This window comes from Pseudomonas sp. FSL W5-0203, from assembly GCF_001896155.1.
In the GTDB taxonomy this organism is placed as follows: Bacteria; Pseudomonadota; Gammaproteobacteria; order Pseudomonadales; family Pseudomonadaceae; genus Aquipseudomonas; species Aquipseudomonas paracarnis.
The window spans coordinates 56,529-285,913 of the sequence record NZ_MPOR01000004.1 but is presented as its reverse complement, the minus strand read 5'-3'; the positions used below and the strand labels follow the sequence as shown (position 1 = coordinate 285,913).

General features: G+C 59.1%; 217 protein-coding genes and 1 pseudogene (1 of these 218 only partly in view). 100 read left to right on the top strand and 118 right to left on the bottom strand.

Annotation, left to right across the window (positions count from 1 at the left end):
• On the top strand, window positions 1–217 hold a 217-nt coding region (locus BOP96_RS30255; RefSeq protein WP_218189983.1), incomplete at its 5' end, for a hypothetical protein.
• 349 nt (window positions 218–566) lie between these two features.
• On the opposite strand, the gene BOP96_RS29470 is transcribed toward BOP96_RS30255, so the two are convergent.
• Complete coding sequence (locus BOP96_RS29470) at window positions 567–1,112, bottom strand: hypothetical protein (RefSeq protein WP_138726209.1); 546 nt, start codon at window positions 1,110–1,112, stop codon at window positions 567–569.
• Window positions 1,113–1,307: 195 nt separating this feature from the next.
• Window positions 1,308–1,490 (bottom strand): hypothetical protein, encoded by a 183-nt coding sequence (locus tag BOP96_RS06700; RefSeq protein WP_073452191.1) that lies wholly within the window; start codon window positions 1,488–1,490, stop codon window positions 1,308–1,310.
• A 193-nt stretch (window positions 1,491–1,683) separates the two neighbouring features.
• Between BOP96_RS06700 and BOP96_RS06695 the strand changes: the two genes are divergently transcribed.
• The 3 genes from BOP96_RS06695 (at window position 1,684) to BOP96_RS29460 (ending at window position 4,055) form a co-directional block, all read left to right on the top strand.
• Entirely contained in the window at window positions 1,684–2,064 is a 381-nt protein-coding gene (locus tag BOP96_RS06695; protein WP_073452189.1) for a hypothetical protein, read from the top strand.
• A complete protein-coding gene (locus BOP96_RS29465) occupies window positions 2,064–3,506 on the top strand; it encodes a relaxase/mobilization nuclease domain-containing protein (protein ID WP_073452187.1) in 1,443 nt (480 codons plus the stop codon). Before BOP96_RS06695 ends, BOP96_RS29465 begins: the two co-directional genes overlap by 1 nt.
• Before the next feature lie 213 nt (window positions 3,507–3,719).
• Window positions 3,720–4,055 carry a hypothetical protein gene (locus BOP96_RS29460; protein ID WP_138726208.1) on the top strand — a complete coding sequence of 112 codons (336 nt, stop codon included), beginning with the start codon at window positions 3,720–3,722 and terminating at the stop codon, window positions 4,053–4,055.
• A 7-nt stretch (window positions 4,056–4,062) separates the two neighbouring features.
• On the opposite strand, the gene BOP96_RS06680 is transcribed toward BOP96_RS29460, so the two are convergent.
• Window positions 4,063–4,704 (bottom strand): hypothetical protein, encoded by a 642-nt coding sequence (locus BOP96_RS06680; protein WP_073452183.1) that lies wholly within the window; start codon window positions 4,702–4,704, stop codon window positions 4,063–4,065.
• Window positions 4,705–4,844: 140 nt separating this feature from the next.
• Between BOP96_RS06680 and BOP96_RS06675 the strand changes: the two genes are divergently transcribed.
• Complete coding sequence (locus BOP96_RS06675) at window positions 4,845–5,090, top strand: helix-turn-helix domain-containing protein (RefSeq protein WP_073452181.1); 246 nt, start codon at window positions 4,845–4,847, stop codon at window positions 5,088–5,090.
• A gap of 50 nt (window positions 5,091–5,140) precedes the next feature.
• On the opposite strand, the gene BOP96_RS30025 is transcribed toward BOP96_RS06675, so the two are convergent.
• The gene (locus BOP96_RS30025; protein ID WP_073452179.1) at window positions 5,141–8,044 is read right to left on the bottom strand and encodes a DEAD/DEAH box helicase; all 2,904 of its coding nucleotides are present in this window, start codon (window positions 8,042–8,044) and stop codon (window positions 5,141–5,143) included.
• A gap of 428 nt (window positions 8,045–8,472) precedes the next feature.
• On the opposite strand from BOP96_RS30025, the gene BOP96_RS06665 reads away from it, so the two are divergent.
• Window positions 8,473–9,729, top strand: coding sequence for an integrase domain-containing protein (locus tag BOP96_RS06665; RefSeq protein WP_073452177.1), 1,257 nt, complete (start codon window positions 8,473–8,475; stop codon window positions 9,727–9,729).
• Window positions 9,730–9,877: 148 nt separating this feature from the next.
• Here BOP96_RS06665 and BOP96_RS06660 read toward each other — a convergent pair whose 3' ends face one another.
• The 5 genes from BOP96_RS06660 to BOP96_RS06640 form a co-directional block, all read right to left on the bottom strand.
• A complete protein-coding gene (locus BOP96_RS06660) occupies window positions 9,878–10,147 on the bottom strand; it encodes a hypothetical protein (RefSeq protein ID WP_073452175.1) in 270 nt (89 codons plus the stop codon).
• Window positions 10,147–11,127, bottom strand: coding sequence for an integrase domain-containing protein (locus BOP96_RS06655; RefSeq protein WP_073452173.1), 981 nt, complete (start codon window positions 11,125–11,127; stop codon window positions 10,147–10,149). Before BOP96_RS06655 ends, BOP96_RS06660 begins: the two co-directional genes overlap by 1 nt.
• Complete coding sequence (locus BOP96_RS06650; protein WP_073452171.1) at window positions 11,111–11,464, bottom strand: hypothetical protein; 354 nt, start codon at window positions 11,462–11,464, stop codon at window positions 11,111–11,113. Before BOP96_RS06650 ends, BOP96_RS06655 begins: the two co-directional genes overlap by 17 nt.
• The gene (locus BOP96_RS06645) at window positions 11,451–12,857 is read right to left on the bottom strand and encodes a YfjI family protein (RefSeq protein ID WP_073452169.1); all 1,407 of its coding nucleotides are present in this window, start codon (window positions 12,855–12,857) and stop codon (window positions 11,451–11,453) included. The genes BOP96_RS06650 and BOP96_RS06645 overlap by 14 nt, the downstream gene beginning before the upstream one ends.
• A gap of 1,068 nt (window positions 12,858–13,925) precedes the next feature.
• Complete coding sequence (locus BOP96_RS06640) at window positions 13,926–14,462, bottom strand: LasR-specific antiactivator QslA (protein WP_073452167.1); 537 nt, start codon at window positions 14,460–14,462, stop codon at window positions 13,926–13,928.
• A gap of 530 nt (window positions 14,463–14,992) precedes the next feature.
• Here BOP96_RS06640 and BOP96_RS06635 point away from each other — a divergent pair.
• The 6 genes from BOP96_RS06635 (at window position 14,993) to BOP96_RS06610 (ending at window position 26,313) form a co-directional block, all read left to right on the top strand.
• Window positions 14,993–15,325 (top strand): hypothetical protein, encoded by a 333-nt coding sequence (locus BOP96_RS06635; protein WP_073452165.1) that lies wholly within the window; start codon window positions 14,993–14,995, stop codon window positions 15,323–15,325.
• Window positions 15,326–15,822: 497 nt separating this feature from the next.
• Entirely contained in the window at window positions 15,823–16,326 is a 504-nt protein-coding gene (locus tag BOP96_RS06630) for a hypothetical protein (RefSeq protein ID WP_073452163.1), read from the top strand.
• A 400-nt stretch (window positions 16,327–16,726) separates the two neighbouring features.
• Window positions 16,727–18,883, top strand: coding sequence for an AAA family ATPase (locus BOP96_RS06625; RefSeq protein ID WP_073452161.1), 2,157 nt, complete (start codon window positions 16,727–16,729; stop codon window positions 18,881–18,883).
• A gap of 460 nt (window positions 18,884–19,343) precedes the next feature.
• Complete coding sequence (locus BOP96_RS30740; RefSeq protein WP_073452159.1) at window positions 19,344–21,677, top strand: YecA family protein; 2,334 nt, start codon at window positions 19,344–19,346, stop codon at window positions 21,675–21,677.
• Between the two features lie 51 nt (window positions 21,678–21,728).
• Window positions 21,729–25,526: a hypothetical protein gene (locus BOP96_RS06615; RefSeq protein ID WP_073452157.1), complete on the top strand. Its 3,798-nt coding sequence runs from the start codon at window positions 21,729–21,731 to the stop codon at window positions 25,524–25,526.
• A 469-nt stretch (window positions 25,527–25,995) separates the two neighbouring features.
• The gene (locus BOP96_RS06610) at window positions 25,996–26,313 is read left to right on the top strand and encodes a hypothetical protein (protein WP_073452155.1); all 318 of its coding nucleotides are present in this window, start codon (window positions 25,996–25,998) and stop codon (window positions 26,311–26,313) included.
• Window positions 26,314–26,370: 57 nt separating this feature from the next.
• Here the strand turns inward: BOP96_RS06610 and BOP96_RS06605 are convergent, their stop codons facing one another.
• Together BOP96_RS06605 and BOP96_RS06600 are read right to left on the bottom strand one after the other, a co-directional pair.
• Entirely contained in the window at window positions 26,371–27,330 is a 960-nt protein-coding gene (locus BOP96_RS06605) for a DMT family transporter (protein ID WP_073452153.1), read from the bottom strand.
• A gap of 32 nt (window positions 27,331–27,362) precedes the next feature.
• Window positions 27,363–28,286 carry a phytanoyl-CoA dioxygenase family protein gene (locus tag BOP96_RS06600; RefSeq protein ID WP_073452151.1) on the bottom strand — a complete coding sequence of 308 codons (924 nt, stop codon included), beginning with the start codon at window positions 28,284–28,286 and terminating at the stop codon, window positions 27,363–27,365.
• A 311-nt stretch (window positions 28,287–28,597) separates the two neighbouring features.
• Between BOP96_RS06600 and BOP96_RS06595 the strand changes: the two genes are divergently transcribed.
• The 6 genes from BOP96_RS06595 to BOP96_RS06570 all read left to right on the top strand — a co-directional run bounded on the left by BOP96_RS06595 (window position 28,598) and on the right by BOP96_RS06570 (window position 34,004).
• Window positions 28,598–29,116, top strand: coding sequence for an isochorismatase family protein (locus BOP96_RS06595; RefSeq protein ID WP_073452149.1), 519 nt, complete (start codon window positions 28,598–28,600; stop codon window positions 29,114–29,116).
• 621 nt (window positions 29,117–29,737) lie between these two features.
• The gene (locus BOP96_RS06590) at window positions 29,738–29,989 is read left to right on the top strand and encodes a DUF6124 family protein (protein ID WP_073452147.1); all 252 of its coding nucleotides are present in this window, start codon (window positions 29,738–29,740) and stop codon (window positions 29,987–29,989) included.
• Window positions 29,990–30,117: 128 nt separating this feature from the next.
• Complete coding sequence (locus BOP96_RS06585; RefSeq protein WP_073452145.1) at window positions 30,118–30,651, top strand: hypothetical protein; 534 nt, start codon at window positions 30,118–30,120, stop codon at window positions 30,649–30,651.
• Window positions 30,652–31,067: 416 nt separating this feature from the next.
• Window positions 31,068–31,322: a DUF6124 family protein gene (locus BOP96_RS06580; protein ID WP_073452143.1), complete on the top strand. Its 255-nt coding sequence runs from the start codon at window positions 31,068–31,070 to the stop codon at window positions 31,320–31,322.
• Between the two features lie 106 nt (window positions 31,323–31,428).
• Window positions 31,429–32,454 (top strand): hypothetical protein, encoded by a 1,026-nt coding sequence (locus BOP96_RS06575; RefSeq protein WP_073452141.1) that lies wholly within the window; start codon window positions 31,429–31,431, stop codon window positions 32,452–32,454.
• A gap of 116 nt (window positions 32,455–32,570) precedes the next feature.
• Entirely contained in the window at window positions 32,571–34,004 is a 1,434-nt protein-coding gene (locus BOP96_RS06570; RefSeq protein WP_073452139.1) for an ArnT family glycosyltransferase, read from the top strand.
• A gap of 15 nt (window positions 34,005–34,019) precedes the next feature.
• On the opposite strand, the gene BOP96_RS06565 is transcribed toward BOP96_RS06570, so the two are convergent.
• Window positions 34,020–34,508 (bottom strand): TIGR00645 family protein, encoded by a 489-nt coding sequence (locus tag BOP96_RS06565; protein ID WP_014719996.1) that lies wholly within the window; start codon window positions 34,506–34,508, stop codon window positions 34,020–34,022.
• Between the two features lie 162 nt (window positions 34,509–34,670).
• Between BOP96_RS06565 and BOP96_RS06560 the strand changes: the two genes are divergently transcribed.
• Complete coding sequence (locus BOP96_RS06560; protein WP_083609830.1) at window positions 34,671–36,494, top strand: hypothetical protein; 1,824 nt, start codon at window positions 34,671–34,673, stop codon at window positions 36,492–36,494.
• Between the two features lie 59 nt (window positions 36,495–36,553).
• On the opposite strand, the gene BOP96_RS06555 is transcribed toward BOP96_RS06560, so the two are convergent.
• Together BOP96_RS06555 and BOP96_RS06550 are read right to left on the bottom strand one after the other, a co-directional pair.
• On the bottom strand, window positions 36,554–36,871 hold the full coding sequence (locus BOP96_RS06555; protein WP_003194269.1) for a PA4575 family protein: 318 nt from the start codon (window positions 36,869–36,871) through the stop codon (window positions 36,554–36,556).
• A 314-nt stretch (window positions 36,872–37,185) separates the two neighbouring features.
• Window positions 37,186–39,624, bottom strand: a complete 2,439-nt coding sequence (locus tag BOP96_RS06550) for a Lon protease family protein (protein WP_003194272.1) — start codon at window positions 39,622–39,624, stop codon at window positions 37,186–37,188.
• 263 nt (window positions 39,625–39,887) lie between these two features.
• Between BOP96_RS06550 and BOP96_RS06545 the strand changes: the two genes are divergently transcribed.
• From BOP96_RS06545 to BOP96_RS06530, 4 genes are all read left to right on the top strand, one after another.
• The gene (locus tag BOP96_RS06545; RefSeq protein ID WP_003194274.1) at window positions 39,888–40,376 is read left to right on the top strand and encodes a DUF3015 domain-containing protein; all 489 of its coding nucleotides are present in this window, start codon (window positions 39,888–39,890) and stop codon (window positions 40,374–40,376) included.
• Window positions 40,377–40,468: 92 nt separating this feature from the next.
• On the top strand, window positions 40,469–42,322 hold the full coding sequence (locus BOP96_RS06540; RefSeq protein ID WP_072448318.1) for an Lnb N-terminal periplasmic domain-containing protein: 1,854 nt from the start codon (window positions 40,469–40,471) through the stop codon (window positions 42,320–42,322).
• Between the two features lie 197 nt (window positions 42,323–42,519).
• Window positions 42,520–42,876, top strand: a complete 357-nt coding sequence (locus BOP96_RS06535; protein WP_019818009.1) for a hypothetical protein — start codon at window positions 42,520–42,522, stop codon at window positions 42,874–42,876.
• A 153-nt stretch (window positions 42,877–43,029) separates the two neighbouring features.
• Entirely contained in the window at window positions 43,030–43,527 is a 498-nt protein-coding gene (locus tag BOP96_RS06530; protein WP_019818010.1) for a GreA/GreB family elongation factor, read from the top strand.
• Here BOP96_RS06530 and gdhA read toward each other — a convergent pair.
• The 7 genes from gdhA to BOP96_RS06495 form a co-directional block, all read right to left on the bottom strand.
• Window positions 43,524–44,861, bottom strand: a complete 1,338-nt coding sequence (gene gdhA, locus BOP96_RS06525; RefSeq protein ID WP_073452137.1) for an NADP-specific glutamate dehydrogenase — start codon at window positions 44,859–44,861, stop codon at window positions 43,524–43,526. The two genes, BOP96_RS06530 and gdhA, sit on opposite strands and share 4 nt — an antisense overlap.
• Window positions 44,862–45,207: 346 nt before the next feature.
• A complete protein-coding gene (gene aepX, locus BOP96_RS06520) occupies window positions 45,208–46,098 on the bottom strand; it encodes a phosphoenolpyruvate mutase (protein ID WP_073452135.1) in 891 nt (296 codons plus the stop codon).
• A gap of 48 nt (window positions 46,099–46,146) precedes the next feature.
• Window positions 46,147–46,992: a hypothetical protein gene (locus BOP96_RS06515; RefSeq protein WP_073452133.1), complete on the bottom strand. Its 846-nt coding sequence runs from the start codon at window positions 46,990–46,992 to the stop codon at window positions 46,147–46,149.
• Window positions 46,993–47,016: 24 nt separating this feature from the next.
• Window positions 47,017–48,246 (bottom strand): pyridoxal phosphate-dependent aminotransferase, encoded by a 1,230-nt coding sequence (locus tag BOP96_RS06510; protein WP_073452131.1) that lies wholly within the window; start codon window positions 48,244–48,246, stop codon window positions 47,017–47,019.
• 39 nt (window positions 48,247–48,285) lie between these two features.
• Window positions 48,286–49,503, bottom strand: coding sequence for an MFS transporter (locus BOP96_RS06505; protein WP_073452129.1), 1,218 nt, complete (start codon window positions 49,501–49,503; stop codon window positions 48,286–48,288).
• Window positions 49,504–49,535: 32 nt separating this feature from the next.
• A complete protein-coding gene (locus tag BOP96_RS06500; RefSeq protein WP_019818016.1) occupies window positions 49,536–50,360 on the bottom strand; it encodes a hypothetical protein in 825 nt (274 codons plus the stop codon).
• 34 nt (window positions 50,361–50,394) lie between these two features.
• Window positions 50,395–51,588 (bottom strand): MFS transporter, encoded by a 1,194-nt coding sequence (locus BOP96_RS06495; protein WP_060768006.1) that lies wholly within the window; start codon window positions 51,586–51,588, stop codon window positions 50,395–50,397.
• A 95-nt stretch (window positions 51,589–51,683) separates the two neighbouring features.
• Here BOP96_RS06495 and BOP96_RS06490 point away from each other — a divergent pair, with 95 nt between their 5' ends.
• The gene (locus tag BOP96_RS06490; protein ID WP_073452127.1) at window positions 51,684–52,613 is read left to right on the top strand and encodes a LysR family transcriptional regulator; all 930 of its coding nucleotides are present in this window, start codon (window positions 51,684–51,686) and stop codon (window positions 52,611–52,613) included.
• Between the two features lie 66 nt (window positions 52,614–52,679).
• Here BOP96_RS06490 and ettA read toward each other — a convergent pair whose 3' ends face one another.
• Window positions 52,680–54,344, bottom strand: coding sequence for an energy-dependent translational throttle protein EttA (ettA, locus tag BOP96_RS06485; RefSeq protein ID WP_014720011.1), 1,665 nt, complete (start codon window positions 54,342–54,344; stop codon window positions 52,680–52,682).
• Window positions 54,345–54,629: 285 nt separating this feature from the next.
• Between ettA and BOP96_RS06480 the strand changes: the two genes are divergently transcribed.
• Together BOP96_RS06480 and glyA are read left to right on the top strand one after the other, a co-directional pair.
• Entirely contained in the window at window positions 54,630–58,481 is a 3,852-nt protein-coding gene (locus BOP96_RS06480; RefSeq protein WP_019818019.1) for a sensor domain-containing protein, read from the top strand.
• Between the two features lie 235 nt (window positions 58,482–58,716).
• A complete protein-coding gene (glyA, locus tag BOP96_RS06475) occupies window positions 58,717–59,970 on the top strand; it encodes a serine hydroxymethyltransferase (RefSeq protein WP_003194304.1) in 1,254 nt (417 codons plus the stop codon).
• A gap of 188 nt (window positions 59,971–60,158) precedes the next feature.
• Here the strand turns inward: glyA and yjiA are convergent, their stop codons facing one another.
• The 3 genes from yjiA to BOP96_RS06455 form a co-directional block, all read right to left on the bottom strand.
• Complete coding sequence (gene yjiA / locus BOP96_RS06470) at window positions 60,159–61,115, bottom strand: GTPase (protein WP_073452125.1); 957 nt, start codon at window positions 61,113–61,115, stop codon at window positions 60,159–60,161.
• 183 nt (window positions 61,116–61,298) lie between these two features.
• Window positions 61,299–61,496 (bottom strand): YbdD/YjiX family protein, encoded by a 198-nt coding sequence (locus BOP96_RS06460; protein ID WP_003194308.1) that lies wholly within the window; start codon window positions 61,494–61,496, stop codon window positions 61,299–61,301.
• 15 nt (window positions 61,497–61,511) lie between these two features.
• Window positions 61,512–63,578 (bottom strand): carbon starvation CstA family protein, encoded by a 2,067-nt coding sequence (locus tag BOP96_RS06455; RefSeq protein ID WP_014720014.1) that lies wholly within the window; start codon window positions 63,576–63,578, stop codon window positions 61,512–61,514.
• Window positions 63,579–63,752: 174 nt separating this feature from the next.
• On the opposite strand from BOP96_RS06455, the gene BOP96_RS06450 reads away from it, so the two are divergent.
• Complete coding sequence (locus BOP96_RS06450) at window positions 63,753–64,121, top strand: PilZ domain-containing protein (protein ID WP_073452121.1); 369 nt, start codon at window positions 63,753–63,755, stop codon at window positions 64,119–64,121.
• A 128-nt stretch (window positions 64,122–64,249) separates the two neighbouring features.
• On the opposite strand, the gene radA is transcribed toward BOP96_RS06450, so the two are convergent.
• The 3 genes from radA to katB are packed head-to-tail and all read right to left on the bottom strand — an operon-like array spanning window position 64,250 to window position 67,791.
• Window positions 64,250–65,617 (bottom strand): DNA repair protein RadA, encoded by a 1,368-nt coding sequence (gene radA, locus BOP96_RS06445; protein WP_003194313.1) that lies wholly within the window; start codon window positions 65,615–65,617, stop codon window positions 64,250–64,252.
• Window positions 65,618–65,652: 35 nt separating this feature from the next.
• Window positions 65,653–66,192, bottom strand: a complete 540-nt coding sequence (locus tag BOP96_RS06440) for an ankyrin repeat domain-containing protein (protein ID WP_014720017.1) — start codon at window positions 66,190–66,192, stop codon at window positions 65,653–65,655.
• A 57-nt stretch (window positions 66,193–66,249) separates the two neighbouring features.
• Window positions 66,250–67,791 (bottom strand): catalase KatB, encoded by a 1,542-nt coding sequence (gene katB / locus BOP96_RS06435; RefSeq protein ID WP_020301753.1) that lies wholly within the window; start codon window positions 67,789–67,791, stop codon window positions 66,250–66,252.
• A 287-nt stretch (window positions 67,792–68,078) separates the two neighbouring features.
• Here katB and mscL point away from each other — a divergent pair, with 287 nt between their 5' ends.
• Window positions 68,079–68,495 carry a large-conductance mechanosensitive channel protein MscL gene (gene mscL / locus BOP96_RS06430; protein WP_014720019.1) on the top strand — a complete coding sequence of 139 codons (417 nt, stop codon included), beginning with the start codon at window positions 68,079–68,081 and terminating at the stop codon, window positions 68,493–68,495.
• 41 nt (window positions 68,496–68,536) lie between these two features.
• Here the strand turns inward: mscL and BOP96_RS06425 are convergent, their stop codons facing one another.
• Window positions 68,537–69,313 carry a ferredoxin--NADP reductase gene (locus BOP96_RS06425; RefSeq protein ID WP_073452119.1) on the bottom strand — a complete coding sequence of 259 codons (777 nt, stop codon included), beginning with the start codon at window positions 69,311–69,313 and terminating at the stop codon, window positions 68,537–68,539.
• 436 nt (window positions 69,314–69,749) lie between these two features.
• Between BOP96_RS06425 and BOP96_RS06420 the strand changes: the two genes are divergently transcribed.
• Entirely contained in the window at window positions 69,750–70,460 is a 711-nt protein-coding gene (locus BOP96_RS06420) for a helix-turn-helix transcriptional regulator (protein ID WP_014720021.1), read from the top strand.
• A 139-nt stretch (window positions 70,461–70,599) separates the two neighbouring features.
• Window positions 70,600–71,724: a methyltransferase gene (locus BOP96_RS06415; protein WP_073452117.1), complete on the top strand. Its 1,125-nt coding sequence runs from the start codon at window positions 70,600–70,602 to the stop codon at window positions 71,722–71,724.
• A 49-nt stretch (window positions 71,725–71,773) separates the two neighbouring features.
• Here BOP96_RS06415 and BOP96_RS06410 read toward each other — a convergent pair whose 3' ends face one another.
• From BOP96_RS06410 to BOP96_RS06400, 3 genes are read right to left on the bottom strand one after another with little or no spacing between them, the layout of a single operon-like run.
• Window positions 71,774–71,938 (bottom strand): DUF2474 domain-containing protein, encoded by a 165-nt coding sequence (locus BOP96_RS06410; protein WP_003194328.1) that lies wholly within the window; start codon window positions 71,936–71,938, stop codon window positions 71,774–71,776.
• Window positions 71,939–71,950: 12 nt separating this feature from the next.
• Complete coding sequence (gene cydB / locus BOP96_RS06405) at window positions 71,951–72,958, bottom strand: cytochrome d ubiquinol oxidase subunit II (RefSeq protein ID WP_014720024.1); 1,008 nt, start codon at window positions 72,956–72,958, stop codon at window positions 71,951–71,953.
• Window position 72,959: 1 nt separating this feature from the next.
• A complete protein-coding gene (locus BOP96_RS06400; protein ID WP_014720025.1) occupies window positions 72,960–74,399 on the bottom strand; it encodes a cytochrome ubiquinol oxidase subunit I in 1,440 nt (479 codons plus the stop codon).
• A gap of 316 nt (window positions 74,400–74,715) precedes the next feature.
• On the opposite strand from BOP96_RS06400, the gene BOP96_RS06395 reads away from it, so the two are divergent.
• Both BOP96_RS06395 and BOP96_RS06390 read left to right on the top strand, forming a co-directional pair.
• Entirely contained in the window at window positions 74,716–75,954 is a 1,239-nt protein-coding gene (locus BOP96_RS06395; RefSeq protein WP_032904166.1) for an MFS transporter, read from the top strand.
• Window positions 75,955–76,106: 152 nt separating this feature from the next.
• Complete coding sequence (locus BOP96_RS06390; protein ID WP_238346830.1) at window positions 76,107–79,076, top strand: membrane-targeted effector domain-containing toxin; 2,970 nt, start codon at window positions 76,107–76,109, stop codon at window positions 79,074–79,076.
• Between the two features lie 27 nt (window positions 79,077–79,103).
• Here the strand turns inward: BOP96_RS06390 and BOP96_RS06385 are convergent, their stop codons facing one another.
• From BOP96_RS06385 to BOP96_RS06370, 4 genes are all read right to left on the bottom strand, one after another.
• A complete protein-coding gene (locus BOP96_RS06385) occupies window positions 79,104–81,287 on the bottom strand; it encodes a xanthine dehydrogenase family protein molybdopterin-binding subunit (protein WP_073452113.1) in 2,184 nt (727 codons plus the stop codon).
• Entirely contained in the window at window positions 81,284–82,273 is a 990-nt protein-coding gene (locus BOP96_RS06380; protein ID WP_073452111.1) for an FAD binding domain-containing protein, read from the bottom strand. The genes BOP96_RS06385 and BOP96_RS06380 overlap by 4 nt, the downstream gene beginning before the upstream one ends.
• The gene (locus tag BOP96_RS06375; RefSeq protein WP_019818032.1) at window positions 82,270–82,794 is read right to left on the bottom strand and encodes a (2Fe-2S)-binding protein; all 525 of its coding nucleotides are present in this window, start codon (window positions 82,792–82,794) and stop codon (window positions 82,270–82,272) included. The genes BOP96_RS06380 and BOP96_RS06375 overlap by 4 nt, the downstream gene beginning before the upstream one ends.
• A gap of 96 nt (window positions 82,795–82,890) precedes the next feature.
• Window positions 82,891–83,337, bottom strand: coding sequence for a DUF4879 domain-containing protein (locus BOP96_RS06370; RefSeq protein WP_014720031.1), 447 nt, complete (start codon window positions 83,335–83,337; stop codon window positions 82,891–82,893).
• A 188-nt stretch (window positions 83,338–83,525) separates the two neighbouring features.
• Between BOP96_RS06370 and BOP96_RS06365 the strand changes: the two genes are divergently transcribed.
• Both BOP96_RS06365 and trmA read left to right on the top strand, forming a co-directional pair.
• On the top strand, window positions 83,526–84,821 hold the full coding sequence (locus tag BOP96_RS06365; RefSeq protein WP_003194342.1) for an NCS2 family permease: 1,296 nt from the start codon (window positions 83,526–83,528) through the stop codon (window positions 84,819–84,821).
• Window positions 84,818–85,897 carry a tRNA (uridine(54)-C5)-methyltransferase TrmA gene (gene trmA, locus BOP96_RS06360; protein WP_032904164.1) on the top strand — a complete coding sequence of 360 codons (1,080 nt, stop codon included), beginning with the start codon at window positions 84,818–84,820 and terminating at the stop codon, window positions 85,895–85,897. Before BOP96_RS06365 ends, trmA begins: the two co-directional genes overlap by 4 nt.
• A 55-nt stretch (window positions 85,898–85,952) precedes the next feature.
• Here the strand turns inward: trmA and BOP96_RS06355 are convergent, their stop codons facing one another.
• Genes BOP96_RS06355 through BOP96_RS29455 form a run of 3 tightly spaced genes read right to left on the bottom strand, consistent with a single transcriptional unit; the run spans window position 85,953 to window position 87,156 of the window.
• On the bottom strand, window positions 85,953–86,420 hold the full coding sequence (locus BOP96_RS06355; RefSeq protein ID WP_060767998.1) for a DUF2442 domain-containing protein: 468 nt from the start codon (window positions 86,418–86,420) through the stop codon (window positions 85,953–85,955).
• Window positions 86,417–86,845 (bottom strand): DUF4160 domain-containing protein, encoded by a 429-nt coding sequence (locus BOP96_RS06350; RefSeq protein ID WP_038451588.1) that lies wholly within the window; start codon window positions 86,843–86,845, stop codon window positions 86,417–86,419. The genes BOP96_RS06355 and BOP96_RS06350 overlap by 4 nt, the downstream gene beginning before the upstream one ends.
• Window positions 86,842–87,156, bottom strand: coding sequence for a hypothetical protein (locus tag BOP96_RS29455; RefSeq protein ID WP_138726207.1), 315 nt, complete (start codon window positions 87,154–87,156; stop codon window positions 86,842–86,844). The genes BOP96_RS06350 and BOP96_RS29455 overlap by 4 nt, the downstream gene beginning before the upstream one ends.
• A 39-nt stretch (window positions 87,157–87,195) precedes the next feature.
• On the opposite strand from BOP96_RS29455, the gene aroQ reads away from it, so the two are divergent.
• Entirely contained in the window at window positions 87,196–87,642 is a 447-nt protein-coding gene (aroQ, locus tag BOP96_RS06345; protein WP_014720034.1) for a type II 3-dehydroquinate dehydratase, read from the top strand.
• Window positions 87,642–88,490 (top strand): shikimate dehydrogenase, encoded by an 849-nt coding sequence (locus tag BOP96_RS06340; RefSeq protein WP_073452109.1) that lies wholly within the window; start codon window positions 87,642–87,644, stop codon window positions 88,488–88,490. The genes aroQ and BOP96_RS06340 overlap by 1 nt, the downstream gene beginning before the upstream one ends.
• A 135-nt stretch (window positions 88,491–88,625) precedes the next feature.
• Here BOP96_RS06340 and BOP96_RS06335 read toward each other — a convergent pair whose 3' ends face one another.
• Both BOP96_RS06335 and quiC read right to left on the bottom strand, forming a co-directional pair.
• Window positions 88,626–89,291: a TetR/AcrR family transcriptional regulator gene (locus BOP96_RS06335; RefSeq protein WP_014720036.1), complete on the bottom strand. Its 666-nt coding sequence runs from the start codon at window positions 89,289–89,291 to the stop codon at window positions 88,626–88,628.
• A 77-nt stretch (window positions 89,292–89,368) separates the two neighbouring features.
• Window positions 89,369–91,270: a 3-dehydroshikimate dehydratase QuiC gene (quiC, locus tag BOP96_RS06330; RefSeq protein WP_072435500.1), complete on the bottom strand. Its 1,902-nt coding sequence runs from the start codon at window positions 91,268–91,270 to the stop codon at window positions 89,369–89,371.
• Between the two features lie 226 nt (window positions 91,271–91,496).
• Between quiC and BOP96_RS06325 the strand changes: the two genes are divergently transcribed.
• Window positions 91,497–92,831, top strand: coding sequence for an MFS transporter (locus BOP96_RS06325; RefSeq protein ID WP_014720038.1), 1,335 nt, complete (start codon window positions 91,497–91,499; stop codon window positions 92,829–92,831).
• Between the two features lies 1 nt (window position 92,832).
• Here BOP96_RS06325 and BOP96_RS06320 read toward each other — a convergent pair whose 3' ends face one another.
• Window positions 92,833–93,711 carry a DMT family transporter gene (locus tag BOP96_RS06320; RefSeq protein ID WP_003194370.1) on the bottom strand — a complete coding sequence of 293 codons (879 nt, stop codon included), beginning with the start codon at window positions 93,709–93,711 and terminating at the stop codon, window positions 92,833–92,835.
• Between the two features lie 199 nt (window positions 93,712–93,910).
• Here BOP96_RS06320 and BOP96_RS06315 point away from each other — a divergent pair, with 199 nt between their 5' ends.
• The 3 genes from BOP96_RS06315 to BOP96_RS06305 are packed head-to-tail and all read left to right on the top strand — an operon-like array spanning window position 93,911 to window position 96,232.
• Window positions 93,911–94,324: a lipoprotein gene (locus BOP96_RS06315; RefSeq protein ID WP_014720039.1), complete on the top strand. Its 414-nt coding sequence runs from the start codon at window positions 93,911–93,913 to the stop codon at window positions 94,322–94,324.
• Between the two features lie 45 nt (window positions 94,325–94,369).
• Window positions 94,370–95,257 (top strand): KPN_02809 family neutral zinc metallopeptidase, encoded by an 888-nt coding sequence (gene ypfJ, locus BOP96_RS06310; RefSeq protein ID WP_014720040.1) that lies wholly within the window; start codon window positions 94,370–94,372, stop codon window positions 95,255–95,257.
• Entirely contained in the window at window positions 95,258–96,232 is a 975-nt protein-coding gene (locus tag BOP96_RS06305; RefSeq protein WP_058410083.1) for a hypothetical protein, read from the top strand.
• A 132-nt stretch (window positions 96,233–96,364) separates the two neighbouring features.
• Here the strand turns inward: BOP96_RS06305 and BOP96_RS06300 are convergent, their stop codons facing one another.
• From BOP96_RS06300 to BOP96_RS06290, 3 genes are read right to left on the bottom strand one after another with little or no spacing between them, the layout of a single operon-like run.
• Entirely contained in the window at window positions 96,365–96,952 is a 588-nt protein-coding gene (locus BOP96_RS06300; RefSeq protein WP_073452107.1) for an HAD family hydrolase, read from the bottom strand.
• A complete protein-coding gene (tesB, locus tag BOP96_RS06295) occupies window positions 96,949–97,818 on the bottom strand; it encodes an acyl-CoA thioesterase II (protein WP_014720043.1) in 870 nt (289 codons plus the stop codon). The genes BOP96_RS06300 and tesB overlap by 4 nt, the downstream gene beginning before the upstream one ends.
• 38 nt (window positions 97,819–97,856) lie before the next feature.
• The gene (locus BOP96_RS06290; RefSeq protein ID WP_014720044.1) at window positions 97,857–98,426 is read right to left on the bottom strand and encodes a GNAT family N-acetyltransferase; all 570 of its coding nucleotides are present in this window, start codon (window positions 98,424–98,426) and stop codon (window positions 97,857–97,859) included.
• 77 nt (window positions 98,427–98,503) lie between these two features.
• Here BOP96_RS06290 and BOP96_RS06285 point away from each other — a divergent pair, with 77 nt between their 5' ends.
• Complete coding sequence (locus BOP96_RS06285) at window positions 98,504–99,424, top strand: histone deacetylase family protein (protein WP_020301740.1); 921 nt, start codon at window positions 98,504–98,506, stop codon at window positions 99,422–99,424.
• A 171-nt stretch (window positions 99,425–99,595) separates the two neighbouring features.
• Complete coding sequence (locus tag BOP96_RS06280) at window positions 99,596–100,822, top strand: TIGR03862 family flavoprotein (RefSeq protein ID WP_073452105.1); 1,227 nt, start codon at window positions 99,596–99,598, stop codon at window positions 100,820–100,822.
• Window positions 100,823–100,935: 113 nt separating this feature from the next.
• On the opposite strand, the gene BOP96_RS06275 is transcribed toward BOP96_RS06280, so the two are convergent.
• Together BOP96_RS06275 and yedA are read right to left on the bottom strand one after the other, a co-directional pair.
• Window positions 100,936–102,270, bottom strand: a complete 1,335-nt coding sequence (locus BOP96_RS06275) for a DEAD/DEAH box helicase (protein ID WP_073452103.1) — start codon at window positions 102,268–102,270, stop codon at window positions 100,936–100,938.
• Window positions 102,271–102,318: 48 nt separating this feature from the next.
• A complete protein-coding gene (gene yedA / locus BOP96_RS06270) occupies window positions 102,319–103,215 on the bottom strand; it encodes a drug/metabolite exporter YedA (protein ID WP_073452101.1) in 897 nt (298 codons plus the stop codon).
• Window positions 103,216–103,375: 160 nt separating this feature from the next.
• Here yedA and BOP96_RS06265 point away from each other — a divergent pair, with 160 nt between their 5' ends.
• Window positions 103,376–103,837, top strand: coding sequence for an Lrp/AsnC family transcriptional regulator (locus tag BOP96_RS06265; RefSeq protein WP_014720049.1), 462 nt, complete (start codon window positions 103,376–103,378; stop codon window positions 103,835–103,837).
• A 179-nt stretch (window positions 103,838–104,016) separates the two neighbouring features.
• Here BOP96_RS06265 and BOP96_RS06260 read toward each other — a convergent pair whose 3' ends face one another.
• Together BOP96_RS06260 and BOP96_RS06255 are read right to left on the bottom strand one after the other, a co-directional pair.
• Window positions 104,017–104,283, bottom strand: coding sequence for an acyl carrier protein (locus tag BOP96_RS06260; RefSeq protein ID WP_019818047.1), 267 nt, complete (start codon window positions 104,281–104,283; stop codon window positions 104,017–104,019).
• Window positions 104,273–104,839, bottom strand: coding sequence for a hypothetical protein (locus BOP96_RS06255; RefSeq protein ID WP_032873225.1), 567 nt, complete (start codon window positions 104,837–104,839; stop codon window positions 104,273–104,275). The genes BOP96_RS06260 and BOP96_RS06255 overlap by 11 nt, the downstream gene beginning before the upstream one ends.
• Window positions 104,840–105,314: 475 nt before the next feature.
• Between BOP96_RS06255 and BOP96_RS06250 the strand changes: the two genes are divergently transcribed.
• Complete coding sequence (locus BOP96_RS06250; protein ID WP_014720050.1) at window positions 105,315–105,626, top strand: DUF6124 family protein; 312 nt, start codon at window positions 105,315–105,317, stop codon at window positions 105,624–105,626.
• Window positions 105,627–105,813: 187 nt separating this feature from the next.
• Here the strand turns inward: BOP96_RS06250 and BOP96_RS06245 are convergent, their stop codons facing one another.
• From BOP96_RS06245 to BOP96_RS06235, 3 genes are all read right to left on the bottom strand, one after another.
• Complete coding sequence (locus BOP96_RS06245; RefSeq protein ID WP_014720051.1) at window positions 105,814–106,425, bottom strand: 3'-5' exonuclease; 612 nt, start codon at window positions 106,423–106,425, stop codon at window positions 105,814–105,816.
• Window positions 106,426–106,450: 25 nt separating this feature from the next.
• Window positions 106,451–106,927, bottom strand: a complete 477-nt coding sequence (locus BOP96_RS06240; protein ID WP_003194396.1) for a LabA-like NYN domain-containing protein — start codon at window positions 106,925–106,927, stop codon at window positions 106,451–106,453.
• Between the two features lie 119 nt (window positions 106,928–107,046).
• Entirely contained in the window at window positions 107,047–107,760 is a 714-nt protein-coding gene (locus BOP96_RS06235; RefSeq protein WP_073452099.1) for a DUF2076 domain-containing protein, read from the bottom strand.
• Window positions 107,761–107,942: 182 nt separating this feature from the next.
• Here BOP96_RS06235 and BOP96_RS06230 point away from each other — a divergent pair, with 182 nt between their 5' ends.
• Entirely contained in the window at window positions 107,943–108,602 is a 660-nt protein-coding gene (locus BOP96_RS06230; protein ID WP_032904195.1) for a YciC family protein, read from the top strand.
• A 41-nt stretch (window positions 108,603–108,643) separates the two neighbouring features.
• On the top strand, window positions 108,644–109,732 hold the full coding sequence (locus tag BOP96_RS06225; RefSeq protein ID WP_019818052.1) for an endonuclease/exonuclease/phosphatase family protein: 1,089 nt from the start codon (window positions 108,644–108,646) through the stop codon (window positions 109,730–109,732).
• A gap of 122 nt (window positions 109,733–109,854) precedes the next feature.
• On the opposite strand, the gene hrpB is transcribed toward BOP96_RS06225, so the two are convergent.
• Complete coding sequence (hrpB, locus tag BOP96_RS06220) at window positions 109,855–112,362, bottom strand: ATP-dependent helicase HrpB (RefSeq protein ID WP_019818053.1); 2,508 nt, start codon at window positions 112,360–112,362, stop codon at window positions 109,855–109,857.
• A 253-nt stretch (window positions 112,363–112,615) separates the two neighbouring features.
• Between hrpB and BOP96_RS06215 the strand changes: the two genes are divergently transcribed.
• The gene (locus tag BOP96_RS06215; protein ID WP_019818055.1) at window positions 112,616–113,035 is read left to right on the top strand and encodes a hypothetical protein; all 420 of its coding nucleotides are present in this window, start codon (window positions 112,616–112,618) and stop codon (window positions 113,033–113,035) included.
• 9 nt (window positions 113,036–113,044) lie between these two features.
• The gene (locus tag BOP96_RS06210) at window positions 113,045–113,938 is read left to right on the top strand and encodes a cation diffusion facilitator family transporter (protein WP_014720058.1); all 894 of its coding nucleotides are present in this window, start codon (window positions 113,045–113,047) and stop codon (window positions 113,936–113,938) included.
• Here BOP96_RS06210 and BOP96_RS06205 read toward each other — a convergent pair.
• Window positions 113,935–114,897 (bottom strand): DUF6515 family protein, encoded by a 963-nt coding sequence (locus BOP96_RS06205; protein WP_038451614.1) that lies wholly within the window; start codon window positions 114,895–114,897, stop codon window positions 113,935–113,937. The genes BOP96_RS06210 and BOP96_RS06205 overlap by 4 nt on opposite strands.
• Window positions 114,898–115,324: 427 nt before the next feature.
• On the opposite strand from BOP96_RS06205, the gene BOP96_RS06200 reads away from it, so the two are divergent.
• A complete protein-coding gene (locus BOP96_RS06200) occupies window positions 115,325–115,804 on the top strand; it encodes an Lrp/AsnC family transcriptional regulator (RefSeq protein WP_003194418.1) in 480 nt (159 codons plus the stop codon).
• A 186-nt stretch (window positions 115,805–115,990) separates the two neighbouring features.
• The gene (locus BOP96_RS06195; protein ID WP_025999909.1) at window positions 115,991–116,200 is read left to right on the top strand and encodes a DUF2788 domain-containing protein; all 210 of its coding nucleotides are present in this window, start codon (window positions 115,991–115,993) and stop codon (window positions 116,198–116,200) included.
• On the opposite strand, the gene BOP96_RS06190 is transcribed toward BOP96_RS06195, so the two are convergent.
• The 4 genes from BOP96_RS06190 to BOP96_RS06175 form a co-directional block, all read right to left on the bottom strand.
• Window positions 116,195–116,827, bottom strand: a complete 633-nt coding sequence (locus BOP96_RS06190) for a pseudouridine synthase (protein ID WP_073452097.1) — start codon at window positions 116,825–116,827, stop codon at window positions 116,195–116,197. The genes BOP96_RS06195 and BOP96_RS06190 overlap by 6 nt on opposite strands.
• A 71-nt stretch (window positions 116,828–116,898) precedes the next feature.
• Complete coding sequence (gene amn / locus BOP96_RS06185) at window positions 116,899–118,371, bottom strand: AMP nucleosidase (protein ID WP_175562977.1); 1,473 nt, start codon at window positions 118,369–118,371, stop codon at window positions 116,899–116,901.
• Between the two features lie 183 nt (window positions 118,372–118,554).
• Window positions 118,555–120,207: an acyl-CoA dehydrogenase family protein gene (locus BOP96_RS06180; RefSeq protein ID WP_073452093.1), complete on the bottom strand. Its 1,653-nt coding sequence runs from the start codon at window positions 120,205–120,207 to the stop codon at window positions 118,555–118,557.
• A 68-nt stretch (window positions 120,208–120,275) separates the two neighbouring features.
• Window positions 120,276–122,675, bottom strand: a complete 2,400-nt coding sequence (locus BOP96_RS06175; protein WP_073452091.1) for a hybrid sensor histidine kinase/response regulator — start codon at window positions 122,673–122,675, stop codon at window positions 120,276–120,278.
• Between the two features lie 275 nt (window positions 122,676–122,950).
• On the opposite strand from BOP96_RS06175, the gene BOP96_RS06170 reads away from it, so the two are divergent.
• The 4 genes from BOP96_RS06170 to BOP96_RS06155 all read left to right on the top strand — a co-directional run bounded on the left by BOP96_RS06170 (window position 122,951) and on the right by BOP96_RS06155 (window position 126,484).
• Window positions 122,951–123,748 (top strand): hydroxymethylpyrimidine/phosphomethylpyrimidine kinase, encoded by a 798-nt coding sequence (locus BOP96_RS06170; RefSeq protein WP_014720062.1) that lies wholly within the window; start codon window positions 122,951–122,953, stop codon window positions 123,746–123,748.
• Window positions 123,749–123,778: 30 nt separating this feature from the next.
• Window positions 123,779–124,408: a thiamine phosphate synthase gene (thiE, locus tag BOP96_RS06165; protein ID WP_014720063.1), complete on the top strand. Its 630-nt coding sequence runs from the start codon at window positions 123,779–123,781 to the stop codon at window positions 124,406–124,408.
• An 11-nt stretch (window positions 124,409–124,419) separates the two neighbouring features.
• Window positions 124,420–125,703, top strand: coding sequence for a glutamate-1-semialdehyde 2,1-aminomutase (gene hemL, locus BOP96_RS06160; protein WP_019818059.1), 1,284 nt, complete (start codon window positions 124,420–124,422; stop codon window positions 125,701–125,703).
• A gap of 226 nt (window positions 125,704–125,929) precedes the next feature.
• Window positions 125,930–126,484 carry a tetratricopeptide repeat protein gene (locus BOP96_RS06155; RefSeq protein WP_014720065.1) on the top strand — a complete coding sequence of 185 codons (555 nt, stop codon included), beginning with the start codon at window positions 125,930–125,932 and terminating at the stop codon, window positions 126,482–126,484.
• Here the strand turns inward: BOP96_RS06155 and BOP96_RS06150 are convergent, their stop codons facing one another.
• The 6 genes from BOP96_RS06150 to BOP96_RS06125 form a co-directional block, all read right to left on the bottom strand.
• Entirely contained in the window at window positions 126,485–127,597 is a 1,113-nt protein-coding gene (locus BOP96_RS06150; RefSeq protein ID WP_073452088.1) for a succinylglutamate desuccinylase/aspartoacylase family protein, read from the bottom strand. It lies immediately after the preceding gene.
• A gap of 8 nt (window positions 127,598–127,605) precedes the next feature.
• Window positions 127,606–128,316: an ABC transporter permease gene (locus BOP96_RS06145; protein WP_019818061.1), complete on the bottom strand. Its 711-nt coding sequence runs from the start codon at window positions 128,314–128,316 to the stop codon at window positions 127,606–127,608.
• The gene (locus tag BOP96_RS06140) at window positions 128,313–129,029 is read right to left on the bottom strand and encodes an ABC transporter permease (RefSeq protein ID WP_014720068.1); all 717 of its coding nucleotides are present in this window, start codon (window positions 129,027–129,029) and stop codon (window positions 128,313–128,315) included. Before BOP96_RS06140 ends, BOP96_RS06145 begins: the two co-directional genes overlap by 4 nt.
• Before the next feature lie 30 nt (window positions 129,030–129,059).
• On the bottom strand, window positions 129,060–129,818 hold the full coding sequence (locus BOP96_RS06135; protein ID WP_019818062.1) for a transporter substrate-binding domain-containing protein: 759 nt from the start codon (window positions 129,816–129,818) through the stop codon (window positions 129,060–129,062).
• 38 nt (window positions 129,819–129,856) lie between these two features.
• On the bottom strand, window positions 129,857–131,911 hold the full coding sequence (locus BOP96_RS06130) for an oxidoreductase (protein ID WP_073452086.1): 2,055 nt from the start codon (window positions 131,909–131,911) through the stop codon (window positions 129,857–129,859).
• A 223-nt stretch (window positions 131,912–132,134) separates the two neighbouring features.
• The gene (locus tag BOP96_RS06125) at window positions 132,135–132,461 is read right to left on the bottom strand and encodes a DUF1820 family protein (protein WP_003215457.1); all 327 of its coding nucleotides are present in this window, start codon (window positions 132,459–132,461) and stop codon (window positions 132,135–132,137) included.
• A 130-nt stretch (window positions 132,462–132,591) separates the two neighbouring features.
• Between BOP96_RS06125 and miaB the strand changes: the two genes are divergently transcribed.
• From miaB to lnt, 5 genes are all read left to right on the top strand, one after another.
• The gene (gene miaB / locus BOP96_RS06120; protein ID WP_014720071.1) at window positions 132,592–133,920 is read left to right on the top strand and encodes a tRNA (N6-isopentenyl adenosine(37)-C2)-methylthiotransferase MiaB; all 1,329 of its coding nucleotides are present in this window, start codon (window positions 132,592–132,594) and stop codon (window positions 133,918–133,920) included.
• Window positions 133,921–134,150: 230 nt separating this feature from the next.
• Window positions 134,151–135,155, top strand: coding sequence for a PhoH family protein (locus tag BOP96_RS06115; RefSeq protein ID WP_019818064.1), 1,005 nt, complete (start codon window positions 134,151–134,153; stop codon window positions 135,153–135,155).
• Window positions 135,148–135,606: an rRNA maturation RNase YbeY gene (gene ybeY / locus BOP96_RS06110; RefSeq protein WP_019818065.1), complete on the top strand. Its 459-nt coding sequence runs from the start codon at window positions 135,148–135,150 to the stop codon at window positions 135,604–135,606. Before BOP96_RS06115 ends, ybeY begins: the two co-directional genes overlap by 8 nt.
• A 42-nt stretch (window positions 135,607–135,648) precedes the next feature.
• Window positions 135,649–136,488 (top strand): HlyC/CorC family transporter, encoded by an 840-nt coding sequence (locus BOP96_RS06105; RefSeq protein WP_019818066.1) that lies wholly within the window; start codon window positions 135,649–135,651, stop codon window positions 136,486–136,488.
• A gap of 8 nt (window positions 136,489–136,496) precedes the next feature.
• Window positions 136,497–138,020, top strand: coding sequence for an apolipoprotein N-acyltransferase (gene lnt, locus BOP96_RS06100; RefSeq protein ID WP_014720074.1), 1,524 nt, complete (start codon window positions 136,497–136,499; stop codon window positions 138,018–138,020).
• Window positions 138,021–138,132: 112 nt separating this feature from the next.
• Here the strand turns inward: lnt and BOP96_RS06095 are convergent, their stop codons facing one another.
• Window positions 138,133–138,894: a YdcF family protein gene (locus tag BOP96_RS06095; RefSeq protein ID WP_020301950.1), complete on the bottom strand. Its 762-nt coding sequence runs from the start codon at window positions 138,892–138,894 to the stop codon at window positions 138,133–138,135.
• Between the two features lie 97 nt (window positions 138,895–138,991).
• The gene (locus BOP96_RS06090; protein ID WP_020301951.1) at window positions 138,992–139,297 is read right to left on the bottom strand and encodes a hypothetical protein; all 306 of its coding nucleotides are present in this window, start codon (window positions 139,295–139,297) and stop codon (window positions 138,992–138,994) included.
• A gap of 261 nt (window positions 139,298–139,558) precedes the next feature.
• On the opposite strand from BOP96_RS06090, the gene leuS reads away from it, so the two are divergent.
• The 5 genes from leuS to BOP96_RS06060 all read left to right on the top strand — a co-directional run bounded on the left by leuS (window position 139,559) and on the right by BOP96_RS06060 (window position 145,661).
• Window positions 139,559–142,165, top strand: coding sequence for a leucine--tRNA ligase (leuS, locus tag BOP96_RS06085; RefSeq protein ID WP_032904148.1), 2,607 nt, complete (start codon window positions 139,559–139,561; stop codon window positions 142,163–142,165).
• Window positions 142,166–142,253: 88 nt separating this feature from the next.
• The gene (locus tag BOP96_RS06080; RefSeq protein WP_014720078.1) at window positions 142,254–142,859 is read left to right on the top strand and encodes an LPS-assembly lipoprotein LptE; all 606 of its coding nucleotides are present in this window, start codon (window positions 142,254–142,256) and stop codon (window positions 142,857–142,859) included.
• 39 nt (window positions 142,860–142,898) lie between these two features.
• Window positions 142,899–143,936 carry a DNA polymerase III subunit delta gene (holA, locus tag BOP96_RS30245; protein WP_003194456.1) on the top strand — a complete coding sequence of 346 codons (1,038 nt, stop codon included), beginning with the start codon at window positions 142,899–142,901 and terminating at the stop codon, window positions 143,934–143,936.
• Window positions 143,937–144,109: 173 nt separating this feature from the next.
• Complete coding sequence (gene arfA / locus BOP96_RS06065) at window positions 144,110–144,274, top strand: alternative ribosome rescue factor ArfA (RefSeq protein WP_003176285.1); 165 nt, start codon at window positions 144,110–144,112, stop codon at window positions 144,272–144,274.
• A 61-nt stretch (window positions 144,275–144,335) separates the two neighbouring features.
• Window positions 144,336–145,661, top strand: a complete 1,326-nt coding sequence (locus BOP96_RS06060) for a lytic murein transglycosylase (RefSeq protein ID WP_003194458.1) — start codon at window positions 144,336–144,338, stop codon at window positions 145,659–145,661.
• Window positions 145,662–145,776: 115 nt separating this feature from the next.
• On the opposite strand, the gene BOP96_RS06055 is transcribed toward BOP96_RS06060, so the two are convergent.
• The 13 genes from BOP96_RS06055 to BOP96_RS05995 form a co-directional block, all read right to left on the bottom strand.
• The gene (locus tag BOP96_RS06055; protein WP_073452084.1) at window positions 145,777–146,697 is read right to left on the bottom strand and encodes a S66 peptidase family protein; all 921 of its coding nucleotides are present in this window, start codon (window positions 146,695–146,697) and stop codon (window positions 145,777–145,779) included.
• Between the two features lie 152 nt (window positions 146,698–146,849).
• Window positions 146,850–147,851, bottom strand: coding sequence for a lipoyl synthase (gene lipA / locus BOP96_RS06050; protein ID WP_161793230.1), 1,002 nt, complete (start codon window positions 147,849–147,851; stop codon window positions 146,850–146,852).
• A 25-nt stretch (window positions 147,852–147,876) separates the two neighbouring features.
• Window positions 147,877–148,524 carry a lipoyl(octanoyl) transferase LipB gene (gene lipB / locus BOP96_RS06045; RefSeq protein ID WP_014720082.1) on the bottom strand — a complete coding sequence of 216 codons (648 nt, stop codon included), beginning with the start codon at window positions 148,522–148,524 and terminating at the stop codon, window positions 147,877–147,879.
• On the bottom strand, window positions 148,524–148,805 hold the full coding sequence (locus BOP96_RS06040) for a DUF493 domain-containing protein (RefSeq protein ID WP_005791752.1): 282 nt from the start codon (window positions 148,803–148,805) through the stop codon (window positions 148,524–148,526). The genes lipB and BOP96_RS06040 overlap by 1 nt, the downstream gene beginning before the upstream one ends.
• 85 nt (window positions 148,806–148,890) lie before the next feature.
• On the bottom strand, window positions 148,891–150,048 hold the full coding sequence (locus tag BOP96_RS06035) for a D-alanyl-D-alanine carboxypeptidase family protein (protein WP_014720083.1): 1,158 nt from the start codon (window positions 150,046–150,048) through the stop codon (window positions 148,891–148,893).
• 180 nt (window positions 150,049–150,228) lie between these two features.
• On the bottom strand, window positions 150,229–151,233 hold the full coding sequence (locus tag BOP96_RS06030) for a septal ring lytic transglycosylase RlpA family protein (RefSeq protein ID WP_014720084.1): 1,005 nt from the start codon (window positions 151,231–151,233) through the stop codon (window positions 150,229–150,231).
• Complete coding sequence (mltB, locus tag BOP96_RS06025; protein ID WP_073452082.1) at window positions 151,233–152,243, bottom strand: lytic murein transglycosylase B; 1,011 nt, start codon at window positions 152,241–152,243, stop codon at window positions 151,233–151,235. Before mltB ends, BOP96_RS06030 begins: the two co-directional genes overlap by 1 nt.
• A gap of 17 nt (window positions 152,244–152,260) precedes the next feature.
• Complete coding sequence (rodA, locus tag BOP96_RS06020; RefSeq protein WP_044268991.1) at window positions 152,261–153,364, bottom strand: rod shape-determining protein RodA; 1,104 nt, start codon at window positions 153,362–153,364, stop codon at window positions 152,261–152,263.
• A gap of 31 nt (window positions 153,365–153,395) precedes the next feature.
• Window positions 153,396–155,294, bottom strand: a complete 1,899-nt coding sequence (gene mrdA / locus BOP96_RS06015) for a penicillin-binding protein 2 (RefSeq protein WP_014720086.1) — start codon at window positions 155,292–155,294, stop codon at window positions 153,396–153,398.
• Window positions 155,295–155,309: 15 nt separating this feature from the next.
• Window positions 155,310–155,777, bottom strand: a complete 468-nt coding sequence (gene rlmH, locus BOP96_RS06010; protein WP_003176297.1) for a 23S rRNA (pseudouridine(1915)-N(3))-methyltransferase RlmH — start codon at window positions 155,775–155,777, stop codon at window positions 155,310–155,312.
• 9 nt (window positions 155,778–155,786) lie between these two features.
• Complete coding sequence (rsfS, locus tag BOP96_RS06005; protein ID WP_003176298.1) at window positions 155,787–156,281, bottom strand: ribosome silencing factor; 495 nt, start codon at window positions 156,279–156,281, stop codon at window positions 155,787–155,789.
• Between the two features lie 66 nt (window positions 156,282–156,347).
• Window positions 156,348–156,992 (bottom strand): nicotinate-nucleotide adenylyltransferase, encoded by a 645-nt coding sequence (gene nadD / locus BOP96_RS06000; protein ID WP_003194480.1) that lies wholly within the window; start codon window positions 156,990–156,992, stop codon window positions 156,348–156,350.
• Window positions 156,992–158,257, bottom strand: coding sequence for a glutamate-5-semialdehyde dehydrogenase (locus BOP96_RS05995; RefSeq protein WP_073452079.1), 1,266 nt, complete (start codon window positions 158,255–158,257; stop codon window positions 156,992–156,994). Before BOP96_RS05995 ends, nadD begins: the two co-directional genes overlap by 1 nt.
• A 175-nt stretch (window positions 158,258–158,432) precedes the next feature.
• On the opposite strand from BOP96_RS05995, the gene BOP96_RS05990 reads away from it, so the two are divergent.
• Both BOP96_RS05990 and BOP96_RS05985 read left to right on the top strand, forming a co-directional pair.
• A complete protein-coding gene (locus BOP96_RS05990) occupies window positions 158,433–159,116 on the top strand; it encodes a DNA-3-methyladenine glycosylase (protein ID WP_003194484.1) in 684 nt (227 codons plus the stop codon).
• Between the two features lie 156 nt (window positions 159,117–159,272).
• The gene (locus BOP96_RS05985; RefSeq protein ID WP_073452076.1) at window positions 159,273–160,589 is read left to right on the top strand and encodes a bifunctional DedA family/phosphatase PAP2 family protein; all 1,317 of its coding nucleotides are present in this window, start codon (window positions 159,273–159,275) and stop codon (window positions 160,587–160,589) included.
• Here the strand turns inward: BOP96_RS05985 and BOP96_RS05980 are convergent.
• From BOP96_RS05980 to BOP96_RS05965, 4 genes are all read right to left on the bottom strand, one after another.
• Window positions 160,583–160,798, bottom strand: coding sequence for a hypothetical protein (locus BOP96_RS05980; RefSeq protein ID WP_019818751.1), 216 nt, complete (start codon window positions 160,796–160,798; stop codon window positions 160,583–160,585). The two genes, BOP96_RS05985 and BOP96_RS05980, sit on opposite strands and share 7 nt — an antisense overlap.
• Before the next feature lie 100 nt (window positions 160,799–160,898).
• Window positions 160,899–161,489: an LON peptidase substrate-binding domain-containing protein gene (locus tag BOP96_RS05975; RefSeq protein WP_014720091.1), complete on the bottom strand. Its 591-nt coding sequence runs from the start codon at window positions 161,487–161,489 to the stop codon at window positions 160,899–160,901.
• Window positions 161,490–161,510: 21 nt separating this feature from the next.
• Window positions 161,511–162,227, bottom strand: coding sequence for an LrgB family protein (locus BOP96_RS05970; RefSeq protein WP_014720092.1), 717 nt, complete (start codon window positions 162,225–162,227; stop codon window positions 161,511–161,513).
• Window positions 162,224–162,577 (bottom strand): CidA/LrgA family protein, encoded by a 354-nt coding sequence (locus tag BOP96_RS05965; protein WP_014720093.1) that lies wholly within the window; start codon window positions 162,575–162,577, stop codon window positions 162,224–162,226. The genes BOP96_RS05970 and BOP96_RS05965 overlap by 4 nt, the downstream gene beginning before the upstream one ends.
• 184 nt (window positions 162,578–162,761) lie before the next feature.
• Here BOP96_RS05965 and BOP96_RS05960 point away from each other — a divergent pair, with 184 nt between their 5' ends.
• The 3 genes from BOP96_RS05960 to BOP96_RS05950 all read left to right on the top strand — a co-directional run bounded on the left by BOP96_RS05960 (window position 162,762) and on the right by BOP96_RS05950 (window position 165,771).
• Window positions 162,762–163,217: a MaoC family dehydratase gene (locus BOP96_RS05960; protein ID WP_019818757.1), complete on the top strand. Its 456-nt coding sequence runs from the start codon at window positions 162,762–162,764 to the stop codon at window positions 163,215–163,217.
• 164 nt (window positions 163,218–163,381) lie between these two features.
• Complete coding sequence (locus tag BOP96_RS05955; RefSeq protein ID WP_073452074.1) at window positions 163,382–165,100, top strand: C13 family peptidase; 1,719 nt, start codon at window positions 163,382–163,384, stop codon at window positions 165,098–165,100.
• A 29-nt stretch (window positions 165,101–165,129) separates the two neighbouring features.
• Window positions 165,130–165,771: an oxidoreductase gene (locus BOP96_RS05950; RefSeq protein ID WP_014720096.1), complete on the top strand. Its 642-nt coding sequence runs from the start codon at window positions 165,130–165,132 to the stop codon at window positions 165,769–165,771.
• Window positions 165,772–165,914: 143 nt separating this feature from the next.
• Here the strand turns inward: BOP96_RS05950 and BOP96_RS05945 are convergent, their stop codons facing one another.
• The 4 genes from BOP96_RS05945 to BOP96_RS30390 all read right to left on the bottom strand — a co-directional run bounded on the left by BOP96_RS05945 (window position 165,915) and on the right by BOP96_RS30390 (window position 169,035).
• A complete protein-coding gene (locus tag BOP96_RS05945; protein ID WP_073452072.1) occupies window positions 165,915–166,199 on the bottom strand; it encodes a YceK/YidQ family lipoprotein in 285 nt (94 codons plus the stop codon).
• Window positions 166,192–166,821 (bottom strand): flavin prenyltransferase UbiX, encoded by a 630-nt coding sequence (ubiX, locus tag BOP96_RS05940; protein ID WP_003194503.1) that lies wholly within the window; start codon window positions 166,819–166,821, stop codon window positions 166,192–166,194. Before ubiX ends, BOP96_RS05945 begins: the two co-directional genes overlap by 8 nt.
• Window positions 166,818–168,167: a UDP-N-acetylmuramate:L-alanyl-gamma-D-glutamyl-meso-diaminopimelate ligase gene (mpl, locus tag BOP96_RS05935; RefSeq protein ID WP_014720099.1), complete on the bottom strand. Its 1,350-nt coding sequence runs from the start codon at window positions 168,165–168,167 to the stop codon at window positions 166,818–166,820. The genes ubiX and mpl overlap by 4 nt, the downstream gene beginning before the upstream one ends.
• 109 nt (window positions 168,168–168,276) lie before the next feature.
• Window positions 168,277–169,035 (bottom strand): hypothetical protein, encoded by a 759-nt coding sequence (locus tag BOP96_RS30390; RefSeq protein WP_224796998.1) that lies wholly within the window; start codon window positions 169,033–169,035, stop codon window positions 168,277–168,279.
• On the opposite strand from BOP96_RS30390, the gene BOP96_RS30385 reads away from it, so the two are divergent.
• A complete protein-coding gene (locus tag BOP96_RS30385) occupies window positions 169,022–169,306 on the top strand; it encodes a hypothetical protein (protein WP_177480889.1) in 285 nt (94 codons plus the stop codon). The two genes, BOP96_RS30390 and BOP96_RS30385, sit on opposite strands and share 14 nt — an antisense overlap.
• A 345-nt stretch (window positions 169,307–169,651) precedes the next feature.
• Here BOP96_RS30385 and BOP96_RS05920 read toward each other — a convergent pair whose 3' ends face one another.
• Complete coding sequence (locus BOP96_RS05920) at window positions 169,652–171,562, bottom strand: sigma-54-dependent Fis family transcriptional regulator (RefSeq protein WP_073452069.1); 1,911 nt, start codon at window positions 171,560–171,562, stop codon at window positions 169,652–169,654.
• Window positions 171,563–171,834: 272 nt separating this feature from the next.
• Between BOP96_RS05920 and exaC the strand changes: the two genes are divergently transcribed.
• The 11 genes from exaC (at window position 171,835) to BOP96_RS05860 (ending at window position 183,780) form a co-directional block, all read left to right on the top strand.
• Window positions 171,835–173,355, top strand: a complete 1,521-nt coding sequence (gene exaC / locus BOP96_RS05915) for an acetaldehyde dehydrogenase ExaC (protein ID WP_005791797.1) — start codon at window positions 171,835–171,837, stop codon at window positions 173,353–173,355.
• Between the two features lie 216 nt (window positions 173,356–173,571).
• Window positions 173,572–175,005 (top strand): ethanolamine permease, encoded by a 1,434-nt coding sequence (gene eat, locus BOP96_RS05910; protein ID WP_073452067.1) that lies wholly within the window; start codon window positions 173,572–173,574, stop codon window positions 175,003–175,005.
• Between the two features lie 63 nt (window positions 175,006–175,068).
• Window positions 175,069–176,463 (top strand): ethanolamine ammonia-lyase subunit EutB, encoded by a 1,395-nt coding sequence (locus tag BOP96_RS05905; protein WP_073452065.1) that lies wholly within the window; start codon window positions 175,069–175,071, stop codon window positions 176,461–176,463.
• Entirely contained in the window at window positions 176,460–177,296 is an 837-nt protein-coding gene (gene eutC, locus BOP96_RS05900; protein ID WP_019818775.1) for an ethanolamine ammonia-lyase subunit EutC, read from the top strand. The genes BOP96_RS05905 and eutC overlap by 4 nt, the downstream gene beginning before the upstream one ends.
• Window positions 177,297–177,385: 89 nt before the next feature.
• Entirely contained in the window at window positions 177,386–177,844 is a 459-nt protein-coding gene (locus tag BOP96_RS05895; RefSeq protein WP_014720105.1) for a GNAT family N-acetyltransferase, read from the top strand.
• Window positions 177,845–178,165: 321 nt separating this feature from the next.
• Complete coding sequence (locus tag BOP96_RS05890) at window positions 178,166–178,822, top strand: DedA family protein (RefSeq protein ID WP_003194521.1); 657 nt, start codon at window positions 178,166–178,168, stop codon at window positions 178,820–178,822.
• Between the two features lie 6 nt (window positions 178,823–178,828).
• Window positions 178,829–179,644 (top strand): zinc-dependent peptidase, encoded by an 816-nt coding sequence (locus tag BOP96_RS05885; RefSeq protein WP_073452063.1) that lies wholly within the window; start codon window positions 178,829–178,831, stop codon window positions 179,642–179,644.
• 109 nt (window positions 179,645–179,753) lie between these two features.
• The gene (gene ppa / locus BOP96_RS05880; RefSeq protein ID WP_003176323.1) at window positions 179,754–180,281 is read left to right on the top strand and encodes an inorganic diphosphatase; all 528 of its coding nucleotides are present in this window, start codon (window positions 179,754–179,756) and stop codon (window positions 180,279–180,281) included.
• A gap of 211 nt (window positions 180,282–180,492) precedes the next feature.
• Entirely contained in the window at window positions 180,493–181,263 is a 771-nt protein-coding gene (locus tag BOP96_RS05875; RefSeq protein ID WP_014720107.1) for a LexA family transcriptional regulator, read from the top strand.
• A gap of 366 nt (window positions 181,264–181,629) precedes the next feature.
• Entirely contained in the window at window positions 181,630–182,859 is a 1,230-nt protein-coding gene (locus BOP96_RS05865; protein ID WP_073452196.1) for a tyrosine-type recombinase/integrase, read from the top strand.
• Between the two features lie 57 nt (window positions 182,860–182,916).
• Complete coding sequence (locus BOP96_RS05860) at window positions 182,917–183,780, top strand: hypothetical protein (RefSeq protein WP_073452061.1); 864 nt, start codon at window positions 182,917–182,919, stop codon at window positions 183,778–183,780.
• A gap of 2 nt (window positions 183,781–183,782) precedes the next feature.
• On the opposite strand, the gene BOP96_RS05855 is transcribed toward BOP96_RS05860, so the two are convergent.
• Both BOP96_RS05855 and BOP96_RS05850 read right to left on the bottom strand, forming a co-directional pair.
• The gene (locus tag BOP96_RS05855) at window positions 183,783–184,880 is read right to left on the bottom strand and encodes a YagK/YfjJ domain-containing protein (protein WP_073452059.1); all 1,098 of its coding nucleotides are present in this window, start codon (window positions 184,878–184,880) and stop codon (window positions 183,783–183,785) included.
• Between the two features lie 293 nt (window positions 184,881–185,173).
• Window positions 185,174–185,404: a helix-turn-helix transcriptional regulator gene (locus tag BOP96_RS05850; RefSeq protein WP_073452056.1), complete on the bottom strand. Its 231-nt coding sequence runs from the start codon at window positions 185,402–185,404 to the stop codon at window positions 185,174–185,176.
• A 532-nt stretch (window positions 185,405–185,936) separates the two neighbouring features.
• Between BOP96_RS05850 and BOP96_RS05845 the strand changes: the two genes are divergently transcribed.
• From BOP96_RS05845 to BOP96_RS05835, 3 genes are all read left to right on the top strand, one after another.
• Window positions 185,937–186,272, top strand: a complete 336-nt coding sequence (locus tag BOP96_RS05845; protein ID WP_073452054.1) for a hypothetical protein — start codon at window positions 185,937–185,939, stop codon at window positions 186,270–186,272.
• A gap of 142 nt (window positions 186,273–186,414) precedes the next feature.
• Window positions 186,415–187,383 (top strand): DUF932 domain-containing protein, encoded by a 969-nt coding sequence (locus BOP96_RS05840; RefSeq protein ID WP_073452052.1) that lies wholly within the window; start codon window positions 186,415–186,417, stop codon window positions 187,381–187,383.
• 128 nt (window positions 187,384–187,511) lie between these two features.
• Window positions 187,512–188,009, top strand: coding sequence for a JAB domain-containing protein (locus BOP96_RS05835; RefSeq protein ID WP_073452050.1), 498 nt, complete (start codon window positions 187,512–187,514; stop codon window positions 188,007–188,009).
• A 187-nt stretch (window positions 188,010–188,196) separates the two neighbouring features.
• On the opposite strand, the gene BOP96_RS05830 is transcribed toward BOP96_RS05835, so the two are convergent.
• The 5 genes and pseudogenes from BOP96_RS05830 to BOP96_RS05810 all read right to left on the bottom strand — a co-directional run bounded on the left by BOP96_RS05830 (window position 188,197) and on the right by BOP96_RS05810 (window position 196,406).
• Entirely contained in the window at window positions 188,197–189,705 is a 1,509-nt protein-coding gene (locus tag BOP96_RS05830; RefSeq protein WP_083609829.1) for an Hsp70 family protein, read from the bottom strand.
• 328 nt (window positions 189,706–190,033) lie between these two features.
• Complete coding sequence (locus BOP96_RS05825) at window positions 190,034–191,215, bottom strand: GIY-YIG nuclease family protein (protein WP_073452049.1); 1,182 nt, start codon at window positions 191,213–191,215, stop codon at window positions 190,034–190,036.
• On the bottom strand, window positions 191,208–193,325 hold the full coding sequence (locus BOP96_RS05820) for a DEAD/DEAH box helicase (protein WP_073452048.1): 2,118 nt from the start codon (window positions 193,323–193,325) through the stop codon (window positions 191,208–191,210). The genes BOP96_RS05825 and BOP96_RS05820 overlap by 8 nt, the downstream gene beginning before the upstream one ends.
• A pseudogene (locus BOP96_RS29440) lies at window positions 193,322–193,586 on the bottom strand (PDDEXK nuclease domain-containing protein); the annotation flags it as partial. The gene BOP96_RS05820 and the pseudogene BOP96_RS29440, both read right to left, overlap by 4 nt.
• Window positions 193,587–193,613: 27 nt before the next feature.
• Entirely contained in the window at window positions 193,614–196,406 is a 2,793-nt protein-coding gene (locus BOP96_RS05810) for a class I SAM-dependent DNA methyltransferase (RefSeq protein ID WP_073452044.1), read from the bottom strand.
• 878 nt (window positions 196,407–197,284) lie between these two features.
• On the opposite strand from BOP96_RS05810, the gene fic reads away from it, so the two are divergent.
• Complete coding sequence (gene fic, locus BOP96_RS05805) at window positions 197,285–198,406, top strand: protein adenylyltransferase Fic (RefSeq protein WP_032904192.1); 1,122 nt, start codon at window positions 197,285–197,287, stop codon at window positions 198,404–198,406.
• Window positions 198,407–198,470: 64 nt separating this feature from the next.
• Here fic and BOP96_RS05800 read toward each other — a convergent pair whose 3' ends face one another.
• On the bottom strand, window positions 198,471–198,707 hold the full coding sequence (locus BOP96_RS05800; protein ID WP_073452042.1) for a DUF6124 family protein: 237 nt from the start codon (window positions 198,705–198,707) through the stop codon (window positions 198,471–198,473).
• A 510-nt stretch (window positions 198,708–199,217) separates the two neighbouring features.
• On the opposite strand from BOP96_RS05800, the gene ycaC reads away from it, so the two are divergent.
• The gene (gene ycaC / locus BOP96_RS05795; protein ID WP_073452040.1) at window positions 199,218–199,850 is read left to right on the top strand and encodes an isochorismate family cysteine hydrolase YcaC; all 633 of its coding nucleotides are present in this window, start codon (window positions 199,218–199,220) and stop codon (window positions 199,848–199,850) included.
• A 137-nt stretch (window positions 199,851–199,987) separates the two neighbouring features.
• On the opposite strand, the gene BOP96_RS05790 is transcribed toward ycaC, so the two are convergent.
• The 9 genes from BOP96_RS05790 to BOP96_RS05750 form a co-directional block, all read right to left on the bottom strand.
• On the bottom strand, window positions 199,988–201,145 hold the full coding sequence (locus tag BOP96_RS05790) for a glutathionylspermidine synthase family protein (RefSeq protein WP_073452037.1): 1,158 nt from the start codon (window positions 201,143–201,145) through the stop codon (window positions 199,988–199,990).
• An 11-nt stretch (window positions 201,146–201,156) separates the two neighbouring features.
• Window positions 201,157–201,864 (bottom strand): DUF1190 domain-containing protein, encoded by a 708-nt coding sequence (locus tag BOP96_RS05785; protein WP_014720111.1) that lies wholly within the window; start codon window positions 201,862–201,864, stop codon window positions 201,157–201,159.
• 18 nt (window positions 201,865–201,882) lie between these two features.
• Entirely contained in the window at window positions 201,883–202,311 is a 429-nt protein-coding gene (locus tag BOP96_RS05780) for a DUF350 domain-containing protein (RefSeq protein ID WP_003194539.1), read from the bottom strand.
• Window positions 202,312–202,327: 16 nt separating this feature from the next.
• A complete protein-coding gene (locus tag BOP96_RS05775) occupies window positions 202,328–203,002 on the bottom strand; it encodes a DUF2491 family protein (RefSeq protein WP_073452035.1) in 675 nt (224 codons plus the stop codon).
• Window positions 202,989–204,023 (bottom strand): ion channel, encoded by a 1,035-nt coding sequence (locus tag BOP96_RS05770; protein WP_073452033.1) that lies wholly within the window; start codon window positions 204,021–204,023, stop codon window positions 202,989–202,991. Before BOP96_RS05770 ends, BOP96_RS05775 begins: the two co-directional genes overlap by 14 nt.
• 72 nt (window positions 204,024–204,095) lie before the next feature.
• Window positions 204,096–204,656 carry a rhomboid family intramembrane serine protease gene (locus tag BOP96_RS05765; protein WP_073452031.1) on the bottom strand — a complete coding sequence of 187 codons (561 nt, stop codon included), beginning with the start codon at window positions 204,654–204,656 and terminating at the stop codon, window positions 204,096–204,098.
• A gap of 156 nt (window positions 204,657–204,812) precedes the next feature.
• On the bottom strand, window positions 204,813–205,511 hold the full coding sequence (locus BOP96_RS05760) for a PspA/IM30 family protein (protein WP_014720114.1): 699 nt from the start codon (window positions 205,509–205,511) through the stop codon (window positions 204,813–204,815).
• Between the two features lie 17 nt (window positions 205,512–205,528).
• On the bottom strand, window positions 205,529–206,110 hold the full coding sequence (locus BOP96_RS05755) for a YjfI family protein (protein ID WP_083535088.1): 582 nt from the start codon (window positions 206,108–206,110) through the stop codon (window positions 205,529–205,531).
• Window positions 206,111–206,338: 228 nt separating this feature from the next.
• Window positions 206,339–207,370: a PDDEXK nuclease domain-containing protein gene (locus BOP96_RS05750; RefSeq protein WP_073452029.1), complete on the bottom strand. Its 1,032-nt coding sequence runs from the start codon at window positions 207,368–207,370 to the stop codon at window positions 206,339–206,341.
• Between the two features lie 173 nt (window positions 207,371–207,543).
• Here BOP96_RS05750 and BOP96_RS05745 point away from each other — a divergent pair, with 173 nt between their 5' ends.
• The 6 genes from BOP96_RS05745 (at window position 207,544) to BOP96_RS05720 (ending at window position 213,808) form a co-directional block, all read left to right on the top strand.
• Complete coding sequence (locus BOP96_RS05745) at window positions 207,544–208,188, top strand: NAD(P)H-dependent oxidoreductase (protein ID WP_073452027.1); 645 nt, start codon at window positions 207,544–207,546, stop codon at window positions 208,186–208,188.
• Window positions 208,127–208,504, top strand: coding sequence for a MerR family transcriptional regulator (locus tag BOP96_RS05740; RefSeq protein ID WP_073452025.1), 378 nt, complete (start codon window positions 208,127–208,129; stop codon window positions 208,502–208,504). Before BOP96_RS05745 ends, BOP96_RS05740 begins: the two co-directional genes overlap by 62 nt.
• 156 nt (window positions 208,505–208,660) lie before the next feature.
• The gene (locus BOP96_RS05735) at window positions 208,661–208,903 is read left to right on the top strand and encodes an exodeoxyribonuclease VII small subunit (protein ID WP_003194556.1); all 243 of its coding nucleotides are present in this window, start codon (window positions 208,661–208,663) and stop codon (window positions 208,901–208,903) included.
• The gene (gene ispA, locus BOP96_RS05730) at window positions 208,900–209,787 is read left to right on the top strand and encodes a (2E,6E)-farnesyl diphosphate synthase (protein WP_014720119.1); all 888 of its coding nucleotides are present in this window, start codon (window positions 208,900–208,902) and stop codon (window positions 209,785–209,787) included. The genes BOP96_RS05735 and ispA overlap by 4 nt, the downstream gene beginning before the upstream one ends.
• A gap of 110 nt (window positions 209,788–209,897) precedes the next feature.
• Complete coding sequence (gene dxs / locus BOP96_RS05725) at window positions 209,898–211,796, top strand: 1-deoxy-D-xylulose-5-phosphate synthase (RefSeq protein ID WP_014720120.1); 1,899 nt, start codon at window positions 209,898–209,900, stop codon at window positions 211,794–211,796.
• Between the two features lie 137 nt (window positions 211,797–211,933).
• Window positions 211,934–213,808, top strand: coding sequence for a TonB-dependent receptor domain-containing protein (locus BOP96_RS05720; RefSeq protein WP_073452023.1), 1,875 nt, complete (start codon window positions 211,934–211,936; stop codon window positions 213,806–213,808).
• Between the two features lie 90 nt (window positions 213,809–213,898).
• Here BOP96_RS05720 and BOP96_RS05715 read toward each other — a convergent pair whose 3' ends face one another.
• The 11 genes from BOP96_RS05715 to nrdR form a co-directional block, all read right to left on the bottom strand.
• Window positions 213,899–214,684, bottom strand: a complete 786-nt coding sequence (locus BOP96_RS05715; RefSeq protein ID WP_014720122.1) for a cobalamin-binding protein — start codon at window positions 214,682–214,684, stop codon at window positions 213,899–213,901.
• Window positions 214,681–215,100 (bottom strand): hypothetical protein, encoded by a 420-nt coding sequence (locus BOP96_RS05710; RefSeq protein WP_014720123.1) that lies wholly within the window; start codon window positions 215,098–215,100, stop codon window positions 214,681–214,683. Before BOP96_RS05710 ends, BOP96_RS05715 begins: the two co-directional genes overlap by 4 nt.
• On the bottom strand, window positions 215,097–215,714 hold the full coding sequence (gene ribA / locus BOP96_RS05705; protein WP_005791841.1) for a GTP cyclohydrolase II: 618 nt from the start codon (window positions 215,712–215,714) through the stop codon (window positions 215,097–215,099). The genes BOP96_RS05710 and ribA overlap by 4 nt, the downstream gene beginning before the upstream one ends.
• 129 nt (window positions 215,715–215,843) lie before the next feature.
• Window positions 215,844–216,566, bottom strand: a complete 723-nt coding sequence (locus BOP96_RS05700; protein ID WP_019818851.1) for a substrate-binding periplasmic protein — start codon at window positions 216,564–216,566, stop codon at window positions 215,844–215,846.
• A 54-nt stretch (window positions 216,567–216,620) separates the two neighbouring features.
• Window positions 216,621–217,586: a thiamine-phosphate kinase gene (gene thiL, locus BOP96_RS05695; protein ID WP_073452021.1), complete on the bottom strand. Its 966-nt coding sequence runs from the start codon at window positions 217,584–217,586 to the stop codon at window positions 216,621–216,623.
• A gap of 18 nt (window positions 217,587–217,604) precedes the next feature.
• Window positions 217,605–218,105, bottom strand: a complete 501-nt coding sequence (gene nusB, locus BOP96_RS05690; protein ID WP_014720126.1) for a transcription antitermination factor NusB — start codon at window positions 218,103–218,105, stop codon at window positions 217,605–217,607.
• Window positions 218,102–218,578, bottom strand: coding sequence for a 6,7-dimethyl-8-ribityllumazine synthase (ribH, locus tag BOP96_RS05685; protein WP_003194576.1), 477 nt, complete (start codon window positions 218,576–218,578; stop codon window positions 218,102–218,104). The genes nusB and ribH overlap by 4 nt, the downstream gene beginning before the upstream one ends.
• A gap of 88 nt (window positions 218,579–218,666) precedes the next feature.
• Entirely contained in the window at window positions 218,667–219,758 is a 1,092-nt protein-coding gene (gene ribBA / locus BOP96_RS05680) for a bifunctional 3,4-dihydroxy-2-butanone-4-phosphate synthase/GTP cyclohydrolase II (RefSeq protein ID WP_003194579.1), read from the bottom strand.
• Between the two features lie 15 nt (window positions 219,759–219,773).
• The gene (locus BOP96_RS05675; protein ID WP_014720128.1) at window positions 219,774–220,436 is read right to left on the bottom strand and encodes a riboflavin synthase; all 663 of its coding nucleotides are present in this window, start codon (window positions 220,434–220,436) and stop codon (window positions 219,774–219,776) included.
• 49 nt (window positions 220,437–220,485) lie between these two features.
• Window positions 220,486–221,613, bottom strand: a complete 1,128-nt coding sequence (gene ribD, locus BOP96_RS05670) for a bifunctional diaminohydroxyphosphoribosylaminopyrimidine deaminase/5-amino-6-(5-phosphoribosylamino)uracil reductase RibD (RefSeq protein ID WP_019818853.1) — start codon at window positions 221,611–221,613, stop codon at window positions 220,486–220,488.
• Window positions 221,610–222,074, bottom strand: a complete 465-nt coding sequence (gene nrdR / locus BOP96_RS05665; protein ID WP_019818855.1) for a transcriptional regulator NrdR — start codon at window positions 222,072–222,074, stop codon at window positions 221,610–221,612. The genes ribD and nrdR overlap by 4 nt, the downstream gene beginning before the upstream one ends.
• A 139-nt stretch (window positions 222,075–222,213) precedes the next feature.
• On the opposite strand from nrdR, the gene BOP96_RS05660 reads away from it, so the two are divergent.
• The 3 genes from BOP96_RS05660 (at window position 222,214) to trxA (ending at window position 224,320) form a co-directional block, all read left to right on the top strand.
• Window positions 222,214–222,669: a YbaY family lipoprotein gene (locus BOP96_RS05660; protein WP_003194586.1), complete on the top strand. Its 456-nt coding sequence runs from the start codon at window positions 222,214–222,216 to the stop codon at window positions 222,667–222,669.
• Entirely contained in the window at window positions 222,666–223,322 is a 657-nt protein-coding gene (locus tag BOP96_RS05655; RefSeq protein ID WP_014720130.1) for a class I SAM-dependent methyltransferase, read from the top strand. Before BOP96_RS05660 ends, BOP96_RS05655 begins: the two co-directional genes overlap by 4 nt.
• Window positions 223,323–223,447: 125 nt before the next feature.
• Window positions 223,448–224,320 carry a thioredoxin gene (gene trxA / locus BOP96_RS05650; protein ID WP_019818859.1) on the top strand — a complete coding sequence of 291 codons (873 nt, stop codon included), beginning with the start codon at window positions 223,448–223,450 and terminating at the stop codon, window positions 224,318–224,320.
• On the opposite strand, the gene BOP96_RS05645 is transcribed toward trxA, so the two are convergent.
• On the bottom strand, window positions 224,317–224,658 hold the full coding sequence (locus tag BOP96_RS05645; protein ID WP_003194591.1) for a hypothetical protein: 342 nt from the start codon (window positions 224,656–224,658) through the stop codon (window positions 224,317–224,319). The genes trxA and BOP96_RS05645 overlap by 4 nt on opposite strands.
• 129 nt (window positions 224,659–224,787) lie before the next feature.
• Between BOP96_RS05645 and BOP96_RS05640 the strand changes: the two genes are divergently transcribed.
• The 5 genes from BOP96_RS05640 (at window position 224,788) to BOP96_RS05620 (ending at window position 228,892) form a co-directional block, all read left to right on the top strand.
• Complete coding sequence (locus BOP96_RS05640) at window positions 224,788–225,387, top strand: DUF2796 domain-containing protein (protein WP_060766676.1); 600 nt, start codon at window positions 224,788–224,790, stop codon at window positions 225,385–225,387.
• 148 nt (window positions 225,388–225,535) lie between these two features.
• Window positions 225,536–226,246: an ABC transporter ATP-binding protein gene (locus BOP96_RS05635; protein WP_014720133.1), complete on the top strand. Its 711-nt coding sequence runs from the start codon at window positions 225,536–225,538 to the stop codon at window positions 226,244–226,246.
• A 1-nt stretch (window position 226,247) separates the two neighbouring features.
• Window positions 226,248–227,513, top strand: a complete 1,266-nt coding sequence (locus BOP96_RS05630; RefSeq protein ID WP_014720134.1) for an ABC transporter permease — start codon at window positions 226,248–226,250, stop codon at window positions 227,511–227,513.
• Between the two features lie 11 nt (window positions 227,514–227,524).
• Window positions 227,525–228,046, top strand: coding sequence for a DUF3299 domain-containing protein (locus BOP96_RS05625; RefSeq protein ID WP_019818863.1), 522 nt, complete (start codon window positions 227,525–227,527; stop codon window positions 228,044–228,046).
• Window positions 228,047–228,193: 147 nt separating this feature from the next.
• A complete protein-coding gene (locus tag BOP96_RS05620) occupies window positions 228,194–228,892 on the top strand; it encodes an OmpW/AlkL family protein (protein WP_014720136.1) in 699 nt (232 codons plus the stop codon).
• Between the two features lie 164 nt (window positions 228,893–229,056).
• On the opposite strand, the gene BOP96_RS05615 is transcribed toward BOP96_RS05620, so the two are convergent.
• Window positions 229,057–229,385 carry the 3' portion of a sugar nucleotide-binding protein gene (locus BOP96_RS05615; RefSeq protein ID WP_072435451.1) on the bottom strand. The gene runs 556 nt beyond the window's last position, so 329 of the gene's 885 nt are visible here — the last part of the coding sequence; the start codon falls outside the window, past its right edge — the gene reads right to left on this strand; it ends in the stop codon at window positions 229,057–229,059.

Below are 229,385 nucleotides of genomic sequence, written 5' to 3'. Positions count from 1 at the left end.
TGGTGGCGCGCTCTTCAACGCTGAGTTCGGTATAAGACATAGGGGCAGCACCGTACCGGAAAGGTCAGGTGTTGCACTCAGTTTTTGCCGCCGCCCTCCGTTAAGCCCGCCGAAGCCAAAGCATCATTACATGATCAACCAGATGAAAAATCAAAAGCAAAAGCGGAAGTTACAGTTATTTCTATTTACCCAAGGGAAAAGCCCATCACCAAACTAGTGATGATCCCCAGACCTACAGCGTCAGAGTTATTAAAAAAAGCCCGAGAAATTAACCCATCTCGTTATTACGTCAATTACATAAACCCTTATATCAAAAACGCTTCACTGACAACGTTAAGTGCAGATGAAGTGTGCATGTTAATGTCAACTGCATAAACACTGTCAATGACATTGTCGATACCGGCCGCTGGCCGAATTCTCCCAGGGGAGGTTGCTATTTAAAAAGGTTTATGACATTGACACTATACATATTTAAAGTGTCTAAGTCCGCATGCGGGGCCTCACCCCACACCCCGAAGGCTACCGAGAGCGCGAGACATGGGGCCGTCTCGCACTCCCGCCAGCCTCTAATCGACTAAAGCTGCCCTCGTGCCATATTCATAAGCTAAGGCTTGCTGTAAGAGCCCAGGAAGAGAGTGGCAGTTCGAATCTAGATAGTCCAGCGTAGCCAAGCGGACTCGACCCAGAATGGCCTCTATGCGGCTGAGGGCGCGCTCCAACGCCGTCTGATCTATGACTTCGTAGTGTGACGTAGCAACCTCATGCCCTTCCAAAAAAACCTGAATATGAGCAGCGTCTTCAAATGCATTTTCATGAATATCCCGGACGCATAAAGCTCGCTGCAATACTGGCCGCTCCAATGATCGCAATGGTCTCACTTTTTCATCCTCGCCAAATAAAAAATTCAGGCGAGCACTAAATTGCTCTTCAATAGCCGAAGTCTCATCCAAACAGCTGGTAACTAGTCGCTGAGAAGCCGAATCTAGGGAATGCAGATCAAACCGCCGAAGGTAGTTATCAAATGAAAAAAGTGGACTGTAAACTCTCAAAAATCTTTTGGCTGCGTAAAATATATCAGCAGAATCACTTGCCCATGGCCCTTTAAGAATCATTGCGATGCCCCTTCATCTTGGATTGATGAAGATTGAAGTAAAAAAATAATTTATACAACGCAAAAGATCTTATTTGACAGACACAAAGCTATAGAGACCGCCTATGTCAATTATATAAACCGGAGACAAAAATACCAATACAGTTTTTCTGTACTGACATTTCTCATGCTAAAACGAAGCCACCAAAAATCCGTCTTAATCCAAAAAGGCAGGATCAACGTAATGGGGAAAACCGGTATTTTCGGAGGAGGTTTTAATGCGTCTCCACTCATCCAACCGTTTATTTGCGCCGCTGATACCGCATATATCAAGCAGCTCCAAGTAAAGTAGATCAAGCCTCATCTCTTCATCATCAATATCTTTAAATCGGTTACTCATATTAATCACCTTATATTTAATTACTACAAACCAACAACAATCAAACTAGTATACAATTATATCAACACCAAGAACAAGGCTACTCAAGGTGTGCACTGCGTGCCACCTTGATCCTTGCAAGGGTTCCCCTTGAACCCTAAAAGCGTGGGGTTCCCCCACCCCCCAATAATAACAATAATAATGGCACAGACTTATGAACGAACAAGACGAATTGCCTGCTGTTAAACAGCAGTCAAAACTTACAACCACGCGTATTCACATCAAATTAAAAAAAACGCTTAAAACTGAGCTTGAGCAAAAAGCTTCTGAAAATTTTATGTCGCTATCACAACTACTTTTGCAATCAGCCCGAACATCAACCATCACTATTAAACGAACAGACGCTCCGAAAAGCTCCAAAGAACTGCTTGTAATGACTGCCGCGTATAATAAATTTGGCAGCCAGTTGAATATGCTCGCCAAGCATTGCAATACATTCAAAGAAAACAGCAACACAATGAAAATTTTATCTTGTTTAATCGACATCGAACGCGGCATAACAGAACTAAAAGCTGAGCTACTTGGAGAACTGTAATGGCAATGCACGGCTTCAGTTGCCATTCAGGGAGTGGCGGGGGCGGCGGTAGCGGCCCAGTCAATTATATGATCGATGAAAACTACTACGACAAAGAGGTAGCCGCGTGGGCACTAAGAAACCCATTGCCAAAAGTGATCGAGGGCAGCCCGGACCTGATGAAACAGATGATCGATGCACTTGATCATAAGCACAAATATACCAGTGGTGTTGTGTCGTTCACCAAAGACGATACCGATAAAATCAAATCAGCTGGTTTAGAGTCTTCAATAGCCGATATCACACACCGCCTGAAAGAGATGCTATTTGCGGGAATTTCCCAAGAGCACCAGCACATCTTGATCGTCGCTCATACCCACCTAGATCGACTTGAGCTTCACTACGTTTTACCTCGGCATAATTACGAGATAGACCGTGCTTGGAACCCAGCACCACCAGGTGATGGGAAATATAGGCAAATGGACGCTTTTACAGATCTCATTAATGTCAAATATGGGTTGGACGACCCGCGTGATCCTTTGCGCGCTAGAGTAACCAAAGAACCCGAATGGGCCCCGACTGATAATAAAGCCACACGACAAACACTAGATGCTTTTTTTAAACAAGCTGTTGTTGACGGTGCAATTGATAACCGCCAAGAACTGATTAACCTAACCAAAAAAGCAGGGTTCGAAATTACCCGCGTAGGCAAAGACTCTTTGTCTATAAAAGCCCCGGGGGCGGAGAAGGCGATAAGACTCAAGGGAGAGATTTACAATGAACGATTCACTAGCACATCTGAGCTTGCAAATACAAAATCAAAAAGCGCAGAACGAAAAAGCTATCTCGCAAAACCTGAGGTTGCTCGAAGATATAAAGCAGCACTCAATGAGCGTCAGAGCTTTATCGAAAAGCGTTTCGGAAAAGCACTTGGAGTCCTGCGAAATAGCGAAGATTATAAAAGCCTACGAAACATCCATGGCGCAAAGCACGGCGAAATTTTGGAAGTTAGCAAAATTTATAGGTGCCGGAGCAACATTACTAATGATAGTCCAAATCGCAATCCTAATAAAAATGGCGGCCTAAATGACTCTTTTGGAAGACACATTGATCAAATTATTACAGCAGCAGAACGAACAATTGGAATTACAAAACTCGGAACTATCGCAACAAATTTGTGCTTTCGAGATTCAACTGAAATTGTTAAGCAAGGAGCTTCAATTCTTAAATCGGCAAATCCAAGCATTGAGACCGTAGTTTCAAAAGCAATATACGCATCAGTTCCCTCAGCGCCTATAGCGGCTTTAGGATTTGGCGGAGACTCGGTAGATTCAGGCGATCCAGAAGCTGATAGGGTCTTGCGCATTAAACGCATGGAAGGGAATGAGATAAATCAAAAGAATGTTGCGCGAGCGAACAGAGAAGCAGTCGCGTCGCGAAAATCTTTCGACCTTGAGCACTAATTTAGGACTAATTATAATGCAAATAAAATCTCAAATAAACGAGTCAGAATATCTCGACGACATTGATCAAATGTTAATAGAAAACTCCAAAAAGCGCGCCTCTGTCGTTGTTCAATGGCTCGTGACAACAGCAATGATTGGTTGCTTCTTTATTTATACAGAGATTTTTAAAATTCTATATGCTTCTTTTTTACACCACATGGGAAATTTAACATGAGAGAGACTACAAGCAATAAAACAAACAATCAGACTGGTGTCTTGGTCGCAGAAATAGCGCGCCTTCAGAAATCGATTACCTATTACCAGCTTTTGCTATCTCAAATTTCCATGGCAGAGAGAATCAACGCCCTTAGTATTGATCTAGGTATATCAGCCCCTGCCCATTATGATTACATACCCCTATCTCCCGCTGAAAGAAATTGCCCTTCAGAAAAATCCCGCGATTCAAAAGGCGCTAAAGGAAACAAAGCTACAGGTGACACCACTACCTGTAACACACTGAAGCTGCAAAGAGGGGGGGGCTACCGCCCTCTAAACAACTACGACTAAAACAAACTTAATTAGCCCAAGCCGCATTTAGCTCTACACAAGCACGAGTGAAGTGATTTTTTTCAACGCGTAATTTAACATACTGAAAAATCACGGTGACGATCATCAACCATGTTGCGAATTGCATATGGATATCAATGAGCCTATCCATGTCTCCATGTATATATTGCACAGGAAACCATACTGCAATGCTCATAATCAATAGAAACAAAGCGTATAGTCGATTAAAAGGGTTCTTGCTGTAACGACCGAGGATATTTTTACCGGAAATTAGAGCGCCTCCACCGATAACGATGCCACCTATATAGCCGAATACCGGCACGCTTAGACACGCGGCATATATGATAGCCAGCAGAATCGCCTTTGGCGTGTTTAGCAGTGCTTTACCTTGTACTGGGTCTTCGACCGGGATTTCACCTCCTCGTTTGAAGGCGATCAGTTCATTATTCAGAAACGCTAGGCCTATCTTCCTTCCCACGATGAGAGGAGTGGTCGAATTAGTAAGCACCACTTTTTTTGTCGACTGATCCCTCAGGTTTTTTAACCAAGCCTCTTTAAAATGTGTTGTCTCGATGGAATCAGCATCACCGTGTATCACACTGCGCTGATCTGCACTTAGTACTTCAAAAATTCCCGCTTCGAATCGCATATCAAGTCCTTAGAGGATTTCGAGTACGTAACATCCTGACTCACCGGCGACCTAGTTTTTTGCTCAACGTAACGCAGGAGTCACGTTTTGGGTCGTAAATGCCGTGGCCATAAAGACATCATAGCGGCGAGAGTTTGCCCATGGCAAGGATCTCAGCAGGCTCAGATAAAAACGGTGCGTTGATAGGACTCGGCGCAGCTATTCGTGCGCGGCGCAAGGCTATGGGGCTGTCTCAGGAAGCACTGTCAGACGCAGCCGAGATCGACCGTTCTCACATGGGAAAAATCGAAAGGGGGGAACGTAATATCACTTTTCTCAACATAGTAAAAATTGCGAAAGCGGTGGGATGTAGGCCATCAGATTTACTGCTCGAGGCGGAGCTATAGCATGAACAAAAAGCCCAGTTAGATAACTGGGCTTTCTGCTCCGCGTAGCGTTATCTTTCGTATAATCTAAATGGAAGATCCTCAGCTACAGCTTGGCCTGGCGTACATAGCCATTGCCAAAGCTGTTCTTCCGTTAAGCTCTTTTCACAAAGCCTCAGTAACGCCTCCCCCAAATCACCGCTCTCAACCACGCTTAATCGACCGCAAGGAATTACCGCTTGAGGCACACTTGGGTCTACTCCTGGGTGACATAATGTGATGCAGAAAGAATTTTTATGACCATGAATTTCGGAAGCAGCTAAGACTTCTACAGCTTTGTTATAGTCAACTAGCTTATCGCCTTCTTTAGATTTCAGTTCTACTACTACCGGAGAAGATCCAGCTAACTTAACTAAATAGTCAGGCGCACCGGTTTTCGTTTTATCATCTAGCTTTTCAAAAACGACACCTAGCTCTGTTAACACATTTTCAAAAGCAAGTTCAAAGGCATCCCCTTTGGCTGAGTAAAATTGCTCAATCAAGTGTCGGCTTTCACATCTGGCGGCTCGCTTCAAATGCCGCTCCGCAGCTCTCTGCCGCTGAGCTACTTTCCATACCCTACAAGCGTCCCTTATCCAATTAGCTTTGGCCTGAGGACTGGGTTTCGCTTTTGAAAATGCCAGCACGCGCGCAGCATCATATTCAGCGCTACCTTGCATAAGCTGTTGAGGGGTAGTAATGCCCTGCTTTTTTAGAGAAATAATTTCGTGTCTTCCGAGACGGTAGTCACCACCCGGCGGGCAGAGTCCAACCATCCAGAGCACGTCGTCAGGCAAGCCTTCCTGTACTCGGAAAGCAAGACGCTTAAGAACACGTGTAAGTTTAGAAATTGAGTGTAGATTCTCATCCGCTCCCCGAAGTGCCGCAGGCCGAAGCAAATGCGGCACTCGACTATCTCCAGCAGCCATCGCTATCGAGGCTAGTCCCTGTAAAATCCAAGACAGGTTTCTATTCATGTCGCTAATTACTCCTGCACTTAGCGACTCCAACTCTCTTTCTATAGACCTAATTTCAGCGCCATCCACCCATTTTTTACATAATGACGCCGCGTTAGTGGGCGCAGGATCAGCTTGCCAGATTGGCTCCATTAAATTATTGGATAAGTGATCAGCATCATAAATTATTTTATTTTCTAGCTGGTAAGGCAAAAACCTTGTCGGCTTAACGCCGCCGCGAGAGCGAAACTCTGGACTAGAAAGACAAGCAGAAAATATAAGCATCTCAAGGCGAGATTTACTTTGAATATTCCCAAACTCGGAAAATAGAACTGCAAGGATATTTGCATCCCTAGCTAGGTAATTTACAAGAAACATTCCTGTCTCAGGTAAAAGCCCGCTGAAACCTACTGCCTTTCCTACCGGAGTTACACTAAGAACTCCGCCCCCATTTTCGATAACGAAACCAGCGGCTATTAGGCCGTCGAGAGCCTTCTTGATTTTGGCTGGCCACGTGGCGAAAGATACGGTATTTGTATCCTCTTCTCTAAGAGCACTAAATGTCTTACATATTAAAGCTTCGAGTTCGGCCCTAGTCGTGCATAGACCAGAAGACAACAGCTGCAATGCGAGCTGGTTGAACCGCTCAGGAGTTACTCTAGCTTTGATAGCGGGCATATCAGCTATCGAAAGATAACTGGTAGCTAATGCTAGAGGCACACCGGTGCCAAAATAAATGACCTTGCCTTCATCATGCTCGAACCCCATCCGGCCCACACGACCAGCCATATTATGGAAATCTGCACTATCAATCGGAACATACTGACGTTGCGCGCTATTCCACCTGCGCCAATCGGAAAAAATCGCCGCTCCCAATGGAAAATTGACACCCGCAGCGAGAGTAGTAGTAGCGAAAACAACATCTAATTTATCTTCTAGCAAATACCTTTCTACAATACTACGCTCTTCGTCGGTCAAATCTGAGTTATGGCTTGCGACCCTAAACTCGAGAGTTTTAGCAAGTAGCATATTAGCAGAGGTTTCTGGCAGAGCTTCAAACTCTAAAGAAAGCTGTCCCTGCTTCCCTGAGTGAAACCTTCTTATAAAACCTTCTGCCAAATCATAGGTATCTTTCTTTTTCATGCAGAACACTATGATTGGCAACGGTGGTTTCTTTTGTTTTAGCAAATGGCAGAGAACAGATAATGTGTCCGCCCCCACACCTACGGGTATAACTCCATTATTATCTAATATATCTGGCCTCGCAGTGCTCACAGTGTGCACGCGCCCACCCGCCCAGCACTCATAACGTAAATGTTTTTCGCGTGTATGCTCTTTTAGTAGAGCCACACCAAGCCAGTTAGCGAGTTCTTCAGCATCTTTAGTTTGCAGGACCGCAGACAGACCGACGAATTGTTTCCAGCCTGCGTTTTTCATCAGCGTCAGCAGGACTTCGACGTTTTGTCCGCGACTCTCATCCCCCATTAGCTGAATTTCATCGCAGACCACTACGGTGTTCTGCATACTTTTGGGCATGCCGGATGCAGAGAGCAAAGCAAGATATTTTTCGTATGTCGCTACAAGAAGCGGCGCACTAAGGGGCGCGCTTGGATATTGGCCATTACCGTCTTCTACATAGTCGCCTGTGGCAATGACAATTGCAGACTTATCTCCGCCTAGATAATCCTCAAGCAATACATTCTGAAAATCTTCAAATTTTTGCTTTGCTAATGCTCGGTGTGTGACCAGATAAACTGTATTGTTTCCTGACGACAATCCCTCCGCTATGGCCCAAAGTCCAATTAAAGTTTTACCGGTCGACGTGGGTGAGACTACAAGCATGCTCTTTCCGCAAGCGACCCCCTGCTCGAGTGCCTTATGCTGAACATCAGTTAGGGAGATATTGCCATCCTCCCTGAAGACCAGCCCGCTTAATACGGGCTGCGAAAGTCCATGCCCTTCAGGAAGAAAGTCCTTCATGTCTGCTCCTTTGACTCGTGTATGGGACAAATTTTGCTTGAGCGGATGCCCTGTGATTCTCCGTCCCCAGTATTGGCATTCGTAGCATTAAAAAGCCATACTCGCCACAATCCCAACGCGTCAGGGCGGCAGATTTGGCAAGAGGGGGGTGGCAATGTGATCCCGAGAGCTACGCAACCATTTGTTTTTATTGGTTTTTTTAAATCAATTGATGCGGGTTCAGCTCCCCCCGGCTCCACCACTTCATCATCTAAAGACGTCCACGGACGTCTTTTTTTGTGCCTGAAATCCAGTGAATACAGGGGTTTCAGGGCTATTGGGGGCTTTCGAGGTTTTTAGAGTTCCAGGCGATTTGGTATTCCCAATGGTATTCCCGGCTACCCAGGGCTAATCTTGGGAATACCAAAAAGTGTCATGGAGTACTTCTCATGTGCGCTCAAACCACCCGCCTCTCCGACCGTCAGCTCAAGGCGATCAAACCGAGAGACAAGGATTACGTCCTCACCGATGGCGACGGGCTTCAGCTCCGTGTCAGAGTCAATCGCTCGATGCAGTGGAATTTCAACTACCGGCATCCCGTCACCAAGAATCGAATCAACATGGCACTCGGCTCTTATCCCGAGGTTTCTCTTGCGCAAGCCAGGAAGAAAACCGTTGAGGCTAGAGAGCTGCTTGCACAGGGCATCGACCCCAAAGCTCAGCGTAATGAACTGCAGGAAGCCAAACGAGCGGAAACGGAACATACGTTCGAGAACGTAGCCACCGCGTGGTTCGAATTGAAGAAGGATTCCGTCACCCCGGCGTATGCCGAAGACATCTGGCGCTCACTCACGCTGCATGTATTTCCGAGCATGAAATCAACGCCGCTGTCAGAAGTGAATGCCCCGATGGTCATCAAGCTCCTTCGGCCGATTGAGGCCAAAGGTAGCCTCGAGACCGTGAAGCGGGTAAGCCAGCGCCTTAACGAGATCATGACCTACGGAGTCAATTCCGGAATGATCTTTGCCAACCCTCTCAGCGGCATTCGAGCGGTCTTCAAGAAACCCAAAAAAGAGAACATGGCCGCGCTACCAGCTGATGAGCTTCCCGAGCTCATGATGGAAATCGCGAACGCCAGCATCAAGCGGACGACCCGCTGCCTGATCGAATGGCAGCTGCACACCATGACCCGCCCCTCCGAAGCGGCGACCACCCGATGGGCAGATATCGACTTCGACAAACGCCTCTGGACCATCCCTCCGGAGCGAATGAAAAAGCGTCGTCCGCACACAATCCCGCTGACCGAACATGCACTCTCGTTATTGGAGACGCTTAAGCCCCATAGCGCCCACAGGGAATATGTGTTCCCGTCAGATAGAAACCCGCGCACCCACGCGAATAGCCAAACAGCCAACATGGCGTTGAAACGAATGGGTTTTCAGGACCGCTTGGTCAGCCACGGAATGCGCTCCATGGCCAGCACAATCCTGAACGAACATGGATGGGATCCGGAGCTGATCGAAGTCGCGCTGGCGCATGTCGATAAAGACGAAGTTCGAAGCGCCTACAACCGGGCGGATTACATCGAACGCCGGCGTCCGATGATGGCCTGGTGGAGTGAACATATCCAGAAGGCAGCCACCGGCAGCCTGTCGGCATCCGCCATCAATCAAACCAGGGACCGTAACGTCGTGCCGATACGCTGAGCCGGCGACAATCCGTGTCGTGCAGCAGGGCGACTGAAGTGGCGACTGTCGCTAAATCTGCCGCATGCCTGCGCTTCTTCGGCCAAGCCCCTGAGTATGGGAAGGCTCCGCATCCCCATACTCAGGGGCTCACGCTTAAAAGCGTCTATCAGACAACCACGAGTTGCGCCTTTCTGCGGCGGATCAGCCCTGCTGTTAACTCATAGTAATAGACGGTCGCTGGTGCTGAGCAACGCAGATAGTGCTCTAAAAACCATCTGGTGTGCTTTTCCTTCCAGGACCAGGGGGTCGCACAACTCCAGCGCTCACGAATCGCCTTGTGCATCCTTTCTGCCTGCCTGATATGCCGCTGCCGCGTGGCATGCGCACCTTTGAGCACGGGACTCAGAAACAACGCCATATCGAACTCGGACTTCATCAACGACCTCCGATGTAGGCACTCACCACGTCGATGCGGTTATGCCCCAACTCGTGGCTGATCTGCTGGCGTGCACGCTGATCGAGTGCTCGATCGTCTCGATGACCACGACCGCCATTGATGGGCGCGGAGAAGCCGGTCAGTTGCTCATAGCGCTCACAGGCGTAAGCCGCCCGCAGTTCATGAAAGCCTTTCAATCCATGCTCATGCAGGATGTCCCGTGCCGGTCGCACGATTGTCTGTAAGAAATCTTTGTAGCTTTCATCAGGTGTTAACAGATTCCGACTGCCCTTGGGTGAAGCCTCGCTGGCCCTGTCGAGGGCGCCACGAACTTGATCCGTGACCGCAATCCAACGCGGTGCAGATGCGCCTGATCGACCGCCTTTGGTGCCGTCCTGGATATTGATCTTGCCCAGTTGCCGAGCCTCACGTTGCAGCCGGGGCAAGTCCGCCAAGATCGCTTCACGCAGGCGCATGCCGGTCTCCCGAGCAAGGAGCACAATGGCACTCACCCTCGATTGCTGGCCTCGCTCTGACAACGCCTGTGTGATCAACTCGACCTGGACACGGTCTTGGCCTTGCGGGGCCTCACTACGCACACCTGAGCGCTGCAAGCCAAGCGCCTTGCTCGGACTGGGGATTTTGACGTACTGATCACCGCGCAGCGCGGCCATCGTTCGGTTCACGCTGGACAGGCGGTTCTGTGCGGTGGCGATGCCGACGTTGCCCTGATCAACCTGCTTGCGCAAATGGAAGGCGTACCGCATAAGGATCTCGCGGTCGATCTGTCGCGCGTCATTGAGCCTTGGCCCTTCCTCGGATCGACACCAACGCACGAATGCCTGCCAGCGATCGCTATGGGCTTTGACGGTAGCAAAATGGCCGTCGCCAAACAGATCTCTCAGTGCTTGCGGTCCGGCATAGCTGAGCTGGCGACCGAAGCCAAAATTACGTCCCGCTCGCTTACCGACCCGAGCCATTTTTCTGTTCCTGATCGACTGCAGCGAGATCATGCAAAAGGGCTTGCCAGTACGCACTCACGATGGCGAGCTGGGCCCAATCCGTCGGACGAAAACACAGCCTGTTATCGGAGACGTAGAGATGCGCGCCCTCCTCTTTCAACCATTGGATGATGGCTGTCGGCGAGGTGATAGCTTTATGGGTGGTGGCGACACCGGCGACACCGGCGACAACCCTTGTCCTGCCTGGCTTTGAGCGTGGCGACAAAGTGGCGACAGTCGCGGCGACAAACCGCGTTTTCGGCTCCTTTTGGCGCTGAGCCAGGTGGTTGCGCAGCGCTTCATCAAGATTGAACATGGCGCACCTCGAAGGTACAACCGTCGGTGCTCAGCCACTGATGATCAATCAACTCGACCAACAGCTTGGCGGCATGACGACTGCTCTTACGGGCAAATCGGGGACCATTGCGATTCAGCTCCCGAATACTGAAGCGCTTCCAATCTTTGACCTGCAGCCAGCGCAGCAGCCGGTCTGCCTCCTCTTTTACCCGGCACACCGGTTCCTGTTCGGTCAGGCGCTGGATCTCGGAGAGGTAATAGCCGACTAAGGCCGAGGCCCGTTGGATATGATCGACCTCCACGACGCTGCTCTCCTCCACGACTGCCAGATTACCGGCGACGCGCAGCAGGTTGTCGGCGGCCTTCGATCCGCTAGGCCGTACGCTGGCCAACTCGCCAAACTCACCCAACTGGGCCTCGATGGCATCATGCAGATCAATCCAGCGACGACGAGCCAGTGGACTGAGGCTCAGCGGTGACAGCCGCAAGGCACCGTCAGCGGAAAGCGACCAAGGCTGATGAAACAGGGCCGAAAGACGGTGGTGATATCGCTTTAGGGCGGGGTCTTTGGACAAGTCGACAGCCTGGTAACTGCGTTGTCCGGCCAGGCTGGTGGGCCAGGTCATGAGGCAGCGACCGAGAATGCCTTGCCCCAGCAGCAACGGGTCACTGAGTAACTGCATGGCTAGATACGGTTGCAGCATCAGGTGCAGGCTTAAGCGTCGATCGTAAGCTCGCAAGCTTTCACCCACCATGGACCGCGCGCGATCTATCGGACTGCCGTCCCAGAGTGACGACAAGGTCGTAACCGCTTTCAAACGGTTATCTCGACTCATGGTGCTGCTACCGAGGAATTGTCCCCCCTCGTCACAGAACAGGCCCATGCTCGGCAAGTCATGGCAGAGTCCCTTGATCAGGGCCTCGATAGTCGGATCCGTGGTGATCAGCCTAGGTGCAGAGGGCTCCGCTTCAAGCGGTACGCCGTTTGTGGGGTCGGGATAGCCAGGGTTGATACGCTGCGCTTGCCGCTGCGCGACACGGTACCGGGCGAGTTGTTCACGGTAGCGCTGCCACTGCTCACGCTCCCATTGCCGTGCTGGCAGCAATGCAAAACGATCTGCCGCGGTCTTGCGATCACCTGACGCGGCCACTGTAATCAGGAACAGCGACAGGGGGTAATTTCGTCCATCGAGTTGCAAGCCCGCATGACCTTGAGTGGCTAGCGCCGAGGCAGCCAAGACCGATTGTGCGGCCAGTGCCTGGGGCACGCCGATGACCTCGGCCATGCGCTCAACCGCAGGCCCAAGAATTCCACCCAGTGCCTGGACCGGATAAGGCTCGGCCACGGGGTTTGACTCAATCAGCGGTCGAGGCGGTCGTGGTAGTTCAAGCTTCGGATCTAACTGCTGCATGGGCCCTCTCCTCGGTAATTGCTGGTTGTCCTCACGTAGTCCCGCCACGGCTGTTGAGTGTTATCAGGGATCAAGGCCCCTGCGGCCTGTGAGGTGTTCACTGACGCGGAACACACGGCTCCTTACGACCGGGAGCGAGGGCATGAACCCATGAATCTGGCCTCCTTAGTCGCATCCGAAGATGCGGGCGGGTGGAGGCTGTGCCGACTGACGAGTTCGGCACCTGGAGATCCTGAGCAGGAGAAGGCAACGACATGGACACCTGGGGCATGCCTGACTGTCAGTCAGGTGCAGCCCTTCCAAAGGCTGCGGCACCGGTGCCTGTATCGATGCGGATGGCGACGAATCAGATTTGTCAGGCCGATTGTCACGAGGAGAGTTGCGGCAATGCCTTGTACGGCTTGGTTTGCAGCAGTGGTACGAGCGCCCGTCTCTTTCCAGCAGAAAGAGACGGGCGCAGTCTGGCGCAACGAAGTGTGCCGAAAGGTGAGGTTGCTGCAGCGCAGCGAGGAAGGTTCATCGTCTGCCGCAGAGGGCAGATCAGTCGAGTGGGCATCCATCACTCTTGGGGAGTGACCGTGCGAGCCGCCGGACGCTAATCGCACTTTGGGAGAACCACCACGCAAGTGGCGTAGCCTTGAAGGTTCTGGCTACCTGGGCAGGTGCTGTCAACGACAGCGGTCCGTGCGCCAATTTTTATACCTGCTCGAAAAGGCGGTCAAGCGTCACTGCCGAAGTGCTCAGAAAGTGGCGACTGTCGCCAATTTTGTCGCCATGCTCCAGGCCACGTTCTACGTGGGTTGTCGCCGGCGTCGCCGCTGTCGCCACACCTACATCCATGCCCAACGAAAAGATTCGCACATACACTGAAATGGCGCTGCGCTTGATAAAGGTTGCAGGGAATTACTGACGGGTGAAAGCAAGCGTGGCGTTCGTCAAATTTGAAAATGGGAGGGTGGAACGCCGCGGCTTCGAAAAAAGCGAGTGAACCCTCCGATCGGCGCGATCAAAGATCGCTTGATCGGAGGGTTTGGCGGGAAAAGCAAATCTCAAACGTCAATTACAGACTCAGGCATCAAAGCGGGTTGATTGAGAAGTGACGGCCTCACGTCGCATGATTAGCGTCTGCTGCAACCGCAGCAAAAAACCTGCTTCAAATGCCTCTTGTGGATCACCTGGACGATGGCGTTTTCGGTTCTGAGACAGCGCCCACCATAACGGTAATGATGAGCCTTCAAGCCAAGTCTCTGCACAACGAACACCGTCCTTAATTATCGGAGCGAACTCGTCGCCCCACGGAGTTTGAATCGCAGGAGAGCCTTCAGCGGATGGGACAGAGACATACTCATGGATCTGTTGATGGACGCTTTGAGCTGGAATACCAGTTAAATTTCGGAATGCCTTGTCGTACAACACGGCGGCGTCATCCAACAGCTCTACTGCCAGCTCAACGTCTTGCGGAAAATGAAGCAGAATACTCTGGGCTCCGTTAAGCCGCAGAGTGGCAGCCTGCCGCAATTTAATCGCTGAATTTTCAGGGGTAAGCGATGAAGTATCGATGCTGTTGGGTTTGGGGAGACCGATGAGAAGCGAAAGATCAAACATCGCGGAATCCTCCGAGATAGTTTGCAGCTTGAACCATTGGGCCAGGGCGGCGCACGAGCTTAAAAGGTGGGCATGCCATTTTCCTTATCTCCTTGGTTTGATTAAGGATTGCCATCCACCGTTCTGACGCGGCATAGGGTGGCAAACCGTACGGGGGTCAGACACCGGAAACCAAGGAACCGGCCAGGCCGAAGCCTGCCCCGCACGGTCCGCCATAGAAAAGCAGCAGCTAGCGCACGAAGCACTGGCTGTGCGGAATGGAAGAAACCGCGCCTTGGTTTTGATTCAGGTTCTGACGCCCGGTCGCGGGATTGACCGCGACGGAACAAAGCGTAAATGTGAAGCGGCGACAACACAAGCATGAGTGTAAATAAGCGCCGCATTCGAACAAGAACTCATGACAGAAACTAACGTTCGTCGGAATCTAGAGACTATGGAAAGCCAGCTACCGCGTAGCGTTTTTCATTTCCGACGACGACCGCAGTGGTAGAATCGGAAACGCTATACAAGACACCCTTTAGAGAAATGGTATGACTACAGAGCTGACGGAAGAAGAAATGCGTCGGGCGCTATTCGGTGAACCAGAGGCCCCTGCATCAGTAATCGACACCCATGAGCAAGACACTGCACCGGAAATCGTGATCGCGGAGCAGACAACGGTAATGAAGAAAACGAAACTATCAAAATCCTTTACTCCTAGATTGAAAGTCACACTGAAGGTGGGAAATGAATTTGAAGGCAAGATGCACGAGATCGTACATGAAGCAGATACGCTCAGCTCCCTAGTTGCAGAGCAAGAAGCTACAAAGATAGCTAAGAAAAAATTCAGGTTTGTGGAAGTTATTTCGGTCAAGTCTATGTAAGCGGGCATGCTAACTTCCAATTTAAGCGCATTTCATCCCAGCAGCCCACCCGGCCGACCACCTCATATGAAGTGATGACTTAACCTAGATTACGGTAGCTGTTCACAGGCTTCAAAGCTAACCGTCAATCCAACGTTTCAAGGCATAAACCTGAACACCAGCCATCCCCTGCAGACCTCGGTCGCGACGGGAAGAAACCGGTCAAAAGTTGCCGGTCGACATCAGTGCAGATAGCGATTGGTGCTGCGTATTGATAGGGCCCCAACCACAACCGCTATAATGAATAGAAGCACCTTGATCTCGGCAGCTCCCATTTCGGCGGGATGACGATAACGTTGGAACCGGATAACATGCTTGACACATTTGTAACAGATACGTTCCGATTCAACTCGAGTAGTGCTTCAACCGAAGTAGCAATAGTTGCTTACTTAGTTCGCCAAAAAGACAAACACCGTGCTTTTTGAATTCACCTACTTAATCGCAGCGCGAATAAAATCATGAACGAACCAAACATCAATGAAGTAATCGTTGAGGCAGAAAAGTTCAGACTCAAACTGGAACTTGCTAAAAAAGCAAATATTCCGCTAATCACAGAAAACTTTCCAGTTATGAACTGCAAGCTATCTTCCTTGCTATTCGCTTACCATGTACTCAATAAATGGCCATCTATGGTGATCTATGGCGTAAGTGGAAGAGCCGAAAACCATGAAGGGAACGATGCGATTTCCCATTACTGGCTTGAATATCAAGAGACAGCTATAGACTTGACAGCAGATCAATACAATATAATTGAAGAAAAGCAACTTAATAGAGAAATACTTAGAGGCAGACCATTCAAACCCGTATCCACGGGGCGCATTGATAGCATGCAAAATTACAAGCTATTCAACATCTCCCACCGAGACACCTTTATCTTGGGCCTACCCGAATTGGCTGAGGATTTTCTTCATGACCTTCATGCTAGCTATGAAGCACTCAGTGACTTGACACCATGCGCATAACAGCTGGTAAAAGCGTTCTCTTCGCTCATTGGGACAGGCTAAGCCCCGGGCGTCGCACACACTAGTTTTGTACGAAAATCCTGAACAGAGGGTTGATCGATTTGGATACCTGGATGATCGACTCCACGGAGGTGCGAGCAGGCCGATGCACGGAACCCACCATGCTGGTTCTCTGTGTTTGTTTAGATCCAGTCCCGCTCCGCACCTGAGACCATCCATCAGCTTGCTGGTTAGAACCTACCTCGCGCGCGCCCACACCCCAACAGTTCCTCGCGTTGTTCTAGCCAGGCTTTGAATAGACCCCGCCTAAAGACTGGGTGGCAGTCATCTCCAGGCTCGCCTATGCTGCTCCTCGCCAACAAGGGTGGCGCAAAGCCACTTAGCATTCGGGAGTATCGTTATGATCACGGAATTGAACATAGATGCCGTCAATAGTTACAAATCCAAATCCACATTTTCACCCACCAATAAGACGTCGCTCATCTACGGGCTGAACGGCTCAGGGAAGAGCACCATCTCCGAGTTTTTGTACAATCAGGGCGCACCAAAGTTTGCAAAATGCGGCATGACAACGAGCCAGGCTTGTGAAGTTCTTGTCTACAATCAAAGCTTTCTCAATGACTATTTTTACGAAGAAGATAATTTAAAAGGAATTTTCACCCTTTCAAAAGAAAACAAGGTTGCTCTCCAGCAAATCGAGGCTGAAACAAAAGAACTGGAGAAACACCTAACCGCTCAGCAAGAAAATTCAAAGTTATCTACCGAAACAGTCACCAAGCTCGAACAGGAAAAGACAAAAGCAAGCGGCAAGCTTTGGGAAATCAAGACAAACTTTTCGGGCGGTGATCGCGTTCTGGAGTTTTGCCTAGAAGGCCTGAAAAGAACAGAACTCCTTTTTCAGCATATTATCGGGCTCGATTTGCCGGAAGATGCGCCTGGCTATACGGTTGATGATTTGAAATCAGAAGCCTCATCAATTGAGGGGGAAGGTGCAGCTCCGTTCACAACCATCCCAGTTCTTTCTGCCGGCTGGCTGAGTATTGAGGAAGATTCACTGTGGTCGAAGGTCATCGTTGGCAGCCAAGAGGGGTCGGTTGCTGAATTCATTGCGAAGGCTGGAAACTCTGACTGGGTGAAGCAAGGGCTTCAGTTCATTTCAGATGACGAGGATCCTCAAGCCTGCCCATTTTGCCAGCAAGAAACAATCACGAAAAATATCACCGATTCGATACGCCGTGTCTTCGACGAGGCGTATGAGCAAGATCTTAAGCAACTGGAGTTAATAAAAGCTCAGTATGAAACACTGACCTCTAGCCTGAACATTCAGGACATTTCAAACTTTCCGCTTGCTAACAAGGAGCTTGTAGAAGCCTGGACTATGGCCTGCGAAGCTTTGAGAGCATCGATACGCGAAAATTTTCTGCATATTGGTAACAAAATCAAAAGCCCGAGCACGCCGGTTGTCCTTACCGATACAAAGCCCACCGTCGATCTGATCACCAATCTGATCAAGAGCCTAAACGAGATGGTTGGCGCGCACAATGACAAGCTGGCGAACAAGAAAAAAACCAAAGACGACATAAAGTCACGTTTCTGGACTCTGATGCGCTGGGATTACGACCAGACGATTTCTGCCTACTCGCAGTCAACATCTGAACTAAAAGACGAGACCAGAAAAATAAGTCAAGAAGCCGCTGAGATAAGCGCAGATGTCACAGCATCTAGCGGTAAGATCGTTAATCTTAGAAAACAAACAGTGAACATTGAAGAGTCAATTGAGAATATCAATACTGGTCTGGTAGAGATTGGCATCGATGGCTTTTCTGTGGTGCCATATGGTGAGAATTTCTACCGAGTGTCTAGAGCTACCGATCAAGCAAATGCCTTTCACTCGCTGAGTGAAGGTGAGAAAACCGTTATCAGTTTTCTCTACTTTATGGAGCTTTGCAAAGGCCAGAAAACCGCCACTGCCGTCCCTCAAGCCAAAGTGGTTGTAATTGATGATCCCATTTCCAGCCTTTCTCATCTGTACGTGTTCAATATTGGACAGTTGATCAAGAAGTACTTCATAAACAATGATCTCTACAAGCAGGTTTTTGTCCTGACTCATAGTTTGTACTTTTTCTACGAGTTAACTCACACGAACCATAAAACTCGATCAGAGACTCAGCATCTATTCAGGGTTTATAAGAATAACAATGGAAGTTCTGTAATCCCGATGAAGTACGAGGAGATTCAGAATGACTACCAATCGTACTGGTCAATCATAAAAGATCAGGCCTCGCCACCTGCGCTGATCGCAAACTGCATGCGGAACATCATCGAGTATTTCTTCAACTTTGTTCAAAAGACTGATTTCAACAACGTTTTCCAAAAGCCAGCTCTGTCGACTGATAAATTCACTACTTTCTACAGATACATGAATCGAGAGTCACATTCTTTGGGTCAAAATATTTTTGACATAAAGGAATTCGATCATGAGGTTTTCAAAGACGGTCTTAGGTTGATTTTTGAAGAATGTGGGTATTCTGAACACTATTACGCTATGAGCAAATAGCTTAACGCTTGAGGGGGTTAATTTGGGGCGGACCGCAGAAATTTAATGTGCGGTCTGCCTCACTGGACATGCCTTTAAGCTCTTTTGCCGTCATGGTCTCCTTGGCCTCTGGTAACCGGCACATTTGGGCCGATTACTGCCTATGCTGAAGGTCACCAACGGCCGATTCTGTTGAAAACAGTCGGCCCGCCTAAACTGCCTAATTATTGACCGATGAAAACGCCTTTTTTTGTACGCCGCTGCGTGAAATCTGAGTCCGCAAGCCTCTGCCCTAAGTAAGATTTCAATCTCAGACGCGCACTTTCTGCTGAGCAAACCATGGCCGACTTTTTCAACAGAATCGGCCAAAATCGGACATTCGAGCTAGGGTATAGAATCGGTCAATTATCTTTTACTTACGGCGCGTTGAGAATCGACTCTGTATGGTTCTAGGCTTCAGCGACTTCAGGCATAAATACTTATGGACGAAAAAATAAGCAAAGTAGGCGCGGCTTCCTTATTAAAGGACATGGAAGTTACGGCCACCCGTATGCGCGAGCTTATTGTCGCCATGCCTCCGCATGATTTGCTCGGGTACATCTACGCCCAGCACATGATGAAATCGATGGCAGACCAAAGCGTCACTCAGGGGCAGCAAGAAGCGGACCGCCCAGATGATCTGATTAACGAAAATCAGTTCCTGCTGGAGTACGTGCACGCAGTTCTCGCATCAGACATCGCCCCTGCGGTCGTAACATTCGACGAAGGCCAGTGCGCAGAGCTGTTTGAACTTAGTAGCAAACTGCGAGAGCAGGCCATGATTTTCGCTATGGTCACGTCCGCCGACACCAAAGACGGTGTCTTCGGTCCAGACACCTCTGACATTGAATTCCACGCGAAATCCACATGGGTCATGCTACGCGGGAACCGCTACCAAGTTTTGGAAGGGGAGTTCTACCGTTACGTTCTGGCGCCTCACGATGATGTACTGAAGGAAGTGTACGGTATCAGTGCCTCCAATATCGCGGAAGGCTTCCAAGCCATGTCCGACTCCACGCGTACTGGGCATGCCAACGCTATCATGGTGATGATGGATCAGCTTGAGGCGGCACAGGCCTTTGCCGCGGCACAAGGTAAGCCTTTAGAACAAGTCATGGAGGCGTGGGCTGCAGTCAATATGGAACGAACGAAAGCAGCCGAGCGGGCAATGGATGACATGTTTCGTGGCGGCATAGCCAACGTTAGCCTTCACACAAAGCTACCACCTGCGCTGCTGGCGGACCTTTCGTACCAGCGCGGAGAAGAAACTGAATTCTTTGCAGCAGGTGATTTCGCAGGGACACCCTACCGGACTCTACCCGCCAGAAAGAAACCACTAATCCAGCTTGGATCGGACTACTACGCCGTAGACCCATGCTTCACTCGCGATGCGGGATACCGCGCACTTCTCTACAACCTCCTTCAGCGAAAATCCGACTACAAGAAGACCTTTGAAAATCGGCAGAAGGTGATGAGCGAAGCTGCCTTCGCCGACATCCTTGCCACCCAGCTCCCCGGCGCCACCGTTTTCCAGGAGGTCTACTACAAGGACCCTGCCAACAATAAGTGGTCCGAAAACGACACCCTTATACTTATTGATGACGTGCTGTTCTTAGTTGAAGCCAAGGCAGGCGCGGCCGCTACCATCGCATCACCAGCGCTTGATTTCGGTCGCCACGCCCAGTCCGTCCAGGACTTGGTACTCAAGGCCTATAAACAATGTGAGCGCTTCTTTAATTATCTTAACTCTGCAGATGAAGTGCCGCTCTACCACCAGCTGGACGGCAAATATGAAGAGTGCGGCCGTGTCCGCCGGGATGACTACCGAGTGATGGTGCCGATTGGGCTGACGGTCGAGTCGTTCTCTCCTTTCTCGGCGTACTGCAAGAAACTGCCGCAAATTGAGCTGCTGCTAGGGAAGCACGCCTTCGTTTCAATGTCTATCGACGACCTGTTCGTGCTTAAGCGCTTCCTTCCTACGCCCGGCGAATTCGCCCACTACATGGAGGTGAGGCAGGCCGTGGCGGGCATACGCCAGGCTCATCTTTTTGATGAGTTCGACCACCTCGGTGCGTACTTGAAAAAGAACCGTTTCGATCAAACTATTTCCGACCAGTTGAAGAGGGGCAACGTGAACATGCTCATCTGGAACGGCATGAGCGACTTCGTCGACAAAAGCTTCGAGGATTTAAACTGGCAATGCAGGCCATTTCCGACGCAGGACTTCCCGGAGGAAGTGCTGAAGCTGCTTAAAGCGCTTGGCGTCACTCGAGAGTGTGGATGGCTTTCAGCGGAGAGCCATATCCGTGATCTTGGAGAGGAGGGTCGGAGTAATCTGGCCAAGATGCTGTCCGACCTTCGCCGAACCTTGAACCAGCATCCAGCTCGTTACTTTCTTCTGGGCGGAGAAGGCAAGCCGTTATTCGTTTGGCTTCAACGCGAAAACCAACAAACTGACTGGACGAAGGTAAATGACAAGGCCAGCGCATCTGCATTGGCCATTAAGGCTACTAGCGTCACATGCGTCATGGCAGAGGTTAGTGCTGATGGGACCTACCACCGGGCGCAACCCTTCACGGTCCATGTACCGACAGAGCGAATGAAAGGAAACGCTCATATTTACGAAGACGCCGCGCGTATGGCTCAACCTGAGCGGGCGGTGAATCTCAAACAGCCGAAAAACGTCGTACCTCCCTTGAAAATCGAAAAGCCCGGGCGAAATGATATGTGTCCGTGCGGCAGTGGTAAAAAATTCAAACGGTGTCATGGACGTTAAAAGTCCTTATCGAAGAGTGCAAGACGATCCCAGGCTACTTAGAGAGTAAAAATGTTCGACATCACTTCCGATGAAATTAATCAGCTGAACGACATCGATCTACGAGAGCTAGTGGGGCGTCTCTGCGAGGCCGAATTGATGAGTAGAGAGTTGTCTCCTGCGGCGGTGACATGGGGAGGTAATCAGACGGCCGCGGACGGCGGTCTAGACGTGCGCGTGGAGTTGCCGCCGGGAGTGTTCATCGAGGGTTTCATACCGCGCGGCTCAACTGGGTTCCAGGTCAAAAAGCCGGATATGCCGAGAGCCGAGATAATTGCCGAGATGCGGCCGATGGGAACGCTCCGACCCGTTATTCAAGAACTTGCGGATGAGGCGGGCGCTTACGTTATTGTCAGTTCTACTGGGTCAACGGCCGATAGCGCCCTACGCAATCGCCGGAGTGCACTGCGCGCAGCACTTAACGATGTCGCTAACGCCGATCGGCTCCACACCGACTTCTATGATCGTACGCGCTTAGCGACATGGGTAAGGTGTTTCCCAGGTCTCATCACCTGGGTCAAGGAAAGGGTAGGAAAGGCTCTTCCAGGATGGCGCCCCCATGGTCCGTGGAGCGGTGCGACTGAAAACGTCGATGCCGAGTACCTGCTCGATGACAAGCTTCGCCTCCACCTTGGCAGGCACCGTGACGCGCCGGCGCAATTAGTGGCCCATGTCATCGACGAATTACGCGACGAGCTGGCCCAACCTGGCAAGATAGTTCGCTTGGTCGGCGTATCGGGTGTCGGGAAGACCCGCCTAGTCCAGGCTTTGTTCGATCCCCGAGTCGGCGCGCGCGCCCTTCTGCCGTCCCTTGCCGTTTACACCAACTTATCGGACAACCCAGATCCACAGCCGACAGGCTTGGCCTCGGATCTGATCGCGAACCGAATGCGCGCTGTCCTAATTGTCGACAACTGCCCATCGGATCTGCACCGCAGGCTCTCGGATCTGTGTAATAGCCGGGCCAGCACGATCAGCGTTCTCACAATTGAGTACGACATACGCGATGACCAACCTGAGGGAACGCAAGTCGTTACCCTAGACACGTCCTCGCCCGAACTGATCGAGAACTTGCTCCGGCGCCGATACTTGCATCTTTCTCAGGTCGATGCGCATACCATCGCCGAAACTTCCGGCGGAAATGCCAGAATTGCAGTCGCTCTCGCCGAAACTGTTGAACGTTCGGATACGATCTCGGGCTTGTCGGACGAGGAACTCTTTCAGCGGCTTTTCCGGCAGCGGCAAGACCCAAACGACGCCCTGCTCCTCGCGGCACAAGCATGCTCACTCGTGTACTCCTTCCAGGGTGAGGCGTTGGCGGGTGATGAGGCAGAGCTCCCACGTCTGGCCTCGCTTGCAGGTCAACTTGCCTCAGAGACCTACCGCCATATTAGCGAGCTGACCCGGCGTGATCTCGTGCAGCAGCGCGGGGTCTGGCGAGCGGTGTTGCCGCACGCTATCGCAAATCGTCTCGCAGCCCGCGCGCTCGATGATACGCCCTTCGACCTCATCAACCAGCAACTGATAGAGGGTGGGATCGGTCGCTTGGCCCAATCCTTTTCGCGCAGGCTGTCATTCCTGCACGACCATCCCAAGGCAGTCGCAATAGTTGAAAGATGGCTCGTACCTGATGGGCTTTTGGGGGAGGTGACAACACTCAATGATATCGGGCGAGCGATGTTTGAGAACGTCGCTTCGGTGCAACCGGAGGCGGCGCTTGCAGCATTGGAACGAGCAAATAGCTGCAGCGTTGATGCGGCCACCAAAACGTGGCGTCGGTATCAGTCCTTGCTGCGCTCTTTCGCCTATGAAGCGCCAATGTTTGAGCGAAGCACGCAATTACTGACGTGGGCTGCGACGCAAAATGCAGATGCGCAGGAGGCTAAGGAAGCCTCGGACACTTTCACGTCATTGTTTACGATCTATATTTCAGGAACGCACGCTACCCTCGAACAGCGTCTTGGCGTGATTGAGCGGCTTCTTATCACCAGTGATGAGAAGGCGCAGGCTCTGGGCTTAGCTGCTTTGGACAAGGTGCTAGAGGCAACGCATTTCGCCTCTCACTATCAATTTGAGTTCGGAGCTCGGTCACGGGACTATGGCTACGAGCCTGGGAACAACGAGGACATAGCTCGATGGTACTCAGAATGCCTGGAGTTTGTTGAGCGTTTAGCACTGACTGAGGTCGGAATAACGCTCCGCTTGCGCGATCTAATGGCGAAGAGTTTTCGCGGCCTGTGGACTTCAACCAATATCCACGAAGAGCTAGGAAGGTTATTTCGTCGGTTTTCCGCCGATGGTTTTTGGAATGAGGGTTGGTCAGCCTGCAGGGAGACGATGTATTTCGACAGGGAGCACATGACACCTGAGGTCCTCTCTCAGCTGTCTGCCCTTGAGCATGACCTAAAACCTTCCGGCCTCTCAGCGCAGGTAAGAGCATTCGTTTTGGGTAACAGGTCTGGTAGCCACTACTTCGAGGACCTAGACGAGAATGGTGACCTGGTAAACTCAAATGAGCACATGGAGGCGACCGCTCAACAGCTTGGCGCAGCGGTGTCCGCTGATGACAAGGTATTTTTAGAGATCCTGCCTGATATCCTCCGTGGTGGAAACAGAGCCTGGTCGTTCGGTCGTGGGCTTGCCAATGCTTCCTCAGATCCGCACGTTACATGGGGAAGACTCATCCAAGGTTTTGAGCAAGTCGCGCCAGAGCAGCGAGACGTCCAGGTGCTGCGTGGCTTCCTAGCCGAGCTCTGGGAAAAGGACAGGAAAATCGCACAGCACATTCTCAACTCTTTGCCCCATCAGCCTCAGTTGCAAGTGTTCCTCCCGACACTGCTTACGTCCGTGGGGCTTGATGAACATAGTGTTGATCAGTTAAAGCGCGCGTTAACCGCGGGAACGGTGCCCGTTCAGACGTGCCGGCATCTTGCGTACGGGCGTGTTATTGATCACTTGGCAGGTGAGGTTCTCAAAGGCTTAATCGTTCTAATTGCCGATCAACCTGACGGTTTCGACGTGGCGCTGGAGGTGCTTTCAATGCGTCTATTCTCGGACCGCTCTGCTAAGCGGGAGCATGAGTCAGAACTTACGGAAACCTGTCGAGAGCTGCTCCAGCGAATTAGATTCCGTAAAAACAACTATCAACGTAGAGATCGCCAACTTTCCGATATTGTTAAGGTTAGCCTCACCACTTCAGAGGCTTATTCAATCGCGGCACAGATTTCCACGCGATTCGTACAAGCCATAGCTAGCCATGAAATTTCTGGATTCGACTACGATGACTTGCTCGCAGCGTTGCTCGAGAGACAACCGGCAGCTGTTTTGGATTCATTATTCTCGGATGAGTCGCTAGAAAAGGTAGTGGCACTAAGTGTGTTTTATCGGTTAGGACGTCATAGAAAAAACCCCGCCGATAGGATCTCTTGCGATGCGATGATTGCTTGGTGTGAAAAAGATCGAGGGCGCCGCTACCCACTAATAGCTTCGATTGTCACATTTTCTCGCTGGTCAGAAGCGACTGAAACCTTGGAGTGGTCTGACCAAGCGAAGTCAATCCTGACCAGAGCGCCCGACCTCAGAAGTGTGCTGGAAGTATTCATCAAACGATTCCGGCCAATGAGTTGGAGTGGCTCACGTGCGTCAATTATGGACGCTAATGCTCAGCTACTGGACAAGCTGCAGCTATACGTTAACCCTGATCTTATGCCGTTCGTGACAGAGGCTCGGACACAACTTGAAAGAGAAGTGACGCGCGAGCGGCAGAGAGAGACTCAAAACGATCGAGTAAGGGATGAGCGCTTCGAATAATGGGGATGACTGACGAAGAGTATCGAGCTAGCGATCAGCTGTGTAATTCTTCGGAATATGCTCAAGGCCTGCTTGGATATGCTCGCTGGGTATTCCAATTGGTATTCCAATCAAAGTTAAAATATAAATTTATTGATATTAATCAATAGCATAAGAAGCAAATTCAGATTACCCCGGCTCTAGACACCAGAGAAGCCCGCCCAGTGCGGATTTTTCTGCATCTGGACGCATGACAGGTGATTATCGATTGATGCGAACTCTCGCAAGGTTCAGCCCCTTTTTCAGCAACACCCTCCACGGTGTCCTGCCAAACGAAAGCAATGCCCACTCCCCCAGCCCATCGTAAGCCAGACAGCCAACGTTGCCCTGAAACGAAAGGGCTTCCAGGCGCGGCTATTGAGCGTGACAACCAATCAAAACCGCGGTAACTATCGTGGGCCTAAGCCCCCGATAAACGAGGAAACACTCAATGGACGCTTCCATACTGCAATCACTCAAGCTTGGGATTATTTCAGCCACTGGCCTTTCGAGGGATGCCCTGCATATCTATGTAGGCCTGACATTACTGATCGCTGCTAGCTGCATCACTCGAAAATCCCTGGGTTCCTTCAGCAACTGGCTGGTCGTGTTAGCGGGGGCGAGCCTCATCGAGTTGTTCGATCTTATGGATGATAAGGCGAGCTTGGGATACTGGCGGTGGGGCGCGAGTCTCCATGACATCGCCAATACACTGTTCTGGCCAACGGTGCTGGTCGTGGCCTGTCGTTTCAGGTTGATTAAATTCTGATCAACGTTGTTGTTCACCTATCGCTATACCCCCGCCCCCACCCGCCATCTCAATCAGTCAAACCTGCACCTTCACCCCCTCGCGATCACCCTGAGCCATCACCCTCACCGCAATCGAAGCACCGGCCAACAGCCCAACAATCCCCAGAACCTCAAGACCGGTAGGCAAGCGCTGCTCGGCGATCAGCCCAAAGGCGACTGCGAATATGGTTTCTACTGAAATAAGCTGCCCGGACAAGGCCATCGGTAGCCTTTGGCTGGCAAAATTCCAGGCCCATGCGCCGCCAACGGAGGCAACACAGGCCAGCGCCGCTGCAGCAGCCAGCACCGGCAGGGTGTTGCCCAAATGCAGGTCCAAATGCGGGTAGGTGTACAGGTCCAATACGAGCCCGAACGGCACGAACACGACCACGCTCAGACCGGCGCCGACCATCATCAGGCCCGTCCATAGGCCGGCGTGTACCCTGGGGATCTTCGCCAGCATCTTCTGGTTGAGTATGCTGAATATCAGCCAGGTCAGCACCGCACCCACGGCGTAGCTGACCGCGACCAGGTAGGAGGTCAGGTCATTGTCTAAAACGCCGACCAAGGTGCCATAGTTTGCCGCGACCAACCCGCAAACCGCCAGGATGATTGGGACAGCGAGGCTGCTCCAGGTGGTGGTGCGTTCGATCATATTGCCTGCGACCGCAATGATGACCGGTGTAGCGCTCAGGAATGCCGGTGCGATTATAGCGCCGCCATTGAGCACACTGCCCATGATGCAACCGATGTACACCGCATAGCCAAGCACGCCAAGCAGCCCGACGTTGAGGATTGAGCGCCTGCTTAAAGCAGGGTCGCCAGGCCAATAGATGCGCAGCATCACCAGGCCGATGCAGCCGGACACGATGAACCGCAGGGTAATGAAGTCAATCGGACCGAACGCGCCCATCATGTAGGGCGATAGAAAATTAAGCGCCCAGCTAAAGGTGGCAAATACCGCAGCTGTCACCCCCAGCGCGTAGGATCTGGACATTAGCGCTCCTCAGTAGGCAACCTTCAGGGACATCAGATGACAGGGCCGCAATATGTGGAAGTGCGAATTTCCTCGCCGTCATTGATGTCGATAAATTGCGAGCCATAGGCGGTTTGGGTCGGCCTGCCCCAATTGACCCCCATCCCTACGCCGCCACCGCTTTCAGACTCGCCTTCGAACATCGTTTTGTCCAATCGTGAACGCCAATCGAGAAAACGCATGGTCACCGCCAGTCGAGTCGCGAGCGGCCCTGGCAAGAGCGGTTCAGAGCGGTGCCACATCGACTTGGTGAACAGCAGTACATCGCCCAATTCAAAATCGTCTTGGGTCTTATACGCTTCAAACAGGTCTGTGAGCAGGCTGGGCGTTTGGAACACAGCTCTCAAATGCGCGGAAAAGTCCTCCACGGAAACGCCGGCAACCATTTTTCTGGAAAGCAGGCTGGCCATCTGGAAATTCGCCTTCGCGCTATAGATGTCTTCGGCTAGATAAGCCATGCCCCCGCCTTGGCCTGAATTGTCGATAGGATCCAACGGGATCCACACGCTGAAGGCTGCGTCCTGAGGGCGGATGTACCTGAAACTCAGGGAATCGTAGTGCCAGGCAAAACCCTCTTTATGCGGGGTAAGCTCGAAACTCTGGGACTCGGTCATGATCAGCGGATGCCCGATTAACGTCACCAAGGCCGTCCTGAAAGCGATCGAGGAATAGATGTTTTTCACCGCATCGGTTGTCCCCAGATCGTAGGTCAACCGGCTGAAGGAGTCCCCGTAGGCGGACTTCGACTCCCGTGCAGAGATCACTTTCGAACGGGCTGCCTGCTTCAAGGATTGAATGGCGTGCTCAGATAAGAAGCCTTTGAGTTTGATAAACCCTTGGCGACGAAATGCTTCGATTTCGTCGCTGCTGAGCGAGAGGTGGTTAACAAGAAACAGGTCCTTTTCCTGGGATTGCATCAGCGTGGCCTCCTTTATGCCAGCGTTTGAACTCAAGCATGCAATAGGTGGGCGCTGGTGACTTGAACTCACACGACTGTTTTGCGCACTGAGGCGACATTGGAGGTTGCCTTGCCAGCCGTCGGCGATATTGCTAGTTTCAGCTCATGAGTACCTATTGCCTCACCTCGACAACCACCACCACGACCGCATCAAGCGGAGCGTGCGAGGTGTCGTGAGCCAATAACCAACGAACTTCAAAGGCCCGCCAGCGATGGACAGGGCCTTTTTTATGCCTTGTGTCGCTGGTTCACACGCAAGGAGATGCACCCATGTACGCCCTGTTGATACTGGATATCCAAGTCGGACTCATCCACGGCCCGGGAAAACCCTGGCGCTGCGACGAGCTGTTAGAAACGCTCAATACCCTGATGGACAAGGCCCGCAGCGCAGGCGCGCCAATTTTTCTCGCGCGTCACATCGGCCCCGCTGGCTCGCCAATCGAGTCGGGCAGCCCGCTTACGTTGATTGCACAGGAACTGAAGTTACTGGGCGGGGAAGTGGTGTTCGAAAAGCGTCGGCCTAACGCTTTTGCAATGACTGACCTGGCGGACAATCTGCGCTCCAGCGGCGCTACCGGCGTGGTAGTCACTGGGATGAAAACGCAATACTGCGTCGACAGCACCTGCCGCGCCGCGCGTGATCTTGGCTTTGATGCGGTGCTTATCGCCGACGGTCATACCTGTTCTGATACGCCCTTGATGAAAGCCGACGCCATCGTGGCTCATCACAATGCCACGCTCAACGGGCCGTTCTGCCAGTTGGTTCAGGCTGAGGACTGGAGCTTTTAGCAGAGGTTTCCGGAGGAAAGAAAGTCGCCAGAGCAGTGCTTCGGAACTTTCCCGCGATATGGCGCGCTGTTGGTGAACTGGTCAAACTCATCTGTCGCGAATAACCTGCGACTGTTGCAGCAATGGCAGCGCCAAATTCGACGATAGCCCCATCTCGTCCTTGACGCTCAGGCAGCGACTGAACAAAACCCTCTACCAGCTCAGTACAGCGCGCAGGCAATTGTTAGAACCTGCCGAGCAGTCCTGAGCTTTTTTTCGCCTGGCAAAAACACACCAGTAATAATCATGAATCCAGGCTGAACCCCGCAGGGCCAAGCTTCGGAATTTTCCCGCAAGTTGCCGCGCTGTTGGTGAACTGGCGCAACCCCCTTCACAACGCTAACTTCTCTGCGTCGCTGATGATCAGCGTCCGGCTTTGACAGGCCGAAAAGTGTAATCTTTCACACCCCGTGATAAGACGGCATGCGTACGCATTCCGCCCTGTTCATGGCGGCTGTGCGTGGGGCATCTTCGGATGCGCCGGGTTCCTACACTTCCGGTCTGTCAACCCGCGTACAGCTGCCACCTATTCTGTTTGACAGCAGGGGGAGGCAGCTCCTTGAACAGTGTAGGAGCTTCATCGTGAAAAAAATCACCCCCAATCCTCCCACCGCCAACCTCTTCACACTCTCTCCAGACATTCCCTGCGAAACCCTCCTGATCCAAGCCAGCGAAACCCTCGCCTCTCTCAACGCCATGACCACCGACCTGGCCTTTGAACTTGAAGGCGCCAACCGTCACAAGCTGTTGGCCGCTCAGCAACTCACCGTGCTGGGTGAGCTGTTGGTTGAGCGCTTGCTGCTGCTCACCCAAGACAGGCAAACCTTCCAGTAACCAAAAGGCCGAGACGCGTTCAGCGGCTCGGCCTTTTTCTGTCATGCGTCTCAGACATCCAAGCGCATCACTGCCATCATATCCCCCGCCTCGGCCCTCAAAGCATTGATGACAAGGACGAACTCCCATTGAACAAAAACTCCTACGCCTTCGTAATACCGGTCGCCATTGGCATGCTGGTGTGCATGGCGCTGGTGCTGGCCTGGGTATTCGTTATCTGGCCGTCTGTGCACTTCAAACCGTTGGCCGAGAATATCTGCCTGATCGCGTCGCCGGTGCTGGCAATTGTGCTGATGCTCTATGTGGCGCGCGTCAGGAAAACCGAATGGCTGCGTAAAAAGCCCATGGACCGATTGAAAATTCTTCTCGGTACGTTCATCGCAAGTGCCATGGCCATGATCTCCCTGCTAGCAGCCGTCATCCTTCTTACAAGTGCGACGCTGAGCACCTACACAACCCAGTACGAATACACAACAGGCGGCAGCCGTAGTTGCTCGGGCATCCTGGTGTTCGATACGGAAGTGAACAAGCAGATCAAGATCTGTCATGTGGGCGGTAGCGGTGATCAGGGCTGGGCGACGGTGGAAAAGCGCAGCGGGCCCTTGGGGATTGTGATGACGAACGCAACACCTGCGCTCAATATTTCCCCATCCGTTCACTAAAGGCACCAACACCGGGGCGGTGCGGGCCGTTCTGCCAGTTGGTTCGGGCTGAGGGCTGGAGCTTTTAACAGAGCCTGAAGACGGGGGAAGGTCAACAGGGCCGGGCTTCGGAATTTTCCCGCAAGACGCCGCGCTATTGATGAACTAGCGCCCCCACCCAACAAGCCTAGCCTCCCCCTGTCGCTGCAAAATCAGCGACCGGGTTTAGCAGCTCGGTTAATATCAAGGCCTGCAAAGCCACCATCCGTTCGAGCGATGCTTTCAGCATCCGCTGGTTCGTATCATGGCGGCTGTGCGTGGGGCACTTTCGGGTGCGCCGGGTTCCTTGATTCCTGGTCTGCTAACCCGCGTACGGTCGCCACCCTTTTCGTTTAGCAGCGATGTCTGGCGACTCCACTAATCAAGGAGTTTCAGCCATGAAAAAAATCACCCCCAATCCCCCAACCACCCTCTTCACCCTCGCCGAAAACATCCACCCCGAAACCCTGCTAATCCAAGCCAGCGAAACCCTCGCTTCCCTCAACGCCATGACCACCGACCTGGCTTTCGAACTTGAAGGCGCGTACCGCCACAAGTTGCTGGCCGCCCAACAATTGATCGTTCTGGGTGAGCTACTGGTAGAACGCGTCTTGAACACCCAACCATTCACCAGCCAGACGCCACAACCCTAAAACACGCAAAAGGGCGAGACGCCTCACCGCATCTCGCCCGCTGGCATCCCCTCACACTTCCCATTACCCTGACGGCCTTTATCAGACAACCGGAAGTCAGATACCCGTGTTCAAGCCCTTCGCCGTCATCGCCCTTGCCTTCATCCCTTCATTCGCCACCGCTGCCGAGCTGGCCGGGGTTTGGCAAGGCACCTTGGGCAAATCCGCTATCACCGTCTGTTTCAACGGCGCCGACGGGGAGCATGGCAGTTATTACTACCAGCGCATTCGTACCCCGATTCAACTGACCCAGGCCAACGACAATGCCCCGTGGGTGGAGGAAGGAAACACCGGTTTCTGGGCCCTGCAAAACCCTCAGGGCGATGCCCTCTCGGGTGCCTGGCGCAAAACAGATGGCGGCACGCCGCTGCCACTGGCCCTGCGCCGCATTGGCACGGACGGCTGCGGCAGCGATGCCTATAACGCGCCCATGGAAGCCGCGCCGCTGCCGATCAAGACTGAGAAGAAGACTTTCCACAACCACACCTACCAGCTCAAGACCCAAGGCCCCCGCGTCACGCTCAAGCTGGAGGGCGATAGCCCGGCGGTGCAGAAGATCAACCAGCAGCTCGCCGCCCTGGCCGTCAATGACGAAGATCTAACCGACTATTTTTATGAACGGCGTGAATACCTGGGTCGAAACGGTTCGGTCTATACCAGTGAAATCGAGGTTGAGCCTGCCTATTGGTCATCGCAATTTCTCACCGTGCGGTTCTACCGCTGGGCCGCAGGCCAAGGCGCCATGGGCATCAGTTGGGGCCTGCACTCCTGGAACCTGCAAACCGGCGAGAGTGTGGACCCATGGGCCTGGCTCGGCGGCCATCAGCAATGGCATGACGCCTACTCCGGCCATTTGAAGCTGCCGGCCGCCTTCAGCACTTGGCTGGCCAAGCAAACCACCACCGACGAGGGCTGCCCGGCGATCACCGATTATTCCAACTTTCACCTCAGCTTCAACACCCAGGGCCTGCAACTCTCGACACCGGCCAATGGTGACGGTTGCGACAACGACTTGGCCTTCACCTGGGAGCAGTTGGAGCCGGTGCTGACCGCACAAGGCAAAGCGGCAGTGCCCAGTTTGAAACTCCCTTGATTCGCCGGAGAAAAACCCTACGGCCGTTCACCAAAGGTTAAGAATCGCACTCGTATACTCCCTGACTACCCATGACCGGTCGCCCGATCGGTCTCATGCCTCGGTAGCCAGACTCCATGACGCGCCCCGCTCCCCTGCTGCTCTTGCTTGCTGCTCTGTTGTTCTTCTTCGCCCTCGGCAACCACGAGCTGCAAGGCTCTACCGAAGCCCGGGTGTCCGGGATCGCCATGGCGATGCACCTGGACAATGACTGGGTGGTGCCGCGCCTGTTTCGTGAACCCTTCTTGGAAAAACCGCCCCTGAGCCTATGGCTGGATGCCGGGGCGATTCGTTTGTTTGGCGCCAGCACCGGGGCGGTGCGCCTGGCGTCGGCGTTTGCCGGGTTGTTCAGTGTGATGCTGTTGTACGGGATGTTGCGTCGGTTCGGGCGGCCGCAGGCGCTGGCGTTCAGTGCCGCGTTGATCCTGGCGACCATGGCCAGTTACTGGGGCAATGTGCGGGGTGTGGGTGAGGATTCGTTGCTCAGCCTCGGTGTCACGGCTGCCCTGCTGGGGTTTTACCAGGCTGTGCGGCCTGAGCGTGAAGGTTCAAGTACTTGGGCCTGGGCGTTGTTTACCGCCGGGATGGTCATCGCTACGTTGAGCAAGGGTGTGTTGGGCCTGGCGATGCCGGGCATTGTGATTTTCGTGTACCTGTTCAGCACCAGCCTGATGGATAAACGCCTGCGGCTGGGCGATTGGCTCAAGCCGGCGCTGTTCACGCTGTTGGCGTTGGTGCCGCTGCTGATCTGGCTGGGGTTTCTGTTTCAGCGCGGTGGGATGCAGGCGGTGGGTGAGGTGTTATGGACCAATAGCGTCGGGCGCTTCAGTGGTTCGTTCGTCGAGGCCGGGCATTACGAGCCGTTTTACTATTATCTCGCGAAACTGCCCGAGGCCTTCCTGCCCTGGAACATCCTGGTGTACCTGGGCCTGTGGCACTTCCGCAAAAGCCTGGTGCGTAACCGCTATCGGTTGTTTTTCAGTGTGTGGCTGGTGGCGCAGTTCACTCTGCTGACCTTGGCTTCCAGCAAACGCACGGTGTACTTGATGGCGCTGACGCCAGCCGCTGCGGTGCTGGCCGCCGAATATGCGCGGGTGTTGCTGGAGTGGGCCAAGGACCATAAGCCGGGGCTGTACCGTTTTCATCGGCGCATTATCGGTGGGGTTTTCGCCCTGGCCATCGCCTGCTACCTGAGCGCAGCGTTCTGGTTTGCACCCAAAGCCGATGTGCGCCATTCATTCGTACCCGTGATCAGCCAGATCCAGACCCTGCAAGACGAAGGCAGGACGGTGGCGATGTACCAACCCAACGAGCGCATCGACGGGGCCAGCGTGTTCTACCTACAGGCCTACTTGCCAATCCTGAACACCGAAGCCGAACTGCGCGCCTTCCTCAGCGCCAAGCCCGGCAACGTGGCGTTGACGGACCACACCGACCGGCTGAAAGAGCCGGTCACGGTGATCAAGCAAATGGCAGTCAACCGCCAGCCTTACTACTTCGTGGAGCAGTAAGGCCGGCGCGGGGTATCAATGCTTGGTGAGTTTGTCCAGGTAGCCCATGGCAAACGCCGAGACCACGAACGTCATGTGGATGATCACGTACCACATCAGGTGCTGTGGATCGACGTTCTTGGCGTCCATGAAGATCCGCAGCAGGTGGATGGAGGAAATCGCCACGATGGAGGCCGCCACTTTCATCTTCAGCGACGAAGAGTCCATGGTGCCCAGCCAGTTGAGCTTTTCTTTGTTTTCGTCGATATCCAGCTGCGAGACGAAGTTCTCGTAGCCGGAAATCATCACCATCACCAGCAAGCCACCGACCAGGGCCATGTCGATCAACGACAGCAGCAGCAGGATCACTTCGGCTTCCAACATGGTGAAGATGTTGGGAATCACGTGAATGATTTCCTGGAAGAATTTCAGCGCCAGGACCAGCAAGCCCAGGGACAGGCCCAGGTAGATCGGCGCCAGCAGCCAACGCGAGGCGTACATCGTATTTTCGATAAAGCGTTCCATTGAATCTCACACAGCTTGGCTAAAAATGGCGCCGAGTATACCAGCCGCCCCCTGGCCCCTGTCACCGCGAGAAAACTGACCCAAGTGGCATCTGTAAGAGAATTTTTCTGCTAGTGTCGAGGCCATTCACTCGGCTCGATGATGTCGGACAGGAAAACTCAGATGATGGATGTGCGATCCCCTTTGGCCACTCTCGGCCTGTGCGCGGCGTTGCTGATAGCCAGCGGCTGCTCCCCCAAAGAAGAGCAGAAGCAGGCGACCCTCGAAGAGAAAACCACGAAGTTCGAACAGTCCCTGGACAGTATTCAGGACCCCAAGCTGCGCGATGCCATCGCCGACCTTGGCGGCTCGCTGCTGTTGCTGGAACGTGCGCGCGCCAAGCTCGCCAGCAAGCCCATCGAAGCCGAATACGGCGAAGACAGCCTGGCCCTGCTCAAGCATTACCCTACGCCCCAAGCGCTGGTGGACACCTACATCAATGGCCTGTTCGTGCTGCGCAAAACCTCGCACTCCGACTACCTGACGGATTTGCAGCCGGTCTTCCCGTTCAACTTCAACGCCCCGGACCAGTTCCCGTTCCCCCATGGCCTGGAATGGCAGTCGGTCACCCTGAGCAACAATAAAGTCATTCCCTTCCAGCCGGAATGGTCAGAAACCGACCCCGGCATCCAACTGAGCCCCAGCAGTTCCAACCTGACCAACCCCGACGACCTGACGGTGACCTACCCGTTTATTGAAGGGATCGAGACGGAAAACAAGAGCCAGCCACAACCCATCAGCCTCAAGGGCGCGGTGGAAGTGATCACCCCGGGCAAGGTGCTGACGTTCGACCTGACCAAACAAGACGTGGGCCATAAACGCACCGACGGCAATATCACCCTCAACCTGCTGACGCTGGAAAAGAACTACGCCGAGATTGAACTGACCAACAGCCAGCCCCTGGCCGCCGAAGTCGGCGATGCGTCACCCAATCCGCTGCTGGTGCAGGCACGGGACAGCACCGGGCAATTTCTGACCCGCTCAGGCTCGATCAACGAGAGTGCCGCGCAAGTGGCGTTCTATGAAAAACAACTGGCCGAGATGCAAAAACAGACCGCGTGGTCCGATGCCTTCGATAAACAGCTCACCGACGCGCAAAAAGCCTTCGAGCGCCAGCAGACCAGCCATTACGCCAAGGTGTATTTCAACGGGCTGATCGATAACCTGCAGGTGAATGTGCTGGATTTCTCCAAGGCCACGCTCACCCGTAAAGACCTGGACCTGCCGGTGATGCGCTTTGACAGGAACAGCCTGCAAAAGACCGTACAGCCCCTGCCAATGCCGGTCACGGTGTATGACGACGGCGCCGCCAGTTGGCTCAAAGATGCCTCGATGACGGAGGACCAGCTGAAAAACAGCGTCACCATCAGCCAATCGACCGAAGACGCCAGTGCCGCAAAAATCGTGTTCGACCACCCGTTCACCTTCAATGACGACCTGGTCGGTGCCGAGCGCAACAACAGTGACGCGCCTATCACCTTCTTCACCGCCGACGACAAGGGCGAGCGCGGCGAGCCTATCGAGCTGCCGACCGAGGCGTTCGAGCTGAACGCCGTCAGCGGCACGCTCACCTACGACCTCAACCTGTTCCCGGAAACCCCGGCGTTTGTGGTGGGCTCGGTACCGTTGTTTTTGGCCACCATCGAGAAGGCCACGATTGACGCCGCCAAGCTGCCCAAGGGCCTGTCGCTCAAGGACAACGCGCTGATCGTCGACCAGAAGGACTTCCCCGCCGACAGCTGGCGCTTCTACGCCAAGGATGCCAGCGGCAATTACCTCAAGGAGATCCTCGGCGTCAGCCACCGCGCCGAGGAATACGGCACGGCGATGTTTGACGTGCATTACTTCTACGGCCAGCCGACCACGCTGGAAAGTTACCAGCGCACCGACCTCAGCACCGTGCAGTACGGCTTTGAGGTGAAGCTGGACAAGCCTGAGAGCAAATAGCCCTGGGTGGACGCGGAGCGTCCGGGGCGGCGTTACCACGCGGAGCGTGGGAACGATCCTCAGAGGGCTAGCCGCTCCTGGCCGCCATTGAGTTGGCGCAGATGAGCCTGCAGGTGCAGGCACCAGATCTGCGGCTCGTCCATTTGCTCGTAGCCGTGCAAGGTCAGGCTATCAACGATGGTGCCCAGCATGCGTTCTGCCACGAAGGGCCCATGGAACGGGCCCTGGGATTTGACAGTGGAAGGCTGCTCGCCCGACATGCCGGCGGCAAACAACAGCGTCCACATCCCGTTATCCCCGGCGAGAGGGCGAATGGAGCATTCGATACGGGTGACCAGGCCCAGGCACTGGCGAGTAAGGCAAAGGTTGCGCGACATGGCGGCGCCCCTCGGTAGATCGGTGTTCAGCCCCAGCGCAAGGCGAGGCTGTTTCTATCCTGCGACTCCTGTGGATATCCCTGATTCTGAGAATAGAAGAAAAACACGACAAACCAAGGTTGTAGGGACCAACGGGCGTTGGTCCCCGAGAATGGAGTCAATTTTGTGGCACGCTAAACGCGCCCCAAAACACCACGGACCACTGTGGGAGCTGGCTTGCCTGCGATGACAGACTCATAGCCAACCTCCCAGTTGGCTGATACACCGCTATCGCAGGCAAGCCAGCTCCCACCTTGACCGAGTGATGACAGCAATCAGGTCGGCTTGGCTTCGGCCAATGCCTGCTGCGCCAGCTCCTTTTCCGCCTCCTTCAAATCTTCCTCACTGATCATCTCGGCAATCGCGCGCAGGCGCTCCACCACCCGCGCATTCACGGTGCCTTCCGGGAACTGCCCCTCGGCGTCCGGCTCACCGGCATCCTCGCCCACCAGCAGGCTCAAGGCCTCATCCGCCTGGCGCACCGCATAAATATGAAATTGCCCGGCACGCACGGCCTGCAACACCTTCTCGTCGAGCATCAGCGTGGCCACGTTGGCTTGAGGGATGATCGCCCCCTGCTCACCGGTCAGCCCGCGAGCTTCGCAAAGGCGGAAGAAGCCTTCGATCTTCTCGTTGACCCCGCCCACCGCCTGCACTTCACCAAACTGGTTGATCGAGCCGGTAATGGCAAAACATTGCTTGAGCGGTGTCTTGGACAAGGCCGAGATCAAGGTGCACGCCTCGCCCAGGGACGCACTGTCGCCGTCCACATACCCGTAGGACTGCTCCAGGGCAATACTGGCGGAGATGGCCAACGGGAATTCCTGGGCATAGCGGCTGCCCAGGTAACCGGTGAGGATCATCACGCCCTTGGAATGAATCGGCTGGCCGAGGTTAACTTCGCGCTCGATGTCGACAATACCGCTACCACCTGGGTACACCGTGGCGGAAATCCGCGCCGGCACTCCGAATGCCGAGTCGCCGACCTCCAGCACCGTCAAGCCGTTGCACTTGCCCACAGCGGCGCCGGCGGTGTCGATGAGGATGACGCCGGCGAGCATGTCGTCGAGAATCCGCGCCGACACGCGGCCGGTGCGCGTGGCCTTGGCCTTGAGGGCGCGCTCGATATGCCCGGCATCGGTCATTTCGTCGCCGGCCAGGTGGCGAATAAAGTCCGCCTCGCTCACCAGCTGGAACAAATCACCAATACGCGCCGACAAGCGCCCCTGATGTTCGGCCAGGCGTGCGCTGTAGGTCGCCAGGCGCGCCACCGCGTCCGAAGTCAGCGGCGCCATGCCTTCTTCCGAGGTACGGGTTTTGAGCAACTGGGCGAACTGCTCCAGGCTCTCGTCGACCATGGGGATGTCTTCGTCGAAGTCCACCAATACGCGGAACATCTCCTGGAAGTCCGGGTCGGCGTCCTGCAAGGCGTAATACAACTGGCGCGAGCCGATGATGATCACCTTGACCTGCAAGGGAATCATCTGCGGGTTGAGGGTCACGGTGGCCAGGCGGCCCAGTTCGCCCAGGGGCGATTCCATCTTCAGCTTGCGCGATTGCAGGGAGCGCTTGAGCGCATCCCACACAAACGGCTCGCTGAGCATTTTTTCGGCTTCCAGGATCAGGAAACCGCCGTTGGCGCGGTGCAACGCACCTGGACGCAACTGGCGATAGGTGGTGTAGAGCGCGCCCTGGTCGGTGCTGTATTCGATACGGCCGAACAGGTTGTCGTAGGTCGGGTGCGGTTCAAACACCACCGGCGCGCCACCGTTGACCGAGTGGCCCACCACCAGGCTCGGGCAGTATTGTTCCTCAAGTAGCTTGCGCGCCTGGGCGTCGGTCTTGGCGTCGTCCACCAATTGCTCCACCACGGTTTTGAGCAGGTACACCTGCATGGCCTGCAGGTAGCCACAGACGCCGGCGTTTTCTGCGTATTTTTCCGACAACGGCGCCAGCAAAGGCTGCAGCGCCAGGGTGATGGTTTCTTCGTTGAACTGGCGCAGCTGGTTGTTGGACTCGCGTTTCCACTGCGGCAGGCTGGCCAGCTCTTCGTTGAGGCGCTCTTCCAGCTCGGAGATATCGGTGTGGAAGCGCTCGCGATCGGCTTCCGGCAGTTGCGAAAACTCGGCTTCGTCCAGCGCCTTGCCGTCGAGCATCGGCGTGAAGGCGATGTTGGAGCTGTCGCGGTACAGCGCCACGTCTTTTTCCAGGGCCAGACGCTCGATCACGTCCAGCGCTTTGTCGTAGCGCTGGTTGAACGCCCGGTCGATGGCGCTTTTACGCTGTTGATAAGTTGGGTGCTCGAACACCGCCGGGAAGGTGGCGACCAGGTTGTCGACCAGGGCGTTGATATCGGCGATAAACGCCGCGGCGGCGCCACCCGGTAATTCCAGGGCGCGGGGCTCGCGGGGCTCATCGAAATTATTCACATAAACCCAGTCCGCCGGGGTTTGCAGGCGCTTGCCTTCGGCTTTGAGGTAGCGTTTGACGAACGAAAAGCGGCCGGTGCCCGGCTCACCCATGACAAACACGTTGTAACCGGGGCGTGGCATGGCCACGCCGAACTGCAAGGCTTCAACCGCACGTTCCTGGCCAAGCACACCGCGAAAGGGCTCCAAATCATTGGTGGTCGAGAAGCTGAACTGTTCAGCGGAGAAAGGGCGAGTCAGCGCTTCGGGCGCTAGACGCAAGCTGGCAGCAACAGGATCAGGCATCGGGCTTCCTTACATCAGGCGGGGCAGATGGGGCATTCTGGCTCCCGGTTGAGCGCTCTGGCAAGGCGCGCTTTCGGGAAAGCATAGCCACCGCACGCGTCCTGCAAAAAAATCGCCCGCCACTGAATGTTTATAAAAAAACACGGAACCCTAGGAACGTGCCTAAACTCCAAACTGCGCGGGTTGGACTAATAACTGGCCCCTAGGGTGCGTTGAGCACCTGAACCCTTGTCCATTGGTTTGCACACAAAGAGAACAAAGCTATGAAACGGATCCTTCTTGGTACTCTCTTCACCGTCGTCTCCCTCAATGCAATGGCAGAAGCACCAGGTGGCCCGAACTGCGGTTGGGGCAACATGTTGTTCGAAGGCCAGCGCGGTACTCCGGCCCACTTCCTCGCCTCCACCACCAACGGTACTTCGGGTAACGCCACCTTCGGCATGACCTCGGGCACCAACGGTTGCAGCACCAACAGCGCCCTGACCTACGGCGGCAAGTCCTGGATTGCCATGAATGGCATGATGAACGAGCTGTCCGAAGACATGGCCAAAGGCAACGGCGAAGCGCTGACCACCTACGCGGTGGTACTGGGTGTTGCGCCGGAAGATCGCGATCACTTCGCGGCCGTGACCCACGAGCACTTCCAGCAGATCTTCAGCAAGGCTGACGTGACCGCTGACGACGTGCACAACAACACCATTGCCGTACTGAAAAGCGATGCCCGTCTGGCGAAATACGCAACCCAGGCTTAAGCTCGACCTGCCCGCGCCTTTCGAGGCGCGGGTTTTATTTTTTCGACCCGCCCACCTTGGGTCTTTTTTTCCGTCCGACTTAAGTAGCCTCCATGCTCAAACGCCTCGCTTGCCTGGCTCTCTTCGCCTGCGCCCCGCTGCATGCGGCACCGCACCTCGACGATCAACGTTTGCAGCAACTGGCCAATGATCCGTTCTGGCTGTCGCTGGGGCACTACGAAGCCGGCAAAGTCAGTGGCTGGCGCAGCTACGTCAGCGACAAGAAATTCTTCCTCGCTCCCGATGGCGCACACCATCCGGACGCCGAACTCAAGGCCACCGTTGATGCGCTGTATGCACCGGCCAGCCTGGGTGAAAAGCACGCCCAGTGCGTTTACCCCGCCCGTACACGCTGGCTCAAGGCGCAGTTGCAACTGAACGACCTGCCCGCCCTGGAGTGCAAAGAGTTCACCCAATGGTTCAAGGACGTCGCGCCCCATAGCGCAGTGATGATCTTCCCGGCGGCCTACCTCAACAGCCCGTCGTCGATGTTCGGCCACACCCTGCTGCGCATCGACCAGGCCGACGTGCAAAGCAACAACACCGCGCTGCTCAGCTATGCGATCAACTTCGGCGCCTATATCGAAGGCTCCGACAACAGCATCCTCTATGCCTGGAAGGGCCTGATGGGCGGTTATCCGGGCCTGTTCGCCCTGGTGCCCTATCAGGAGAAACTCTCGGAATACCGCAGCCTCGAAAACCGCGATTTGTGGGAATACCGCCTGAACCTCACCGAGGTCGAGACCAAGCGTATGGTCGAGCACGTGTGGGAGCTCAAGCAGATCCAGTTCGATTACTTCTTCTTCGACGAAAACTGCTCCTACCGCCTGCTCGAACTGCTGCAAGTGGCCCGCCCTGGCCTGCGTTTGACTGAGCAATTCCCACTCACCGCGATCCCTACCGACACGGTCAAAGCGGTAAAAGATGCAGGGCTGGTGGAGAAGATCGACTATCGCCCCTCCCGTGAACGTGAACTGCTGGAACGCGCCAAGCCACTCGATAGCGATGAGCAACAGTGGGTGCTGAAAATCAGCGACGACCAAAAGCAACTGCAGGAACCGGCATTCAAAGCACTGCCCCGCGAGCGCCAGGCACTGATCGTGGATGCTGCTTACCGCCTGGGCCGCTACCGCGCCAATGGCCTGGAGCGCGACGCGACACGCTCCCAGCGCAGCTTCGAACTGCTGCGCGCGATCAACCAGAACCCGGCACCAGACCTGAAAATCACCCCGCCTGGCCTGCCGGAAAACGGCCACGAATCGCGCACCTGGCAAGCCGGCATCGGCACCCGTGGCGACAAAGCCTTCGGTGAATACGGCCTGCGCATGGCCTACCACGACCTCAACGACAACGCCGAAGGCTTCCCCCTGGGCGCGCAGATCGAAATCCTGCAAATGAAATTGCGCCAGTACGAGGGCAATCACTGGCAGCTCCAGCAACTGGACCTGGCCACCATCCGCTCGCTGACGCCACGCAATGCGCTGCTGCAACCTTGGTCGTGGCAAGTTACCGGCGGCCTGGAGCGGGTGCCGGGCAAACACGACGACGAAACCCTGGTCGCCCACGTCAACGGCGGCGCCGGTGGCACCTGGCAACTCTCCGACGACATGCTCGGCTTCGCCCTCGGCACCGTGCGCGTGGAGCACAACAACGACTTCAGCGAAGCCATCTCCCCGGCCGCTGGCTTCAACACCGGCGTGCTGTGGAAAAACCCGTTGGGCAACCTGAGCCTGGAAGCCAAGGGCGATTTCTTCACCAACGGCGAAGTGCGGCGCAGCATCAGCCTCAACCAGCAATGGGAACTGTCGCGCAACCTGGGCCTGCGCCTGAGTGCCCAGCGTGAGTACAGCCACCTGTCCACGCCAGTGAATGAAGTGATGCTTGAGCTGAAGTGGTACCACTACTGATTAATGAGTGCGGGCTTGCTCGCGATATACGGTATATCAGCCAAGGTTTAAGTGACTGACGCACCGCCATCGCAGGCAAGCCAGCTCCCACAGGTTTTATACTCGGCCCACAACTTTCTGACCCGCCTTTCACACCCCCCCAACAAATCCCCTTCTAGACTTCCCTTATCAGCCGTAAAACGGCCAGGGAGTACGCCATGTGGCGGTATGCGGTCATGCTGTGCGCGGTGGTGGGGTTGTCGGGTTGCCAGTCAACCCATCAGGAATTGCTGGCCAAAGGTTACCCACCCGCCTTCGCCGATGGCTTCGACGACGGTTGCAGCAGCGGTCGCCAGGCCGCTGGGGTGATTACCGGGGCGTTTCGCAAGAATGTGCCGCGCTACCTCAAAGACCGGCCATACGCCGAAGGTTGGGAAGATGGGTTTCGTCAGTGCAAGGCCATGCGCGAGAGCCAGGAACTGCGCGATTACGAGGAAAACCGCAGGGACGACCGCGAGCGCGATTGGCAGCAGGAAAAAGATCGTGACGCCGCCAAAGCCTATCGCTCACGCTGATCGTTCCCACGCTCCGCGTGGGAATGCCGCCCTGGACGCTCCGCGTCCGCTCGCGAGGTCGTGACGCGGAGCGTCACAGGATGCATTCCCACGCGGAGCGTGGGAACGATCAGCCCGCGAACGTGGCCCAACTTCCATAGGAAGGAGAACGCCATGAGCCGAGCTTTTGTAAATGAAGATAACGCGGCGGCCCAGGCTGATCAGCCGGTGGAGCGCCAGGTCAGCGCGCAACCTAACCGCCTGACCGCGCAAGGGTTGGCGCAATTGCAGGCCAGGGTGGCACAGTTGCAAGGGGAGCACAGCGACGAAGCCGCCAAGGGTGAGCAGGCCGATAAACAGCGCCAGGCGGATCTTGAGCGGGACCTGCGCTACTTCAACCAACGAGTGCAGAGTGCCCAGGTAGTCGCGCCGGCCACGTCCACCGACAAGGTGCAGATCGGCAGTTGGGTCACGTTCGCCAACGAACAGGACGAACAGCAGCGCATCCAGTTGGTCGGTGAAGACCAGGCCGATGCCAACGCAGGCTTGATCAATTGGGGCTCGCCCCTGGGCCGTGCTTTGTTGGGCGCCCAGGTGGGCGACGAGGTGCTGTGGCAGCGCCCCGTCGGCGATCAGTTGATCGAAGTGTTACGCGTCGAACCCGAGATTTAAACGATGCCTTGGGCCAGCATCGCGTCAGCCACTTTCACGAAGCCCGCGATGTTCGCGCCCTTGACGTAGTTGATACGGCCGTTTTCTTCACCGTAATGCACGCAGGCATGGTGGATCGACTGCATGATGTTGTGCAGCTTGCTGTCCACTTCCCCGGCGGTCCACAGCAGGCGCATGGCGTTCTGCGACATTTCCAGACCGCTCACCGCCACACCACCGGCATTGGACGCCTTGCCCGGCGCAAACAGAATGCCCGCGTCGATAAAGATATCCACAGCCTCCAACGTGGTCGGCATGTTCGCGCCTTCGGCCACGCAGAGGCAGCCGTTGCGCAGCAAGGTGCGCGCAGCGTCGGCGTCGAGTTCGTTCTGGGTGGCACAGGGCAGCGCGATATCGCAGGCCAGTTCCCAAGGCGCCTGGCCTTTGCGGAACTCCAGGCCGAAACGTGTGGCCAGTTCACTGATACGCCCGCGCTGTACGTTTTTCAGTTCCAGCAGGGCCGACCATTGTTCTTCGGTCAAGCCGCTTTCGGCGTACAGGGTGCCTTCGGAGTCCGACAGGGAAATCACCTTGCCGCCCAGGTCCATGACCTTGCGCGCCGCGTACTGCGCCACGTTGCCAGAGCCGGACACCGCCACACGCTTGCCTTCGACGCGCTGGCCTTGGCGTTTGAGCATTTCCTCGGCGAAATACACACAGCCGAAACCGGTGGCTTCCGGACGGATCAAGCTGCCGCCGTAGGTCATGCCCTTGCCGGTCAGCACTGAGGTGAATTGGTTACTCAGGCGTTTGTACTGGCCGAACAGGAAGCCGATTTCCCGTGCGCCCACACCGATATCACCGGCCGGTACGTCCACGTCCGCACCGATATGGCGGTACAGCTCGCTCATGAACGCCTGGCAAAAGCGCATCACTTCGGCGTCGCTCTTGCCCTTGGGGTCGAAGTCCGAGCCGCCTTTGCCGCCGCCCATGGGCAGCGAGGTCAGGGAGTTCTTGAAGGTCTGTTCGAAGGCGAGGAACTTCAGCACACCCAGGTTGACCGACGGGTGGAAGCGCAAGCCACCTTTGTAGGGCCCAATGGCGCTGTTCATCTGGATACGGAAACCGCGATTGACCTGGACCTTGCCGTGGTCATCCACCCACGACACCCGGAACGTGATCGCGCGCTCCGGCTCGCAGATGCGCTCCAGGATGCCCGAGCTCAGATAGTGCGGGTTGGCTTCAAGAAAGGGCCACAGGCTGCGCAGGACTTCTTCTACAGCCTGGTGGAATTCCGGTTGGTCCGGGTCGCGTTTCTTGAGGCGGGCAAGGAAGGAATCGACGGATTCGGTCATGAAAAGTCTCGGCAAATTGATTGTTGTTAAACGGAGATTGAGCCGGACTTTATCAATTCGTTTCGCACCGCGACAGGGCAAAATGTCGCCTTTGTGAAATCAAATGGTGCAATAAGTATAAATAACTGCCTTCTTTTGCCCTTAAATGGGGATTTCACTCTGAGTTTTGCACCAACAGGTAGGCCGTTATCGCAGGCAAGCCAGCTCCCACATTGGATCGAGTACACCGGTCATGTGGGAGCTGGCTTGCCCGCGATAGCGGCGGTGCAGTTACAGATGCAGCGACTGACCCACCGCTTTCGCGAGCAAGCCCGCACAGCATTTGCCCACAGACCCGCGCATGTCTCTAGCGCGTACCGGGCACCAGGTCGAGTATCTCGTCAATGCCCAGGCAACGTGGCTCCAGCTCCAGCGTCCTGCCATTGGCGAGGATTCCGACGGCGGTGTCGCGCATGGCCAGGTAGGCACTGCGCAACATGTGATTGGCATAAATCACCGCGTTGAAACCTGCTCGCTCCAGCACCTCGAACTTCAGGTGAACATAGCTGGTCGGCACGCAAATCAGCGGTACCCTGGGCCGCTGCAGGCGAAACTGCCGGGCGAATTCCAGGATTTCCAGGCCATCCTGCTTGCGGCTGTGGATCATGATGCCATCCGCCCCCGCATCGACATACGCCAGGCACCGCGCCATCGCCTCTTCCATGGCGCGATTCAGAATCAAGCTTTCACACCGGGCAATCATCATCAGCCCTGAGCCGGTGCGACTCGTGCACCCGGCCTGGAGCTTGGCGCAAAAGGCCTCGATGGACTCCTGCGCCTGATCGACCTCGATGCCCAAGAGTGAATTCTTCTTCAGGCCGCATTTGTCTTCGATCACCACCGCCGAGACGCCTGCGCGCTCCAGCATCTTGATATGAATCGCGAAATGTTCGGCCTTACCGCCGGTATCGGCATCGAATATCAGCGGCAGCGAGCACACATCGAAGATTTCGCGAATCCCCGGCAATCGGTTACTGGGCGAAAGAATTTCGATGTCGGGTAACCCGCGCTGGGTCGAGTCGGTCAGCGAACTCGACCAGATGGCGTCGTACCCCACCGTATGCCCTGGGCTGATTTCCAGCCTGGCGCGCTGCGCGAGCAACGCCGATATCGGGCTATGGGCTTCGAGTACACGCAGGCAACGGTTGCTATCCAATAGCGCCGACAGAGGGCGTCGGCGCGCTTCGGTATCCATCATAGGGTTCAGGCTCCTTATCAGCGGCACAACAAGGGTTATCGGACAGCCTCAATCCCAGGCGGGCTGTTCGCACTTGAGCACCGACGCCATCTTTTGCAGATGTTCGCAGGCCCTGGCCACGTACTCCCTGGAGAGCCGCGCGATACGCGCGTAATCCACGGCCTGCCCGGTGGCGCTGGCATACAGCCGCAACGCCTCAGCGGCATGCTTGAAGTGGCGTGCTTCCACGCTGCCGCAATGCACGCTGAGAAAACTTGCAACGCGGCTGGCCTCACCGGCGCTATAGCCCCGTACATCGCGCAACCACTGCTTCCATAGCGGGGTCATCAGGTTGTATTCGCCGGTATTGAACAACTCCGTCATGGCCATCATTTCCAGCGCTTCGATGAGTTGCGGCGCCAATGGGCGTTTTTTCCCCACCCAACCGGAGAACTCTTTGGTAATCGGGTTGAGGAATTTGTCTTGCAGGCGCCAATCATCGGAGCCGCAGATGGCCGAAGCCATGCGGTAATACAGCTTGGAATGGTGCGGATGCCCATGCATTTCACCCAGCCCGATGTCCTCGACAATGATCTCCCCACAATGGGCCGCCGCTTCGAGCATTTTCAACCGGGCGTCATCCGTCAACGATGCCGACTCCTGGAGGATGCGCACGATGACGCTCGAGACGGCATGGGCGGCGCCGTCCGGGCTACGCCAGCCACAGAAGAACGTACACAGTGACGACTCGCTCCAATTACTGGAGGTCATGTCGACATAGGTCTCGCAGTACGTGTCCAGCGCGGCGGTTTGACTGTTGAAACCGCTGAGCAGGGCTTGGGCAAGATGTCCATCCTCGACATCCACCAGCGCCTGATTCACGTACCCGATCAATTGGCGGCTCAGATTTTCCACGGCTCATATCCTTTTAAGGTGGGGTTAATGCGCAACGATTTCTGACATGAAACGACTAAAGCGTGTGAGGCCCTCAATCAGCGCTTCACGCTCAACGGCGTAGGAGATGCGGATGCTGTTTTCGTCGCCACAGCCAGAGCCGGGCACTACCGCGATATGGGCCTCGGTCAATAACAGATCGGCCAAGTGGTCGACGTCACGAATAACGGTGCCCAGGTAGCGGCCCCCCAACTTGCGGGACACATCGATAAACAGATAGAACGCCCCTTCCGGCGGGGCGCACCGAATGCCGTCGACATGCCCCAGGCAGGTGCAGGCCACGAGCAATTGCTGGTCGAGGAAGGCATTGATCTGGCGGGTAAAGTGCGGCGCGTCCGCCATCAGGCTGCCGAGCGCGGCATATTGGGACAGGCTGCTGGGGTTGGACGTCGTATGCCCTTGCAGGTTGTGCATGGCGGCGATGACTGGGGCGGGCGCGCACGCATACCCTACCCGCCAGCCGGTGACCGCGTGACTCTTGGAAAACGAATCGACCAGTACCGTCTGATGTTTGAGCGGCGCAAACAGCGACACGATGTTGTGATGTTCATGGGGCGCACGCACCAGTTTGCGGTAACACTCGTCGAACACCACCCAAAGCCTGTGTGCGAAGGCGAGCCGGGCAATACCCAGCAGTTCTTCGCGCTGATAAACCGTGCCCGTCGGATTGTTCGGGGTGTTGATCACAATCATCCGGGTGCGCGGGGTCAGGGCCTTCTGGACCGCTGCGCAGGTGAGGCGATAGTCATCCGCAGCCGTGTCGACATAGACGGGAACGCCACCGGCCAGTTGGATCTGGGTGGGGAAGGTTTCCCAGTACGGCACCGCGACGATGACTTCATCCCCCGGATTGAGCAGCACCATCGCGGCGTTATACAGCGCCTGCTTGGCACCAGCGGTCACCGCTATTTCATCGGCGGCGTAATTCACCCCGCAACGCTGAGTGACCTGCTGCGCCAGCGCGTGGCGAAGCTGGGGCAGGCCGATGGGCGGCGTATAGCGGTTGCGGGCAGTGGCGAGCGCATCGGCCGCGGCGGCTTTCATCACCGGGCAGGCATCGAAGGACAATTCGCCCGCGGCAAAGTTGACCACGTTGACGCCGGCTTCTTTCAAGGCATTGGCTTTACTGCGCATGCTGGATGTGCCGGGTGCGCTAAGACGTTGCGCACGCTGGGACAACGGCAATGACACGGCAGACGGTTCACTGTTATTCATTGTTATACCTGCCAGAACACGTTGGAACGTTCGTTCGCCCTACCGGGCTTGGGCCTCCAGCCCTTGCTGAACCCGCCAGGACAGCGGCAAGGTCAGCAACAGGGTGGCGGCCAGCAACAGGACGGCCATGGGCACACCGGTGGCATCCCCAAGGCTGCCGAACAGCACCGGCGCCAAGGCGCCGCCACCGATGGTGCCGGTGTAGAACACGGCGAACGCCTGGTCGCGCCTGCCCGGCCCTGCCAGGTCCGGGACTGCGCCGTACAGCACCGACGACGTGCCGTTCAGCGCCAGCCCCAGCAGCGGCAACATCACCATCAAGCCGGCGTAGGGCAAGTACACCGCCATGACGATCAACACGGCCGTGGTGAACTCCGTGGCCCATACCGTTTTCATCATGCCGATGCGCGCACCGAGGTAACCGCACAACAATTTGCCGAAGGCGCCCCCCACGAACAGCATGGTCAGCGCCAGGCCGATGCCCGCAGGCCCGGCGCCCTTGGCCTTGAGCAAAAACGGCAGAAACGTGAGGAAACCCATGCGCACGGCGCTGTCCAGCGTGCCGGTCACGATCAGCGCACGCAGGCCGCTCGCAGAGCCGGCGCCGCCGCCCGTACGGGTGGCTTTCAGCGGCGCCGCCGTCGCCTCGGTGCGTGCCGGGATCAGCCACCACAACAGGCCTGCCGCCAGCAGCCCGAGTACACCCAGCAGGGTGACACTGGCGCGCCAACTGATGACCGCCAGCAACAGGCCGATCAGCCCCGGGATCAGGGTCTTGCCGATATCGCCGCTGAAGTTGTACTGCGACAGCGCTTGTTTGACGCCCCCGCCGGCCTCGTGCGTATCGGTGATCAACGACGAGGCCAGCGGGTGCTGCGTACTCGCGCCGAGCCCGCCCAGCAGCAGCGCGAATAACAACACGCCCAGCCCACCGGCCTGGCCGGCCAGCAGGTAGGCCAGGCCCGCCAACGCCGTGCCACCTACCAGCAAGCGTTCACGCCCCCAGCGCGCGGCAGCCCGGCTGGCCAGTAACTGAAAACCGGCCATCATGCCCGCATAGGCACCGCGCAACAGGCCGATCTGGGCGTAGCTGAGGCCGAACTGCGCTTGCCAGATCGGCAACAGCACATAAATCACATCGGTCAGCCCGTCGTGCACGGCATGCGCGCCGCAGCCGGCCACCAGAGCGCGGCGACGCACGCTGACCGGGTCAGGCGGCGACAACGATGGCGTTGCGGTCTGCTTCAGGGTGTTCATCTGGGTCAGAGGCTCTCAGGCAAAACGCCGGGTTAACCCAGCAACTGCGCACAGTCGCTCATCACACTGGCTTTACGCTGCAGGTATTGGGCGAAAATGTCGCGTGCCGTGGCGGGGTCCACTTCAATCTGCATGGCAGTGGTGAACTCATTCACCGCCGCCACCGCATGGGCGAAATGGTTGCTCTCGGTACCGCCGGTGTGCACCGTGACCCAGGCCACCGTCGCACGGGATTTCTCCGGCGGCACGCCCATGTCCCGCACGAACCACTGCGAGTACAACGGGTGGATGAATTCCACTTCGCCATGGGTGTACACCTCGTGGATCAACGTGGTCAGCAACCCCTGCAGCAGGTCGCGATCACGCAGGCGGCGGGTGTCGGTCCAGTCCTTGAACGCCTGTGCCGAGGGCAGGCAATTGTCCTTCAATATCCACTGGTCATCACCGCACAGCGCGGTGGCCATGGTGTAGAACAGGTCTGCGTGCAAGGTGTTGCCCAACGCGCCCAGATCTTCATCGGTGATGCGTTGCAGGCTGCCGCAGGCGCGGTACAACTGCGCCGCGGCGGCGGAGCCTTCATCGGAGCGCGCCAGCAAGGTAATGCGGTTGGCCAGGCCGGACACACTGGCTGCCGAATTATTGGTCTTGGACCAACTGGCGAAGAACTTGCGCAGTACCGCCGGCGAATGCCGACGCGAGGTGAGTCGCGCAAAAGCGTCTTCGATATCCACCAGCGCGTCTTCCTGAGCCCAGAAGGCTTCGAACAGCGCGTGACGCAAGGCACCGGCCGGCATGTCGTTCAATACCGGTTCGATGAGCTTCAACAACTGGCTGCGCTTGATCACGGTGTTAGTCATGTTCACCTCTCATAGTCCTTTATTGGATGAAAAATCAGGCTGGTTTGCCGCGCTGTCCGGCGATCAGGGCCTGGGGCTTTACCGGTTTCCAGCCCAGCAGGGCAATCGCCAGCGACAACAGCTGAAAACCTGCGACCAACGCCACGCAGCCCGGCCAGCCCCATTGATTCCAGAGCATGGCCGGGGCCACGGCGCCGGCGCTGCCGCCCAGGTAATAACCGGTCAGGTACAGCCCCACGGCGCCGGACTTGTCCGGGCCCGCCGTGGTGGCGATATACGCATTGGCGGATGCCTGTGCCAGGAATACGCCGGTGGAGCTCAGGGCCAGCCCCAGCACGATCAGCCACAGGGACGGCAACAATGTCAGCGCCGAGCCACAGGTGCCGAGCGCCACAGCGCCGGTCAGTAACTGCGATTGTGGTCGCGATTTGCTCAAGCGCCCCGCAACAGGAATGACCACCAGCGCCAGCAGGAACACCGCATACAAAGTGCCCAAGGCTGCAGCGCCCAGGTTGAACGGGGCCTGGCTGAGATACAGCCCGGCATAGGTAAAGGTTGCGACTTGGGAGAACAGCACGCAGAAACCGACGCCATAGGCCGCCAGCAAGGGTTTGCGCAGGAGCCGGCGCACCCCGTGCATGCCCACGGCCGCAACGCCGGGCCGCGCCACCGGATTGGCCGGCAACAGCCACACAATCAGCAGGCCGACCAGCAGGCTGATCACCGCCAACAGTTCGAAGGCTTCGCGCCAGCCCACATATTGGGTCATGACACCCGAGACAAAGCGCCCGGCAAACCCACCGAGCACCGTCCCCGCGACGTACAAACTGGTGATCTCGGTAACGCTGGCCGCGCGCCAGCGATCGCCGATGTAGGCCACGCTGGTGGCGAACACCACGGGAATCAACATCCCTTCGACAAAACGCCACACCAGCAGCTCGGCAAAACTGTCCACATAGGCCGTCAGCAGCGTCGGTAGCGCCAGCAGCAATGCAGCCACGGCAATCACCGTGCGCTGCTCGAAACGGCCGGTCAGGCGCCCGACAAACGGCGCGGTCAACGCCACGGCCAACGTGGTCACCGTGATGCTCCACCCTGCCTGTCGGGCACTCACCTGGAAGCTTTCGGCAAACGCAGGCAGGATGCTCTGTGTCGCATAAAGATTCAGAAACGCCGCACAGCCACACAGGAACACGGCGAAGCGGGCGTGATGCATGCGCGGGTTCATGTGGCCTCTCGTCTTATAGTCGAGGATGTTTATAGAATACCCAGCGCAGGGAACACCAATACCGAATTCGGACCGATCAATACCCAGGAAACAGAATGCTTGATCTACGCAAGTTACGGTACTTCCTGACGGTCGCCGAAGAGCTGCACTTCGGCCGCGCAGCCCAGCGCCTGCACCTTGCCCAGCCGCCCCTGACGCGGCAGATTTCGGCCCTGGAAACCGAGCTTGGCTTTCGCCTGTTCGACCGCACCAGTCGCACGGTCACACTGACCGCCCAAGGCCAGCACTTTTTGCCGTATGCCCGCGCAGCGCTGGAGCACGCCAGGCTTGCACAAGACATCGCCGCCAAGCTGGCTGCCGGCTCGACCGGCCAACTGGTCGTAGGCTATGCCAGCTCGATCGCGTTGTCGGAACTCTTCAGCCAAACCCTGCAAGCCTTCGCCCAGCGTTTTCCCGATGTGCAACTGACCCTGGTGGAAAGCGCTTCCGGTAGCCTGCACACGCACGTGCTAGACGGGCGCATCGACGTCGGCATGAGCCGCCTGCTGCCGGAGGCCGGGCAAACCGGCGTCGAGGCTTTGTCCTTGGGGCAAGAACCGCTGGTGGCGGCGCTTTGCAGCGACAACCCGCTGGCGGACCAGGACGAAGTCACCCTCGCCCAGCTCAGTGAGTACCCGTTGATTCTGTTCCCCAGCGACTACGGTTCGGGCCTCAACGGCTCCATCGAGCACCTGTATCAACGCCGCGGCCTGGCGCTGCGCCCGGGCCCTGCGGGGCGCCAGATCACCTCGATCATCGCCCTGGTGGCGGCAGGCCAAGGTGTCTCGCTCGTGCCCCAGTGCACCCGCACCCTGGCCAGGGAAGGCGTGGTCTACCGCCCCTTGGCAGACCCCGAAGCCTGGGTACACCTGCTGATACTCACGCGCTCACCGTCACGCTCATTGTTGGTCGAGGCGTTTATGGGGGTGGTCGAAGAATTGCTGCGCAGCCGCCCAGCGCTGGCGCCCACGACGCTTCCGGCATAACGCGGGCAAAAAAATACCCCTGCGTGAGGGGTATTTTTTCAACAGGCTGTTGCGGCTATTGCAGCATCAGGCCAGTTTTTTGTGGCGTACGCGGTGCGGCTGGGCGGCGGCCTCACCCAAGCGTTTCTTGCGGTCGGCTTCGTACTCGGTGTAGTTACCTTCGAAGAACACCGCCTGGGAGTCATCTTCGTACGCCAGGATGTGGGTCGCGACGCGGTCAAGGAACCACCGATCGTGAGAGATCACAATGGCGGCGCCCGGGAAGTCCAACAGGGCTTCTTCCAGGGAACGCAGGGTTTCAACGTCGAGGTCGTTGGACGGTTCGTCGAGCAGCAACACGTTGCCGCCCTCTTTCAGGGTCAGGGCCAGGTGCAAGCGACCGCGCTCACCACCGGACAGGTCCTTGACGAACTTCTGCTGGTCGCCGCCCTTGAAGTTGAAACGGCCGACGTAGGTGCGCGACGGGATTTCATAGTTGCCGATGCGGATCTGGTCGGAACCGTCGGAGATCTGCTGGAACACAGTCTTGCTGCCGTCGAGGTCGTCGCGGCTCTGGTCCACACAGGCCAGTTGCACGGTGTCACCGATCTCGATGCTGCCGGAGTCCGGGGTTTCCTTGCCCATCAGCATGCGGAACAGCGTGGATTTACCCGCACCGTTACCGCCGATAACGCCGACGATCGCGCCTTTTGGCATGGCGAACGACAGGTTGTCGATCAGCACGCGGTCGCCATAGCCTTTGGTCACGTTCTTGAACTCGATGACCTTGTCACCCAGGCGCGGACCGGCCGGGATGTAGATCTCGTTGGTCTCGCTGCGCTTCTGGAATTCCTGCGACTGCATTTCTTCAAAGCGTTGCAGACGGGCCTTGGATTTGGACTGGCGGGCCTTGGCGCCTTTGCGCACCCACTCCAGTTCTTCCTTCATGGCTTTTTCGTGGGCCGATTGCTGCTTGGATTCGGCGGCCAGACGGTCGGACTTGGCTTCCAGCCAACCGGAGTAGTTGCCCTCGTAAGGGATACCGGCGCCGCGGTCGAGTTCGAGGATCCAGCCGGCGACGTTGTCCAGGAAGTAACGGTCGTGCGTGATCGCAACCACGGTGCCCGGGAAATCGTGCAGGAAGTGCTCCAGCCAGGCGACGGAATCGGCGTCCAAGTGGTTGGTCGGTTCGTCGAGCAGCAGCATGTCAGGGGCCGACAGCAGCAGGCGGCACAGGGCCACACGACGCTTTTCACCACCGGACAGGTGCTCGACCTTGGCGTCCCAGGCTGGCAGGCGCAGCGCATCGGCGGCGACTTCCAGTTGGCGCTCCAGGTTGTGGCCATCGCCCGCCTGCAGGATCGCTTCGAGCTTGGCCTGTTCGGCAGCCAGCTTGTCGAAGTCGGCATCCGGTTCGGCGTAGGCGGCGTACACCTCATCAAGGCGGGCCTGGGCGTCCTTGATCACGCTGACGGCTTCTTCGACCACTTCGCGCACGGTCTTGGTCGGGTCCAGGATCGGCTCTTGCGGCAGGTAACCGATGTTCAGGTCCGGCATCGGACGCGCTTCGCCTTCGAACTCGGTGTCGACGCCCGCCATGATTTTCAGCAGGGTGGACTTACCCGAACCGTTGAGGCCGAGCACGCCGATCTTGGCGCCTGGGAAGAAGGACAGCGAAATGTTTTTCAGGATTTCCCGCTTCGGCGGAACAACTTTTCCCAGCCGATGCATGGTGAAGACGTATTGAGCCATGGTGAACCTAGCGTCAGTTACTGATGAATTAAGCGGACGAAGCCCGTGCCAGGCCATGCGCCGCGCGGGCCTTTGACTATCATCAATGCCAGCGAGCAAAAAAAGCCTGAATGTCTGGGGCTGGAACGCCCCCGCGTAACCGGCAAAGCTACCTGAATGCGCTGGGGCAGTCCAGCCAGGCAGGACTGGCACTTTGCCACAACTCAAGGCATGCTAGCCGCCCTTCGGGCGTCCGGCTTATAGTGCACGTCGCGCGCCAGTCCAGCCAAACCGCAGGATCACAGTTTGTCCAACGTCACGCCGCCCACGCCCTTGCGCGCCGCTCATATTGCGCCGGGAGCGCCCCTGCACGGCACCTTGAAAGGCGCGTTGGCGACGCTTGTCCTGCTGTTGCTCGCCCTGTTGTTCTGGCAACTGCTGGACCAATTGCAGCAAAACCAGAAAAACCAACAGCAATACACCATCGACTACAGCGCCGACCTGGCCGAGCAGATCAGCCAGAACATGGCCCTGAGCGCACAGATCGCCCTGAACCTGTTGCCGATTGTCGAGCCGCCGCGCAATGCCGAACAGCAGCAGGCCCTGATGCGCACGCTGCAGCGCTCATTACCGGACCTGCGCAGCTTCGCCCTGCTCGCCCCCAGCGGCGCACTGATCAGCGACACTGCCGAAGGCAGCCAAGACAGTGCCCTGCTTGAAGACCTGGTCAAACGCAGTCACGCCCAGTCCTACTACCTGAGCAATGATAATGACGGCACGGTCATCTATCTGTTGCTGCACCAACCCAGCGGTGGCTCCAAGGTGTACTGGGCCTTGCGCCTGGCGCCCAATTATCTGGCCAACCTCACACGCCAGGATGTCCAGGGCCAGCGCCCGATGTGGGCAATCGAGAACAGCCTGAACCATCGTGTGGTCAGCCGTGACAGCGGCATGCCGGCGCAGTGGTCCGGCGCCCTGACACCGGAAGAATTGAACCGCAGCGTGCTGGTCACGCCGTTGAGCAAAAGCGATTGGCAACTGCGCGGCATGTTTGACCGCAGCGCGGTATTGGAACAACTACTGCCCGCCTTTATCGGCAAGTGCCTGCTGGGCCTGGCGTTCTCGCTAATCCCTGTGATCGTGCTGCTCAACATGCGCCGCCGCCAACGCCAGGTGAACGAAGGCCGGCGACGCTACCAGGACATCTTCGAAGGCACCGGCGTCGCGTTGTGCGTGTTGGACCTGTCGGGGCTCAAGGCGTTTTGCAACAAGACCCAGGTGCAAAGCCGTGAGCAGTTGCACGCCTGGTTGCAGGCCAACCCCACGGAGCGCAAGCAACTGCTCAAGGAGTTGCGCGTCACCGAGGTCAACCAGATGGCCGTGCGCCTGCTCAACGTCGCGTCCTGCGAGCAGGCGTGGGAACGCCTGATCGATGACTGCCCGCGCAATGCCACGTCCATCGGCTATCAGGTGCTGGAAGCCGTACTGACCCGGCAAAAACAGCTGGAGCTGGAAATCCAGCTCAACGACGTGGCCGGCAACGAACAGTACCTGTGGCTGGTGATGCGTTTGCCCGAGCAGCAGGATGACGTCAAGGCCGTGATTCTCAGCATCAGCGACATCACCAGCCGCAAGCTGATCGAGTTGTCGCTGGTGGAGCGTGAAAGCTTCTGGTCGGATGTGGTGCGCACCGTGCCCGATCACCTGTATGTGCAAGACGTGATCAGCCAGCGCATGATTTTCAGCAACCATCATTTGGGTCACACCCTGGGCTACAACAAAGCCGAGTTGCAGCAAATGGGTGAGTACTTCTGGGAAATCCTGCTGCACCCCGAAGACGCCGAGCACTACCATGACGCGCGCCAACAACAACGCCAGGTCGGCTATACGACCCAATTGCACTGCCAACTGCGCTTTCGTCACCGCAATAACCAGTGGCGCCGCTTCGATATCCGCGAACAGGCCCTGGCCCGCGATACGTCTACGGTGGTCACCCGGATCATCGGCGTGGCCAAGGACATTACCGACCAGATCGAGGCCAGTGAATCGCTGCGCGACAGTGAACAGCGCTACCGGATGCTGGCCGAAAGCATCAGCGACGTGATCTGCTCCACCGACAGCCAACTGGCCCTCAACTACATCAGCCCCTCGGTCAACACCGTCCTGGGCTATGACGTGGACTGGGTGTTCAAGAACGGCTGGCAGTCGATCGTTGCCAACCCTCAGCAGTTGACCGGCATTTACAGCCTGATGGAACAGGTCAGCCGCGCCCTCGGCAACCCCGACGCCTTGAACACCTTGCGCGATGAACTGCAGACCCAACTGTTTCTGTTCGACTGCCTGCGCGCCGACGGGCGCAAGGTGCCGATAGAACTGCGCCTGGTGCTGGTGTGGGATGAACATGGCGCGTTTGAAGGCATCCTCGGCGTGGGCCGCGATATCAGCCAGCAACGCCGCGCCGAAAAAGACCTGCGCATGGCGGCCACGGTATTCGAGCATTCCACCTCGGCGATCCTGATCACCGACCCGGCCGGTTATATCGTGCAAGCCAACGAGGCGTTCAGCCGGGTCAGCGGCTATGCGGTGAGCGATGTGCTCGACCAGTTGCCCAATATGCTCACCGTCGATGAGCAGCAGGAAGCCCATCTGCGTTATGTGCTCAAGCAATTGCACCAGCACAGCACCTGGGAAGGCGAGGTGTGGCTCAAGCGTCTCAATGGCGAGCATTACCCGGCCTGGGTGGGCATTACCGCGGTGTTCGACGACGAAGGCGACCTGGCCAGTTACGTGTGTTTCTTCAGCGATATCAGCGAGCGCAAGGCCAGTGAGCAGCGCATCCACCGCCTGGCCTACTACGACGCCCTGACCCACCTGCCCAACCGCACCCTGTTCCAGGACCGCCTGCACACCGCGTTGCAGTCCGCCGAACGGCAGAAGTCGTGGGTGGTGCTGATGTTCCTCGACCTCGACCGTTTCAAGCCGATCAACGACTCCCTCGGCCACGCGGCCGGCGACCGCATGCTCAAGGAAATGGCCACGCGCCTGCTCGGCTGCGTGGCCGAGGACGACACCGTGGCGCGCATGGGCGGCGACGAATTCACCTTGCTCTTGCAACCACGGGTCAGCCGCGACATGGCGCTGAACCGCGCCATTCATGTGGCCGAGCAGATCCTCGCCAGCCTGGTCAAACCTTTTGTGCTGGAGGGCCGCGAATTCTTCGTGACCGCCAGCATCGGCATCGCCCTGAGCCCGCAAGACGGCAACGAGCTGAGCCAATTGATGAAAAACGCCGACACGGCGATGTATCACGCTAAAGAGCGCGGCAAGAACAACTTCCAATTCTACCAGGCCGACATGAACGCCAGCGCCCTGGAGCGCCTGGAGCTGGAAAGCGACCTGCGCCACGCCTTGGACCAGAACGAATTCGTGCTCTATTACCAGCCGCAATTCAGCGGCGACGGCAAACGCCTGACCGGCGCCGAAGCCCTGCTGCGCTGGCGCCACCCGCGCCGTGGCCTGGTACCGCCCGGGGACTTTATCCCGGTGCTGGAAGAGCTCGGGCTGGTGGTGGATGTGGGCGACTGGGTGATCGGCGAAGCCTGTCGCCAGCTCAAGACCTGGCACCAGAACAAGGTGCGAGTCCCTAAAGTCTCGGTAAACATCTCGGCGCGGCAGTTCTCCGACGGCCAACTGGGCACGCGCATCGCCACTATCCTCAAGGACACCGGCCTGCCACCGGCGTGCCTGGAGCTGGAACTGACCGAAAGTATCCTGATGCGTGAAGTCAACGAAGCCCTGCAGATCCTCGCCAGCCTGAAAAACCTGGGCCTGAGCATCGCGGTGGATGACTTCGGCACCGGTTATTCGTCGCTCAACTACCTCAAGCAATTCCCTATCGATGTGCTGAAGATCGACCGCACCTTCGTCGACGGCCTGCCCTCGGGTGAGCAGGACGCACAGATTGCCCGGGCGATCATTGCCATGGCCCACAGCCTGAACCTGGCGGTGATTGCCGAAGGGGTGGAAACCCATGAGCAGTTGGACTTCCTGCGTGAGCATGGCTGTGATGAGGTGCAGGGTTACCTGTTCGGGCGGCCAATGCCGGCGAATCGGTTTGAGGTGCAGTTCAGTAATGATGCGCTGTTCATGTTTGACTGAAAGTGCCGTCCCTGATCGTTCCCACGCTTTGCGTGGGAACGCAATTCTGGACGCTCTGCGTCCGCTTTTAAATGTGACGCAGAGCGCCACGGGATGCATTCCCACGCAGAGCGTGGGAACGATCAGGGGCTGAGTGAAAACCACTTGTCCGCGACATGATGTCCTTTCATATGCCATCTAAAACCCATTGGGTTAGAATGCCCTCCTTTTCTGCCCCCGATCCTTGAGGACCGCCATGTTCAGCCGTGATTTGACTATTGCCAAGTACGACGCCGATCTCTTCGCCGCCATGGAGCAAGAAGCCGTGCGCCAGGAAGAGCACATTGAGCTGATCGCTTCGGAAAACTACACCAGCCCTGCGGTGATGGAGGCTCAAGGTTCGGTTCTGACCAACAAGTACGCCGAAGGCTACCCAGGCAAGCGCTACTACGGTGGTTGCGAGTACGTCGACGTGGTTGAGCAGTTGGCCATCGACCGTGCAAAAGAGCTGTTCGGCGCCGATTACGCCAACGTCCAGCCACACGCCGGTTCCCAAGCCAACAGCGCCGTGTACCTGGCCCTGCTGCAAGGCGGCGACACCATCCTGGGCATGAGCCTGGCCCACGGCGGTCACCTGACCCACGGCGCCACGGTTTCGTCCTCCGGCAAGCTGTACAACGCCGTTCAGTACGGTATCGATGCCAACGGCCTGATCGACTACGACGAAGTCGAGCGCCTGGCGGTCGAGCACAAGCCAAAAATGATCGTGGCCGGTTTCTCTGCCTACTCGCAGATCCTCGACTTCCCACGCTTCCGTGAAATCGCCGACAAGGTCGGTGCCTACCTGTTCGTCGACATGGCCCACGTGGCCGGTCTGGTGGCTGCGGGCGTTTACCCCAACCCAGTGCCTTACGCCGACGTGGTCACCACCACGACCCACAAGACCCTGCGCGGTCCACGTGGCGGCCTGATCCTGGCGCGTGCCAACGCCGAGATCGAGAAGAAGCTCAACTCCGCCGTTTTCCCGGGCGCCCAAGGCGGCCCGCTGGAGCACGTGATCGCGGCCAAGGCGATCTGCTTCAAGGAAGCACTGCAGCCTGAGTTCAAGACCTACCAGCAACAAGTGGTCAAGAACGCCAAGACCATGGCCAGCGTGTTCATCGAGCGCGGCTTTGACGTGGTGTCCGGCGGTACTGAAAACCATCTGTTCCTGCTGTCGCTGATCAAGCAGGACATTTCCGGTAAAGATGCTGATGCTGCCCTGGGCAAAGCCTTCATCACCGTGAACAAGAACTCCGTGCCGAACGACCCACGTTCGCCGTTCGTCACCTCCGGCCTGCGCTTCGGCACCCCGGCAGTGACCACCCGTGGCTTCAAGGAAGCCGAGTGCAAGGAACTGGCGGGCTGGATCTGCGACATCCTGGCCGACCTGAACAACGAAGCCGTGATCGACGCGGTACGTGAGAAGGTCAAGGCCATCTGCAAGAAGCTGCCGGTATACGGCGCTTGATGGCAGTTGCGTGAATAAGAAGCCCGGCTCATGAGCCGGGCTTTTTTATGCCGATTTCAATTTGAAACAGGGTCAAGTGTGGGAGCTGGCTTGCCTGCGATGGCGGTGGGTCAGTCACTGATGGGCTGACTGAAAACCGCTATCGCAGGCAAGCCAGCTCCCACATTTGTTTGCATTACAAGCCCGGGTTATTGGTAGACCCGCTCAAAGCCTTGGCGAATCTTGTCTTCGGGCAGCTCATCGGCAATAAACACGATCACACTCTCCCGCGCCTCGCCCTCGGCCCATTCGGTATCCCAGTCGAAGCCATACAGCTTCAGCACGCCCTGGAACACCATGCGTCGATCCTCCCCGGCAATGTTCAACACGCCTTTGTAACGCAGCAGTTGCTTGCCATGGTCTTCCAGCAGTTCGTTCATGAACTCGCTGAGACGGTCGATATCCAGCGGCTGGTCGGTGCGTAGCACCAGGCTGGAAATACGGTCCACCGAAGGCGCTGCACTCACCGGGCGCAGGCTCATGCCGGCATTGAGGTTGAAGCCGCGCACGTCCAGCAGCTCGGCCAAATCAATCTTGCCGTGGTCCACTACGCCAATCGGCGCACGGCGGTTGATGCGGGTGAGGCGCTGGCTGAGGGCGTCGAAGCTGGCGTCGTCTACCAAGTCGCGTTTGCTCACCAGCAAGCGGTCGGCAAAGCCGATCTGGGCCTGGGCGATGGTCTGGGTCAGGTGATGCTCGGCGTGGGCCGCATCCACCAAGGTGATGATGCCGTCGAGGATATAACGCTCGCGCAGTTCTTCGTCGATGAAGAACGTCTGGGCCACCGGCGCCGGGTCGGCCAGGCCGGTGCATTCGATCACCAGCCGGTCGAAGGCGATCTCGCCGCTGTCCAGGCGTTCCAGCAGCAGGTACAGGGCTTTGGTCAGGTCGGTGTGGATGGTGCAGCACACGCAGCCGTTGGACAGGGTCATCACTTGCACCGGCTCGTCGCCCAGCAATTGGGTGTCGATACCGGCGTCACTGAATTCGTTTTCGATCACGGCGATTTTCAAGCCGTGCTCGGCTTTGAGCAGGTGGCGCAGCAAGGTGGTCTTGCCGGCGCCGAGAAAGCCACTGAGGATGGTGACGGGGATGGGAGAGGACAAGAGATTCTCCTTGAAGAAACACAGAAACAAATGTGGGAGCAAAGGCCCCTGTGGGAGCTGGCTTGCCTGCGATGCAGACAACTCGGTGCTTGCGTCAGACCGAGGTGATGCTATCGCAGGCAAGCCAGCTCCCACAGAAAGCCCTGCTCCCACAGGGATATTGCATTGGCCCGCGTTACCGGGTCAGCAGCACTTGGGCCCACCCTTGCCGCCGTAACGGGCTTCCTGGCGTTCCCGGAAGAACGCCTTGTAGTCCATCACCGGCTTGTCCGGGTGTTTGGTTTGCATATGCTCGACGTAGGTGTCGTAGTCGGGCATGCCGACCATCAGGCGGGCGGCCTGACCGAGGTATTTACCGAGGCGACTGATGTCATTGAACATGCTTGCAATCCTCGTTTACGCGTCCGGTACAGCCTGGAACGGGGCTTCTTTATCTGTACGTTCTTTGTTACCCCAGGCGGCGACGCCGACTTTGAGCGCATAGAACAGGATGCTGAACACCACGAACAGGAACAGCGCCGTCAGCGTTGCGTTGGTGTAAGCGTTCCAGATCACGTGCTGCATCTGGTCGATGCTCTTGGCCGGGGCGAGGATCTGGCCGTTAGCCAGGGCATCGCTGTATTTCTTGGCCAGCGACAGGAAGCCGATCGCCGGGTTGGCGTCGAACAGCTTGATGAAGCCTGCCGTGGTGGTGCAGATCAACAGCCACACCGCTGGCAACATGGTCACCCAGATGTAGCGCTGGCGCTTCATCTTGATCAGCACAACGGTCGCCAGCATCAGCGCGATACCGGCCAGCATCTGGTTGGAGATACCGAAAAGCGGCCACAAGGTGTTGATGCCACCCAGCGGGTCGATCACGCCCTGGTACAGCAAGTAACCCCACATCGCCACGCAGCCTGCGGTAGCAATCAGGTTGGCAGTCCAGGACTCGGTGCGTTTGAGCGCAGGCACGAAGGAACCGAGCAGGTCTTGCAGCATGAAACGACCGGCGCGGGTACCGGCATCCACTGCCGTAAGGATGAACAGCGCTTCGAACAGGATCGCAAAGTGGTACCAGAACGCCATGGTGTTTTCACCCGGCAGCACGCTGTGCAGGATCTGCGCGATACCTACCGCCAGAGTCGGCGCGCCGCCGGCACGTGCCAGGATGGTGGTTTCACCGATATCGTGGGCAACGGCCGACAGCGCCTCAGGCGTAATGGCAAAGCCCCAACTGCTGACGGTTTGCGCCACGGTGACCACGTCGGTGCCGACAATGGCAGCCGGGCTGTTCATGGCGAAGTACACGCCGGGCTCAATCACCGAGGCGGCAACCATCGCCATGATGGCCACGAATGACTCCATCAGCATGCCGCCGTAACCGATGTAACGGGCATGGCTCTCACTGGCGAGCAACTTGGGCGTGGTGCCCGAGGAGATCAGCGCATGGAAACCCGAGACCGCGCCACAGGCAATGGTGATGAACAGGAACGGGAACAGGCCGCCCTTCCACACCGGGCCGGTGCCGTCGATGAACTGGGTGAGTGCCGGCATTTTCAGATCAGGCATGGTGATCAGGATGCCAATCGCCAGGGCGATGATGGTGCCGATTTTCAGGAACGTCGACAGGTAGTCGCGGGGCGCCAGAATCAGCCACACCGGCAGCACAGCGGCCACGAAACCGTAGCCGATCAGCATCCAGGTGATCTGGATACCGGTGAAGGTGAACGCCTTGGCCCACACCGGATCAGCGGCAATCTGCCCGCCCAGCCAGATCGAACCGAGCAGCAACAGCACGCCGATGATCGAGATTTCACCGATGCGGCCCGGGCGGATGTAGCGCATGTAGATGCCCATGAACATCGCGATCGGGATGGTCGCCATCACCGTGAAGATGCCCCATGGGCTCTCGGCCAGGGCTTTGACCACGATCAGCGCCAGCACCGCGAGGATGATGATCATGATCAGGAAGCAGCCGAACAGCGCGATGGTCCCGGGAATGCGGCCCATCTCTTCGCGCACCATATCCCCCAGGGAACGGCCGTTGCGACGGGTGGACAGGAACAGGACCATGAAGTCTTGCACCGCACCGGCCAGCACCACCCCGGCAATCAGCCACAGGGTACCGGGCAGATAGCCCATTTGCGCCGCCAGCACCGGGCCCACCAACGGGCCTGCACCGGCAATCGCTGCAAAGTGGTGACCGAAAAGAATGTGTTTGTTGGTCGGCACGTAGTCCAGACCATCGTTGTTGACCACCGCAGGGGTTGCCCGCCGTGGATCGAGTTGCATCACGTTGTTGGCGATGAACAGACTGTAGTAACGGTACGCAACCAGATAGATGGCCACAGCAGCGACCACAATCCACAAGGCGTTGATCGCCTCGCCGCGGCGCAAGGCCACTACGCCCAGGGCGCACGCGCCTACAATTGCCAGCACCAGCCAGGGTAAGTGGCGTAGCAGGCTATTATTATTTTTCATTTTTATATTCCAGCCAGGGTGGACAGAAAGGACAGCCAGCCCGAGTTTAGCGCTACTGGCCTTAAAGACCAGCCCCCTACGTTGGTCTAGAGCCTTCAACCGTTAAAAAAAGCCGAAATAAACGCCCCTTGATGGCCCCGGGCTACACTCCTCCCATTCACAGAGGGCTATACCATGACCGAACATGCGTCTGAACGTCGCCGTTTTCGCCGAATCGCCTTTGATGCCACGGCCGAACTTCGGCAAAACGGCAGCGAATGGCCGGTGAAACTGGTGGATCTGTCACTCAAGGGATTGCTGGTGGAACGGCCTGACGATTGGAAGGGGAATAAAGCGCTGCCCTTTGACGTCGACATACGCCTGGACCAGAAGACGCATATAAAGATGCAAGCGCGGCTGACCCATGAAGATCAGGGTCAATTGGGCTTCGTGTGCAAGCACATTGATCTGGACTCGATCAGCCATTTGCGTAGGTTCGTTGAGTTGAACCTGGGTGATGAGCAAGAACTGGAGCGCGAGTTGGGCGCCCTGCTGGAGCTCTAGCCGCCACCATGAATCAAGGGTGGGAGCTGGCTTGCCTGCGATGGCGGTGTATCAGACAAGGATGGGTAAGCTGACCCGCCGCTATCGCAGGCAAGCCAGCTTCCACAGGTGTTCAGCAGTGTTGCGGATTATTCGAACAGGGCATCCAACGCCTGCTCCAGCCGCGTCACAGCAATAATCTGCAACCCCGGCGGCGCCTCCTTCGGCGCATTGCCCTTGGGCACAATCGCCCGTTTGAAGCCATGCTTGGCCGCTTCCTTCAAGCGCTCCTGCCCACTCGGCACCGGGCGCACTTCGCCCGACAACCCCACCTCCCCAAACACCAGCAAGTCATGGGGCAACGGCCGATTACGCAGGCTGGACATCACCGCCGCCATCAACGCCAGGTCGGACGCGGTCTCCAACACCTTGACCCCGCCCACCACGTTGAGGAACACATCCTGGTCGTGGGTCGGAATGCCGCCATGCCGGTGCAGCACCGCCAGCAGCATCGCCAGGCGGTTCTGGTCCAGCCCCAGCGTGACCCGGCGGGGGTTGGCCAAATGGCTGTCATCCACCAACGCCTGGACTTCCACCAGCATCGGCCGGGTGCCTTCCCACGTGGCCATCACCACACTGCCTGGGACTTCTTCCTGGGCGCGGGTGAGAAAAATCGCCGAGGGGTTCGAGACTTCTTTCAGCCCCCGGTCGGTCATGGCGAACACACCCAGTTCGTTGACGGCGCCAAAGCGGTTCTTCACCGCTCGCAGCAAGCGCAGGCGACCGTCGGATTCCCCTTCGAAATACAACACGGTGTCGACCATGTGTTCCAACACCCGTGGCCCGGCCAGTGCGCCTTCCTTGGTCACGTGGCCGACCAGGAAGATCGCCGTGCCGCTCTGCTTGGCGTAACGCACCAACAGCGCCGCGCTTTCGCGCACCTGGGACACACCGCCGGGTGCCGATTGCAGTTGTTCAGTGAAAATCGTCTGGATCGAGTCGATAACCATGACCTTGGGCTTTTCGATGCGCGCCGTGGCGATGATGCTTTCGATGCAGGTTTCGGTCATGACCCGCAGTTGGTCCTGGGGCAAGCCCAGGCGCCGGGCGCGCATGGCCACTTGCTGCTGGGACTCTTCGCCGGTGACATACAGCGCAGGCATGCGGCTGGCGATGCTGCACAGGGTTTGCAACAGGATCGTGGACTTGCCGATGCCCGGGTCACCGCCAATCAATACCACCGAGCCGTCCACCAGGCCACCGCCCAGCACCCGGTCCAATTCGCCGGAGGCGGTGGAAAAGCGCGGGATTTCTTCGACGCTGACTTCGGCCAGGGTCTTGATCTGCGCCTGTTGCCCGGTCCAGCCGGCACGGCCGGTGGGGGCCGCGGCACCGCCACTCTCGATCATGGTTTCAGTCAGGGTGTTCCACGCGCCGCATTCGGAGCACTGGCCCGCCCATTTGGGAAAGGTCGCGCCGCACTCTGTGCAGCCGTACATGCGCTTGGCCTTTGCCATATGAGAACCTCCAACCGAAAAACCGCGATGATAGCTCAGCGCGACGCTGGGGTCCGGATTTCGCCATTAGCCAAACGTGAAGCGCTGTTACCGACGGGGTCTTCGGCGTTCAGGTCGGCGCCTTTGGCTTGCAGCGCGCCCAGCAACTCGACGCGCTTGAACAACCCGGCGTACATGGCGGCGGTCTGCCCTGCGCCGTTGCGTTGGTCGGGGTTGCAGTCGGTGGCCAACAGGCGCTGGGCGATTTTCAGCTCACCTTTGAAGATGGCGCCCATCAACGCTGTGTTACCGCGTTTATCCTGCACGCAGGCGTCGGCGCCGGCATCGAGCAGACGCTCCACATACGGGCCCTGGCCGTGATAAGCAGCCAGGATCAATGCGGTGTAGCCCTTGTCATCCTGGGCATTGAGGCCGTAGCCGGACTCTATGAAGGTGTTGAGCATGTCGAGGTCGCCACGACGGGCGGCGTCGAAATAGTAGTCCTGCAACTGTGCCTTGAGCGCCACCGGGTCGGGGGACTCGGCATGGGCAGCGAAGGCCAGCATGGCCATCAGTAAACCGATAGTGATGCGCATAGGGTGTTCTCCTGCCAAAGGTCGACGCCCGTGAAGGCGCCGACCATAACCAACGAATCAGTCAGTCAGTTTTTCCGCCAGCGCCTTTACGCGAGCCAGGTCGCCCTTGGCGACCTTGGCCACGCCAGTGCCGTACTCGGGATCGGCCTTGTAGAGGAACGACAGGATGATGTGCTTGCTCTCGTCATCGGTGGTGGCCAATGAGCCGCCGAAGTTGTTGATCAGGTCTTCGCGCTCTTTCTTGGTGTAGGAACGGTACAGGTCACCGGCCTGCTTGAAGTTCTGCTCACGCTGGATCTTGGCCTGCTGGGTGCTGCCCGACAGCGGCGCCTGGCTGTAGCGTGCGGCTTGCGGCTCTTCGCGCGGCAACAGGCGGCTTGGCTGGTAATTCACACCGGTGGTGGTCTTGCCAAAGTTCATCGCGCCATCCTGGTTGCCGTTGTTGACGGTGACCCGTGGAGCGTTGATCGGCAACTGCAGGGCGTTCGCGCCCAGGCGGTACATCTGCGTATCGGCGTAGGAGAACACCCGCCCCTGCAGCAAGCGGTCTTCCGACGGCTCGATACCCGGTACCAGGTTGGCCGGGGCCATCGCGACTTGCTCGGTTTCCTGGAACACATTGGCCGGGTTGCGGTTCAGCACCATTTGCCCGACTTTGCGCTCGGGCACATTCGGCCAGATCTTGGTGGCATCCAGTGGGTCGAAATCAAACTTGGCCAGGTCTTCAGGCTTGAGCACCTGCACATACAGGTCCCACTTAGGGAAGTCGCCTTTGTTGATGTGCGTGACCAGATCATTGGTCATATGGCTGTAGTCACGCCCTTGTACTTCGGTAACTTGCTTGGGATCAAGGTTCTTGATGCCCTGCAGGCTCTTCCAATGAAACTTGACGTAGTGCACTTCACCTTTAGTGTTAATCAACTTGTAGGCATGTACGCCATTACCGTCCATTTCGCGGTAACTGGCGGGGGTGCCGGAGTCCGAGTACAACTCGGTCAGTGTACGAGTGGACTCTGGAACATGGGAAAAGAAGTCGAAACGGCGCGAGTCATCGTCCAGGTTAGTGCGCGGGTCCGGTTTAAAGGCATGGACCATGTCCGGAAACTTGATGGCATCGCGAATAAAGAACGTGGGGAAGTTATTACCGACCAGGTCCCAGTTACCTTCGGCGGTATAGAACTTGGTGGCGAAGCCCCGTGGGTCCCGCAGGGTTTCCGGGGAGTGGTTGCCATGCACCACCGCCGAGAAGCGCACGAACACCGGCGTGGTTTCACCGGCGGCGAACACCTTGGCCTTGGTCAGGTCGCTGAGGTTGTCGGTCACGGTGAAGGTGCCATGGGCGCCCGTGCCGCGCGCGTGCACCACGCGCTCCGGGATGCGTTCGCGGTCGAAGCGCTGCAGCTTCTGGATCAGTTGCACATCCTGCAGCAACACCGGGCCATTGGCGCCGGCGGTCTGGGAGTTCTGGTTATCACCGACGTTGGCCCCGTTATCGCGGGTCAGGTTGGCGGCTTGCACAGAGAGGGAAAGCAGGCTGGCGGTTACCAGTGCCAGCGCATGGCGCGCCGACACGGGCCTGCGGCTGATTGGAGTGTTCATCGAGGTTTCCTCTGGTTTTTTTAGCGCACATTCTGTTGTGCTTGTCAGAGGCTAGTGACCTGCGAGTCAGAAGATAAATAGAAAAACACCACAGACCCGATTAAGAAAAAAATCTGGTAACTCGCTGAAATAGCGGCTAATTCGCGCGCGATTGATGGCACTTTGCAAACTATTTGCGATTTGATGTGTCGATAAAAACCGACAGTGTTAACAGTTGTGTCGAGCAAGCGCTGTTCGACTGAATTACACTGACCTCCACCCTCCTCAACTGTAACAAGGAATAACCTATGGGCGTGATCAGTGAGTTCAAGGCCTTCGCGGTCAAAGGTAATGTGGTCGACATGGCCGTCGGTATCATCATCGGTGCTGCCTTCGGCAAGATTGTTTCCTCATTTGTAGGCGACGTGATAATGCCTCCCATCGGCCTGCTGATCGGTGGCGTGGACTTTGCCGATCTGGCCGTCACGCTCAAGGCAGCACAAGGTGATGTACCCGCTGTTGTCCTGGCCTACGGCAAGTTCATCCAGAGCATCATCGACTTTATAATCGTCGCGTTTGCAATCTTCATGGGCGTGAAGGCGATCAACCGTCTGAAGCGCGAAGAAGCCGTGGCCCCCAGCCTGCCGCCGACGCCGAGCAAGGAAGAAGTGCTGCTGGGCGAGATCCGCGATCTGCTCAAGGCACAGAACAACAAGCCGCTTTAACCGGCGGATGCAAAAAAGGCGCCTCGCAAGGCGCCTTTTTTCTACCAATAATTTTCTACCGCCACCTGGCCAGGCCGTCGGCTCAGGCTCAGTTGCATGTCCCGCTGCTTGAGCAACTGGCGCGTGTCATCGACCATCTGTGGGTTGCCGCAAATCAGTACGCGCGAATCCTGCGCCGTCAGCTCCACGCCGGCGGCCCGCTCCAATTCGCCATTTTCGATCAAGGCCGTAATACGCCCATTCAACGCGCCCGGATGCTGCTCGCGGGTGACGATGGGAATGTAGGTGAGCTTGTGGGCGTACTCGGCCAGGTACTCGCGCTCACCCAGCGTGTCGATCAGCGACTGGTAGGCCAGTTCCTTGGCTTCCCGGGCGCTGTACACCAGGATGATGCGCTCGAATTTTTCCCAGACTTCGAAGTCCTGCAGGATCGACAGGAACGGCGCGACGCCCGTACCGGTTCCCAGCAACCACAGGTCGCGCCCGTCGACAAAGCGGTTGAGGGTCAGAAAACCCGTAGCCTGGCGCTCTACCAGCAAGGTATCGCCCGCCTTCAAACGGCTCAGTTCACTGGTGAACTCACCACCGGGGACCACGATGGAAAAGAAATCCAGATGCTCGTCAAACGGCGAAGACACGATGGAATAGGCACGCCAGACGGTGCTGCCATCCGCCTTGGTAACGCCCAGGCGCACGAACTGGCCGGCGGTAAAACGAAAACCGGCATCGCGGGTGGTGCGCAGGGTGAACAGGCTGGGGGTCAGCGATTGCACATCGAGCAGGGTCTGGCGGGTAAATTTTTCAGCACTGGCCGTCATGGGGGGCTCCGTTTTGCACAGGCCTTTAGTGTCCCTCAAAACAGCCCGCGCAAACACCGATGATTGGTACTGGCTTTGCAATCGCTCAAAGCACACTCAGCTGGGCTGCACGTTTTTTGCCCATCACGGGGTCAACCATGCACTCCACTCCGGAACTAATTATTTGGCTATTAACGTGCCCCGAATACCTCACTAGAAGCAACGGCACTTACAGCGACATCATTTTGATACCACCTTCAAAACATTGAAAAAAAAGCCCCTGCCAAGCGCTCCTATACAAAACTTCGAGTCTTGTACAAAACCGGCGAACTAAACGAGCCCTGTAGATAAAATTTTTTTTAAACTCAGTTGTAGGACTTACCCTACACTTCTTTTCGAGCTGCATTGGGAGATCAGGACGTACCCAGGTTACACAGACACTTATGGAGAGTCACCGATGGTCAATTGGCATAATACCCGGCTACCCAAGCTGGACGGCGAGAGTGAAATCACCAGTGTGTTTGAGATGGTGATAAACCACACCTATGAACTAGGCTTCGAATATTGCTCCTTTACCATGAGCACCCAATCACAATGCCCCCCTACAAAACCAATTTTATTCAATAACTATCCAAATGAATGGCTCAGTGTTTATAAAAAAGCGCACTTCTTCGATGTAGACCCCGTTGTAACCCACTGTAAAACTTCGGTACTGCCCATTCTCTGGGAGCAAAAAACCTTTGCTGACGCCCCCCAGCTGTGGGAGTTGGCCCAGGCATGCGGAGTGCATTTCGGCTGGACCCAACCTGTGCATGATTTCCAGGGAGTGTTCAGCATGCTGACCCTGGTTCGCAGCAAGGGCAAGGTCACCCCTGCAGAGCTCTACGAAAAAACCGCCCAGGTGTTGTGGCTTTGCCATGTGATGCATGCGGTGGTCGCGCGCAAGTACGCCAACGCACCCGAGATCAAAGCGCCCAGCAAATTGACTGCCCGGGAAACAGAAATACTCAAGTGGTCCGCGATGGGCAAGACCGCCTCCGAGATTGCCGCGATTCTTTGCCTGTCCGAGCGCACCGTGGGCTTTCATATCAGCAGTACCTTCAAGAAGCTGGGCGTGCATAACAAGATCCAGGCGGTGCTGCGTGCCGCTAAAGCCGGGCTGTTTTAGCCCACGCAAAACACCGCATGTCATCGCGTTGAAAAAAACGTAATATTTACGGCCAATTCTGAGTGTTGAGGGTGCGCTTCGCGTGGCCCCCGCCGTTCACTCAGACGGTCCGTCTGATTACCCAGAGCCTTGCCCCGCCATGCCCCTGCTTGACAGCCCTTTCGCCCAGCTCGACCTGATTCGTCAGCCAGAGCAACACAATGATCCGCTGCAAGCCTTCGATGCCGCCGACGAATACCTGCTCAACCACCTCGCCGCGCAACAGCCCACTGCCGCCACCCGCGTGCTGGTCCTCAATGACAGCTTCGGCGCCCTGGCGGCCAGCCTTCAGGGCCAGGTACAGGTAACCTCCAGCGGCGATTCGTTCCTCGCCGCCCAGGGCCTGGAAAAAAACCTGGTGCGCAACGGCAAGCCCTTCGATGCCGTGCCCTTCATACCGGCTAGCCAGCTCGCGACCGGGCCGTTCGATCGCGTGTTGATCCGCGTGCCGAAAACCCTGGCGTTGCTGGAAGAACAACTGATCCGCCTGCAAGGGCAACTGGCGCCCGGCGCCGAGGTGATCGCAGGTGCGATGGTCAAGCATTTGCCCCGGGCCGCAGGTGAATTGCTGGAGCGTTACATCGGGCCCATGCACGCCTCATTGGCGGTCAAAAAGGCACGGTTGCTGATCGCCAGCGTCGAGCAGCGCCCTGCCGCGGTCTCGCCCTACCCGACCCGCTATACCCTGGATGCGCCGGTCATCGAGTTGTGTAACCACGCCAACGTGTTTTGCCGCGAAGGCCTGGACATCGGCACCCGTGCCTTCCTGCCGCATCTGCCAAAAAGCCTGGGCAGCGCCCGCGTGGCGGACCTGGGCTGCGGCAACGGCGTACTGGCGATTGCCAGCGCCCTGCAAAACCCCGACGCGCACTACACCTTGGTGGATGAGTCGTATATGGCAGTGCAATCGGCCGCCGAAAACTGGCAAGCCGCCTTGGGTGAACGGGACGTCAGCGTACGTGCCGACGATGGCCTGGCCGGCCAGGAGGCGCAATCGCTGGACGTGGTGCTGTGCAACCCGCCGTTCCACCAACAACAAGTGGTCGGTGACTTCCTCGCCTGGCGTATGTTCCAGCAGGCACGCGAAGCACTGGTGGTCGGTGGCGCCTTGTACATCGTCGGGAATCGTCACCTGGGCTACCACAGCAAGCTGGCGCGGCTGTTCCGTGGTGTCGAGCAAGTAGCGGCCACGCCCAAGTTCGTGATCCTCAAGGCGCGTAAATAAAAAAGCCCTGCTTTTCGATCAAGAAAAGCAGGGCTTTTTCGTAGGAGTATCAGTGCGTGCTCAGGCCTGCCGCATTCATGAACATGCGCATCAGGCTGGCCACCACGAACAGGGCCAGCACGCTGCCGGTCCAGATCATCGCCAGCCATCCCAGGCGCCGCCACAATGGCTGCTTCTCTGCCTGTTCGATTTCGTGCAACGAAGGTTTGGACATGTTTCAATTTTCCTAGTGATAGCCGTCTTCGTGGGTGACCTTGCCGCGGAACACGTAGTAGCTCCAGAAGGTGTAGCCCAGGATGAACGGGATGATGAACAACGTGCCCACCAGCATGAAGCCCTGGCTTTGCGGCGGCGCGGCGGCATCCCAGATCGACACGGACGGCGGGATGATGTTCGGCCACAGGCTGATCCCCAGGCCACTGTAGCCGAGGAAAATCAGCACCAGCGTCAACAGGAACGGCGTGTAGTGCGCATTACGTGCCACGGCGCGGATCAGCCCGTACATGGTAACCAGCACCAGGATCGGCACCGGCAGGAACCAGAACAGGTTCGGCAAGGTGAACCAGCGCGACGCGATTTCCGGGTGGGTCAGCGGCGTCCAGATGCTGACGATGCCGATCACCGCCAACACCACGAAGGCCAATGGCCGCGCCAGGTTATGCATCTGCTCCTGCAACTTGCCTTCGGTCTTCATGATCAGCCAGGTGCAGCCGAGCAAGGCATACGCCACGATCAGCGCCACGCCGCAGAACATCGTGAAGGGTGTGAGCCAGTCCAGTGAGCCGCCGGCGAACTGGCGATCCACCACCGGAATACCGTCGATAAAGGCGCCCAACGCCACCCCCTGGAAGAAAGTCGCCGCCAGCGAGCCGCCAATAAACGCCTTGTCCCACAGGTGACGCTTGTGGTCCTTGGCCTTGAAGCGGAACTCAAAGGCCACGCCGCGGAAGATCAGCCCGATCAGCATCAAGATCAGCGGCAGGTACAGCGCCGACAACACCACCGAATAGGCCAGCGGGAACGCGCCGAACAACGCCGCGCCGCCGAGTACCAGCCAGGTTTCGTTGCCGTCCCATACGGGCGCCACGGTGTTCATCATCACGTCACGGTCGACTTTGCCCGGGATAAACGGAAAAAGAATGCCGATCCCCAGGTCGAAGCCGTCCATGACCACGTACATCATGATGCCGAAGATGATGATCACGGCCCAGATCAGCGGAAGATCAATACCCATCTCAATTCCCCTTGTGCTGGATGTGGTCGTGGTCGTTATCACTGCCATCGTCGGCAGCAGACAACGGACGCGCCGGGGTGCGTTTCTGGCCAGGGCCACCGTGGGCTGGCTCGGTGCTGTCGTGGGTCACGGGGCCTTTGCGTACCAGGCGCATCATGTAGCCCAGGCCCGCACCGAACAGCGCGAAGTACACCACCACGAACAACACCAGGGTAATGGTCATCTGCGTCAGGCTATGCCCGGAGGAGGCATCCGCCGTGCGCATCAACCCGTAGACCACCCAGGGCTGGCGACCGATTTCGGTGGTGAACCAGCCGGCAAGAATCGCAATCAGGCCAGACGGGCCCATCCACAACGCCAGGTACAGGAACGGTTTGGACGTGTACATCTTGTCGCCCCGGCGCAGCCACAGGCTGAACAGACCGGTGAAGATCATCAGGAACCCCAGGCCGACCATGACCCGGAACGACCAGAACACAACGGTGGAGTTGGGGCGGTCTTCAGGCGGGAACTCCTTGAGCGCCGGCACCTGCTTGTCCAGGGAGTGAGTCAGGATCAGGCTGCCCAGGTACGGAATCTCGACCGCGTATTTGGTTTTCTCGGCTTTCATGTCCGGCCAGCCGAACAGGATCAGCGGCGTGGGCTCGTTGCCGATATTTTCCCAGTGGCCTTCAATCGCGGCGATCTTGGCCGGCTGATGCTTGAGGGTATTGAGGCCGTGGAAGTCGCCGATCACCGCCTGGATGGGCGCAACGATCAAGGCCATCCACATCGCCATCGAGAGCATTTTGCGGATCGCCGGGTTGTCCTTGCCGCGCAGTAGATGCCAGGCCGCCGACGAGCCGACGAAGAAGGCCGTGGCCACGAACGCCGCTGTGGCCATGTGCATCAGGCGGTAGGGGAACGAGGGGTTGAAGATCACCGCCAACCAGTCGGTCGGTATCACGCGGCCATCGATGATTTCAAAGCCCTGGGGCGTCTGCATCCAGCTGTTGGAGGCGAGAATCCAGAACGTGGAGATCAACGTACCCACGGCCACCATCACGGTGGCGAAGAAGTGCAGCTTGCGCCCCACCTTGTTCCAGCCAAACAACATCACCCCCAGGAAACCGGCCTCGAGGAAGAAGGCCGTGAGCACTTCGTACGTCAGCAACGGCCCGGTGACGGCACCGGCGAAGTCTGAGAAGCGGCTCCAGTTGGTGCCGAACTGGTAGGCCATGACCAGGCCCGATACCACACCCATGCCGAAGTTGACGGCAAAGATCTTCGACCAGAAATGATAGAGGTCACGGTAGGTGTCGTTGTGGGTCTTGAGCCACAAGCCCTCCAGCACCGCAAGGTAACTGGCCAGGCCGATGGTGATCGCCGGGAACAGGATGTGGAATGAGATGGTGAACGCGAATTGAATTCGGGCGAGATCTAGCGCCTCCAAACCGAACATAAGTCTTCCTCTGTCAGGTAATACCGGCTGCTGGCTGGGAGCCTGCACCCACTGCCCCCACGGATATGGAGTGTGGCGAATTTCAATTCGTTTCTTTTTTTACCCATCGCGTGGGGAATCTGGCCTTTCAGCCGCCAGAACAATCCCGGGGCAGGTTTTGATCTGGATCAAGCATCGTTGAAAGAGTAGTCCCATTTTTGCTGTAGGACTGTGTGGTCTTTTGCCGCGTGACAGCTTGCCTCAGCTCAGTTCTTGCAACTATTTGTTACAGCTTGATGCTAATCTCGCCGTTCTCCCGTTGCCGACCTGATTGCCGATGCCCAGTGAACCTGCGTTGTTGTTACGTCACCACCGCCCTTTCATCGCGTTCTGGCTGGCGCGGATCTTTACGGCCAGCGGCTTCCAGATGCTCACCGTGGCGATTGGCTGGAACCTCTACCAGTTGACCGGCAACGTCTTGGACCTGGGCCTGGTCGGCCTGGTGGAATTCATACCGCGCGTACTGTTCATGCTGCACACCGGTCACGTGGCTGACCGCTATGAACGGCGCCGGGTCGCCGCTATCTGCCAGACGTTACAGGCACTCATTGCCTTGTCCCTGGCCATCGGCGGCCTGACCGGCAACGTGACCCGCGAGATGATCTTTATCCTCGCCTTCCTGCTGGGCGCCGCACGTTCGTTTGAAATGCCTACCACCCAGGCGCTGTTGCCGAGCATCGTGCCCAGCGCGCTGTTCCCCCGCGCTGTGGCCGCCTCGCAATCGGCCCAGCAACTGGCAACCATCGTCGCACCGGCCGTGGGCGGTTTGCTTTACGCGTTTGGCAGCGTGTGGGTGTACGGCCCCACCGTGGCGCTGTACCTGATCGCCTGCGTGCTGACCCTGAACCTGCCCGCCCGCCAGACCCCGCTGAACAAAGCCAAGGCCACGATGGACTCGCTGCTGGCCGGTATTCGCTTTATCCGCAGCCGCCCGGACATTCTCGGCGCCATCTCCCTGGACCTGTTTGCCGTGCTGCTGGGCGGCGCCACCGCGCTGTTGCCGGTGTTCGCCAAGGACATCCTGCTGACCGGCGCTTGGGGCCTGGGCCTGCTGCGGTCGGCCCCGGCCGTGGGGGCATTGCTGATGTCATTGTGGCTGGCGCGGTTCTCGGTAGACCGCCAGGTGGGCCGCGTAATGTTCACCGCCGTCGGCGTGTTCGGGGTGGCAACCATTGCCTTCGGCCTGTCGACTTCGTTCTGGTTTTCACTGGCGGTGCTGGTGGTACTGGGCGCGGCAGACATGATCAGCATGGTGATCCGTGCGTCGTTCGTGCAGTTGGAAACGCCAGATGAAATGCGCGGGAGGGTGAGTGCGGTCAATGGCCTGTTTATCGGTGCGTCCAATCAATTGGGCGAATTCGAATCCGGGATTACCGCCCATTGGTTTGGCACCGTGCCTGCGGTGGTGATGGGCGGGGTTGGCACTTTGGTGGTGACCGGGGTGTGGATCAAGCTGTTCCCGACGCTGGCCAACCGTGATCGTATGCACGTACCGGTCGAAGAAAAGAGTACTTGAGAACGTTTTGACCATTGCACGTTTACCGGGGAGGATAAGTAGGAACCAAGCCGATCCCAAAGGTTGCAAAGAGCTACACAGCCAATGGAACTTTACCTACAGCATCACCACTCAGGGGCTACCTAGTTCAGTCATAAAACCTGAGGTTTTTCATGCTAGTCGGCTCCCCTCGCCCTAACACCTACCCCGCACTGCCCGAGCCTGCTTCGGCAAATGTTGGTCAGCGCCAGAAACGCTCAATCGATTCCAGTCCACCTCAAAAACAGGAACTAGTGAAGGAGACCGTGCCAGACCCAGACTCAGGCAATGGATATACTCAAATCACTGTTAACCCTGATCCGGGCAAAAGCGTCGGGGTGGGGCAGAAAGCCCCCGCGACCGTCGACCTTGGCCCAAACACCAGCGTCGACCCAGTCACACAAAAGATAAGTGACGACTTCAAAAGCGTTCAACAAGAAGCCTCGATTTACCTGAAGAACAAATTTGCCGAGATGGCGGCCAAAGCCAAGACCCCTGCCGAAAAAGAAAAGTGGGATATAGATCCCGATAACACCTACATAGTGACGTACGACTACAACACCCAGGGTGAAAGACCTTATCCCGCGAAAATCATCAAGCGCATCTCATTGACCGAGGCACTCATTACCAACGATCAGGACGTACCAAAGGGTAATGGTTACCCAGTCGCTTTCTACCCAGGCGGCCCTGAGGTCATCGTTAAGCCTGAATTAAAAACGCATACACCTGGCATCTTGAGCTTCAGCCGGTTCAACCCCTACACTGAAAAGGCTGACACTACCCATACCTTTCAAGGCATTTACCGAGAGTCCGCCGAAGAACCTGCACTGGTTTACAACGCAGGAAACCAGAGTGCGCTCACTCCCGATGAGTTCAGGAAAATGATTTGGAAGGCGGACTATAAAAAGCCTTACGATCAATTCCTGAATGAGTTCTGGAACCAGAACGAGAAAAACTATCCGTTACTCTCCAAAGCGTCTCTGATCAAGGCCGCCAAAACCCAGCATCAAGAGCACAGCCTCACTAAGGACGCCCACGACTTGGTCATGCGGGCCCTCGGTTTGTCAGGCGAAGAGACCGCCTGGCCGGACATCAAACTTGAAGACCTGCAAAAAAAACCTCCAAAAGATCCCAACATCGAAATGGGGATGCTGAAAGTCGGAAACTTTCAATCTACCGATCTTATGTACATCACGGACAAAAAGGTCAGATACGATGCCAACGGCAACAAGCTCCCACCCCTGACGCTTTTGTACATACCCGGAAACTCTTCCCCCATTCACACCTTCAACAGCCAGGCTGAAATGAAGGCATGGTTCGCCAAGCAGATGGCCGATCCCGTGAAGCGCGAAGCGATGGTCGCGCACTTCCCCCTCAAAGATAAACCTAACGGCTATGCGCAAGCAGGCACAGAAGAGACGCTGACCGGGCTCGGTACCTGGCCTGAAAAGCGCGAGACCCCGGGAGGGTTATTGTCCTATGACCATCGGGCGTTCAGCGGTTACTGGGACCCACAAAACTACATTAAGGCAGAACCCAGCCATTCGCCCTTCGACGAACTCACAAAGCGTCAGAAAGACCGATCTTATGCAGATGCTGCCGTGGATATCACCAGTGACAGCGACGTCACCAAGAAAAATATTCTCTCTGGTTTTGAAAAGGCTACAAAAGTAGCGATGTTCCTGACTCCACTGGCTTTCGCGATGCCTGAAGTGGGACTGGCATTGGATGCGTTCTATCTGGCCAGCGGAGCCACCAATACGGGTATTGGTATCGATGACAAAATACATGGCAAACCGACTGGCAACCAACGAATCATATTCGGCGTGTTCAATGCCGCAACTGTGGCGATACCGCGTATCGTAAAGGCTGGCAAAGCGGGGGAAGGTGCCGTTAACGAACTCAAGGCGCCTACGGTAAAACCCGGCGAGGCACCTTCGCCCCCCCACTACCCGCCAGATACCGCCCCCCCTGTAGGGGCCGGCGAATCGACAGTCAATCGTCTACGTCCATCTCAATGGAAGGACATCAGCAGCCATGTGGTACCAGAGGGTGAGCAACTGATCTCAGGCGTTACCCCAAACGCCAAAGGCATCTATCAAATCAAGGGGCCCAACGGCGAAGACCGATGGATGATCCGAATAACCGATGACGCAGGAAACAGCCAAGTACATGAGATCGACGGCCGGTTTAAGCTCAGTGATGGTTATGCCCAGATCATTGACCCATTGACCAAAAAACCTGTGATGACCGTGCAGGCCACTGCGCAGGGAGAGTGGACGCCGATCAATGGGCCTGGGGGGATAAAATTCCCTTGGCAATCAGGAAGCTCTCGAACGCAGCCATTTGATCCCGGCGCTTACGACTATCCCCGCGAGGGGGAAGCCTCTTCATCAGAAGCGTCCGGGAAAGTAGATAAACGGCTGAAGCAAGATGCAGATCACTACCTAAAAAAAGCAAAACCGAAAACGATGCCCATTCATTCGGACCTGCCATCCAACACACCGCCCAAAGAAGTCATCAATTCCGTACTCCAAAAATCACCCGGTATGATTTTTGGCGAAGACCATACGCAATCGGCGGTGTTGCGAGTGCTTATGGATGAAGCGCCTACATTCAAAGCCAATAATGTGAGCCTGCTGTATTCAGAGGGCTTTGAACACTCTTTGCAGCCAGACCTTGATAGGTTTTTCGAGACGGGTGAGTTTTCTCAAGCATTGAGGGAACGGTTGAGGTTAATTGACCGCGCGCATGTCGCCCATGAGCCCTACACCAATAAAAATCTTCTTCTGACGATGCGAAAATATGGCATTCGAGTTAAAGCAATTGACGTGCCCTCGGTGGAGCCCATCGCCAGGCGTATTAAAAACATGAACTATTATGCGGCCAACGTGATCGAGCAAGATCAAGCTGCCGCTCCCCAAACAAAATGGATTGCCCGGGTCGGCAGCTACCATGTGTTTAAGTATAAAGATGTTCAAGGCCTCGATACACTGACAGGCGCAACAGGGGTTACTGTGGACAACGCGCCTGCGAATGTCTCAACCTCTGTCGTTCAATCCCGAGACAAAACGCAGATCTATATTGACCTCGCAGAGCGTTGAAAATGTGCAGCCCCTTAAGGGGCTGTGTCAGAGCACCTTATCCAGCGTTACAGGAAACTCCCGCACCCGCTTGCCGGTGGCATGGTGAATCGCATTCGCCACCGCCGCCGCCACCCCGACAATGCCGATTTCCCCCACGCCTTTGGACCCGAGGGCATTGACGATCTCGTCATGCTCTTCGACAAATAGCACGTCAATCTCGCCAATATCGGCGTTCACCGGGATGTGGTATTCGGCCAGGCTGTGGTTCATGTAGCGCCCCAGTTCATGGTCCACCTGGGTCTCTTCATGCAGCGCCATGCCGATGCCCCACACCACGCCGCCGAGGATCTGGCTGCGGGCCATCTTCGGGTTGACCACGCGCCCGGCGGCTACCGCGCTGACCACACGGCTGACCTTGATGGTGCCCAGGTCTTCATCGACGCGCACTTCGACGAACACCGCCGAGTGGGTAGCGCTGGCATAGCTCTCGCGCTTCTTGTCGGGCTCGCTGTCGACCTGTACCTGCAAGGCTTCTTCACCGCTGTCCTTGACCAGTTGCGCCAACGACACACTCACGTCACCGCTCTGTAGCTGGCCGTCTTCAAACCGAATGGAATCGGCATCCTTAAATACCGGGTAAGTCTGCCGGGCGATCTCCAGCAACTTGGCATTGAGCGCTTCGCACGCTTGCTGCACGGCGGTGCCGACGGAAGACACGGTAAACGAACCGCCCTGCAACGGCGCCGTGGGCAATGACGAATCCCCCAGCAGAAAGCTGATATCGGCCATCGCCACGCCACTGGTTTGAGAGGCAATCTGGGTCATCACTGTGTAGGTGCCCGTGCCGATGTCCGTGGTGGCACTGCTCACGGTGAGTTTGCCGTTGCTATCGATGCGGGCCTTGGCGCTGGCTTTCATCTGCATGGCTTCCCACACCCCACCGGCCATGCCCCAGCCGATCAGTTGGCGGCCGTCACGCATGCTGCGCGGTTCCGGGTTGCGCTGGCGCCAGCCGAAACGTTCGGCGCCTTCGCTGTAGCACTCGCGCAGGGCCTTGCTCGACCAGGGTTTGTCTTCGTTCTGGTTGCGTTCGGCGTAGTTGATCAGGCGCAATTGCACCGGATCGATGGCCAAGGCGCAAGCCAGTTCGTCCATGGCGCACTCCAAGCCAAGCACGCCCAGTGCCGCACCGGGCGCGCGCATGTCCAACGGGGTAAACACGTCCAGCGGCACCAGCTTGTAGGTCAATTGCACGTTGTCGCAGTGATAGAGCATGCCGCTCCACTCCACCACGTGCTCGCTGAAATCCTCAAAGCGCGAGGTCTGGCCAATCGCGGTATGCCCCAGCGCCAGCAAGCGACCATTGGCGGCGGCGCCCATCTGCAAACGCTGCAAGGTGCGCGGGCGATAGCCGAAGGTAAACATCTGCTGGCGCGTCAGGGTGACCCGCACCGAACGCTTGAGCGCCATGGCCGCCATCACCGCGAGCGGCAATTGGTATTGCGGGCGCAAGCCCGAACCGAAGGCGCCCCCGACAAAGGCAGCGAAGATGCGCACCTGGTTCTTATCCAGGCCGAAGACTTTTTGCACATAGGCCTGGCAGTTCTGCGGGCCCTGGGTTTTGTCGTGAATATGCAGGGTGCCGTCGGGCTGATACAGCACGGTGCTGGCGTGGGGCTCCATCGGGTTGTGGTGCTCGATGGGCGTGCTGTAGTGCAAGTCCAGACTGATTGCGGCACCGGCCCATTCAGCCTCGAAGTTGCCGCGCGGTTTGGGTGGGGTCTGGGGCGACGGGTGCGCCGCCGCTTGCTGGGTGAGCAGGTCGGTTTCGAAGGCTTCAGGCGCGTAGTCGATCTGCACCAGCGAGCCAGCGTGCCGCGCCAGTTCGAGGTTATCGGCAATCACCAAGGCCAAGGGCTGGCCACTGTAGAGTACGCGGTCGTTATACAGCGGGCGAAAAGGCGAGCCATCGGCCGCATCGGCATCGGCGAACGCCTCGTCATAGCTGGCGATTTTCGGCCGATTGAGGTGATGGATCACGTCCACCACACCCGGCAACGCCAACGCCTTGGACGCATCGATGCGCAGCACCCGGCCTTTGGCGATCGTGCTCGACACTACGCTGCCATGCAGCAGGCCGTCCTCGGGAAATTCACCGGCGTAGCGTGCTTGGCCGGTGACCTTGAGCAGACCGTCGACACGGTCCAGGGGTTTACCGATGGCGCTCATGGCTGTTCTCCTGCGACGGCGGCGTCGCTCAGGGCACGAATGATTGCGCGTCGCGCCAGCTTGACCTTGAAGCCGTTGTGTTCCAACGGTTCGGCGTCTTGCAGCAGGGCGTCGGCGGCGGCGCTGAAGGTTTCGCGGCTGACCGTGCGGCCGATCAGCAAGGCTTCCACTGCGCGGTCACGCCAGGGTTTATGCGCCACACCGCCGAGGGCCAGGCGGGCGTCGATGATTTCATCACCGTCCAGCTCCAAGGCGGCAGCCACCGAAACCAAGGCGAAGGCATAGGAGGCACGGTCGCGGATCTTCAGGTAGTGGCTGTGGCGGGCCAAGTGATCGGCGGGCAGTTCAATCGCGGTGATCAGCTCATCGTCGGCCAACTGGTTGTCACGTTGCGGCGCATCGCCTGGCAAGCGATGGAAGTCGGCGAACTCGATCACCCGCGCGCCGCCGCGTCCTTCTACATGCACCCGCGCCGCAAGCGCCGCCAGGGCCACGCACATGTCCGAAGGATGGGTGGCCACGCACTGCTCACTGGCGCCGAGGATCGCATGGATACGGTTCAAACCGTCGCGCGCCGGGCAGCCGCTGCCGGGCTGGCGCTTGTTGCACGGCGCCGCGGCGTCGTAGAAGTAATAGCAACGGGTGCGCTGCAACAGATTGCCGCCGGTACTGGCCATGTTGCGTAACTGCGGGGACGCCCCGGCGAGGATGGCCTGGGACAGCAACGGGTAACGCTGCTCAATGAGTGGGTGCCGGGCCAGGTCGGCGTTGCTCACCAGCGCACCGATACGCAGGCCACCCTCGGCGGTCTCTTGAATGTCGTGCAGCGGCAAGCCGGTGATGTCGATCAGATGCTCGGGATGGCTGATGTTTTCCTTCATCAGATCCAGCAGGTTGGTGCCACCGGCGATAAAGCGCGAGGCGCCGCTGCTCATCTGAACGGCCTGCTGCACATCGGTCGGCCTGCTGTAGTGGAAGGGGTTCATGACTCACCTCCCTGGCGGCGGCAGGCCGGCAGCGCGTCTTCGATGGCATCGCGGATGTTGTTGTAGGCGCCGCAGCGGCACAGGTTGCCGCTCATCAACTCCTGGATCTGCGCACGGTCGTGGGCGCGGCCTTCATTGGCCAGGCCCACGGCAGAACAGATCTGGCCGGGGGTGCAATAGCCGCACTGGAACGCGTCGTGCTGGATAAAGGCCTGTTGCATGGGGTGCAGTTGGTCGCCGTCGGCCAGGCCTTCGATGGTGGTCAATTCGGCGCCGTCGCACATCACGGCCAGGGTCAGGCAGGCATTCACGCGTTTGCCGTCACGCAACACGGTGCAGGCGCCGCACTGGCCGTGGTCGCAGCCTTTTTTGCTGCCTACCAGGTCCAACTGCTCACGCAGCAAGTCCAGCAAGGTGGTCCAGGGCAACACGTTCAGTTGGCGAGCCTGGCCGTTGAGTGTCAGGCGTATCGGGTGGGCGACGAACGGCTGGGCCGCCGCGCCATGGGGGGTCGCGCTCATAAACACCTCACGGGTTGAAGTACATCCGCGGCGTTCAGGAAAATCGCCGTCTTAGGGGTACGACTTCCGGGTGTTTTGAGCGTTCAAGATGATTGATCAGCGGATATTGAGCTGGGCTTTCAGGGTGTTTTGCGGTGGGTTGATCGAGGTATTGGTGAATTCGAACCAGCCCTGGGCCTGGACGTTCAGGTCGAACACATAGATGTAGCCCATCAAGGTGCCCACGCCGTTGCACGCCTCACTGATGTTGCCGACCTGGCACACCGCTGTGCGTTGCCCATTCAACTCTGCGCCGTTAAAGCGGCCCATGGGGCTGTTGCCCAGGCCGACTTCCATCACCGAGACCTGGGTGGGCCCGCGGTGCTCGCACATCTGGGTGGTGTTGACCCGCTCCGGGATCGCTTCGCTGCAGTCGGCCGATTCCACCTTGAACACCCGCACCTCGCTCAAGGCCGGTGCAGTCGCGCCCCACGCCGGTGCTGCGCCCAGCCACAGGCTGATACTGGCGATCAGAGCTAGACTCCACGGGTTGGCTTTTTTCATGCTGTCGATGACCGGCTGTTGAACGTCGGCGCAGTATGCCTCAAGCCCATGCGCCACACAGCCTCGGCTGCTGGTATGATGCGCCGCTTTTTCCGATCCTCTCTGAAACCACAAGCGTTTGGCGCAGTTTGTGCTTTGACTTAGAGGTCAACAAATCACGACGCACACTAGCGTCACAGGGAGCCGGCATGCTGGAAAAGCTGTTTCAACTCAAAGCCCACAACACCAATGTGCGCACCGAGATTCTCGCGGGGATCACCACCTTCCTGGCCATGGCCTACATCCTGTTCGTGAACCCGAGCATCCTCGGCGAGACCGGCATGGACAAGGGCGCGGTGTTTGTCGCCACCTGCCTGGCGGCGGCCATCGGTTCGACCGTGATGGGCCTGATCGCCAACTACCCGATTGCCCTGGCACCGGGCATGGGCCTCAACGCCTTCTTCACCTACACCGTGGTCCTGCACATGGGCCACACCTGGCAGGTGGCGCTGGGCGCGGTATTCATTTCGGCGGTGCTGTTTTTCTTGCTGTCGATCTTCCGCATTCGTGAGTGGATCATCAACGCCATCCCCCTGCCGCTGCGCTCGGCGATTGCCGCCGGCATCGGCCTGTTCCTGGCGCTGATCGCCCTGCATAACGCCGGTATCGTGGTGAGCAACCCGGCCACCATGGTGGGCCTGGGCGACCTGAAACAACCGGCGCCGATCCTGGCGACCCTGGGTTTCGTGCTGATCGTCGCGCTGGAAGCCCTGGCCGTACGCGGCGCGGTGCTGATCGGCATCCTGGCGGTGACCGTCGCCTCCATCGTCCTGGGCTTCACGCCGTTCATCGGTGTGACCTCAGTACCGCCGTCCTTGGCGCCGACCTTCCTGCAGTTGGATATCAAGGGCGCGCTGGACATCGGCCTGGTCAGCGTGATCTTCGCCTTCCTGTTCGTTGACCTGTTCGACAACTCCGGCACCCTGATCGGCGTCGCCAAGCGCGCCGGCCTGATGGGCAAGGACGGCCATATGCCGAAAATGGGCCGTGCACTGATCGCCGACAGTACCGCTGCCATGGCCGGTTCCCTGCTGGGTACCTCGACCACCACCAGCTACATCGAATCGGCCGCAGGCGTGAGCGCCGGTGGCCGTACCGGCTTGACCGCCATCGTGGTCGCGATCCTGTTTTTGCTGGCGCTGTTCTTCTCGCCATTGGCCGCCAGCGTACCGGCCTATGCCACCGCGCCAGCCTTGCTGTTTGTGGCGGTGCTGATGAGCCAAGGCCTGGCCGAAATCGACTGGGACGACATTACGGTGGCAGCGCCGGTGGTGATCACCGCCCTGGCGATGCCCTTCACTTACTCCATCGCCAACGGCATCGCCTTCGGTTTCATCGCCTGGACCGCCATCAAGCTGCTTTCGGGCCGCTACCGTGAGCTGAACCCGGCACTGGTGATCCTGTCGATCCTGTTTGTGATCAAGCTGGGTTGGTTCAACGCATGACTTTCGACGCCGCAAGCTACACCGCTCAACTGCAAGACAAGGTCACGCGCCTGCGTGACCTGCTGGCACCGTTCGACGCGCCCGAGCCGCAGGTCTTCGACTCGCCGCTGCAGCACTTCCGCCTGCGCGCGGAGTTCCGCCTGTGGCGCGAAGGCGGCGAGCGCCACTACGCGATGTTCTCCCAGGAGGACAAGCGCACGCCGATCCTCATCGAAGAGTTCCCCATCGCCAGCCAGCGCATCAACCAGTTGATGCCGCAACTCAAGGCCGCCTGGCAAGCCAGCGCCGCCCTGAGCCACAAGCTGTTCCAGGTGGAGTTCCTCACCACCCTGGCCGGCGACGCGATGATCACCCTGTGTTATCACCGCCCGCTGGACGAACATTGGCACACCGCCGCGAACACATTGGCCGCTGAGCTGAATGTGAGCATCATCGGCCGTTCCAAGGGCAAGCGCGATGTGATCGGCCACGACTACGTGGTGGAGAAACTCGACGTCGGTGGGCGCACCTTCAGCTACCGCCAACCCGAAGGCGCGTTCACCCAGCCCAACGGCACGGTGAACCAGAAGATGCTCAACTGGGCCTACGAAGCGCTGGGCGATCGCCCGGACGATTTGCTGGAGCTGTATTGCGGCAACGGCAACTTCACCCTGCCGCTGGCGACCCGCGTGCGCAAGGTGCTGGCCACCGAGATCAGCAAGACCTCGGTGAATGCGGCCCTGAGCAACCTGGATGAAAATGGCGTGGATAACGTCACCCTGGTGCGCCTCTCCGCCGAAGAACTCACCCAAGCCCTGAATGACGTGCGCCCGTTCCGCCGCCTGCACGGCATCGACCTGAAAAGCTACGAATTCGGTAGCGTCTTCGTCGACCCGCCCCGCGCTGGCATGGACCCGGACACCTGCGAGCTGACCCGGCGCTTCGACAACATCCTGTACATCTCCTGCAACCCGGAGACGCTGGCGGCGAACATCGCGCAACTGCACGACACGCACCGGATCACCCAGTGTGCAATGTTTGACCAGTTCCCGTGGACGCACCATATGGAATCGGGTGTGTTGCTGACCCGCCGATAAATCTGCGGGTTGTAGGAACGAGCTTGCTCGCTCCTACAGTTCCCCTGTTGGTTATTCAAGTGTCTGTTGTCTCTGGGGGCTGCGGTACTTCCTTGCGTGGCCGGCCCCCCTTCTTGCCATTGGCCCGGGCCGCTGCGGTCTTGGCCGCGCTGCTTTTGCGACCATTGCGCGATGCCACCAGGCTGGTTGCCAGGTCCATCAGCGGCTGGCTTGTAGCGATCAACCCTGTGATCGAAACATCCAGGTCCTGCGCTTCACAGCTAATCGCCTTGCCTCCGAAAGTCACTTCCAACTGCTGGAAATCCTTCTCTGAAAACCCTTCGAACTCCGGCAGGCCAGCCACCGGCAACACCACGCGGCTGCCATCGCTGAAGCCAATGGAGAGGCAATCGTTTTCATAACGTACGTTACTGGCGTTGGCGTACAGGCGTTTCAACCTGCGTCCTCGGGCGATTGCCTTGTCAACGTCGGCTTCAGTGAGAGGTACATAAGGTGTGACTTTGGCTTTTATGATCTTTTTCATAAATCGATCTCCACAAAACCTGGGGCTCTGACCAGATTCAAAATTGTTTTCTGCCCTACGACATCGTGTCGGGCACGTGCAATCACGTAAACACCACGCTGAATGACCAATCCAGGAATGAGTTCATCCGTTTCCCAATTCCAGGAATGATTCTCCAGGCAAACCGTCTGCAGTTTTTCCCACCAGATCCTGCGTGCCCGCGCCAAGTAGTGCCGCTGCATGATCGTCGCGCGTATTTCCTTCAGTACCGCCATGGGTGGCCGTCTGCGTTCAGGCTCTACATCCCACAACTCAACTTCCCCATCCAGGAAACTGAAACGAAACCGCGCATCCCATCCCTTGCCCCTGACATGCACATGGGGCGGGCAATGCTCATCCCTGATAAACACCGAAATGACATAGCCTTTGTAAGCACCTACTCTCATCGTAACCCATCCGTTAGGTTATTTTCCGTCAGGTAACAATTTCCCTCTGCCGCCCGACAACCGGCTCCTATTCCCGAAGCTGTTTCACAGATTAGTAAGCACAAAAAACCCGCGAATGCCGGGTTGTAACCAGGGATGCCAACGACTGGAACGACCCGGTCAATGCTCGAAAGTCCGCCTCGTTCAGCAACCTCGCGCAATACTTCAACCGAATGCCCATCAGCCGGTAATCCAGCAATTGCACTGATTAAACGTTCGATCACCGAACAGATCCGCAGCCATCCATTGACCAAATTAACCAACCAGTACATTTTGACTCCACAACCAATAAGAACTGTGGAGAAGCCTCTATGCCGCCCATCGTGCTGGTGCTCAACGGCCCCAATCTCAACCTGCTCGGCACCCGCGAGCCTGCCACTTATGGCCATGAAACCCTGGCCGACATTGCCACCCTGTGTGGTCGCAGCGCCGACAAGCTCGGGCTGAAGATCGAGTTTCGCCAGACCAACCACGAGGGCGAATTGCTTGACTGGATCCACGGCGCCCGCAACCGCTGCGCGGGTATTGTGATCAACCCGGCGGCCTGGACTCACACTTCGGTCGCGATCCGCGATGCCCTGGTGGCCAGTGAAGTGCCAGTGATCGAAGTGCATTTATCCAACGTGCATGCCCGTGAAGCCTTTCGTCATCACTCGTTTGTGTCACCGATCGCCCAGGCCGTGCTGGCCGGGTTTGGCAGCCATGGCTACCACCTGGCCCTGGAACATTTCAGCCTGACGCTGAAGGGACGCACGTGATGAAACCACGCATTCTTGCCGGCCTGATCGGCGCCGGCATCCAGGCCTCACGCACACCGGCACTGCATGAGCAGGAAGGCGACGCCCAAAGCTTGCGCTACCTGTATCGCCTGATCGACCTGGAGCCGCTGCACCTGGACCTCAAAGCCCTGCCGGAATTACTACGGGCCGCTGAGTTGATGCACTTCACCGGGCTGAACATTACCTACCCGTGCAAGCAGGCGATCCTGCCTTTGCTCGATGAACTTTCCGATGAGGCCAGGGGTATTGGTGCGGTCAACACCGTGGTGTTCAAGGGCGGCAAACGCATCGGTCATAACACCGACTGCCTGGGGTTCGCCGAAGGCTTTCGGCGCAACTTGCACAACGTGCCGCGCCAACGCGTGGTGCAGATGGGCGCCGGTGGTGCGGGCGCGGCAGTGGCCCATGCACTGTTGGCAGAAGGCGTGGAGTACTTGAGCATCTTCGATGTCGACCGCACTCGCGCCCAGAACCTTGTGGATAACCTTGCCCAGCAGTTCGGCGTCGGTCGCGCTCAGGTCGGCAGCCACCTGGAAAGCGCCATGGCCGAGGCCGATGGCCTGGTGAACACCACGCCGATGGGCATGGCCAAGCTGCCCGGCACGCCTGTGCCTGCGGCGTTGTTGCGGGCTGAATTGTGGGTGGCGGAAATTGTGTACTTCCCGCTGGAAACCCAACTGCTGCGCGACGCGCGCGCCTTGGGTTGCCGTACCCTGGATGGCGGCAATATGGCGGTGTTTCAGGCGGTGAAGGCATTTGAGTTGTTCAGCGGCGAAGTGGCGGATGCAGACAGAATGCTGGCGCACTTCCAGAGCATGAATGTCTAGGGATGCAACCCCATCATGATCGTTCCCACGCTCTGCGTGGAAACGCCTCCCGTGACGCTCCGCGTCACGACTTTGACAGCAGACGCAGAGCGTCCATGTCGGCATTCCCACGCAGAGCGTGGGAACGATCAGTTCTCAGGCTTGCAGGTAGCGCAGCACCGACTCGCAAATCATTTCCCGATGGCGCTGCTTGATCGCCTCATCCGACAGTTCGATCTGGAAAATCTCGCTGAAGGTGTGCCGGTTGGACACCCGGTAGAAACTGAACGAGTTGATCAGCAAGTGCACATCCAGCGGCTCCAGCCCTTCGCGAAACAGCCCCAACTCAGCCCCGCGGCGCAGGGTCTCCCCCAACCCTTCCAGGATTTTGCTGTTCATCGCCTTGATGGTCTCGGTGCGTTTGACGTACTCGGCGTTGTGGATGTTTTCGATGCTGACGATGCGCACGAAATCCACGTTCTGGTCGTGGTGATCAAAGGTGAATTCCACCAGCCGGCGAATCGCCTCACGCGGCTCCAGGGCGGTGAGGTTCATGCGCGTTTCGGTGTTGCGGATATCACCGTAGAGCTTCTCCAGCACCTCGACGTATAGCTGCTCCTTGCTGCCGAAGTAGTAATAGATCATGCGCTTGGAGGTGTGAATGCGCTCGGCGATGGCGTCTACGCGAGCGCCGGCCAGGCCCTGTTGAACAAACTCGACAATGGCTTCCTGGAGAATATTCTCCCGGGTCTTTTCCGGATTGTTCTTGCGACTCTTGCGCGGTGCGTCAGCTACCGCGGGGAGATCGGGACTCGAGGTCATGGTGCGCTCACGGCCATTGTTGTGCAGGCGCTGATTATGGGCCGCGGCGCTCCCCGAAGGAAGCACCTGCCTTGCGGTTATAGCCGAGCCTGGCGTACCGCCCCACTGCGCGACTTGGCCATCGCCGCCAGACGCACCGCCACGTTGGCAGCGCCGTAGCCGGCATAGCCATTCTTGCGCTGGATGATCTCGAAGAAAAACCGCCCCTCGAACGCCTCGGTGTACACATGAAACAACTCACCGCCCTGGGCGTCGCGGTCGTACAGCACGTTGTAATACGCCAACTCACTGAGGAACTCATCGTCAAAATCAAAGCGCGCCGCCAGGTCGTCGTAATAGTTGAGCGGGATATCCAGCAACGGCACACCGGCCTCTTTGGCCCGGCGTACCTCGGCGAAAATATCCGCGCAATCGAAGGCAATGTGGTGCACGCCCGAACCGCGATAGCTGGAGAGCGCGTGGGAAATCGCGGTGTTGCGGTTTTCGGAGATGTTCAGCGGCAGACGGATCGAGCTGCAACGGCTGCGCAACGCACGGCTTTTCACCAGGCCGTAAGGGTCGGGCAGCACCACTTCATCGTCGGCTTCAAAATCCAGCAGGCTCTTATAAAACAATACCCAACTGTCGAGGCTGTCGGCCGGCAAGGCCATGGCCATGTGGTCGATGCGCAACAAGCCGCCGCTAGCGGGTGCGGCCGTTTGCAGGTTGAAATCGGTGTCGTACAGCCCGCCTTCGCTGGGGTCGACCAGGTAAATCAGGCTGCCATCCGGTGCACGCACGGCGGCCAATTCCAGCTCGTTGGGGCCGACCAGGCCGCGATAAGGCTGGCCCTTGTAGGCCACCGCCCGCTCCAGGGCCTTGGCACTGTCCTTGACCCGAATTGCCGTGGCGCACAGCGACGGGCCGTGGGCCTCGAAAAAGTTGTGGGCGAAGGAATAGGGTTCGCAGTTGAGGATCAGATTGATATCGCCCTGGCGCAACAGGCTCACATTCTTCGAGCGATGCTGGCCGGCCTTGGCAAACCCCAGGCGTTCCAGCCAATTGCTCAGTTTGGCGCCAAGGCTTTCATCCACGGCAAATTCGAGGAATTCGATCCCGTCGTACTCGCTGGCCGCCGGGGTTTCAAACAGGATGTCCACTGGCGCAGCGGGTGCCTCTTGCGCCAGGCGCTGGCGGGTTTTTTCCTCGAGGTACAGCAACGAGCGCAAGCCATCTGCCGCATTCGCACGAGTGGGCGCGGCGCGGAAGCCATCGTTGAAAATTTCCAGGGACAACGGCCCGGTGTAGCCACTTTGGATGATCGGCGCGAGAAAGCCCGCCAGGTCAAATTCGCCCTGGCCGGGAAAGCAACGGAAATGCCGGCTCCACTCCAGCACATCCATGGCCAGGATCGGCGCGTCGGCCATTTGCACGAAGAAAATCTTGTCGCCCGGAATCTGGGCGATGCCACTCGGGTCGCCCTTGAGCGACAAGGTGTGGAAGCTGTCGAGCAACACGCCCAGGCTTGGGTGATCGACCTGGCGCACCAGGTTCCATACCTGCTGCCAGGTGTTCACATGCTTGCCCCAGGCCAACGCTTCATAGCCGATGCGCAGGCCGCGCTTGGCCGCGTGTTCGGCCAGCAGGCTCAGGTCATCGAGCAGAATGCGTTCGTCACCCACGCTGTCGGCCGAGGCGTTACTGCACACCAGCACCAGGTCGGTGCCTAGCTCTTGCATCAGATCGAATTTGCGTTCGGCGCGCTCCAGGTTGCGCGCCAGGCGATCACGGCGGCAGCCTTCGAAGTCGCGAAACGGCTGGAACAGGGTGATGGCGATGCCGAGGTCGGCACACATCTGCCTAACTTCCCGAGGGCTGCCGTCGTAATACAACAAGTCGTTCTCAAAGATCTCCACCCCATCAAACCCGGCGGCGGCGATGGCTTCGAGTTTTTCCGGCAGGGTGCCGCTCAAGGACACAGTGGCGATAGAACGTTGCATGGAAGACTCCCGGCAATTGTTGTTTGTGGCAAATTATTCGCCCCCAGCCTACAGGCAGCAATTAAAATGTACGAACCGGTTAGTTTTTGGTGCGATTATCGAACACTAAGCCCCTTTGGCGAATTGACGACTTTTTAACCACTGCGCACCATCGACCGGGTAATTCGCTCACGTAACAAAGACCCAGAACACACCATAAGAATTTCAAAAAACGGGTACAAACCTCATGCCTCTGCAAAATTCAGCCCTGGCCGCGCGCCCGGGCAACCCGCACGCCGGCATCGGCGACAAGATCCGCGGTGCCCTGGCCGTGGGTAAAACGCGCTGGGGCATGCTGGCCCTGGTGTTCTTTGCCACCACCTTGAACTACATCGACCGCGCCGCCCTGGGCGTGATGCAACCGATCCTCGCCAAGGAAATGAGCTGGACGGCGATGGACTACGCCAACATCAACTTCTGGTTCCAGGTCGGCTACGCCATCGGCTTTGTGCTGCAAGGCCGCCTGATTGACCGGGTCGGCGTCAAGCGCGTGTTCTTCTGCGCCGTGCTGCTGTGGAGCCTGGCCACCGGCGCCCATGGCCTGGCCACCTCGGCGGTCGGCTTTATGGTCTGCCGGTTTGTCCTCGGGCTGACCGAAGCCGCCAACTACCCGGCCTGCGTCAAGACCACACGCTTGTGGTTCCCGGCGGGTGAACGTGCAGTGGCCACCGGCATCTTCAACGCCGGCACCAACGTCGGCGCGATGATGACGCCCATGCTGCTGCCGTTGATCCTGCACGTGTGGGGCTGGCAGGCAGCGTTCCTGTGCATGTCGGCACTGGGCGGTATCTGGCTGGTGCTCTGGGGCTTGAAGTATTACAACCCGGAAGACCACCCCACGGTTAAACAATCCGAATTGGACTACGTGCAACAGGAAGTCGAACCCGAACAACCCCGCGTGCCGTTCAGCCGCATCCTGCGCATGCGTGGCACTTGGGCCTTCGCCCTCGCCTACTCGCTGACCGCGCCGGTGTTCTGGTTCTACCTGTATTGGCTGCCGCCGTTCTTGAATCAGCAATACAACCTGGGCATCAACGTGACCCAGATGGGCATTCCGCTGATCATCATTTACCTCACCGCCGACTTTGGCAGCGTCGGGGGCGGGATCCTGTCGTCATTCCTGATTGGCCGTGGGATGAACTCGATCAAGGCGCGGCTGTTGTCGATGCTGCTGTTCGCCTGCTGCATCGTCGGCGTCATCATGGCGGCCGGCTCCAGCCAGCTGTGGGTCGCGGTGTTTGCCATCTCCCTGGCCATCGGCGCGCACCAGGCCTGGACCGCCAACATCTGGAGCCTGGTGATGGACTACACGCCCAAGCACATGATGAGCACGGTGTTCGGTTTCGGCGGCATGTGCGCGGCCATCGGCGGCATGTTCATGACCCAGATCGTCGGCCATATCCTCACGGTGACCAACAACAACTACACGGTGTTGTTCACCCTGATCCCGGCGATGTACTTCATCGCACTGGTGTGGATGTACTTCATGGCGCCGCGCAAGATCCCTACCGTAGACGTTTGATCTACCTGCGCCGCTGCTGCCAGGCAGCGGCTAACCCGCTCATGCAGATCACCCCGATACCCACCACCGTGGTCATATCGGGGGTATGGCTGAACACCAGCCAGCCCAACAACCCCGCAAACACGATCTGGCAATAGCCAAACGGCGCCAGCAAGGCCGGCGCCGCGAAGCGGAACGCCTGGGTGAGCATCAGGTGCGCGGTCATCCCGCAGGTGCCCAGCGCCAGCATCATCACCGCGTGCCACAGCGTCGGCACTTGCCAGAAGAACGGCACCATTGCACTCATCACCAAGGTGTTGCACAGGCCGGCGAAGAAGTTGCTGGTGGTCGGGCTGTCGTATTGGCTGAGGATGCGCGTGAGCAACTGGTAGAAGCAGAAGAACAGCGCCGAACACAGCGGCAGCAACACCGCCGGGGTAAACAGCTCGCCGCCGGGGTGGATAATGATCACCACGCCGATAAACCCGCAGATCACCGCTAGCCACTGGCCACGAGTCACGTGCTCACCGAGCAACGGCACCGACAGCGCCGTCACCAGGATCGGCGCCAGGAAGTTCACCGCAGTGGCTTCGGCCAGCGGGATGTAATGCAGCGCCGTGGTGAAGAACAGGCTGGTGCCCAACAGGCATAACGCGCGCACCACCTGCATGCCCGGCCGCTTGCTGCGCAACACGCGCAGGCCCGATTGCGGCAGGAAGATCCCGGCCATCAGCAAGGTGTGGACCATGTACCGCGCCCACACCACCATCACGATCGGGTAAAACCCGGCCAGGTATTTGGACAAGGCGTCGTGGCTGGAGAACAGGAACGTCGCCAGCACAATCAGCAGGATGCCTTTGAACGGATGGTTGACGCCGGAGAGCGGGGTACTGACAGTCATTGAATTCTCTTGTGTGGCGAGCGGGACGCTGAGCGCTGAACCAAGTCGCGCTCAACCCGGTAATCTAGCAGCCGGGCCGGAGTCTGCCCCAAGAGCATAACCAAACACTGGGCGAACAGCGCACTAAATCGATGGATCCGAGTCCAACGCTGCACGCTCGCCCCGGCGTTGCACACTATTTAACCAAGGCCTTGCCGCTATGAAAAAAATCCTCTTTGCCCTGTCTGCCCTCGCCCTGCTCGCCGCCTGCGATAAAACCCCGAAAGAAGCCCCCAAGCCCGCGCCGGCTTCCGTGCAAGCGACCCTGGTGCCCGAGACTCCGCCGACCGATAAATGGGTAGGCAAGTGGGTCGGTGTCGAAGGCTTGCACCTGACCATCGCCAAGGACGACAGCATTGGCCGTGGCCACTACCTGCTGACCATGCAATACGGCCTCGACGCCGATGACGCCGGCACCTTCAAAGGTGAGGCCACCGAAGACGGCATCGCCTTCATCCGCCCCGACGGCCCGCAGTTGTTGCGCGCTGGCGACGGCGCCGCCACCGGCTTGAAATGGCTGGCAGATAAAAAAGACTGCCTGATCGTCGCCACTGGCGAAGGCTATTGCCGTTAATACCGACCATAATCAATCACGGTTTGCACACAGAGGATTGCTCCCATGCTATGGAAAAAAGGCCGACGCAGCGACAACGTGGTGGATGCCCGTAACGACAGTGGTGGCGGCGGTGGCGGTATGCGCTTCGGCGGCGGCAAGGGCCTGAGCCTCACGGCCATCGTGCTGATCGTCGGCATTGGCTGGCTGACCGGCCAGGACCCGATGCAGATTCTTGGCCAATTGACCGGCCAGATGGAACAGGCGCCATCGGTCAGTACCCAGCCGCGTCAAGCGCCGCCAGCCAACGATGAGCAAGCCGACTTTGTGCGCGCTGTGCTGGGCGATACCGAAGACACCTGGGGCCAAGTGTTCCAGGAAAATGGGCTGGCCTATAAGAACCCGAAACTGATCCTGTTCCGTGGCCGGGTGAACTCAGCCTGTGGTGGCGCCACCTCGGCCAGCGGCCCGTTCTACTGCCCGGCTGACCAGCAGGTGTACTTGGACCTGGATTTCTTCCGGGAAATGTCGCAACGCTTCCAGGCCGCCGGTGATTTCGCCCAGGCCTACGTGATCGCCCACGAAATCGGGCACCACGTACAAACGTTGCTGGGCATCTCGTCCAAGATCCAGGCGGCGCGCCAACAGGGCCGGCAGATGGAAGGCGACGGTGGCCTGCTGGTTCGCCAGGAGCTGCAAGCCGACTGCTTTGCCGGCGTGTGGGCCAACCATGCGCAAAAACGTCTGAACTGGCTGGAACCCGGCGATATCGAAGAAGCCCTGAACGCAGCCAATGCCATCGGCGATGACCGCTTGCAGCAACAAGGCCAGGGGCGCGTGGTACCAGACTCGTTCACCCACGGCACCTCGGCCCAGCGCGTGCGCTGGTTCAAGACCGGCTTCGCCCAGGGCCAGATCACTCAATGCGATACCTTCGCGGCCAAGAGTCTCTAAATGATCAAACGATGGGGGTTACTGCTGGGTGTGCTCGTGTCCTGTTGCACCTTCGCAGCCGAACACGGCGTCAAGGTGGTCAGCCCCGATCGCTTTCATCTGGAGGCCGGCGACCTCAGCCTGGGCCTGAGCCAGGATTGGCGCGAACCACTGCCCAAGGTCACACGCGCATTGATCATCGTGCATGGCCGCCTGCGCAATGCACAAACCTACCTGCAAAGCGGCATCGACGCCGCCGAGCATGCCGGGGTGGGCGGTACTACGCTGGTGATCGCGCCGCAGTTTCTCAATCAAGCCGACGTGAAGCGCAATCACCTGGGCCACGAGGTAGTGCGTTGGACGGGTAACGACTGGATGGCCGGCGAAGCGTCCACCGGCCCAGGGCAGATCAGCTCTTATGGCGCTCTGGACCAGATCATCAAGCACTTGGGCAACCACAAACTGTTCCCGGCGCTGAAAGAAATCGTGGTCGCCGGGCATTCCGGTGGCGGCCAAGTGGTGCAGCGCTTCGCCCTCACCGGCCACGACCACCCGTTGCTGAACTCCGAGGGCATCCGCCTGCGGTATGTGGTGGCTAACCCGTCGTCCTATGCGTACTTCAGCCCGCAGCGCCCGGTGACGTTCGACATCGCCAATTGCCCAGGCTTCAACGACTGGAAGTACGGCATGCAAAACCTGCCGGATTACGTGGGGGGCCGAGGTGCCCAGCAACTGGAACAAGACTACGTCTCACGCGACATCACTTACCTGTTGGGCCAGCAGGACACCGACCCCAACCACCCGGCATTGGATAAAAGCTGCGAAGCCGAAACCCAGGGTGCGTATCGGCTGATGCGTGGCCACAACTATTTTGACTACCTCAAGCAGCGGCATCCGCAGTTAGGCCACCGGCTGGTAGAAGTGCCAGGGGTGGGGCATGACGGGGATAAGATGTTTACCTCGCCAGAGGGAGAAAAGGTACTGTTCGCCCAGTAGCACCTGAAGGAACCCCATCAAAATGTGGGAGCTGGCTTGCCTGCGATAGCGGTGGGTCAGCTGACACTTTATCAACTGACAGTCCGTCATCGCAGGCAAGCCAGCTCCCACATTTGCTCTCTGTCGCCCGGCTTAGATCATTCGGCGCAGCGCCGCACAATCCTCGGCATGCCAATCCGCCAATTCCGGCCAAGGGTTCTCCGGCAAGTTCACCAACACCGTCTTGGTGCCCGCTGCCCGACCACAATCCAGGTCAAAGCGGTAATCCCCGACCATCACCATGTCGCGGGGTGCTACGTCCCAAGCCGCCGCCAGTTTCAGCAACCCACCGGGATCCGGCTTGTGCGGCGCATCATCGCGCCCCAGCACATCCTCAATCGCAAAGCAGTCCGCCAGGCCTATCGCCTCCAGGGTGATATGGGCCAGCTCCCGCGCATTGCGGGTCAGGATCCCCAGGCGGTAACCGCGCCCGGCCAATTCCTGTACCAGCTCCACCGCGCCCTGCGCCGCCACCGAACCCAGGGCCAGCTCGCGCTCGTGCTCCAGCAACCAGGCGTGCTTGGCCGCTGCAACCGGCGCCGGCAAAGCCGCCAGGTGCGTGAGGATGTCGTCTTCGAGTGGAATGTCCAGCGCCACACGGATCGCGGCAAAATCATGCACCGCCACCGTGAGGGTGCCGTCCATGTCGAACACCCAGTGCCTAACGTCGCCGAGGCTCATGCCCAATCCTTGCGATGGCGGATCAAACCTTCCTGGGTCACCGACGCCACCAGTTGCCCGGCGCGGTTGTACACGCTGCCCCGGGAGAACCCCCTGGAGTTGCCAGCCCACGGGCTGTCCATGGCGTACAACAACCAGTCATCGGCACGCAGGTCGGCGTGGAACCACAGCGCGTGATCGAGGCTGGCGACCTGCATGTCTTTCTGCCACACGGTCTTGCCATGGGGCAGCAGCGAGGTGGTCAGCAGGCCAAAGTCCGAGGCATAGGCCAACAGGTATTTATGCAACGCCGGTGTGTCCGCCAAGGCACCGTCGGCACGAAACCACACGTACTTGACCGGGTCGGACGGCTGCGGGTTGAACGGGTCTTTTTCGGTGACCGGGCGCACTTCGATGGGCTTGGGGCACAGCAGCTTGTCGCGCATGTGCTCGGGGATCAGGTGCGCACGTTGCTGGGTCAGCTCCAGTTCCGACGGCAGGTTTTCCGGGCCCACTACCACCGGCATGGTGGTCTGGTGCTCGAAGCCTTGTTCGTCGTACTGGAACGAGGTCGTGCAGGTGAAGATCGGATTGCCCTTTTGAATCGCGGTGACACGACGCGTGCTGAAACTGCCACCATCGCGCACGCGGTCCACCGAATACACCACCGGCAACGCGGCATCGCCAGGGCGCAGGAAATAACCGTGCAGGGAATGTACATGCCGCGCTTCTTCTACGGTCTGGCTGGCCGCCGACAGCGACTGGCCGAGCACTTGGCCGCCGAACAGCTGGCGAAAGCCCAGGTCCTGGCTGCGGCCGCGAAAGAGGTTCTCCTCGATCGGCTCCAGGGTCAGCAAGTCCACCAGATCTTCCAATACTTGGCTCATAGAGCAACTCCTACAATCAATAGGGCATTCCGGGCTGCTTATCCGTGCAGCGTGTCCAACCATTGGGCGCGGGTGATGCGGTACAAAACATGCGGTCGCAGCGGGTCACCGGCTGCGACTTTCGGGTGTTCAAAATCTGCCTGCGGATCGTAATGCATACCGATGGCCTGCATGACTTTTTGTGAGGGCAGGTTGCTCTCGGTGGTGAAGGCCAGGATTTCGTCCAGTTGCAAGCGGTCAAAACCACAGCGCAACGCTGTCCAGGCGGCCTCACTGGCATAACCCAGGCCCCAATGTTCGCGGGCCAGGCGCCAGCCGATTTCCACCGCTGGGGTAAAGCCGGCTTCAAAGCTGACATTCGCAAGCCCGGTCAGGCCGATAAATTCGCCCGTGTCCTTGCGCTGCAAGGCCCAAAAACCAAAGCCATATTCAGCAAAATGCCCGCGAATCCGGCCGATAAGCGCGGCGCTTTCCAAGTGGCTCAATTGAGCCGGAAAGTAGCGCATCACCTGCGGGTCGGCGCACATGCGCGCAAAGTCCGGCAGGTCGCTGTCGCGCCATTGGCGCAGCACCAAGCGTGCACTTTCCAATTCCAGTATCGGCTCCATGGGTCCCCCCTGCCTTGCCATGTGCGTGAGTGTACAGCGCTGTTAAGATTCGTCGCAGGTTCCCGTCAGAAAATCCCATGTCCTTGCCATTGATCTACCACGAAGACTACAGCCCTGAGTTCCCGGCGGACCACCGGTTCCCCATGGACAAGTTTCGCCTGTTGCGTGACCACCTGGTGGACAGCGGCCTGACCGAAGACAGCCAATTGCTGCGCCCGCCGCTGTGCCCGGCAGACATTTTGGCCCTGGCCCATGAACCTGGGTATATCGAACGCTACATGAGCGGCGAACTGTCCCGCGAAGACCAACGCCGCCTCGGCCTGCCGTGGAGCGAAGCCCTGGCCCGGCGCACGGTGCGCGCGGTGGGCGGCTCGATCCTGGCCGCCGAACAAGCCCTCGAACATGGCCTGGCCTGCCACTTGGCCGGTGGCACCCACCATGCCCATTACGATTATCCGGCGGGTTTCTGCATTTTTAATGACCTAGCGGTGATCAGCCATTACCTGTTGGCCAGCGGCCGGGTCAATCGCGTGCTGATCTTCGATTGCGACGTGCACCAGGGCGACGGCACCGCACGCATCCTGCACGACACGCCGGACGCCATCACCGTGTCGCTGCACTGCGAAAAGAACTTCCCGGCACGCAAGGCCCAGAGCGACTGGGACATCCCGCTGCCCATGGGCATGGGCGATGCCGACTACCTCAAGGTGGTGGATGACGCGCTCAACTACCTGCTGCCGCTCTACCAGCCGGACCTGGTGCTGTACGACGCCGGCGTGGATGTGCACAAGGACGACGCCCTTGGTTACCTCAAGCTGACAGATGCAGGCGTCGCCGCCCGTGATGAAAGCGTGATGCGCCACTGCCTGGGCCGCGACATACCGGTGATGGGCGTGATCGGCGGCGGTTACAGCAAGGACCGCCCCGCCCTCGCCCGCCGCCACGGCATCCTGCACCACAGCGCGCAGCGGGTGTGGACGTCATCAGGCTGTCATTGAGCTGTGGGCGTTACCCACAATGCCTGTGGAACGGCCTGTGGATAACTTGAGCGTAAGCGGCTGCAAGCGAGTAGCCGCATGGCCTGTAGGAAAGTGTACGTTTTTTGATCAGGCAGCGCCGTCATGGTCGGGTAGAATGCTCGGCCTATTCACATCACCGTAGCCCTGCCCATGCCTCAGACTTCTGCCCACCACGTCTCCATTATCGGCGGCGGCCCCGCCGGGCTGATGGCCGCCGAAGTCTTGAGCCAGGCGGGCGTGCGCGTGGACCTGTACGACGGCATGCCTTCAGTGGGGCGCAAGTTCCTGCTGGCCGGCGTGGGCGGCATGAACATCACCCACTCCGAGGCGTACCCGGCGTTCCTGTCGCGCTACGCTGAACGCGCGCCGCACATGGCGCCGTTGCTGCGCAGCTTTGGTGCCGAGGCGTTGTGCGAATGGATCCATGGCCTGGGTATCCAGACCTTCGTCGGCACCTCTGGCCGCGTATTTCCTACCGATATGAAAGCTGCACCGCTGCTGCGCGCCTGGCTCAAGCGTCTGCGGGAGCAAGGTGTGGTTATCCACACCCGGCATCGTTGGACGGGTTGGAATGCCGAGGGCGATTTACTTATCCACAGCCCGGACGGCGAAAAAGTTGTCCACAGCGACGCTGTGCTGCTGGCCCTGGGCGGCGGCAGCTGGTCGCGATTGGGCTCCGACGGTGCATGGCTCAACCTGTTTGAAGGCAAAGGCCTGCCCTATGTGCGACTGCAACCGAGCAACTGCGGGTTTGAAGTGTCGGCATGGAGCGCGTTGATGGTCAGCAAATTCGCGGGCGCACCGTTGAAAAACGTCGCCATTGGCCTGGGGGATGACAAGCCTCGGTTGGGCGAATGCGTGATCACTGCCACCGGCATTGAAGGCAGTTTGATTTACGCCTTGTCGGCGCCGATTCGCAAAGCGATCAACCGCGACGGAGCGGTCACGGTACATATCGATTTGCTGCCCAGCAAGCCGCTGGACAAGGTGCAGGCCGCATTGGCCAAGCCCCGTGGCTCGCGGTCGATGAGCAAGCACTTGCACAGTCAGTTGGGGTTGGATGGGGTGAAAGCGGCGTTGTTACGCGAGTTGACGCCCGCTGAACACTTCACCGATCCGGCGCAATTGGCGGTGGATATCAAAGCGTTGCCGCTGACATTGGTGAAAACACGGCCGATGGATGAGGCGATCAGCACGGCCGGTGGTGTGCCGTTTGAAGCGCTGGATGAGCGGTTGATGCTCAAGCCGTTGCCTGGGGTATTTTGTGCGGGGGAAATGCTGGACTGGGAGGCGCCCACTGGTGGGTATTTGCTGACGGGGTGTTTTGCCAGTGGTAGAGCGGCTGGGCGGGGGATTTTGGAATGGCTCCACCGCTGATCGTTCCCACGCTCTGCGTGGGGATGCCGCCAGGGACGCTCTGCGTCCCGCTTTAGGTTCGTGACGCAGAGCGTCACAGGATGCGTTCCCACGCGGAGCGTGGGAACGATCAATCACTTCTTCTTACGCGGCCCAGTGTTAAAAACCGGCACCTTGCGCACCGGCTTGATCGAAGGCTCGGCCGGCGCCACTTCCCCACTGTCCACCCACTTGCCCAGGTTGCGCTTGCCGCCACCGCCGGACGTTTTAGGCTTCTTCGGCTTTTTCGGCTTCTTGACCACCTGCCCGCTGGCATCGGTGTCCGGCACGCGGTGCTCCGGCTCGAAATCCGGTTCCATCTTGCGGGTGAGGGTCTGACGGGTCAGCATTTCGATCGCCGAGAGCATGTTCACCTCATCGGCACACACCAGGGAAATCGCCTCACCGGTGTTGCCCGCACGCCCGGTACGGCCGATACGGTGGATGTAGTCCTCGGCCACGATCGGCAGGTCGAAGTTGACCACCAGCGGCAGGTCTTCGATATCCAGGCCACGGGCCGCCACATCGGTGGCCACCAGGATTTGCACTTCGCTGGCCTTGAAGCGGTCCAGTGCGCGTTGGCGGGTGGCTTGGGGTTTGTCGCCATGGATGCCGTCGGCGTTGATGCCCAGGCCCTGCAACTTGTCCACCAGGGCGTCTACGCCGTTGCGGGTCTTGGCGAACACCAGCACTTGCTTCCAACGGCCTTTGCGCATCAGGTGCACAAACAGCTCCGGCTTGCGCTTCTTGTCCACCGGCACCACCCACTGCTTGACGGTGTTGGCGGCAACGTTGCGTGGGCTGACTTCGATGCTCAGCGGGTCGTTGAGCATTTGCCCGGCGAGCAGGCGGATGTCATCGGAGAAGGTCGCGGAGAACAGCAGGGTCTGGCGCTTTTTCGGCAGCATGCGATAAATGTTGGCAAGCTCTTCGGAGAAGCCCAGGTCGAGCATACGGTCGGCTTCATCCAGCACCAGGGTTTGCAGCTGGTTGAGCTTCAGCGCGTTCTGGCGGAACAGGTCGATCAGGCGGCCAGGGGTGGCGACCAAAATATCCACACCCTTGCGCAGCTTCATCATCTGCGGGTTGATACTCACGCCGCCGTACACCGCGTAAGTGGTCAGCGGCAGGTGCTGGGCGTACTCGGCAACGCTGGCGTGAACCTGCTCAGCCAGCTCGCGAGTGGGGCACAGGATCAGCGCACGCGCCGAGTTGGCGGCGACTTTCGGCCCTTCCATGGTCAGCAGTTGCAGCAGCGGCAAAGCGAAACCTGCGGTCTTGCCGGTGCCGGTCTGGGCCGCGGCCATCAGGTCGCGACCGGCCAGCACGGCCGGAATGGCTTGCGCCTGCACCGGCGTCGGGGTCTGGTAGCCAAGCGTCTCAAGGGCGCGCAGCAAGGGTTCGATCAGGCCAAGGGTGGCGAAAGTCATGTAGTTACCGTAGGAAAAATTCAGCGCAAGGGCGTAATGCGCGGCAGTTTACCTTATTTCCGGTTTGGGCTTGCGCCATTGGGGCAGGCTGATCAGCAACACCGCGCTGATGATCACCAGCATTGCCAAGGCTTCTTCCAGGCCGATGCTCTCACCGACGAACACAATCCCCAGTAACACGGCCACGGCCGGGTTCACATAGGCGTAGCTGGTCGCCGCCGCCGGGCGTACGTGCTTGAGCAGGTACATATAAGCGTTGAAGGCGATGATCGAGCCGAACACCGTGAGGTACGCCAGGGCCAGCCAGCCTTCCAGCGGCGGCATGGCCTGCAGGTGCTCGCCGGACAGCGCGCTGACGATCAGCAGCGCCATACCGGCCACGAGCATTTCCGCGGCGCTGGCCATGGCGCCTTGGGGCAGCGGCAAGTGGCGGCTCCACACCGAGCCGAAGGCCCAGGACGCCGCCGCCATCAACAGCAACACCGCGCCCAGTGGGCTCGACTGCAAGGTACTGCCCATGTTGAGCATGGCAATGCCGATAATCCCCAGCAGCACCCCGGCCCATTCCAACCGTGTATTACGTGCGCCCCAGAAAAACCCACACAGCAAGGTAAACAGCGGCACCGTCGCCACCGCCAGCGCGGCCACGCCGGACGACACGCCCATATGTTCGGCCACACTCACGCCACCATTGCCCACGGTGAGCAACAAAATGCCGATCATCCCGGCCGCCTTCCACTGCGGCCAGGTCGGCGCCGGCACCCCGCGCCACCTGAGAAAGCCGTACATCAACGCGCCCGCCGTGCAAAACCGAATCCCCGCCAGCAACAGCGGCGGCCAGTACTCCACGCCAATGCGGATCACCAGGTAGGTGGAACCCCAGATCACATACAACGCAAAAAAGGCGGCGATCAACGGTAAGGGAAAGCGACGTGGGCCAGGCATTGGGCGGCTCTATGGCAGGAAATGGGAGACTTATTCTAGAAACGAAGGTGGATAAACTTAAGTTACAAAACCTGTTTAAAACGCCAATACACTTCTCAAACCATGGTTATCAAGGCTATAAACCGTGCTTTCGAAAGCCATGCGCAACCGGAGCCTTATCATGGACAAATACGACCGCATGCTCCTCAGCGCCCTGCTTGAAGATGGCCGTGCTTCCTACGCGCAACTGGCGCGCACCGTGAACCTCTCCGCCCCCGCCGTGGCCGAACGCGTGGCTAAGCTTGAGGCCAGCGGCGTGATCACCGGCTACCAGGCCAAGGTGGATTTATCCAAGGTGGGCTTGCCGATTCAATGCGTGATCGAGTTGCGGCTGACCAATCATGGCAGCCAAAAGGTGTACGACGCCCTGGCGGAAATACCCGAACTGACCGAATGCCACCGCGTCACCGGCGACCCGTGCGTGATCATGCAAGCGGCGGTGGGCTCGATGCCCGAGCTGGAAAACCTGATTAACCGGGTGGCGAAGTTCGGCTTCAGCAAGACCTCGATTATTTTGTCCAGCGCCATAGAGCGGCGGGTGCCGTTGGGGCAGTTGGAAGCCAATGGGAAAAATGCTGGCTGATCTGCCCAAGCGACGCGGTCAACTGTGGGAGCTGGCTTGCCTGCGATGGCGCCAGTGGCCTCACCGGTTGCCCGCCGCGCCCCCTGTAGGAGCGAGCTTGCTCGCGAAAAACCCGAGGGCGCCGCGTGCATTCAGGACGCCAGCGTCACCGTTGGCGTTCTTCGCGAGCAAGCTCGCTCCTACAAAGGGCTCGATCTGCGCTGGACGATCAGATCGACTATCTGCTCGATGGTCGTGATGTGATCCCAATCCTCCTGCGTCGCTTGCAACTTGAACTGCCACTTGATCTGCATGACAAAGCACGTCAGATCGTCATCAATGATGTCGAAGTCATGGATGAAATCGGTTTGCTCCGTCACATCGCTTCGGTCGATAAAGCCGATGATATCGACGAATAGCTGGATCACTTTTTCGCTGATGTCGGCTCTGGTCAGGCTACCTTCCATTTCTCGCCTCATAGGCACACTTACCAATACTGACTAGGTCAAAGACTGCAAGCCCGGCAGCAACGAAGGGTATGCCTCGCCCGATGATGCCAAATACCCGAACCGTGCCAAACGTTGCCTTTGCCATTCTGGCCATGGTGGGTTGCCTGATCAATGTACGAGGGAAAAAGCGCATGCCGATCAGGCTAGCCAGGTTCGTGGTTTTGCTGGAGCCGACGTGAACCCAAGCACCCACCGCAATTTTGCTTATCGGTATGCCCGCCGCGCCAGTGATCACGGTGGCTGCCGTGAGGCCGTAGTGTTGCTGTGTACATTTCCAGAGTTCATCAAACGTCGTATCCGGCACAGCGGGGTCAGCGTGAATCGGCTTGAGTAACTGGTAATGAGGGCCATGACTCCAACCTGGCGAACTCGGCAACACCATGACTGCCGGGCAGCTTGTCATCGTGTTGCCCACATGAAACGCCATGCTTGAACTGGAGCCCAGATCAATGCCATTTGATTCAAGTTCCAACTTGCTTCGCATAATCGCTGTATGAAGATCGCTTTCCTGCATGACTGTAATCCCTGTGCATGAGTGACAGACGGGATGGTAGGTCGCAGTAAGACGCGATAGAGGAGTAAAGAGGAAAACCAGAAAGGTCCTAGGTCATAGCCGGATTTGGCCTACCGACCATTCAGCGCTCAGGTGAAAGAGACCTCAAAACCTCCGTGTTTCAGTGGCCAGCAAGACCGATCCCTTTCATTTGCGGGACGTTTCCGAGAGAATCCCACGGCCTTGTTTCCGTCGGATTCGGTAGCTAGTCTCGCTCTGTCATCGAATGTTCGGTGACCGGACGTGCAAGTCCAATGGCAAGCAAGATCATAAATAAACCTACAGCCAATATGCCTGTTATGGCGGCTGTGCGTGGGAGGCCTTCGGGCCTGCTGGGTTTGGATCCTTGCCCCGGTCTTGCACACCTACGCACAGTTGCCACCCTAATTCGCGTGCAAGCGAACGGTGTCGACTTCTTCCAGCAAGGAGTTTCACCATGGTCAAAAAAGTCACCCCCGATCCACCCCAGCCCAAAACCGACTTCCTCAGCGAAGACGCCCTGCTCCACCGTCGTGCCATCGACTACTACCTCAAGGCATCCGCCCCGGATGCGCCGATCTTTATCCTGAATGACAACCTGAGCTTCGAAGACGCCCTGGCCCATGCGGCGGAGTTGTTGCACTGCGCGGTGGAGACAGCGAATGCGTCGGGTGAGGTGATGAAGGCGCCGCAGCGGGCGGTGATGCATTTGGTGGAGATGGCGAAGGGGGTGGTGGACCAGGCGCTGGAGTGCGCACAGCCTCGATAGTCGACGCATAACCCCTGTGGGAGCGGGCTTGCCCGCTCCCACATTGGCACTCCAGTGTTTGCTGATCGTTCCCACGCTCTGCGTGGGAATGCCGCCCTGGACGCTCTGCGTCCGCTCTTAAAGTCGTGACGCGGAGCGTCACCAGATGCATGCCCACGCGGAGCGTGGGGACGATCAGCGCCAGGCCTTAAAACCCGCGATGTTTCTTCAGGTGCTCATTGATCTTCGCCGCCGGCACTTTCTGCAAGGTGCACAACAGGTCATGGGACAGCTCCCGCAGGCCGTGAGTCTGGCGCAGTTCCCGGGCCAGGTGCGCGGTGAGGTTGGCGGCCATTTCCGCATCCGCCAGCGCCCGGTGAGCCTGGCCGGTGTGGGGCAGTTTGGCGTAGGTGTTGAGGGTGCCGAGCTTGTGGTTGGGCGCCGCCGGCATCAGGCGGCGAGCCAGGAGCAGGGAGCAGGCAAATTTTTGCAGGCGGGTGCGGCGGATCAGGCCAAGCTCAAAGTCCCAGAACTTCTGGTCGAACGCGGCGTTGTGCGCCATCAAGGGCGTGGTGCCGACGAACTCATTGACTTCGTTCATCACCCGTTCAGCCGGTGGCGCGCTGCGCAGCATGGCGTTGCTGATGCCGGTGAGCTGTTCGATAAACGCCGGTATGCGCACGCCAGCATTCATCAGGCTCTGGTAGCGGTCCACGATTTGCCCGCGCTCAAGGATGACCACGCCAATCTCCGTGGCCCGGCAGTGGCTGCTGGGGGTGATGCCGGTGGTTTCAAAGTCGATGACCGCTATGCGTTCCAAACCTGTTCCTACTCCGTTCAACGATCTATTTGAGCAACAACGCGCCTTCGATCGGCACGTAGTGGCTGGCGGCGCGTATCAATGAGTTGGCCGTCAGCCCCGGCACGCCGTAGGCCACGGCCCGCACGCCATGCTTGTGGATAATGCGCTCGAGCAGCATGTCGAAATCACCGTCACCGGAGGCCAGCACGACCTCGTCGACATGGTCGGCGGCGTCCATGATGTCCAGGGTGATGCCCACGTCCCAGTCGCCCTTGGCCGAGCCATCGCTGCGCTGGATGTACGGCTTGAGTTTTACCGTAAAGCCCAGGTTGCGCAGGATCTGCTGGAACTGCTGCTGCTTGCTGTCGCCGCGGTCGATGGCATAGGCGTACGCCTCGACAATCTGCCCGCGCGCGCTGATGTCAGCCCACAGAGCGGCGTAGTTGAAGTGGCAACCATAGGCCTGGCGCACGGTGTAGTAGAGGTTTTGCACATCGGCGAACACTGCAATTTTTTTCACCGCACTTCCTCATGGACAGCCAGGCGCCAGCGCCCGGAAAGGGCGCCAGTATGCCAGCCAAGGGAGTGTTTCCGGGAAAAAATCAGACCGGAGCGCCGCAGCGTTCCGGTCTGCGTGGGTCAGACGAAAGAATCGTCGTCGCCAAAGGATGAGGAATCGTCCGAATAATCGCTGTCGGCATTGTTGCCGCCCCAGCTGTCATTGCCGGCGAACTGTTGGTCATCGTTGCCCCAGTTGCCTTGATCGCTGGCCGGTGCCGGTTGTTCGATGATCTCCTCCACCACCTGCGGCTGCGAGTTGTGATGGAACAGGCTGCTGATGCCTTCGGCCAGCAACACCCCACCGGCCACGCCGGCGGCGGTTTTCATGGCGCCACCGAGGAAGCCGCTGCCGGCTGGCGCGGCGGCCGGTGCTTGCGGCGGTTGGTAGTTCTGCTGCGGCGCTGGCTGACCAAAAGCGGGTCGCGCCGGCTCACGCCAGCCGCCACCTGTGTTGCTCGGCGCAGGCTGTGGCTCACGGGAGCCGCCGCCAAAGATGCTCGACAGGAACCCACCACCGCTGGCCGGCGCTGGTTGCGTGGCCTTGGCCCGTTGCAGCTCGTCCTGCAATTGCTGGATTTGCTGGGCCTGTTGCTTGTTTTGCGCGTCGAGGCTCTGCAGCGCATGTTCCTGCACCAGAATCGACTGGGTCATGTAGTAGCCGACGGCGGGTTGGCGAGCCATATGCTCCTTGATCCGCGCTTCGGCCTGGGCGTCGCGGGGGGCTGAGTCCGTTTCGGCTTGCTGCAACCGTGAAAACAGTCCATCGATCAGGGTTTGCTCTTCGCTGTTCATGGCGACCTCGTTAGATTGCCGATAAAAAATTCCGGTCCCGCCTGTGATCAGGCTGGGGGCTTTCCAGTTATGGGGATGTTACGAGTTGTTTCAATGGTCTTTACTCAAGGTTTACGTTTGCGCCCCTTGGACCCTGATCGGTTAAAGTGTGGCCCTCTGCTTCCAGGCCTGTGATGACCCTGATGAATCCGTTAGACGTTTTGCGCGACTCCTTCCGCTTTACCCAGCGCAACCTGGGCGCCATCGTCCAGCTGTGCCTGCCATTGGTGATCCTCGAAGCCTTGTTGCAACAGGTGCTGGACCACACGCTGGGCCCGGATGCGTTTCCCGGCTACAGCGTGGTCGTGGGTTTGTTGGTGTACCCGCTGTACACCGGCGCCCTGATCCTGTTTCTCGATGCCCGCACCCGGGGCGAGTCGCCGCGCACCAAGGACGTGTGGGCCATGGCCTTGAGCCTGTGGCCGCGTTTTGCCCTGCTGACAGCCATGAGCACCTTGCTGATTCTGCTGGGGCTGTCGCTGTATTTCCTGCCGGGCTTGTGGCTGATGGTGGTGCTGGCGTTTGCCGAATACCTGCTGGTGCTGCGCGGTATGCCGGCGTTGGCGGCGATGAAGGAGAGCTTTCGCCTGACCCGCGGGCATTTCTGGCGCATCCTGGTGTGCCTGCTGTGCGTGATGACGCCGTTGTGGCTGCTCAAGGGCGCCAGCGTGGCGGCCTACCCTGAACCGGCGCCGTTGCTGGGGCTGCTGATGGACAGCGCCCACAGCTTCCTGCAACTGTTCACCAGCGTGGTGCTGTTCCGTTTATTCATGCTGATCGGTGGCGACGCCGACGTGCGGTGATATGCTCCGTGGCTCTTCTGACACGCATATAAGCCGAGCCGATGACCCGTTTATTGCGCATCACCCTGTTGAGCCTGTTAATCATCACCGGCCTGCTGGCCGCGCTGATCTACAGCCTGACCTGGCGCCCTGCCGACAAAGAGACCCTGCCCGTCAGCTGCGTGGCACCCCGTGCGCCGACACTGTTGCCGGGGCAGGCGCTCAAGGTCATGACCTGGAATGTGCAATACCTGGCCGGCAAGAACTACGTGTTCTGGTACGACACCCCGGACGGTAGCGGCCCGGACGATCGCCCCACCGTCGAAGACATGGCCTTCAGCCTCGACGAAGTGGCGCGGGTGATTCGCGACGAACAACCCGACATCCTGCTGTTGCAGGAAGTCGACGAAGGCGCCAAGCCTTCCCATTATCAGGACCAGCTTGCGCTGTTACAGGAGCGCCTGGTCGACCTCTACCCCTGCAGCGCCCAGGCGTTCGACTGGAAGGCCGACTTTGTGCCCAGCCTGCATATCTTCGGCAGTGTCGGGCGCAAGCTCGCTACGCTCAGCCGCTATCAGATCGAACACGCCGAGCGCCTGCAACTGCCGGCCGCCGAAACCAACTTCATCAGCCGGCAGTTCCAACCTAAACCTGCGTTGCTACTGACTTACCTGCCCTTGAGCGATGGCGGCCAACTGGCGGTGCTCAATACACGCCTGGACGGCGGCGCACCTGGCCGCTCGGCAGCGCAACAACAAGTGCAAGCCACGGCCAAGCTGCTGGACAAGTTCGAAGGCCGGGGCACGCCCTGGTTGATCGGCGGGGATTTCAACCTGCTGCCACTGGGCCAATACCTGCGCCTGGACGCGGCTAAGCGTGGGCAGTATGCGCCGGACAGCGAGTTGCACCTGCTGTGGGACAAGTACCCGATGATCCCACGTAACAGCGAGTCCAGCGGGATTGATCGAGAAAAATGGCTGACGCACTTCCCCAATGACCCGAGCCTGGACGGGCCGGATCGCACCTTGGATTATCTGTTCTACAGCCCGCGCATCAAGCGGGTGGAGGCGAAGGTGAGGCAGGAGGACACATTGCGCATTTCCAACCATCTACCGGTTATCGCCCGCTTCCTGCTGCCTGCCGCGCAATAACCCACATCCTTAATCTTTTGTGGGAGCTGGCTTGCCTGCGATGCCGCCGATGCGGTCTTTCAGTGACACCGCAGCGATGCGATCGCAGGCAAGCCAGCTCCCACATTTGAACTGCATCGCGCCTACTTACGCGGCTTGATCCGGGCCGTCGCTTCGGCCACCAACGGGTCATCCGGCCAGTAATGCTTGGGGTAGCGCCCTTTCAAATCCTTCTTCACCTCGGCATAGGTACTGCGCCAAAAGTTCGCCAGGTCCTGCGTGACCTGCACCGGTCGCCGCGCCGGGGACAGCAGGTGCAGCTTCACGGCCAGGCGCCCACCGGCAATGCGCGGGGTGTCTGCCAACCCGAACAATTCCTGCAAGCGCACCGCCAGGATCGGCGGCTGTTCGCTGTAGTCCAGGCGTACCGATGACCCTGAAGGCACTTTCACATGCTGCGGCGCCAGCTCTTCCAGGCGTTGGGGCAAGGGCCATGGCAGCAGGTTGTGCAGGTAGCTGGAAATATCCAGGTTGGCGAAATGGCTGAGGCGCGAGACCTTGCCCAGGTAAGGCATCAGCCAGTGCTCCAGGCCCGCGAGCAGGGCCTTGTCACTGATGTCGGGCCACTCGCTGGTGTTGCCGGCATCCAGTTGGCGCAGCAGCATCACACGGGCTTGCCACTGACGCAGTTCCGGGGTCCAGGGCAGCAGTTCCAGGCCTTTGCGGCGCACCAGGTTGACCAGCGCCTGGCTGCGAGCGGATTCGTCGAGGCCGGTCAGGGGTTCGCGGCTGAGCACCAGTTCACCGACTTTGCGTTGGCGCTCGGCACGCAAGACGCCTTCGCGCTCGTCCCAGTCGAGTTGGTCGACGTTGCGCACTTGCTCGGCCAGCACCGTGTCGAACAGCGCCGGGGCAAAATCCGCCGCCAGGTAGATGCGCTCTTCACGCTGGCCCTGGCGGCTGCCCAGGTCGGCGATCACCAGCCAGGGTTGTTTCATCAGGCTGTCGGCTTCGGCAAACAGCGCTGCTCGGCCATTGGCCAGACGATATTCAGCGCCACCAGGGCGCCGTTGCTGGGCGACGCGGTCCGGGTAGGCCAATGCCAGCAAGGCGCCGAGCCAGCGCGGGTGGTCGGGGTTGTCCACCGGCTGGGTCGCCTTGCCGCGCAGGTAGCCACGGTATTGCCGGGCCAGTTGCTTGGCGCGCTGCACGCCCCCCTGGGTGCCGCGCGCACGTTCTTCACCGGACATCAGCGCCAGGCGGCTGTGCAAATCGGCACCGCCGCCGCGCAAGATGTCGCGTTCGCCCAACAAGGCTGCCACGTCGCAGGCGGTGGCGGCGAGGCCCAGGTCCTGGCCACGTAATAACAGATGGGCGATACGCGGGTGAGCCGGCAACTCGGCCATCTTCTGGCCATGGGCAGTGAGGTTTTCTTCGTCCAATGCACCGAGGCGTTGCAACAGATCCTGGGCCTGGGCATACGCGGCAGTCGGTGGTACGTCCAGCCACACCAACTGGTTGGGCTTCACACCCCAACGGGCCAGTTGCAAGGCCAGCCCTGCCAGGTCAGCGGCGAGGATTTCCGCGCTGCCATAAGCGGCCAGACCGTCGTGCTGGTCTTCGGACCACAACCGGTAACACACCCCCGGCTCCAACCGCCCTGCCCGGCCGGCGCGCTGGGTGGCGCTGGCGCGGGAGATGCGCTGGGTGTCGAGGCGGGTCATGCCGCTGCCGGGGTCGAAACGCGGCACCCGCGCCAGCCCGGCGTCGATCACCACGCGTACGCCGTTGATGGTCAGGCTGGTCTCGGCGATGTTGGTGGCCAGCACCACTTTGCGCTTGCCGGCCGGCGCCGGGTCGATGGCGGCGCGCTGGGCGTTGAGGTCCAGCTCACCGTGCAACGGGCATAACAGTACATCAGGGCGATCACCCAAGGCCTCAGTCAGTTGCTGGTTGACCCGGCGAATCTCCGCCTGCCCCGGCAGAAATACCAGCACACTGCCGGGCTCGTCATGCAGGGCTTCAAGGACAGTTTGCACCACGCGCGGCTCGATAAACTCCCCGGCCTGGTACGGCCGGCCCCAGCGCATCTGCACCGGGAACATGCGCCCTTCGCTGCGCAGGATCGGCGCGTCATCCAGCAGGCCGGCCAAGCGCTCGCCTTCGAGGGTGGCGGACATCAGCAGGATCTTCAGCGGCTGCTCGTCGCGAAACAGCTCGCGACCGTTAAGGCTCAGGGCCAGCGCCAGGTCGGCATCGAGGCTGCGCTCGTGGAATTCGTCGAAGATCAACAAGCCCACGCCGTCCAGCGCCGGATCGTCCTGCAGGCGGCGGGTGAGGATGCCTTCGGTGACCACCTCGATACGCGTATTGGGGCCGACTTTGCTGTCCAGCCGAATGCGGTAGCCCACGGTCTCACCGACCTTTTCACCCAGTTCACTGGCCAGCCGCTCGGCAGCAGCACGGGCAGCCAGGCGCCGGGGTTCGAGCATCAGGATGGTTTGCCCGGCGAGCCACGGCTCATGCAACAAGGCCAACGGCACGCGGGTGGTTTTACCGGCGCCGGGGGGCGCTTCCAGCACGGCTTCATGGCGATGCGCCAAGGCGTCACGCAGGGCGGGTAAAACATCATCGATCGGCAACGAATTCATACTGGCTCCAAAGCAGAGCGGCGAGTATAACGGCGAACTGCCGAGTGCCGATGCGGGTCTTAAAAACACCCACGCTTTGGGCTGTGAATGCAGTCGAAGGTGGGAGCTGGCTTGCCTGCGATAGCGGTGTGACAGTTGCCGCTGTATTTCCTGAACCGTCGCAATCGCAGGCAAGCCAGCTCCCACATTGGTTCATCGGCGCCTGGCCGATCTGGCTTATAGTCACCCTTAAATATGTTCAGGAGACTTTTTCATGCGTATCGCTTCCCGTGTCATCGGCGGTGTCCTCGCCGTTACCCTGCTGAGCCAACTTACCGCCTGCGGGTCGATTTTCTACCCCGACCGTCGTGGCCAGATCGATGGCAAGATCGACCCGACCATCGCGGTACTCGATGCCCTCGGCCTGTTGTTTTATGTGATCCCCGGCCTGATCGCCTTCGGTGTCGACTTCGCCACGGGCGCCATTTACTTCGAACCGGGCAAGACCGCCCAGGTCGCCCCCGAGAAACTGCACGAAGCCATCGGCGCTGACGGCAAGGTCGATAACGCCAAGCTGCAAAGCATCATCCAGAAAGAAACCGGCCGCACCTTGCCGCTGGACGACCCACGCCTGATCCAGTTCAGGGGCAGCGTGCAGCAACTGGCGGCCCTGGGCCTGCAGCCTGCCGCGTAAGGACAGCTCATGACCAGCAGCCCCGAACACGCAAGGCTCTTGCGCCTAGCCACCCGCGCCTCGGTGGGCGTGGCCTGTGTGTTGATTGTGACCAAGGCCATCGCCTGGTGGCTCAGCGGCTCGGTGAGCATGCTCGCCGGGTTGACCGACTCGCTGCTCGACGGCGTGACCTCGCTGCTGAACTTGCTGGCGGTGCATTACGCCCTGCGCCCCGCCGATGACGATCATCGTTATGGGCATGGCAAGGCAGAGTCGCTGGCGGGTATGGCGCAAGCCTTGTTTATCGCCGGCAGTGCGGTACTGATTGCGCTCCAGGCCTATGAACGGCTCAAGCATCCGGAGCCGGTCGGCGCACCGTGGCTGAGTATCGGCGTGATTATCTTGTCGCTGGGGCTGACCATGGCCCTGCTGATGCTGCAACACCGTGTGGTGCGCGAGACCGGCTCCAACGCGGTGCGTGCCGACTCGCTGCATTACCGCTCAGACTTGCTGCTCAATGGCAGCATCCTGATTGCGCTGGTGTTGGCAGGCTTTGGCTTTCATCAGGTCGACGCCTGGTTCGGCCTGGGAATCGCCGCTTACATTCTGTGGAGCGCGATCCAGATCGCCCGGGAAAGCTTTGCGGTGTTGATGGATGAAGAGCTACCGCCGGATGTCAGCCAGCACATGCTGGAGCTGGCCCGTGGCGTGCCCGGCGTACTGGGTGCCCACGACTTGCGTACGCGGGTTTCCGGCAACCACTGGTTTGTGCAGTTGCACCTGGAGTTGCCGGGGGAATTGACGCTGTCGGTGGCCCATGGCATCAGCGACCAGGCCGCCGATGCCATTCACCGGGAATACCCGAAAGCCGAAGTGCTGGTGCACGCCGACCCACGGGAAGTGGTCACCGGTAACAAGGCCTAGTACTGCACCTGATACCCCCGACTGCCCAGGCAGTTGCCCTGGGCCTGGCGGTAGGTTTGCACCACCGCAGGGTCCGGGGCGTAGGTGACGGTGCGCGGGTCGAAGCCACTTTGTTGCACCGCCCAGCGATAACAGTCGTAGCCGTCCTGCTGTACCTGGGCTGGCGACTGGCCGTTGGCCGGGTAAGCCACCACGTCATAACCGTTGCCTTGAGGCGTCGGCGGAGGTGATGGCACCTGCGTCGGAGGTTGTACCACCACGTATTGTTGGGTGCTTTGCTCGTAGGCGTAATAGGCGCCTGCGGCGAGGAACAACAGTGAGCCGCCTACCCACACTTCACGTGCGTAGTCCGGCAGGTAATGCACGCGGATGCCGTAGGGCGGCGTCACCACCACGTAGCGCGGGCCTTGGGGGCGATACCAGTAGCCACCGGAGAAAAAGTAGTCTTGGCCACGGTAAGGCACGCGGTAATTGCGGTCGGGAAAACGGTCGATGACATAACCAGGGCGATGTTGCGGGCCCGGGCCCCAGCCGTTGCCATGCCCGTCGGGGCGGCCTGGCCAGCGGTTATCACCGGGGCGATCGTTACCCGGACGCGAACCGGGGCCGCCGGCCTCCCAATGCCGGTTGTCATCGGGGCGTCTGGGAATATCACGGTAATAACCCTGGCGCGGCTCCTGGGTCTGGCGCACGGTATCGGGCCGGCCCTGGATCGGCAGGTTATTGGAGGGTTGCGGTTGCGGTGCTGGTCGCCCCGGCTCATGACCTTGAGGCCGACCCTGCCATTGGCCACCCTCGTGCTGGCCGCCACGATCACCCTGCGGGTTTTGTGGGCGTGGCTGATTGTGCTCAGGCCGTTGCCCCTGGCCCGGTGAGTTATCGCGTTCGTCGGCCATCGCCTGGGAGCCGACGCTGACCACCAGCAAACCAACACCTGCCATACGCCAGATGCGCTTCATGCTTTTCCTCACTGCGGATTGGGGCTTGATCATGAGACTGGAAAAGCCTCGCCCGGTTCTGAGACAGGTTATCAGTCACGAGAACTATTTTCTGAAGGCAAAACGCGCACAAAGAAAAAGGGGTGACCCGTCGGCCACCCCTTGAGAATTTCGTCCTGGCTCAACGCTTTTGACGTTGGCTCACCTCACGCCGTCTTGTGGACAGTGTGCAGCCTGGAGGCCGGCTCAACCCTGCTGGGGCGGCGGCCGCAACGGGCCTGATTGGGCGCGTTGCTGTGGACTGTTGTCCAGGCGGTGATTCTGTTGGTAATCATAGGCGTGCCGGGCGGGCAGAGGATTGCGAAGATTGCGTCAATAAACAGTGCTTGCGCAATTTTTAACCCTTCATGGATAATTAACCGCAATAGTTACGACAAAGGCCAACCCAATGAGCAAGCTTGACCGATACGACCTGAGTATTCTGGCGGAATTGCAGCGCGACGCGAGGATCTCCAACCAGGAGCTGGCCGAACGCATCGGCCTGTCGCCTTCGCCCTGCTCACGCCGGGTCAAGCAATTGGAGGACGACGGCTACATCGCCCGCCAGGTCGCCCTGCTCGACCGCAAGATGCTCGGCCTGAGCCTCACCGCTTATGTATTGATCGGCATGGACCGTCACACGCCGGAACGCTTCGAGAATTTCGAGGCCGCCATCCGCACCCTGCCGCAAGTGCTGGAGTGCAGCCTCGTGACCGGGATGGATGCGGACTACCAGTTGAAGGTGGTAGTGCCGGACATGGATCACTATCAGAAATTGCTGCTGGGGCATCTGACCCGGATCGAAGGGGTGACCAGCGTGCGTTCCAGCTTTGTGCTGAACCAAGTGCTCAACAGCACCGAACTGCCCCTGACCCACCTGCGCACCTGAGAACAACGGTGGGAGCTGGCTTGCCTGCGATGGCGGCGGGCCAGTTTGCATCACGGTACCTGACAGACCGCTATCGCAGGCAAGCCAGCTCCCACAGTTCGATGGTGTAGGACTCAGGTCAATGTTGCGTTTGTGACGCTGCCGTATACTGCTCGCTTGTCTTGTCGGAAGAGTCCCATGAACAACATCGACCCCGCCCTGTTTGAAGAATGGATGATGACCGGCCTGGTCACTATCCTGATCATTTTCATGGGCTTCATCGTCTGGGACCTGGCGAAGAAATCCAAGGCCGGGCGCTTTGGCTCATTCATTTTGTTTTTCGTGCTGGGCCTGGGCGTGGCCGCATTCATCATCAAGAGCGTGGTGATTGGCTTGATCGAGTCCGGCGCTTTATAGGCGCGCCGGTACTGCTTTCCATTGGCCTTGATCCAGGCCGTCGATAGACCAGTCGCCAATGCGCACGCGCACCAGGCGCAGCGTCGGCAGGCCCACTGCTGCGGTCATGCGCCGTACCTGACGGTTGCGCCCTTCACGAATCACCAACTCCAGCCAATGCGTCGGCACGCTTTTGCGAAAGCGTACCGGCGGGTTGCGCGGCCATAACGCCGGTTCATCCAGTTGCCGAGCCTCGGCAGGCAAGGTCATGCCATCGTTCAGCTCGACACCATCGCGCAGACGTTGCAGCTGTTCTTCAGTCGGCTCACCTTCCACTTGCACCCAGTAGGTTTTCGCCAATTTGTGCTTGGGATCGGCGATGCGCGACTGAAGCTGGCCATCGTTGGTCAACAGCAGCAAGCCTTCGCTGTCACGGTCCAGGCGCCCCGCCGGGTAAATACCGGGAATATCGATAAAATCCTTGAGCGTCGCGCGCCCGCCTTCGTCGCTGAACTGGGTCAGCACATCGAACGGTTTGTTGAACAGGATCAGCTTCGGCTCGGCCGGTGGCGCCTTCGCGACACGTCGAACAGGCTGCGAAGGTTTCACGCCTGGGCGGCGCGAATCGGGACGGGAAGGACGGGACATGGCAAAGGAACATCTAACGGTCAGGACCGACAATGCTAGTGGCCTGACCGCCAAATGACCATCCCAACCGCTTAGCGGAACGGCGGTTCGTCGAAGCTGCGCAGTTTGCGCGAGTGCAACGAGTTGAGTTCGGTGCGCAACAGGTCGACCGCCTCGATGCCGATCTTCAAATGCTGGCTGACCGCACGCTCGTAGAACGCGTTGGCCGAACCCGGCAGCTTGATCTCGCTGTGCAAGGGTTTGTCGGATACACATAACAAGGTGCCGTAAGGCACGCGCAAACGGTAACCCTGGGCGGCGATGGTGCCGCTTTCCATGTCCACGGCCACGGCGCGAGACAGGTTGATCAGCGGCCGCTCCTGGGCCCAGCGCAGTTCCCAGTTACGGTCGTCGTAGGTCAGCACGGTACCGGTGCGCAGGCGTTTTTTCAGCTTTTCGCCTTTTTCGCCGGTGACTTTCGCCGCCGCTTGCTGAAGCGCCAGCTGCACTTCGGCCAGGGCCGGGATCGGGATGTTCGGCGGTACTACACGGTCCAGAATCCCGTCGCGGCGCATATAGGCGTGGGCCAGTACGTAGTCGCCGATGGTCTGGGATTGGCGCAAGCCGCCGCAGTGGCCGATCATCAGCCAGCAATGCGGGCGCAATACGGCCAGGTGGTCGGTGATGTTCTTGGCGTTGGACGGGCCCACGCCGATGTTCACCAAGGTCACGCCGTGGCCGTCAGTGGCCTGCAGGTGATACGCCGGCATCTGGTAGCGGTGCCAGACCACGCCGGCGGCAATGGCCGAGGCTTCGCCGTGGTCCATGCTCTTGTCGATGACCACGTTGCCCGGCAGCACCATGCGGATAAAACGCGGGTCACTGCGCAGTTGCTCCAGGCCATGCAGGATGAACTGGTCCACGTAGCGGTGGTAGTTGGTCAGCAGGATCCACGGCTGTACATGGCGCCAGTCGCTGCCGGTGTAATGCACCAGGCGGCGCAGGGAAAAATCCACACGGGCGGCATCGAACAGGGCCAGGGGCAGCGGGTCGGTGTTTTCCCAGTCGTACAGGCCATCGGCAATGCCGTCGGTGGCGGCGGACAAGTCGGTACTGGGGAATACACGGGCCAGGGTCGCGGCGGTGACGCCGGAGCCGGCCAGTTCATCGCCCTGCTCCACCACGTACGGATATGGAATGTTCTGCTGGCTGACGCCTACTTCCACCGTGACGGTGAAGTCGTGCATCAGCGGCACCAGTTGCTCCAGCAGGTACTTACGGAACGCGGCCGGGTGGGTCACGGTGACGCTGTAGGTCCCCGGCAGTTGCACCTTGGCATACGCCCGAGTGGTTTGGGGGACTTCACCGTGGCAGTGGTAGGTCAAGCGCAGTTCCGGGTAGCGAAACAATGCGCGCTGCTCGGCGTCGGGCTCGACGCGGTCCTTGAGGTATTGCTTGAGCGCCTGGTTGAGCGCGCCAGTGGCACGCTCATGCAGCGCCGCCAGCCGGTCCACGGCTTCTTCGGCGGTTTTAACGACAACAAAAGCTTCGGTCACGGTAAGCATCCTGTGTTCTGACTTGCAGGCCTTTATCTTGCCTGTATCCAAGCCTCACCGAAACACCAGAAGTGGAATGCGTTGATAGGTGGGAGCTGGCTTGCCTGCGATAGCGGTCTATCACCTACATAATTGCTGGCTGGACCACCGCTATCGCCGGCAAGCCAGCTCCCACATTTGGATTGTGTTTATTCAGAGCGATTGCGGGGTTGAGCGGGCGACAATTGCTTCCACGTCGACGCCACGCGGCAAGGTGCCATATACCCGCCCCGACGATTCACCCAGCCGGCTGGCGATAAACCCATCACTCACCGCCGCATTACCCGCCTCCAGCAACAACTTGGCCTGTAACGCCAGGGCGATGTCCTCGGTCAGTTGCCGCGCCCGATACTGGATGTCCTGGGTGTCCATGAATGCCGCCTTCAACTGCTCGATATGCCGCGCCAACTGCTTGTCGCCGTGGCCATCGCCCAGCTCCACAAACAGCGCCTCCAGTACCCCCGGCTCTTTGGACAGTGCACGCAATACGTCCAGGCACTGCACATTGCCGGAACCTTCCCACGTCGAATTCACCGGTGCCTCACGGTAAAGACGCGGCAGGATGCTGTCTTCCACGTACCCGGCGCCGCCCATGCATTCGGCGGCTTCGTTGATCATCGCCGGCGCTCGCTTGCAGATCCAATACTTGCCCACCGCCGTGACCAGCCGGGCGAACTTGGCTTCATGTTCATCATCAAGCTGATCCAGGGCGCGCCCCATGCGCAGGCTCAAGGCCAGAGCCGCTTCGCTTTCCAGGGCCAGGTCGGCCAGCACGTTCTGCATCAGCGGCTGCTCGCTGAGCACGCGGCCACCCACCTGCCGATGAGCGCAGTGATGGCTGGCCTGGGTCAGCGCCTGACGCATCAAGGCGCTGGAGCCGACCATGCAATCGAAGCGGGTCATGGCAACCATTTCGATGATGGTTGGAACGCCGCGGCCTTCTTCACCGACCATCCACGCCAGGGCGCCGCGAAATTCCACTTCGCTGGAGGCGTTGGAGCAGTTGCCAAGTTTGTTCTTCAAGCGCTGGATGTAGAACTCGTTGCGCGTGTCATCCGGGCGGTGCCGGGGCAGCAGGAAACAGGTCAGGCCCTTGTCGGTCTGGGCCAGGGTCAGAAAGCCATCGCACATCGGTGCCGAGCAGAACCACTTATGCCCCACCAACTCGTAGGCTTGGCCAGGGCCACTCGCGCCCACGGGGTAAGCGCGGGTGGTGTTGGCGCGCACGTCGGTGCCGCCCTGCTTCTCGGTCATGGCCATGCCGATAGTAGCGCCGGCCTTGTGGGCGATGCCGACATTGCGGGGGTCGTATTGGGTACTGAGGACTTTAGGCAGCCAGAGGTCCGCCAGCTCCGGTTGCAGGCGCAGGGCCGGGACGCAGGCGAAGGTCATGGTCAGCGGGCAGCCGCTGCCGGCTTCGGCCTGGCTGTGCAGGTAGGTCATCGCCGCACGCGCCACATGGGCGCCCGCCTGGGGATGGGCCCACGGCAACGACGGCAGGCCATGCTCGACGGCGGTGCGCATCAGCTCGTGATAAGCCGGGTGGAACTCCACCAGGTCGATACGATGGCCATAACGGTCATGGCTGCTGAACACCGGTTTGTTCTGGTTGGCCAGGAAGCCGGCTGCCATCAACGGCCCACCCGCCAGCGCGCCGTAGGCATCAATGCGCGCTTGGGCCCAGCCGGCGCCAAAGCGGCGTGACCATTCCTGCAAAGGCAAGTCGATGCGATACAGGTTGGTGCCGTCCAGGGACGGTGGCTGGTTGGTGACGTCGTGGGTTTCGGCAAACTGATGCAGGTTCATGACGGGCCTCCTGGAAAAAAGGCCGCATGAACAGTGGCCCGGAATTCAGTTAAGCACCGTGCAAGACCTTAAAAAAGTGGCATACGCGCCGAATGTTCGGCGCTTTCACCCTCATCCGCGCACAGCACGCTACGTTCAAGTGCCGCCTGCAAAGCATCGAAACGCACCGGCTTGGCCAGCCGATCCGTCATGCCAATGCCATGGCAGCGCTCACGCTCCGGCCCATTGGGCGAAGAGCTCAGGGCGATCACCGGCAATTCACCGCAGCCAGGCAATGCGCGAATCTGACAGCACAACGAAAAGCCACCCTCTGGCACATCCAGCAGCACGGCGTCGAAGCTGTGCGCTTGCAACGCAGCGAGTGCCGCCGGGCCGCTGTCCACGGTTTTGACCCGGTAACCGAGCTTGAGCAACATGCCACGCACCGCCAGTTGGCCCACGCTGTTGTCGTCCACCAACAGCACCGTGCACTCCTGAGGCGCACGCTGTGCAGGCAGCGTTTGCGTGGCGGGCGTCACCTGCTGCGGCACGGCGCTGACGTCCACTTCCAACTGGAAGCGACTGCCTTTACGGGGCTCAGAATGATGGGTCAGGCGCCCGCCCAGCAGTTCGATCAACTGCCGGCAGATCGCCAGGCCAATGCCCAGGCCGCCGTATTCACGCGTCATCGAGCCGTCCAACTGAAAGAAACGCTGATACAGCGTGGCCTCATCGAGAAAGGCGAAGCCGATACCGGTGTCGGTGACGATAAAGCTCAGGTGCAAGGCGCCATCCCCTTGGGGCACGCCCACCACTCGCAAGCGCACCGCGCCGACGTGGGTGAATTTGAAAGCGTTATCGAGCAGGCAATCCAGGCACTGGAGCAGTTTGTCGGCGTCGCCGATCAGCCGGTCCGGCACCTCATCGGCCACATCAATGGAGAACGCCAGGCCTTTGCTCTGGGCGCTGCCGGTGAATTGCTGGCGCAAGGTATCGAGCGTGCCGCGCAGGCTGAACACTTGCGGCTGGGCCACCAGGCGACCGGCCTGCAATTCGGTGAGGGTGAGGATGCCGTTGACCATGCGCATCATGTCCCGCGCCGAGCCGGCGGCGGTTTGCTGGTACTGCGTCAGGTCATCGTCCAATGACACGGTTTGCATCAGCTCCAGCGAGCCGATCACGCCGTTCATCGGCGTGCGCAATTCGTGGGTCAGGGTGGCGAGAAATTCGTCTTTGAGGCGATTACTGCGGGCCAGTTGCTGGTTGAGCGCTTCCAGCTTCTGGCTGGCATCGAGAAGAATCTGCGCCTGCTGTTCGCGCATGCCGTTGATGCGGTCGGCCAGGGCCAGGGACAACAGCGCCACTTCAATGGCTGAGCCGAGCTGGCTGGCGTACATGGTCAGGAACACGTTAGGCAGGTAACCCAGCACCATCAGGGTGTTGACCACCCCGCCGAGCAGGAAAGCCGACCAAGCGATGATGAAATAACGCGCCATGCGCTGCCCGCAATACCAGGCCTTGATGGCCGCCACGAAGATGGTCACGGTAAACACCAGCGCCAGCGCAGTGGCCAGGCGCAGGGCCACGGCGTAACTGGTCAACAACGCCAGTGCCATCACCATCCCTCCACAGGCCGCGAGCGCCAGCAGGATACGGTTGAGCCAGCGGCTGTGCTGCGCGGTGTGCAGGAAACTGCGCGCGAACAGGCTGCCGAACAAGGCCGCCGAGCCGATCAGGAAGGGCACCGCCGCATTCGCCCACCACGGGTTGTTCGGCCAGAAGTACTCCACCGCGACGCCATTGACCGACAGCTGATACAAGCCGAACGAGGCGATATAGAGGATGTAATACAGGTAGCTGGTGTCGCGCACGCTCAGGTAGATGAACAGGTTGTAGATCAGCATGCCCAGCAACACACCGTAGATGGCGCCGAGCACGTACAAGCGCAGCGGCTGCTCCTCCATGTAGGCGGTGCCGGCCCATAATGTCAGCGGTGCCTGGATCGAGCCTTGGCTTTGCAAGCGCAGGTAGACGGTTTGTTGCTGGTCGGGCAAGAAGCTGAGCTTGAACAGGTAGTTGCTCTGGCTCACCTCACGGCTGGAAAACGGCAACGCGCTGCCGGTGCGGGTGGTGAGGCGGAAGTGACCAGTGCCGTCGTCCTGGTAAAGGTCCAGGCGATTGAGCGGCGGGTAGGCCAGTTCCAGAAACCAGGTGCGTGGTGCCCGGGGATCTTTGGCGGTGTAGTGCAGGTTGACCTTCAGCCAGAACACCGAGCGTGAATAGCCGGCATTGAGCGTGTCTTTGTCGTGGGTCTTGAATTGGGCGGCATAGGCGGGGGAACTGACATCGGCGATGGTGAGGGCATCGGTTGGGTCTTCGAGCACTTGCATGACCCGGCCCAACGGGAGGCTTCGCGTGTCCTGGTTGAACTCGACGGCGCTGGCGAGCATCGGCAGCCCGCACAATAAAAAAATCAGCAAATAGCGCATAGAGCCCCAGCGTAGCCTGGTCCGGTTGTGTCAAAAGCCCCCCATTCCTTTTGAGAAGACGTACACCGGCGATACAGTAAGTTGTTTGGATGCACTTTAGCATAGCCAGTAAAAGCCATTAGCCACCGCGGGAACTTTTTTTAGGACAGCTCTAGGGCAATGCTTTCAGCTCATCTCAGTGCAGCGCTCAGCCACGGCAAATCGCGCCGCAGGGGCAAACTCCTGCCATCGCCAGGCAGCCACGCAAAAAGCGTTTGGTGGTAAGCTCGCGCACCATGAATATCTACAGCTCTCGCCCCGTTGTCCTCTGTCTCTCCGGCCACGACCCCAGTGGTGGCGCCGGCCTGCAGGCAGATATCGAAGCCCTGCTCGCCCAGGGTTGCCACGCGGCCCCGGCCGTCACCGCGTTGACCGTGCAAAATACTGTCAATGTCAGTGATTTCCGCGTGCTTGACCGTGAGTGGGTACTGGCCCAGGCCAATGCCGTGCTCGGTGACTCTGAAGTTGCGGCAGTCAAGCTGGGCATGCTCGGCTCCACCGCGATGGTCGACACCGTGGTCGAACTGCTGCAGGCGCACCCGCATTTGCCGGTGGTCTGCGACCCGGTGCTGCGCGCCGGCGGCGGCGGTAGCCTGGGCAAGGACGAGGTCGGTTATGCAATGCGCGAGCGGCTGCTGCCCTTGTCATTGATCGCCACCCCCAACCTGCCCGAAGCGCGCATCCTCGCGGAACTGCCCGACGGCAGCGCCGACGACTGCGCCGAGAAGCTGTTGCCGTACATCAAGCACCTGCTGATCACCGGCGGCCATGGCGACGAGCACGAAGTGCACAACCGCCTGTACAGCCGCGACGGCACGCGCCAGACCTTTACCTGCCAGCGTTTGCCCGGCGGTTATCACGGCTCGGGTTGCACCTTGGCCAGTGCGCTGGCCGGGCGCATTGCCCAAGGCGAAGGTTTGGCCAGCGCCGTGCAAACGGCTCTCAACTACACGTGGCGTACCCTGCGTGATGCCGAACAACTCGGCCAGGGCCAGTTCGTGCCGCGTAGATTGCCGCTGGATTTCTGCTCGTAACTTATCGCTCGTCAGCAAGGGGTTTGCCCGATGAAACTACGCGGCCTTTACGCCATTACCGACAGCCAACTGTTGGCCGGCAAATTCCTCGCCTACGTCGAGGCGGCGCTGGACGGTGGCGTCACCCTGTTGCAGTACCGCGACAAAAGCAGCGACGAGGCACGGCGCCTGCGTGAAGCCGAAAAGCTCTATGAACTGTGCTCGCGCTACAAGACTCAATTGATCATCAACGACGATGCCGAACTGGCCGCGCGACTGGGCGTCGGCGTACATCTGGGCCAGACCGACGGCCCGCTGACCTCGGCCCGGGCACTGCTCGGCGCCAAGGCGATCATCGGCGCCACCTGCCACAGCCAGATCGAACTGGCCGAACAGGCCGCCAAAGAAGGCGCCAGCTACGTCGCCTTCGGCCGCTTCTTCAATTCCACGACCAAACCCGGCGCACCCGCCGCCACCGTTGACATGCTGGCCCAGGCCCGCAAGCGCCTGCACCTGCCGATCTGCGTAATCGGCGGCGTCACCCTGGAAAACGCCGAGCCGCTGGTGGCCCACGGGGCTGACCTGCTCGCCGTGGTCCATGGCCTGTTCGGTGCCGACAGCACCCAGGAAGTCACCCGCCGCGCCCGTGCATTCAACGACCTTCTTAAATCTTCAGTTTAGAGAGCCCGATCATGTCCCGTTCCGAAACCCTGTTTGCCAACGCCCAGAAACACATCCCCGGCGGTGTGAACTCCCCCGTGCGTGCGTTCAAGAGCGTGGGCGGCACGCCGTTGTTCTTCAAGCATGCCGAAGGCGCCTACGTCACCGATGAAGACGACAAACGCTATGTCGACTACGTCGGCTCCTGGGGCCCGATGATCCTCGGCCACAGCCATCCGGATGTGCTGGAGGCGGTGCGCCAGCAACTGCAACACGGCTTGTCCTACGGCGCCCCGACCGCGATGGAAACCGAGATGGCCGACCTGGTCTGCTCGATCGTGCCGTCGATGGAAATGGTGCGCATGGTCAGCTCCGGCACCGAAGCCACCATGAGCGCGATCCGCCTGGCCCGTGGTTTCACCGGCCGCGACAACATCATCAAGTTCGAAGGCTGCTACCACGGCCACTCCGACAGCCTGCTGGTGAAAGCCGGCTCCGGCGCGCTGACCCAGGGCGTCCCCAATTCCGCTGGCGTACCTGCGGCATTCGCCAAGCACACCCTGACCTTGCCGTTCAACGACATCGCAGCCGTCGAGCAGATGCTCAGCGAAGTCGGCCAGGACGTTGCCTGCATCATCGTCGAGCCGGTTGCCGGCAACATGAACTGCGTTCCACCGGCCCCGGGTTTTCTTGAGGGCTTGCGCGAGCAGTGCGACAAGCATGGCGTGGTGCTGATTTTTGACGAAGTGATGACCGGTTTCCGGGTCGCCCTCGGTGGCGCCCAGGCTTACTACGGCGTTACGCCAGACCTGAGCACCTTCGGCAAGATCATCGGCGGCGGCATGCCGGTAGGCTGCTTCGGCGGCAAGCGCGAGATCATGCAACACATCGCCCCGCTCGGCCCGGTATACCAGGCAGGCACCTTGTCGGGTAACCCACTGGCCATGGCCGCCGGCCTGACCACCCTGCGCCTGATCAGCCGCCCGGGCTTCCACGCCGAGCTGACCGACTACACCACGCGCCTGCTCGACGGCCTGCAACAACGCGCCGACGCCGCCGGCATCCCGTTTGTGACCACCCAGGCCGGTGGCATGTTCGGCCTGTACTTCAGCGGCGCCGACGATATCGTCACCTTCGATGACGTGATGGGCAGCGATGCCGAGCTGTTCAAGCGCTTCTTCCACCTGATGCTCGAAGGCGGCGTGTACCTGGCACCGAGCGCCTTTGAAGCCGGCTTCACCTCGATTGCCCATGGCGAAGCCGAACTGAAATTGACCCTGGATGCTGCCGAGCGCGCCTTCGCGGCCCTGAAATAAGTGACGGCAACCTCTGACGTTGCCCCTGGCAGCGTCAGATTTGCTACTTTGCTTACAGAGAATTCCTGGTTTTTTCGAGAATTGCACTGCAATCCGGCAGATAACTTGCCCAAGCAGCAGAAAAACGAGTAAAGACTTTGTAAGCAGAGGCCTGCTTATTTCATAATGCGCGCTTATTGGACTCCCTCGAGGGTCCGCGCGCCCCGTCAGAGGTAAGTCGATTCCCATGAAACGCACCGGCCGCACCCTGGTTCTGGGCTGCCTGTTGCTCCTTCAACCGCTACTGGCACACGCCCAGGCCGGCGGCAACTCGTTGTTAATTCCAGCGATGGGTCGTTGCACCCTCAATACCCAGCCAGAGAGCCAGGCCGAAGCCCTGAGCGCGTGCCAGAAACAGGCCGAGGACGGGGATGCGCAGGCGCAATACGAGTTGGGCGAGTACTACCACGACAGCAAGAACCCGGCCGTTGACCTCAACAAAGCGTTGAGCTACTTCGAGAAAGCCTCGTTGCAGGGCCACGCCCAGGCGCAATACCAGTTGGGCAACATGTTCTTCAAAGGCGAAGGCGTGCCGGCCAACAACATTCAGGCGTACATCGTGCTGAAAATGGCCGCGGTCAATGGCGCCGAAGACGCACTGGACACCGCCGACGAAGTCGCCGAGCACATGCAGCGCGATGAACTGGAAGTGGCGACCCAGGTGCTGGGGCAGATTTTCCGCAACTACCTGCAGGAGTTGCAGAGCGCCGATGGGCGTTCGCCTTTCTCTCCCCTGCCTTGATCACGGCGATAACAGGTAGCCCTGTCGATACGCCGTGACCCCTGCGACGTGGGCAATCGCCATACCGGCGCTTGCCATTCGGCGTATTGATCGTACATACAAAAGCCCTGCACGCTCACACGCTACCTCGGTCACACGGTCTGTAATCGGATCGATGACGTGCGCCACGATTTGTCCTGCTTCCAGGTAATCCCCCACCTGCGCGCAAAACACAATCAAGCCTCCCACCGCACTCACCACCGGCTCGACCCCCGCCAAGGGTGTTGGCGGACTCAATAACGCCGGTAGTGGAGGCGCTTGCCCCTCAACGCCTCCCTGCAAAGTCAGATAGTTGATCAACGCCTGACAATCCTGTCGCGCCAGCCCGTGGCTCACATCAGCCACGCCGCGCAACTCCACGGTCACGGCAAAACCCGGCGCCGCAAAGACCCCAGGGAAACGCGCCTGCATCCGTGCCCAGAACAAGGTGTAGCAATCGTCGAACGAATGCCCGCCCGCGTCCGGGCTCATAAAGCAGGCCCGGGCGCCCAGGTACCGCGCCAGCGGTTCCACCTGGGGCCAGGCGTCCGGTGCCAGGTACAGGTGCTGCACCGCCTCGAAATCACAATGCAGGTCCAGCACTCTGTCGGCGTCACAGGCCAGCGTTTGCAGGGCCAGGCGCAGGGAATGCAGCTGGGTCGCCGGCACCTGGCTGACAAGGGTTTGCCGCAAGGTCGCGCGGATCAGGTGCAGGTTATGCGCAGGATCATCAGTCAGAACATCCTGGACCTGATCCCCGACCTGCTGGCTGACGTCGATGAAGAAGCGATTGAAGTTCTCTCGACTGTCGTTATCGAAGCGCCCCTGCGGCACGTCCATCAGCACCTGCTCCAACCCCAGCGGATTGGCCACCGGCACCAGCACCACCTGCCAACGCAGCGCACCTTTGGCCTCCAGATCTGCCAGCCGTTGTTTGAGATGCCACAACACCAACATCCCCGGCAACTCATCGGCGTGCAGGGAAGCCTGGATGTAAACCTTGCTCGGCGCATCGGCTGGGCCGTAATGAAAACTATGAATATGCCGCGTGGTACCTGGCACAGCCGTCAACAGTTCATGTCTGCAAGTCTGCATATCGCCTCCTATCGATTCGAATCAAGAAAGCTCAGCCAGCGTCGTTCTGCCAGACGGAACAGGCAGATCAACGCGAACGTAATGCACAAGTAGAGCGCCGCGGCCAGGCCAAAGGATTGGAAGGTGAGGAAGGTTGCAGCGTTGGCATCCCGTGCGACTTTCAGGATATCCGGCACCGTTGCCGTGAACGCCAGGGTGGTGGAATGCAACATGAAGATCACTTCATTGCTGTAGTAGGGCAACGACCGGCGCAGGGCCGAGGGCATGATCAAGTGCACGTACAGCTTCCAACCGTCGAAACCCAACGACCGTGCAGCCTCGATTTCACCGCGCGGCATCGCCCGGATCGCGCCCGCGAGTATTTCCGTGGTGTAGGCCGCGGTATTGAGGGCAAACGCCAGAAGGGTGCAATTGAGCGCTTCGCGAAAAAAAGCATCCAGCAACGGTTGCTCGCGAACGGCGCCAATGCTGTAGATGCCGGTGTAGAAGATCAGCAACTGGATATACAGCGGTGTGCCGCGAAACACGTAGGTAAAGCTTTGCACCGGCCAACGCAGCCAGCGTCGGCTGGACGCCCTGGCAATGGACAGTGGCAACGCCAACAGCAGGCCCAGGCACGAAGAGGCGCTAGTCAGCCACAAGGTCATGGCCAGGCCGGTGATTTGTTGGCCGTCAGAATAGATAAACGGCCGCCAATACTCCTGGATAAGCTCGATCATGATGATGATTCCTGCACACCGTCACCATACCGACGCTCCAGCCAGCGCAACGCCGCGTTTGAAACACTGCTGAGCAACAGGTAAACCAGCGCCGCCAGCAGCAGAAAAGCCAGTAATTGCTGACTGCTCTTGCCCGCCATCTGCGCCACTTTCACCAAGTCTGCCAAGCCGATGATCGACACCAAAGCCGTGGCCTTGAGCAAGACCATCCAGTTATTGCCCAGCCCCGGCAGGGCAAACCGCATCATTTGCGGGAATATCACATGCACAAAACTCTGCCTGAAGGTCAGGCCAAGGGCTTTGGCAGCCTGGAACTGGCCCCGGGGCACAGCCAGCAACGCGCCGCGAAAGGTTTCGGTGAAATAGGCGCCGTAGATAAACCCCAGAGTGATCACGCCGGCGCTGAAAGGGTCGACATCGATGTAGGCCCAGCCCAATTCGCTGGTCAGACGACTCAGGCCTGTCTGCAACCCGTAGAAAATCAACAGCATCAACAACAGGTCCGGAACCCCGCGAATCAAGGTGGTATACACCTGCGCGCACAGGCGCCATGCCCTGACCCTGGACAGCTTGGCGCCTGCCCCCAGCAGGCCCAGGATCAGCCCCAACAGCAATGACAACAGTGCCAGTTGCAGGGTGACCCAGACCCCGTGCAGTAACATCGGCAAAAAACCGCCCAGGGACGCGGCGAATTGAGTGAAGGCAGGTAGCATGATTGTGTCCTCGCTGGCCGTTGAGGGCGGTTATTGGCCGCTGAACATGTTCACTCCGGGGAAGTACTGCTCTTGCAGGCGAGCGTAGGTGCCATCGGCGTGCAGGGCAGCCAGCCCCTTATCCAACAGCGCTTTCAACGTGTGGTTGCCCTTGGCGATGCCAATGCCGCTTTTGGACGGCATCAACTCGCTGTCAATCAGCGGGCCCAGCACGAACCCGACGCCTTGGGGTGAACGTAAAAATCCGCTCTGTGCTTGCTGAGCATCCTGCAGCGATGCCTGCAAACGCCCTGTCAGCAGGTCCGCGTACACTTGCTCCTGATCGGCATAAGCCACCACCTTCATACCCTGCCCGGCGAGCACTTGCCGGGCATACACTTCTTGAGTACTGCCCTGCAAATAGCCGACGGCCATGCCTGTGGAAAGCTCAGTGCCAGGGCGCATCACCATGGCGGTGGGACTGGAAAACACCTCCGAGGAAAAGTCGATGACCTTTTGCCGAGCGGCAGTGATGGTCATTGAAGCAAGGATGGCGTCGATCTTGCCGGCGTTGAGGCTGGGAATCATGCCGTCAAAGTCACTCTCGACCCATTGGCAGCGAACATTCAAATGTGCACAAATTGCATTGCCAATATCTATTTCAAAACCGGTCAAAGTGCCCGTACTGTCTTTATAAGCAAAGGGCGCATAGTTGGGATCGGCAGCGAAACGGATCACTTTATAATCGCTGGCAAACAACGATGAATTAATAAGGAGTGTGGTGAATAACATCAGGAGTATTTTTTTCATTATTGTATTCCTCGTTATTGATTGAACAGTCGGACTGACTACACCTCGATAAATGGAATTTCCCGCCGCACTATCAGCGAGCCTTCGGGCGCATCGAACTCACGTGCGATGCGATGACCTGAATACACCGCCGCCGCAATGGTGCCCGGCGCCACACAGTCGCCGATCAGCGTCAGCGTTCGGATGCCTGCCGCCTGTAACTGTTCGGGTGAGTTGTTCAAGGCCTGATACAGCGCCTGCTCAGGCTCCCGGGAAGTGACCAGCAGCAAGGCTGCAGCTGGGATCAACCGCGTACGTTCGGTGTAGATGCAGCCCGCTACCACGCCCTCAGGCTTAACGCTGACCAGCGTATGGGACGGTATGATCGTGACATTCAACTGCATCAGACGACGCTGAATGCGGTGCTGCTCGAGAGTGTTATGGGTCCAGGCCGCCACGTCCGCCGCAGGGGTGACGAATACCACCTCCACACCCCGCGCCACCAGGTGTTCGGCCAGCACGCTGCCCATGTAATAGTGATCGTCATCGAACAGCAGCACCGGCGAAGTGGGCAACACCCCCGCCATCAGGTCATCAGGCGTCAGCACGGGCAGGCTCACCAGGCCCGTTAAGGGGGAGCGCAAGGCGCGTCCCAAGCCATCCCGCCGCCAATGGGAACCCGTAGCGATGAACACATGCTCGGCGGCGAAATCCAGCACATCCTGGGCCTGCAAGGGGCTTTCCCGATAGATCTCGACTGACGGCATGCGGCTCAACGCATCCAGTCGATAGTCAATCACCCGTGCCCAACTCGCCAGCCCCGGCAGCCGGGCTTCCAACGCTACACGCCCGCCTAGGGTGCGCAGGCTGTCGACCAGGGCCACTTCCATCCCTCGCGCACCTAGGATCCGTGCACACTCAAGCCCGGATGGCCCGGCGCCGACCACCAGCGCCCGGCCGGGTTGCTGCGTACGGTTGACCGACTCGGGGTGCCAGCCACGCCGCCACTCCTCGCCCATGGTCGGGTTCTGTGTACAGCGCAGGGGCGTGCTGGTGTGGTCGCCACTGACACATACATTGCAGCCGATGCATTCGCGAATTTCCTCGGCGCGCCCCTCTTCAATCTTCTTGGGCAAGAACGGATCGGCAATCGAAGGGCGGGCCGCCCCGATCAGGTCCAGTACGCCACGGCGAACCAAAGACACCATGGTGTCCGGCGAAGTGAAGCGGCCGACGCCCACCACGGGCTTGCTGGTCAGCGCCTTGAGCCCCAGCAGGAAGGCCTCCTGGTAACCCTCCCCGGCAAAGCGCGCCGTCACGCTGTCATTGGACCAATCGGCGACATTGACGTCCCACAAGTCCGGCAGGTCCGCCAGCATCGATAAGATTTCGGCACCTTCGCCCTCGCGGCTGAGGCCGTCGGCCATTTGCTCATCCACCGCCAGGCGGACCGCTACGGCACACCGATCACCCACTGCGTCGCGAGTGTCTTCAATCAACTCGCGCAACAGGCGCACACGGTTTTTCAGCGTACCGCCGTATTCGTCGGTACGCCGGTTATTGCGTGGCGTGAGGAAATGGAACGGCACGCTCAAGTCGTGGCCGGCGTACACATAGATGATGTCGAAACCCGCCTCCCGGGCGCGCAATGCGGCGGCTCGATGCAGGGCGCGCAATTGCCGGATATCGGCATGGCTCATGGCCCGAGCCTGCACCGGGTCGTAACTGCGCACCGGGGTATTGGAAGGCGCCCAGGGAATTTCGCGACTGTAGCGGTTGGGCGCCGAGTAACCATTGAATGCCAGCTCTACCCCAGCCAACGCCCCGTGACGGTGTACCCCCTCACACATGCGCGCCAGTGCAGGAATATCGCGTTCATCCCAAAGACGCGCTTCTATATAAGGGGAGAACTCGCTCAGCGGGCTGATTTCGCATTCTTCCGTGCACACCACGCCCCAGCCGCCCTCGGCTTTCACTGCGCGCATGCGCGCCATCGCCGAGGGGTGCACGTGGCCCATGCCATTACAGTGCGGAACTTGATAAAAGCGATTGCGGGTACGCACCGGGCCTATTTGCACCGGTTCAAACAGAATGTCATAGCGAGGATCGCGCACAGGGCTACTCCCGAACAGGTCAGTTCGTTAATGACGACGTGATGGAACTTGGCGCTAATGAGTGGCGTGATTAAACGCAGTCGAACGGGGGAAACTTCGAGGTTTTCTTATTATTGGTAGATTCATGATGCCCTCTCTGAATAAACAAAATTTGCTATCTTTCAAACAAAATGTCTATCCATTGAGAGGCAGTTTCGGAAACGCCCTACAAATTAATTGCAGATCACTTCTCAGGCATCGGCATCGGAAACGGCATCACATTGCTCATGCCCCGAGCCTCACTGATCTTCGGCGTCCCCAGGCGCTCGACTTCATCGATGCGCACAATCGAATGCATCGGCACAAAGCTGCGCACCACACCTTCGAACTGGGCCTTGAGCTTTTCTTCGCCCGGATCGACCACCAACTGGGTGCGCTCGCCAAAGACGAACTCTTCCACCTCCAGGAAGCCCCACAGATCACTTTGATAGATCTGCTTGGCGTACATTTCGAACACCTGGCCCTGGTTGAGGAAAATCACCTTATAGATTGGAGCTTCACGTTTGGTCATGGTGGGCGAACAACACATGGGGATATAAAAGAGGGCGCGAACTATAGCATGGCACCCGATGCACAGCGCTAGGAACCAATGGGCATGCCCCCTATAATGCGCGGTTCTTTACCACCAGTTGACGATTCCCATGGCCAAGAAGCTTTACATCGAAACCCACGGTTGCCAGATGAACGAGTACGACAGCTCGCGCATGGTCGACTTGCTGGGCGAACACCAGGCCCTGGAAGTCACTGCCCGCGCCGAAGATGCCGACGTGATCCTGCTCAATACCTGCTCGATCCGCGAGCGGGCCCAGGACCGTGTGTATTCGCAGCTGGGCCGCTGGCGCGAATTGAAACTGGCCAACCCGGACATGGTGATCGCCGTCGGCGGGTGCGTGGCCAGCCAGGAAGGCGCTGCGATCCGCGACCGCGCGCCCTATGTCGATGTGGTGTTCGGCCCGCAAACCCTGCACCGCTTGCCCGAGATGATCGACGCCGCACGCATCACCAAGCTGCCGCAGGTTGACGTGTCGTTCCCCGAAATCGAAAAATTTGATCATCTGCCCGAACCGCGCATCGATGGGCCGAGCGCCTATGTGTCGGTGATGGAAGGCTGCAGCAAGTACTGCACCTTCTGCGTGGTGCCTTACACCCGCGGCGAAGAAGTCAGCCGGCCGTTTGACGATGTGCTATCGGAAATCATCCACCTGGCTGAAAACGGCGTGCGCGAAGTGACCCTGCTGGGCCAGAACGTCAACGGCTACCGTGGCCAGACCGATGATGGCCGCCTGGCCGACCTGGCGGAATTGATCCGCGTGGTCGCCGCTGTCGATGGCATCGAGCGTATCCGCTACACCACCTCCCACCCGCTGGAGTTCTCCGACAGCCTGATCCAGGCCCACGCCGAAGTGCCAGAGCTGGTCAAGCACCTGCACTTGCCGGTGCAATCGGGTTCGGACCGCATTTTGTCGGCGATGAAGCGCAACCACACCGCGCTGGAATACAAATCCAAATTGCGCAAACTGCGCGCTGCCGTGCCGGGCATCTGCATCAGTTCGGACTTTATCGTCGGCTTCCCGGGCGAAACCGAGAAAGACTTCCAGCAGACCATGAAGCTGATCGAGGACGTCGGTTTCGACTTCTCCTACTCGTTCGTCTACAGCCAGCGCCCGGGCACCCCGGCTGCCGACCTGCTGGATGAAACCCCGGAAGCGTTGAAAAAAGAGCGTTTGAACGCGCTGCAACATCGCCTCAATCAGCAGGGCTTTGAAATCAGCCGACAAATGGTCGGTTCGATCCAGCGCATTCTGGTCACCGATTATTCGAAGAAAGACCCGGGTGAATTGCAGGGGCGTACCGAGAACAACCGAATCGTCAACTTCCGCTGCGACAATCCCACGCTGATCGGCCAGTTTGCCGATGTGCACATTGATGCGGCGCAGCCACACTCGTTGCGTGGCTCGTTGATCAACTGATCTCGCTGACCGGATGAAGATCAAAATGTGGGAGCTGGCTTGCTTGCGATAGCGATGTATCAGTGCCCTATGTGCCAACTGACCCACCGCTATCGCAGGCAAGCCAGCTCCCACAGGGGTTCTTCAGGGTTATCGAGAGTGGGGCCAAGCTATTTAAGTGCTTTCGCACACCGGCGCCTGGCGTTATTCTCTCTCTCACCTCATCAGCCAAAGGGCGGCTAAAAGCAACCTTGAACGCACCCATAGCAGAACCCCATCGCTTTATCCTCGAGCCGTTTGAGGCTCGCCGTTTCGCCAACCTGTGCGGACAGTTCGACGAGCACCTGCGCCTGATCGAACAACGCCTGAGCATCGAGATCCGCAACCGCGGCAATCAGTTCGAGCTCATTGGTGAACCTCAACACACCACGTCTGCAGAAAACCTGCTGCGCCGCCTCTACCGCGAAACCAAGGGTAGCGAGCTGTCGCCGGAGACCGTGCACCTGTACCTGCAGGAATCGGCTGTGGAAGACCTGGCCAATAACCCGGTGGCCGAAGCCAGCGTGGCCTTGCGTACCAAAAAAGGCATGATTCGCCCCCGCGGCTTGAATCAGCAGAAGTACGTCAAGGAAATCCTCGGCAACGACATCAACTTCGGCATCGGCCCGGCCGGTACCGGCAAGACCTACCTGGCGGTGGCCTGCGCCGTCGATGCCCTGGAACGCGAGCAAGTGCGGCGCATCCTGCTGGTGCGCCCAGCGGTCGAGGCCGGCGAAAAGCTCGGTTTCCTGCCCGGCGACCTGGCCCAGAAGATCGACCCGTACCTGCGCCCGCTCTACGACGCGCTGTACGAGATGCTCGGCTTTGAATACGTGGCCAAGCTGATCGAGCGCCAGGTGATCGAGATCGCACCACTGGCCTACATGCGTGGCCGCACGCTCAACAACAGCTTCATCATCCTCGACGAAAGCCAGAACACCACCGTTGAGCAGATGAAGATGTTCCTCACCCGTATCGGTTTCGGCTCCACTGCCGTGATCACGGGCGACATCACCCAGGTCGACCTGCCCAAGGGCACCAAGTCGGGCCTGGGCCAGGTGATCGAGGTGCTCAAGGACGTGCCGGGTATCAGCTTCACGCACTTCATGCCCAAGGACGTGGTACGCCACCCGCTGGTGCAGCGCATTGTCGAGGCCTATGAGCGTTTCGAACACCGCGACGACGCGCCCGCCAAGGACGCTCGCCACGATGCTTGAGCTAGACCTGCAGCTGGCCACCGACGCGCCCGCCCCCAGCGAAGCCCAGTTCCGCCAATGGTGTGAACTGGCCTTGCGCCAGCGCACCGCCGACTCGGAACTGACCATTCGTCTGGTGGACGAGGCCGAAGGCCGTGAGCTGAACCACACCTGGCGCCAGAAAGACTACGCGACCAACGTGCTGTCCTTCCCCGCCGACGTGCCCGACGAATTGCTGGATATTCCGCTGCTGGGCGACCTGGTGATCTGCGTCGCGGTGGTCGAGCGCGAAGCGGCCGAACAAGGCAAGGAACTTGAGGCCCATTGGGCCCATCTAGTCATCCACGGCTGCTTGCATCTCTTGGGTTACGACCACATAGACGATGACGAAGCCGAGGAAATGGAAGCGCTGGAACGAACGTTGCTTGCAGAGCTGGGTCACCGCGACCCGTACGCAGACGACGAAAACTGATCAACACTCAACTGTCATATCAAAGGATTTAGAGTAATCGCTATGAGCGAAGACCGATCGAGCAACGGGCAGAAGTCATGGCTGGGTAAACTGACCCAGGCTTTTGCCCACGAGCCGAAGAACCGCCAGGAGCTCTTGGAGCTGCTGCGCGATGCACACCAGAACAAATTGCTGGACAGCGAAGCGCTGGCCATCGTCGAGGGCGCCATCCAGGTGGCTGACCTGCAAGTACGCGACATCATGGTCCCGCGCTCGCAGATGATCAGCATCAAGGCGACCCAGACCCCACGGGAATTCCTCCCGGCCGTGATCGACTCGGCGCATTCGCGCTACCCGGTGATCGGTGAAAGCCATGACGACGTCATGGGCGTCCTGCTGGCCAAGGACTTGCTGCCGTTGATCCTCAAGGAGAACGGCGACAGCTTCAACATCAAGGACCTGCTGCGCCCGGCCACCTTCGTGCCCGAGTCCAAGCGCCTGAATGTGCTGCTGCGCGAGTTCCGCGCCAACCACAATCACATGGCCATTGTGATTGACGAATACGGCGGCGTGGCCGGCCTGGTCACCATCGAAGACGTGCTGGAGCAGATCGTCGGCGACATCGAAGACGAGCACGACGTCGAAGAAGACAGCTACATCAAGCCGCTGCCCAGCGGTGATTTCCTGATCAAGGCGCTGACGCCCATCGAGAACTTCAACGAGTTTTTCGACAGCGGGTTCTCGGACGATGAGTTCGACACCGTCGGCGGCCTGGTGATGAGTGCGTTCGGGCATTTGCCCAAGCGTAATGAAACCACCGAGATCGGTGCGTATCGCTTCCGCATCCTCAATGCCGATAGCCGTCGTATCCATCTGATCCGTTTGACACCTATCGCCCGCTAAGGACTGACATGCGCCGTATGATCGCACCCGGCTGGCCCGGTAACTTGCTGGCCGTGGTGGCCGGCGCCATCACAACCCTGGCGCTGGCGCCGTTCGATATCTGGCCGTTGGCGCTGGTAGCGGTCGGCCTGTTCTATATCGGCCTGCGGGAGCTGACACCCCGCCAAGCCCTGGCCCGTGGCTGGTGTTTCGGCTTCGGCCTGTTTGGCGCCGGCACCAGTTGGATCTACTACAGCATCCACCACTTCGGCGGCGCTTCGGTGCTGCTGGCGGGGTTCCTGATGCTGCTGTTCACCGCCGCCATCGCCTGGTTCTTTGCCCTGCCCGCCTGGTTATGGGCGCGCTGGTTGCGCCGTAACGAAGCACCACTGGCGGATGCATTGACGTTCGCCGCGTTGTGGGTCGGCCAGGAAGCCTTTCGTGGCTGGTTCCTTACCGGTTTCCCGTGGTTGTACTCCGGTTACAGTCAACTCGATGGGCCGTTGACCGGCCTCGCGCCATTGGGTGGGATGTGGCTGATTTCCTTCGCCCTCGCACTCACCGCCGCATTGCTGTGCAACCTGCCGCGTCTGCTGGCCAGCAAGCGCAATGCCTTCATCGGCGCGGGCCTGTTATTGCTGGTTGCACCTTGGGCCATTGGCCTGGCGCTCAAGCATCACGCCTGGACGTCGCCGTCTGGCGCGCCGCTGAGCGTGGCCGCGATTCAGGGCAACGTCGAGCAAAGCATGAAGTGGGACCCCGACCAGCTCAATGCACAGTTGGCGCTGTACCGCGACATGAGCCTGAGCTCCAAGCGCGTCGACCTGCTGGTCTGGCCGGAAACCGCCGTGCCGGTGCTCAAGGAGTCCGTCGAGGGCTACCTGGGCATGATGGGCAAGTTTGCCGCCGACCGGGACAGTGCGTTGATCACCGGGGTACCGATTCGCCAGGAAGTGCACCACCAGAAGCGCTACTTCAACGGCATCACCGTGGTGGGTGAAGGTGACGGCACCTACCTCAAGCAGAAACTGGTGCCGTTTGGCGAGTACGTGCCGTTGCAGGACATGTTGCGCGGGCTGATCGCCTTTTTCGACCTGCCCATGTCCGACTTCGCCCGCGGCCCTTCTGACCAGGCCATGCTACAGGCCAAGGGTTATCAGATTGCGCCGTTCATTTGCTATGAAGTGGTGTACCCCGAATTCGCCGCCGGCCTGTCGGCCCAGAGCGACCTGCTGCTGACCATCAGCAACGACACCTGGTTTGGCCGCTCCATCGGCCCGCTGCAGCACCTGCAAATGGCGCAGATGCGTGCCCTGGAAGCTGGCCGCTGGATGATCCGCGCCACCAACAACGGCGTGACCGGGCTGATCAACCCGTTTGGGCAGATCACCGCGCAGATCCCGCAGTTCGAGCGTGGCATTCTCTATGGAGAGGTGGTGCCGATGCATAACCTCACGCCGTACCTGCAATGGCGTTCGTGGCCGTTGATCATTGTGTGCCTGGCATTGTTTGGCTGGGCTCTGCTGGCTGCACGAATGTCCAAAACGCTCTGACCTGTGGGAGCTGGCTTGCCTGCGATGGCGGTGTATCAGTGCCCTGAGTGCTCACTGACCCACCGCCATCGCAGGCAAGCCAGCTCCCACATTTTGATCTCCTGTGTTGCGCCTACCGGTAGAACAACCGATACCCCACCTGCCCCACCGCTTCATTGATCAACTGCCCGCTTTGCCACACCGCCTTGACCTCCGGCATCCAGCCGCCCAGCGGTCGGCCATGGTCCACACCCAAAAAGCCCACCGGCCCCGGCACCACGGTGAAGCCGGCCTTTTCAAAACTCCACACCGAACGCGGCATGTGCCAGGCCTGGGTCACCACTACCACACGCTTGATGCCTTGAGGCAAGAGTATCTCGGCGCTCATCTGGGCGTTTTCCCAGGTAGTGCGGCTTCGCTCTTCTTTCCAGCGTACGGTGACACCGAAGTCATCCTGCATCGACACGGCCATCAGCTCGGCCTCACTGGGCGGCGTGCCGTAGTGCAAGCCACCGCTGGTCAGCACTGGCAAACCGGATGCTTTGGCCAGCCGCGCGGCAAAACGCTCACGCTCCAGGCCAATACCGGTGGGCTGGTCGCTGCCCCAGGCAATGTCACCGCGCTCGCGCCCCGAGCCCAGCACCACAATCGCGTCGGCACGCTGGGCCAAGGTGGCCCAGTCTTCCCGGGCCAAAGGTGGTTCTGTCTCCAGGACACGGGCGCCCCACTGCACCATCACTGGCAGGCTGATCAACCACATCCCGCCCAGCCCGAGGGCAAAGCACAAGCCCGCCAGGCGTGGACGGCTGCGGCGAAACCACCAGGCACACGCCAGCAACAGCAGAAAAATACCGGGCGGCAACAACAGTTGTTTAATGAAATAACGAAAAGGCATCGGGCATCTCCAAAGATGCCCGCAGCCTAGATGCATCGGGGTTTTGCAACAATCCTTACCGACAACATTTTGATAACGCTAACGGATAACGCGTGGCTCACTTGCACCGCACGGACCGGAAGTTCTCTGGCCCGCGGCCGGTCGCCAGGTCTTTGAGCCAGATGACCTTGGCCGAATGAGCGGGCGGGGAAGCCTGCCCATGGGAGGCGCGGTCGTGATTCAACGCCAGGTAGTTCTTGATCAATTCAAGTTCCGCCTGGCTCAAGCCTCGCAACTCCAGCTCCAGAGGCCGCTCATCACGCAATCGGCCTGCGGTTCTTGCGGCATCCAATGCCCGACCCAAACGGTCGATCAATCCTTCATACAACTGCGGTTTCGTTAAAGTTCGCTGCGATTCAACCATCCCCTCACCTCATTGAAGAAATACTTGCTCCCCACTAAACAGCGTAGCCCCCGTGGCTGCGCCTGCCCGGTGCCGCGACAGACGGCCCTTGCCGCGCAATCAGGGTTTCCCTCGATAGAGTGGGGTCATGTATGCTACGGCGCTTCCTGTAACTCCACTTCCCGCAGGGTTTGGGCACGGACGCGCCGCTTCTTGGTGTCGAACAACCCGGACAGTGCACCGAAGAGGATTAGGCCACCCCTATCCAGTTCAAAAGTAGCCATGCACGAACAATATCAGCCCCGTGAAATAGAAAATGCCGCCCAAACCTTCTGGGACGAGCAAAAGTCCTTTGAAGTCAGTGAACAGCCAGGCAAGGAGACTTACTACTGCCTATCGATGTTCCCTTACCCCAGCGGCAAGCTACACATGGGGCACGTGCGCAACTACACCATCGGCGACGTGATTTCGCGCTACCAGCGCATGCTCGGCAAGAACGTGTTGCAACCTATGGGTTGGGACGCCTTTGGCATGCCGGCAGAAAACGCCGCGATGAAAAACAACGTGGCGCCCGCCAAGTGGACCTACGAAAACATCGCCTACATGAAGACCCAGCTGCGCAGCCTGGGCCTGGCGGTGGACTGGTCCCGCGAGGTCACCACCTGCAAGCCGGATTACTACCGTTGGGAACAATGGCTGTTCACTCGCCTGTTCGAAAAAGGTGTGATCTACAAAAAAAGCGGCACCGTGAACTGGGACCCGATCGACCAGACCGTACTGGCTAACGAACAGGTTATCGACGGTCGCGGCTGGCGTTCCGGCGCGCTGATCGAAAAGCGCGAAATCCCGATGTACTACTTCAAGATCACCGCCTACGCGGATGAACTGTTGTCGAGCCTCGACGATCTGCCGGGCTGGCCTGAACAAGTCAAGACCATGCAGCGCAACTGGATCGGCAAATCCAAGGGCATGGAAGTGCAGTTCCCGTACAACGTCGACTCCATCGGCGAAGCGGGCGCACTCAAGGTCTTCACCACCCGTCCAGACACCCTGATGGGCGCGACCTACGTCGCCGTGGCCGCCGAACACCCGCTGGCCACCCAGGCCGCACAGAACAACCCTGAGCTGCAGGCGTTCATCGCTGAATGCAAAGGCGGCAGCGTGGCCGAAGCCGACGTCGCCACCCAGGAGAAAAAAGGCCTGCCAACCGGCCTGTTCGTCGAGCACCCGCTGACCGGCGAGAAACTGCCGGTTTGGGTCGCCAACTACGTATTGATGCACTACGGCGATGGCGCCGTCATGGCCGTGCCGGCCCACGACGAGCGCGATTTCGAATTCGCTACCAAGTACAGCCTGCCGATCAAGTCGGTCGTGCGCACCAGCTCGGGCGACACCAACCCCGCTCCGTGGCAAGACGCCTACGGCGAGCACGGCACGCTGATCAACTCCGGCGAATTCGACGGCCTGGACTTCCAGGGCGCCTTCGATGCCATGGAAGTTGCCCTGATCCAGAAAAACCTCGGTGCCTCGCGCACCCAGTTCCGCCTGCGCGACTGGGGCATCAGCCGCCAGCGCTACTGGGGCTGCCCGATCCCGATCATCCACTGCCAAACCTGCGGCGACGTGCCGGTACCGGAAGACCAACTGCCGGTCGTGTTGCCAGAAGACGTGGTGCCGGATGGCGCTGGCTCGCCGTTGGCACGCATGCCTGAGTTCTACGAGTGCAGCTGCCCTAAGTGCGGCGCACCGGCCAAGCGTGAAACCGACACCATGGACACCTTCGTCGAGTCCTCGTGGTACTACGCTCGTTATGCCTCGCCGCACTATGAAGGCGGCCTGGTGGAGAAATCCGCAGCCGACCATTGGTTGCCGGTGGATCAGTACATCGGTGGCATCGAACACGCCATCCTCCACCTGCTGTATGCGCGCTTCTTCCATAAGCTGATGCGTGACGAAGGCCTGGTGAGCTCCGATGAGCCGTTCAAGAACCTGCTGACCCAGGGCATGGTGATCGCCGACACTTACTATCGTCGCGAAGCCAATGGCGCCTACACCTGGTTCAACCCGGCGGATGTCGAGCTTGAGCGTGACAGCAAGGCCAAGGTCATCAGCGCCAAATTGAAGGCCGACGGCCTGCCGGTGGAAATCGGTGGCACCGAGAAGATGGCCAAGTCCAAGAACAACGGCGTCGACCCACAGTCGATGATCGATCAGTTCGGCGCCGACACCTGCCGCCTGTTCATGATGTTTGCCTCGCCGCCTGACATGAGCGCCGAATGGTCCGACTCTGGCGTTGAAGGTTCGCACCGTTTCCTCAAGCGCGTCTGGCGCCTGGCCCACGCCCATGTCAGCCAGGGCCTGCCGGGCAAGCTGGACATCGGCGCCTTGAACGACGAGCAGAAAGCCGTGCGCCGCAGCATCCACCTGGCTATCCGCCAGGCCAGCCAGGACGTCGGGCAGAACCACAAGTTCAACACCGCCATCGCCCAGGTGATGACGCTGATGAACGTGCTGGAAAAAGCCTCGCAGGCGACCGAACAAGATCGTGCGCTGATCCAGGAAGGCCTGGAAACAGTTACCCTGTTGCTCGCGCCGATCACGCCGCACATCAGCCATGAACTGTGGAGCCGTCTGGGCCACAGCGGTGCCGTCATCGATGCCGCCTGGCCGGTGCAGGATGACAGCGCCCTGGTACAGGACACGCTGCAACTGGTCATCCAGGTTAACGGTAAACTGCGTGGCCAGATCGACATGCCGGCCAGCGCCAGCCGTGAAGAGGTTGAAGCAGCTGCACGTATCAATGAGAACGTGCTGCGCTTTACCGAAGGCCTGACCATCCGCAAGGTGATCGTGGTGCCTGGCAAACTGGTCAATATCGTCGCCAGCTAAATCGGATCAGGCGCGGGGCTTGGGCCCCACGCCGAACTAAACCTTTAGGGCCCGAGAAGGCCCACCTGGTTTCAAGGGGAGCAACAAAATGATCAAACGCAATCTGCTGGTTATGGGCCTTGCCGTGCTGTTGAGCGCTTGCGGCTTCCAGCTGCGCGGTACCGGCACCAATGAGCTGTCGCTCAAGGAACTCGACGTCAGCGCCCGCAACGCCTACGGTGAAACCGTCACCCAACTGCGCCAGACCCTGGAAAACAGCGGTGTGCACGTGTACAACGGCGCGACCTACAAACTGATCCTGACGGATGAGCGAGAAACCCAGCGCAATATCAGCTACGCGAGTGCTGGCCGTGCGTCCGACGTCGAGTTGAACACTGCGCTGATGTTCGAAATACAAGGCCGTGATCAGTTGCCGTTGATGGGTGACAAGATCCAGGTGCAGAAAGTGGTGAGCCACGATGGCAACAACCTGGTGGGTTCGGACTCCGAGACCATCCAGGTGCGCAAGGAAATGCGTCGTGAGCTGATCCAGCGCATGATGACTCGCCTGCAAATGCTCACTCCGGAAAAACTGGCTGAGCTGCAGCAAGTGGCCGACAACAAGGCCAAGGCTGATGCCGACGCCCTGAAAGCCGCGCAGGAATATGAAGACAACACGCCGAAACAGTCGCCTGTTGAAGTCCCTGTCGAGTAAGCCAGACGGGGCGCCCCTGGCGCCCCGTTCGCCCTGCCTATGAAACTTGCCCCCGCCCAACTCGCCAAACACCTGCAAGGTGGCCTTGCGCCTGTGTACATCGTCAGCGGCGACGACCCGCTACTGTGCCAGGAAGCGGCCGACGCTATCCGCACCGCCGCACGCCAGCAAGGTTTCGATGAACGCCAGGTGTTCAGTGCTGACGCCAGTTTCGACTGGGGCACGCTGCTGCAAGCTGGCGCGAGCATGTCGCTGTTTGCCGAAAAACGCCTGCTGGAACTGCGCCTGCCCTCGGGCAAGCCGGGCGATAAAGGCGCGGCGGCCCTGATGGAATACTGCTCGCGCCCCGCCGAAGACACCGTGCTGCTGGTCAGCCTGCCCAAGCTTGACGGCAGCGCGCAGAAAACCAAGTGGGGCAAGGCCCTGGTTGAAGGTCCACAGACTCAGTTCATCCAGATCTGGCCGGTGGACAGCAACCAGTTGCCGCAGTGGATTCGTCAGCGCCTGTCGCAATCAGGGCTGGCGGCGACACAGGATGCCGTGGAACTGATCGCCGCTCGGGTCGAGGGCAACCTGCTTGCCGCCGCCCAGGAGATCGAAAAGCTCAAGTTGATGGCTGAAGACGGGCAGATCACCGTCGAAACCGTGCAAGGCGCAGTGGCCGATAGCGCACGCTTTGATGTGTTCGGCCTGGTGGACGCCATCCTCAACGGCGAACCCGCCCACGCCCTGCGCATGCTCGAAGGCCTGCGTGGCGAAGGAGTGGAACCACCGGTGATTCTGTGGGCACTGGCCCGTGAGCTGCGGGTGTTGGCGAACATTGCCCTGCAATACAGCCAAGGCACACCGCTGGACAAATGCTTCAGCCAGGCCAGGCCGCCGGTGTGGGACAAGCGCAAACCCCTGATGAGCAAAGCCCTGCAACGGCACTCGGCGCAACGCTGGGCGCAACTGTTACTGGAAGCGCAGCGCATCGACGCACAGATCAAAGGCCAGGCGGCCGGCTCGCCGTGGATGAGCCTGAGCCGCTTGTCGCTGTTGATGGCTGGCCAGCGCCTGGCGTTGCCTGCCGAATAACCACCTCTGTACAACGGCACAAAACCCTGTGGGAGCTGGCTTGCCTGCTCCCACATTGACTCTGCCCACTGCCTATTTGCGACATTTCCCACCTATCGACGGGCTTTACAGCCGGCCCACTTCGGCAGATGATTTGCACCGCTGCATTCCACCCTCAAGCGAGAGAATCCACCATGAGCAAAAAGCCATCCAAGCATGGCCCCAACAAGGCCAAATCCATCATCGCCCAGCCCTTGTTCCGCAGCCGCCAGGAACGCGCCGGCAAAGGCAAAGGCAGCTACCGCCGCGAAGCCTTCCAGTCTAATAGCTGGGAGGCTTCTTACTTTCTGGCTGCCTGAAGGCAAGCGCCCCTCTGGCATGATAAGGTCTGTACCTGATTTGTAACCCCTGGACCTGTGCATGCCCTCTCGTCTTTCTCGTCATTGGCACCTGCGCCAATTGATCGCTGCCTCCAGCCTCATTCTGCTTGTCGCCTGCGCCGAAAAACCTACCGCTGCGGACGCTCAACCCCTGCCCAAGCTCCAGACGGCCCCGGCTATCGCGCCTGCCGTGGTGGCCCCGTTGGCGGTGGACAATCTCGATATCCAGCCGACCCAGACCTTTGCCGAATGGCAAGCTGGCTTCCGTGCGCAAGCGCTGCAGGCCGGGATCACTGCGGCCGTGTTCGATAACGCTTTTGCCGGCGTCACACCTGATATGGCGGTGATTCGCGCCGACCGCAGCCAACCGGAATTTTCCCGCCCAGTGTGGGAATACCTCGACGGAGCACTGTCGCCGGTGCGCGTGCGCAATGGCCAGGCACTGCTGGTCAAGTACGCCGATATTCTGCAAAGCATCGAGCAACGCTATGGCGTCGACCGCCAGGCGCTGGTCTCGGTGTGGGGCATGGAGAGCAACTTCGGCGCTTTCCAGGGCAATAACTCGGTGATCCGCTCCCTGGCCACCCTGGCCTATGAAGGACGTCGTCCGGCCTTTGCGCAAGCGCAGTTGCTGGCCGCGCTGCAGATTATCCAGCATGGCGATATTCAGGCCGACCAGATGAAAGGTTCCTGGGCCGGGGCGATGGGCCAGACCCAGTTCATCCCGACCACCTACAACACCCATGCCGTGGACTTCGACGGTGACGGTCGCCGCGATATCTGGAACAGCCCGTCCGACGCCCTCGCCTCCACGGCGCATTACCTGCAAAGCTCCGGTTGGCAGAAAGGCCAGCCGTGGGGCGTTGAAGTACAGCCGCTGCCGTCGGGCTTCGACTACAGCCTGGCCGATGGCGGCGTGCGCAAGACCGTGGCGCAATGGCTGCAACTGGGCATCCAACTGCCGCCTGGCGTGAGCCTGCCGGCCAATGTCGACCAGCTGTCCGCCGCCCTGCTGCTGCCGGCCGGCTACCGTGGCCCGGCGTTCCTGGTGCTGGATAACTTCCGCGCGATCCTCAAGTACAACAATTCGTCGTCCTATGCACTGGCGGTTGGCTTGCTGTCGGAGCGGTTTGGCGGTGGCGGTGTGATTCGGGGCAGTTGGCCAAAAGATGAGCTGCCACTGAGCCGTTCGCAACGCATAGACCTGCAGACGGCGCTCAGCGCCAAAGGCTATGACGCGGGTAATGCCGACGGGATTATTGGCGCCAACACGCGCAAGGCGATTCGGGCTGCGCAGCAGGCACTGGGCTGGCCGGCGGATGGGTATCCGACGGTGAAGTTGCTGGAGTCGCTGCAGAACCGCTGAAGTGATCGCTCCCACGCTCTGTGTGGGAGCGCTGCCTTGGACGCTCCGCGTCCGCGGCTGAAGAGGGTGACGCAGAGCGTCACTGAAGGGATTCCCACGCAGAGCGTGGGAACGATCAGGCCTTGAACACTACATCCTGCTCCAACACCACACGCTGCTCCCCCGCATCCAGGCGCACCAAGGCGCCCATCGGCAATGTCAGGTTCGGGTCGCAATGCCCACTGCGCCAGCCTGCCAGCACTGGAATGCACAGCGGCTCAAAGGACTGCTTCAGCAGACGTGCCAACGCCCCGCTATCCACACCAGCCACATCCCCTACCAGCACACCGGCGACCTGGGCCAGCTTGCCAGCCAGGCGCAGGTGGGTCAGCAGACGGTCAATGCGATAGAGCGGTTCGTTGACGTCTTCGATAAACAGGATGATGCCGTCAGCGTCTATTTCGTATGGCGTGCCCATGACTGCGGCGATCATCGACAAGTTACCGCCCAGCAAGCGCCCACAAGCCACACCTGGCTCGATTGTGGTCAACGGGTAGGCCATCGGGTGCGGCAGCACACTGCCGGCGCCCCGCTGGCCACGCAGCAGGCTGAACAAGGAGGATTCGGTGGGTGGCTGTTTGCCGCCGAGCAGGTCGGCGTTGAGCATCGGGCCATGGAACGTCACAAAGCCCGCATAGCGGTTGATGGCCAGATGCAAGGCGGTGATATCGCTGTAGCCCACGAACGGCTTCGGGTTGGCGCGCAGCAGGTCGAAGTCTAGGGCGTCGAGCAAACGGGGCGTGCCGTAACCGCCACGCAGGCAAAGGATGGCATCGATATCGGGGTTGGCGAAGGCGGCATGCAAATCACGCACGCGCACTTCATCGCTGCCGGCCAGGTAGCCGTCGTGCTCGTACACCCCGGGGAAAATGTGCAATTGGTAGCCACGGGCACGCATCCATTGCCCGGCTTTTTCAACATCCAGCGCGGCGGGGCCGGCGGGGGCGATCAGGCCGAGGGTGCCTTCGGGGCGCAGTGCAGGTACGGCGGCGGTCATCCATGGTTCTCCCTATATGACGCAGAACGAAATGTGGGAGCTGGCTTGCCTGCGATGCAAGCGCCTCGGTGTATCAGTGACACCGAGGTGATGCTATCGCAGGCAAGCCAGCTCCCACACAAGCCCGCATTTCACATTGATTCTGGAGCGGCTTACGAAACCAGGCTCGCCTTGACCAGCTTGGCCTGCTCGTCGGCGTGGTACGAAGACCGCACCAACGGGCCCGAGGCCACGTTCTTGAAGCCCATCTTGTAGCCTTCCTCGGCGAACCAGGCGAAGGTGTCAGGGTGCACGAAGCGCTGCACCGGCAAGTGGCTGCGGGACGGTTGCAGGTACTGGCCCAGGGTCAGCATGTCGATGTCGTGTTCGCGCATGCGCTTCATGACTTCGATGACTTCTTCGTCGGTTTCACCCAGGCCCAGCATCAAGCCGGACTTGGTCGGGATGTGCGGCATCATCTGCTTGAATTTCTGCAGCAGGGTCAGCGACCACTGGTAGTCCGAACCCGGGCGTGCAGCCTTGTACAGGCGCGGCACGGTTTCCAGGTTGTGGTTGAACACATCCGGCGGCTCGGCAGCGGTGATGTCCAGGGCGACGTCCATCCGGCCACGGTAGTCCGGCACCAGGGTTTCGAGCATCACGTTCGGCGACAGCTTGCGGATCTCGCGGATGCAGTCGGCAAAATGCTGGGCACCACCGTCACGCAGGTCGTCGCGGTCTACCGAGGTGATCACCACATACTTGAGCTTCAGGTCGGCGATGGCGATGGCCAGGCTTTCTGGCTCGTTGACGTCCAACGGCTTCGGACGGCCGTGGCCGACGTCGCAGAACGGGCAACGACGGGTGCAGATGTCACCCATGATCATGAACGTGGCGGTGCCGCCAGAGAAGCACTCGCCCAGGTTCGGGCAGGAGGCTTCTTCGCATACGCTGTGCAACTTGTGTTTGCGCAGCAGCGACTTGATACGGTCGACTTCCGGCGAAACCGGGATGCGCACGCGAATCCAGTCAGGTTTCTTCGGCAGTTCGGTGGTCGGGATGATCTTGACCGGGATGCGTGCAACCTTCTCGGCGCCGCGCAGCTTGACGCCGGCTTCCACCTTGGCACGCGGGGCCGGGGCTGGACGCTCAGTGATGTCCAGCGTCGGGATCATGGTTTGCACAACATCAGTAGTCATATCAATCGATTCCGCCCGTCAGGGTCGTCTGCTCTGCATAGTCGAGGTGTTTGACGAGCTGCGCGCGCAGCCGGGCACTTACCTCGGCAAATTCTATGGATGTTGCATGCTCACTCAACTGGGTCATCGCAAGCCCGGCGTAACCGCACGGGTTGATCCGTCGGAACGGCGCCAGGTCCATGTCCACATTCAAGGCCAGGCCATGAAAGGAACAACCGTGGCGAATGCGCAGCCCCAGGGAGGCGATTTTCGCGCCATCCACGTATACACCCGGTGCATCGGGCTTGGCCACGGCGGTCACGCCGTAACTGGCCAATAGCTCGATCAGGCACGTTTCCATGCGGCTGACCAGGTCGCGCACGCCAAACCCCAGCTTGCGCACGTCCAGTAGCAGGTAAGCCACCAGTTGACCGGGCCCATGGTAAGTCACTTGCCCCCCTCGGTCGACCTGCACCACCGGAATATCACCCGGAAGCAGCAAGTGCTCGGCCTTGCCGGCCTGACCCTGGGTGAAGACCGGCGGGTGTTCCACCAGCCAGATTTCATCCGGGGCCGAGGTGCCGCGCTCATTGGTAAAGCGCTGCATGGCATGCCAGACCGGCTCGTATGCCATCCGGCCGAGCTCGCGAAAGCCCAGGACTTGCGACATCACAGCACCATATGCACGAAGCCGGTGGCTCGCAGTTCGCTGTTGATGTTGTAGAGCTGGTCTTGATCGGTCGCAACGATGTGCAACTGGATCGTGGTGTACTTGCCGGTGGAGCTTTGGCGCTCGTCCACGCGGTTGTCGTTGATCGTCGCGTGCTTGCGCACGATTTCGAGAATCTTGTCCTTGCGGCCGACACCGGTATCGCTGATCACCTTGACGGGATAATCCGTCACAGGAAATTCGATCTTTGGCGCCTTTACTTCTACGTCTTTATCGGTCATGGCAGAACAGCCTCGTAAGCGCTAAGCCGTGGCGACGGGCAAAGCCCCGCGTTGGATCAACGCGGGGCTTTGCAGGTGCACACAATCAGTTGAACAAGCCGTAGAAGAATAGACGGATGCTATCCCATACGCGGCGGAAGATACCACCTTCCTCGACAGCGTCCAGCGCGATCAGGTCGGCGCTGTGCACCACCTTGTCGTCCAGCTTCACTTCGACCTTACCGATCACATCACCCTTGGCGATTGGCGCAACCAATTGCGGGTTCAGGGTCATGCTGGCGGCGAGCTTTTTCAGCTGGCCTTTAGGCATGGTCAGGGTCAGGTCGTCGGCCAGGCCGGCCTTGACTTGCGAAGTCGAGCCCTTCCACACCGGCGCGGTCGCCAGTTCAGCACCCTTCTGGTAGAAGGTCTGGGTTTCGAAGAAGCGGAAGCCGTAAGTCAGCAGTTTTTGCGTCTCGGCCGCACGGGCCTGCTCGCTGTTGGTGCCGAATACTACGGCGATCAGGCGCTGGCCATCACGTACGGCGGACGACACCATGCAGTAGCCGGCTTCGTCGGTGTGGCCGGTCTTCAGGCCATCGACGGTCTTGTCGCGCCACAGCAACAGGTTGCGGTTAGGCTGCTTGATGTTGTTCCAGAAGAATTCCTTCTGGGAGTAGATCGCGTAGTGCACCGGGTCAACGCGGATGATGGCGCGCGCCAGGATCGCCATGTCATGAGCCGACGAGTAGTGCTCCGGGTTCGGCAGGCCGGTCGGGTTCATGAAGTGGCTGTTGGTCATGCCCAACTCACCGGCGGTTTTGTTCATCATGTCGGCGAAGGCGTCTTCGCTGCCGGCGATGTGCTCGGCCAGGGCGACGCTGGCGTCGTTACCGGACTGGATGATGATGCCGTGCAGCAGGTCGCTCACGGTGACTTGCGAACCCACCTTGATGAACATCCGCGAACCACCGGTACGCCAGGCGTTTTCGCTGACGGTAACCGGGTCGTTTTCGCCGATCTGGCCGCGACGGATTTCCAGGGTCGCGATGTAGGCGGTCATCAGCTTGGTCAGGCTGGCAGGCGGCAGGCGTACATCACCGCCGTTTTCGACCAGCACGTTACCACTGGCGGCGTCCATGAGGACCCACGACTTGGCGGCCAGTTGCGGGGAGGCCGGCACCATTTCAACCGCCCAGGCGGCCGGGGTGATGATCAGCGAGATAAGCAGGCACGTGCGTTTGGCTAAGGTGGTGATGTTCATCCGTCTCTCGAAATTGCTTATGGAAACTTGCCCTCGCGGGCAAAACTATTCAGACAGCCCGCTTCCAGACTGTCACGTGTTCGGTTGCCCGCTCACCCCTTGCCCCTGGGTTTTTATTGTTCAACGAGCCAACAACCAGGGCTCGGGCACGCAGACGCCCCCGAGCCATCAATGCGTTACTTATTCTGCGGTGACCACGCTAGGTTGCCCAAGGTTGGCCAGGCGTACGCTGTTCTGCACTTGCGCCACTTCGCTCGGCGAGCCGATCGGGCCCATGCGCACACGGTGCAACGTTTGCTGGTTACGCACGATGGAGCTGATGAAGACTGGCGCGCTGACCATACCGCTGAGCTTGGACCTTAACAGTTCTGCCGCATCCGGGTTGGCGAAAGCGCCGACCTGCAGGTATTGCCCGCCCGCCATCGAGGCGCCCGGTGCCGCGTGAGGGACGACGACGGTATCCGGAGCATGTTGCGCCGGCGGCGGCGTCCACTGCTCGATCTTGCCGGTCGAGGCCGTCACTTGCGGTTGCGGGGTAGCCGGTTCGTTGAGCATCAACGGCGCCGGCTTGCCGCGCTGGGCCCAGTACTGCGCCGGGTCGATGCCTTCGACTTTCACCCGGGCGGTGCCGGTTTCGGCGTAGCCAAGCTTCTTGGCGGCGGCGTAGGACAGGTCGATGATCCGGTCCGAATAGAACGGCCCGCGGTCATTGACCCGCAGGATCACCGTGCGGTTGTTGTCCAGGTTGGTGACGCGAACATAGCTGGGCAGCGGCAGGGTCTTGTGGGCCGCGCTCATGCCATACAGGTCATACACTTCGCCGTTGGCGGTGTTCTGGCCATGGAACTTGGTGCCGTACCAGGACGCGGTGCCCGACTGCACGTAAGTCTTGGATTCCTGCAGCGGGAAGTAATTCTTGCCCAGCACGGTATAGGGGTTGGCCTTGTACGGGCCGGTGTGCAGGGTCGGCGTGGCGTCCGGGATTTTCGACACATCCACATCCCACCACGGCGCGCCGTCTTTGTGCGCGCGGTTGATGTCCAGGCCCGGCTGGGCGCGCACGACCGCGCCGCCGGCCTTCTTGGCCGGCGCACGGTTAGGCGTGGTGGAGCAACTGGCTACCAACAAGGACAACGCGGCGAACGCCACCAGCTTGAGCGGTTTTTTGAACGGCGATACCCGCATTACTTGTTGCCCCGTGCTTGAACCAGCTCATCTGACAGCTGATGCACGGCCATGGCGTACATCACACTGCGGTTATAACGCGTGATTGCGTAGAAATTCTTCAGGCCCATCCAGTATTCAGGGCCATTTGCGCCTTCCAGGCGGAATGCCGTCACCGGCATGTCGTCGCGTGGCGCATTCTGACTCGACCAGCCCAGCGCTCGCAACTCCCCGACGGTCTTGACCGGTTCGATACCTTGGGTCAGGCCCTCGTCGGCGCGCTCGCCCGCGACATCGGCGCGGATAATCACCGGCTCGCCGCCCACCCAGCCGTGGCGCTTGAAGTAGCTGGCCACGCTGCCGATGGCATCGTCGGGGTTGCTCCAGATATTGATGTGCCCGTCACCGTCGAAATCCACCGCGTAGGCCCGAAAGCTGCTCGGCATGAACTGCGGCAAGCCCATCGCCCCGGCGTAGGAGCCCTTGAGGCTCAGCGGGTCGACCTGCTCTTCGCGGGCCAGCAACAGGAATTCGCGCAGTTCCTTGCGGAAGAATTCGGCACGGGGCGGGTAATCGAAGCCCAGGGTCGACAAGGCGTCGATCACCCGGTAGCTGCCGGTATTGCGCCCGTAAAAGGTTTCGATGCCGATGATCGAGACGATCACCTGCGCCGGCACGCCGTATTCTTGCTCGGCGCGGGCCAGTACCGCCTCGTGCTGGCGCCAGAAATCCACGCCGCGGGCGATGCGTGCATCAGTGAGGAACATCGGGCGATAGTCCTTCCACTGCTTGACGCGTTCGGCGGGCCGGGAAATGGCGTCGAGGATCGCCTGCTTTTTCTGGGCTTCGCGGAACACGCCCATCAGTTGCTCACCGGCAAAACCGTAGTCGCGGGTCAGCTCACCGACAAATTCGGCAACCTGGGGAGAGCCATCGTAGTCACCGGCCTGCGCCTCTTGCGTTGCCCCCAGCAGCCCGATCAGGCCCATCCAGGTCGCATGCCGAGTCGCCCAGCCGCGCATTACTTGCATTGACATCTTCACCTTATTCAAACCTGTGCGATCCACTTGCGATGCGTATGAATCGACATCAAAACCCCAAACGCTGACAGCAATGTCACCAGCGAAGTTCCGCCGTAGCTAATGAATGGCAACGGCACCCCAACCACCGGCAGCAGGCCACTGACCATACCGATGTTGACGAAAACGTAAACAAAAAAAGTCATGGTCAGGCTGCCGGCGAGCAATTTGCCGAACAGCGTCTGCGCCTGGGCCGTGATCACCAGGCCGCGACCAATCAACAGCAGATAGATCAGCAACAATGCGCAAATGCCCACTAGGCCGAACTCTTCGCCCATCACCGCGATGATGAAGTCGGTATGGCTCTCGGGCAAGAAGTCCAGGTGAGACTGGGTGCCCAGCAACCACCCCTTGCCAAATACCCCGCCGGAACCGATGGCCGCCTTGGATTGGATGATGTTCCAGCCGGTGCCCAGCGGGTCGCTCTCCGGGTCGAGGAACGTCAGGATCCGTTGCTTCTGGTAGTCGTGCATAAAGAAGAACCACATGGCCACCGCCACGGGCACGGCGGCGGCCAGCACGCTGAGGATCCAGCGCCAGCGCAATCCGCCCATGAACAGTACGAACGCGCCACCGGCGAGGATCAGCAACGAGGTGCCAAGGTCCGGCTGGCGCACGATCAGCACAAAGGGCACGCCAATCAGGATCAGGCTGATCGCCACGTGCTTGAGCTGCGGCGGCAAGGTGCGCTTGGACAGGTACCAGGCAATAGTGGCCGGCATCAGGATCTTCATGAATTCCGACGGCTGGAAGCGAATCACCCCCGGGATGTTGATCCAGCGTGTGGCCCCCATGGCGTTGTGGCCCATGACGTCCACCACCACCAGCAGCAACACGCCGGCGACATAGCCCAAGGGCACCCAGCGTGCCATGAAGCGCGGCTCCAACTGGGCGATCACCACCATCGACAGCAGGCCCAGGCCAAACGAGGACGCCTGCTTGATCAGCAAGTCCCAGTTCTTGCCGCTGGCCGAATACAGTACAAAAAGGCTGCCGGCCGCCAGGGTCAGCAGCAGGATCAGCAAGGGGCCATCAATGTGCATGCGTTGCAGCAACGTCGCACGGCGACGCATCACATCTTCGCTGGAGAGGATGCGGTCAAAATTACTCTTCACGGGCCGTAACCTCGGGGCTTGAAGGGGGGCCGCCATACTCGGGCTTGAGCCGGCCATCGTCGGCCAGCAGCCAGGCGTCCATCACCTGGCGTACCACTGGGGCCGCGACGCCGGAGCCGGACTCGCCGTTCTCGACCATCACTGCCACCACGATTTTCGGGTCTTCCGCCGGCGCAAAGCCGACAAACAAGGCGTGGTCGCGGTGGCGCTCCTGCACCTTGGAGCGGTCATACTTTTCGCCCTGCTTGATTGCGACCACCTGGGCCGTACCACTCTTGCCGGCAATGCGGTACTGCGCGCCGACCGCCGCCTTGCGCGCGGTGCCGCGAGCGCCGTGCATCACCTGCTGCATGCCGTGGTTGACCTTGGTCCAGTCGGACGGGTCACGCAGCACGATGTCCGGAATCGGGTTGTCGTCCACCGGCTTTTCGCCTTCGATGGTCCTGGCCAGATGCGGTCGGTTCCACACGCCTTTGTTCGCCACCAGCGCCGTGGCCTGGGCCAGTTGCAGCGGAGTGGCTTGCATATAGCCCTGGCCGATACCCAGGATCAGGGTTTCGCCAGGGAACCACGCCTGGCGGCGGGTCGCACGCTTCCACTCCCGCGATGGCATCAGGCCAGGGGATTCTTCGAACATGTCCAAGGAGACTTTCTGACCGAGGCCGAACTTGCCCATGTAGGCAGATAGCCGATCAATCCCCAGCTTGTGGGCCAGGTCGTAAAAATAGGTGTCGTTGGAGCGCATAATCGCGGTGTCCAAATCGACATAGCCGTCACCGGAGCGGTTCCAGTTACGATACTTGTGGTCGTAGTTGGGCAGCATGTAGTAGCCAGGGTCGTACACCCGGCTTGAGGCCGTGACCACGCCAGCATCCAGGCCGGCAATCGCCACCGCCGGCTTGATGGTCGAGCCCGGTGGGTACAGGCCGCGCAACACACGGTTGAACAGTGGCCGGTCGATGGAGTCACGCAGCTCGGCGTAGGCCTTGAAGCTGATGCCAGTCACAAACGGGTTGGGGTCGAAGCTGGGCTGGCTGACCATCGCCAGCACTTCGCCAGTCTTCGGGTCCAGCGCCACTACGGCACCTCGCCGACCGCCCAAGGCCATCTCGGCAGCTTCCTGCAACTTGATGTCCAGGCTCAGGACAATGTCCTTGCCCGGTACCGGATCGGTGCGCTTGAGCACGCGCAATACGCGGCCACGCGCATTGGTCTCGACTTCCTCGTTACCTACCTGGCCATGCAACTCGGCCTCGTAGAAACGCTCGATGCCGGTTTTGCCGATATGGTGGGTGCCGCTGTAGTTGATCGGGTCGAGGGTTTTCAGCTCTTTCTCGTTGATCCGCCCCATGTAGCCAACGGAGTGGGCAAAGTGCGGCCCTTGCGGGTAATGCCGCACCAACTGCGCCACCACTTCCACACCCGGCAGGCGGAACTGGTTCACCGCAATCCGGGCGATCTGCTCTTCGGTCAGCTCGAACAGAATAGGCACCGGCTCGAACGGCCGGCGCCCCTGCCGCATGCGCTTCTCGAAGACGGCCCGGTCTTCCGGCGTCAGTTGCAGCACCTCGACGATGACATCGAGCACCTGCTTCCAGTCGCCGGAACGCTCACGGGTCATGCTCAGGCTGAAGCTGGGCCGGTTATCGGCAACCACCACGCCATTGCGGTCGAAAATCAGCCCACGGGTAGGGGGAATCGGCTGCACATGCACCCGGTTGTTTTCCGACAGCGTGGAGTGATAGTCGTACTGGATCACCTGGAGGAAATACAGCCGCGCAATCAGCACGCACATCAGCACCACCACCAAGACAGCACCGAACACCACCCGCGCGCGTACCAGACGTGCGTCTTTCTCGTGGTCCTTGATGCGGATCGGTTGGGTCATCGGGGGCGGCGCAGGCTATTTGTGGTAAGGGTGCCCGGACAGAACTGTCCAGGCGCGATACAGCTGTTCACCGATCAGAATCCTTACCAACGGGTGCGGCAACGTCAGCGCCGACAGCGACCAGCGCTGATCGGCCCGCGCACAGACTTCTGGCGCCAGCCCTTCCGGGCCGCCGACCATGAAATTGACCGTGCGCGAATCCAGGCGCCAGCGATCCAGCTCCACCGCCAGTTGCTCGGTGCTCCAGGGCTTGCCGTGCACTTCAAGGGTGACGATGCGCTCATTGGGGCCGACCTTGGCCAGCATGGCTTCGCCTTCCTGACGGATAAAGCGCGCCACGTCGGCGTTCTTGCCCCGGGTATTGAGCGGTATTTCCACCAGCTCAAGCGACAGCTCAGCGGGCAGACGCTTGGCATATTCGTGCCAGCCTTCTTCCACCCACTTGGGCATGCGTGAACCGACAGCGATCAGACGCAGGCGCACAGCCGTTCCTTATTCCTGGTCTTTGTTGAGCTTGTCGAAGTGCGCGTGGCCCACTTCCGGGCTGTGGTGCTTGCCATCGGCAGCACGGCTCTGCTCGGCGCCTTTCCACAGACGCTCCAGGTCGTAGAACTGGCGAGCGTTGGAGGTCATCATGTGAACGATCACATCGTCCATGTCCAGCAGCACCCAGTCGCTGTCGCCCTTGCCTTCTTCACCCAGTGGCTTGACGCCCTGGGCTTTGACGGCTTCGCGAACCTTGTCCAGCATCGCGCCGATCTGGCGGTTGGAGGTACCGGTGGCGATGATCATGAAGTCGGTGATGCTCTGCTTGTCGCGCACGTCCAGCACCTGGATGTCCTGGGCTTTAACGTCTTCCAGGGCAGCCACGGCGACTTTCACCAGCTCTTCGCCAGCCAGTTCCGGGCCAACATGGGCTTCAACCGGCAGCGGCGCGCTTTTGAAGGTGCCTTTGCGCTTAACTTTGCTTACGTCTTTGTTCGTCATATAAAACTCGTTTTGCTCGTATGTTCGGGCGCTTGCTGCACGGTTCGTGCGTTCAAGCGCGCCTTTTCAGTTCGACGCACGGTAAAGCCCGTGCGCATCGATGTAGGCCAAGACCGCGTCAGGCACCAGGAAACGTACCGACTTCCCGCTGGCCAGCAGTTGACGGATCTGGGTGGCGGACACCGCAAGCGGGGTCTGCCAGACGAATGCAATATTCCCGTTCGGCCCGGTCAGGGCCAAGGGGTCACTTACCGACCGCGCGGCCAGCAGGTTGCGCAAGGCATCCGGCGGTTCGCTGTCGGCATCCGGGCGTTGCAAAACCAGGATGTGGCAATGCTGGAGGAGTTCCTCCCAGCGGTGCCAAGAGGGCAGGCCGCAAAATGCGTCCCAGCCCAAAAGCAGAAACAGTGGGTCATCTGCGGCCAATTCGGCGCGCATCAGCTCCAGGGTGTCGATAGTGTAGGACGGTTTATCGCGCTTGAGTTCGCGATCGTCCACCACCAGCGGCGATATACCTTCTACGGCAACACGCACCATTTCCAGGCGTTGTTCTGCGGCCACCTGCGGCGTGTCGCGATGGGGCGGCCGAAAATTGGGCAGCAGGCGCAGCTCATCCAGCGCAAGGGCATCCGCAACTTCCAGGGCACTGCGCAAATGGCCGATGTGCACGGGGTCGAAAGTACCGCCGAGCAGCCCGATGCGTTTAGTCATCAAGTGCGCACATGACCGTCGCCAAACACCACGTACTTCTCGCTGGTCAGCCCTTCGAGGCCCACCGGGCCGCGTGCGTGGAGCTTGTCGGTGGAAATACCGATCTCCGCCCCCAGGCCGTACTCGAAGCCGTCGGCAAAACGCGTCGAGGCGTTGACCATCACCGAAGCGGAATCCACTTCGTTGAGGAAACGCCGGGCATCGCTGAAATGCTCGGAAACGATGGCGTCGGTGTGCTTGGAGCCATAGGTATTGATGTGTTCGATGGCCTGATCCAGGTCGTCGACGATGCGGATCGACAGGATCGGGGCCGTGTACTCGGTGTACCAGTCCTGCTCGGTCGCCTCGATGACGTCCACGCCCAGCAGCGCACGGGTGCGCTCGCAACCGCGCAGTTCTACCGACTTGTCACGGTAGATGGCGGCCAGCGGCGGCAGCACGCGCTCGGCAATGCCGACGTGCACCAGCAGGGTTTCCATAGTGTTGCACGGCGCGTAGCGGTGAGTCTTGGCGTTGTCGGCAATGCGGATCGCCTTGTCGAGGTCGGCGGCGATGTCGATGAACACATGGCAGACGCCGTCCAGGTGCTTGATAACTGGCACCTTGGCATCGCGGCTGACGCGCTCGATCAGGCTCTTGCCACCACGAGGCACAATCACGTCGACGAATTCCGGCATGGTAATCAGCGCGCCCACGGCGGCACGGTCGGTGGTTTCCACCACTTGCACCACTTCGGCTGGCAACTCGGCCACGGCCAGGCCCTGCTGGATGCAGGCGGCGATGGCGCGGTTGGAGTTGATCGCCTCGGAACCGCCACGCAGGATGGTAGCGTTGCCTGACTTGAGGCACAGGCTCGCGGCGTCGATGGTCACGTTCGGGCGCGACTCATAGATAATGCCGATCACGCCCAGGGGCACGCGCATCTTGCCCACCTGGATGCCGGACGGCAGGTAACGCATGTCGCGAATTTCACCGATGGGGTCAGGCAGCTTGGCCACCTGACGCAGGCCTTCGATCATGTCGTCAATACGTGCCGGGGTCAGCGCCAGGCGGTCCAAAAGGGCTGGCTCCAGGCCATTGGCGCGCCCATTGGCCAGGTCCAGTTCGTTGGCGGCGGTCAGCTCGGAGCGCGAAGCATCCAGAGCATCCGCAGCCGCCAGCAGCGCACGGTTCTTCTGCGCGGTGCTCGCACGGGCGATCAACCGCGAGGCCTGCCGGGCAGCGCGACCCAGGCGGGTCATGTAGTCAAGAACGGACTCAGTCATGGTCAGGGAGTCTTGGCAAAGAGGAAAGCGGCAGATTATAGCTGTGACGCCGCCCGACTGACAGCGGTGAGGGGCGGATGGTCGAAATGAACTGTAAAAACCCCAGGTTCAGGCGTAATTAAGCTGAGAGTTGTTATGATTCGGTCACATTTAGCCGTATCAACCCTTGACCGCCATGCCCGATTTTTCGCCCCAACTTCCCGCCAGCCCCCTGCCCGATAGCTTCTTCGACCGCGATGCCCAACTGCTTGCGCGCGAATTACTCGGAAAAGTCATTCGTCATCGTGTGGGCGATCTCTGGCTTTCGGCGCGAATTATTGAAACCGAAGCCTATTACGTGGCCGAAAAAGGCAGCCACGCCTCACTCGGCTACACAGAAAAGCGTAAGGCTTTGTTTCTGGATGGTGGCCATATCTACATGTACTACGCCCGTGGCGGTGATTCGTTGAACTTCAGCGCTCACGGCCCGGGCAATGCCGTGCTGATCAAATCGGCCTATCCCTGGGTCGACGACATTTCCGGCGCGGCGAGCCTGGCGCAGATGCTGTTGAACAACCCCAACCCCGATGGCAGCCCACGCCCCTCGCAGAAACTCTGTGCGGGCCAGACGCTGCTGTGCAAGGCCCTGGGCCTGAAAGTGCCGATGTGGGACGCCAAGCGCTTCGATCAGGAACTGCTGTATGTCGAAGACGTGGGCCAGGTGCCCACGCAGATTATCCAGACCACGCGCCTGGGCATCCCCAGCGGGCGCGATGAGCACTTGATGTACCGCTTCGTCGATGCTGGCTATGCGCCTTATTGCACGCGGAACCCGATGCGTCGGGGGCAGGTCGAAGGCCGGGATTATTTTTTGATTTAACGCGCGACACATCCCATGTGGGAGCTGGCTTGCCTGCGATAGCAGTGGGCCAGGCAACTTCAATGCTGGCCATGCCGCAGCCATCGCAGGCAAGCCAGCTCCCACAGTTGAATTTCACCGCCTCAAATTCTGTTTTGTATGCATGGAGTGGATTGTATGGGCCAATGGCTCGATAGCATCACCGGCTGGTTGACCCTCAACCCACAATGGCTGGCAGCCGCGGTGTTTATCGTCGCGTGTGTGGAGTGCCTGGCGATTGCCGGGTTGATCGTGCCGGGCACGGTATTGCTGTTTGCAATCGCCGCGTTGGCTGGCAGCGGTGCGCTGCCTTTGAGTGAAACCCTACTGCTGGGCTTCCTCGGCGGTTTATTGGGCGACGGCGTTTCCTATTACCTGGGCCGCCACTTCCATCAGAACATCCGGCGCCTGCCCGGCCTGCGCCAGCATCCTGAATGGATGAACGGTGCAGAAACCTACTTCCACAAGTACGGAATCGCCAGCCTGTTGGTCGGGCGTTTCATCGGCCCATTGCGTCCCATGCTGCCCATGGTCGCCGGCATGTGCGACATGCCCTTCCCGCGCTTTGCCGCTGTGAGCATCATTGCCGCAGCGGGTTGGACCGTGGCCTATCTGCTGCCGGGCTGGGCTGCCGGCGCCGCGTTCCGCCTGCCGTTGCCGGAAGGCTTCTGGCCGGAAGCGGCGATTATCGCGGCGTGCCTGGCGGTGCTGCTGGGGCTGAGTTTGAACAGCAGTTGGCGCGGGCATCGGCGCGCCACCTTGTGGATCGGTTGCGCCAGCCTGGTGTTGTTAATCGCGTTGTTTATCGGCTATCCCCACCTCAATGACTTCGACCAGGGCCTGAGCGCCCTGGTGCAAGAGCATCGCAGCCCGTGGCTGGACGAAGTGATGGTACGGGTCACCCAACTGGGTGAGTTCAAGAAGATGTTCTTCGCCAGCGCGGTGTTCACTGGCCTGTTGCTGTTGGCACGGCAGTGGCGCCACGCGGTGTTTGTCGGCGCCACCCTCGCTGGCGCGGCAGTGATCAACACCGGCACCAAGCTGTTTTTCGCCCGGGGCCGCCCGGAAATCCTCACCGACCCGCTGACCAGCTTCAGCATGCCCAGCGGCCATGCCTCCGGTGCCTTTGCCTTCTTCCTGGCGCTCGCGGTATTGGCCGGTCGCGGTCAACCCACGCGGCTGCGCCTGACCTGGATGCTGCTGGGCTGCATTCCGGCGGCGTTCATTGCCTTGTCACGGGTGTACCTGGGCGCCCACTGGCCGACGGACATCCTGGCCGGCACCTTGCTGGCGATGACCGTGTGTGCGTTCAGCCTGACGGCCATCCAGTACCGCAGCCCATTGCCAGCCATGTCGCAAAAAGCCTGGTGGCTGCTGCTGCCCGCCGTGGTGGCCGTGCTCGGTTTTATCGCCTTTACCGGCACGCCCCACGCCCTGCTCAGGTACGCCTACTGACCCTTGGCCGGGCCGATCCAGTCCACGGAGGCGCTGCGCCGTTCAACGCAACGTTCGCGGCGCTCCAGTAACATCTCATCAGCCACTTCGGCGGCGCGCTCGGCAATGTACTCCGCGCCCCGCGTGGCTTGCTGCTGGAGTAATTGCGTGGTCACGCTGACAAAATAAGCGTCCCACGCCACTTGTTCCGAGGGTGTCAGCCGAATCATGGTTCTCTCCGATCATTGTTGTGTGATCGGAAAATAGTGCAGGCGACACCGTGGAGACGACCGAGCAAAGTCTGAAAGCGCTGTCAGGCAAATCCGAACCTCAGGTGAACAGCTCGCCCTGCAGTTCATCGAGCAACATCTGGATCGCATCCAGCCGTTGCTGTGGGTCGTCCAGTTGCAGCAAGTCGATCTTGTCGGCTTCGGTAAACGGCAACAGATAGGCCAATTGATTGCCCAGGGCTTGCTGGCCTTCGGCGTGGCCGCCCATGTCCAGCGAGGCCACCATCGGGTGCTCGGCCAGGGCCTCAAGCAACGCCAGCAAGTCGGCGTCCTCTTCGCCCAGCGGCGGGTCCGGCAACTCTTGCAACCATTGCACTTGGGCCACCAGCAATTGGTCTTTCTGCACGTCGGCCTCACGCACGCGGAATCGACGGCCACCTTCGACGCGAATGCCCAGCAGGCCGTTATCCTGCTGCTTGAAGTCACGAATCAGCGCTTCACAACCGACAAGCGCATAGCCGTCAGGGGCCGCGCCCACCTCTGAGCCATCCAGGATGCACACCACACCAAAGCCTTCGCCCTTTTTCATGCAACGGCCGATCATGTCCAGGTAGCGCGCCTCAAATATCTGCAAGTCGAGGATGCAGCCCGGGAACAGCACTGTGTTGAGGGGGAATAGCGCCAGACTCATAACGGTTTCCTTAAACCTGGGTTAAACAATGACCGACACCGCCAACGGTAGGAACACCGCCGTGGCCACGCCCATCAAACTCATGGCCAGCGCCGCGAAGGCGCCGCATTCTTCGCTTTCCTGCAGGGCCACCGAAGTGCCGACGGCGTGGGCGGTCATGCCCAAAGCCATGCCGCGCGCTTCGGGGCTGCGCACTCCCAGCCGTGACAAGAGCGCTGGGCCGATCATCGCGCCGACCACCCCAGTGATCAACACGAACACCGCCGCCAAGGCCGCTACGCCGCCGATCTGCTCGGCCACCAGCATGGCAATCGGCGAGGTCACCGACTTGGGCGCCATGGTCATCAGCACCCGGTGCTCAGCCCCGAACCACCACCCCAACGCCACACAAAGACCAGTGGCCAATACCCCGCCTACCACCAGCGTAGTAAAAATCGGCCAGAACAATTGGCGAATCCGTCGCAGGTTCAGATAAAGCGGCACCGCCAGGGCCACGGTCGCAGGCCCCAGCAGGATGCCCATGATCTCGGTGCTCTCGCGGTATTCGGCGTAGCTCAGCCCGCAGGTGAGCAGCACGCCGATCACCAGCAACATCGACACCAGCACCGGCTGCAGGAAGATCCAGCGGGTTTTCTCGAACCCCGCCAGCACCAGCTGATAGGCGCCCAGGGTGATACCGATACCGAACAACGGGTGATGAATGACCGCCGTCCAGGCGCCCTGCCAGTCGAGGATCATTGGTCCTTCTCCTTGCGCTTGACCATCTGCTGCATCAGCACGCCGACAAAGCCCATGGCAACCACCAGCGACAGCACCAACGCCCCGACGATGGCCCAAAAATCCGCCACAATGTCCTTGGCGTACACCATTACCCCCACGGCCGGCGGCACCAGCAGCAGCGGCAGGTAACGCAACAGGCTGCCGGCCGCCAGGCTCAGGGGCTCGCCGACTTCACCGCGCCAGACCAGAAAGCCCAGCATCAGCAACAAGCCGATGATTGGCCCAGGCAGCACCGGCACCAGCAAATGATTGATCGCGGTGCCGATCAGTTGAAACAGCACCAGCCAGGTCAGGCCACGTAACAGCATCCCGCTCTCTCCCCCTCAAATCCCGCGCGCATTATAAGCACGCCCGCCCTATGCTCCGGCATTCGCCAAAAGCATGTTGGGTTGACCGGGCTGATTGCCCGTGATGATCTACAGTGGTTCTCTGCAACCAAAAAAAACGCCCCTTATCAACGGGCACATAAGTGATGAACCAAGGAGAGACGCAATGCCCTATGTACCCGTAGCGCAGCTCAAAGATTACGTCGGCAAGGAACTGGGACGTTCCGAATGGCTCATCATCGACCAGGCGCGTATCAACCTCTTCGCGGAAGCCACCGGCGATCATCAGTTCATCCACGTCGACCCGATCAAGGCGGCGCAAACCCCGTTCGGCAGCACAATTGCCCATGGGTTCCTGTCGCTGTCGCTGATGCCCAAGTTGATGGAAGACATCCTGATCATGCCCGAAGGCTTGAAAATGGCCGTCAACTACGGCCTGGACAGCGTGCGCTTTATCCAGCCGGTGAAGGTGAACTCCAAGGTGCGCCTGAACGTCACCCTCACTGACGTCACCGAGAAAAAGCCGGGCCAATGGCTGTTCAAGGCGACGGCCACCCTGGAAATCGAAGGCCAGGAGAAGCCGGCCTACATTGCCGAGTCGCTGTCACTCTGCTTCGTATAATCACCACACCTTCCTCTGTAGGAGCGAGCTTGCTGAATAAATGCGGTGCCTGTGAGTTTTTCGCGGGCAAGCCCGCTCCTACAGGTGGTAGATCCTGCGCATAGACCACTAGGTTCGGCACCCCGGCTACGGCATACTCGGCGCTCAATTATCCGGATCCCGCTATGCGCCCACTCGCTCCCCTTGCCCTTGCCCTGTTGCTCACCGCTTGCGGAGACGGCGAATCGCTGTTGCCGCCCGATGCGCGCCTGCCCGATGGCGGCCGCTACCGTGGCGATGTGGTCAACGGTTTGCTGCAAGGCCAAGGCCGTGTGGACTACCCCAATGGCAGTTGGTACGCCGGCCAGTTCGACAAAGGCCAGTGGCACGGCCAGGGCGAATGGCATGGCAGCAATGGCGAAGTCTATAAAGGCGAATTCAAACAGGGCCTGTTTGATGGCCAGGGCAGCCTGACCACGTCGGGCAGCAGCTACGTGGGCGGCTTCAAGAATGGTCGACGCAACGGCGAAGGCACCCTCAAAGAGGGGCAGATGACCTATCGCGGCGAATTCCAGGACGACCAGTATTCAGGCCTCGGCCGCCTGGAACTGGCCGACGGCAGCCAGTATCAGGGCCAGTTCGCCCACGGCAAGCCCAATGGCGAAGGCCAGCGCAATGACGACAGCGGCAACCAGTTCAGCGGCCGCTTTGTCGATGGCCAACTGGAAGGCAATGGCACCTTTAATAGCGCCGAGGGCGATATCTATGTCGGCCAATTCAAGCAGAACCAGCTCAACGGTAAAGGCCGCTACGAGAACGCCGACGGCGATGTATGGATCGGCCAGTTCAAGGAGGGCGCGCTGACCGGCAAAGGCGAACTGATCGGGGTTGATGGCAGCCACTATGTCGGCCAGTTCAGTGACTGGCGCTTTACCGGCGAAGGGCGTCTTAACCTCACCGATGGCAGTTTCTATATCGGTGGCTTCGACAGCGACAACTATCAAGGCCGTGGCACCTTGGTCCTCACCGATGGCACCGTGCAGTCCGGCACTTGGGTCAATGGCCTGCGCGTACGCGACGCCGAGGGCAAGCTACTGCCCGACCCACTGGAGACCGGCATACTGGCCCAGGGACGCTTGCTCGATGACGCCCTGGCGACCGTGCCCGCGTCCACCCCGGCGGTGGAGCTGTACACCCTGGTGCTGGCCGGTGACGGCAAACAAAGCGTGTTCCTGCGTGAAGCCGATTACGTCAGCAACCTGCTCGCCACCCGCTTTGGCGCGCGCGGGCAGGTGCGCCTGGTCAACCACCGCGACCATATCGCCGACCGCCCCCTGGCCACCCGCGAAAGCCTGCGCCGCTCGGTACAAACCCTGGCCGAACGGACCGGGCCGGAAGACCTGGTGTTCATTTACCTGACCAGCCATGGCACCCATGAGCATGAGCTGGTGCTCGACCAACCGCGCATGGAACTGGCCGACCTGCCCGCCGACGAGCTGGCCGCCGTGCTCGCACCACTGAAAAACCGTGACAAGGTCATCGTGATCTCCGCGTGTTACTCCGGCGGCTTCATACCGGCGCTCAAAGATGAGCGCACCCTGATCATGACCGCCTCCCGTGCGGACCGCGTGTCGTTCGGCTGCTCGGAAGAAGCAGACTTCACCTACTTCGGTGATGCCCTTTTCGCACAAACCTTCAACCAAACGGATGATTTGCAACACGCCTTCAAACTGGCACAACTGCACGTGGCCGAACGCGAACAGGCGGACAATTTCGAAGCCTCCGAACCGCAGATCTGGGCGCCTAAGGGCGTGATCGCCCATTGGCAATTATTACGTAAACAGCAGGCACGAAAGGCGCTCGAAAGCGTCTCAATGAATAGCAAGGAAGCCAAAGGCAACTAAGCTGTAACGTGTAACAAGGGGGAAACACCATGTACCTGACACCGCAGCATATCTTGCTGGCCGGCGCCTCCGGCCTCACTGGCGAACACCTGCTCGACCGCCTGCTCAACGAACCCACCGTGACCCGCGTGCTGGCACCCAGCCGCAAACCATTGGCTGAACATCCACGCCTGGAAAACCCGGTGGGCGACCCGGCGGTGTTCCTGCCGCAACTGAGCGGCCGCGTGGATATTGCCTTCTGCTGCCTGGGCACCACGATCAAAAAGGCCGGCTCGGAAGCGGCGTTCCGTGCGGTCGACCTGGACATGGTAGTGGCCTTCGCCAAACGCGCACGGGAACTGGGCGCGCGGCATCTGATCGTGATCAGTGCGATTGGCGCCGACCCGAAATCCTCGGTGTTCTACAACCGGGTCAAAGGGGAAATGGAACTGGCGCTCCGAGCGCAAGACTGGCCGCAGTTGACCATCGTACGTCCCTCGCTCCTGCTGGGTGAGCGACTGGAACCGCGCCTGGCCGAACAGTTGGCCGGCCCGCTGTCACGGCTTATCCCGGGCAAGTACCACGGTATTGAAGTCTGCGAACTGGCTCGCGCCATGTGGCGCCTGGCGCTGGAAGAACAGGATGGCGTGCGGGTGGTGGAGTCGGACGAGTTGCGCAAACTCGGCAAGTAATGATGCAGGTCTGGTACTGATCGTTCCCACGCTCTGCGTGGTAACGCCGGTTATGACGCTCTGCGTCATGCTTGGGACGCGGAGCGTCCCCGACTGCATTCCCACGCGGAGCGTGGGAACGATCCACCCAGGCAGCCATTATCTTACAGCCCGCCCGTGGCGTTGAAGCCAACCCCCAGCACCGTCAGCACCGACAGTGGCAACAACAAGGTATCGAGCAACGCACTGGCCGGCAGGTCGAGATGGGGAGAGCTCGGGGCCTCGGCACCAAAGCGATCCTTGGCGCAACAACCGCCATTGATCGCATACAGGTCCAGGCGCGTGCCGGCATACACCACCGGCGCGCCCGCTTGCGCCGCGTCCAGCGTGCGCGCAGTGGCACAGCCGGTGAGTTGCAGCGCCATCAAGAGCAGCAGTGTTTTATTCATCGCCGCCCAAGTGGTGCTCACCCCAACGTGGCAGCATGTCCTGGGGAATGTTCAACAGGTTGAGAATGCGCGCCACCACGAAGTCCACCAGGTCATCAATGGTCTGTGGCTGGTGATAGAAGCCTGGCGACGCGGGCAGGATGGTCACGCCCATGTTCGACAACTTGAGCATGTGCTCCAGGTGAATGCTCGAATACGGCGCTTCGCGCGGCACCAGGATCAATTGGCGGCGCTCCTTCAAGGTCACGTCCGCCGCCCGTTCGATCAGGTTGTTGCAGGCGCCCGTGGCAATCGCCGACAAGGTGCCGGTGGAACAAGGCACCACCACCATCGCCGCTGGCGCACCGGAGCCTGAAGCCACCGGCGACATCCAGTCCTCTTTGCCGTAGACCTTGATCTGCCCCGCCGCCGCACCGGTGTACTCGGTAAGGAACGCCTGCATCGTCTGCACCTTGGACGGCAGCGCGACATCGGTCTCGGTCGCCAGCACCAACTGCGCCGCCTTGGAGATCAGAAAATGCACCTCACGGTCTTCACGTACCAGGCAATCGAGCAGGCGCAGGCCATAGGGCGCACCGGATGCGCCGGTCATCGCCAGGGTAATGCGTTCCGGCCCGCTCATTTCAGTGCCTCGGCCAGCTTGCCGTGCAGGCCGCCGAAGCCGCCGTTGCTCATGACCACCACGTGGGTGCCGGCTTGGGCCAAGGACTTCACATGCTCAATGATGCCTTCCAACGAATCGCAGACTGTGGAGGGCACGGTGCATAGCGCAGCAATCGCGGGCAAATCCCAGCCAAGGTTGGCCGGTGCATACCACACCACCTGGTCGGCATCGTTGACGCTCTCGGGCAGGCCATCACGGTGCGCGCCCAGCTTCATGGAGTTGGAACGCGGCTCGACGATGGCAATGATCTGCGCATCGCCGACGCGCTTGCGCAGACCATCCAGGGTGGTGGCAATTGCGGTCGGGTGGTGGGCAAAGTCGTCGTAGATGGTAATTCCATTTACTTCAGCGACTTTCTCCATGCGCCGCTTCACACTCTTGAACGCGCTCAAGGCGGCAATGCCCATGGCTGGTACCACGCCAACATGCCGAGCGGCAGCCAGGCTCACCAAAGCGTTGGCCACGTTGTGTTGGCCGGTCATGCCCCAATCGACGATGCCTTGGGCATGGCCTTCGAACAGCACTTCAAACCGTGAACCATCTTCGCTGAGCAACCTGGCCTGCCACTGCCCACCCGCGCCGGTGGTTTGCACCGGGGTCCAGCAGCCCATGTCGATCACACGCTGCAACGCAGGCTCGGTGGTGGGATGAATGACAAGGCCCTCACTTGGAATAGTGCGCACCAAGTGGTGGAACTGCCGCTCAATCGCCGGCAGATCGGGGAAGATATCCGCGTGATCGAACTCAAGGTTATTCAGGATCGCTGTGCGTGGGCGGTAATGGACGAACTTGGAGCGCTTGTCGAAAAAGGCGCTGTCGTACTCATCGGCCTCGATCACAAAAAACGGTGTCTCACCCAGGCGCGCCGATACCGAGAAGTTCTGCGGCACGCCGCCAATCAGGAACCCCGGGCTCATGCCCGCATGCTCCAGCACCCAGGCGAGCATGCTGCTGGTGGTGGTCTTGCCATGAGTGCCTGCCACTGCCAGGACCCAACGGCCTTGCAGCACATGGTCGGCCAGCCACTGGGGGCCGGAGACGTAAGGCAAGCCTTTGTTCAGTACGTATTCCACCGCCGGATTGCCGCGCGACATGGCGTTGCCGATCACGACCAGGTCCGGCACCGGGTCGAATTGCGCTGGGTCGTAACCTTGGGTCAGCTCAATCCCTTGCGCCTGTAGCTGCGTGCTCATGGGGGGATAAACATTGGCATCGGAGCCAGTTACATGATGGCCCAGCTCCTTGGCCAGAACCGCCATCGAACCCATGAACGTACCGCAGATACCCAGAATATGAATGTGCATAGTCGACCTCGTAAACATCGAGGCAGGTTAGCGTAGGGTGGGAAAGTTCGCACGCTTTAGCTGAGCGCGAAACGCCCGCCGGTAGGATCCGGCGGGCAAAAAGGCGGCCTTAAACGGAGGCCTCGGTTTTTTTGGCTTCGGCGTCTTTCAGGGTAATGATCCGGTCAGCCGCCTTTTCCAAGGCGCGATAACGGCGCTCTATCACGCCTAAGCGGCCCCCCGTGCCTGGGGCGGTTTCTGGTTCAAGGTGAGGTTTGAAAATAATGCCGTTATCCTCGGCCACTTGCTTCATATGGGTTTCCGAAATGCTCAGTAACTGCTCAAGGTTATCCAAGCGTGCCCCCCGCTCCTTGGGCCAGGCGTCGCCCATGGCAAGCCGGTCTTCAGTATTTCCCGACGCCAGCGTGATGATGACATTGGCAAATTCCAGCACCACTTTTTCTACCCGGTCCAGATGGCGCGTGGCCGAAGGCGTTGGCGTATCCGATGTGGTTGGCGCGGCTACTTGCGGTGTAGACGCGGGATCGGGCTTTGCAGTACCAGGCAAATGCGGCGGCGGCAATGGCGACGGTACATACTGGCCCTTGATCGCCTCTCCCGCGGCCACGGACCCGGCGTATGCGCCCACATTGATCGGCGCGCTGACGATGCCATTGACGCCCGCGTTGATGAACGCGTCCTTGATCGTCTTGCCGGTTGAAGGTGAGGTGGAAATAACCCCTGCCTTGACCAGCCTGTCGGCATCCAAAAGCCGCTGGGTGACATCGGCCACACTGATCTTGGGCGGTTCCACCGGCTTTACGGAGACAACCCCGCCACTGGTGGGCGTTTGAGGCCCCCTGGTCACTACGCCCTTGAGTTTATCCAAGGCCGACTGGCTTGAACTGGCTGCGGTCGAGCTGGTACCAGGGTTATTTCCACCCAGTGCGTTCTGCAGCCTGGTGGCAGTGGGATTGACCGGGGCGGGCGGCACCCTGGTCGATGGACCGGGGGACACGGACGCAGGCGACGGCACCTTGATCGATGGCGTGGGAGACACGGGCGCCGTGGGCCGGGTTGCGCCTCCAAATGGGAACCGCCGTCCGAAGAAGGAGATTCCACGCTTGTTGCGTACCTTCGGCGCTTGGTCGGCCTCCTGAGCAGAAGGCGGCGTGTCATGGTCAGGCTGAGGGGGGTCCATCGGTTCGCCCCAGCCCGTTATCGAGTGTTGCGGTGGGGAGGTGGGCGTAACATCAAGTTGAACAGGGAGTTGTGGCACAGGAGTCGTTATTGGACTTGTAATATTCATGTGTTGTCACCCTAGAAGTTTCAAACAGCGGTGTTTAAGGGCAATTAATGCTCTGCCCTTATTCCATCAGTGCTTAAAACAACGTGCCACGTTCCGGGACGACGTGAACGGGTAGAGCGATAAAAAACCTTAAATGACGTGGGACAAAAACGAGTCGTCCGCAATAACGGAGTTATTCCGACAACTGTCGCGCGCCCTAATGCATGGCGCCCCGTGAAATACCATGTTTGCGTAACTTGCGATACAGCGTATTGCGACTGACGCCCAACTGTTCCGCCACATGGCTCATATGCCAGCGCTGCTGCGCCAACGCATCGAGTAATGCCTGGCGCTCGGCGCTCTCCAGTGGCAAAGCGTACGGCGCATCCGCCCTTGCCCCTTGCGGCCGCGCCTGGCGAATCAGCGCCGGCAAGTCGTCAAGACCGACTCGCCCGCCCTCACAGAGTGCCACCACCGTGCGCAACACAGTACGCATCTGCCGCAGGTTGCCGGGCCAGTGGAATGCCAACAAGGCCTGGCGCGTCGACTCGTCGAGCATCACCTGCTCGGTGCCTGCTTCCTGCGCCAAGAGGAAATCCAACAGTTGCGACTTGTCACTGCGCTCGCGCAACGGCGGGAGGGCGACTTCCAAGCCGTTCAAGCGGTAATACAGGTCTTCACGAAAGCTGCCATCGGCCACCCGTTCCAGCAAATTGCGGTGCGTGGCGCTGATGATGCGCACGTTCACGGCTTGGGGTTCGCCGCCGATAGGCACCACCAGGCGATCCTCCAGCACCCTTAACAGGCGGGTTTGTAACGCCAGGGGCATGTCGCCGATTTCGTCGAGAAACAGCGTGCCACCATCGGCCTGTTGCAGCTTGCCGCGCATGCCTTCTTTAAGGGCGCCGGTGAAACTGCCGGCGCGATAGCCAAACAGTTCGCTCTCGATCAGGTTTTCTGGAATCGCCGCACAGTTCAGCGCGATAAAGGCCTTGTCGCCCCGCTGGCTGCCCTGATGCACGGCCTTGGCGAAGGCTTCTTTACCGCAGCCGGTTTCGCCGTTGATCAGCAAGGGCACATCGCGCTCGAACACTCGCGAGGCCTTGCGCAGCTCATTTTGCAAGGCCGGGTCGCCCAGGCAGATACCCAATGGGCGTGACGCCTGTGGCTTGATGATAGGGGCCGGCGCACTGCGCGGCTGGCCTCGCAGCGCTGCGAATAAAGGCCGACCATCGCGGGTGCGCAGCGGCCAACTGGCCGTGGCATTTGCGCTGGCCCGCCCCAGCAACTGATCCAGGGAGCAGTCGAAAAACGCTTCCACCGGCTGGCCCACCAAGCCGCCGCGCAACTGCCCCAACAGGTTCAGGGCGCTCTGGTTGACCGCACAAATGTGCCCTTCGCCATCAAACGCCAGCAAGCCTTCGCTGAATAACCCGACCGACTCGGCCTGCAGGTGAAAACGCAACAGCCAGTGGTGTTCGAAGTGGCGCAGGAAGTAGCAACTTTCGATCATCTTGGCCGACAGGTTCACCAGCGCCATGGTGTGGAACTGGCTTTGGCGCGACACGGCTTCGCGGGCCGAGGACACATCCAGCACCGCCAGCAATTCACCATGAGGATCGAACACCGGGCTGGCCGAACAGGTCAGCCCGGTATGACGGCCGCGAAAATGCTCGTCACGGTGGATCGTCAACGACTGCCGCTCTACCAGGCAGGTGCCTATGCCGTTAGTGCCTTCGCAGGCTTCGCTCCAGTCAGCGCCCAACCATAAGCCGGCGCGCTCGAAAATCTTGCGCTCCGACGGCGCGGTGACACAGTTGAGGATCACCCCGCGCGCATCGGTGAGCAGCACCGCATGGCCGGCGCCGGAAAGTTGCTGGTGCAGGCTATTCATCTCGCTGCCGGCGATGTGCAGCACCTGGCGCAGGCGTTCGCGACTTTCCAGCAGGCGCCCGTGTTCAAGCACGGTAGGCGCGATGGTCAGCGCCGGGTCGAGGTGGTAGTCCTTCACGCAGCGCAGCCAGGAGCGGGCGATGGACGGGTCGCTGCCCGGCCCCTGGGAAAGCTCTTGGCCACGGGTGACGGTCAGGACTTGCTGGGCATGGCGGCTGAAATGATCGTTATGCATGTTCTTATTATTCTCCCTGCGTGAGAACGCCCAGCATCCCCCAGCCATTGGGCCTTTGCAATCCCGGCCCGACCCACCGGTCACAGGCTGTACCGCTTATGGCACAAACTGTCACCATGCCTGTACCACACCTGTCACGGCACCGCCTTGCGACAAAGCCCAACCCATTGATTTTGCTGGCCCGCACAGCAGTGGCCCAACCTTTGCTCTACGCTTTATAACGCGCTTGCCGCGCTGTACTCCAATAAACATAAAAGCAGGAGATGCTCACCATGCGTTATGCACACCCCGGTACTGAAGGCGCCATCGTTTCGTTCAAGGCCAAATACGGCAACTACATCGGCGGCGAATTCGTGGCGCCAGTCGATGGCAACTATTTCTCCAACACCTCGCCGGTCAACGGCAAGCCGATAGCCGACTTCCCGCGTTCCACCGCCAAAGACATCGACAAGGCGCTGGACGCCGCCCACGCCGCTGCGGACGCCTGGGGCAAAACCTCGGCCCAGGACCGTTCGCTGGTGCTGCTGAAAATCGCCGACCGCATCGAGCAAAACCTCGAACTGCTGGCCATCACCGAAACCTGGGACAACGGCAAGGCCGTGCGTGAAACCCTTAACGCCGACATCCCCCTGGCTGCCGACCACTTCCGCTACTTCGCCGGCTGCATCCGCGCCCAGGAAGGCAGCAGCGCCGAAATCAATGAACTCACCGCCGCCTACCACTTCCACGAGCCGCTGGGCGTGGTCGGCCAGATCATCCCGTGGAACTTCCCGCTGCTGATGGCCGCCTGGAAACTCGCCCCAGCCCTGGCCGCCGGTAACTGCGTGGTGCTCAAGCCCGCCGAGCAAACGCCGCTGGGCATCAGCGTGCTGATGGAGCTGATCGGCGACCTGCTGCCACCGGGCGTGCTGAACGTGGTGCACGGTTTCGGCAAGGAAGCCGGCGAAGCCCTTGCCACCAGCAAGCGCATCGCCAAGATCGCCTTCACCGGCTCAACGCCTGTGGGCTCGCACATCATGCATGCGGCGGCCGAGAACATCATTCCGTCTACGGTGGAGTTGGGCGGCAAGTCGCCGAACATCTTCTTCGCCGACATCATGAAAGCGGAACCTGCATTTATCGAAAAAGCCGCCGAAGGCCTGGTGCTGGCGTTCTTCAACCAGGGCGAAGTGTGCACCTGCCCTTCCCGTGCTCTGGTGGAAGAGTCGATCTACGACGACTTCATGAAAGTGGTGATGAAAAAGGTCGAGTCGATCAAGCGTGGCGACCCGCTGGATACCGACACCATGGTCGGCGCCCAAGCGTCCGAGCAGCAGTTCGACAAGATCCTGTCTTACCTGGAAATCGCCAAGGGCGAAGGCGCGCAATTGCTCACGGGCGGCAAGGTGGAGAAGCTCACCGGCGACCTGGCCACCGGTTATTACATCCAGCCGACCCTGCTCAAGGGCACCAACGACATGCGCGTATTCCAGGAAGAAATCTTCGGCCCGGTGGTGAGCATCACCACTTTCAAGGATGAAGCCGAAGCCCTGGCGATTGCCAACGACACCGAGTTCGGCCTGGGCGCTGGCCTGTGGACCCGCGATATCAACCGCGCCTACCGCATGGGCCGGGCGATCAAGGCTGGCCGCGTGTGGACCAACTGCTACCACCTGTACCCGGCGCATGCCGCGTTTGGCGGTTACAAGAAGTCTGGCGTGGGCCGTGAAACCCACAAGATGATGTTGGATCACTACCAGCAGACCAAGAACTTGCTGGTGAGCTACGACATTAATCCGTTGGGCTTTTTCTAACTCAGCCTTATAGCAAGCAACCAGTTCCCAACTTGAAATGCAATCAAGTGTGGGAGCTGGCTTGCCTGCGATAACGATGTATCAGCCAAATAAGGGGTAGCAGACAGGCCGCTATCGCAGGCAAGCCAGCTCCCACATTTGATATCACACGCAATTGCTACCTCGTTCGGCACACAGACGCCGAGTCAAAAACAATAAGAATGGAAGGTACTTCCCATGCCTAGCGAACCCACTGGTTCTTCTGTCGACTTCGAAAAAGTCGGTACCGATTATTTTCAACAACGCGAACTGAAAAAAGGCGCCGCCGGCTGGGTACTACTGGTTGGCCTTGGCGTCGCTTATGTTATTTCCGGCGATTACGCCGGCTGGAACTTCGGCCTGGCCCAGGGCGGCTGGGGTGGCATGTTCCTCGCCACCTTGCTGATGGCCACCATGTACCTGTGCATGTGCTTTTCCCTGGCCGAGTTGTCGTCCATGATCCCCACTGCTGGCGGTGGCTATGGTTTTGCCCGCAGCGCCTTCGGCCCCTGGGGCGGGTTCCTCACCGGTACTGCCATCCTTATCGAGTACGCCATCGCGCCCGCCGCCATCGCGGTGTTTATCGGCGCCTATTGCGAGTCGTTGTTCGGCATTGGCGGCTGGATGATCTACCTGGTGTTCTACATCATCTTTATCGGCATCCACATCTTTGGTGTGGGCGAAGCCTTGAAGCTGATGTTCGTGATCACCGCTGTCGCCGCGATTGCCCTGGGCGTGTTCCTGGTGTCGATGGTGCCGCACTTCAACGTCGCCAACCTGCTGGATATACCCGTGACCGAGGCCAATGGCGCCAGCAGCTTCCTGCCGTTCGGCTACGTCGGCGTGTGGGCCGCGATCCCTTATGCCATCTGGTTTTTCCTGGCGGTGGAAGGCGTGCCGCTGGCCGCTGAAGAAACCAAGAACCCCAAGCGCGACCTGCCGCGCGGGCTGATCGGCGCGATTGTGGTGCTGACCAGTTTTGCCCTGTTGATCCTGGTGATCGCGCCGGGCGGTGCGGGCACTTATGCGCTGATCAAATCCGGCAACCCGCTGGTTGAAGCCTTGGCGTTGTCCTACGGCGGTTCCACCTGGATGGGCAGCTTCGTCAACCTGGTCGGCCTGGCCGGTTTGATCGCGAGCTTTTTCTCGATTATTTACGCCTATTCGCGGCAGATCTTTGCCTTGTCCCGTGCCGGTTACCTGCCGCGCAAATTGTCCGAGACCAACAAGAGCAAGGCGCCAGTATTGGCACTGGTAATCCCCGGGATTATCGGCTTTGGCCTGTCGCTGACCGGCCAGGGTGACTTGCTGATCCTGGTGGCGGTGTTTGGCGCCACGATTTCCTACGTGTTGATGATGGCCGCCCACATCACCCTGCGCATCCGTCGCCCTAAAATGGAGCGGCCATACCGCACACCCGGTGGCATCTTCACCTCAGGCGTGGCACTGGTGCTGGCTTGCGTGGCCGTGGTGGCGGGCTTTCTGGTGGACCCGCGCGTGGTGATTGGCGCGGCGATCATCTATGGAGTATTAATTGCTTACTTTGCTTTCTACAGCCGGCATCACTTGGTAGCAGGCACGCCGGAAGAGGAATTCGCGGCGATCCAGGCCGCAGAGGCCGCCCTGCACTAACTGCCGAAAACCTCGACGCGGCGCCTTGCCCACAGCAGGCGCGCGTCATCAAGGAGACACTGTATGGCAAGCTTTTCCCACGCGGTGGGTGCTCAAACCTACCGCTTCGACAGCCTCAAGGACGTGATGGCCAAGGCCAGCCCGGCACGCTCCGGGGACTTCCTCGCCGGTGTCGCCGCGCAGAATGACGGCGAACGTGTGGCGGCGCAGATGGCGCTGGCAAATATCCCGCTCAAGCACTTCCTGCAGGAAGCATTGATTCCTTATGAAAGCGATGAAGTCACCCGGCTGATCATCGACACCCACGATAAACAGGCGTTTGCAGCGGTCAGCCACTTCACTGTCGGCGGCCTGCGCGACTGGCTGCTCAGCGATGCGGCCGATGAACAGGCCCTACGCGCATTGGCGCCAGGGCTGACACCGGAAATGGCCGCGGCCGTGTCCAAGATCATGCGCGTGCAAGACCTAGTGCTGGTGGCGCAGAAGATCCGCGTGGTCACCCAGTTTCGCGGCACCCTGGGCCTGCGCGGGCGCTTGTCCACGCGCTTGCAGCCCAACCACCCCACCGATGAACCGGCCGGCATCGCGGCGAGCATCCTCGACGGCCTGCTGTACGGCAACGGCGACGCCATGATCGGCATTAACCCGGCCACCGACAGCATCGCCTCGATCTGCGCCATGCTCGAGATGCTGGACGCGATCATCCAGCGCTACGACATCCCCACCCAGGCCTGTGTGCTGACCCACGTCACCACCTCCATCGAAGCGATCAACCGCGGCGTACCGCTGGACCTGGTGTTTCAGTCGATTGCCGGTACCGAAGCGGCCAATGCCAGTTTCGGGATCAACCTGAACGTGCTGCAGGAAGGTTACGACGCGGGCTTGAGCCTCAAGCGCGGCACCCTGGGCCAGAACCTGATGTACTTCGAAACCGGCCAGGGCAGCGCTTTGTCGGCCAATGCGCACTTTGGCGTCGATCAGCAAACCTGTGAAACCCGTGCCTACGCCGTGGCCCGGCACTTCAAGCCGTTTCTGGTGAACACGGTGGTCGGCTTTATCGGCCCGGAGTACCTGTACAACGGCAAGCAGATTATCCGCGCCGGCCTTGAAGACCACTTCTGCGGCAAACTGCTCGGCGTGCCCATGGGTTGCGACATCTGCTACACCAACCACGCCGAAGCCGACCAGGACGACATGGACACCCTGCTGACTCTGCTCGGCGTGGCCGGCATCAACTTCATCATGGGCATCCCCGGCTCCGACGACATCATGCTCAACTACCAGACCACCTCGTTTCACGACGCCCTGTACGCCCGGCAAACATTGGGTTTAAAACCGGCGCCGGAGTTCGAGCAGTGGCTGGCGAAAATGGGCATCTTCACGCAGGCTGATGGCAAGGTGCATTTTGGCAATAGCTTGCCACCGGCCTTTCGTCACGCCTTGGCGCAATTGGGATGAAGGAGCCGACTGTGCAACCAGAATTGCCTGACAACCCGTGGCTGGAACTGCGCCGCCTCACCCCGGCGCGTATTGCCCTGGGCCGCACCGGCACCAGCCTTCCCACCAGCGCCCAACTGGACTTCCAGTTTGCCCACGCCCAGGCGCGGGACGCGGTGCATTTGCCGTTCGATCACACCGGCCTCAGCCGCCAATTGGCCGAACGTGGCCGAGACAGCCTGTTGCTGCACAGCGCCGCCACAGACCGGCACATGTACCTGCAACGCCCGGACCTGGGGCGACGCTTGAGCGATGAGTCGGCGCAAACATTGCGCGACTACGCTTCGGCCCAGCCCGGCGGGGTGGACTTGGCCATCGTAGTAGCCGATGGCCTGTCGGCATTGGCGGTGCATAAACACACAGCGCCGTTTCTGGCGCGCCTGGAAGAACAGACCCACGCCGAAGGCTGGTCCTTGTCACCGGTGATCCTGGTAGAGCAAGGCCGCGTGGCGGTAGCCGATGAAATCGGGCAGCTACTGGGCGCCAAGATGGTGGTGATCCTGATCGGCGAACGACCGGGGCTCAGCTCGCCGGACAGCCTGGGCCTGTATTTCACCTACAACCCCAAGGTCGGCCTCACCGATGCCTATCGCAACTGCATCTCCAACGTGCGGCTGGAAGGCCTGAGTTATGGCATGGCGGCCCATCGCCTGCTGTACTTGATGCGCGAGGCGTGTCGCCGGCAGTTGTCGGGGGTTAATCTCAAGGATGAGGCACAGGTTCAGACCCTCGAATCGGACGACCCGGACCTGATGAAGGGCAATTTCCTGCTCAGCCCGCCCGATGACCGATAGCGGCAAGATTGCGCTTTTTGGCGTCATTAGGCAGCATCGAGTCACGGCCGCTCGTGTGGTCATACCCCATTTGGAAGTTGAGGCCTGGCATGCGGATTACTCAAGCGACCCTGGAACACCTGGACCTGTTGACCCCGTTGTTCGTCAAATACCGCGAGTTCTACGGGGCCCTGCCGTTCCCGGACTCGTCACGGGCCTTTTTGGAAAAGCGCCTGCGGCGCAAGGAGTCGGTGATCTACCTGGCCCTGGCCGACGATGATGACAAGCGGCTGCTGGGGTTTTGCCAGCTGTATCCGAGCTTTTCCTCACTGTCTCTCAAGCGGGTATGGATCCTCAACGACATCTATGTGGCCGAGGATGCGCGCCGGCAACTGGTGGCCGACAACCTGATGCGCACGGCCAAGAAAATGGCCAAGGACACCCACGCGGTACGGTTGCGGGTATCGACCAGCAGCGATAACGACGTGGCGCAGAAGACCTATGAGTCGATTGGGTTTCGCGAAGACACCGAATTCAAAAACTACGTGTTGCCGATCAACGAAGACTGAAAACCGGTAAGCCAAACACCGCAATATCCTTGTGGGAGCTGGCTTGCCTGCGATGGCGAAGTGTCAGCGAGCACTTCTCATACTGACCCACCGCTATCGCAGACAAGCCAGCTCCCACATTGGGTCCGGCGACTGGCTTGAAGCCCAACCCCTTCACAATTTCGCGACACTCCCCGCTACAAAAGCCACACGCTTTTCACCTCTCAATCCGTATAATGCCGACCTTTCAGGGTTGTAAGAACCGCGACAATTACTTGTAGCCTTATTGCCTGAGCTTCCGCACAAGCCCGCTGAGCCGGGCTATTCACACAGGTGCCATCCATGGATTTCAACCCGCTCGACCTTATCCTGCATCTCGACGTTTACCTCGACATGCTGGTAACCAACTACGGTCCGTGGATCTACGCCATTCTGTTCCTGGTGATTTTTTGCGAAACCGGCCTGGTGGTCATGCCCTTCCTGCCAGGCGACTCCTTGCTGTTTATCGCCGGTGCCGTCGCGGCCGGCGGCGGTATGGACCCAGTCCTGCTGGCCGGCCTGCTGATGCTGGCGGCCATCCTCGGCGACAGCACCAACTATGTGATCGGACGAACGGCGGGCGAGCGCTTGTTCAGCAACCCGAACTCCAAGATCTTCCGCCGCGACTACCTGCAAAAGACCCACGACTTCTACGACAAGCACGGCGGCAAGACCGTGACGCTGGCGCGCTTCCTGCCGATCCTGCGTACCTTCGCGCCGTTCGTCGCGGGCGTGGCCAAGATGCCGTATCCGCGCTTCTTCGGCTTCAGCGTACTGGGCACCATCCTGTGGGTCGGCGGCCTGGTGACCTTGGGTTACTTCTTCGGCAACGTGCCTTTTATCAAGAAGAACCTGTCGCTGCTGGTGGTGTTCATCATTCTGCTGTCCCTGGTGCCGATGATTATTGGCGTAGTGCGCAGCCGCTTTGGCCGCACGTCCTCCGAAGCCAACCCGCACTGATTGCCCGTGTGGTCCTTCAGCGCCTGGCGTCGCCGGCGCCTGCTGGCCAAGCACCCGATTGCCGATGACATCTGGCAACGGGTGCGCCACCACCTGACCTTCCTCGACGGCATCACGCCGGAGCAAGATCAGTGGCTACGCGAAGCCTGCGTGGTGTTCCTCAGCGAAAAACACCTCACCGCCCTGCCTGGCGTCGAACTGCACGAGGAACAACGCCTGCTGCTCGCCGCCCAGGCGCAACTGCCGCTGATGAACCTGGGCGACCTCGATTGGTACCAAGGCTTTCATGAGATCGTGCTGTACCCCGACGACTTCCTCAGCCCACAACGCCATCGCGATGCCAGCGGCGTCGAACACGAGTGGGACGGCGAACACAGCGGCGAAGCTTGGCAACAGGGCCCGGTGATCCTCGCCTGGCCCGGCGTGCTCGCCAGCGGCCAATGGGAAGGCTACAACCTGGTCATCCACGAACTAGCGCACAAGCTGGACATGCTCAACGGCGACGCCAACGGCCTGCCGCCGCTGCACCACGACATGCGCGTGCAGGATTGGGCCAGCGTCATGCAAGGCGCCTTCGATGACCTCAATCGCCAGTTGGACGCCAACCCGGACGCCGAGACCGAGATAGACCCTTACGCTGCGGAAAACCCGGCGGAGTTCTTTGCCGTCACCAGCGAGTATTTCTTCAGCGCCCCGGATTTACTGGTCAACAGTTATCCACAGGTGTACGCCCAACTCAGCCGCTTTTATCGCCAGGATCCCCTGGCCCGCCTGACTCAACTGCAAGCCAGCGACCTGCGCTACGCGCCACAGGGCGAATGACCGTACGACGCTTGGCGCATGGCATCGGCGTCAGAATATGCCTATAATCGCCGCCACTTTTAGGCCAATCCGGCCATGTCATATGGCCAACTAACGGGGGCAACGCCCAATGAGCTACAGCAAGATTCCGGCTGGCAAAGACCTGCCGAACGACATCTACGTCGCCATCGAAATTCCGGCCAACCACGCGCCGATCAAATACGAAATCGACAAAGACAGCGACTGCCTGTTCGTTGACCGTTTCATGGCCACCCCGATGTTCTACCCGGCCAACTACGGTTTTATCCCTAACACCCTGGCTGACGACGGTGACCCCCTCGACGTGCTGGTCGTGACCCCTTACCCGGTCACCCCAGGCTCGGTTATCCGCGCACGCCCAGTCGGCATCCTGAACATGACCGACGACGGCGGCGGCGATGCCAAAGTCATCGCAGTGCCACACGACAAGCTGTCCCAGCTGTACGTGGACGTGAAGGAATACACCGACCTGCCGCCACTGTTGCTGGAACAGATCAAGCACTTCTTCGAGAACTACAAAGACCTCGAAAAAGGCAAGTGGGTGAAGATCGACGGTTGGGGCAACGCAGACGCCGCCCGCGCCGAGATCATGAAGTCGGTTGCCGCCTACAAAGGCTGATACCCGCGCCTCATTGCCACGGCAATTAAAAAGCCCCGTTAATTCGGGGCTTTTTTATGGGCCGAATTAAACATCAAGTTCAATGTTTATTTGCAGCGTTTAACTAAGTTGCACACCTGAAAGATCCGGCCACAACTAAGCCAAATCCTACAACCGCAAATCAACGCATGGTTTATTTGATTAGACTTTCCGGCCAGTAAACTCTGCGTTTATGAATACATCAGGTGATCGTTTAAAAGCGCTATTACGGGAAGTTCATCTTTCCGCCTCCGACTTCGCCAAGAACCGCGGCGTCACGCCTCAGCACGTGAACAACTGGTTCAAACGCGGGGTCCCCATGGGCCGACTCAACGAGATCGCAGAGTTGCTGTGCGTCTCAAGTCGCTGGTTAAGCGACGGCAAAGGCCCCAAACACCCGCCCGCCAACTACCTGTTGGAAGGCCCCACCGCAAGGATTGCAACCGCCCGCGAAGACACAGGCAAATACCTCACAGGCCCCGCCTGCCGCCCGGAAAAAACCGACGTGGAGATCCCCCTCCACCCCACCTTCACCTCAACCGAACGCATCCGCGTCTCCCTGCACAGCCTGGAAACACTCAACGTAAACCCCGACCGTGCGATAGGCGCCTACATGGTCGACAACAGCATGATCGACATCATCCAACAAGGCGCCACCCTCGCCATCGACCGAGGCCGTACCCAAATCATCGACGGTGAAATCTACGCCGTCGAACACGACGGCATGCTGCGTATCAAATACCTCTACAACCGCCCTGGCGGCGGCCTGCGCCTGCGCAGCCACAACGCCAGCGAACACCCGGACGAATACCTCAACCACGAGGAACGCTTCGAGCAAAGCTTCAAGATCGTCGGCTGGGTATTCTGGTGGTCCACCCTCAACAACCGCCGCCCACCGGTGCCACTGGATGAACACCTGCTGGGCTGGGAAGGCTCTAAATCGGAACCGGAGGTGGGCAACTGAAGTGAATGTGGGTATCATGCGCCGCACATTTGGCAGGGGTCGCTTCTAGCTGACTCCCTGCTGGCGAAGCGGAGGAGTTCCCGCGGATGCCCTACTATTCAGCCCGACGCAATGTGGGCTGAGCGATTTGAAGGCTGGTGAGGCTTGTCAAAAACAAGCTGAGGCAGTCCCCGAGAAGCCGGCCACAAGCCGGCTTTTTAATTGTCCAAAATAATCCTATCCCATCCGAGAATCTTCCTGATAGCTTAGCTATTCCGGGGGTTTCAGGCATTCCCCTGTCCGATGGCGTTCAATGCCATTTGACCTCATCCGACGATGAAGTGGGGGGACAGGTGGGGGGACATAAGGGACGACAGGGGAAATCCAATGGGTAAGCTGAATCCGAAACAAGTAGAAAACCTGACTGAACCCGGCACCTATGAAGATGGCGATGGGCTTCGCTTGGTCGTCAAACCAACCGGGCGCAAATCCTGGCTACTTCGCTTCCAACTGGCAGGCCGTCGCAGAGAGATGGGCTTGGGCTCCTTCCCTGAGGTAAGCCTCAAGAAGGCCAGGCTTGAAGCCAGTGTCAAGCGCAGCCAATTGAGTGACGGTGTAGACCCCCTAGCCGCTCGCGACATCGAACGCGCGGCTCAACGCGAAGCACAGCGAGCCAGCGAAGCGAAACAGCTGAAGTTCGAGACACTCGCGAAAGAATACTGCGAGGCCCACGGAGGCACCTGGTCAGAGAAGTGGCGTAAAGGCTGGCTGCGGAAGCTGGAGCTGTATGCGTTTGCCCAGATTGGCAAACTGTCTGCCGAGGAAATCGGCACGCCCCAGGTGCTCAAGGTGCTGCAACCCATCTGGGCCACCAAGACCAGAACTGCCGACGAGGTACGAGGGCAAATTGAGCAGGTTCTGGACGCAGCCAAGGCACGCAATTTACGTGAGGGCGAAAACCCTGCTCGCTGGCGCGGACACTTGGACAACCTTCTGAGTCGTGCAGAAAAGAAGAAGGCTCGAAAACGCGAGCACTTTGAAGCGTTGCGGTGGCAGGACGTACCCGCCCTGATGGCCAAACTCAGCGCAAACGCCACACCCGCCTCCTTGGCCGCTCAACTGCTGATCATGACCAGCGCACGTGCCCACATGGTGAGGTTTGCTCGTTGGGATGAGTTTGATTTGGAAGCTGGCACTTGGTCTCTGCCAGATGAACGCATGAAAATGCGCGTGGCCTTTGTGGTCCCGCTTTCCGAGGAAGTCATAAAGCTGGTGCGAGGCATTCCGCGAGCTGAAGGAAGCTCCTATCTGTTCCCTGGCCAGGGGAAGTCAGGAGTGATGCACACAAATGCCATACGCACGCTTCTGCACAGCATGAAGTATGAACGTATCACTCGACACGGCTTTCGCTCTTCATTTCGTGACTGGGCGGGTGAATGCACGCACTACCCACGAGAGGTTTGTGAAATGGCACTCGCACATGACGAACGCGACCAAACTGAAGGGGCGTACTCTCGCTCCGATTTCCTCGACAAGCGACGAGCACTCATGACAGATTGGGCTAAATTCATATGCAAGCCGCTGCCTGAGAACACCAGAGCCACTAATCAAGCTTAAAAAAAGCAGCTCCTTCGAAGGAGCTTCCTCAACGACCAATTCAAGGACGATGAAACTTTGCAGATTCAACGCAATAAATTAAGAATTACTTCACAAAAAACTAACGACCCTGAAAAAATCAATCATATCACCATAGAGATCTCTCTAGATTTCGATAATTGGACTGCAACCCCGAAATCAAAACTAGAACTCATAATAGAGAAATCCCCTCCCAAAGAAAAACCCATCCTACCAAACATAGCGGACTACCCAGAATACAAACACCTCGCCACCTTTAACATAGAGAGTGCAGCAAATGAGGTGCTAGGCATAGTAATCAAACGATACATGATGCTTCGCAGAACGCTCTCAAACGAAAACAAAATAAAACTTGACCACATCTTTAAAGAGAACAAAGAGCCACACCCATACAACAATAAAGAACTAAAAAACAAATTAACAAAATTCTTAATAAAGGAAAAAAGCGCTGCCTTCCAGCATATAAAACACGCTTACTCAAGCATATTTATTGCGATTGCACACCACCAAACATTCAATTCAGATATAGGAATAGAATTATTAGTCGGCAGCTTACATTTACTCTATTTAGGGGATCAACGATTCTTTAACGAAAAAATAAAAACACGCTCAGAAGTTGCTGCAGAAGGAGGCCTTTCTCGTAACGAGCACTACTTACCAACCAAACAAAAATCTTGCGAATTACTTACAAAACTAGCTCCGCAAGATGGCTGGAATCAAGAGCTGGATGCATATAAAGCAATACTGCCAGAAATAAAAAAATATTTAGGGGAAAACAACATAAGGCGCCCTGCACTGATCAGCATCGAAAAGACATTGAGGCGCTGGATAAAAAATGACCCTATCGTTTCTGCTGCCGTTAGGATCGCCCAATTCCCAGCTCGTAATAGCTCGACTGATTGATACTAATACTCTCGCGGTCTTCCCACTGACCGCTCGCCCACCTTTGGCGAGTTCCCTTTACCAAATGTTCTATTGTTCCCAGGCATGCAAGCACTTACATATCGATCCGCCTTCGTAAGATAGATTGCTGCCATCTCTTTAAGACTTCTCAGCTTTTCCGCCTCACTGTAGTGAATCATCCCCACACCGCAGTGCCTGTACCTAGCTTTGTTTCCATTGCAGTTATAATAAACGCCCTTCCCCTGAGTGATCACATTATTCCAGTACTCACCTATCAGCTTCGCAATGACAATATCCTGCCGCACCTTCGCCCCATCTAAAAAGAACATCATGTGGTAATGATGGCCTTTCTCCCTACCGTACTCAAGCTTCCATACGTATCCCACCATCCCCAGATCAGGGCACTTGTTTTTCAGATAGTCGATAAGCTCTATTCGATGCTGAACAATTTGCTTCGTAACAATACCTAGAGCGTCCAACCTATCACTCGACCGGCTATAATCTTCAACTTCAAGCTTCCCCTTTCCGTATGAGAAATCAACTCTTAAAACCAACATTCTAGAATAACGCGCAAACAAAGAATCGATGTAACTCAAGAGACCTGAATAGTTCTTATTAGCTGCCCGCATATGCGCGGACATCTCCCGCTTGAATGCTCCACCAGAAACACACTCTCTCACCGCATTAACAAACCGATTTAGTCCATGAAAACATTCAGGCAACTCCGACTTCTCCAACCTGTATGGACTTGTAGGATTTATTTTCCTATAGCACTCATAAAAGACACCAACATAAGGATTCACCTTAAAGAGGACCATTCCTCTTTCAAGCTCAACATAGTTAATTGTAACCGCCATAACAATACATGTTTCTTCTTTACTTAACACCAGCTCACCTCGGTGCTTGAGCGACGACAAACTAAATATATCTCCTGTCGCCTTCTCCATCACACTTACAGCCCTCATGATCCTGCTAACAGAATCAAACAGCATACCGTCCCCACTAAAACACGAGTACCCCTCCTCCTTTATTGGATCATAAAACTCCTCAACAATCTTTTCCTTATAAGCATCAATAAATTCCAACTCATTAAAACTCATAACCACACCACATCCACAATCAATATAAAATTTAATCACATTTACGACCTATCATTCAGACAGGTCACTCAACGCCCTACACATCATCAAACAACTACAACCACTCAACACCCTCTAGTTATTATCTAATAACATATAAACCAATATCCACACACCCTCTTCAGACCAGAGATATCACAAATAAAACTCAACACACCGCCTAGATTGAGCCATAACAAACTCAACCATTTTCTTAAGTTAGTACGCGAAGAACTGACCTCTAGATGGGCTTATCCTGAACTTTTATTCCAAGCTCACTTTCCTCTCAAAGTATTATCAACCAGTGATTCAATCCACTTGTTAATGCTCGATTCCAACCAGCCTACCGCTGAACTACCAATTTTCATCGGTTTGGGGAACGAGTCGTCGTAGCGCGGTGACGCAGGGTTCATCCGGTCATAAATCGTTGAACGCGACAAACCCACACGATCGAGCACCTGCTTAAGGCGTAAAACTCTGGGATGGGTAGTGCTGATTTCTGCCATTTCGTAAGCTCCAGACTGCGTTGGTACGCGATGGGACTAATCTAAAGGGATTCCCTCGCCCGGAAAATTACCTGTGCTTTCGTAGAAGTTTTACAGAAACGCGTCAACACGCCAGGCGGGTGCCCACTGCTGTTTACCTCGCGCGCGCGCGCGTATGCAGGCACATGCATGCGTGCCCGCATTGACTCGTCCTAGAGTTAGTTCTCAGACAAGCGACTTAGTTCTCATGTCAATTACCAGTAGAAAATGTCTTTCCCTCATTTTGTCCAACCCGATCTGAGCCAGTCCTGAAAGATCCGAACAGATTCCAGAGCGTCACTCATAAGCATAATTCGAGCCATAAGCGAGATTGAAAATTCATCAAAATACTTAGTCAACGAAATTTCAGTCATACATCACAACCCTGTACCTCTGTGCATAAAGCATCCCTCCACACTCGAGAGCTCATCAAGCGGATTGCCTAGGCAATCCGCTTGATGAGCTCTATGCCCGTGTAATGACTTCATCGCGACTCTCTACAGGAACCCTGCACATGACCACTCAATGCCCACGCTGTCACTCCAGCGCTGTCATCACCAAGGATTTCGCCAGGAAAGTCGGCGCCCTTATCGGCACCGTCGGTGGCACCGCCCGAGGTGCCACAGCCGCTATGGGCGGTGCCGAGGTTGGCGCTGTCATCGGCGTCGTAGCCGGTCCCGCTGGTGTCATTGCTGGCAGTATGGCCGGGGCCATTCTCGGCGGATTAGCCGGAGCGGCGACCGGCTGCATCGCGGGCGCCAAACTCGGCGAAGTCATCGATGAGCGGGTTTTGGACAATTACGGTTGTCTCAACTGCGGACTGTCATTTAGCAGCCGTCATTCCGCTTGAACTGTTCATCTCCCGTTTCACGCAACAGCTGGTCCCCATCTGATCCCTCACCACCCCCTCTCCAATGCCATCCCGCACGCTGACTGATCCCTGCTGAACGCTCAGCGGCCTCATCGCGCGCCTATGAAATGGAATCACTCGCATGGCTCATCTCGTCGAACAAATGGCCTACGTTGGCGTTACCCCTTGGCATGGCCTGGGTAACCGCCTGACGCAAAAACAACCGCTGGAAGTCTGGCAGCGCGAAGCCGGCATGAACTGGCAAATCCAGGACAGTCCAGTTCATTTCAAATCAGACACAATCGGCACTCTGGGCTCGATCCACTCCTTTCCGGAACAAAGGGTGCTGTACCGCTCCGACACCAAAGCGCCGTTATCGGTGGTCTCTAATCGCTATCAAGTGGTGCAGCCGCGTGAAGTCCTGGAGTTCTACCGAGACCTCACCGAGGTCTCAGGGTATGAGCTGGAAACCGCCGGAGTACTTAAAGGTGGGCGCAAGTTCTGGGCGCTCGCCAGGACGGGCCAAGAGACTGCGCTGAAGGGGAATGATCAAGTGAGCGGCTATCTGCTATTGGCCACCTCCTGTGACGGCACACTAGCCACCACCGCGACCCCGACCACCGTGCGTGTGGTTTGCAACAACACCCTGTCCATCTCCCTGAACGGCGCTACCCGCGCAATCAAGGTTCCACACAACACGCGCTTTGATTCGCAGGCAGTAAAAAAACAACTAGGCATCGCCGTCTCGCAATGGGACGAATTTATGTATCGGATGCACGCACTCGCGGAACGTAAGGTTCAGTGGACTGAGGCCATGAGCTTCTTCATGGGCGTGCTGTGCGACACCAGCGCGCATGACCCCATTCCCAATGTACTGCCCAACAAACGAGCTATGGAGAAGGTACAAAACCTGTACGAAGGTAAAGGCCGAGGATCTGATATGGCGTCCGCTCGCGGAACAGCATGGGGCTTGCTGAACGCCGTGACTGAATACGTGGATCATGAAAGACGCGCGAGAAGCTCTGAGTATCGAATGGATTCGGCATGGTTTGGTCAAGGTGCAGTTATCAAACAGAAGGCACTCGATGCAGCCTTACAACTCGTTGCATGAACCATCGAGCCAAATCACTGCCGAGCGCTCTCACCTACTGGGGCGTTCGGAATCATTTAATCCCACACTTCTAGTAATTGTGCCACCCATCCTCCAGTGCTTTCACGCGTTCCGATAGGAATACCAGCATGAAATATCCCAAGCTCAAAGTCGGTGAAACGCCCGACACCTATGTCGTGGAATCGCCGGTCACCGAAGCCGACATCCTGCAGATGGCTCAACAACTCGCGATGTATCGTCTGTCTAAAGGACGGGCGTTGACCGAGCGTAGACTCGTCTTCAGCCATCTACAAACGCTGCTGCAATTCCATGATTACGAAGTCTTTGCTTTGTTACTGCTCGATATTGAGCACCGAGTTATTGGCTTCAGAGAACTATTCAGGGGGGCATTGGAAGTTGCCTGTGTGTCCCCTCGGGAGGTGATCAGGATCGCCCTTGAACATAACGCAGCAGCCGTAATCCTAGTGGAATACCATCCTTCTAACCATTACGAGCCCAGCCAAGTCGGCTGCGCACTGACCACAACCCTCAAGAATGCTCTAAACATGATTGGTACCCAAACATTGGATCATGTCGTCGTAGGCCATGAAGGCTGCGTATCGTTGGCTGAACGAGGTTGCCTATAACTCCTAGATCCACACCGCAAGATTGACTGCCCTTGCTGATGCTAGGGCGGACATCGCCAGGTAACTACTCCCCACACTTATTTTTTGTCATGATTCCGCGCTGTAATCAGCCACTGCGATAGCCAAACTAATTGAAACAAATGGGTCACCCATGACGCTCCTTGGTCATTTGGAGAGTATTGGGTATTCAGGCATGCTCAGGGGCCCGGGCATCCCGGGTTAGTGAGGCGTATACCGACAACCCATCGACGACTCCTAGAGAGGCTTCGCTCGGGGCTATATCGCAGTGCGGAAAGGCCTGCTTTACCGCTTCGATCACGTAGGGCGCACGGGACATGCCACCGGTTAGGAACAGCGTCGGATTATAGTTCTGGATCTCGCTAGCGACTTGCGCGAGAAGCGCTTGAAAGGTGCGCATGAAACTCTCGGCGGCCAATGCCAAGTGGCTATCGGTCGCTTGCACTACCAGGTTCTGCTCAATGTAATCCAGTGAACGTTCGCTCTGCGCAGTTTCGCTCAGTTCGATCTTTAGCTTCTCCACATCACGGTTTAGGCGCACGGGGATGCCCGGCTTCTGTAGCTGCGCCAGTCGGTATGCGTAGGGAAGTGGGGTATGGGGGAAGCTGAGACCGCGGAAGGTCTTTTGCCGATTGAGGTCACTCACCGACACGGCGTCCATAAACACCGGTGCTAACAACTCGGGGCATACCCCCTTGCCGAACAATGGCATTACGGAGCGGAGCGAGAGACCGAGATCAACATCGGTACCGCCCTTGGGTTCGCCCCATGTGTTCAGAATATTAGGTTGGGTGTCCCCGGTACCGACTTCAGCCAATGCGATGTCGGTGGTTCCACCCCCGATATCGACGATCAATGCATGGTGCGCAGTGACTGAACTGGTGTGGTACGCCACAGCAGCGGCAGAAGGCTCATGTAGAAAGTCGATTGCTTCGAAGCCGGCGGCAAGGGCTGCTTCGGTGAGGATGGCAATGGCTTGCGCCCCTCCGTCCGGCCCTATGGAGCTGCGAAATTTCACAGGTCTTCCCAGAGTTGCATACCTGACTACTTGTCCGAGCTGCAAGCACGCTTGTTCTCGGATGTGCTTGAGAATACGCGTCACAATACCGGTGATGTAGCCACGTTGGGCCTGCCCTAGGCGGAAGCCCAGCATCGATTTTGGAGACTGGACCAGGCGACCAGACTCGTAGATGAATAGGGCATCAATGGCTTCCTCACCAAAGATCGCGGCATCAAGGCGAATGTCGGCCTCTTTGGCTTTCACGATCTCATCGCTCAGCCAACGACGTTTAATTGCATTGATGGCGGACTCGCGAAGGTCCTGATCGCTGCTCAGGAAAGGCTTTGCGATCATGGTGCGGCGCTCAGCTTTTTCCTCCTTGGTCATCGGATTATTATTGCGAGCGGCGGCTCGAATTCGCGCCTCTATCGCTGCCACATCCTCGTTGTACTTAGTAACCCGCTTGGCGTAAGAGGACTTGGCAGCGCGAATTCCGTCACTGATCTCCTGCTCATGGGAGAAGGTAAGCTCAAACCCGGAAATGTCGACTGCACGGTCGGGGAAAAATACCGACGTCCGAAATTGCGGCTGGCCATTGAACAGGATGTGTTCGATACGGCCGTTGCAAAACGCTGCCGCGCTGGAGTAACTGGTGCCAAAATCAATGCCAATTTTCATCTGCGGTCCCTGCCGTGGAGGAGCAATACGAGAGGAATCTATAGGAGACTGAAGAGGTTGTCAGCGGAGTAGTGGCAGAATGAAGCCGTTTCCGCAAATACTTGATTTCGGTTGCAAAGTATTATGAATGACGCTGGATTGAAGGCCGGGTTATTAGAAGTTCGTCGGCGCGATGCGCTATGTGTGGCTAAAAATGGTGCCCAACTATCAGGGTGGACACCATCGTCCTAAGCAATTGAATCCGGAAGGTGTGATGCCCGATTGCATAGCGAGCTCTAGCGTGGAGACGTGGGCTTTTTTACAGAACCTCGTAACCTCTCCATCCCACCTAGCTGACCAAGCGAGCAGTTTGTGGATCGTAGATCACTTCGGTAATAGATCCATTTCGAATGCGCTCAACCGCTTCGTCAATCACATGGAGCGGTACTAGGAACCACTCTCTCGGTTTGACCGGATTTCCGAAGCGGTCTTCGATAGTTAGATCAAGCTGTACTGCGCCAAATAAGCGGTGGAAGATATTCTCTAGCCTAGTCCGATTCAGGTTGTGCAGCGTGTAGGCGGCGACCACCTCCACGCCAGCCAGCATATAGGTGGCGTCTTTTTCCGCGCCTGCGATACGGGTTTCCACCTTGCCGCCAGTCACGCCGATTTTGTGGATCAGCTCGCGATGCTCAGCTACGAATGGGTGACTAGACAAGCTCCGCAGTACGTAGATAGTCCCGCTCTCAATATCGTCAGGCTCTGGAGCATCGCCAAACAATGGCCCCATGTCCGGATCGGTCAGCCGGCGACCGGTGTCGTCCTTGTAGAGAGCCCGTTGCAGCGAACGCCGCAGCAGGTTGCTTTCCGTACCGTTGGCGTAGATAACACGCAGGCGCGCATCGCTTTCGCCATTAGGAGCCTTGATGGTTTCGCCTGTTTCAGCCACATAGGCGAGTTGCCCACCTACGATGAAGTAGTGGCCGGTTTCAATGCTGGTATCGCGCCCAAAACGTAAGGTTTTGCGAACACCAGACTTCAAATCTCTCTCTACCAGTTCGAACAACGGTTGGAACTTGTCAAAGTCCGCACATCGAGTACGGTCGGCAATTTCTTCGGCTGCGCGTTTTTCAACGCTCGAACGTACGTGGCGCAGCACCGTGATGTCGGCCTGATCAGCGGACTCACCGCCGAGTCCCAATTCGGCCAGCAACGCGTCCTCATCCAGCTCATCCCCATCCGCTGGGGAAGCTAATGCACCAGTCAGCAGGCCGAGGCCATCCAACTCAGCCAGCAGAGTTTGCGCTTCCGGCAATGTACGTAACTGATCTAGGCGCACGGCATACAAACGCTCAAATATGTCGCGGTGTTCACCATGTAACGGTGCACGACCGTGGAGCTGACAAAAGCGCAGAATATCCTCGAAGCCAGCGATGATGCGCTCCTCTCCAGGGGTCCGACTGGCAACTTTGAGCGGAGCGATTTCAAGGCCAAGATCTGCGAGCAGTTCGTCTTCGTCAATCTCAGCCATTGATCACCCCACTTTGTTGCGCAGCCATCTCCTGAGCCTTGAAGCGCATGAACGCGGCCACCCCTTCGGCAATGCGTTTTTCCCAGGGATCAGCAGAGTTGATGTCAGGAAGACGGCCTCGCTCCCGTTTGAAAGTTCTTGCGCGATTGGTCAGTTCAACCGCCTCATCACGAGGAATACTCACTTTCTTGACGGCGATACTGGCTTGCACCTGCCGCAAAGATTTTTCATCCATCGTTTTTGCCAACACCGCATAAGCGGCATCAAATGGGTTGATGCGGTCGATCAGGTCAATATCCAGCTCGCGTACGTTGACAAACTTACGCACCCCATCCAGCAGCGCTGTGCTTCCTTGTACCGTGTCACCATTGCCTGTATCGACTTGGGCCAAGGCCAGCTTGGCCTGCTGGGTAATATTCATTGTAGCAATGGCGTGCTGGCGGACGGCTTCCTGATCAGCCTCGCTCAAATCTGGGTAACGCTCGCGTACGATCTTTCCCATACGCAACTGGGTCAACTCTTCGGGCAGAGTGTTTTCCTTATCGAAAAGGCCGCGCTCCAGCACGGTTTTATCCTGCAAGAAGTTGGTCACCACTTCGTTCAAATCCTCTTTGCAGATGCGCGTAGCTTCTGCGCTTTGAGGCGTAACGAGCCCCTTGATTTCGACATGATACTGACCTGTGGTTTCATTCACCCCTAAATTGATCCCACCTGGTTGATAACCTTCAGCCCCGTAATTGAACCCCTCTTTCGGCCCTGTATCTTTCGGGGTGAACTCATAGCGTGGAGCCAGCACTTGCTCCATCAGCAAGCTAGCGGAAATAGCCTTGAGCATATCGTTCACCGCCTCAGCAACAGAGGCTTGATCGGCTGCGGGTTCAGCGATCAGGTTGGTAAAGCGTGAGCGCTCCTTACCCTCTGCATCACGTGTTGCGCGACCAATGATCTGCACGATTTCAGTCAAGCTGCTGCGGTAACCAATGGTTAGTGCATGTTCACACCAGATCCAGTCAAAGCCTTCCTTCGCCATGCCCAGAGCAATGATGACATCCACATTATCGCGGTTGTTCTTCTGCGCCGGATCTTTCAACGCACTGAGCACTTTGGAGCGTCTAGTCGCGTCGCTATCATCCACCAAGTCGGCTACTTTCAACGTGCGCCCGTCTTTGACTTTGATGAGGTGAAAGCCGGTCGCAGGGTCGACACCCTGCCAATCGCCCAGCGCACTCATGATTTCGTTTACCTCCCGCTCCTTGTCTTTGAGGCTTTCACGAGCATTTACGTTGGGAATATGGACGATGGTTTTCAGTGCAGGGTCTAGTACCTTGGCGATGGCATCCACATACTTACCTGTGTAGAAGAAGTAGCCGATGTCCAGTGACTTGAGCCAGCGGTAGCCATTGAGCTGTTCGTAGTATGTGTAGGTCACCGTTTCAAACTTGGCTTCTTCCGCAGGGGCCAGCACGGCCTCACTGTCACCGCGAAAATAAGAGCCCGTCATGGCTACCAGATGTACTTTATCTCGCCCGATAAAAGCGCTCAGCTGACCGCCCAACTTGTTATCCGGGTTGGCCGAAACGTGATGGAACTCATCGATGGCAATAAGACGGTTGTCGAATGCCTCGATTCCCAATTCCTCTACAGCAAAGCGAAAGGTGGCATGAGTGCAGACCAGCGTCTTATCTGCACTTTTCAGGAAGGAGCGCACAGCTTCGACCTTGGATTTGGCAACGCGCGGCTCGTCGATGCCTGGGGCATTGCATAGGTTCCACTGCGGAGCCACTTGCCAGTCCCAGTAAAAACCAGAAGAGCTAAGCGGTTCATCTGCGAAGCTCCCGCCAATGGAGCGCTCCGGCACTACGACGATAGCCTGTTGCAGTCCTTGATTATGCAGCTTATCCAGCGCGATAAACATTAAGGCTCGGGACTTGCCCGATGCGGGAGGCGACTTGATCAACAGGTATTGCTCACCACGCTTGGTATAGGCACGCTCCTGCATGGTACGCATACCCAACTCATTGGCTTTGCTGGAAGCCCCGGTGTGTGCCGTGGTAATAGATACGGAAGGCAGCGTGTAGGTGTTCGTGGGGTTCTGAGTCTGTTCGGTCATTGCGAGTCGTCTTCCATGGATGCGTCATCACTTGCCGGTTCGCGTTCGATCTGTTCGATGCTAGGCAGGCTGGTTTTCAGCCTTTGCCGGCAGGGAGTCCACCAGTTGATATTCGGCCACACCGATGGGGCGGGCGTTATCACGCAGGGCGTATTCGGCCACTATCTTGTTCTTACTCTTATACAGCAGCATGCCAATGGCTGAACCGCCCTCTGGATGCTTGATCTGAGCATCCGCAGCAGTGAAGTAAAAACTCAACTGACATACTCAGACTAACCGGAACATCGCTCATTCTTTTTTCCCTCGTATTTTTTTCGGCGCCGCCTTCACTGTACTTGCAGCCATCTTGGTGTAGAGGTCAAACAGCTTTTCCAGTCGCTCGGTATCGTTTCTAAACCAACGGCCAATATAGATACGCTCCAGCACTTCATCATTGCGTTCGTGGGCGCGGCGCAGGTTGTCCGGCATTCTGTCTGGCGCATACAGGTCAGCGATGGTCGCGGGGAAATGCGCCTCGCGAGCCAGCAAGATGTTCTCGGCGCAGGCGGTCAAATCGGCCTTGTTTTGCTCGGTCAGTAGCGGTACGGGGAAGGTGTTCCAACCAAGGGTATTCGAATAGCGATAGCGTGTTTCCAGTTTTCCGCAGACAGTAGCCACCCAGATAAGGTGCATTCTAGAAGCGATAAGTGCCAGGTTCCATAGAGGCGCGTCATACAACGCAAAGGCATTATCGGAAACCACTGAGTGAGCTGTCAGCAGGCCTACGGGGAGGAAATCGCGTGATTCCGACGAGACCTTAGGCACTACGATTGACGATGTCAGTCCACGTCCTTGAATCTGTTTGAAACGATGCGGGCGATCTGCATAAGCGCGGGTTGACTCTGCGTCACTAGCTAGACGCATTGCGCGTACACCCTCTAAACGGGCTGCCACAATGGATATGCGCTTAGCTTCCTCGACCTGCTCGTCGTCAATCCAAAGGCATTTACGAACAATACCTTTGACAAACTCCTGTGAGCCGACAAAGTCGAAGATGTATTTGGCGATAGCTGGCTCGGACCTCACCGCCTCATCGGCTTCGGCGCCTGAAAGTAGAAGGTGGCCTCCATCCTTGGGCATGTTCCCTAGATCCATATAGGAACATCCAGACATCGATTTACGCAACGGCTGAACAACGAGGTCAGGACCTGGCACTAGGTACGCGTTAATGTTGAGAACTTGCTTCGCGCTTACTTCGTTCCTTCCCACCGCAGAAAACAGAATTCTTGGGCGCGCAACATTCCTTGAAATGCCGACGATTGCGACCGTAACTCCAGCGTTATGACTGGCGAGATTCGCCCACTTGAATGATGTGTGAGCAAAAATAATCTCATGGCCCGTTGCAAATATAAGCGGCCAAAGGGTAGGAACCTGTACCCCTTGGCATATGGAGTTCGTTGATACTAGCGCCGTCATTGCAGAAGTCTTTGATCCATAGTCGGCAGCCTTCATAAACCAGCCTGCGACATAATCAAGCGTCTTCCATCCAGTACCATGGCCCGCGAATACTGCAGCCAAGTCAGATTTCTGCTCCTCCGATTGCCATTTGCTTCCGAGATAAGGCGGATTACCACAGATGTAGGTTTCGCCTCCTTCGTTCTCAAAGTCAATTTCCGCCTGATTCAGCGGCGTGCCGAATAAATCATCAGCTACGACCTTTACGCAAGTGCCTGTAGGTGGGCAAATACTCAGCCAATCCAGCCGCAGCGCATTGCCACACACAATCCAGTTCTGCGCATTCAACGGCAAAAACTCGGCAAGTGCATCCTGTTGCCCGCGATACAGAACGTCGCACTGAAACTCGGCAATGATCAATGCCAGACGGGCAATTTCTGCCGGAAAGTCGCGCAGCTCAATGCCGCGAAAGTTAGTCAGTGGGATTTCTGACCTATTGTTAGCCTCGTCACGGCGGCGGTTGATTTCGGCTTCAATCTCGCGCATTTGCTTGTAGGCGATTACCAGAAAGTTGCCGGAGCCGCAGGCTGGGTCAAATATCCGGACACGCGCCATACGTTTGCGCAGATTCAATAGTTTGGCTTTATTGTCGCCAGCCGCCTCCAACTGCGCGCGCAGATCATCCAGAAACAGCGGATTTAATACCTTAAGAATATTGGGCACACTGGTGTAGTGCATGCCCAATGAGCCGCGCTCTTCATCATCAGCCACGGCCTGTATCATACTGCCGAAGATATCGGGATTGATTTTCTGCCAGTTCAGTTTGCCCGCGTGTAGCAGATATGTGCGTGCCATACGAGTGAACCGTGGCACCTCCGTGCTGCCCGAAAACAAGCCGCCATTCACATACGGAAAGCCGTTAGCCCAGCTCGGCAAGCGAGGCTCAACAATCTCTCGCTCGGTCTGCTTAATATTCATGGCGCGAAAAATTTCAGACAGCACCTGGTGGGTATTTGAGCCACCGTGCTCGCTGTACTGCTCAACAGTTTTGGTGAAAAGGCCATCACCATTAAAAATGTCGGTGTCTTCAGCAAAAAAACAAAACACTAACCTAGACATGAAGTGGTTCATGTCATGACGGCGCTCGGCCCTGGCCCAATCCGGGTTCTCATTTAACAGTTCGACGTACAGCTTGTTCATCCGGCTGGTGGCGCGCACGTCGATGGGGTTGTCTTTAATCTCCTTGATTGTGGAGATCCCAGCCAACGGCAGCAGGAAGCCGAAGTGATTGGGGAGGTCCTGGTAATCACAGGTGATGGTTTCACCCGTGATGAGCTCTTCGGCCTCCAGCGTTTGTCCGTCGGTGGCAAGAATGAACTTGGCTTTGGCTTTTGTCGTTGCAGGGCTGGCACGCAATGAATTAAGCGTTTCGCCTACGGCGCCGGGCTCACATGCGGCAATATGAATATTGCTGCGGAGCAGCACGCCACCTGGTACGTCAGAAGCGTTGTTATTACCGGCACGCAGTCGCCTGAGAGCGGTTTCCTTGTTGCCAAAAGCAGCCAGGAAGACGAACGGGAATTCAGCCACATCAAAAGGTTCAAGGACCAGATCCGAGATTGCGGACTCAATTTCTACTGCGTTCATGGTTTACCAATTCCAATGCATTCACAAGCGAGTGGGGCGACTTCATCTGTTAATTTTGATGGTTATTGCTAGCGCTCAGAGGGCATCTGCTCTCATGCCGCCCAAGTGGCTGTGTACCATTCCGATAACCTCGAACGGCGGAAATCGCGTGCGGGGAGCCGTAGTCCCCCTGACAGCGATAATGTCTCCATGGCATTTGAGTCACACTGCATCAGTTCTATGCTGAGGGACTCTACCAATAGTGACTAAAAAACCGATTCGATTTTCCAGATGCAGTTTTAGCCAATCCACGGCGCAGCAGATTGTAAAGGAAGGCTCTTCCTGATGGTGAACAACCTTGAGCATCCACCGCCAGCACTGGGCCACTGCACGCGGTGATATTTGCTAGTATCGGTCGAGGGGTTTCAATGCCAAGAGCTCACTCGCGCCCCGAGTGGGGGGATAAATGGGGGGACAGATATTGAAACCACCATAGATCCCAGCAAAACAAGGAAAAAACCAAACAATAACGCCGCCCACAAGCCGGCTTTTTAATCCCCCCCCTTAAACATCAATCACGTAGCCTTAAAGATCCACTCTGCCCCCCCTGAACATGTCTCTGGTGCAATAGGCAGCCATTCAAAGGCCAGTGGGCTCCAGCAATATCAAAATGACTCGACGCAATCTAGGTGTATTACCCCTTCTTCATTGCTTCACCCAAATAGTCAGCGACCTGATCGATATCCAACATGTCGCCAACAGCGACGCGAGGATGAAACATGTCGCAAAAATACAAAAATAACGACACGTTATGCACGCAGGCTTACACTAGCGACATGACAAGGGCGCTTATAAAAGCGGCCTTACCTTTAACTGGACGTCCTAGTGAGCGTGCGCCCATGACTAACCCCCAACGGCCTTGGCAGGCGGATAGACCCTATAACCAGCTTCCACCCTTGCCGCCAAAGGCAGAACTGGAAACCCGAGCAGTCCTCAAACGCTGCATCGAAGCTCGAGCAGCCTTGGCCGAATTGAAACAAGCAGCCGAGCTGATTCCTAACCAGACGATGCTGATCAATACGATCCCGCTGCTGGAAGCCAAGGACAGCTCCGAGATCGAAAGTATTGTCACTACTACAGATTTACTCTTTCAGCATGCCCAGGATTGCGCCAATCATGCAGATCCCGCGACCAAAGAAGCCCTCCGGTACCGCAAGGCTCTACATAACGGTTTCCAGTCTCTGGCTGAACGTCCACTCTCTACCGGCACAGCAGTAGAGATCTGTCGAACGCTCAAGGGTGTAGACATGGACATCCGTCGAGTGCCAGGCGTCCAGCTAGCCAATGATCGGACCGGAGAAATCATCTATACCCCACCAGAGGGCGAAGATCGCTTACGCGACTTGCTCACCAACTGGGAACGTTTTCTACACAACGAGACAGACCTCGACCCGCTGGTTCGCATGGCTGTCGGACACTATCAGTTCGAGGCTATTCATCCATTCACAGACGGCAACGGTCGTACCGGGCGCGTGCTAAACACCCTGTATCTGATCCAGGAAGGTCTGTTGAATCTACCGATTCTTTACCTTAGTCATTTCATCATTGCGCATAGAGCCGATTACTATCGACTACTGCTTGATGTCACACGCGAACAGGCCTGGGAGCCCTGGCTGCTGTACATGCTTACTGCCGTGGAAGAAACCGCTCGCTGGACCAGTGCAAAAATTGCCGCCATTCGCAGCCTGTCCGAGCACACCAGCCAATTTGTTCGCGAACGTTTGCCGAAAACCTACTCACGCGAATTGGTGGACGTGATTTTTGAGCAGCCCTATTGCCGTATTAGCAACGTCGTCGACAAGCAGATCGCTCAGCGCCAGGCTGCTTCTCGCTACCTCAAAGAACTGGTCTCCATTGATGTTCTGCAAGAGGTTCAGGTCGGAAAGGAAAAACTGTTCATTCATCCAAAGCTGATGCAGTTGCTGATTCGCGACAGCAACGAATTCAAGCCCTATTTCTGAGCCGAAATTAAGGAAATCGTGAATAAGTCGCCTGGACGATCAAAACCGAACAGGCGACGTCATATCACCTAGGCTGCAAACACTCCACCGCCCTATCCGCCACCATCTTCGCCATCTCCACCAAGTGCATTACCGCCCTCTGTGGTGCAGCCACTGACTCGCTGATCACTTGCGACGTAGCCAGCGCACAATGCAGCAGCTCAGCCACCTGCACCCAGGCATCCTCGAAGCTCAGTTCTTCATTGACCGTGAAGGGGTTGGTCAGGTGTGACGACAGCGTATCTGAACAAACGTTATCCATAGCAAAACTCCTAGCAGTAAGTGACTACCACCGTCCTTTCGCGACTAAACGAGCAGAGGTGGCGGCTGTACGCAGGTTAGTCGACCGGCCGCTAGGCACCGGCGCACCCGAGGGTGCCCTGCGCACAGCCACCATAAAGTGCAGGCAAGAAGACACCTGTCTTTGGGATGGCGCGTGCGCCTAGCGAGGTCCGGGCGACTAAACCCGATCACTGAATTAGCAGTGACGGTCAGCAGCCTAGACACCCAATTCCACTGGCGCAAGCGGTTGGGATTTTCTCGGAAACGTCCTGCAAATGAAAGGGATCGGACCTGCTGGCTACTCAAAATCAGGCAATTCACTCCTGTTCTGCACAGCAACCCGGAGGCCTGAAATCGGGCGTCAACCATTGTCCACTTTAAGTTGACAGTAAGACTCCTCCCACCCGATTTATCCCTCGTCACCCACCCATTAATCTGTGTCCATGTTGAACGCAACGCCCAACCAACCTAAACAAAAAAGGATTCAACCATGAGCACTACAACCTACAACCGCTTGAACAAAGACGACGCCATTGTTCTGCTGGTCGACCACCAAACCGGCCTGATCTCCCTGGTGCAGGACTTCTCTCCCAACGAGTTCAAGAACAACGTGCTGGCCCTGGCTGACCTGGCCAAGTTCTTTAACTTGCCGACCATCCTCACCACCAGTTTCGAGCAAGGCCCTAACGGCCCGCTGGTGCCGGAGTTGAAGGAGATGTTCCCGGACGCGCCGTATATCGCTCGCCCTGGTCAGATCAACGCCTGGGACAACGAGGATTTCGTCAAGGCAATCAAGGCCACCGGGCGTAAGCAGATCATCATTGCCGGTGTGGTGACGGATGTGTGTGTGGCGTTCCCGACCTTGTCGGCGCTGGCAGAAGGTTTTGAGGTGTTTGTGGTGACGGATGCATCGGGCACGTTCAATACCACCGTGCAGCAAGCGGCGTGGAGCCGGATGACGCAGGCCGGCGCGCAGTTGATGAACTGGTTCTCGGTGGCGTGTGAGTTGCACCGCGATTGGCGCAACGACATCGAAGGGCTGGGGAATTTGTTGTCCCAGCGGATTCCTAACTACCGCAATTTGATGAACAGCTACTCGGCCCTGTCTGCTCGCCAGAGCTAAGACTGCCATGCTCCGTATTGAGCCTGCCTGAAAAGGCAGGCTTTTTTATGGGTGTAGATTGAGAGGCGTGCGGGTGACGCGGAGCGTCACTGGATGCGTTACCACGCGGAGCGTGGGAACGAACCCGTCAGACGTCCCTAATCCAGGATCAAGTGCGGCAGAAACCGGCTTGAATCCTTGGTGATCAAGCTATTGTCCTCGCGCACACCGATGCCGGCGGCCTGGTCGCCAATGACCCAAGAGCCGATCAACGTGTAGCTGTCACCAAATTTTGGCAGCGGTGCGAACTCTTGAAGGATGAAGGGCGCATCCGTGTAGGGGCCGTCTTCTTTTACGGTCAGGCCTTCGGCGGTTTGCAGTTCGATGTTGGCGCCTTCACGGGAGAAGAACGGCTTGCGCACCCAGCCTTTTGGCACGGCTTTGCCTGGGTCGGTGTCCAGGTGGGAAGCGAGCAGGTTGGGGTGGCCTTTGTTGAATTCCCACAGCAGCGGCAGGATGCCTTTGTTGGAAATAATGGATTTCCACGCGGGCTCGAAGAACTGTGTGTCGCTCTGGGCAATCGCGGCACCAAAGGGTTCGTGGAAGATGAACTCCCAGGCGTGCAGTTTGAACAGGTGGGGAATCCAGCGATCTTCAAGGTCGACGAAGCGGCCTTCGCTGTTCAGGCCGATGTCTTCGATGTCGATGTGGCGCGATTCGATGCCGACCTTTTCAGCGACCAGGCGCAAGTAGTCGGTGGTGCCTTTGTCTTCGACCGAGTCTTTCATCGAAGCGAAGTAGAACGGCTGGTTGACCTGCAGTTGGGCGAAGGCCTGGTGCAGTTTGGTGTCGATGCTATTGAACTGGTCGGCGTGCTTGGGCAGCAGGCCGCGTTCGATGCATTGTTCCAGCCAGCCCCACTGAAACGCGGCGGCTTCGTAGAGGCTGGTGGGGGTGTCGTAGTTGAGCTCCAGCAACTTGGCGGGCCCGCTGCCGTTGTAGGAGAAGTCCATGCGCCCGTACAGGTGCGGGTGGCCTTCGAGCCATGAGGTTCGGATCATGTCGTAGAAAGGCGCGGGGATGCTCAGGCGTTCAAGCAGTTCTTCGCTGTGGACCACGCGGGCGACGAGGTCCATGCACATGTCATGGAGCTCGGTGGTCGGGTCTTCGAGGTCGCGCTCGATTTGCTTGAGCGTGAACTGGTAGTACGCGCTTTCGTCCCAGTAAGGTTCGTCGTCGATGGTATGGAAAAGGAAGCCAAGACCCTCGGCTGTATGTTTCCAGTCATGACGCTCTGCGCATTGGATCTTCTTCATGGCCGGTTTCCTTAGCTGCTCGACCCGCCGCCCCAGCCGCTGCGTGCGCTGGCTTTGCTGCCGAAGCCGCCCCGGGAGGTGGCCGATGAAACCGAGCTCGACTTAGGTGAAGAGCGCAGCGTGCTGGTGTAATTGCTGCTGCCGTACCGGGCCTGGTTGGAACGGCCAAAGGTCGCGCCATTGGACACGCGTTGGTTGAGCGTCGAGTTACCGTAGTTGCCGCGATCATCGCGATAGCGGTACACCGGTTCCGAACGGTAGCTGTTGCGGTTGTTGCTCAGCATGTTGCCGATCAGCAAGCCGGTCAGCAGGCTGCTGGTGGAGAAGCCTGAGCCGCCGCTGGCCTGAGCGTTGGCCGCTTGCGCATTGGCCGCGTCGACTTGGGATTGGGTCACCTGGCCTTCGGCGGTCAGTTCGAAACCGCCCAAGCGCGGGATGAATTTGCCGGTGGAGTCTTGCTGGCACCAGTCAGCGACAAAGTCGGCGTCGCAATCGGCCTGGCTGTCATACACCGGCGCAATGCGGCGATGCTCGGCCATGGCCGTCATGTAGGCGTCCGAGCAGACGTCTACCGGAAGTTTTTCATCGGCGCATTGCTGTACCGATTGGAAGTTGTACTTCTTTTGCAGGTCGTAGGTTTTTTCCGTTGGGCCACAGCCGGATATCGCCATGGCGACCGACGCTGCCAGCGACAGCTGGACGTACTTGCTTCGTTTCATCGGGAGCTCCGTGGGCAATCAGTTCGAGGTGGGCGTCATGCACGCGGCATTCAGCATGCCGACGCTGATGGCCACCGCGGCCACGTAGATACCGGCCGCCAGTTCGCCCTTCTTGATGCGCTCGGACGTGCCCTTGAGCACCAGGCTGGTCAGCAGGAACGCCAGCAGTTGGACGACGGCGGCGATCACGGCCCAGACGATGAAGTCGAGAACGTTGATCGAGTAGGCAATCACATTGCTGGCCGGAATGGCGAAACCGACGATGGCACCGCCCAGGGCGACCGCTGCGGAGGTGTTGCCCGCACGGATCAGTTCGAACTCCTTGTGCGGGGTGATGCGGGTGTAGATGAACTGGAACAGCGCGAACAGTACCGCAGCCCCCAGGATGTAGAGGACAAAGCCGAGCACCGCAGCTTTGTTGAGGGAGATGGAGAGTGCTTCTAGCATGGACGGCTTCCTTTTTTTAGAGCGTAGTCAGGTCGGTGGTGTACAGCGAAATGCCCAGGGATGTGCTCAGGCTGATGGTGCCTTCGGCATCTTCTTCGACGGAGAACAGCAGGAACTCTCGGCGGTCGGTCAAGCCGGTGTCGCGGGCGTATAGCATCGAACGGTGCTCGACGCTGTAGGTGGCTTCTGGGCTGATGACCTTTTCGCTCATCGCCACCAATTCGGTCTGGCCATCTTCGCTGCCCCACTCCCGGAAGAACTCGACGCCGTCGTGGGTGTAGGTCGGCAGACCGATCAGGCTTTGTGGGCCCGCGAGCCTGCTCAGTTCCGCTTCACTGCTGATGGTGACGTAACTCAGGTAGTTGAACAGAATCACTGACTCGACCTGGCCCGCTATCTGGCCGGTGGTGTGCACCTGCAACCAATAATCTTCGTCGTTCATGTAATAGCGCGACAGCCAGGTGGACTGGCCGAGGTCGATGGTGCCGTTGCTCCAGATTTCCTGGGAGCCGGGGATCACCACGTTGGTTTTTTCATCGAGCAGCAATTTCAGAGTCGTGTCAAACATCACGCCCTTGCCCGGCGCCAGGCCCAAAGGGCCGGTGGCAGGCAGGCTTGGGCTGGCGGTTCGGCTCGAGTCGGTAGTGGCTTTTGGGGCCTCAAGCCCCATCAACTGTTTAAGCCATCCCATGGGAGATTTCCTTAAGGCGAGTGGAAGCGATGTAGAAGAGTTCGCCGCCTTTGACCGCTGTGGCACTGGGCGGGTTGATCGACGGCTGCTGAACACCTTTGGCGCGATAGCCAATGAGGGTGGCGTTGTGGCGCTCCTTCATCTGCGTGTACAGCTCGCCGAACGTTGCCTCAAAGGCGTCGGGCAATTTCATCAGGTACTGGGTGGCGCCCTGCCCCACGCACAGCAACTCATTGATGACCACCGACGAGCCCGGATCCTGAGAGGCGCGCACCAGCATTTCGATCGCCATGCTGGTCGTGCATTCCAGGCGCGGGGCGTAGGAGCTGGCCAGTGCAGCGATTTCACTTTCGTTGAAGTGGGCGACCACATGCCCGACGGGGCTCAGTTGATTCACCGCCAGCACGGTGGCCAGCGTCAGGTCATCAGACGGGGTCCGCACCAGCACACGCTCGGCACCGGGCACACCGGCACGCAGCAACAGTGCGGTGGAAGACAGGCTTTCGCCGCGGATGAACGCTGCTTTGCCCGGCATCGGATTTTCTTCAAGGCTGCAATCGCAGATCACGATCAGGTTGTCGTTCGAGGTTTCGTCTTGCAGCAACAACTCAATCACCCGCTCGCTGGACGCGCCCTCCCAGCCGATCAGCACGGTATGGCCGACCTTGCCGGTGAAATCACCTTTGCCCTTCATGCCTTTTCTCCATGCATCGATAACACTGCTGGTGGTTTTGCCGATGGCTGCCGTGAGCAGCGCAATGCCCCCGAGCATGACCCAGGCCGCCACGAAAATTCGCCCAGCAGACGTCTGCGGCGCGAGGTCGCCATAGCCGACGGTGAGTGTGGTGGTGAGATAGAAGTAGATAAACGTGGCGGCAGCGGTGAGGTGTTGTTCGCCCAGCAACACCAGGCCCAGGTAAGCGGTGCTCAGGTGGACACCCAAGGCAACGATCAGGCCTGCCCAACCGAAGCGATGAAAGAGGGACGAGGCGTACATGCGTAGCAGTAGGAAAATCGACATTTAGCCCCTGGCTCCCTGGGTACTTGAATCCTGACGACAGCATCGCCTCGACGTCTGGATGCTCAAGTGCGTTCACCCGGCATTAAACCCGCTGCGCGGCGTGGATAGAAGTACCTTGGCTGCAATAAATCCGGCGAGCGCACCAAACAGATGCCCTTCGAAGGAAACGCCCTGCCGCGGAAGGAAGCCCACGACCAGTCCGCCATACAGCAAAGCCACAACAGCGGCTGTTAGCAGGTTGCCCCAGCTTCTGTGAAACCAGGCGCGAGACAGCAGATAGGCCCATAGCCCGAACACCCAGCCGCTGGCGCCGACGTGTACGCCTGAAAAACCGAACAGCCAGACCAACAAGCCGCCCAGCAGAATGACGATGGCACTGACGGCGATGAACCGGTTGACCCCTTCGATGATGACCAGAGAACCCAGGATCACAAAGGCAATCAGGTTGGCGCTCAGGTGGGCGAAGGAGGCGTGCAAAAACGGTGATGTGAGGGTGCCGAACAGACCCTGCATCGTTCTCGGGATTAGCCCGAATGCCATGAGGCTGTAACCGGTCACCACATTGAGCAGTTGCAGCGCGACCATGAAGAGGGCCAGGCCTGCGATTGTCTTGAAACCCTTCAAGGCGTTCATCCTGACCTCAACATACAAAAGAAGAGCACTGCGACTGTGGCGAGGGAGCTTGCTCCCGCTGGGGCGCGAAGCGGCCCCAAAAACAGGACTGCTGCGCAGCCCAGCGGGAGCAAGCTCCCTCCCCACAGAGTTGCAGGCTTAACTGACCTACGTTGATTACTCAGCCGACTTTTGCTTCAGACGCTCCAGAATCGCATTGGCACTGCCTTCGTTCGGCGTGATGCCGGCATCGCGCAGTTTGCGTTCCAGGTCTGTCCCCGTCGACGCTTCAGCCAGCTCATCCTGGGCTTGCAGCTCAGCGGCGCGTTGTTGCTGTTTGGCCTGCAAGCGATTGAGCGTACCGACGGCGGTTTCCAGCTTGCCGTTGGCACCGCCGCTGGCAATGGAGGCACTGACCTGGGCCTTTTGCACGCTGTCGCGAGCCTTGGCCATGTCCACTTGCTGGCGCAGGCTTTTGATGCGGCTTTCGGCCTTGGTGATGTCTTTGCGCATGCTCTCAGCGTACCCACCGAACTCGGTGGTCTGCTTTTGCTCCACGTCCCGCTCGTTGGTCAGGGTCGAAATGGCTTCGGCCACTTCCAGGGCGAGGTCTTCACGGTTGGCCTGGATAGCGGCCATCGCCTTGGATTCCAGGTCTTTGATCTTGGCGTCGTACTCGCCAACACGATCAGCCGCCAGTTTGTGCTTGGCCATGATGCTCACCAGCTCACGCTTGGCGTTGGCCAAGGCGCTGTCTGCATCGCGAATTTCCTGGTCAAGGATGCGCAGGGCCTGTTGGTCGACGATCGATTCGCCGACTTCGCTGGCACCGCCACGCAACGCGGTGAACAATTTGCTCCAGATGGACTGAGTCATTGGGTTTTCCCGAATAATTAAATGAAGAAACGTTCGAAGGCTTCGCTGGCGCGCTGCACGTTATCAACCAGGGTTTTCACCTCGGTCACGATGTTGGTCAGGCTGGAGTCGGAGCTGAGCGCACCGAACATGTTGTAAACCACCTGCCCGTTCGGCATGGACTCGATACCGATCGACGACAACGGGAACATCTCCCGGCTGCGCAGCACGGCGTCATTGAAGGCCGGTACGTCGTTGATGGACTCGGCGTCGACCAGGACGGTATCCACGATGATTTGCTCGCCCACCACCGCGATGTAAATCGGCAAGCCACCAAAGTCGTTCATCTCCAGCTTGATGCTGGACTCGGAGCCTTGGACGAGAGAAAGCGTAATGTCATGGGACGTCACGTCATCCAGCGCCTGAAGAGCACTGAAGAGGCGATCGATATTCCAGTTAGTACCTGCGCTCATGAAATTCTCCGACATGAATGAGCCAGCCAGGATCGGTTGGCGTAGCTGTTTCTCCATTTGCTTGAGCAGGCTTCGGTTTTCGGGAAGCACCCAAGTCTCGTGTTTCACATAACCGGCCGCCGCCAGCCCCGCACGCATCTGCTTCATGTAAAAGCTCGACGGCTTTTTTGCGGACGGCTTCAAGCGCTCTCCCTTGAGGCTTGTTGAATCGGTATCGGGCCCAGTTGATGGGCTCGATGGAGAGCTGCTGTTCATGGTACTGACCTCGCTGTGAAAAACTCACGCGTGAGAAAATCTACAGGCAATCCGCAAGGTACTCAATAGCTCACGCGTGAGATTTTTCCTTACATTTTTCAGCCACCGACAAGACCCAGCCTACCCCGCCAACTCTCGCTCGATTTGCTCGATGCTAGGCAAGCTCGATTGCAGTTCGGCTGGCAAAGACTCCATCAGTTGATATTGCGCCACACCAATAGGCCGGTTGTTATCGCGCAGTGCGTATTCAGCCACCACTTCATTTTTACCCTTGCACAACAAGAGGCCGATAGTCGGGCCATCCTGTGGGTGCTTTATCTCGGCATCCACCGCCGCAAGATAGAAGCTCAATTTGCCCAGATGCTCGGGCTTGAACTTGCCTGCCTTGAGTTCGATCACCACATAGCAACGCAGCTTCAGGTGATAGAACAACAGGTCGATGAAGAACTCATCGCCGCCTACATTCAGCAGCACTTGCCGGCCAACGAAGGCGAAACCTGCGCCCAACTCCAAAAAGAAGTCAGTGACATGCTTGATCAGGGCGTTTTCGATTTCGCGCTCTTGTGCATTCTGGCCCAGACTGAGGAAATCAAAGCGGTACGGGTCTTTGAGGGATTCGCGCGCCAGGTCGGATTGCGCTTTGGGCAGATGGCTTTCGAAGTTGCTGACGGCCTTGCCACTGCGCTCCAGCAGGCGATTTTCAATGTGCATCACCAGTGTGTTGCGCGACCAGTTATGTTTTAAGGCCTGGATGATGTACCAACGACGAGTTTCGGGGCCGGGAAGCTTATCGAGCAGCACCACGTTGTGGCCCCAAGGCAATTGTGCAGCAGCCTGTTGCACAAATTCCGAATCCGGCCACGCCTCGGCAAAAGCACGCATGTACTTCAGATTGCGCGGCGAAAAACCCTTGATGTCAGGAAAGGCCGCCCGCAGATCTTGCGCAAGGCGGTCGATCACTTTGCTACCCCAACCTTGAGCGTGCTGACACGTCAAAATATCGTGACCGAGCTGCCAGTAGAGCAGCACCAGCTCACGATTAACGGCAATTGATGCGCGCTGTTGCGCCTGATGGATGCGGCCCTTGAGGTCTGTCAGCCAATCGCCGTAGCCCTCAGGAGGCGCGATCAACCCGATAGAAGTTTCGCTCATGCCTTTTTTACTCTGGTGTTTTCGGCAGGCTAGCCAGCCGACAGTACCGTCACAAGCATTCGAGACAGTTCAGGAAGGGTCCTGCGTACCTCACAGAAAGGTCCTGCTGGCACTTGACTCTCCCCTATACGGCACCCCCTACCCTGAATGCCCTTTTCTCAGAACTTATCACCATGAGTCAGCGCATTCTGGTCATTCTCGGCCACCCGTTCGCCGATAGCTTTTGTTCCGCCCTCGCGCACACTTATATCCACGCTGCTAAAATGGCCGGTCACGAAGTCCGCGTCCTGCGCCTGGGTGATCTCAGGTTCGACCCCATCCTTCATCATGCTTACACCCAGGTTCAAGCGCTGGAACCTGACTTGCTCAGCGCCCAAGCCGACATCCTTTGGGCCGAGCATCTGGCCTGGGTTTTCCCTGTCTGGTGGGGCGGTATCCCGGCACTGATGAAGGGCTTTATCGACCGCGTTTTCCTCCCCGGCTTTGCCTTCAAGTACCGCGCAGGCAAGGCATTCCCAGACAAGCTGCTAAAGGGCCGAACCGCGCACTTGTTAGTGACCCTCGACACGCCGCCGTGGTATTACCGCTGGGTTTATCGCATGCCGGCCATCCACCAAATGCGGCGCACCATGCTGGCGCTGTGCGGCATCGCGACGAGCAAGACGCTGCTGTTGGGGCCGGTGCTGGGCTCTTCGCTGACGCAGCGGGCCAAGTGGCTGAAACAGGCCGGCGCACTATTTGAAAAAGGGAGTTTTCATGTACATCGGCAAAGCCGCGCAGTTGTCCGGCACGACCATCAAGGCGATTCGTCACTATGAGGCAATCGGGCTGATGCCAGCGCCTGCGCGTCGGGGCGGTTATCGCGTTTATACCGAGCAGAGTGTCGAGCGGCTGATGTTTATAAAGTGCGCGCAACAGCTGGGGTTCAAGCTCAAGGAATTACAGGAGATTTTGCAGGGGTACGAGGGTGATGCGCTTCCCTGGGACAAGGCTGACCAAGCCATCGCCAATAAGAAGCAAGCGTTAGCCATGCAAATTATGGCATTGCAGAATATGCATCAGGGTTTATTGGTCTTCGAGGCCCAATTGAAAGCGGCGCAGGGGGAGTGCTGGGTCGCCACGAAGGCAAGCTGAGACTCGGTGAGCCGAATAAGGTCGCTAATCGGCTCATGGGGTGAGCCGAATAAACCCATCAATCGGCTCACATCACCGTGTGTGCGCCACTCATTTGCCCCAATCCCCCATGTCTGCTAGTGTCGCGCCGGTTTACCGTCTACCGGAATTGCCGCCATGGCCCGCAAAAAAGTTGCACTCGATTTCGAACAATCCCTCGCCGACCTGCAAGCCCTGGTCGAGCGTCTGGAGAACGGCGAGTTGTCGCTGGAAGACTCGTTGACAGCGTTTGAGCAAGGCATCGGCCTGACCCGCGACTGTCAGAGCGCGTTGGCGCAGGCGGAGCAGAAGGTCCAGGTGTTGCTGGAGCGTGACGGGGAGTTGGCCGAAGAGCCTTTCGATGCGGAACAGCCGGAATGATCAGCGCATACCAAGCCAGTAGCCAAGCCCGGGTGAATGCCGCGCTGGAGCCCCTGTTTGTTGCGCCAAGCCCGGAAATGACGCGCCTCTATGAAGCCATGCGCTACAGCGTGATGAATGGCGGCAAGCGGGTGCGCCCGTTGCTGGCCTATGCCGCCTGCGAAGCTCTCGGGGCGCCGGCAGCCGAGGCGAATGGCGCGGCCTGTGCGGTCGAGTTGATCCACGCCTATTCCCTGGTGCATGACGACTTGCCGGCAATGGACGACGATGATTTGCGTCGCGGCCAGCCCACCACCCACAAAGCCTTCGATGAGGCCTATGCAATTCTGGCCGGAGATGGCTTGCAGAGCCTGGCGTTCAGCGCATTGCTGGACCCGACGCTAAGCAGCGTCAACGCCGAGATCCGCTTGCGCATGGTCACCGCCCTGGCCCATGCAGCGGGCCCGGCTGGAATGGTCGGCGGGCAGGCCATCGACATGGGCTCGGTCAGCCTCAAGCTCGATCAAAAAGCCCTCGAACACATGCATCGCCACAAGACCGGTGCGCTGATTGAGGCCGCCGTGCAACTGGGCGCCCTGGCCAGTGGCCGTGCCGACGCCGAGCAATTAGCGGCGCTGCAGACCTATTCTCGCGCTGTCGGCCTGGCCTTCCAGGTACAGGACGATATCCTCGACGTGGAAAGCGACACCGCCACCCTCGGTAAACGCCAGGGCGCCGATATCGCACGTGACAAGCCGACTTATCCTGCCTTGCTGGGGCTGCAAGCCGCCAAGGCCTATGCCATCGAGCTGCGTGACCAGGCTCTGGATGCCCTGCGACCTTTCGACGCGGCGGCCGAGCCACTGCGTGACCTGGCGCGGTATATCGTCGAACGTCGCCACTGACAGCCGCGGCCATTTGCGCCGCATATCAGCCAAGTTCGGCCCTCTGCGTGGGCAGTTTGCACGGCTTGAGGTAAACTGCCGCCTCTTCTATACCTATAACGATTCGCCTGATGCCCACGACGTTTCAAGAGATTCCCCGCAAACGCCCGTCTACGCCCCTGCTCGACCGTGCTGCCACGCCGGACGGCCTGCGTCGACTGGGTGAAGCCGAGCTGGAAACCCTGGCCGATGAGCTGCGCCTGGAATTGCTCTACACGGTCGGCCAGACCGGTGGGCATTTTGGCGCCGGGCTGGGCGTGATCGAGCTGACCATCGCCTTGCATTACGTGTTCGACACCCCGGACGACCGGCTGGTGTGGGACGTGGGCCACCAGGCGTATCCGCATAAAATCCTCACCGGCCGTCGCGAGCGCATGGCCAGCCTGCGCCAGAAGGACGGCCTGGCCGCCTTCCCACGCCGTGCCGAGAGCGAGTACGACACCTTTGGCGTCGGCCACTCCAGCACGTCCATCAGTGCAGCACTGGGCATGGCGATTGCCGCCCGCCTGCAAGGCAGTGAGCGCAAGGCGATTGCGGTGATTGGTGATGGCGCGCTGACCGCCGGCATGGCCTTCGAAGCGCTGAACCATGCGCCGGAAGTGGACGCCAACATGTTGGTGATCCTAAACGACAACGACATGTCGATTTCGCGCAACGTGGGTGGCCTGTCCAATTATCTGGCGAAGATCCTCTCCAGCCGTACCTACGCCAGCATGCGCGAAGGCAGCAAGAAAGTGCTGTCACGTCTGCCTGGCGCATGGGAAATTGCGCGCCGCACCGAAGAGTATGCCAAGGGCATGCTGGTACCCGGCACCCTGTTCGAAGAGCTGGGCTGGAACTACATCGGCCCTATCGACGGCCACGACCTGCCGACCCTGATCGCGACGTTGCGCAACATGCGCGACCTCAAGGGCCCGCAGTTCCTGCATATCGTCACCAAGAAAGGCAAAGGTTTCGCTCCGGCGGAAGTCGACCCGATTGGTTACCACGCGATCACTAAGCTCGAACCCCTGGACGCTCCCGCCGCCGCGCCGAAAAAGGCCAGCGGGCCGAAGTATTCCGGGGTGTTTGGCGAATGGCTATGCGACATGGCCGCCGCCGACCCGCGTCTGGTGGGTGTTACCCCGGCGATGAAGGAAGGCTCCGACCTGGTGGCGTTCAGCGAGCGTTTCCCGCTGCGTTACTTCGACGTGGCGATTGCCGAGCAACACGCCGTGACCTTCGCGGCCGGCATGGCCTGCGAAGGCGCCAAGCCGGTGGTGGCGATCTACTCCACCTTCCTGCAACGCGGTTATGACCAATTGGTTCACGATGTGGCGGTGCAGAACCTCGACGTGCTGTTCGCCATCGACCGTGCCGGCCTGGTGGGCGAGGACGGCCCGACCCATGCGGGCAGCTTCGACCTGTCGTACCTGCGCTGCATCCCCGGCATGCTGGTGATGACCCCGAGCGACGAGAACGAACTGCGCAAGATGCTCAGCACCGGCCACCTGTACAACGGCCCGGCCGCTGTGCGGTACCCGCGCGGCACCGGCCCGAACGCCGTGATCGAAAAAGACCTGGAGCCGATCGAAATCGGTAAAGGCATCGTGCGTCGCCAAGGCAGCAAAACTGCGTTCCTGGTGTTTGGCGTGCAACTGGCCGAAGCCTTGAAAGTCGCCGAGAAGATCGACGCCACCGTGGTCGACATGCGGTTCGTCAAGCCACTGGATGAAGCGTTGGTACGCGAAATTGCCGCCAGCCATGAGCTGCTGGTGACCGTCGAAGAGAACGCCATCATGGGCGGCGCCGGTGCGGCGGTCAGTGAGTTCCTGGCGCGGGAGAACATCCTCAAGTCGGTGCTGCACCTGGGCTTGCCAGATGTATACGTCGAACACGCCAAGCCGGCGCAGATGCTGGCTGAATGCGGGCTGGATGAGGCGGGTATCGAGGCGTCCGTGCGCGAGCGCCTGGCGCTACTGAATCTGTAATCAGCCCCAACTGTGGGAGCTGGCTTGCCTGCGATGACGGCGGCACATTCGCTAACAATGTGTCAGATACACCGCTATCGCAGGCAAGCCAGCTCCCACAGTGGTTTTGCATGACCTTCGAATGCTATGGACAGCCCATGAAACGCCTGTGCCTTGCCCTGCTACTGCTTCCCTGCGCCGACCTGCTCGCCGACACCCGCGACCAGGCCCTGAAGCTCTCCGACGTGGTCATCAGCGCCAACCGCCAAGTCCAGGCGCGTAATGACAGCAGCGCCGCCAACACCGTCTTCACCCGCGCCGACATCGACCGCCTGCAACCCACCAGCGTCACCGACCTGCTCAGCCGCGTGCCGGGCGTGCAAGTTGCGCCGACCGGTGGGCGTGGCAGTTTGCCGGGGATTTTCATTCGCGGCACCAAGTCGGCGCAGAGCCTGGTGCTGGTGGACGGCCAACGCATCGCCAACACCACCTCCGGCGACAGCGGCTTGCAATACCTCAACGTCGATCAGATTGAACGGGTAGAAGTGCTGCGCGGTTCACGTTCGGTCATTTACGGCAGCGATGCGATTGGTGGGGTGATTCAGGTGTTCACCCGGCGCAATGCCGAGCAAGGCTTGCAGCCGCGCCTGAAACTTGGCTTTGGCAGCAACCAGACCTGGGAGCGCAGCTTGGGCCTGTCGGGCGGCGATGAACACACGCGGTTCAACCTGGGCGCGAGCCTGGATGAAACCGCCGGCATCAACGCGAGCCACGCGTCGTTCCCCAGTGACGGCGACCATGATGCCTACCGCAACCAGTCCATCAGCCTGAACCTCAGCCACTCGTTCAGTGATGAGCTGGAGGTGGGCTTCAATCTGCTGGATAACCGTGGCAAGTCGCAGTACGACAACAGTTATGGCCGCTACGACGGCGCCACCGGGCAGAGCCTCGGCCAGAAACCCTACACCGACTACACCGTGAGCAGCGCCAGCGGCTATGTCGATGCCAAGCTCAATGACAGCTGGCAGTCGCGCCTGGAGCTGGGCCACAGTGAAAACCGCGACACCAAGCGCGATACCCTCAGCGATGATTACAGCGCATTCAACACCTACCGCGACTCGGTCAATTGGCAGAACGACCTGATCCTGGATGAGCAAAACAGCCTGATCGTCGGTGGCGACTGGTATGAAGACCGTTTCCACGGTTCCACCACCTTTACCGAGAACAGCCGCTGGAACCGGGCGGCCTTCGTGCAGCACCGCTTCCAAAGCCAATGGTTTTCCACCGAGCTGGGCCTGCGCCGTGACCAGAACCAGCAGTTCGGCGGCCAGAACAGTTGGAGCGGCACCCTGACCTTGCCGGTCAACCCCGATAATGACTTGCTCTTGAGCTACAGCGAAGGCTTTCGTGCGCCAACCTTCAACGACCTCTATTACCCCGACACGCAGTACAGCAACCCCAACCTGCAGCCCGAGACATCAAAGAGCTACGAGCTGCAATGGCGCAGCCAACTGACCGACAGCACACGCCTGGAAGCCTCGCTGTATCGCACCGACCTGAGCGACGCGATCATCCTTGACGCCGGCAAGCCGCAAAACGTGGCGTCGGCGCGGATCAACGGCTTTGAAGCGGCGCTCAAGCAAGAACTGTTTGGCTGGCAGGGCAACCTGGGCCTGTCGCTTATCGACCCGCGTGACCGTGACAGCGGCCACACCCTGGCACGTCGCGCACGGCGAACGGTGAACCTGGATCTGGACCGGCAATTTGATCAACTCGGTCTCGGCGCCAGCTGGCAAGCGATCAGCAGCAGCTACGACGATGAAGCCAACCGCAACCGTCTGGGCGGTTATGCCTTGTTGGGGCTGCGCAGTAGTTGGGCGTTGAACCGGGAGGTGTCGTTGTCGCTGAAGGTGGATAACGCGCTGGACAAGTCTTATGCACGGGCGAAGTACAGCTACCTCGGGGAAAACCAGAATTATCGTGAAGAAGGTCGGGTGTGGATGTTCGGGGTGACGTGGACACCCGAGCTTTAAGTAATCTGAACCGGCGTCATCGCAGGCAAGCCAGCTCCCACAATTGAAATGCATTCCCCTGTGGGAGCTGGCTTGCCTGCGATAGCGTTGTCACAGGTTCGGCGCAATCACCTGGCACAACCGCCCCACCGCCTCCAACATCTGCCCGCTGGGCCGTTCCAGGCCCTTGTCCGGCACTAACCGCACCCGAGCAGCCATCGCCGGCCATGCCGTCCAGGCCTCCCTCTGAGCCTGATCCCCCACCAGGATCACCTCGGGGTCTCGCGCCAGCACCGATTCGATATTCACCTGCGGCGCCGGCAACTTCAGGTCATCGAACACATTGCGCGCCCCGCACACGCTGAGGGCATCGCTGATGATCTGCCCACCGCCCACGGTGTACAGCGGCTGGTTCCACACTTGGTAGAACACTCGCAGCGGCTCGGCCCGCTGGTAGCGCTGGCGCAACTCGGCCAAGCGCTGGCGCAATTGTGCCGCGCGCTGGTGCCCGGCCTCGGCGCGGCCCAATTGCTCGGCAATGGCCTGCACCTGCGCGGTCAGTTGTTCAAGGCTGTGGGGTTCGGCGACGTACACCGGGATATTCAATCGTTGGAGCTGCTCGCGCTGGGCCGGGCCGACGCTGCCAGGCCAGAGCAGGATCAGGTCGGGCTTGAGGCTGAGCAGGCGCTCCATGTCCAACTGGCCGTAGTGCCCGACCGAGGGCACCTTCGCCAACGCCGCCGGGCGGTCACCACCATCAAGCACGCCGACCAGCAAGTCCTCGGCGCCCAGTTCAAGGACGATTTCAGACAGTGACGGCGCCAGGCTGACAACCCGCTCGACCGGCCAGCCCTGGGCACTGAATACCAGCAGCAGCGCCAGCCAATAGCGCTTCATCCCAACTGACGCGGTATGCGATAGAGATAGAACAACACCAGCGTCGACAGCGCCAACAGAAACAGCGGCACTGCCTCCAGGCCGACGAACACCGCCAGCGCGCCAATCCAGGCCGGTAACGCTGCAACCAGCAACGCCGTGCGCCGACGCGCCGCCAGGGTGATCCAGGCTGCCGGCTCTTGAGCAGTATCAAGGGCTTTGGAGGTGGCGATCAGCGCGTGTTTGTAGGCGTGAAAATAACGCAGGCTGAGAAACATCGAGGCCACGCCGGCGATGAAGAATGGCATGGCCAAGACGGGCAACAAGGATTCAGCCCGGCCAAACAGCAGGTTGATCACGAACAACGGCAGCAATGCCAGGGCCAGGTACTGCCACCAGTTGAAGGACAGTCGCCGTTTCACCTGGCCACGGGTCACGCGCGGTCGACCTCGCCCTGGTGCTCGTTGCCCATCATGTGATCGAGCTTGCTGGCTTTGGTGGCCAGGTAGAGCTTGTTGTGCGGGTTGTGCCCGGTGTGCAGCGGCACGCGCTCGGCCACGGTGATGCCCATCTCGGTCAAGGCTTTGACCTTGCGGGGGTTGTTGGTCATCAGGCGCAGGGATTTGACCCCCAGGTGCTCGAGCATCGGCAGGCAGATGGCGTAGTCGCGCTGGTCGGCAGCAAAGCCCAGGCGCTCGTTGGCCTCGACGGTGTCGGCGCCGCCGTCTTGCAGTTCGTAGGCGCGGATCTTGTTCAACAGGCCAATGCCGCGGCCTTCCTGACGCAAGTACAGCAACACGCCACGGCCTTCACGAGCGATGGCTTGCAGTGCAGCCTCCAGTTGCGAGCCGCAGTCACAGCGCTGGCTGAACAGCGCATCGCCGGTCAGGCACTCGGAATGCACACGCCCCAGCACCGGCGCGCCATCCGTGATGTCGCCGAGGCTGAGCACAACGTGCTCGCGCCCGGTGGCTTCTTCAAGAAAGCCGTTCATGGTGAACGTGGCAAAAGGGGTAGGCAGCTTGGAAGCGGCGACGAAAACGACGGGCACCGTGTGCTCCTGATTTCAGATTTCACAGAGGCGGGCATTGTAACAGCACGTTCCTACAGACGCTTAAGCTGAATTATCGCTGATAAAGATCAATAGGTTCGATTGGCCTTTGAGTCAGTTCTATGGGCGTCAGAACGGATACGGCTGTTTCCAGCGTTCGAAAATCGCTTTCAGCTCACCGGTCTGGACCAGGATGCCCAAACGCTGGTCATACATGGCCATCAATGCCCTGCCGCGCGCGGTGTCGGCAAAGCCTACGTAGAGCGGCAGTTCAGCAATATGGGTGAGTTTGAACAGCGCCGGGTCTTGCGCCTGGCTGAGCACGTATTTGGCTTCGGTGAGGGCGTCGATATAAAAATCGGCACGGCCGTGTTGTAGCATCGGCAGAATGCCGCTGCGCCGCTCGATCTGGTTGAAGCGGCGCACGGTGGGCAGGTATTCCTCGTATTTATAGCCGCGCACCCAGGCCAGGCGATAGTTGCCCAAAGTCGCCAGGGTCGGTGTCGGCGCAGTGGCCAACCCGAGGGCGTAGACATGATCGGCGTCGAAGTTCCTGCGGGGGTACAACACACCGCTGGCCTCATCGCGATAGGTGCCGACACAACCATCCACCTCACCACGCTGGGCCAGGCCGACCGAGCGGGTATAGGGTACGCTGCGGATGTGCACGGTGATGCCAGCCGGTTCAAAGACTTGGCGCAACAGGTCCCAGGCCAGGCCGCTGCCATCTTTGTTGGTGTAGTCGTTCCACTCCTCACTGGCCAGCACGATTTTGCCGGGCATGGGAGTGTCCGCCTGGGCCAGGGAAGCGAAGGTACACAGCACGATCAGCAGCCAGCGGCATGCAGCCATAGTCACGGCCTCTTACTCGGGATAATCGTATAAAGGGTAGCGCAGACCGCCGGCTTAGGGCGCCTGGCGAAAATGCTGGTAGCCGCGCACAGCCGGGGTGATGTCCTGGCCGTGGACGTCGAGCAGCGTTACGCCCTGCCCCGCTTCGACCCGGCCGACCACATGCACCGGCCAGCCATCCGCCTGCAACGGCGCTAACTCGGACGGTGACAAGGTGAACGCCAGCACATAGTCGTCGCCCCCACTCAACGCCGCCACGTGAGCCTGGTCTTCACCAACAAACGCCAGCAAGGCCTCGGACAACGGCAACCGGTGGCGCTCAACCACCAGGCGCACCGCTGACGCCTTGGCGATATGCCCACAGTCGGCCAACAGCCCATCGGAGATATCCATCGCCGCTGTCGCCTTGCCCCGCAGCGCAAGCCCCAGGGCCAACTGCGGTTGCGGCGACCAGTAATGCGCCAGCAGCGGCTCGGCGATTGCTGCGTCAGCCGTGCGTTGCCCCAATACCAGCGGCAACGCGCCAGCGGCATTGCCTAACTCGCCGCCGACACACAGCAGGTCGCCCGGCTGTGCACCGCTGCGCGTCAAGGCCTGGCCAGCCGGCACGCGGCCGAACACGGTCAGGGTCAGGCTCAGCGGCCCACGGGTGGTATCGCCGCCCACCAGGCCCACGCCGCAGTTTTGCGCCATGGCATTCAAACCTTGGGCATAGCGTTGCAGCCAATCGGCTTCGACGCTCGGCGTGGTCAGGGCAAGGGTAAAGGCGAGGGGGTGGGCGCCCATGGCGGCCAGGTCGCTCACCGCCACGGCCAGCGAGCGCTGGCCGAGCAGGAACGGGTCACAGGGGTCGGCAAAATGCACGCCAGCCACCAGCGTATCGGTGGAGACTGCCAGTTGCTCCCCGGCGGGAAGCGCCAGCAAGGCGCAGTCGTCGCCGATCCCCAGGGCAATGCCTTCGCCACCTTGCGCACAGGGCGCGGCGGCGAAGTATGTGCGGATCAGCTCAAACTCACCCATTGAGGAATCAAGCGCAGATTAGCGCTTGTGTTCCTTCACTTCGGCTTCACGCAGGCGCGGGGCCAGCTTGTCGAGCACGCCGTTGACGAACTTGTGGCCGTCGGTCGAACCGTAGACTTTCGCCAGCTCGATGCCTTCGTTGATCACGACGCGGTACGGCACGTCAACGCGCTTGAGCAACTCCCAGGTAGACAGGCGCATCACGCACAGCTCAACCGGGTCGAGCTCTTCGATGGTCAGGTCCAGGCATGGCGCCAGGGCTGTGTCGATCTCGGTCAGGTTGGCGTGCACGCCGTGCAGGATGTCGTGGAAGTAGCTCTGGTCGGCGAAGGTGAAATCGTTATCGACGCGAAACTGTGCCTCGATTTCGTTCAGCGAAGCGCCCGCCAGGTGACGCTGGTACAGCGCCTGGGTCGCGAGTTGACGCGCCTTGCGGCGCTTCTCGCTCTTGGACGGTTTGCCGGCATCGGCAGGACGCGGGTCCTGAGGGTTGAACTGATCGCTTTCGTCGGAAATCACTTGGCCTCCAACTGCGACAGCAGGCTGACCATTTCCAGGGCGGACAAGGCAGCTTCAGCGCCTTTGTTACCGGCTTTGGTGCCGGAACGCTCGATGGCTTGCTCGATGGAATCAACGGTCAGTACGCCGAAAGCGACTGGCACGCCGAATTCCATGGACACCTGGGCCAGGCCCTTGGTGCATTCGCCGGCCACGTATTCGAAGTGCGGGGTGCCGCCACGAATGACCGCGCCCAGGGCGATGATCGCCGCGTATTCACCCTGCTGAGCAACTTTTTGCGCAACCAGTGGAATTTCGAAGGCGCCAGGCGCGCGGATAAGGGTGATATCGCTCTCGCTCACACCGTGGCGAACCAGGGCGTCAACCGCACCGCTTACCAGGCTCTCAACCACGAAGCTGTTGAAGCGGCCAACCACCAGGGCATAGCGGCCTTTGGGGGCGATGAAGGTACCTTCGATGGTCTTCAGGGTCATTCGACAAATCTCTTAAAGAGCCGGGACGCGAAAAGTGCGTCCCTCAGTGATGATTTAACCGCGAACAAGGGGCAAAAATCGCCGGCCTTTATTCGGAGGGCACGTATTCTACAACTTCCAGGTCGAATCCGGATATCGCATTAAATTTCATCGGTGCGCTCATCAGGCGCATTTTGCGCACACCCAGGTCGCGCAGGATCTGCGAACCGGCACCGACGATGCTGTAGGTGGTCGGTTTTTTCACCGGCACGGCGTCAGCGGTTTCGCGGATATGCGCCAGCAATACATCACCGTCCAGCGGGTGGCCGAGCAACAGCACCACACCGCTGCCAGCCTCGGAAACCGCAGCCATGGCGGCGCGCAGGCTCCAGCGACCGGGCTGCTTGACCATCAACAGGTCACGCAGTGGGTCCATGTTATGTACGCGTACCAGGGTCGGCTCTTCGGCGCAAATGTTGCCCAGGGTCAGGGCCATGTGCACGTCGCCTTCCACTGAATCACGGTAGGTCACCAAATTGAATTGGCCCAGTTCGCTGTCCAGGGGCTGCTCGGCAATCCGCTGAACGGTACGTTCGTGGATCATGCGGTAGTGAATCAGGTCGGCGATCGTGCCGATCTTGAGGTTGTGCTCGGCGGCAAAGGCTTCGAGTTCAGTACGACGGGCCATGGTGCCATCGTCGTTCATCACTTCGCAGATCACCCCGCTTGGCTCGAAACCGGCCATGCGCGCCAGGTCGCAGGCGGCTTCGGTGTGGCCGGCACGGGCCAGGGTACCGCCCGGTTGGGCCATCAGCGGGAAGATGTGGCCGGGGCTCACGATATCTTCGGCCTTGGCGTCTTTCGCGGCGGCGGCTTGCACGGTGCGGGCGCGGTCAGCGGCGGAAATGCCGGTGGTGACGCCCGTGGTGGCTTCAATGGATACGGTGAACTTGGTGCCGAAACCCGAGCCATTGCGCGGCGCCATCAACGGCAGCTTGAGCAATTCGCAGCGTTCGCGGCTCATGGGCATGCAGATCAGCCCACGGGCGTGCTTGGCCATGAAGTTGATGTGCTCGGGCTTGCACGCTTCGGCGGCCATGATGATATCGCCTTCGTTCTCGCGATCTTCGTCATCCATGAGGATGACCATCTTGCCTTGGCGGATGTCTTCAACCAGTTCTTCGATGCTATTGAGCGCCACGCGGCACCCCCTTGGTCAGGATTTCAGGTAGCCGTTAGCGGCCAGAAAACTTTCGGTGATGTTGCCTGATGCAGGCTCTGCGGCCTTTTCGCCCAGCAACAGGCGCTCCAGGTAACGGGCAAGCAAGTCCACTTCCAGGTTCACCCGGCGACCCGGCTGGTACGAGGCCATGATGGTTTCGCTGAGGGTGTGGGGAATGATGGTCAGTTCAAATTCGGCGCCATTCACGGCGTTCACGGTCAGGCTGGTGCCGTCGACGGTGATCGAGCCTTTGTGGGCGATGTACTTGGCCAGCTCTTTGGGCGCGCGGATGCGGAATTCCACCGCGCGGGCGTTTTCGCTGCGGGCCACCACTTCGCCGACGCCGTCGACGTGGCCGCTGACCAGGTGACCGCCCAGGCGCGTGGTGGGCGTCAGGGCTTTTTCCAGGTTGACCGGGCTGCCGGCCGCAAGATCGTTCATCGCGGTGCAGTCCAGGGTTTCCCGGCTGACATCGGCAGCAAAGCCGTTGCCCGGCAGCTCGATGACGGTCAGGCACACGCCGCTGACGGCGATGCTGTCGCCCAGCTTGACGTCGCCGAGGTCCAGCTTGCCGGTTTCAACCAGCAGGCGGACATCCCCGCCTTTGGGGGTCATTGCACGGATGCTGCCGATGGATTCGATAATGCCGGTGAACATTTCGTTCTCCTGAAAACGAGGGGGCTGACGCTCAAGCGCAGGCCGGGAATTATACGCTCACTGCTGGGACGGGGATGGCAGTGACTCGCCAGTCGTCGCCCACAGCGCGCATTTCGGTGATCTTGAGTTGGGGAGCATCGGCCAACTTATCAAGCGGCCAGTCCAGCAACGGGCGGGCAGCGGAGCCGAGGAACTTGCCGGCGATGAATATCACGTATTCATCCACCAGGCCTTGTTGGGCAAACGCGCCGGCCAGGCTTGGGCCGGCTTCCACCAACACATCGTTGACGCCACGGGCAGCCAGGGCGACCAATGCCGAGCGCAGGTCAACCTGGCCCTCCACACCTGGAACCACAAGGCACTCAGGGCCGCGGGGGAACTGGTTTTCCGGAGTCACGCAGGTGATGACCAATGCCGGGCCGGCCTTGAAGAACGGTGCGTTGAGCGGCACCCGCAGGCGGCCATCGATCAGCACGCGCAACGGCGGGCGCGACATGGCCAGGGCGGTGGTTGCGTCGTCCAGGCCCAGTTCGGCGGCGCGTACGGTCAAGCGGGCACCGTCGGCCAGTACCGTGTCGGCACCGGTCAACACCACACTGGCCTCGGCACGCAAGCGTTGCACCGCAGCACGGGCGGCGGGGCCGGTGATCCATTGGCTTTCGCCGCTGGCCATCGCCGTGCGGCCGTCCAGGCTCATCGCCAGCTTGACCCGCACAAACGGCAGACCGTGCTCCATGCGCTTGAGGAAGCCGGGGTTAAGCGCCCGCGCTTCGGTTTCCAGCACACCGCTACGCACCTCGATACCGGCTTGGGCCAGGCGTTGCATGCCTCGGCCAGCCACTTCGGGGTTCGGGTCCTGCATGCCGGCCACCACCCGCGCGACGCCGGCGGTCACCAGCGCATCGGCACAGGGCGGCGTACGGCCATGATGGCTGCACGGTTCAAGGGTCACGTACACCGTCGCGCCACGGGCCTTGTCGCCAGCGGCGCGCAGGGCATTGGGCTCGGCATGGGGCTCGCCGGTGCGCTCATGCCAGCCTTCGCCGACAATCTGCCCGTCACGCACGATCACGCAGCCAACCCGCGGGTTGGGGTGGGTGGTGTACAGGCCCTTGCGCGCCAATTCGAGGGCACGGGCCATGTAGTGGGCGTCGAGCACAGCCTGTTCAGATGTCATTGTTTGGAGGGCTCACGGGCCAGGCGGTCGATCTCTTCGCGGAATTCATTGAGGTCCTGGAAGCGTCGATACACCGAAGCGAAACGGATATAGGCGACTTCGTCGAGTTTTTGCAGCTCGCCCATCACCAGCTCACCGACCACCAGGCTCTTGACCTCGCGCTCGCCGGTCGCCCGCAGCTTGTGCTTGATATGCACCAGCGCCGCTTCCAGGCGCTCGACACTCACCGGGCGCTTTTCCAGGGCGCGCTGCATACCGGCGCGCAGTTTTTCTTCGTCGAAAGGCTGGCGGCTGCCGTCGGACTTGATCAGACGCGGCAACACCAGTTCGGCGGTTTCGAAGGTGGTGAAACGTTCACCACAGGCCAGGCATTCGCGCCGGCGACGCACTTGGTCGCCCTCGGCGACCAGACGCGAGTCGATGACCTTGGTGTCGTTGGCACCGCAGAAGGGACAGTGCATGGTTGGCAGGCAACAAAAAATGGGAGGGCCATGGTAGCGCATCCCTGTGGCAAGACAAGCCATAGCCTTTACGGTATATAGGCAGGCTTATATGTTTCATATTTTTAAGCCACGGATTTTGTCCTTTCTGGAGCCGTACATGCAGTTACGACCACTCGTTCTACTCAGCCTGTTCAGTTTTCTGGTCGCCTGCAGCAGCGAAGCCCCCAAGCCGGCCGCGCCTCAACCAACACCGGCGCAAGAGAAAAAAGTCCCGGGCATTGAAGACCTCGGCCCCCTGCCCGCCTATCAGCGCGAAATCAGCGGCAGCCTGACCAACGTGCCCGCCGGTGCCGAAGTCGAGATGGCGCTCTTGGTGATCGACGACCGTTCGCGCCCGCAGCAACTGCTCGCCAGCAGCGTACTGAGCGGCAACGGCAAGCCCTTGGCCTTCCGCCTGCGCTTCAACCCTGAAGCCTTCCCGGCCGGTGCCCGCGTGGAATTGCGCGGCCGCGCCAGCCAGTCCGGCCAGCTGATCCTGCATCTGCCTGCCGTGCGCGTCACCCAGGCGATCACCCAGAGCACCGGCCCCCTGCAACTCGTCAAGGCGCCATGACGCCACCGCTGGGCCTGCAACACGCCTTGAGCGCGTTGATTGGCGATGCGCAATTGGTGCCCTGCCCGTTGCCGGGTACCGCGTTGTCGTTGTGGTTGCTGGACGCCGACAACATGGACCGTGCCTTCAGCCAGGAAGAAACCCGGCGTATCCTGCATGAGCCGCCCTACTGGAGCTTTTGCTGGGCCAGCGGCCTGGCGTTGGCGCGTTACCTGGCAGCGCATCCTGAGTGGGTCGCCGGCAAACGCGTGCTGGATTTCGGCGCAGGTTCGGGCGTAGCCGGGATCGCCGCCGTCAAGGCTGGCGCCCTGGAGGTGGTGGCCTGCGACCTGGACCCACTGGCCTTGGCCGCTTGCCGTGCGAATGCCGAACTCAACCAGGTGGCGCTGAGTTATTCGGCAGACTTTTTTGCCGAAGCCGACCGCTTCGACCTGATTCTGGTGGCCGACGTGCTCTATGACCGCGCCAACCTGCCGTTGCTGGATCAGTTCCTCACCCGTGGCCGCGAAGCGCTGGTGGCGGATTCGCGGGTACGGGATTTCCAGCATCCGGATTACCAGCGGCTGGAGATCCTCGAGGCCTTGACCCTGCCAGACCTGGCCGAGCCGTGGGAGTTTCGCAAAGTGAGCCTGTACCATTCGCGGCGTGCTTGAGGCCATCGCGGGCAAGCCGGCTCCCACAGGGGAATGCATTTCAAGGTGGGAGCTACCACGATGCTTTCAGCCAACCTCGCCAGCCCTTATAGTTGCCCCCATTCCCGCTTTATTCGAGACGCCCCATGAGTGAGCCCACGCCGTACATCTTCGACGTCACCACCGCCAACTTCGATCAGGCCGTTATCCAGAACTCCTTCGAAAAGCCCGTATTGGTCGATTTCTGGGCCGAGTGGTGCGCACCCTGCAAAGCACTGATGCCAATGCTGGCGAAGATTGCCGAGAGTTATCAGGGTGAGTTGCTGCTGGCCAAGATCGACTGCGAAGCCGAACAGGACATCGTGGCGCGTTTTGGCATTCAAAGCCTGCCGACGGTGGTGCTGTTCAAGGATGGCCAACCGGTGGACGGCTTTGCCGGTGCACAGCCGGAGTCGGCCGTGCGGGCGATGCTGGAGCCCCATGTGCAAATGCCACCGCCGGCTGCGGCGGACCCGTTGGAGCAGGCTCAGGCGCTGTTCAGCGAAGGACGCATCAGCGAGGCCGAAGCGTTGCTGGTGCAATTGTTGGGCGAGGACAATACCAACGCCGCCGCCCTGATCCTCTATGCACGCTGCCTGGCCGAGCGCGGTGAGCTGGGTGAAGCCCAGGCCGTGCTCGACGCAGTCAAGAGCGACGACCATAAGGCCGCCCTGGCCGGGGCCAAGGCGCAAATCACCTTCCTGCGTCAGGCGGCGGATTTGCCGGACGCTGCCGAGCTGAAAAGCCGCCTGGCGCAAAACCCGCAGGATGACGAAGCGGCCTATCAGTTGGCGATCCAGCAACTGGCGCGCCAGCAATACGACGCGGCGCTGGAAGGTTTGCTCAAGTTGTTTATCCGCAATCGCAGCTACAGCGAAGGCCTGCCCCACAAGACCTTGCTGCAAGTGTTCGAATTGCTGGGCAATGATCACCCGCTGGTCACGGTGTACCGCCGCAAGTTGTTTGCCGCGTTGTATTAATCACCGATCCAACTGTACAGCGGCGTATCCCCGCCGCTGCTCACCTTCACCTTGGCGCTGTGGCGCAGGCGCACCAGCAGGCGCTTGCCCGCCCCGGCATCGCCAGCCAAGCCTTCGAGTTGATCGAGCAATTCCAGACCATTGAGTTGTCCGGCCTTGCGCAGCAAATCCTGGGCGTTCTGCCACAGGTCCTCGTTCTGTTTGACCGGAGCCGCAGTGGGCGCGCTGGGCGTTGGCGTGGCCTGCAGTTGGGCACCCAATCGCGCCCAATCGCCGTCGTCCAGCTCCAGGGTCAAGTCCACCGGCAGGTCGCCGATGGTTCCACGAATTCGCAACATCGTCCTTACTCCTGCATTTTTCTGACGGGCATGCTCCCATGCAGCTTGCGCAACACCAAGCGGGCGGTCAAACTCTCGGATCAATTGTTATAAGATCACATAACAAAACTTTCATCCTGGAGCCCTCTCATGCGCCGTTTGCTGCTTGCTTTGCCGTTTGCCCTGCTGCCACTGGCTGTCGCTCATGCCCATGAAGACCATGACCACGAGCACGGCAGCCTCGGCGCCCATGAACATGGCGTCGGGCGCCTGAATGCCGTACTGGACGGCCAGGCCCTGGAGCTGGAACTGGACAGCCCGGCCATGAACCTGGTGGGTTTCGAACATGTAGCGACCAGCGCCGCCGACAAAGCCAAGGTCGCCGCCGTGCGCAAGCAACTGGAAAATCCATCGGCACTGTTCAACCTGCCCAAGGCCGCAGGTTGCGTGGTCAGCAGCCAGGAACTCAACAGCCCGTTGTTCGGTGACAAACCAGAAGCCGGGCATGACGACGATGACCACGCCACCGACGGCAAAGGCGCCGCCGCCCACAAGCATGATCACGACCACAGTGAAATCCACGCCCATTACCAGTTCACCTGCGCCACGCCGACGGGCCTGGGCAACCTGGACTTGAGCCAAGTGTTCAAGACCTTCCCCGCCACCCAGAAAATTCAGGTACAACTGATCGGCCCGAGCGGTCAGCAAGGTGTTGACGCGACGGCCACCGCCGCCACCCTGAAGTTCTGACTTGAAAGCACAGTCCCTGTGGGAGCTGGCTTGCCTGCGATACAGGCGATGCGGTGCAGCAGGCACACCGTAGCGATGCCATCGCAGGCAAGCCAGCTCCCACAGTGGATCGGCGCCATTTTCGACTACCAGGCGACACTGAATTCCCATGACTCAAGCGTTAATCGAACTGTCCGACCTGGGCTTCAACTGGCCCGGGCACCCGCGGTTGCTGGACATCCCCGCGTTCCGCCTGGAACCCGGCGAAACCCTGTTCCTCAAGGGCCCGAGCGGCAGTGGCAAGACCACTTTGCTCGGGCTGTTGGGAGGCGTGCAGAAACCCAGCCAAGGCAGCATCCGCCTGCTCGGCCAGGAGTTGACCGAACTCTCGGCCGGCGCTCGTGACCGTTTCCGTGTGGACCACACCGGTTATATCTTCCAGCAGTTCAACTTGCTGCCGTTTCTGTCAGTACGCGAAAACGTCGAGCTGCCTTGCCACTTTTCCAAGCTGCGCGCGCAACGGGCCAAACAGCGCCACGGCAGTGTCGACCAGGCCGCCGCGGCCTTGCTAGCGCACCTGGGTTTGAAGGACCCGAGCCTGCTGGAACGCCGCGCCGATTCGCTGTCCATTGGCCAGCAACAACGGGTGGCCGCTGCCCGAGCGCTGATCGGCCAGCCAGAACTGGTGATTGCCGACGAACCCACCTCGGCCCTGGACTACGACGCCCGCGAAGCCTTCCTGCAGTTGCTGTTCGCAGAATGCCGCGAAGCGGGCGCCAGCCTGTTGTTTGTCAGCCATGACCAGAGCCTGGCGCCGCTGTTCGACCGCAACCTGTCGCTGGCCGAACTCAATCGCGCCGCCATGCCCGCAGAGGTTTGAGATGTATCTGTTCCGTCTAGCCATGGCCAGCCTGGCTAACCGCCGCTTCACCGCGATCCTCACCGCGTTTGCCATCGCGCTTTCCGTCTGCTTGCTGCTCGCGGTGGAGCGTGTGCGCGTCGAGGCGCGCAACAGTTTCGCCAGCACCATCAGCGGTACCGACCTGATCGTCGGTGCCCGCTCCGGCTCGGTCAACCTGCTGCTGTACTCGGTGTTCCGCATCGGCAACGCTACCAACAACATCCGTTGGGACAGCTACGAGCACTTCGCCGCCAGCCCTCAAGTGAAATGGGCAATTCCCATTTCCCTCGGCGACTCCCATCGCGGCTACCGGGTGATGGGCACCAACGAATCCTATTTCGAGCACTACCAGTACGGGCGAAAGCAAAACCTCGCGCTGGCCAGCGGCCGCGCCTTCGCCACCGACCCATTCGAAGTGGTGCTCGGCGCCGAAGTGGCCGACGCCCTGCATTACAAGCTCGGTGACAAGCTGGTGCTGGCCCACGGCGTGGCGGTGGTCAGCCTGGTCAAGCATGACGACAAGCCGTTTACGGTGGTGGGCATTCTCAAGCGTACCGGCACGCCGGTGGACCGCACGCTGCATATCAGCCTCGGCGGCATGGAAGCGATTCATATCGACTGGCACAACGGCGTGCCGGCCCAGGGCAAAGGCCGCATCAGTGCCGACCAGGCCCGCAATATGGACCTGACGCCGCAAGCCATTACCGCGTTCATGCTCGGCCTGAACAACAAGATTTCCACCTTTGCCTTGCAAAGAGAGATCAATGAATTCCGTGGCGAGCCAATGCTGGCGATCCTGCCAGGCGTGGCGTTGCAAGAGCTGTGGAGCATGATGGGCACCGCCGAAAAAGCCTTGTTCGTGATTTCGCTGTTTGTGGTGCTGACCGGTTTGATCGGCATGCTCACGGCGATCCTCACCAGCCTTAACGAGCGTCGCCGCGAGATGGCGATCCTGCGGTCGGTGGGTGCGCGGCCTTGGCACATCGCAACGCTGCTGATCTTCGAAGCCTTCGCCCTGGCCTTGTCTGGCGTGTTGGCGGGCCTGGGGTTGCTGTACCTGTGCATAGCCGCATCACGGGGTTATTTGCAGGCCAACTACGGCCTGGACCTGCCGATGTCGTGGCCGAGCGAATATGAATGGACGTTGCTCGCCGGTATCCTGGCAGCCGCCCTGTTGATGGGCAGCGTGCCCGCGTGGCGCGCCTATCGACAATCTTTGGCCGATGGCCTGTCCATCCGTTTATGAGGAAGGCTTCGATGCGTCGTGCCCTGTTTGCCCTGTTGCTGCTGACGGCCGTTCCGGTGTGGGCGGATGAACAGCCCAAGGATTTGTCCTGGCAGGAGATGATCCCGCCGGATGCGCCGCCGGAAGTGCCCAATATGAAGCCGCTGCACGACCTGTCGAACATGGCCAATGCCTTGTCCGTCGAGGCCGCGCCCGCAGCCAAGCAGGACCTGCCCAACGCGCCGGTGGTGCAGAGCCTGGACGGCCAGCACATTCGCTTGCCGGGGTATATCGTGCCGCTGGAAGTCAGCGAAGAAGGCCGCACCACGGAGTTTCTGCTGGTGCCGTATTTCGGCGCCTGTATCCATGTGCCGCCACCGCCGTCGAACCAGATCGTGCATGTGAAAAGCGAGGTGGGGGTGAAGCTCGATGAGCTGTATCAACCGTACTGGATCGAAGGCGCGATGCAGGTCAAGCCATCGTCCAGCGAATTGGCCGATGCCGGTTACCAGATGGATGCCCAGAAGATTTATATGTACGAGCTGGAGGAATAACCCCCACCAGCAACACACTGAAGCTCCCACAGGTTTTGATCAGTGCCGAAAGTGACTGATCACCCTTTCATTGAGCTGAGTCAAAAGACCGAACGGAACGATCTTTACCATTGGACGTACAACTTTTAAACGTCCTTTGGAGCTCCCATGAACAAGTCTCTGCTCGGCGCGTCCCTCTTCGCGCTCGCCCTCGTCGCCCCCGTCGCCCACGCTCACCAGGCGGGCGATATTCTGGTTCGCGCCGGTGCAATTACCGTGAACCCGAAGGCCGACAGCAGCAGCGTCAAGGTTGACCAGGGCCCATTGGCCGGTACCAACCTGGGCGGCAAGGCGACCATGAGCAGCGACACCCAATTGGGCTTGAACTTCGCCTACATGATCACCGACCACGTCGGCATCGAATTGCTTGCGGCCACGCCGTTCGAGCATGACGTGAAGATCAAGAACACCGCCCTCGGCGCCGCCAACGGCAAGCTCGGCACGCTGAAACACCTGCCGCCGACCTTGAGCGTCGTGTACTACCCGCTGGACCACAAGTCCGCGTTCCAGCCGTATGTGGGCGCCGGTATCAACTACACCTGGATCTACGACGAGCACGTGGGCAGCCGCGCCGAACAGGCCGGCTTCAGCAACTTCAAGGCCGAGAACTCCTGGGGTTGGGCTGCACAGATCGGCGCCGACTACATGATCAACGACAAGTGGATGATCAACGCCCAGGCGCGCTACATCGACATCAGCACCAAGGCGACTGTGGATAACAACGCGCTGGGCCAGGGCACTCGGGCCAAGGTCAATGTGGATGTAGACCCGATGGTTTACATGGTGGGTATCGGCTACAAGTTCTAAGTCCCGTTTACGCCACACCGCATAACCCAAGTGGGAGGGGGCTTATGTGGGAGCCGGGCTTGCCCGCGATGCAGACACCACGGTGTATCAGTGATACCCAGGTGATGCTATCGCAGGCAAGCCAGCTCCCACATAAGTCCCCTCCCACTTTTGGTTTTGGGGTGTCAGCTATGGCGGTAGAAGCGATCCAGAAGCGCCGGCAAGCCTGCCCGCCATGCCCTGGGCTTGATGCCGAAGGTATGCAGGATTTTCTTGCAGGCCAACACCGCGTGCTGCGGTTCTTCTGCCGCGTCCGGCCGCGCCGCGTGGGCCTGGGCGGTGGGGGACTCGATGGCCAACGGATGGAAGTTGCGCGCTTCAGTCAGAATCGCCTGCCCCAGCGCCAGCGGGGTAGTCGCCTCGTGGCCGGCGTAATGGTAAGTGCCCCACAGCGGCGCGGCGCAATCGAGTTGCTTGAGCACCGAGATGATCACCCGCGCCGCATCGTCCACCG

Coding starts and splice junctions, on each gene's coding strand:
- BOP96_RS06540 (WP_072448318.1), top strand. CDS start 40,469: ATGCTCAAACGCCTCGCTTGCCTGGCTCTCTTCGCCTGCGCCCCGCTG.
- BOP96_RS06060 (WP_003194458.1), top strand. CDS start 144,336: ATGCCCTCTCGTCTTTCTCGTCATTGGCACCTGCGCCAATTGATCGCT.
- BOP96_RS06535 (WP_019818009.1), top strand. CDS start 42,520: ATGTGGCGGTATGCGGTCATGCTGTGCGCGGTGGTGGGGTTGTCGGGT.
- BOP96_RS05750 (WP_073452029.1), bottom strand. CDS start 207,370: ATGAGCGAAACTTCTATCGGGTTGATCGCGCCTCCTGAGGGCTACGGC.
- hemL (WP_019818059.1), top strand. CDS start 124,420: ATGTCCCGTTCCGAAACCCTGTTTGCCAACGCCCAGAAACACATCCCC.
- BOP96_RS06355 (WP_060767998.1), bottom strand. CDS start 86,420: ATGAAAAAGATCATAAAAGCCAAAGTCACACCTTATGTACCTCTCACT.
- mscL (WP_014720019.1), top strand. CDS start 68,079: ATGGGCGTGATCAGTGAGTTCAAGGCCTTCGCGGTCAAAGGTAATGTG.
- BOP96_RS06665 (WP_073452177.1), top strand. CDS start 8,473: ATGTGCGCTCAAACCACCCGCCTCTCCGACCGTCAGCTCAAGGCGATC.
- BOP96_RS06615 (WP_073452157.1), top strand. CDS start 21,729: ATGTTCGACATCACTTCCGATGAAATTAATCAGCTGAACGACATCGAT.
- BOP96_RS06260 (WP_019818047.1), bottom strand. CDS start 104,283: ATGGAAGGTAGCCTGACCAGAGCCGACATCAGCGAAAAAGTGATCCAG.
- BOP96_RS06190 (WP_073452097.1), bottom strand. CDS start 116,827: ATGTCCCGTCCTTCCCGTCCCGATTCGCGCCGCCCAGGCGTGAAACCT.
- BOP96_RS05630 (WP_014720134.1), top strand. CDS start 226,248: ATGTATCTGTTCCGTCTAGCCATGGCCAGCCTGGCTAACCGCCGCTTC.
- BOP96_RS06175 (WP_073452091.1), bottom strand. CDS start 122,675: ATGCGCTATTTGCTGATTTTTTTATTGTGCGGGCTGCCGATGCTCGCC.
- BOP96_RS06040 (WP_005791752.1), bottom strand. CDS start 148,805: ATGACCGATAAAGACGTAGAAGTAAAGGCGCCAAAGATCGAATTTCCT.
- BOP96_RS05895 (WP_014720105.1), top strand. CDS start 177,386: ATGCGGATTACTCAAGCGACCCTGGAACACCTGGACCTGTTGACCCCG.
- BOP96_RS06350 (WP_038451588.1), bottom strand. CDS start 86,845: ATGAGAGTAGGTGCTTACAAAGGCTATGTCATTTCGGTGTTTATCAGG.
- BOP96_RS06105 (WP_019818066.1), top strand. CDS start 135,649: ATGAGCGAAGACCGATCGAGCAACGGGCAGAAGTCATGGCTGGGTAAA.
- BOP96_RS05675 (WP_014720128.1), bottom strand. CDS start 220,436: ATGTTCACCGGCATTATCGAATCCATCGGCAGCATCCGTGCAATGACC.
- tesB (WP_014720043.1), bottom strand. CDS start 97,818: ATGAGCCAAGTATTGGAAGATCTGGTGGACTTGCTGACCCTGGAGCCG.
- hrpB (WP_019818053.1), bottom strand. CDS start 112,362: ATGAATTCGTTGCCGATCGATGATGTTTTACCCGCCCTGCGTGACGCC.
- BOP96_RS06320 (WP_003194370.1), bottom strand. CDS start 93,711: ATGACTGTCAGTACCCCGCTCTCCGGCGTCAACCATCCGTTCAAAGGC.
- BOP96_RS06145 (WP_019818061.1), bottom strand. CDS start 128,316: ATGATCGAGCTTATCCAGGAGTATTGGCGGCCGTTTATCTATTCTGAC.
- ppa (WP_003176323.1), top strand. CDS start 179,754: ATGAGCTACAGCAAGATTCCGGCTGGCAAAGACCTGCCGAACGACATC.
- BOP96_RS06625 (WP_073452161.1), top strand. CDS start 16,727: ATGATCACGGAATTGAACATAGATGCCGTCAATAGTTACAAATCCAAA.
- BOP96_RS06315 (WP_014720039.1), top strand. CDS start 93,911: ATGAAAAAAATCCTCTTTGCCCTGTCTGCCCTCGCCCTGCTCGCCGCC.
- BOP96_RS06505 (WP_073452129.1), bottom strand. CDS start 49,503: ATGAACACCCTGAAGCAGACCGCAACGCCATCGTTGTCGCCGCCTGAC.
- yedA (WP_073452101.1), bottom strand. CDS start 103,215: ATGCCTGGCCCACGTCGCTTTCCCTTACCGTTGATCGCCGCCTTTTTT.
- BOP96_RS06140 (WP_014720068.1), bottom strand. CDS start 129,029: ATGCTACCTGCCTTCACTCAATTCGCCGCGTCCCTGGGCGGTTTTTTG.
- BOP96_RS05740 (WP_073452025.1), top strand. CDS start 208,127: ATGTACATCGGCAAAGCCGCGCAGTTGTCCGGCACGACCATCAAGGCG.
- BOP96_RS05825 (WP_073452049.1), bottom strand. CDS start 191,215: ATGGCTGAGATTGACGAAGACGAACTGCTCGCAGATCTTGGCCTTGAA.
- BOP96_RS05620 (WP_014720136.1), top strand. CDS start 228,194: ATGAACAAGTCTCTGCTCGGCGCGTCCCTCTTCGCGCTCGCCCTCGTC.
- BOP96_RS06305 (WP_058410083.1), top strand. CDS start 95,258: ATGATCAAACGATGGGGGTTACTGCTGGGTGTGCTCGTGTCCTGTTGC.
- BOP96_RS05945 (WP_073452072.1), bottom strand. CDS start 166,199: ATGAATAAAACACTGCTGCTCTTGATGGCGCTGCAACTCACCGGCTGT.
- BOP96_RS05865 (WP_073452196.1), top strand. CDS start 181,630: ATGGGTAAGCTGAATCCGAAACAAGTAGAAAACCTGACTGAACCCGGC.
- BOP96_RS06375 (WP_019818032.1), bottom strand. CDS start 82,794: ATGAGCGCGACCCCCCATGGCGCGGCGGCCCAGCCGTTCGTCGCCCAC.
- BOP96_RS29460 (WP_138726208.1), top strand. CDS start 3,720: ATGAGAGAGACTACAAGCAATAAAACAAACAATCAGACTGGTGTCTTG.
- BOP96_RS05890 (WP_003194521.1), top strand. CDS start 178,166: ATGGATTTCAACCCGCTCGACCTTATCCTGCATCTCGACGTTTACCTC.
- BOP96_RS06580 (WP_073452143.1), top strand. CDS start 31,068: ATGAAAAAAATCACCCCCAATCCCCCAACCACCCTCTTCACCCTCGCC.
- cydB (WP_014720024.1), bottom strand. CDS start 72,958: ATGGGTATTGATCTTCCGCTGATCTGGGCCGTGATCATCATCTTCGGC.
- mpl (WP_014720099.1), bottom strand. CDS start 168,167: ATGCACATTCATATTCTGGGTATCTGCGGTACGTTCATGGGTTCGATG.
- BOP96_RS06225 (WP_019818052.1), top strand. CDS start 108,644: ATGACCCGTTTATTGCGCATCACCCTGTTGAGCCTGTTAATCATCACC.
- BOP96_RS05765 (WP_073452031.1), bottom strand. CDS start 204,656: ATGAACGCCTTGAAGGGTTTCAAGACAATCGCAGGCCTGGCCCTCTTC.
- ybeY (WP_019818065.1), top strand. CDS start 135,148: ATGCTTGAGCTAGACCTGCAGCTGGCCACCGACGCGCCCGCCCCCAGC.
- lipB (WP_014720082.1), bottom strand. CDS start 148,524: ATGTCGCAAGTCCTGGGCTTTCGCGAGCTCGGCCGGATGGCATACGAG.
- BOP96_RS06055 (WP_073452084.1), bottom strand. CDS start 146,697: ATGACCGCCGCCGTACCTGCACTGCGCCCCGAAGGCACCCTCGGCCTG.
- BOP96_RS05700 (WP_019818851.1), bottom strand. CDS start 216,566: ATGGCTGCATGCCGCTGGCTGCTGATCGTGCTGTGTACCTTCGCTTCC.
- BOP96_RS05990 (WP_003194484.1), top strand. CDS start 158,433: ATGCCCGATTTTTCGCCCCAACTTCCCGCCAGCCCCCTGCCCGATAGC.
- BOP96_RS06455 (WP_014720014.1), bottom strand. CDS start 63,578: ATGAAAAATAATAATAGCCTGCTACGCCACTTACCCTGGCTGGTGCTG.
- BOP96_RS05995 (WP_073452079.1), bottom strand. CDS start 158,257: ATGACTGAGTCCGTTCTTGACTACATGACCCGCCTGGGTCGCGCTGCC.
- BOP96_RS06700 (WP_073452191.1), bottom strand. CDS start 1,490: ATGAGTAACCGATTTAAAGATATTGATGATGAAGAGATGAGGCTTGAT.
- BOP96_RS06230 (WP_032904195.1), top strand. CDS start 107,943: ATGAATCCGTTAGACGTTTTGCGCGACTCCTTCCGCTTTACCCAGCGC.
- amn (WP_175562977.1), bottom strand. CDS start 118,371: ATGCTTACCGTGACCGAAGCTTTTGTTGTCGTTAAAACCGCCGAAGAA.
- BOP96_RS06170 (WP_014720062.1), top strand. CDS start 122,951: ATGAATATCTACAGCTCTCGCCCCGTTGTCCTCTGTCTCTCCGGCCAC.
- BOP96_RS06135 (WP_019818062.1), bottom strand. CDS start 129,818: ATGAAAAAAATACTCCTGATGTTATTCACCACACTCCTTATTAATTCA.
- BOP96_RS29465 (WP_073452187.1), top strand. CDS start 2,064: ATGGCAATGCACGGCTTCAGTTGCCATTCAGGGAGTGGCGGGGGCGGC.
- BOP96_RS06125 (WP_003215457.1), bottom strand. CDS start 132,461: ATGACCAAACGTGAAGCTCCAATCTATAAGGTGATTTTCCTCAACCAG.
- BOP96_RS06250 (WP_014720050.1), top strand. CDS start 105,315: ATGGTCAAAAAAGTCACCCCCGATCCACCCCAGCCCAAAACCGACTTC.
- BOP96_RS05920 (WP_073452069.1), bottom strand. CDS start 171,562: ATGCATAACGATCATTTCAGCCGCCATGCCCAGCAAGTCCTGACCGTC.
- BOP96_RS06340 (WP_073452109.1), top strand. CDS start 87,642: ATGAAACCACGCATTCTTGCCGGCCTGATCGGCGCCGGCATCCAGGCC.
- BOP96_RS05715 (WP_014720122.1), bottom strand. CDS start 214,684: ATGAAGCGCTATTGGCTGGCGCTGCTGCTGGTATTCAGTGCCCAGGGC.
- BOP96_RS06290 (WP_014720044.1), bottom strand. CDS start 98,426: ATGGAGCCGATACTGGAATTGGAAAGTGCACGCTTGGTGCTGCGCCAA.
- holA (WP_003194456.1), top strand. CDS start 142,899: ATGAAACTTGCCCCCGCCCAACTCGCCAAACACCTGCAAGGTGGCCTT.
- BOP96_RS06370 (WP_014720031.1), bottom strand. CDS start 83,337: ATGAAAAAAGCCAACCCGTGGAGTCTAGCTCTGATCGCCAGTATCAGC.
- eutC (WP_019818775.1), top strand. CDS start 176,460: ATGAAGGAGCCGACTGTGCAACCAGAATTGCCTGACAACCCGTGGCTG.
- BOP96_RS05800 (WP_073452042.1), bottom strand. CDS start 198,707: ATGGATAACGTTTGTTCAGATACGCTGTCGTCACACCTGACCAACCCC.
- BOP96_RS05745 (WP_073452027.1), top strand. CDS start 207,544: ATGAGTCAGCGCATTCTGGTCATTCTCGGCCACCCGTTCGCCGATAGC.
- BOP96_RS05635 (WP_014720133.1), top strand. CDS start 225,536: ATGACTCAAGCGTTAATCGAACTGTCCGACCTGGGCTTCAACTGGCCC.
- rodA (WP_044268991.1), bottom strand. CDS start 153,364: ATGCGTCGCCGTGCGACGTTGCTGCAACGCATGCACATTGATGGCCCC.
- BOP96_RS05830 (WP_083609829.1), bottom strand. CDS start 189,705: ATGAAAATTGGCATTGATTTTGGCACCAGTTACTCCAGCGCGGCAGCG.
- exaC (WP_005791797.1), top strand. CDS start 171,835: ATGCGTTATGCACACCCCGGTACTGAAGGCGCCATCGTTTCGTTCAAG.
- BOP96_RS06680 (WP_073452183.1), bottom strand. CDS start 4,704: ATGCGATTCGAAGCGGGAATTTTTGAAGTACTAAGTGCAGATCAGCGC.
- BOP96_RS06215 (WP_019818055.1), top strand. CDS start 112,616: ATGCGTATCGCTTCCCGTGTCATCGGCGGTGTCCTCGCCGTTACCCTG.
- BOP96_RS05755 (WP_083535088.1), bottom strand. CDS start 206,110: ATGAAGCAGATGCGTGCGGGGCTGGCGGCGGCCGGTTATGTGAAACAC.
- fic (WP_032904192.1), top strand. CDS start 197,285: ATGACTAACCCCCAACGGCCTTGGCAGGCGGATAGACCCTATAACCAG.
- BOP96_RS05720 (WP_073452023.1), top strand. CDS start 211,934: ATGAAACGCCTGTGCCTTGCCCTGCTACTGCTTCCCTGCGCCGACCTG.
- ycaC (WP_073452040.1), top strand. CDS start 199,218: ATGAGCACTACAACCTACAACCGCTTGAACAAAGACGACGCCATTGTT.
- katB (WP_020301753.1), bottom strand. CDS start 67,791: ATGAACACTCCAATCAGCCGCAGGCCCGTGTCGGCGCGCCATGCGCTG.
- BOP96_RS05950 (WP_014720096.1), top strand. CDS start 165,130: ATGTACCTGACACCGCAGCATATCTTGCTGGCCGGCGCCTCCGGCCTC.
- BOP96_RS05855 (WP_073452059.1), bottom strand. CDS start 184,880: ATGAGTTTTAATGAGTTGGAATTTATTGATGCTTATAAGGAAAAGATT.
- BOP96_RS05875 (WP_014720107.1), top strand. CDS start 180,493: ATGAATACATCAGGTGATCGTTTAAAAGCGCTATTACGGGAAGTTCAT.
- BOP96_RS06180 (WP_073452093.1), bottom strand. CDS start 120,207: ATGAACCTGCATCAGTTTGCCGAAACCCACGACGTCACCAACCAGCCA.
- BOP96_RS06645 (WP_073452169.1), bottom strand. CDS start 12,857: ATGCAGCAGTTAGATCCGAAGCTTGAACTACCACGACCGCCTCGACCG.
- BOP96_RS06610 (WP_073452155.1), top strand. CDS start 25,996: ATGGACGCTTCCATACTGCAATCACTCAAGCTTGGGATTATTTCAGCC.
- BOP96_RS06205 (WP_038451614.1), bottom strand. CDS start 114,897: ATGAAGCGCATCTGGCGTATGGCAGGTGTTGGTTTGCTGGTGGTCAGC.
- BOP96_RS06490 (WP_073452127.1), top strand. CDS start 51,684: ATGCTTGATCTACGCAAGTTACGGTACTTCCTGACGGTCGCCGAAGAG.
- BOP96_RS05980 (WP_019818751.1), bottom strand. CDS start 160,798: ATGATTCGGCTGACACCCTCGGAACAAGTGGCGTGGGACGCTTATTTT.
- lipA (WP_161793230.1), bottom strand. CDS start 147,851: ATGATCCCGACGCTGGACATCACTGAGCGTCCAGCCCCGGCCCCGCGT.
- BOP96_RS06530 (WP_019818010.1), top strand. CDS start 43,030: ATGAGCCGAGCTTTTGTAAATGAAGATAACGCGGCGGCCCAGGCTGAT.
- BOP96_RS06035 (WP_014720083.1), bottom strand. CDS start 150,048: ATGAACATCACCACCTTAGCCAAACGCACGTGCCTGCTTATCTCGCTG.
- aepX (WP_073452135.1), bottom strand. CDS start 46,098: ATGATGGATACCGAAGCGCGCCGACGCCCTCTGTCGGCGCTATTGGAT.
- BOP96_RS06655 (WP_073452173.1), bottom strand. CDS start 11,127: ATGGCTCGGGTCGGTAAGCGAGCGGGACGTAATTTTGGCTTCGGTCGC.
- BOP96_RS05975 (WP_014720091.1), bottom strand. CDS start 161,489: ATGAGTCTGGCGCTATTCCCCCTCAACACAGTGCTGTTCCCGGGCTGC.
- ettA (WP_014720011.1), bottom strand. CDS start 54,344: ATGGCTCAATACGTCTTCACCATGCATCGGCTGGGAAAAGTTGTTCCG.
- mltB (WP_073452082.1), bottom strand. CDS start 152,243: ATGCAAGTAATGCGCGGCTGGGCGACTCGGCATGCGACCTGGATGGGC.
- BOP96_RS06650 (WP_073452171.1), bottom strand. CDS start 11,464: ATGTTCAATCTTGATGAAGCGCTGCGCAACCACCTGGCTCAGCGCCAA.
- ypfJ (WP_014720040.1), top strand. CDS start 94,370: ATGCTATGGAAAAAAGGCCGACGCAGCGACAACGTGGTGGATGCCCGT.
- miaB (WP_014720071.1), top strand. CDS start 132,592: ATGGCCAAGAAGCTTTACATCGAAACCCACGGTTGCCAGATGAACGAG.
- ribD (WP_019818853.1), bottom strand. CDS start 221,613: ATGACATCTGAACAGGCTGTGCTCGACGCCCACTACATGGCCCGTGCC.
- ubiX (WP_003194503.1), bottom strand. CDS start 166,821: ATGAGCGGGCCGGAACGCATTACCCTGGCGATGACCGGCGCATCCGGT.
- BOP96_RS06425 (WP_073452119.1), bottom strand. CDS start 69,313: ATGACGGCCAGTGCTGAAAAATTTACCCGCCAGACCCTGCTCGATGTG.
- BOP96_RS06030 (WP_014720084.1), bottom strand. CDS start 151,233: ATGCGGGTATCGCCGTTCAAAAAACCGCTCAAGCTGGTGGCGTTCGCC.
- BOP96_RS06510 (WP_073452131.1), bottom strand. CDS start 48,246: ATGAATAACAGTGAACCGTCTGCCGTGTCATTGCCGTTGTCCCAGCGT.
- BOP96_RS06605 (WP_073452153.1), bottom strand. CDS start 27,330: ATGTCCAGATCCTACGCGCTGGGGGTGACAGCTGCGGTATTTGCCACC.
- lnt (WP_014720074.1), top strand. CDS start 136,497: ATGCGCCGTATGATCGCACCCGGCTGGCCCGGTAACTTGCTGGCCGTG.
- BOP96_RS05735 (WP_003194556.1), top strand. CDS start 208,661: ATGGCCCGCAAAAAAGTTGCACTCGATTTCGAACAATCCCTCGCCGAC.
- nadD (WP_003194480.1), bottom strand. CDS start 156,992: ATGACTAAACGCATCGGGCTGCTCGGCGGTACTTTCGACCCCGTGCAC.
- BOP96_RS06460 (WP_003194308.1), bottom strand. CDS start 61,496: ATGTTCAATGACATCAGTCGCCTCGGTAAATACCTCGGTCAGGCCGCC.
- BOP96_RS05780 (WP_003194539.1), bottom strand. CDS start 202,311: ATGCTAGAAGCACTCTCCATCTCCCTCAACAAAGCTGCGGTGCTCGGC.
- BOP96_RS06365 (WP_003194342.1), top strand. CDS start 83,526: ATGCTGGAAAAGCTGTTTCAACTCAAAGCCCACAACACCAATGTGCGC.
- BOP96_RS05790 (WP_073452037.1), bottom strand. CDS start 201,145: ATGAAGAAGATCCAATGCGCAGAGCGTCATGACTGGAAACATACAGCC.
- BOP96_RS06400 (WP_014720025.1), bottom strand. CDS start 74,399: ATGTTCGGTTTGGAGGCGCTAGATCTCGCCCGAATTCAATTCGCGTTC.
- BOP96_RS06545 (WP_003194274.1), top strand. CDS start 39,888: ATGAAACGGATCCTTCTTGGTACTCTCTTCACCGTCGTCTCCCTCAAT.
- BOP96_RS05905 (WP_073452065.1), top strand. CDS start 175,069: ATGGCAAGCTTTTCCCACGCGGTGGGTGCTCAAACCTACCGCTTCGAC.
- BOP96_RS06560 (WP_083609830.1), top strand. CDS start 34,671: ATGATGGATGTGCGATCCCCTTTGGCCACTCTCGGCCTGTGCGCGGCG.
- BOP96_RS06335 (WP_014720036.1), bottom strand. CDS start 89,291: ATGACCTCGAGTCCCGATCTCCCCGCGGTAGCTGACGCACCGCGCAAG.
- BOP96_RS06325 (WP_014720038.1), top strand. CDS start 91,497: ATGCCTCTGCAAAATTCAGCCCTGGCCGCGCGCCCGGGCAACCCGCAC.
- BOP96_RS05845 (WP_073452054.1), top strand. CDS start 185,937: ATGACCACTCAATGCCCACGCTGTCACTCCAGCGCTGTCATCACCAAG.
- BOP96_RS06090 (WP_020301951.1), bottom strand. CDS start 139,297: ATGGTTGAATCGCAGCGAACTTTAACGAAACCGCAGTTGTATGAAGGA.
- BOP96_RS30740 (WP_073452159.1), top strand. CDS start 19,344: ATGGACGAAAAAATAAGCAAAGTAGGCGCGGCTTCCTTATTAAAGGAC.
- BOP96_RS06280 (WP_073452105.1), top strand. CDS start 99,596: ATGCCTCAGACTTCTGCCCACCACGTCTCCATTATCGGCGGCGGCCCC.
- BOP96_RS05810 (WP_073452044.1), bottom strand. CDS start 196,406: ATGAACGCAGTAGAAATTGAGTCCGCAATCTCGGATCTGGTCCTTGAA.
- BOP96_RS06595 (WP_073452149.1), top strand. CDS start 28,598: ATGTACGCCCTGTTGATACTGGATATCCAAGTCGGACTCATCCACGGC.
- BOP96_RS06450 (WP_073452121.1), top strand. CDS start 63,753: ATGACCGAACATGCGTCTGAACGTCGCCGTTTTCGCCGAATCGCCTTT.
- BOP96_RS06630 (WP_073452163.1), top strand. CDS start 15,823: ATGAACGAACCAAACATCAATGAAGTAATCGTTGAGGCAGAAAAGTTC.
- BOP96_RS05840 (WP_073452052.1), top strand. CDS start 186,415: ATGGCTCATCTCGTCGAACAAATGGCCTACGTTGGCGTTACCCCTTGG.
- BOP96_RS05985 (WP_073452076.1), top strand. CDS start 159,273: ATGGGCCAATGGCTCGATAGCATCACCGGCTGGTTGACCCTCAACCCA.
- BOP96_RS05850 (WP_073452056.1), bottom strand. CDS start 185,404: ATGGCAGAAATCAGCACTACCCATCCCAGAGTTTTACGCCTTAAGCAG.
- BOP96_RS29470 (WP_138726209.1), bottom strand. CDS start 1,112: ATGATTCTTAAAGGGCCATGGGCAAGTGATTCTGCTGATATATTTTAC.
- mrdA (WP_014720086.1), bottom strand. CDS start 155,294: ATGACCCAACCGATCCGCATCAAGGACCACGAGAAAGACGCACGTCTG.
- BOP96_RS05785 (WP_014720111.1), bottom strand. CDS start 201,864: ATGAAACGAAGCAAGTACGTCCAGCTGTCGCTGGCAGCGTCGGTCGCC.
- BOP96_RS06080 (WP_014720078.1), top strand. CDS start 142,254: ATGATCAAACGCAATCTGCTGGTTATGGGCCTTGCCGTGCTGTTGAGC.
- BOP96_RS05770 (WP_073452033.1), bottom strand. CDS start 204,023: ATGTCGATTTTCCTACTGCTACGCATGTACGCCTCGTCCCTCTTTCAT.
- BOP96_RS06385 (WP_073452113.1), bottom strand. CDS start 81,287: ATGAGCGCCATCGGTAAACCCCTGGACCGTGTCGACGGTCTGCTCAAG.
- leuS (WP_032904148.1), top strand. CDS start 139,559: ATGCACGAACAATATCAGCCCCGTGAAATAGAAAATGCCGCCCAAACC.
- BOP96_RS05970 (WP_014720092.1), bottom strand. CDS start 162,227: ATGATCCTCGACTGGCAGGGCGCCTGGACGGCGGTCATTCATCACCCG.
- BOP96_RS30025 (WP_073452179.1), bottom strand. CDS start 8,044: ATGAAGGACTTTCTTCCTGAAGGGCATGGACTTTCGCAGCCCGTATTA.
- BOP96_RS05655 (WP_014720130.1), top strand. CDS start 222,666: ATGACGCCACCGCTGGGCCTGCAACACGCCTTGAGCGCGTTGATTGGC.
- BOP96_RS05820 (WP_073452048.1), bottom strand. CDS start 193,325: ATGACCGAACAGACTCAGAACCCCACGAACACCTACACGCTGCCTTCC.
- eat (WP_073452067.1), top strand. CDS start 173,572: ATGCCTAGCGAACCCACTGGTTCTTCTGTCGACTTCGAAAAAGTCGGT.
- BOP96_RS06600 (WP_073452151.1), bottom strand. CDS start 28,286: ATGCAATCCCAGGAAAAGGACCTGTTTCTTGTTAACCACCTCTCGCTC.
- BOP96_RS05955 (WP_073452074.1), top strand. CDS start 163,382: ATGCGCCCACTCGCTCCCCTTGCCCTTGCCCTGTTGCTCACCGCTTGC.
- trxA (WP_019818859.1), top strand. CDS start 223,448: ATGAGTGAGCCCACGCCGTACATCTTCGACGTCACCACCGCCAACTTC.
- BOP96_RS05960 (WP_019818757.1), top strand. CDS start 162,762: ATGCCCTATGTACCCGTAGCGCAGCTCAAAGATTACGTCGGCAAGGAA.
- BOP96_RS06420 (WP_014720021.1), top strand. CDS start 69,750: ATGGTCAATTGGCATAATACCCGGCTACCCAAGCTGGACGGCGAGAGT.
- BOP96_RS06390 (WP_238346830.1), top strand. CDS start 76,107: ATGCTAGTCGGCTCCCCTCGCCCTAACACCTACCCCGCACTGCCCGAG.
- nrdR (WP_019818855.1), bottom strand. CDS start 222,074: ATGCACTGTCCCTTCTGCGGTGCCAACGACACCAAGGTCATCGACTCG.
- BOP96_RS06440 (WP_014720017.1), bottom strand. CDS start 66,192: ATGCGCATCACTATCGGTTTACTGATGGCCATGCTGGCCTTCGCTGCC.
- BOP96_RS06200 (WP_003194418.1), top strand. CDS start 115,325: ATGAGCAAGCTTGACCGATACGACCTGAGTATTCTGGCGGAATTGCAG.
- BOP96_RS06550 (WP_003194272.1), bottom strand. CDS start 39,624: ATGCCTGATCCTGTTGCTGCCAGCTTGCGTCTAGCGCCCGAAGCGCTG.
- BOP96_RS06415 (WP_073452117.1), top strand. CDS start 70,600: ATGCCCCTGCTTGACAGCCCTTTCGCCCAGCTCGACCTGATTCGTCAG.
- BOP96_RS06095 (WP_020301950.1), bottom strand. CDS start 138,894: ATGCCTTTTCGTTATTTCATTAAACAACTGTTGTTGCCGCCCGGTATT.
- BOP96_RS06255 (WP_032873225.1), bottom strand. CDS start 104,839: ATGCAGGAAAGCGATCTTCATACAGCGATTATGCGAAGCAAGTTGGAA.
- ribH (WP_003194576.1), bottom strand. CDS start 218,578: ATGACCCTGAAGACCATCGAAGGTACCTTCATCGCCCCCAAAGGCCGC.
- BOP96_RS06380 (WP_073452111.1), bottom strand. CDS start 82,273: ATGAACCCCTTCCACTACAGCAGGCCGACCGATGTGCAGCAGGCCGTT.
- gdhA (WP_073452137.1), bottom strand. CDS start 44,861: ATGACCGAATCCGTCGATTCCTTCCTTGCCCGCCTCAAGAAACGCGAC.
- thiL (WP_073452021.1), bottom strand. CDS start 217,586: ATGGGTGAGTTTGAGCTGATCCGCACATACTTCGCCGCCGCGCCCTGT.
- BOP96_RS06695 (WP_073452189.1), top strand. CDS start 1,684: ATGAACGAACAAGACGAATTGCCTGCTGTTAAACAGCAGTCAAAACTT.
- trmA (WP_032904164.1), top strand. CDS start 84,818: ATGACTTTCGACGCCGCAAGCTACACCGCTCAACTGCAAGACAAGGTC.
- BOP96_RS05645 (WP_003194591.1), bottom strand. CDS start 224,658: ATGTTGCGAATTCGTGGAACCATCGGCGACCTGCCGGTGGACTTGACC.
- BOP96_RS29455 (WP_138726207.1), bottom strand. CDS start 87,156: ATGTACTGGTTGGTTAATTTGGTCAATGGATGGCTGCGGATCTGTTCG.
- BOP96_RS06410 (WP_003194328.1), bottom strand. CDS start 71,938: ATGTCCAAACCTTCGTTGCACGAAATCGAACAGGCAGAGAAGCAGCCA.
- dxs (WP_014720120.1), top strand. CDS start 209,898: ATGCCCACGACGTTTCAAGAGATTCCCCGCAAACGCCCGTCTACGCCC.
- BOP96_RS06265 (WP_014720049.1), top strand. CDS start 103,376: ATGGACAAATACGACCGCATGCTCCTCAGCGCCCTGCTTGAAGATGGC.
- BOP96_RS05625 (WP_019818863.1), top strand. CDS start 227,525: ATGCGTCGTGCCCTGTTTGCCCTGTTGCTGCTGACGGCCGTTCCGGTG.
- BOP96_RS06235 (WP_073452099.1), bottom strand. CDS start 107,760: ATGAACAGCGAAGAGCAAACCCTGATCGATGGACTGTTTTCACGGTTG.
- BOP96_RS06300 (WP_073452107.1), bottom strand. CDS start 96,952: ATGAGCCTCGGCGACGTTAGGCACTGGGTGTTCGACATGGACGGCACC.
- BOP96_RS05965 (WP_014720093.1), bottom strand. CDS start 162,577: ATGCTGTTACGTGGCCTGACCTGGCTGGTGCTGTTTCAACTGATCGGC.
- BOP96_RS06150 (WP_073452088.1), bottom strand. CDS start 127,597: ATGCAGACTTGCAGACATGAACTGTTGACGGCTGTGCCAGGTACCACG.
- BOP96_RS05640 (WP_060766676.1), top strand. CDS start 224,788: ATGCGCCGTTTGCTGCTTGCTTTGCCGTTTGCCCTGCTGCCACTGGCT.
- radA (WP_003194313.1), bottom strand. CDS start 65,617: ATGGCAAAGGCCAAGCGCATGTACGGCTGCACAGAGTGCGGCGCGACC.
- BOP96_RS06675 (WP_073452181.1), top strand. CDS start 4,845: ATGGCAAGGATCTCAGCAGGCTCAGATAAAAACGGTGCGTTGATAGGA.
- arfA (WP_003176285.1), top strand. CDS start 144,110: ATGAGCAAAAAGCCATCCAAGCATGGCCCCAACAAGGCCAAATCCATC.
- BOP96_RS06555 (WP_003194269.1), bottom strand. CDS start 36,871: ATGTCGCGCAACCTTTGCCTTACTCGCCAGTGCCTGGGCCTGGTCACC.
- BOP96_RS06395 (WP_032904166.1), top strand. CDS start 74,716: ATGCCCAGTGAACCTGCGTTGTTGTTACGTCACCACCGCCCTTTCATC.
- BOP96_RS05835 (WP_073452050.1), top strand. CDS start 187,512: ATGAAATATCCCAAGCTCAAAGTCGGTGAAACGCCCGACACCTATGTC.
- BOP96_RS06275 (WP_073452103.1), bottom strand. CDS start 102,270: ATGACTTTCGCCACCCTTGGCCTGATCGAACCCTTGCTGCGCGCCCTT.
- BOP96_RS06285 (WP_020301740.1), top strand. CDS start 98,504: ATGTCCTTGCCATTGATCTACCACGAAGACTACAGCCCTGAGTTCCCG.
- BOP96_RS06570 (WP_073452139.1), top strand. CDS start 32,571: ATGACGCGCCCCGCTCCCCTGCTGCTCTTGCTTGCTGCTCTGTTGTTC.
- ispA (WP_014720119.1), top strand. CDS start 208,900: ATGATCAGCGCATACCAAGCCAGTAGCCAAGCCCGGGTGAATGCCGCG.
- glyA (WP_003194304.1), top strand. CDS start 58,717: ATGTTCAGCCGTGATTTGACTATTGCCAAGTACGACGCCGATCTCTTC.
- BOP96_RS06495 (WP_060768006.1), bottom strand. CDS start 51,588: ATGAACCCGCGCATGCATCACGCCCGCTTCGCCGTGTTCCTGTGTGGC.
- BOP96_RS06155 (WP_014720065.1), top strand. CDS start 125,930: ATGAAACGCACCGGCCGCACCCTGGTTCTGGGCTGCCTGTTGCTCCTT.
- BOP96_RS06210 (WP_014720058.1), top strand. CDS start 113,045: ATGACCAGCAGCCCCGAACACGCAAGGCTCTTGCGCCTAGCCACCCGC.
- rsfS (WP_003176298.1), bottom strand. CDS start 156,281: ATGACGAACAAAGACGTAAGCAAAGTTAAGCGCAAAGGCACCTTCAAA.
- BOP96_RS06640 (WP_073452167.1), bottom strand. CDS start 14,462: ATGTTTGATCTTTCGCTTCTCATCGGTCTCCCCAAACCCAACAGCATC.
- quiC (WP_072435500.1), bottom strand. CDS start 91,270: ATGCAACGTTCTATCGCCACTGTGTCCTTGAGCGGCACCCTGCCGGAA.
- BOP96_RS06565 (WP_014719996.1), bottom strand. CDS start 34,508: ATGGAACGCTTTATCGAAAATACGATGTACGCCTCGCGTTGGCTGCTG.
- BOP96_RS06635 (WP_073452165.1), top strand. CDS start 14,993: ATGACTACAGAGCTGACGGAAGAAGAAATGCGTCGGGCGCTATTCGGT.
- aroQ (WP_014720034.1), top strand. CDS start 87,196: ATGCCGCCCATCGTGCTGGTGCTCAACGGCCCCAATCTCAACCTGCTC.
- thiE (WP_014720063.1), top strand. CDS start 123,779: ATGAAACTACGCGGCCTTTACGCCATTACCGACAGCCAACTGTTGGCC.
- BOP96_RS05775 (WP_073452035.1), bottom strand. CDS start 203,002: ATGGGATGGCTTAAACAGTTGATGGGGCTTGAGGCCCCAAAAGCCACT.
- BOP96_RS05760 (WP_014720114.1), bottom strand. CDS start 205,511: ATGACTCAGTCCATCTGGAGCAAATTGTTCACCGCGTTGCGTGGCGGT.
- BOP96_RS06500 (WP_019818016.1), bottom strand. CDS start 50,360: ATGACTAACACCGTGATCAAGCGCAGCCAGTTGTTGAAGCTCATCGAA.
- BOP96_RS05660 (WP_003194586.1), top strand. CDS start 222,214: ATGCAGTTACGACCACTCGTTCTACTCAGCCTGTTCAGTTTTCTGGTC.
- BOP96_RS06660 (WP_073452175.1), bottom strand. CDS start 10,147: ATGAAGTCCGAGTTCGATATGGCGTTGTTTCTGAGTCCCGTGCTCAAA.